165 protein-coding genes, 5 tRNA genes and 6 pseudogenes (1 of these 176 only partly in view) are annotated in these 180,503 nt (G+C 60.9%); 102 read left to right on the top strand and 74 right to left on the bottom strand.

Annotation, left to right across the window (positions count from 1 at the left end):
• Nucleotides 1-181, top strand: partial view of an ABC transporter ATP-binding protein gene (locus tag PHF15_RS01495; RefSeq protein ID WP_300118198.1) — the 3' end only. It extends 536 nt beyond the left edge of the window; the window shows 181 of its 717 coding nt (coding positions 537-717); its start codon lies beyond the left edge, outside the window; it ends in the stop codon at nt 179-181.
• A 129-nt stretch (nt 182-310) separates the two neighbouring features.
• Nucleotides 311-940: a Crp/Fnr family transcriptional regulator gene (locus PHF15_RS01500; RefSeq protein WP_300118200.1), complete on the top strand. Its 630-nt coding sequence runs from the start codon at nt 311-313 to the stop codon at nt 938-940.
• Nucleotides 941-991: 51 nt separating this feature from the next.
• Here PHF15_RS01500 and xdhB read toward each other — a convergent pair whose 3' ends face one another.
• Together xdhB and xdhA are read right to left on the bottom strand one after the other, a co-directional pair.
• A complete protein-coding gene (xdhB, locus tag PHF15_RS01505) occupies nt 992-3,301 on the bottom strand; it encodes a xanthine dehydrogenase molybdopterin binding subunit (protein ID WP_300118202.1) in 2,310 nt (769 codons plus the stop codon).
• On the bottom strand, nt 3,298-4,764 hold the full coding sequence (gene xdhA, locus PHF15_RS01510; RefSeq protein ID WP_300118203.1) for a xanthine dehydrogenase small subunit: 1,467 nt from the start codon (nt 4,762-4,764) through the stop codon (nt 3,298-3,300). The genes xdhB and xdhA overlap by 4 nt, the downstream gene beginning before the upstream one ends.
• Nucleotides 4,765-4,978: 214 nt before the next feature.
• Here xdhA and PHF15_RS01515 point away from each other — a divergent pair, with 214 nt between their 5' ends.
• The 4 genes from PHF15_RS01515 to PHF15_RS01530 all read left to right on the top strand — a co-directional run bounded on the left by PHF15_RS01515 (nt 4,979) and on the right by PHF15_RS01530 (nt 9,753).
• Nucleotides 4,979-6,571 (top strand): ABC transporter ATP-binding protein, encoded by a 1,593-nt coding sequence (locus PHF15_RS01515; RefSeq protein WP_300118205.1) that lies wholly within the window; start codon nt 4,979-4,981, stop codon nt 6,569-6,571.
• A complete protein-coding gene (locus PHF15_RS01520; protein WP_300118207.1) occupies nt 6,558-7,613 on the top strand; it encodes an ABC transporter permease in 1,056 nt (351 codons plus the stop codon). Before PHF15_RS01515 ends, PHF15_RS01520 begins: the two co-directional genes overlap by 14 nt.
• Nucleotides 7,613-8,533 (top strand): ABC transporter permease, encoded by a 921-nt coding sequence (locus PHF15_RS01525; protein ID WP_300118209.1) that lies wholly within the window; start codon nt 7,613-7,615, stop codon nt 8,531-8,533. The genes PHF15_RS01520 and PHF15_RS01525 overlap by 1 nt, the downstream gene beginning before the upstream one ends.
• 62 nt (nt 8,534-8,595) lie before the next feature.
• On the top strand, nt 8,596-9,753 hold the full coding sequence (locus tag PHF15_RS01530) for a BMP family ABC transporter substrate-binding protein (protein ID WP_300118211.1): 1,158 nt from the start codon (nt 8,596-8,598) through the stop codon (nt 9,751-9,753).
• Between the two features lie 324 nt (nt 9,754-10,077).
• Here the strand turns inward: PHF15_RS01530 and PHF15_RS01535 are convergent.
• Nucleotides 10,078-10,521, bottom strand: a pseudogene (locus PHF15_RS01535) (transposase zinc-binding domain-containing protein); the annotation flags it as partial.
• 215 nt (nt 10,522-10,736) lie between these two features.
• Nucleotides 10,737-11,074: pseudogene (locus tag PHF15_RS01540) on the bottom strand (efflux RND transporter permease subunit); the annotation flags it as partial.
• 115 nt (nt 11,075-11,189) lie between these two features.
• On the opposite strand from PHF15_RS01540, the gene PHF15_RS01545 reads away from it, so the two are divergent.
• Together PHF15_RS01545 and PHF15_RS01550 are read left to right on the top strand one after the other, a co-directional pair.
• On the top strand, nt 11,190-12,305 hold the full coding sequence (locus PHF15_RS01545; protein WP_300118213.1) for an IPTL-CTERM sorting domain-containing protein: 1,116 nt from the start codon (nt 11,190-11,192) through the stop codon (nt 12,303-12,305).
• Between the two features lie 449 nt (nt 12,306-12,754).
• A complete protein-coding gene (locus PHF15_RS01550; RefSeq protein WP_300118215.1) occupies nt 12,755-13,795 on the top strand; it encodes an adenosine deaminase in 1,041 nt (346 codons plus the stop codon).
• A gap of 1 nt (nt 13,796) precedes the next feature.
• Here PHF15_RS01550 and PHF15_RS01555 read toward each other — a convergent pair whose 3' ends face one another.
• Nucleotides 13,797-14,345: a VUT family protein gene (locus PHF15_RS01555; RefSeq protein ID WP_300118217.1), complete on the bottom strand. Its 549-nt coding sequence runs from the start codon at nt 14,343-14,345 to the stop codon at nt 13,797-13,799.
• A 163-nt stretch (nt 14,346-14,508) separates the two neighbouring features.
• Between PHF15_RS01555 and guaD the strand changes: the two genes are divergently transcribed.
• Both guaD and PHF15_RS01565 read left to right on the top strand, forming a co-directional pair.
• Nucleotides 14,509-15,843 carry a guanine deaminase gene (guaD, locus tag PHF15_RS01560; protein ID WP_300118219.1) on the top strand — a complete coding sequence of 445 codons (1,335 nt, stop codon included), beginning with the start codon at nt 14,509-14,511 and terminating at the stop codon, nt 15,841-15,843.
• 119 nt (nt 15,844-15,962) lie between these two features.
• Complete coding sequence (locus tag PHF15_RS01565; protein ID WP_300118221.1) at nt 15,963-16,874, top strand: IPTL-CTERM sorting domain-containing protein; 912 nt, start codon at nt 15,963-15,965, stop codon at nt 16,872-16,874.
• 362 nt (nt 16,875-17,236) lie between these two features.
• On the opposite strand, the pseudogene fadH reads toward PHF15_RS01565, so the two are convergent.
• The 3 genes and pseudogenes from fadH to PHF15_RS01580 form a co-directional block, all read right to left on the bottom strand.
• Nucleotides 17,237-17,594: pseudogene (gene fadH / locus PHF15_RS01570) on the bottom strand (NADPH-dependent 2,4-dienoyl-CoA reductase); the annotation flags it as partial.
• A gap of 106 nt (nt 17,595-17,700) precedes the next feature.
• Nucleotides 17,701-18,057, bottom strand: coding sequence for a DUF3820 family protein (locus tag PHF15_RS16950; RefSeq protein WP_366520573.1), 357 nt, complete (start codon nt 18,055-18,057; stop codon nt 17,701-17,703).
• Nucleotides 18,034-18,417: pseudogene (locus PHF15_RS01580) on the bottom strand (tetratricopeptide repeat protein); the annotation flags it as partial. The pseudogene PHF15_RS01580 and the gene PHF15_RS16950, both read right to left, overlap by 24 nt.
• 79 nt (nt 18,418-18,496) lie before the next feature.
• On the opposite strand from PHF15_RS01580, the gene PHF15_RS01585 reads away from it, so the two are divergent.
• From PHF15_RS01585 to PHF15_RS01615, 7 genes are all read left to right on the top strand, one after another.
• Nucleotides 18,497-19,234, top strand: a complete 738-nt coding sequence (locus PHF15_RS01585) for an ABC transporter ATP-binding protein (protein ID WP_300118223.1) — start codon at nt 18,497-18,499, stop codon at nt 19,232-19,234.
• Nucleotides 19,235-19,241: 7 nt separating this feature from the next.
• Complete coding sequence (locus PHF15_RS01590; protein ID WP_300118225.1) at nt 19,242-21,611, top strand: ABC transporter permease; 2,370 nt, start codon at nt 19,242-19,244, stop codon at nt 21,609-21,611.
• Entirely contained in the window at nt 21,608-22,843 is a 1,236-nt protein-coding gene (locus tag PHF15_RS01595; protein ID WP_300118227.1) for an HlyD family efflux transporter periplasmic adaptor subunit, read from the top strand. Before PHF15_RS01590 ends, PHF15_RS01595 begins: the two co-directional genes overlap by 4 nt.
• Nucleotides 22,844-22,960: 117 nt before the next feature.
• Nucleotides 22,961-23,293 carry a PilZ domain-containing protein gene (locus tag PHF15_RS01600; RefSeq protein ID WP_300118230.1) on the top strand — a complete coding sequence of 111 codons (333 nt, stop codon included), beginning with the start codon at nt 22,961-22,963 and terminating at the stop codon, nt 23,291-23,293.
• A gap of 108 nt (nt 23,294-23,401) precedes the next feature.
• Nucleotides 23,402-23,971 (top strand): dCTP deaminase, encoded by a 570-nt coding sequence (gene dcd, locus PHF15_RS01605; protein WP_300118231.1) that lies wholly within the window; start codon nt 23,402-23,404, stop codon nt 23,969-23,971.
• 20 nt (nt 23,972-23,991) lie between these two features.
• Nucleotides 23,992-24,852: a neutral zinc metallopeptidase gene (locus PHF15_RS01610; protein ID WP_300118233.1), complete on the top strand. Its 861-nt coding sequence runs from the start codon at nt 23,992-23,994 to the stop codon at nt 24,850-24,852.
• A 48-nt stretch (nt 24,853-24,900) separates the two neighbouring features.
• Nucleotides 24,901-26,382, top strand: coding sequence for a DEAD/DEAH box helicase (locus tag PHF15_RS01615; protein WP_300118235.1), 1,482 nt, complete (start codon nt 24,901-24,903; stop codon nt 26,380-26,382).
• A 10-nt stretch (nt 26,383-26,392) separates the two neighbouring features.
• Here the strand turns inward: PHF15_RS01615 and PHF15_RS01620 are convergent, their stop codons facing one another.
• Nucleotides 26,393-27,238 (bottom strand): symmetrical bis(5'-nucleosyl)-tetraphosphatase, encoded by an 846-nt coding sequence (locus PHF15_RS01620; protein ID WP_300118237.1) that lies wholly within the window; start codon nt 27,236-27,238, stop codon nt 26,393-26,395.
• 24 nt (nt 27,239-27,262) lie between these two features.
• Between PHF15_RS01620 and PHF15_RS01625 the strand changes: the two genes are divergently transcribed.
• Nucleotides 27,263-28,570 (top strand): hemolysin family protein, encoded by a 1,308-nt coding sequence (locus tag PHF15_RS01625; RefSeq protein WP_300118239.1) that lies wholly within the window; start codon nt 27,263-27,265, stop codon nt 28,568-28,570.
• On the opposite strand, the gene PHF15_RS01630 is transcribed toward PHF15_RS01625, so the two are convergent.
• Entirely contained in the window at nt 28,551-29,003 is a 453-nt protein-coding gene (locus tag PHF15_RS01630) for an isoprenylcysteine carboxylmethyltransferase family protein (RefSeq protein ID WP_300118241.1), read from the bottom strand. The genes PHF15_RS01625 and PHF15_RS01630 overlap by 20 nt on opposite strands.
• A 91-nt stretch (nt 29,004-29,094) precedes the next feature.
• On the opposite strand from PHF15_RS01630, the gene thpR reads away from it, so the two are divergent.
• Nucleotides 29,095-29,625, top strand: a complete 531-nt coding sequence (thpR, locus tag PHF15_RS01635) for an RNA 2',3'-cyclic phosphodiesterase (protein ID WP_300118243.1) — start codon at nt 29,095-29,097, stop codon at nt 29,623-29,625.
• A gap of 16 nt (nt 29,626-29,641) precedes the next feature.
• Here the strand turns inward: thpR and PHF15_RS01640 are convergent, their stop codons facing one another.
• Both PHF15_RS01640 and PHF15_RS01645 read right to left on the bottom strand, forming a co-directional pair.
• Nucleotides 29,642-30,859, bottom strand: coding sequence for a cyclopropane-fatty-acyl-phospholipid synthase family protein (locus PHF15_RS01640; RefSeq protein WP_300118245.1), 1,218 nt, complete (start codon nt 30,857-30,859; stop codon nt 29,642-29,644).
• A complete protein-coding gene (locus PHF15_RS01645; protein WP_300118247.1) occupies nt 30,859-31,017 on the bottom strand; it encodes a hypothetical protein in 159 nt (52 codons plus the stop codon). The genes PHF15_RS01640 and PHF15_RS01645 overlap by 1 nt, the downstream gene beginning before the upstream one ends.
• 152 nt (nt 31,018-31,169) lie before the next feature.
• On the opposite strand from PHF15_RS01645, the gene ftsH reads away from it, so the two are divergent.
• Nucleotides 31,170-32,990 carry an ATP-dependent zinc metalloprotease FtsH gene (gene ftsH / locus PHF15_RS01650; RefSeq protein ID WP_300118249.1) on the top strand — a complete coding sequence of 607 codons (1,821 nt, stop codon included), beginning with the start codon at nt 31,170-31,172 and terminating at the stop codon, nt 32,988-32,990.
• Nucleotides 32,991-33,077: 87 nt separating this feature from the next.
• Nucleotides 33,078-34,856 carry an adenosylcobalamin-dependent ribonucleoside-diphosphate reductase gene (locus PHF15_RS01655; RefSeq protein ID WP_300118251.1) on the top strand — a complete coding sequence of 593 codons (1,779 nt, stop codon included), beginning with the start codon at nt 33,078-33,080 and terminating at the stop codon, nt 34,854-34,856.
• Between the two features lie 65 nt (nt 34,857-34,921).
• Here the strand turns inward: PHF15_RS01655 and PHF15_RS01660 are convergent, their stop codons facing one another.
• Entirely contained in the window at nt 34,922-35,377 is a 456-nt protein-coding gene (locus tag PHF15_RS01660) for a host attachment protein (protein ID WP_300118253.1), read from the bottom strand.
• A gap of 24 nt (nt 35,378-35,401) precedes the next feature.
• On the bottom strand, nt 35,402-37,042 hold the full coding sequence (groL, locus tag PHF15_RS01665; RefSeq protein WP_300118255.1) for a chaperonin GroEL: 1,641 nt from the start codon (nt 37,040-37,042) through the stop codon (nt 35,402-35,404).
• A 139-nt stretch (nt 37,043-37,181) separates the two neighbouring features.
• On the opposite strand from groL, the gene PHF15_RS01670 reads away from it, so the two are divergent.
• From PHF15_RS01670 to PHF15_RS01715, 10 genes are all read left to right on the top strand, one after another.
• Nucleotides 37,182-37,670 (top strand): c-type cytochrome, encoded by a 489-nt coding sequence (locus tag PHF15_RS01670; RefSeq protein ID WP_300118257.1) that lies wholly within the window; start codon nt 37,182-37,184, stop codon nt 37,668-37,670.
• A gap of 73 nt (nt 37,671-37,743) precedes the next feature.
• A complete protein-coding gene (locus PHF15_RS01675) occupies nt 37,744-38,403 on the top strand; it encodes a hypothetical protein (protein WP_300118259.1) in 660 nt (219 codons plus the stop codon).
• 82 nt (nt 38,404-38,485) lie between these two features.
• Nucleotides 38,486-39,379: a pirin family protein gene (locus PHF15_RS01680; RefSeq protein ID WP_300118261.1), complete on the top strand. Its 894-nt coding sequence runs from the start codon at nt 38,486-38,488 to the stop codon at nt 39,377-39,379.
• An 86-nt stretch (nt 39,380-39,465) separates the two neighbouring features.
• On the top strand, nt 39,466-39,750 hold the full coding sequence (locus PHF15_RS01685; protein ID WP_300118263.1) for a BrnT family toxin: 285 nt from the start codon (nt 39,466-39,468) through the stop codon (nt 39,748-39,750).
• The gene (locus tag PHF15_RS01690) at nt 39,734-40,003 is read left to right on the top strand and encodes a BrnA antitoxin family protein (protein ID WP_300118265.1); all 270 of its coding nucleotides are present in this window, start codon (nt 39,734-39,736) and stop codon (nt 40,001-40,003) included. The genes PHF15_RS01685 and PHF15_RS01690 overlap by 17 nt, the downstream gene beginning before the upstream one ends.
• Nucleotides 40,004-40,222: 219 nt before the next feature.
• Nucleotides 40,223-40,549: a hypothetical protein gene (locus PHF15_RS01695; protein WP_300118267.1), complete on the top strand. Its 327-nt coding sequence runs from the start codon at nt 40,223-40,225 to the stop codon at nt 40,547-40,549.
• The gene (locus PHF15_RS01700) at nt 40,546-40,764 is read left to right on the top strand and encodes a hypothetical protein (RefSeq protein WP_300118269.1); all 219 of its coding nucleotides are present in this window, start codon (nt 40,546-40,548) and stop codon (nt 40,762-40,764) included. Before PHF15_RS01695 ends, PHF15_RS01700 begins: the two co-directional genes overlap by 4 nt.
• 216 nt (nt 40,765-40,980) lie before the next feature.
• Complete coding sequence (locus PHF15_RS01705) at nt 40,981-42,141, top strand: replication initiation factor domain-containing protein (protein WP_300118271.1); 1,161 nt, start codon at nt 40,981-40,983, stop codon at nt 42,139-42,141.
• Nucleotides 42,138-43,136: a site-specific integrase gene (locus PHF15_RS01710; RefSeq protein WP_300118272.1), complete on the top strand. Its 999-nt coding sequence runs from the start codon at nt 42,138-42,140 to the stop codon at nt 43,134-43,136. The genes PHF15_RS01705 and PHF15_RS01710 overlap by 4 nt, the downstream gene beginning before the upstream one ends.
• Complete coding sequence (locus tag PHF15_RS01715) at nt 43,133-43,993, top strand: DUF5677 domain-containing protein (RefSeq protein ID WP_300118274.1); 861 nt, start codon at nt 43,133-43,135, stop codon at nt 43,991-43,993. The genes PHF15_RS01710 and PHF15_RS01715 overlap by 4 nt, the downstream gene beginning before the upstream one ends.
• A 65-nt stretch (nt 43,994-44,058) precedes the next feature.
• Here the strand turns inward: PHF15_RS01715 and PHF15_RS01720 are convergent.
• The 6 genes from PHF15_RS01720 to PHF15_RS01745 all read right to left on the bottom strand — a co-directional run bounded on the left by PHF15_RS01720 (nt 44,059) and on the right by PHF15_RS01745 (nt 51,457).
• A tRNA-Thr gene (locus PHF15_RS01720) sits at nt 44,059-44,134 on the bottom strand.
• A 29-nt stretch (nt 44,135-44,163) separates the two neighbouring features.
• Nucleotides 44,164-45,168, bottom strand: coding sequence for a class 1 fructose-bisphosphatase (locus PHF15_RS01725; protein ID WP_300118276.1), 1,005 nt, complete (start codon nt 45,166-45,168; stop codon nt 44,164-44,166).
• Between the two features lie 23 nt (nt 45,169-45,191).
• A complete protein-coding gene (pepN, locus tag PHF15_RS01730) occupies nt 45,192-47,900 on the bottom strand; it encodes an aminopeptidase N (protein WP_300118277.1) in 2,709 nt (902 codons plus the stop codon).
• A 70-nt stretch (nt 47,901-47,970) separates the two neighbouring features.
• Nucleotides 47,971-49,075 (bottom strand): peptide chain release factor 2 gene (gene prfB, locus PHF15_RS01735; protein WP_300118279.1). Its coding sequence is split into 2 segments (ribosomal slippage): nt 47,971-48,993 and nt 48,995-49,075, totalling 1,104 coding nucleotides; the frame shifts between segments, so codons are not numbered across the junction.
• Between the two features lie 81 nt (nt 49,076-49,156).
• A complete protein-coding gene (locus tag PHF15_RS01740; protein ID WP_300118281.1) occupies nt 49,157-50,473 on the bottom strand; it encodes a hypothetical protein in 1,317 nt (438 codons plus the stop codon).
• A gap of 81 nt (nt 50,474-50,554) precedes the next feature.
• Entirely contained in the window at nt 50,555-51,457 is a 903-nt protein-coding gene (locus PHF15_RS01745; protein WP_300118283.1) for an alpha/beta hydrolase, read from the bottom strand.
• A gap of 26 nt (nt 51,458-51,483) precedes the next feature.
• On the opposite strand from PHF15_RS01745, the gene PHF15_RS01750 reads away from it, so the two are divergent.
• Genes PHF15_RS01750 through PHF15_RS01765 form a run of 4 tightly spaced genes read left to right on the top strand, consistent with a single transcriptional unit; the run spans nt 51,484 to nt 55,771 of the window.
• Nucleotides 51,484-53,358, top strand: a complete 1,875-nt coding sequence (locus tag PHF15_RS01750) for an AMP-binding protein (RefSeq protein WP_366520570.1) — start codon at nt 51,484-51,486, stop codon at nt 53,356-53,358.
• A 43-nt stretch (nt 53,359-53,401) separates the two neighbouring features.
• The gene (locus PHF15_RS01755) at nt 53,402-54,466 is read left to right on the top strand and encodes an aldo/keto reductase (protein ID WP_300118285.1); all 1,065 of its coding nucleotides are present in this window, start codon (nt 53,402-53,404) and stop codon (nt 54,464-54,466) included.
• Nucleotides 54,467-54,508: 42 nt separating this feature from the next.
• Entirely contained in the window at nt 54,509-55,240 is a 732-nt protein-coding gene (locus tag PHF15_RS01760) for an SIMPL domain-containing protein (RefSeq protein WP_300118287.1), read from the top strand.
• Nucleotides 55,241-55,270: 30 nt separating this feature from the next.
• Nucleotides 55,271-55,771, top strand: coding sequence for an aminoacyl-tRNA deacylase (locus PHF15_RS01765; protein ID WP_300118289.1), 501 nt, complete (start codon nt 55,271-55,273; stop codon nt 55,769-55,771).
• A gap of 24 nt (nt 55,772-55,795) precedes the next feature.
• Here the strand turns inward: PHF15_RS01765 and PHF15_RS01770 are convergent, their stop codons facing one another.
• Nucleotides 55,796-57,595, bottom strand: a complete 1,800-nt coding sequence (locus tag PHF15_RS01770; RefSeq protein WP_300118291.1) for a hypothetical protein — start codon at nt 57,593-57,595, stop codon at nt 55,796-55,798.
• Nucleotides 57,596-57,911: 316 nt separating this feature from the next.
• Between PHF15_RS01770 and plsY the strand changes: the two genes are divergently transcribed.
• Together plsY and PHF15_RS01780 are read left to right on the top strand one after the other, a co-directional pair.
• Nucleotides 57,912-58,643, top strand: a complete 732-nt coding sequence (plsY, locus tag PHF15_RS01775) for a glycerol-3-phosphate 1-O-acyltransferase PlsY (protein ID WP_300118619.1) — start codon at nt 57,912-57,914, stop codon at nt 58,641-58,643.
• Entirely contained in the window at nt 58,640-59,344 is a 705-nt protein-coding gene (locus PHF15_RS01780) for an amidotransferase (RefSeq protein WP_300118293.1), read from the top strand. Before plsY ends, PHF15_RS01780 begins: the two co-directional genes overlap by 4 nt.
• Here PHF15_RS01780 and PHF15_RS01785 read toward each other — a convergent pair.
• Nucleotides 59,331-60,299 (bottom strand): HD domain-containing phosphohydrolase, encoded by a 969-nt coding sequence (locus PHF15_RS01785; RefSeq protein WP_300118295.1) that lies wholly within the window; start codon nt 60,297-60,299, stop codon nt 59,331-59,333. The genes PHF15_RS01780 and PHF15_RS01785 overlap by 14 nt on opposite strands.
• A gap of 36 nt (nt 60,300-60,335) precedes the next feature.
• Complete coding sequence (locus PHF15_RS01790) at nt 60,336-60,821, bottom strand: YajQ family cyclic di-GMP-binding protein (protein WP_300118297.1); 486 nt, start codon at nt 60,819-60,821, stop codon at nt 60,336-60,338.
• A gap of 33 nt (nt 60,822-60,854) precedes the next feature.
• Here PHF15_RS01790 and murB point away from each other — a divergent pair, with 33 nt between their 5' ends.
• Nucleotides 60,855-61,928, top strand: a complete 1,074-nt coding sequence (gene murB / locus PHF15_RS01795; protein ID WP_300118299.1) for a UDP-N-acetylmuramate dehydrogenase — start codon at nt 60,855-60,857, stop codon at nt 61,926-61,928.
• A 49-nt stretch (nt 61,929-61,977) separates the two neighbouring features.
• Entirely contained in the window at nt 61,978-62,937 is a 960-nt protein-coding gene (locus PHF15_RS01800) for a complex I NDUFA9 subunit family protein (RefSeq protein WP_300118302.1), read from the top strand.
• A gap of 76 nt (nt 62,938-63,013) precedes the next feature.
• Here PHF15_RS01800 and argG read toward each other — a convergent pair whose 3' ends face one another.
• Genes argG through PHF15_RS01815 form a run of 3 tightly spaced genes read right to left on the bottom strand, consistent with a single transcriptional unit; the run spans nt 63,014 to nt 65,079 of the window.
• Nucleotides 63,014-64,357 carry an argininosuccinate synthase gene (argG, locus tag PHF15_RS01805; protein WP_300118305.1) on the bottom strand — a complete coding sequence of 448 codons (1,344 nt, stop codon included), beginning with the start codon at nt 64,355-64,357 and terminating at the stop codon, nt 63,014-63,016.
• 5 nt (nt 64,358-64,362) lie between these two features.
• Entirely contained in the window at nt 64,363-64,680 is a 318-nt protein-coding gene (locus PHF15_RS01810; protein ID WP_300118308.1) for a pyrimidine/purine nucleoside phosphorylase, read from the bottom strand.
• Nucleotides 64,681-64,713: 33 nt separating this feature from the next.
• Entirely contained in the window at nt 64,714-65,079 is a 366-nt protein-coding gene (locus PHF15_RS01815) for an ArsC family reductase (RefSeq protein WP_300118311.1), read from the bottom strand.
• Between the two features lie 78 nt (nt 65,080-65,157).
• Between PHF15_RS01815 and folC the strand changes: the two genes are divergently transcribed.
• The 9 genes from folC (at nt 65,158) to PHF15_RS01860 (ending at nt 72,272) form a co-directional block, all read left to right on the top strand.
• On the top strand, nt 65,158-66,477 hold the full coding sequence (gene folC / locus PHF15_RS01820; RefSeq protein ID WP_300118314.1) for a bifunctional tetrahydrofolate synthase/dihydrofolate synthase: 1,320 nt from the start codon (nt 65,158-65,160) through the stop codon (nt 66,475-66,477).
• A gap of 19 nt (nt 66,478-66,496) precedes the next feature.
• Complete coding sequence (locus PHF15_RS01825; RefSeq protein ID WP_300118316.1) at nt 66,497-67,213, top strand: SPOR domain-containing protein; 717 nt, start codon at nt 66,497-66,499, stop codon at nt 67,211-67,213.
• A 10-nt stretch (nt 67,214-67,223) separates the two neighbouring features.
• On the top strand, nt 67,224-67,718 hold the full coding sequence (locus PHF15_RS01830) for a CvpA family protein (protein ID WP_366520571.1): 495 nt from the start codon (nt 67,224-67,226) through the stop codon (nt 67,716-67,718).
• Nucleotides 67,719-67,745: 27 nt separating this feature from the next.
• Nucleotides 67,746-69,245 carry an amidophosphoribosyltransferase gene (gene purF, locus PHF15_RS01835; RefSeq protein ID WP_300118318.1) on the top strand — a complete coding sequence of 500 codons (1,500 nt, stop codon included), beginning with the start codon at nt 67,746-67,748 and terminating at the stop codon, nt 69,243-69,245.
• Nucleotides 69,246-69,247: 2 nt separating this feature from the next.
• On the top strand, nt 69,248-70,471 hold the full coding sequence (locus PHF15_RS01840) for an O-succinylhomoserine sulfhydrylase (RefSeq protein ID WP_300118321.1): 1,224 nt from the start codon (nt 69,248-69,250) through the stop codon (nt 70,469-70,471).
• A complete protein-coding gene (gene gltX, locus PHF15_RS01845) occupies nt 70,468-71,856 on the top strand; it encodes a glutamate--tRNA ligase (protein ID WP_300118324.1) in 1,389 nt (462 codons plus the stop codon). The genes PHF15_RS01840 and gltX overlap by 4 nt, the downstream gene beginning before the upstream one ends.
• A gap of 64 nt (nt 71,857-71,920) precedes the next feature.
• Nucleotides 71,921-71,996: transfer RNA gene (locus PHF15_RS01850), tRNA-Ala, on the top strand.
• A 34-nt stretch (nt 71,997-72,030) separates the two neighbouring features.
• Nucleotides 72,031-72,106, top strand: a tRNA-Glu gene (locus PHF15_RS01855).
• Nucleotides 72,107-72,195: 89 nt separating this feature from the next.
• Nucleotides 72,196-72,272 (top strand) — tRNA-Asp (locus PHF15_RS01860).
• 60 nt (nt 72,273-72,332) lie between these two features.
• On the opposite strand, the gene PHF15_RS01865 is transcribed toward PHF15_RS01860, so the two are convergent.
• The 3 genes from PHF15_RS01865 to PHF15_RS01875 are packed head-to-tail and all read right to left on the bottom strand — an operon-like array spanning nt 72,333 to nt 75,282.
• The gene (locus PHF15_RS01865) at nt 72,333-73,241 is read right to left on the bottom strand and encodes a DMT family transporter (protein WP_300118327.1); all 909 of its coding nucleotides are present in this window, start codon (nt 73,239-73,241) and stop codon (nt 72,333-72,335) included.
• Complete coding sequence (locus PHF15_RS01870) at nt 73,238-73,732, bottom strand: methylated-DNA--[protein]-cysteine S-methyltransferase (protein ID WP_300118330.1); 495 nt, start codon at nt 73,730-73,732, stop codon at nt 73,238-73,240. The genes PHF15_RS01865 and PHF15_RS01870 overlap by 4 nt, the downstream gene beginning before the upstream one ends.
• The gene (locus tag PHF15_RS01875) at nt 73,729-75,282 is read right to left on the bottom strand and encodes an AlkA N-terminal domain-containing protein (protein ID WP_300118333.1); all 1,554 of its coding nucleotides are present in this window, start codon (nt 75,280-75,282) and stop codon (nt 73,729-73,731) included. Before PHF15_RS01875 ends, PHF15_RS01870 begins: the two co-directional genes overlap by 4 nt.
• Before the next feature lie 142 nt (nt 75,283-75,424).
• On the opposite strand from PHF15_RS01875, the gene PHF15_RS01880 reads away from it, so the two are divergent.
• From PHF15_RS01880 to PHF15_RS01890, 3 genes are read left to right on the top strand one after another with little or no spacing between them, the layout of a single operon-like run.
• On the top strand, nt 75,425-76,822 hold the full coding sequence (locus PHF15_RS01880; protein ID WP_300118335.1) for a phosphomannomutase/phosphoglucomutase: 1,398 nt from the start codon (nt 75,425-75,427) through the stop codon (nt 76,820-76,822).
• Entirely contained in the window at nt 76,819-77,886 is a 1,068-nt protein-coding gene (waaC, locus tag PHF15_RS01885) for a lipopolysaccharide heptosyltransferase I (RefSeq protein WP_300118337.1), read from the top strand. Before PHF15_RS01880 ends, waaC begins: the two co-directional genes overlap by 4 nt.
• A complete protein-coding gene (locus tag PHF15_RS01890; protein WP_300118339.1) occupies nt 77,883-79,274 on the top strand; it encodes a 3-deoxy-D-manno-octulosonic acid transferase in 1,392 nt (463 codons plus the stop codon). The genes waaC and PHF15_RS01890 overlap by 4 nt, the downstream gene beginning before the upstream one ends.
• Here the strand turns inward: PHF15_RS01890 and PHF15_RS01895 are convergent.
• The 6 genes from PHF15_RS01895 to PHF15_RS01920 all read right to left on the bottom strand — a co-directional run bounded on the left by PHF15_RS01895 (nt 79,242) and on the right by PHF15_RS01920 (nt 86,693).
• Complete coding sequence (locus PHF15_RS01895; RefSeq protein ID WP_300118341.1) at nt 79,242-80,558, bottom strand: TolC family outer membrane protein; 1,317 nt, start codon at nt 80,556-80,558, stop codon at nt 79,242-79,244. The genes PHF15_RS01890 and PHF15_RS01895 overlap by 33 nt on opposite strands.
• 63 nt (nt 80,559-80,621) lie before the next feature.
• The gene (locus tag PHF15_RS01900) at nt 80,622-80,963 is read right to left on the bottom strand and encodes a rhodanese-like domain-containing protein (protein ID WP_300118344.1); all 342 of its coding nucleotides are present in this window, start codon (nt 80,961-80,963) and stop codon (nt 80,622-80,624) included.
• A 2-nt stretch (nt 80,964-80,965) separates the two neighbouring features.
• On the bottom strand, nt 80,966-81,628 hold the full coding sequence (locus PHF15_RS01905) for a protein-L-isoaspartate O-methyltransferase (RefSeq protein ID WP_300118348.1): 663 nt from the start codon (nt 81,626-81,628) through the stop codon (nt 80,966-80,968).
• Between the two features lie 40 nt (nt 81,629-81,668).
• Nucleotides 81,669-84,845, bottom strand: coding sequence for an efflux RND transporter permease subunit (locus PHF15_RS01910; protein ID WP_300118351.1), 3,177 nt, complete (start codon nt 84,843-84,845; stop codon nt 81,669-81,671).
• Entirely contained in the window at nt 84,846-85,988 is a 1,143-nt protein-coding gene (locus PHF15_RS01915) for an efflux RND transporter periplasmic adaptor subunit (protein WP_300118354.1), read from the bottom strand.
• 21 nt (nt 85,989-86,009) lie between these two features.
• On the bottom strand, nt 86,010-86,693 hold the full coding sequence (locus PHF15_RS01920) for a TetR/AcrR family transcriptional regulator (RefSeq protein ID WP_300118357.1): 684 nt from the start codon (nt 86,691-86,693) through the stop codon (nt 86,010-86,012).
• A gap of 146 nt (nt 86,694-86,839) precedes the next feature.
• Between PHF15_RS01920 and msrA the strand changes: the two genes are divergently transcribed.
• The 3 genes from msrA (at nt 86,840) to clpA (ending at nt 90,163) form a co-directional block, all read left to right on the top strand.
• Nucleotides 86,840-87,388 carry a peptide-methionine (S)-S-oxide reductase MsrA gene (gene msrA / locus PHF15_RS01925; RefSeq protein ID WP_300118360.1) on the top strand — a complete coding sequence of 183 codons (549 nt, stop codon included), beginning with the start codon at nt 86,840-86,842 and terminating at the stop codon, nt 87,386-87,388.
• A 9-nt stretch (nt 87,389-87,397) separates the two neighbouring features.
• Entirely contained in the window at nt 87,398-87,754 is a 357-nt protein-coding gene (gene clpS / locus PHF15_RS01930; protein ID WP_300118363.1) for an ATP-dependent Clp protease adapter ClpS, read from the top strand.
• Between the two features lie 81 nt (nt 87,755-87,835).
• Nucleotides 87,836-90,163, top strand: a complete 2,328-nt coding sequence (gene clpA / locus PHF15_RS01935) for an ATP-dependent Clp protease ATP-binding subunit ClpA (protein ID WP_300118366.1) — start codon at nt 87,836-87,838, stop codon at nt 90,161-90,163.
• A 105-nt stretch (nt 90,164-90,268) separates the two neighbouring features.
• Here clpA and PHF15_RS01940 read toward each other — a convergent pair whose 3' ends face one another.
• The 4 genes from PHF15_RS01940 to PHF15_RS01955 all read right to left on the bottom strand — a co-directional run bounded on the left by PHF15_RS01940 (nt 90,269) and on the right by PHF15_RS01955 (nt 96,817).
• Complete coding sequence (locus PHF15_RS01940) at nt 90,269-90,880, bottom strand: thioredoxin fold domain-containing protein (protein WP_300118369.1); 612 nt, start codon at nt 90,878-90,880, stop codon at nt 90,269-90,271.
• A 71-nt stretch (nt 90,881-90,951) separates the two neighbouring features.
• Complete coding sequence (locus PHF15_RS01945; RefSeq protein WP_300118372.1) at nt 90,952-92,367, bottom strand: efflux transporter outer membrane subunit; 1,416 nt, start codon at nt 92,365-92,367, stop codon at nt 90,952-90,954.
• Complete coding sequence (locus tag PHF15_RS01950; protein ID WP_300118375.1) at nt 92,360-95,515, bottom strand: efflux RND transporter permease subunit; 3,156 nt, start codon at nt 95,513-95,515, stop codon at nt 92,360-92,362. Before PHF15_RS01950 ends, PHF15_RS01945 begins: the two co-directional genes overlap by 8 nt.
• 12 nt (nt 95,516-95,527) lie before the next feature.
• Nucleotides 95,528-96,817, bottom strand: coding sequence for an efflux RND transporter periplasmic adaptor subunit (locus PHF15_RS01955; protein ID WP_300118378.1), 1,290 nt, complete (start codon nt 96,815-96,817; stop codon nt 95,528-95,530).
• Between the two features lie 112 nt (nt 96,818-96,929).
• Between PHF15_RS01955 and tsaD the strand changes: the two genes are divergently transcribed.
• The 24 genes from tsaD (at nt 96,930) to PHF15_RS02075 (ending at nt 124,505) form a co-directional block, all read left to right on the top strand.
• Complete coding sequence (gene tsaD / locus PHF15_RS01960) at nt 96,930-98,009, top strand: tRNA (adenosine(37)-N6)-threonylcarbamoyltransferase complex transferase subunit TsaD (protein ID WP_300118381.1); 1,080 nt, start codon at nt 96,930-96,932, stop codon at nt 98,007-98,009.
• 217 nt (nt 98,010-98,226) lie between these two features.
• Nucleotides 98,227-99,417 (top strand): branched-chain amino acid ABC transporter substrate-binding protein, encoded by a 1,191-nt coding sequence (locus PHF15_RS01965; RefSeq protein ID WP_300118625.1) that lies wholly within the window; start codon nt 98,227-98,229, stop codon nt 99,415-99,417.
• A gap of 153 nt (nt 99,418-99,570) precedes the next feature.
• Nucleotides 99,571-99,837 (top strand): 30S ribosomal protein S15, encoded by a 267-nt coding sequence (rpsO, locus tag PHF15_RS01970; protein ID WP_300118384.1) that lies wholly within the window; start codon nt 99,571-99,573, stop codon nt 99,835-99,837.
• Nucleotides 99,838-100,050: 213 nt separating this feature from the next.
• Nucleotides 100,051-102,165: a polyribonucleotide nucleotidyltransferase gene (gene pnp, locus PHF15_RS01975; RefSeq protein WP_300118387.1), complete on the top strand. Its 2,115-nt coding sequence runs from the start codon at nt 100,051-100,053 to the stop codon at nt 102,163-102,165.
• Nucleotides 102,166-102,234: 69 nt separating this feature from the next.
• Nucleotides 102,235-103,230, top strand: coding sequence for an NAD(P)H-quinone oxidoreductase (locus PHF15_RS01980; protein ID WP_300118390.1), 996 nt, complete (start codon nt 102,235-102,237; stop codon nt 103,228-103,230).
• Complete coding sequence (gene tpiA, locus PHF15_RS01985; RefSeq protein ID WP_300118392.1) at nt 103,227-103,970, top strand: triose-phosphate isomerase; 744 nt, start codon at nt 103,227-103,229, stop codon at nt 103,968-103,970. Before PHF15_RS01980 ends, tpiA begins: the two co-directional genes overlap by 4 nt.
• A gap of 37 nt (nt 103,971-104,007) precedes the next feature.
• Nucleotides 104,008-104,361, top strand: a complete 354-nt coding sequence (gene secG, locus PHF15_RS01990) for a preprotein translocase subunit SecG (RefSeq protein ID WP_300118395.1) — start codon at nt 104,008-104,010, stop codon at nt 104,359-104,361.
• Nucleotides 104,362-104,480: 119 nt separating this feature from the next.
• Nucleotides 104,481-104,565 (top strand) — tRNA-Leu (locus tag PHF15_RS01995).
• 58 nt (nt 104,566-104,623) lie between these two features.
• Nucleotides 104,624-104,983, top strand: coding sequence for an NADH-quinone oxidoreductase subunit A (locus PHF15_RS02000; RefSeq protein ID WP_300118398.1), 360 nt, complete (start codon nt 104,624-104,626; stop codon nt 104,981-104,983).
• A gap of 4 nt (nt 104,984-104,987) precedes the next feature.
• Nucleotides 104,988-105,467: an NADH-quinone oxidoreductase subunit B gene (locus PHF15_RS02005; protein ID WP_300118401.1), complete on the top strand. Its 480-nt coding sequence runs from the start codon at nt 104,988-104,990 to the stop codon at nt 105,465-105,467.
• 10 nt (nt 105,468-105,477) lie between these two features.
• Complete coding sequence (locus PHF15_RS02010) at nt 105,478-106,095, top strand: NADH-quinone oxidoreductase subunit C (RefSeq protein ID WP_300118404.1); 618 nt, start codon at nt 105,478-105,480, stop codon at nt 106,093-106,095.
• Between the two features lie 5 nt (nt 106,096-106,100).
• Nucleotides 106,101-107,354 (top strand): NADH-quinone oxidoreductase subunit D, encoded by a 1,254-nt coding sequence (locus tag PHF15_RS02015; RefSeq protein WP_300118406.1) that lies wholly within the window; start codon nt 106,101-106,103, stop codon nt 107,352-107,354.
• Nucleotides 107,351-107,842 carry an NADH-quinone oxidoreductase subunit NuoE gene (gene nuoE / locus PHF15_RS02020; protein WP_300118409.1) on the top strand — a complete coding sequence of 164 codons (492 nt, stop codon included), beginning with the start codon at nt 107,351-107,353 and terminating at the stop codon, nt 107,840-107,842. Before PHF15_RS02015 ends, nuoE begins: the two co-directional genes overlap by 4 nt.
• Nucleotides 107,839-109,191 carry an NADH-quinone oxidoreductase subunit NuoF gene (nuoF, locus tag PHF15_RS02025; RefSeq protein WP_300118412.1) on the top strand — a complete coding sequence of 451 codons (1,353 nt, stop codon included), beginning with the start codon at nt 107,839-107,841 and terminating at the stop codon, nt 109,189-109,191. The genes nuoE and nuoF overlap by 4 nt, the downstream gene beginning before the upstream one ends.
• 12 nt (nt 109,192-109,203) lie before the next feature.
• The gene (gene nuoG / locus PHF15_RS02030) at nt 109,204-111,336 is read left to right on the top strand and encodes an NADH-quinone oxidoreductase subunit NuoG (protein WP_300118415.1); all 2,133 of its coding nucleotides are present in this window, start codon (nt 109,204-109,206) and stop codon (nt 111,334-111,336) included.
• On the top strand, nt 111,333-112,415 hold the full coding sequence (gene nuoH / locus PHF15_RS02035; protein WP_300118418.1) for an NADH-quinone oxidoreductase subunit NuoH: 1,083 nt from the start codon (nt 111,333-111,335) through the stop codon (nt 112,413-112,415). The genes nuoG and nuoH overlap by 4 nt, the downstream gene beginning before the upstream one ends.
• A 12-nt stretch (nt 112,416-112,427) precedes the next feature.
• Nucleotides 112,428-112,961, top strand: a complete 534-nt coding sequence (nuoI, locus tag PHF15_RS02040) for an NADH-quinone oxidoreductase subunit NuoI (RefSeq protein WP_300118420.1) — start codon at nt 112,428-112,430, stop codon at nt 112,959-112,961.
• A gap of 23 nt (nt 112,962-112,984) precedes the next feature.
• On the top strand, nt 112,985-113,644 hold the full coding sequence (locus PHF15_RS02045) for an NADH-quinone oxidoreductase subunit J (protein WP_300118423.1): 660 nt from the start codon (nt 112,985-112,987) through the stop codon (nt 113,642-113,644).
• Nucleotides 113,641-113,949, top strand: a complete 309-nt coding sequence (gene nuoK, locus PHF15_RS02050; RefSeq protein ID WP_300118426.1) for an NADH-quinone oxidoreductase subunit NuoK — start codon at nt 113,641-113,643, stop codon at nt 113,947-113,949. The genes PHF15_RS02045 and nuoK overlap by 4 nt, the downstream gene beginning before the upstream one ends.
• A gap of 5 nt (nt 113,950-113,954) precedes the next feature.
• A complete protein-coding gene (nuoL, locus tag PHF15_RS02055) occupies nt 113,955-115,970 on the top strand; it encodes an NADH-quinone oxidoreductase subunit L (RefSeq protein WP_300118429.1) in 2,016 nt (671 codons plus the stop codon).
• Between the two features lie 13 nt (nt 115,971-115,983).
• Nucleotides 115,984-117,459 (top strand): NADH-quinone oxidoreductase subunit M, encoded by a 1,476-nt coding sequence (locus tag PHF15_RS02060; RefSeq protein WP_300118432.1) that lies wholly within the window; start codon nt 115,984-115,986, stop codon nt 117,457-117,459.
• Between the two features lie 37 nt (nt 117,460-117,496).
• Entirely contained in the window at nt 117,497-118,984 is a 1,488-nt protein-coding gene (gene nuoN / locus PHF15_RS02065; protein ID WP_300118435.1) for an NADH-quinone oxidoreductase subunit NuoN, read from the top strand.
• 43 nt (nt 118,985-119,027) lie between these two features.
• Complete coding sequence (locus PHF15_RS02070) at nt 119,028-119,624, top strand: NUDIX hydrolase (RefSeq protein WP_300118437.1); 597 nt, start codon at nt 119,028-119,030, stop codon at nt 119,622-119,624.
• A 111-nt stretch (nt 119,625-119,735) separates the two neighbouring features.
• Nucleotides 119,736-124,505 (top strand): NAD-glutamate dehydrogenase, encoded by a 4,770-nt coding sequence (locus PHF15_RS02075; RefSeq protein ID WP_300118439.1) that lies wholly within the window; start codon nt 119,736-119,738, stop codon nt 124,503-124,505.
• 113 nt (nt 124,506-124,618) lie between these two features.
• Here PHF15_RS02075 and PHF15_RS02080 read toward each other — a convergent pair whose 3' ends face one another.
• The 6 genes from PHF15_RS02080 to PHF15_RS02105 form a co-directional block, all read right to left on the bottom strand.
• Nucleotides 124,619-126,400, bottom strand: a complete 1,782-nt coding sequence (locus PHF15_RS02080) for an ABC transporter transmembrane domain-containing protein (RefSeq protein ID WP_300118441.1) — start codon at nt 126,398-126,400, stop codon at nt 124,619-124,621.
• Nucleotides 126,401-126,403: 3 nt separating this feature from the next.
• Nucleotides 126,404-127,501, bottom strand: a complete 1,098-nt coding sequence (locus PHF15_RS02085) for a carotenoid 1,2-hydratase (RefSeq protein WP_300118443.1) — start codon at nt 127,499-127,501, stop codon at nt 126,404-126,406.
• Nucleotides 127,498-128,553, bottom strand: a complete 1,056-nt coding sequence (locus PHF15_RS02090) for a PLP-dependent cysteine synthase family protein (RefSeq protein WP_300118445.1) — start codon at nt 128,551-128,553, stop codon at nt 127,498-127,500. Before PHF15_RS02090 ends, PHF15_RS02085 begins: the two co-directional genes overlap by 4 nt.
• Nucleotides 128,554-128,572: 19 nt before the next feature.
• The gene (gene rocF / locus PHF15_RS02095; RefSeq protein WP_300118447.1) at nt 128,573-129,508 is read right to left on the bottom strand and encodes an arginase; all 936 of its coding nucleotides are present in this window, start codon (nt 129,506-129,508) and stop codon (nt 128,573-128,575) included.
• On the bottom strand, nt 129,505-130,629 hold the full coding sequence (locus PHF15_RS02100; RefSeq protein ID WP_300118449.1) for an ornithine cyclodeaminase: 1,125 nt from the start codon (nt 130,627-130,629) through the stop codon (nt 129,505-129,507). The genes rocF and PHF15_RS02100 overlap by 4 nt, the downstream gene beginning before the upstream one ends.
• A 154-nt stretch (nt 130,630-130,783) precedes the next feature.
• Complete coding sequence (locus PHF15_RS02105) at nt 130,784-131,242, bottom strand: Lrp/AsnC family transcriptional regulator (protein WP_300118451.1); 459 nt, start codon at nt 131,240-131,242, stop codon at nt 130,784-130,786.
• Between the two features lie 113 nt (nt 131,243-131,355).
• On the opposite strand from PHF15_RS02105, the gene PHF15_RS02110 reads away from it, so the two are divergent.
• From PHF15_RS02110 to PHF15_RS02135, 6 genes are all read left to right on the top strand, one after another.
• On the top strand, nt 131,356-132,537 hold the full coding sequence (locus PHF15_RS02110; RefSeq protein ID WP_300118453.1) for a KamA family radical SAM protein: 1,182 nt from the start codon (nt 131,356-131,358) through the stop codon (nt 132,535-132,537).
• A 68-nt stretch (nt 132,538-132,605) separates the two neighbouring features.
• Nucleotides 132,606-133,643, top strand: coding sequence for an L-erythro-3,5-diaminohexanoate dehydrogenase (locus PHF15_RS02115; protein WP_300118455.1), 1,038 nt, complete (start codon nt 132,606-132,608; stop codon nt 133,641-133,643).
• A 56-nt stretch (nt 133,644-133,699) separates the two neighbouring features.
• Nucleotides 133,700-134,728 (top strand): hypothetical protein, encoded by a 1,029-nt coding sequence (locus tag PHF15_RS02120; protein ID WP_300118457.1) that lies wholly within the window; start codon nt 133,700-133,702, stop codon nt 134,726-134,728.
• Nucleotides 134,729-134,765: 37 nt separating this feature from the next.
• Nucleotides 134,766-137,159, top strand: coding sequence for a lysine 5,6-aminomutase subunit alpha (locus PHF15_RS02125; protein ID WP_300118459.1), 2,394 nt, complete (start codon nt 134,766-134,768; stop codon nt 137,157-137,159).
• Nucleotides 137,160-137,588 (top strand): hotdog domain-containing protein, encoded by a 429-nt coding sequence (locus PHF15_RS02130; RefSeq protein ID WP_300118461.1) that lies wholly within the window; start codon nt 137,160-137,162, stop codon nt 137,586-137,588.
• Between the two features lies 1 nt (nt 137,589).
• A complete protein-coding gene (locus PHF15_RS02135) occupies nt 137,590-138,402 on the top strand; it encodes a 3-keto-5-aminohexanoate cleavage protein (RefSeq protein ID WP_300118464.1) in 813 nt (270 codons plus the stop codon).
• A 3-nt stretch (nt 138,403-138,405) separates the two neighbouring features.
• Here PHF15_RS02135 and PHF15_RS02140 read toward each other — a convergent pair whose 3' ends face one another.
• The 5 genes from PHF15_RS02140 to PHF15_RS02160 form a co-directional block, all read right to left on the bottom strand.
• The gene (locus tag PHF15_RS02140) at nt 138,406-139,179 is read right to left on the bottom strand and encodes an ATP-binding cassette domain-containing protein (protein WP_300118467.1); all 774 of its coding nucleotides are present in this window, start codon (nt 139,177-139,179) and stop codon (nt 138,406-138,408) included.
• Between the two features lie 105 nt (nt 139,180-139,284).
• Nucleotides 139,285-140,415: a succinylglutamate desuccinylase/aspartoacylase family protein gene (locus PHF15_RS02145; protein WP_300118470.1), complete on the bottom strand. Its 1,131-nt coding sequence runs from the start codon at nt 140,413-140,415 to the stop codon at nt 139,285-139,287.
• 18 nt (nt 140,416-140,433) lie between these two features.
• Nucleotides 140,434-141,147 carry an ABC transporter permease subunit gene (locus PHF15_RS02150; protein WP_300118473.1) on the bottom strand — a complete coding sequence of 238 codons (714 nt, stop codon included), beginning with the start codon at nt 141,145-141,147 and terminating at the stop codon, nt 140,434-140,436.
• Nucleotides 141,147-141,845, bottom strand: a complete 699-nt coding sequence (locus PHF15_RS02155; protein WP_300118476.1) for an ABC transporter permease — start codon at nt 141,843-141,845, stop codon at nt 141,147-141,149. Before PHF15_RS02155 ends, PHF15_RS02150 begins: the two co-directional genes overlap by 1 nt.
• A 71-nt stretch (nt 141,846-141,916) precedes the next feature.
• Nucleotides 141,917-142,684: a transporter substrate-binding domain-containing protein gene (locus tag PHF15_RS02160; protein ID WP_300118479.1), complete on the bottom strand. Its 768-nt coding sequence runs from the start codon at nt 142,682-142,684 to the stop codon at nt 141,917-141,919.
• A gap of 158 nt (nt 142,685-142,842) precedes the next feature.
• On the opposite strand from PHF15_RS02160, the gene PHF15_RS02165 reads away from it, so the two are divergent.
• Nucleotides 142,843-144,363, top strand: a complete 1,521-nt coding sequence (locus PHF15_RS02165; protein ID WP_300118482.1) for a bifunctional aminoglycoside phosphotransferase/ATP-binding protein — start codon at nt 142,843-142,845, stop codon at nt 144,361-144,363.
• 89 nt (nt 144,364-144,452) lie between these two features.
• Here the strand turns inward: PHF15_RS02165 and PHF15_RS02170 are convergent, their stop codons facing one another.
• From PHF15_RS02170 to PHF15_RS02205, 8 genes are all read right to left on the bottom strand, one after another.
• Nucleotides 144,453-147,020: an FtsX-like permease family protein gene (locus tag PHF15_RS02170; protein ID WP_300118484.1), complete on the bottom strand. Its 2,568-nt coding sequence runs from the start codon at nt 147,018-147,020 to the stop codon at nt 144,453-144,455.
• A 57-nt stretch (nt 147,021-147,077) separates the two neighbouring features.
• Nucleotides 147,078-147,374: a type II toxin-antitoxin system RelE/ParE family toxin gene (locus PHF15_RS02175; protein ID WP_300118486.1), complete on the bottom strand. Its 297-nt coding sequence runs from the start codon at nt 147,372-147,374 to the stop codon at nt 147,078-147,080.
• A complete protein-coding gene (locus PHF15_RS02180) occupies nt 147,362-147,652 on the bottom strand; it encodes a CopG family ribbon-helix-helix protein (protein ID WP_300118489.1) in 291 nt (96 codons plus the stop codon). The genes PHF15_RS02175 and PHF15_RS02180 overlap by 13 nt, the downstream gene beginning before the upstream one ends.
• Nucleotides 147,653-147,729: 77 nt before the next feature.
• Entirely contained in the window at nt 147,730-148,023 is a 294-nt protein-coding gene (locus PHF15_RS02185; RefSeq protein WP_300118492.1) for an antibiotic biosynthesis monooxygenase, read from the bottom strand.
• 38 nt (nt 148,024-148,061) lie between these two features.
• Nucleotides 148,062-149,849: an aminodeoxychorismate synthase component I gene (gene pabB, locus PHF15_RS02190; RefSeq protein ID WP_300118495.1), complete on the bottom strand. Its 1,788-nt coding sequence runs from the start codon at nt 149,847-149,849 to the stop codon at nt 148,062-148,064.
• An 11-nt stretch (nt 149,850-149,860) separates the two neighbouring features.
• Nucleotides 149,861-150,553, bottom strand: coding sequence for an ABC transporter ATP-binding protein (locus PHF15_RS02195; protein ID WP_300118497.1), 693 nt, complete (start codon nt 150,551-150,553; stop codon nt 149,861-149,863).
• On the bottom strand, nt 150,550-151,551 hold the full coding sequence (gene miaA, locus PHF15_RS02200) for a tRNA (adenosine(37)-N6)-dimethylallyltransferase MiaA (RefSeq protein WP_300118500.1): 1,002 nt from the start codon (nt 151,549-151,551) through the stop codon (nt 150,550-150,552). Before miaA ends, PHF15_RS02195 begins: the two co-directional genes overlap by 4 nt.
• Nucleotides 151,551-152,762 carry a multidrug effflux MFS transporter gene (locus PHF15_RS02205; RefSeq protein ID WP_300118503.1) on the bottom strand — a complete coding sequence of 404 codons (1,212 nt, stop codon included), beginning with the start codon at nt 152,760-152,762 and terminating at the stop codon, nt 151,551-151,553. Before PHF15_RS02205 ends, miaA begins: the two co-directional genes overlap by 1 nt.
• Nucleotides 152,763-152,849: 87 nt before the next feature.
• On the opposite strand from PHF15_RS02205, the gene PHF15_RS02210 reads away from it, so the two are divergent.
• From PHF15_RS02210 to PHF15_RS02220, 3 genes are all read left to right on the top strand, one after another.
• Nucleotides 152,850-154,706 (top strand): diguanylate cyclase, encoded by a 1,857-nt coding sequence (locus PHF15_RS02210; RefSeq protein ID WP_300118507.1) that lies wholly within the window; start codon nt 152,850-152,852, stop codon nt 154,704-154,706.
• Between the two features lie 171 nt (nt 154,707-154,877).
• Entirely contained in the window at nt 154,878-155,954 is a 1,077-nt protein-coding gene (locus PHF15_RS02215; RefSeq protein WP_300118510.1) for a beta/gamma crystallin-related protein, read from the top strand.
• Nucleotides 155,955-156,116: 162 nt separating this feature from the next.
• Nucleotides 156,117-156,716, top strand: a complete 600-nt coding sequence (locus tag PHF15_RS02220) for a hypothetical protein (RefSeq protein ID WP_300118513.1) — start codon at nt 156,117-156,119, stop codon at nt 156,714-156,716.
• Nucleotides 156,717-156,753: 37 nt separating this feature from the next.
• On the opposite strand, the gene PHF15_RS02225 is transcribed toward PHF15_RS02220, so the two are convergent.
• Entirely contained in the window at nt 156,754-157,659 is a 906-nt protein-coding gene (locus PHF15_RS02225; RefSeq protein ID WP_300118516.1) for a patatin-like phospholipase family protein, read from the bottom strand.
• A 149-nt stretch (nt 157,660-157,808) separates the two neighbouring features.
• Between PHF15_RS02225 and PHF15_RS02230 the strand changes: the two genes are divergently transcribed.
• Nucleotides 157,809-159,008 carry an MFS transporter gene (locus PHF15_RS02230; RefSeq protein WP_300118519.1) on the top strand — a complete coding sequence of 400 codons (1,200 nt, stop codon included), beginning with the start codon at nt 157,809-157,811 and terminating at the stop codon, nt 159,006-159,008.
• A 187-nt stretch (nt 159,009-159,195) separates the two neighbouring features.
• Here PHF15_RS02230 and PHF15_RS02235 read toward each other — a convergent pair whose 3' ends face one another.
• The gene (locus tag PHF15_RS02235) at nt 159,196-159,510 is read right to left on the bottom strand and encodes a hypothetical protein (RefSeq protein ID WP_300118522.1); all 315 of its coding nucleotides are present in this window, start codon (nt 159,508-159,510) and stop codon (nt 159,196-159,198) included.
• A gap of 155 nt (nt 159,511-159,665) precedes the next feature.
• Entirely contained in the window at nt 159,666-160,568 is a 903-nt protein-coding gene (locus tag PHF15_RS02240) for a cytochrome c (protein ID WP_300118525.1), read from the bottom strand.
• A gap of 274 nt (nt 160,569-160,842) precedes the next feature.
• Between PHF15_RS02240 and PHF15_RS02245 the strand changes: the two genes are divergently transcribed.
• Nucleotides 160,843-161,295, top strand: coding sequence for a hypothetical protein (locus PHF15_RS02245; RefSeq protein WP_300118527.1), 453 nt, complete (start codon nt 160,843-160,845; stop codon nt 161,293-161,295).
• Here the strand turns inward: PHF15_RS02245 and PHF15_RS02250 are convergent.
• The 3 genes from PHF15_RS02250 to PHF15_RS02260 are packed head-to-tail and all read right to left on the bottom strand — an operon-like array spanning nt 161,210 to nt 162,440.
• On the bottom strand, nt 161,210-161,917 hold the full coding sequence (locus PHF15_RS02250) for a class I SAM-dependent methyltransferase (protein WP_300118530.1): 708 nt from the start codon (nt 161,915-161,917) through the stop codon (nt 161,210-161,212). The genes PHF15_RS02245 and PHF15_RS02250 overlap by 86 nt on opposite strands.
• 6 nt (nt 161,918-161,923) lie before the next feature.
• Entirely contained in the window at nt 161,924-162,268 is a 345-nt protein-coding gene (locus tag PHF15_RS02255) for a VanZ family protein (protein WP_300118533.1), read from the bottom strand.
• Nucleotides 162,261-162,440 carry a hypothetical protein gene (locus PHF15_RS02260; RefSeq protein WP_300118535.1) on the bottom strand — a complete coding sequence of 60 codons (180 nt, stop codon included), beginning with the start codon at nt 162,438-162,440 and terminating at the stop codon, nt 162,261-162,263. Before PHF15_RS02260 ends, PHF15_RS02255 begins: the two co-directional genes overlap by 8 nt.
• A gap of 120 nt (nt 162,441-162,560) precedes the next feature.
• Here PHF15_RS02260 and PHF15_RS02265 point away from each other — a divergent pair, with 120 nt between their 5' ends.
• From PHF15_RS02265 to PHF15_RS02275, 3 genes are all read left to right on the top strand, one after another.
• On the top strand, nt 162,561-162,713 hold the full coding sequence (locus tag PHF15_RS02265) for a DUF3096 domain-containing protein (RefSeq protein WP_300118537.1): 153 nt from the start codon (nt 162,561-162,563) through the stop codon (nt 162,711-162,713).
• 198 nt (nt 162,714-162,911) lie between these two features.
• Nucleotides 162,912-163,730 carry a glycosyltransferase family A protein gene (locus PHF15_RS02270; protein WP_300118539.1) on the top strand — a complete coding sequence of 273 codons (819 nt, stop codon included), beginning with the start codon at nt 162,912-162,914 and terminating at the stop codon, nt 163,728-163,730.
• A gap of 45 nt (nt 163,731-163,775) precedes the next feature.
• The gene (locus PHF15_RS02275; protein ID WP_300118541.1) at nt 163,776-164,339 is read left to right on the top strand and encodes a hypothetical protein; all 564 of its coding nucleotides are present in this window, start codon (nt 163,776-163,778) and stop codon (nt 164,337-164,339) included.
• On the opposite strand, the gene PHF15_RS02280 is transcribed toward PHF15_RS02275, so the two are convergent.
• Nucleotides 164,336-164,980: a hypothetical protein gene (locus tag PHF15_RS02280; RefSeq protein ID WP_300118543.1), complete on the bottom strand. Its 645-nt coding sequence runs from the start codon at nt 164,978-164,980 to the stop codon at nt 164,336-164,338. The genes PHF15_RS02275 and PHF15_RS02280 overlap by 4 nt on opposite strands.
• 63 nt (nt 164,981-165,043) lie before the next feature.
• Nucleotides 165,044-167,467 carry a glycosyltransferase gene (locus PHF15_RS02285; protein ID WP_300118545.1) on the bottom strand — a complete coding sequence of 808 codons (2,424 nt, stop codon included), beginning with the start codon at nt 167,465-167,467 and terminating at the stop codon, nt 165,044-165,046.
• Between the two features lie 159 nt (nt 167,468-167,626).
• Between PHF15_RS02285 and PHF15_RS02290 the strand changes: the two genes are divergently transcribed.
• From PHF15_RS02290 to PHF15_RS02310, 5 genes are all read left to right on the top strand, one after another.
• Nucleotides 167,627-168,775: a nucleotidyltransferase family protein gene (locus PHF15_RS02290; RefSeq protein ID WP_300118547.1), complete on the top strand. Its 1,149-nt coding sequence runs from the start codon at nt 167,627-167,629 to the stop codon at nt 168,773-168,775.
• Between the two features lie 24 nt (nt 168,776-168,799).
• Nucleotides 168,800-169,078, top strand: coding sequence for a PqqD family protein (locus tag PHF15_RS02295; RefSeq protein WP_300118549.1), 279 nt, complete (start codon nt 168,800-168,802; stop codon nt 169,076-169,078).
• Complete coding sequence (locus tag PHF15_RS02300; protein WP_300118551.1) at nt 169,062-169,907, top strand: hypothetical protein; 846 nt, start codon at nt 169,062-169,064, stop codon at nt 169,905-169,907. The genes PHF15_RS02295 and PHF15_RS02300 overlap by 17 nt, the downstream gene beginning before the upstream one ends.
• 39 nt (nt 169,908-169,946) lie before the next feature.
• Nucleotides 169,947-170,693 (top strand): VTT domain-containing protein, encoded by a 747-nt coding sequence (locus PHF15_RS02305; protein ID WP_300118553.1) that lies wholly within the window; start codon nt 169,947-169,949, stop codon nt 170,691-170,693.
• Nucleotides 170,694-170,787: 94 nt separating this feature from the next.
• A complete protein-coding gene (locus PHF15_RS02310) occupies nt 170,788-171,594 on the top strand; it encodes a hypothetical protein (protein ID WP_300118555.1) in 807 nt (268 codons plus the stop codon).
• Between the two features lie 63 nt (nt 171,595-171,657).
• Here the strand turns inward: PHF15_RS02310 and PHF15_RS02315 are convergent, their stop codons facing one another.
• The gene (locus tag PHF15_RS02315) at nt 171,658-172,035 is read right to left on the bottom strand and encodes a DUF805 domain-containing protein (RefSeq protein ID WP_300118557.1); all 378 of its coding nucleotides are present in this window, start codon (nt 172,033-172,035) and stop codon (nt 171,658-171,660) included.
• Between the two features lie 82 nt (nt 172,036-172,117).
• Between PHF15_RS02315 and PHF15_RS16955 the strand changes: the two are divergent.
• Nucleotides 172,118-172,204, top strand: a pseudogene (locus tag PHF15_RS16955) (zf-TFIIB domain-containing protein); the annotation flags it as partial.
• A gap of 101 nt (nt 172,205-172,305) precedes the next feature.
• On the opposite strand, the gene PHF15_RS02320 reads toward PHF15_RS16955, so the two are convergent.
• Together PHF15_RS02320 and PHF15_RS02325 are read right to left on the bottom strand one after the other, a co-directional pair.
• On the bottom strand, nt 172,306-172,719 hold the full coding sequence (locus PHF15_RS02320) for a type II toxin-antitoxin system VapC family toxin (RefSeq protein ID WP_300118559.1): 414 nt from the start codon (nt 172,717-172,719) through the stop codon (nt 172,306-172,308).
• 11 nt (nt 172,720-172,730) lie between these two features.
• Nucleotides 172,731-172,991, bottom strand: a complete 261-nt coding sequence (locus tag PHF15_RS02325) for a prevent-host-death protein (protein WP_300118562.1) — start codon at nt 172,989-172,991, stop codon at nt 172,731-172,733.
• Nucleotides 172,992-173,336: 345 nt separating this feature from the next.
• Between PHF15_RS02325 and PHF15_RS02330 the strand changes: the two genes are divergently transcribed.
• Nucleotides 173,337-173,981: a hemerythrin family protein gene (locus PHF15_RS02330; protein ID WP_300118565.1), complete on the top strand. Its 645-nt coding sequence runs from the start codon at nt 173,337-173,339 to the stop codon at nt 173,979-173,981.
• Nucleotides 173,982-174,412: 431 nt separating this feature from the next.
• Here PHF15_RS02330 and PHF15_RS02335 read toward each other — a convergent pair whose 3' ends face one another.
• The 4 genes and pseudogenes from PHF15_RS02335 to PHF15_RS02350 all read right to left on the bottom strand — a co-directional run bounded on the left by PHF15_RS02335 (nt 174,413) and on the right by PHF15_RS02350 (nt 177,525).
• The gene (locus PHF15_RS02335; protein ID WP_300118628.1) at nt 174,413-174,901 is read right to left on the bottom strand and encodes a chromate resistance protein ChrB domain-containing protein; all 489 of its coding nucleotides are present in this window, start codon (nt 174,899-174,901) and stop codon (nt 174,413-174,415) included.
• A 27-nt stretch (nt 174,902-174,928) separates the two neighbouring features.
• A pseudogene (locus PHF15_RS02340) lies at nt 174,929-175,210 on the bottom strand (rhodanese-like domain-containing protein); the annotation flags it as partial.
• Nucleotides 175,211-175,228: 18 nt separating this feature from the next.
• Nucleotides 175,229-176,593, bottom strand: a complete 1,365-nt coding sequence (gene chrA, locus PHF15_RS02345; RefSeq protein WP_300118568.1) for a chromate efflux transporter — start codon at nt 176,591-176,593, stop codon at nt 175,229-175,231.
• On the bottom strand, nt 176,590-177,525 hold the full coding sequence (locus PHF15_RS02350; protein WP_300118571.1) for a chromate resistance protein ChrB domain-containing protein: 936 nt from the start codon (nt 177,523-177,525) through the stop codon (nt 176,590-176,592). The genes chrA and PHF15_RS02350 overlap by 4 nt, the downstream gene beginning before the upstream one ends.
• A gap of 663 nt (nt 177,526-178,188) precedes the next feature.
• On the opposite strand from PHF15_RS02350, the gene PHF15_RS02355 reads away from it, so the two are divergent.
• Together PHF15_RS02355 and PHF15_RS02360 are read left to right on the top strand one after the other, a co-directional pair.
• Complete coding sequence (locus PHF15_RS02355; RefSeq protein ID WP_300118574.1) at nt 178,189-178,416, top strand: zinc ribbon domain-containing protein; 228 nt, start codon at nt 178,189-178,191, stop codon at nt 178,414-178,416.
• 301 nt (nt 178,417-178,717) lie between these two features.
• A complete protein-coding gene (locus PHF15_RS02360) occupies nt 178,718-179,122 on the top strand; it encodes a hypothetical protein (protein WP_300118577.1) in 405 nt (134 codons plus the stop codon).
• 528 nt (nt 179,123-179,650) lie between these two features.
• On the opposite strand, the gene PHF15_RS02365 is transcribed toward PHF15_RS02360, so the two are convergent.
• Nucleotides 179,651-180,052 (bottom strand): bacteriohemerythrin, encoded by a 402-nt coding sequence (locus tag PHF15_RS02365; protein WP_300118580.1) that lies wholly within the window; start codon nt 180,050-180,052, stop codon nt 179,651-179,653.
• Nucleotides 180,053-180,503: the final 451 nt, after the last annotated feature.

Below are 180,503 nucleotides of genomic sequence, written 5' to 3' on the forward strand. Positions count from 1 at the left end.
AGTGGTGCGCGACGTCTATGCCCAAGGGGTCACCATTTTGCTGGTGGAGCAAAACGCCAGCCGCGCGCTGGCCATTGCCGACCGCGGTTACGTCATGGACTCGGGCCTGATCACCATGACCGGTGACGCCAAAACCATGCTTCATGACCCCAAGGTTCGGGCGGCTTACCTGGGTGAGTGAGTCTGACGATGAGTCATTGAGGTTTTGTTGTGTCATGTCAGGATCACGAAACCGGCTGTCGGCAGGTTTTTTCATATTAGTTGATATTGCTCAAGCTTTGGAGGGGTCAGTCGCTGCAAAGTAGCGGTCATGTTTACCGTCAACACCATTGATCCCAGCGCTCAGCCTCTCAATATTGCGCGCGGGCAGCGCCTGCTGCAGCGTGGTGTCGAACCCGTCCAGGTCAGTTACATTGAAAACGGGCGTGTTGCGCTGGGCGTCCTGGAAAATGGCGTGATGGAACATCAGATAGGCGTGCTTGAAGGTCCCTGCTGGCTCGATACCAGTTCAGCTGTGCTTAACTTGCCCCATTTGGTGGATGCTGTGGCTGATACCCCGGTTGACATGCGCCAGGTCAACATGGCGGCTTTTCGTAAAGCCATTGCCCATTTGTCTGAATCGGCTCAAGCGGTGTTGACCGATGTGGCCATGGCGCACCGCCGCCAAACCGAATTTGCCGTGAGCCGACTGGCCAAGGATGCCGAGGCGCGTTGCGCCGAATGGCTGCTGAGCCACGCCCAGTCCGGCGCCCAAGGCCAGATGGCGGTTGAATTGCACCAGCGCAAGCGCAGCATTGCGGTGCAACTGGGCATCGCCCCCGAGACTTTCTCGCGCGTGCTGCGCCATTTGCGCGAGCAAAGCCTGATCAGCGGCTCGGGTCGGGTGCTCAACCTGGTGAACCCCAACGCACTGCGCTCACTCGCTGGCGTTCAAGTTTGAGACCTTGCGGGTCAGACCACTCGCGCCGCGACGTGCTCTGACCCCAACTGATTAAGCTTGCAGCGCCCACAACACCCGCTCGGCCGTGGCGGGTGCATGCAGTCGAACCGTTTTCCCGTCACCACACCCCTGAGCAACAGCCTCTCGCAGCGCCTCGAACACGCTGATGGCGAGCATGAAAGGCGGTTCGCCCACCGCCTTGGAGCCGAACACGTTGTCCTCGGGGTTGGGCTCGGGCCATAAATCGACCTTGAAATGCGCTGGCACATCGCCGGCCGTGGGTATCTTGTAGGTGCTGGGCGCATGTGTGGTGAGCAAACCCTGGTCGTTCCACACCAGTTCTTCCGACGTGAGCCAGCCCATGCCCTGCACAAAACCGCCTTCGATCTGACCAATGTCGATAGCCGGATTGATGGAGCGGCCGACATCGTGCAGGATGTCCACTTTCAACACACGGCTCTCGCCGGTCAAGGTGTCGATGGCCACCTCTGAACACGCCGCGCCATAGGCAAAGTAATAAAACGGCCTCCCGCTCAGGGTGGTTTTGTCGTAATGGATTTTGGGCGTGCGGTAAAAACCGTCACTCCATAGCTGGATGCGGTTGGCGTAAGCCAATGCCACCACGTCCTTGAAACTGCGCGTGGTTTTGGGCGTAATGACCTGGCTTGCGGCAAATTGCACCGCGCCGGCGCCCACGCCGTCGAGGCCGCTCACAAACGCCGCCAGGTTGTCGCGCACATGGCGCGCGGCAAACTGGGCCGCGCGGCCGTTGAGGTCGGTGCCGGCCGAGGCGGCGGTGGCCGACGCGTTGGGGACCTTGCTGGTGTCGCTGGCGCTGCCCCGCACGCTTGAGAGCAATACGCCCAACTCGTCGGCCACGAGTTGGGCCACTTTGGTGTGCAGACCTTGCCCCATTTCGGTGCCGCCATGGTTGACCAAGACGCTGCCGTCCAGATAGACATGCACCAAAGCCCCGGCCTGGTTGAACAACGTGGCGGTGAAGCTGATGCCAAATTTGACCGGTGTCAGGGCGATGCCGCGCTTGATCACCGCGCTGTTCTGGTTCCAGCTGGCAATGGCTTCGCGGCGCTGCTTGTAGTTAGCGGTCAGCGCGAGTTGTGAGATCAGGGGTTGCAGGATGTTGCCTTCGACCGTCATGCCGTAGTGGGTGGTGTTGCGTTTTGCCTCATCGCTGTACAAGTTGCGTTGCCGCACGGCGAGCGGATCCAACCCCAGATGGCGCGCGATGTCGCCCAAAATAGCCTCGGTCACGATCATGCCCTGCGGTCCGCCAAAGCCGCGGAAGGCTGTGTGGCTCTGGGTGTTGAGCTTGCAGCGGTACGAAGTGATCTCGACGTCCTGCAAAAAGTAGGCGTTGTCGGCATGAAAAATGGCGCGGTCCGCCACCGGCCCCGACAAATCGGCGCTGAAGCCGCAGTGCGCCAGCATCTTCAGTTGCAAGCCGCACAGCCTGCCACTGTCGTCAAACCCCACGCGGTAGTCGTAGCTGAACGGATGGCGCTTGCCGGTGATGAGAAAGTCATCATCGCGGTCGAGCCGCAGCTTCACGGGGCGCTGCAACTTGTGCGCTGCCAGCGCCGCCCACACGGCCAGATGCCCCGCCTGTGTTTCCTTGCCGCCAAAGCCGCCGCCCATGCGCCGGCACTGCACCGTGACCGCGTGGTTGTCGATGCCAAGGGCATGGGCCACCCAGTGCTGCACCTCGCCGGGGTGTTGGGTGCTGCTGTGAATCAGCCACTGGTTTTGTTCCTGCGGCAACGCATAAGCCACCTGGCCTTCCAGGTAAAAGTGCTCCTGGCCGCCAACTTCCAGCGTGCCCTGCAGGGTGTGTGGTGCGCATGCCAGGGCCTTGTCCGCATCGCCCCGGCGCACGGTCACCGGTGGCAGCACAAAACTTTGCGCCTTGAGCGCTGCGCGCACGTCCACGATCGCGGGCAGCGGCTCAATCTGCGGCACCACCAGACGCGCCGCACGGCGTGCCAGCATCACGCTTTCGGCCACCACCAGGCCAATCACCTGGCCGACGTGCTGTACCGTGTCCTGCGCAAACACCGGTTCATCGCCGGCAAGGGCGGCCAGCACCTTGCTGCCCGGCACATCTGCGGCGAGCAGCACGGCGTGCACACCGGTCAGGGTCAGCGCGGCCTGCGTGTTCACACCGAGCAAGTGGCCGTGGGCCACCCTGGACAGCACGGGTGCGGCGTACAGCGTGCCGCGCAGTTCCGGGATGTCGTCGATGTAGGTCGCGGCACCGGCAATTTGTGCCGCTGCGCTCTCGTGCGGATGCGGCTGGCCACTGGCCATAGGCGATTCTGCGTTCTGGGGCAGGGCGGTGTTCATGCATTTTCCCCTGCCAATGTCAGGGCAGCCAGGCTGACCTCTGCCGCCCCCTGGTTCTCCAACCAGAAACGCTGCAGCAGGTTGCCCAGCACTTGCGTGCGGTAGGCGGCGCTGGCGCGCATGTCCGAGATCGGCTGAAACTCGCTGCGCAGACAAGCTTTTGCCTCATTGACGACGTCTTGTGTCCAGGCCTGACCCGTCAGCGCAGCCTCGGTTTGCCGTGCGCGCACCGGGGTGGCCGCCACACCACCGACGCCGATCGAAGCCTGTGTGACGCGGCCGTCATGCACTTGCAGCTTGATCGCCAGACAGACGGCGGAAATGTCGTCTTCGGTGCGTTTGGAAACCTTGTACGCCCCCAGCCATTCATCAGTCTGTGGCAGCGGCACGCGAACAAAGGCCAGCACCTCGTCGGCCGCCATGACGTTTTTGCGGTAACCGGTGTAGAGGGCCTCCAGCGGCAACTCACGCTGGCCGCGCAGACTCATCAGCACCACGCTGGCGCGCAGCGCGATCAGCAGCGGCATGCTGTCGCCAATCGGCGAGCCGTTGGCAATATTGCCGCCCAGGGTGCCGGCGTTGCGCACCGGCAGGCCGGCAAAGCGACTGAAAAAGGCGTGCAGTTGCGGCCGATCCAATTCGAGCGCGGCGAAGGCGTCGTTCAGGCTGACCGCAGTGCCGATAACGGTGTGGCCGTCTTGCACCGTGATGGTCTTGAGTTCCGCCACCCGCGTCAGATCGAGCACCTGCGCAAACTCCATGTGCAGCTTGTTGACCCACAGACCCACATCGGTGCAACCTGCCACCAGTTGTGCCTGCGGCCGGGCGGCCCGGGCAGCCAGCAGCGCATCCAGACGGGTTGGCGCGTCGTAAGAACAGGCGGCTTCCCAACTTCGGTTCGCTGGCGCGATGGACGCCAACTGCCGGCGCAAGCGAGTCTCGTCCAGGTACACGCGGGGCAGGGCGCCCATCTGCTCGGCGGCATCGAGAATGGGCCGGTAACCGGTGCAGCGGCACAGGTTGCCCGACAGCGCCTCCTGCGCCTCGGTGCGGCTCACGGGTTGGTCCTGCAAAACCCGGTTCTGGTACAGGCCAAACAGGCTCATGGCAAAGCCCGGGGTGCAAAAGCCGCATTGGCTGGCGTGGCACTGGTGCAGTGCCTGCTGCACCGGGTGCGCCGTGCCGTCCACGGCGGCCAGTTCGGCAGCGGTCCAGAGTGCCATGCCGTTGATGGCGTGCGCCATTTTGATGCAACTGTTGACAGCGCGGTAGCTGATCTGATCGTCCTGCAAGTCCGCCAGCACCACGGTGCAGGCACCACAGTCGCCTTCGTTGCAGCCTTCCTTGGTGGCGCTGTGCGCCAGGTCTTCGCGCAGTAGTTGCAGCAGCGTGCGGGTGGGCGCGATGTTGTGCATCGTGACGATCTCGCCGCGCCAGACAAATTGCAGGATGGGTGGGTTCATTTAGGCACTCGCAGGCTAGGGTGGATGGTGATCCGTGGCACCACGGTCATAAGCATAGAGCAAATGTCGTACCCGATCACCATGCCGTGGCAGCGATGTGGCATTGATCTTGCGAGTTTTTTCTGACTTCATTGCGACCCGCCAAGACCGAAATCCAGATTCCATTGCATTTTGCTGGTAAAAACAGCACCTGACTCAACTGACCCATTTGTTCATGACCACGCCCCGTCTTCAACTCACCGGCATCACCAAGCGCTACCCAGGCGTGGTGGCCAACAGCGACGTGAGCCTGACGGTGATGCCCGGGGAAACCCATGCGGTGCTGGGTGAAAACGGCGCTGGCAAATCGACCCTGATGAAAATCATCTTCGGCGCGGTCAAGCCCGATGCCGGTGAGGTCAGGATCAACGGCCAGCTCATGCAGATCCGCAACCCCAAGGACGCGCGAGCCAACGGCATCAGCATGGTGTTTCAGCATTTCAATTTGTTCGACACCCTGACCGTGGCCGAAAACGTCTGGCTCGGCCTGGCGCGCAGTTCGCTGGATCAGGTCACCGCCAGCATCGTGGCCAAGGCCACCGAGTACGGCCTCGACATCGACCCGGCGCGCCCGGTGCACACCCTGAGCGTGGGCGAGATGCAGCGCGTTGAAATCATCCGTGCCCTGCTGACGCGCCCGGAGTTGCTCATTCTGGACGAGCCCACGTCGGTGCTGACGCCGCAGGCGGTCGAAAAGCTCTTCGTGGTACTGAAAAAGCTGGCCAGCGAGGGCTGCAGCATTTTGTATATCAGCCACAAACTGCATGAAATCCGCGAGCTGTGTAATGCCTGCACCGTGTTGCGCGCCGGCAAGGTCACCGGTGTCTGCGATCCATCGCAGGAGTCCAATGCGTCCTTGTCACGCATGATGATCGGTGCCGAACCGCCGCAACTGCAGCATCGCCCGCAAAAGGCTGGTACCGTGGTGCTGGACGTGAAAGGACTCAGCCTGTCGCGTGAGGACCAGTTTGGCGTTGAACTCGAGGGTATTGACCTGCAGGTGTGCGCCGGTGAAGTGGTGGGCATTGCCGGTGTCTCCGGCAATGGTCAAAAAGAGTTGATGGTCGCCTTGTCGGGCGAAGACTGCCGCGCCCCCAAGGGCAGCATTCATATGGGCGAGACCGATGTGTCGACCCTGCACCCGGGTGAGCGCCGCAAGCTGGGCCTGCACTTTGTGCCCGAAGAGCGGCTCGGACGCGGTGCCGTGCCTACCCTGAGCCTGGCGCACAACCTGCTGTTGACGCGCACCGAAGCCATCTCCTTGCCAAAATTTGCCGGCGGCTGGATCAAGGTACGCGCGCTGGAGCAACATGCTGCGCAAATCATCAGTGATTTCAACGTCAAGGCCGGTGGCCCGCGCGCGCTGGCACGCTCGCTGTCGGGTGGCAACCTGCAAAAGTTCATTGTCGGCCGGGAGATCGATGCTCAGCCCAAACTGTTCATCGTGTCGCAGCCGACCTGGGGTGTCGATGTGGGGGCGTCAGCGCAAATCCGGGCTGCCATTCTGGCGCTACGCGATGCTGGCTGCGCGGTGCTGGTGGTGAGCGAGGAACTCGACGAGTTGTTCGAGGTGAGCGACCGGCTGCACGTGATTGCCAAGGGCAGCTTGTCGCCATCGGTGCCGGTGGCCGAGGCCACAGTCGAAAAAATAGGCGAATGGATGAGCGGCCTGTGGGACTTTGATGTGCAACAGCATCTGGCCGCGCTCGAAGCGTTTGTCGCCAATGCTGCGGCCAGCCAGCCGGGAGCGATGCATGCTCAAGCTTGAAGCACGCGCCGAACCTTCCAGGGTCTGGACCTATGGCGCGCCACTGCTGGCGCTGCTGATCACGGTGCTGATCGGCGCGCTGATGTTCGCCGCGCTGGGCAAGGACCCGCTCAAGGGCCTGGAGATGTTTTTCTGGCTGCCCATTCACAACGCCTACGCGGTCGGTGAACTGATGGTCAAGGCAACGCCTTTGCTGATCATTGCGCTGGGTCTGGCCGTGTGTTTCAGATCAAATGTGTGGAACATTGGCGCCGAGGGCCAGTACATCATCGGCGCCATCTTTGCCGGCGGCATCGCGCTGCTGGCCAACGCTGACAGCAGCCGCTGGATCGTGCTGCCCATTTTGCTGGCGGGTGTGCTGGGTGGCATGTTGTGGGCCAGCCTCACGGCACTGCTGCGCGACCGCTTTCATGCCAACGAAATTCTGGTGAGCCTGATGCTGGTCTATGTGGCGGTGCAGGTGCTGAGTTATCTGGTGGGTGGTCCCTGGAAAGACCCGATGGGTTTCAACTTTCCGCAAAGCAAGACCTTTGAGGCCGTGACCCGCATTCCGCGCCTGCTCGACGGCTCGCGGGTGAGTATCGGCGCGCTGCTGGCGCTGCTCAGCGTGGCCGGGCTTTGGGTGTTTTTGTTTCGCACGCGCGCCGGTCTGGCCTTGCAGGTGGGCGGGCTGGCACCGGCGGCGGCGCGCTACGCCGGGTTTTCTTCGCGCAAGGCGCTTTGGACGGCATTGCTGATGTCGGGTGGCGCGGCCGGCCTGGCTGGTGCACTGGAGGTGGCCGGTCCCATCGGCCAGCTCACCCCTTATGTGCCGGCGGGCTACGGCTTTGCTGCCATCATCGTGGCTTTTGTGGGTCGTTTGCACCCGGTCGGCATGGTGTTTTCGGCCCTGCTGATGAGCATGTTCTACATCGGCGGCGAACTGGCGCAGTCGCGCCTGGGGCTCACCAAATCGCTCACCGGGGTGTTTCAGGGCTTGCTGCTGTTCAGCCTGCTGGCCTGCGACACGCTGGTCAATTACCGCCTGAAGTGGAGCAAGTGATGGAATCCTACGCCTTGCTGCTGGCCGCCACGCTCAACGCGGGCACGGTGCTGGCGATCGCCTCGCTGGGTCTGCTGATCAATGAAAAAGTGGGCATCGTCAACCTGGGCGCCGAGGGCATGATGCTGTGCGCGGCCATCGCCGGTTTTGCCACCGTGGTCACCACCGGCTCCGACATGATGGGTTTTGCCGCTGGCATGGCCGTGGGCGCGGGTCTTGCTGCCGTGTTTGGCGTGCTGGTGATCTGGCTCAACACCAACCAGTACGCCACCGGGCTGGCGCTCACGCTGTTTGGCACCGGCTTTTCAGCCTTTGTCGGCACGGGCTTTGTGCAGGCCAAAATTCCTGAACGCGCCAGTTTTTCCATCCCTTATCTGTCGGACATCCCCTGGTTTGGACCGGCCCTGTTTCGCCACCATCCGCTGGTGTACCTCACGGTGTTGCTGGCACTGGCGATGATCTGGTTCATGTACCGCACCCGCAGCGGTCTGGTGCTGCGCAGCGTGGGTGAAAGCCCGGAGTCGGCCCATGCGCTGGGTTACCCGGTGCGCCTGATCCGGCTGCTGGCGGTGGTGGCCGGTGGCGCGCTGTGCGGCTTGGCCGGGGCTTACCTGGCCGTTGTTTACACGCCCTTGTGGGTCGAGGGCATGGTCGCCGGCAAGGGCTGGATTGCGCTGGCGCTCACCACCTTTGCCACCTGGCGTCCGGCCCGCGTGCTGCTGGGTGCCTATCTGTTTGGTGGCGTCACCATGCTGCAGTTTCACCTGCAGGGCATCGGCGTCGATGTGCCGCCGCAGTTTTTGAGCATGTTGCCCTATGTGGCCACCATTCTTGTGCTGGCGCTGATCTCGCGCAACCCGCAGTGGATCCGCATCAACATGCCCGCCAGCCTGGGCAGGCCGTTCTACCCTGGCGCATGAGCGTTCCGGTTCATAATTCCATTTTTCTCGCTGTCCAACCCATCCCTTGATAAGGAAAACTCATGACTGATCTGCAAAAACGTTCGCTGCTCAAAGCAGCTGCTCTTACCGCGGTGGCCGCTGCCGCGCTGGTGGGCTGTGGCAAAAAGGAAGAGCCCGCTCCGGCACCCGCGCCGGTGGCCGCCGCGCCAGCGCCCAAGCCTGAGCCCCTCAAGATTGCCTTTGCCTACGTTGGCCCGGTCGGCGACGGTGGCTGGACCTTTGCCCATGACAATGGCCGCAAGGCGTTGGAAAAGGAATTTGGCGACAAGATTGCCACCTCCTTTGTCGAAAACGTGCCCGAATCGGCCGATGCCGAGCGTGTGCTGCGCGACATGGCGGGGCAGGGCAACAAGCTGATTTTCGGCACCACCTTTGGCTACATGGAGCCCATGCTCAAGGTGGCCGCTGACAACACGGGCGTCAAGTTCGAGCACGCCACCGGCTACAAACAAGCGGACAACATGCGCACCTACGACAGCCGCACCTATGAAGGCGCGTACATGGCCGGCGTGATCGCCGGCAAGATGACCAAGACCAACACGCTGGGGGTAGTGGGGTCGATCCCGATCCCTGAAGTGGTTCGCAACATCAACGCCTTCACGCTCGGCGCGCAAAGCAGCAACCCCAAGGTCAAGACCAAGGTGGTGTGGGTGAACGGCTGGTTCGACCCACCCAAAGAAACCGAAGCCGCCACCAGCCTGATCAACGGCGGCGCTGACGTGCTGTTCCAGAACACCGATTCTCCCGCAGTGCTCAAGACCGCTGAAGCCAAGGGCAAGCGCGCCTTCGGCTGGGACTCCGACATGACCTCCTATGGTCCCAAAGCCCATCTGGCATCCGCCGTCATCAACTGGGGTCCGTACTACATCAAGGCCACCAAAGAAGCGCTGGACGGCAGTTGGAAAGCTGGCGCGGGAGCTCACTCCTGGTGGGGCGTGAAAGAGGGCGCCATTGACATCGTGTCGATCGCCGAAGACGTGCCCGCCGAGACCAAGGCCAAAGTGGAAGAGGTCAAAAAAGGCCTGGCAGACGGCAGCTTTGCCATCTGGAAAGGCCCCATTACCGACAACACCGGCAAGGTGCAGGTGGCCAAGGACAGCGTGGCTGACGACAAGTTCCTGGGCGGCCTGAACTTCTTCGTCAAGGGTGTCGAAGGCAAGGTGCCGGGCGCCAAGTAAAGCGGGTTTAAACCCCGAAGCAAGCCGCCTTCGGGCGGCTTTTTTTGCGGACTGCGTACGAGGCGGATCGGCGGGGATGGGGCAGACGCCGGGCGCTCAGCGTCCTTCGGACTTTTTAATGTCGCGCCCAACATCTGCCCCATCCCCGCCAAGCGTTGCTGACTGATCAGGTCTGGGTCATTGGGACAGTGGTGCCAACTACTGTTTCAGAGCCGTTGCTGCCGCTCACGGGGACATCTCGTAAATCAAGTACGCGGTACCTGACACTCAGGAATACCCGCTTTAGGGAAGTCCAGTATTCACGTTCATGTCCCCAAAGAAGTTGCGCAGCCGTTTGGGCACGGACAGCACCCACTGGCGCACCGGCAGCCGGGGGAAGACGTGGTCCGTCAGGTGTGCCGCTGTCTCCACCATGCGCCGTGTGTTGCACGAGGGGCAGACGCCACGGCCCTTACAGGAGAAGGCTACGAAGTAGGCGTGCCCGCAATCACCACAGCGGGCGCGGGCAAAACCGTGGGCAAAGATGCCGCATTCGAGGTATTTACGAAAGGCCTGGCGCACAAAGGGCTATGGCGTGTGGTGGTCGCCCTAGCCGTCGAACTGACCCGCACTGGCCATCGCGTGCCAGGTCTCGAAGTGTTCGGCAATGGTTTGGTAAAGCAGCGTGCGCTCAGGATGGCGCGGGTTGTAGAGTTTGAGTTTGCCTCGCGCTGGCCCACCCGCGTGCGGATGCAAATGCGATTGCGCTGGACGGTCGACGGTGGGCATGGGGCAGTGCCAGCGGGGGCTGGGTGCCTGATGATACTTGGGTTATATCCAGCATTGTGCATTCTCTGCTGTCAGCGGGTGGCTCAATCACTCCTGAATTAATAGCTTCTTGCGAACATTCCACGAGGGCTTGAGGCCAAAAATACAAGAACACCCGCAGTCTGCACACAGCCCGCTTCAGACTGCACCCCAGCACGGCTGCAAGCCACGTCCCCTCACCTCTCCACGCCATGCAGAATCCGCCACTGTTTGACCAGTGCATAGATCGCCGGGATCACCGCTAGCGTCAGCACCGTGCTGGAGATCATGCCACCTACCATCGGTGCGGCGATGCGGCTCATCACTTCAGAACCCGTGCCCGTGCCCACAAAATCGGCAGCAGACCCGCCATGATGGCCACCACCGTCATCATCTTGGGGCGCACGCGTTCCACCGCACCTTCCATCACGGCGGCGTAGAGGTCGGCCACCGTTGGGACACGTTTTTCTTCCTGGCATTTTTCTTTAGCTTCCTTCCACGCATGATCCAGATAAATCGGCATGAACGCAATGACGGCGAGAACTTGTCACGGTCCAGTAAATTAAGCTAACATGACAAATGGGTCAGACACTATATTTTCAAAATTGCACTTCAACCTTGAATCTGCTTGAGTTAAATAGGGGAAATTTATGAAATTAATAAGGTATATCTCCGTAGCGATTGCGGCGCTCGCTTTGATGTTTTCGGGTGCGAGCCAGGCGGCATCGTCCTACAATTTCACCACCTGCGGTGCCACCGGCCCGACCGGGCCCTCGCAGGGTAACTGCGACGCGGCTTACAGCGGCACCACTCTCGCTGGCGCAGTCACGATGAGCGGCGGCATCCAGACCTGGACCGTACCCACCACCGGCACCTACCGCATCGAGGTCTCCGGCGCGAAAGGTGGCGACTCCATCGCCGGCGACAACGGCACCTTCATCGGTGGCAGCGGTGCGACCATCGGGGGCGACTTCCATCTCACCGCAGGTGAACAGATCAACATCCTGATCGGCCAGGAAGCCCCGACGGTGCCGACCGCCCCCAGCGATAGCCCACTCTCGGGCGGCGGTGGCGGCAGCTTCGTCTGGCAGGTGACGGGAAATACGCTGCTGATTGCAGCCGGCGGCGGCGGCGGCGCCGGCGATGGCTACAACAGCATTGGCGGTAACGGAGCGGACGGCGTCGCCACGGGCGCTGGTTCCCTGCCTGCCGGCGTTGATGTCTGCGCTTCGCTTGCCGCGCCTGGTGGGGGATGGACGACTACCTACTACACCTGCGGCGATTTCCACGCTGGCGGGGGCGCCGGCTGGAACTCGAATGGCGTGATCAACGCCGATTCCTGCTCTAACGGCACAGGCACAGACGCTCTCAGTCCGCTGAACGGCGGCACTGGCGGCGAGGGTAACGATGACCTCGAGCCCGAAACCGGGCCCGGTGGCTTCGGCGGCGGCGGCGGCTCCGCGACCCAGTGCGGCTCCACCGGTGGCGGTGGCGGTGGCGGCTACACCGGCGGCGCCGGCCTGGGCTGCTCCGCAACCGACGGATGCGGCCCCGGCGGGGGTGGCGGTGGTTCCTTCAACTCGGGCGCCAACCCGACAGCCCTCAACGGCGCGAATGCCGGCGACGGGGTAGTGACAATTACCGCTGTCAGCGCAGCCCCCGTCGCGGCAATCCCCACCCTTTCCCAATGGGCGCTGCTGATGCTGGCGCTGATGATCGTCGGTGCGGCCGGACTGTACACCAGGGTGTCCAGACCACAGGCCTGACGCTTCAGCGCAGGTTTGGACGGATTTGGAGGTGCCCTCGCTGCGCGTTAAGCCCGCAATTTGCCGCCCGGCGTACCCAATCCGCTACCAGACGTTGTGTGCAAGAGGGTGATGTGCGGTGCGTGGTGTGTATCGGGCGCAGAGTCGTCCCGCAGCGAGTCAGATTCGCCGGTTGTGCCTTTCACCAATTGATGCGCTGATCGACACAGTAGTCCGGTACCGGTTGCTCCGCCAGATCCCAATCGGGCTCGATTTGGGTACTCTCACCTCGCTGCGCACACAGTTATCCCACAGTGGTGGCCCGGGCGCCGGGGCTATGAGAGCGCCAATGGCCGGTTTGGAGGAGGCCAATTGCAAACCGCTGCCATCACGATCGTCACCTTGAAATCGCAGATGAGTAATGCAAGTTCTGCTCCAATAGCGCAGTCAAGCCCAGCAATGAGATCACCATGCGACAAGTCAAACCCGTCCCCTTTGAGCGCCTGCCTGAGCTGCTCCGGCGCATGCCCAAGGCCGAGCTGCACATGCACGTCGAGGGTTCGCTGGAGCCCGAGTTGATGTTTGCCCTGGCCGCACGCAACGGGATGACTGTGCCTTATCCAGATATTGAATCGCTGCGCCGGGCCTATGTGTTCAACAACCTGCAGGAGTTTCTGGATGTGTACCACGCCGGCACGCTGGTATTGCGCACCGAGCAGGACTTTTACGACATGGCCTGGGCCTACCTGCAACGTGCTGCGGCTGACAACGTGTTGCACGCCGAGATTTTTTTCGACACGCAAACGCATACCGGCCACGGTCTGAGCGCCGAGGTGGTGATCAACGGCCTGCACCGGGCCTGCATCGACGCCCAATCAAAACTGGGCATCAGCGCTGCATTGATTCTGTGTTTCCTACGGCATCTGTCTGAGGCAGAGGCCTTCGAGGCGCTGGAGCAGGCACTGCCATTGCGCGACAAACTGGTCGGTGTGGGCCTGGCATCCAGCGAGCAGGGCCATCCGCCGGAAAAATTTGCCCGCGTGTTTGCCAGGGCGCGTGCCCTGGGTTTTCGGCTGGTGGCGCACGCGGGTGAAGAAGGCCCGCCCGCCTATATCTGGAGCGCTTTGGACGTGCTGAAAGTGGAGCGCATCGACCATGGCGTGCAAGCGATGCGTGACCGCAATCTGGTGGAGCGGCTGTTCAAAAGTCGGGTGCCGCTGACGGTGTGCCCGCTGTCCAACCTGAAGCTGCGGGTGTTTCCCACGCTGGCGCAGCACAACCTGGGTGCCATGCTGGATGTGGGCTTGGCGGCCACCGTCAATTCAGACGATCCGGCCTATTTTGGCGGCTACATCAATGAGAATTTCACGCAGACTTTTGCCGCGCTGGGGCTGACGGCTCAACATGCGTACCAGTTGGCGCACAACAGCTTTGCCGCCAGCTTTATCGACGCATCAGCCAAGCGGGCTTTTCAGGACCGCCTGGAAGAGGTGTTCGAGACCTTCGAATGACTCAGGGGCGCACCGGCACCCAGAGTTGAAGGTGCGGCAGCATGACGCGGTAGGGAGCCAGCAGCACGGCGGCCATCAGCCATTTGATGCCCAGGTCGCCAGCGGCCAGCGTCAGCCAGTTCATGTCGGACCCTGCAAACGCCAAGAAGAAAAAGATGCCGGTATCGACCACCGAAGCCACGAGGGACCCGATCAGCGGCGCTTTCCACCACGACATGGCGCGCAGTTTGTTGAACGCCACAATGTCAAGCATCTGGCCGACGATGAATGCCACACCGGAGGCCACGGCGATGCGCCAGGGCGCCAGCGCCAGCGACACCAGCACGGCAATTGCAAAACCGGTCCACGCCACGCGCCGCGCCGCCTGGGCGCCGACCGCGCGGTTGGTCAGGTCGGTCACCAAAAACGCCACCGGGAAGGTAAAGGCACCCCAGGTCAGCCAGTCGTTGATGGGAAACTGCACCAGGTAATTGGACGCAACGATGACGACCAGCATGGCCAGAATGGGTCGCCAGAGCTTCAAAAGAGGGATTTGCGGGGTATTTTTCATGCAGCGATTATCGCAGCAGAGCAGGCAATCCCGGACATCATGGATTGCCACGTCGCTGCGCGCCTCGCAATGACGATTTATAGCTGTCATTGCGAGCGAAGCGCGGCAATCCATGCAGTCCATGCGGATGTGGAATTCGAAAACTAGGTAAGCTCTACAGCCTATGAAAGCCTACCGCGCCGCCGTCCTCCGCTTTGCCACTGATCGCGAACCCCGCCATGCCGCCCTGTATGAGGACGACGGCCTGCTGGTGGTCGGCGCCAACGCGCAGGGCACGCAAGTGGTGCAGGCCGTGGGACCCTACAACGAGGTTCGCCCGCGCTATCCTGATCTGGCTGTGACGCATTGGCCTGACCGCATCATCGCCCCCGGTTTTGTCGATCTGCACAGCCACTACCCGCAAACCAACGTGATCGGCTCGCCGGCCGAGGGCTTGTTGCCCTGGCTGGAAAATTACACCTTTCCGGAAGAAAGGCGCTTTGCTTCACCCGGTTACAGCACCGAAGCCGCGCAATTCTTCATCGCAGAACTGCTGCGCCATGGCGTCACCACCGCGCTCACCTTTGCCACCTCGCACCCGGCATCGGTGCACGCCATTTTTACCGAGGCACAAAGGCAGCGCCTGCGCCTGATCACCGGCCTGTGTTTGATGGACCGCCACGCGCCGGCTGATGTGCTGAACCAGGCATCGGCCGACGGCACGCTTGACGCTACCGAGCAAAGTTTGCTGGACTCCGAGGCGCTGATACAGCAGTGGCATGGCGTCGATCGGCTGGGCTACGCCATCACGCCGCGTTTTGCGCCCGCCAGCACCGAGGCCCAATTGCGCGGCGCGGGCGAGCTGGCGGCCAAATACCCGCAGGTGTGGATTCAGTCGCATGTGGCCGAAAACAAGGCCGAGATTGCCTGGGCGCGAGACCTGTTTCCTGCGTCACGCAGCTACCTGGCCACTTATGCCGACTTCGGCCTGCTGCGCCAGCGCGCCATCTACGCCCACTGCATCCATGTTGATGATCAAGACCGCGCCCTGATGCGCGACACCGGCGCCGCCGCTGCGGTGTGCCCGACCAGCAACCTGTTTCTGGGCAGTGGTTTTTTTGACTACGCCGGGGCTGACCGGGTCGGTTTTCAGTATGGCCTGGCCAGCGACGTCGGCGGCGGCACCAGTTTCAGCCCGTTTCACACCATGCTGGCGGCTTACTACGTGGCGCGCGAGGGTCAGACCAAGACCGGGCTGTCGTTGTCGCCGCAACAACTGTGGTGGCAGCACACCGCAGGCGCCGCGCAGGCGCTCGGCTTGGCAGACGTGGTAGGCAATTTGCAACCGGGCTGCGAGGCCGACTTTGTGGTGCTGGACCCGCAAGCCACGCCACTGCTGGCGCGCAAGACGGCGCTGGCCGGCAGTCTGGACGAACTGCTGTTTTCGATGATCGTGCTGGGCGACGACCGGCTGGTGGCGCAAACGGTGATTTCTCAAGCTATGGAAGCCTTTGGATGAACCCGCGCAAAGGCTGTCACAACACCCGTAGTGCTGAACTTGCCATGCATCTTCTTATAGGAGAGAATGCCCGCCAGATATCGGCATCGGTATCTTCAAGCTTGCACATTGCCATATGAATGCTTGTGCTCATCTTCCATACACAATTAAGGCCGCTTATGAAACACACAAAGATAGCCCTCACAACGGTAATGTTCGCATTCTGCATGGCGGCAGCGAATGCCGCAACTGCGACCTTTAACTTCACTGGCGCGGAACAGCAGTGGGTCGTGCCGACTGGCGTTACCCAAGTGGGCATTGACGCTTCGGGCGCAAGCGGCTGGTCGGGTGAGAATGCTGGCGGACGCGGGGCCAATGCCACCGGCTCGCTGAATGTCACGCCTGGCGAAACGATCTACATCTATGTCGGAGGACAGGGTACTGTGGCGACGGTCCTCAACACCCCGATGGGCGGCGGCTTCAACGGCGGTGGACATGGCCAATCCAACTACACTGACCCCGTCAATTCAGTGGGCGGCGGCGGGGGTGCATCCGATGTGCGCCAGGGCGGCAATGGCCTGGCCAATCGTCGTCTCGTCGCAGCTGGCGGGGGCGGGTCCACTGACAATACCGGGACCTGTGGCGGTGACGGCGGCGGCTTGACCGGTTTGGACGCCTGTGTTCTTGACTCTTACCATAATGGCAAGGGCGCTACCCAGTCAGCTGGGGGAGATGCGGGAGGCGCCCTTGGTCAGGGTGGCAATGCGGATAACACCATGACTCCGTGGAACGGCGGCGGCGGCGGTGGATATTACGGTGGTGGCGTATCCACCGAACATTCCGGCGGCGGCGGCGGCTCTTCGTACATCGGGGGGGTGACTGGTGGTGCGATGCTCGCCGGGCAAGTTACAGGTGATGGACAGATTGTGTTGACCTACTCTATCAACGCAGCAGTTCAGGCGATCCCCACTCTCTCTGAATGGGGCATGATCATCCTGTCTGGATTGATGGTATTGGGTACCTTTTTGGTACTGCGCCGCAGGCAGATGTAATTCAACCCCATCGTAAAAAATGCCCGCTTCGGTGGGCATTTTTGTATTCATGCGCCGCAAAGTTGCCTCGGTATAAAACGAGAGCTCTCGGAGTTTGATGTTTTTTATTTATGCGGGTGTCGTTCAGTGCCATATCTGCCATTTTTAGGTGTTTTGACGTCCGGACTCCAAGCCATTAATTAACTTGAATAAAAACTTTTCTCAAAAAATAAGTACCATCAAAAGTACGTCATTTTTCAATCAAGCTGCGACGCGCTTGCGCGTAGGGTGATTTTGGTTTTGGCATTTTTGACCCTCCCTTTCAGTTGAAAAGTGTCCGTCAAAAGGGGGCACTTCAACTTGTGGTGAAAGGCACAAGGTTAGCCGTAGCGCCCGGTGTGCAGGATCTGCAGCTCGATCTTGCCGTCGGCCTGGTGCACCGCGTCGGTCACCACACGATGGCGCCGCGCCCGAGGTCGTGAGGCGGCCGGCAAAGGGCTTGGCCCAGCCCGCGATATTGGGCGCAAAGCCGTCCGTCACGATCAGGCCCACGTCGCCTTCAGCCCGCTCGCGGAAGTACGCGGCCAGCTTGTTCAGGTCGCGGCCGTCTTCGAGGCCGGTGTGCATCGAGCCCATCAGCACCCGGTTCTTGATCTGCGTGAAGCCCAGATCCAGCGGTTTCAGCAGGTTCGGGTACAGCGCCAGTCCGGGCAGGGCCAGAGTCAGGGAACTGGAAGGCATGACAGGAGTTCGCTTTCGTGGGTGAGCAGGATCAGGCAAGACTGCCATCATAGGCAGCCCAGGCAGCCCAGGCAGCCCAGGCAGCCCCGCCGCCACCCATGCGACATCAAGAGCGTCTGCGCAGCGGCTCCAGGAGCGCCGACAGGCCGTTGTGGTCGATCTCGTGCATCAATGCCAGCAAACGGCCGATCTCGCCGTCCGGGAAGCCTTCGCGGGCGAACCAGTTCAGGTAGTCGCCCGGCAGGTCGGCAATCAGGCGGCCCTTGTACTTGCCATAGGGCATCTCGCGGGTGTCGGACAGTTTCAGAGCTTCCCTGTACAGCTCGCTGGCCTCGTCATCTCGCTTGGCTAGGGCTAGAAGGCGAGCCAAGTTGGCAAGCGGAAAAGGGCTTCGCTTGTCACACGCAATCGCCTTGCGGTAGGATTCCTCAGCCGACTCGTAACGCTTGAATCGATCCTGCAACAGGTTTCCCAAGCAGTACCACGGCGTTGCCCATTTCGGATTGAGCTCGATGGCCTTGCGGTAGGCGGCTTCAGCCTCTTCGTTGCGGTCGAGTTTGGCTAGAAGAATGCCCAAGTGGTTCAGCCTCTTCGTTGCGGTCGAGTTGACGCAGCAGATTGCCCAAGAAGTCCCACGGCAACGCTGATTTTGGATCGAGCTCGATGGCCTTGCGGTAGGCGTCGGTCCATCACCGAACGCACGCGCAATGCAGTTCCCGCATGGATGCCATACTGCCTGGCTTTTGAACCCGTCATACGGCTTTCCCAGCGCCACGCAGCCCGGCGCAGGCAACTGCTTGGTCCCTGCCAACACCTCAGCCATTCGCCAGCAAGCAACGGGTTAAGGCGTTTTTCTGCGCACCTTTTGGCGTATGCTCGTGTTTCACCCCGCGCAAGACGTGATGAACATTCCAACTACTGAACCCCAACTGGTTTTCATGGCCCGTGGTTTGACCAAGGTCTATGGCGCCGGCGACACCGCGGTGCACGCCCTGCGCGGCGTGGACCTGGACATTGCGCGCGGCGAATTTGTGGTGCTGCTCGGTGCGTCGGGCAGCGGCAAATCGACGCTGCTGAACATTCTGGGTGGTCTGGACTCGGCCACCAGCGGCTCGGCGCGCTGGAACTATGCCGGGCACACCCATGAGCTCATTGGCGCCGACGATGCCGAGCTGACGAGTTACCGGCGCGAGCATGTGGGATTTGTGTTCCAGTTCTACAACCTGATCCCGAGCCTGACCGCGCGTGAAAACGTGGCGCTGGTGACCGACCTGGCCCAGGACCCGATGAAACCCGAGGACGCGCTGGCGCTGGTGGGGCTGGGTGAGCGCATGAACCATTTTGTGTCGCAGCTTTCGGGCGGTGAGCAGCAGCGCGTGGCGATTGCGCGGGCCATTTCCAAGCAGCCCGAGGTGCTGCTGTGCGACGAGCCCACCGGTGCGCTCGACTGCGCCACCGGCATCATGGTGTTGCAGGCCATCGAGCATGTCAATCGCACGCTCGGCACCACCACCATCGTCATCACCCATAACGCACCGATTGCCGACATGGCCGACCGCGTGCTGCGCCTGGCTGATGGGCGCATCGTCGAGACCCGCGTCAACACGCACAAGGTGGCGGCGTCCAGCCTGAAGTGGTGAGCGCTCGATGAAAGCCATCCACATCAAGCTCTGGCGCGACCTCACGCGGCTGCGCGCCCAGGTGATCACGATTGCGATGGTGGTGGCGATTGGCGTGGCCGGTTTCGTGGGCATGTTTTCGGTGCACGAATCGCTCAAGGGTTCGCGTGACGCGTTCTACCGCGACAACCGGCTGGCCGACGTGTTTGCCAACGTCAAGCGCGCGCCGGTGCACTTGCGCGAAAGACTGGCCGCGCTCGACGGTGTGGCCGAGGTCAAGCTCGACGTGGTGTTCGATGCGCAGGTGGACCTGCCAGGTGTCGAGCCGCCGGTGACCGGCCGCTTCATCGGTGTGGAGCTGGCGCGCTTGCACTCAGGGACCCAGGGCCTGAACGCGCTCACGCTCAAGCGCGGGCGCTGGCCCGAGCGCAATAATGTGCTGGAGGCGCTGGTCAGCGACCGTTTTGCCGTGGCGTGCAGCCTGAACCCCGGCGACACGGTGCACGCCATCTTCAACGGCAAACGCGAGCGCGTGTTTCTGGTGGGCACAGTGGCCTCGCCCGAGTACGTGTTTGCCTCGCAAGGCGGTGCGCCTGACGACCAGTCGTTTGGCATCTGGTGGATCGACGCTGCCCGCATGACCGATGCCTTTGACATGCAGGGCGCGTTCAACCAGGTGGCGCTGCGGCTTGACGCGGGCAAGCCGGAGGCACCGGTGCTCGAGGGGGTTGACCGCTTGCTGGCGCCCTATGGTGCCATCGGTGCGGTGGGGCGCGACAAACTGCTGTCGGCCAAGATTGTGGCCGACGAGCTGTCGCAACTCAAGGTGATGGGCACCGTGCTGCCTTCGATCTTTCTGGCGGTGGCCATGTTCATCCTCAACGTGGTGCTGAGCCGCCAGGTGGCCACCCAGCGCAGCCAGATCGCCGCGCTCAAGGCGCTGGGCTACAGCGACGGCGCCATTGCCTGGCACTACATCCAGTTGGCGCTGGTCATCGCCGGGTTGGGTGCGCTGGTGGGGATGGGCCTGAGCGTGCTGATCGGGCGCGGCATGCTGGGCTTGTACGACGAGGTGTTTCGTTTCAACACGCTGGCCTACGTGACCGAGCCCTGGCTGATCTTGACTTCCCTGCTGATCGCAGTCACCGCCGCTGCTTTAGGCACCTGGACGGCCATTCAGGCGGTGGTCAGCCTGACCCCGGCGCAAGCCATGCAGCCGCCGACACCGCCCACCTTCAAGCCCACGCTGATCGAGCGTCTGGGCCTGGGCCACTGGGTGAGCACTGGCGTGCTGATGGTGATCCGCAATTTCGAGCGTCGCCCGCTGCGTGCCGCCTTGACCGTGACCGGCATTGCGCTGGCGGTGGCGCTGCAGATTTCGGGCGCGTTCTGGCTCGATGCCATTGCGCACATCGTGGACGTGCAGTTTCGCCAGGTGCAGCAGGGCGATGTGCTGGTCAATTTCCAGCGCCCGGTGCCGCTGGGCGTGGTGCAAGACCTGAATCGCATGCCCGGTGTGATGGCCGCCGAACCCTACCGCAGCGAGCCCGTGCGGCTGCGTTTGCGGGGCCGCAGCGAAGACACCGTGCTTACCGGTTACCGCCCCGATGCCAAGCTGATGCGCGTGGTGGACGAGCAGCGCGGCGCGGTGGCCATGCCGGCGCACGGTGTGGTGCTGTCTGCGCTGCTGGCGAACGCGCTGGACGCGCGGGTGGGTGACCATATTGCGCTGGAGTTCAGGCTATGGAACCAGGTGCACACCGAGGTCGAGGTGGTTGACATTGTGCACACCATGTTTGGCAAACTGCTATACATGAACTTGGACGCGATGAACACATTAGCCCGCGACGGCGAGGGTGTGGCCAATGCCGTGCTGCAGGTGGAGCCGCAGTCCATGGGCGCTTTCTGGGCGGCGGTGAAGGCGGCGCCGGTGATCAACGCGGTGTTTGACAAGGCCGGTTCGATGGCCAACTTCAACAAGACCACCTCGCGCAACATGGGGGTGTTCAGCGGCATCCTCACGCTCTTTGCGGTGGCGATGGCCGTGGGTATCATTTACAACGCCGCGCGCATCTCGCTGTCAGAGCGTGCCTGGGAACTGGCCAGCCTGCGCGTGCTGGGCATGACGCGGGCCGAAGTGTCGGTGCTGTTGCTGGCCGAGCTGGGGGCTGAGTTGCTGCTGGCTTTGCCCATCGGGGCGGCCACGGGCCTGGGCTTGGCCACGTTGATGATGCAGTTGATGTCCTCCGACAGCATCGATTTTGCGGTGGTGATCGAGCCGTCCACCTATGCCTCGGCGGCGCTGATCGTGCTGGCCGCCGGTGTGGCCAGCGCGCTGCTGGTGCGCCGGCAGATCGACCATCTTGACCTGGTTTCTGTATTGAAAGTACGCGAATGAATGACAAGAATAGCTGGAAAAAATACCAACGCTGGCTCATTGGCGCACTGTTGCTGGCCGCTGCGGCCGCGCTGATCTATGCGGTGTACCGGCCGCGCCCGCTCATTGTGGAGGTGGCCACGGTCAGCACCGGCACTTTTGAGCAGACCATCGAGGAAGACGGCCGCTTGCGCCCGAAGAGCCGCTATGTGATCACCGCGCCCACTCAGGCAGCCTTGCTGCGCCCGACGCTCAAGGTGGGTGACACGGTGCGCTCGGGTGACGTGGTGGCCATACTGGAGCCGGTGGCGCCGCAGATGATCGATGCGCGCACCCGCACGGTGCTGCAACAGCGTGTCGGCAGCTTCGAGGCCGCGCGCCGTACCGTCACTGCGCAGGTGCAGCAGGCGCAGACCGCGCTGGCGCAGGCCGCGTTGGAGGCGGAGCGGGCGGGCAAACTCGCGCAGGACAACTTCATCTCGGCGTCGGCGCGCGACCAGGCCGTGCTGACGCGCCAGGCCGCCCAGCAGGCGCTCGAAGCAGCCCGGGCCGAGCAGGGCAGGGCCGATTTTGCGCTGGCCGAAGCCCGCGCCGCGCTGGCGCGCGCCGAACCGGCAGCGACTGGGCAAAACATGGGCCGCTGGGATTTGAAGAGCCCGGTCGATGGCCAGGTGCTCAAGTTGCACCAGGACAGCGCGGTCGCCGTAAGCGCCGGCCAGCCGCTGCTCGACATTGGCGATACGGCGGCAATGGAAGCGGTCATCGACGTGCTGTCGGGCGAGGTGCGGCAGATTCAGCCCGGCGCGCTGGTGCAACTGTCGCTGGGCAGCGGCGCACCAGCGCTCACCGGGCGGGTCACACGCATCGAGCCGGTGGCGTTCACCAAGGTGTCGGCGCTGGGCATTGAGGAGCAGCGCGTGAATGTGATCGTGAGCCTGGAGCCGGTCGCAACTGAGGCACAGCGCCTGGGCGATGGTTTTCGCGTCGATGCGCGCATCACCGTGTTCAAGCAGGCCAGTGCCCTGCTGGTGCCCACCGCCGCGCTGGTGCGCGACGGCGCGCAATGGCGCGTGTTCGTGGTCGAAGCCGGCCGCGCCCGCGCCCGAGCGGTGCAGCTCAATGACCGCAATGCCGACGCGGCCTGGCTTAAAGAGGGTCTGCGCGAGGGCGAAACCGTGCTGCTCTACCCCGGCAGCATGATTGCCGACGGGCAGCCGGTGCGCTTGCGCAACGGGCCGAAAGCACCGGGTTAAACCCAAACATTGACGCAGACGAAGCTGTAAGCTTATTGAGTTACATTCAACAAGAGGGATTTATTGGGGATAAATTCCGGTGTTTAGAAGTCTGCGATAAAAACAAACGACAGAGACATGAAAACCACTCAGCCACAAAATTCGAGCGGCGCTGGCAGATACCAAAGAGCCACTGACCGGTTCATTTCTGAGCTACCGATGGAGATCAACGGATCACCAGGTGTCACCAGAAATATCAGCGCAACGGGCGTCTATTTCGAAACCAGCGAAGAGCCAGCGTCCGGCGCCAAGGTCAGCTTTACGATCGATGTGCTCGTCAACGGTGAATCCTTGAAAATGGTCTGCTCGGGGGAGGTGGTCCGGGTGGATCACAAAGAAGGAGCAGTCGGTATCGCCGTGAAATTAGACAATTCAGTTTTTGCTGGCGCTCGCACTGAAGCGCGTTCATGACCGGTATCAGGTCACAGCCCTGAAAATCCTGCTCGGTGACTTGCCTGGAGTCTCCACTTTCCCTGAACCCGCTGCTTACAATCGCGCCAACCCCAGGAGTTGAACCCGATGACGATCAAAAGCGATAAATGGATCCGCCGCATGGCCGAGCAGCACGGCATGATCGAGCCCTTCGAGCCCGGCCAGATCCGCCAGGATGCAGTTGGCAACAAAATTGTCAGCTATGGCACCAGCAGTTATGGCTACGACATCCGCTGCGCGCCCGAGTTCAAGGTCTTCACCAACATCCACAGCACGGTGGTGGACCCCAAGAATTTCGACGAAAAGAGCTTTGTCGATTTCAACGAGGACGTCTGCATCATCCCGCCCAACAGCTTTGCGCTGGCGCGCACCGTGGAGTACTTTCGCATCCCGCGCAACGTGCTCACCATCTGCCTGGGCAAAAGCACCTACGCGCGCTGCGGCATCATCGTCAACGTGACCCCGTTCGAACCCGAGTGGGAGGGGTATGTGACGCTTGAGTTCAGCAACACGACGCCGCTGCCGGCCAAGATTTACGCGGGCGAGGGCTGCGCCCAAGTGCTGTTTTTCGAGAGCGATGAAGTCTGCGAGACCAGCTACAAGGACCGCGGCGGCAAGTACCAGGGCCAGCGCGGCGTGACACTGCCCAAAGCCTGAGTGTCAACAGGACAAACACCATGAAATGGGAAGGCAACCGTCAGTCCGACAACGTCGAGGATCGCCGCAGCGGCAGTGGCGGACTGGGTGGTCGTGGCATCGGCATCGGCTCGGTGGCCATCGCGCTGGTGGTGTCCTATTTTCTTGGGATCAGCCCGTTGACGGTGCTCAATCTGCTCAGCGGTGGCGGCCTTGACGGACAAACCCAGTCGGCACCAGCCCAGAAACCCCCCGCCGATGACCGCATGGCGGCGTTTGTTTCCACTGTGCTGGCTGACACCGAAGATGTCTGGAAAGAGGTGTTCGTTCAGGGCGGGGCGACTTACCAGGAACCCAAGCTGGTGCTGTTTCGCGGCACGACGTCCACCGCCTGCGGGCAGGGGCAGGCCGCGATGGGGCCGTTTTACTGCCCTTCAGACCAGAATGTTTACATCGACCTGGATTTTTACGAGACCCTGAAGAACCAGCTGGGCGCGCCCGGCGATTTTGCCCAGGCCTACGTGATTGCCCACGAGGTGGGTCACCATGTGCAAAACCTGATGGGTATCACCACCAAAATGGAGCAGATGCGCGGCCGTGTCAACCAGACCGAGTACAACGCCCTGAGCGTGCGTCTGGAGTTACAGGCTGATTGTTTTTCCGGAGTCTGGGCCAACCACGCTCAGGCGGCACGGCAGTTGCTGGAACAGGGCGACGTCGAAGAAGCCATGAACGCCGCCGCGCGGATTGGCGACGACGCCCTGCAGCGCGCCGGTAAGGGCCAGGTGGTGCCCGACAGCTTTACCCACGGCACCAGCGCCCAACGCCAGCGCTGGTTCGAGACGGGCTTGAAAAACGGCAATGTCAAGGGCTGCGACACCTTCTCGACGCGCGCCTTGTGAGCGTTGTAGGATAATGGTGCATTGATAGCATCTGAAACCTGGCATTGAATGACCGATTTGACTTCTGAATTTTCCGCTGAGCTGACCTCCGACACCCCCATCATGGCCTTTGCACAGCTGCAATTGGCCGCACCGCTGGCCCGCGCGGTGGCCGAGATGGGCTACGAGTCCATGACCCCGATCCAGGCCCAGGCCATTCCCGTGGTGCTGCAGGGCCGCGACGTGATGGGCGCCGCCCAGACCGGCACCGGCAAGACAGCCGCCTTTGCACTGCCGCTGATGCAGCGCATGCTCAAGCACGAAAACGCCTCCACTTCGCCCGCGCGCCACCCGGTGCGCGCCCTGGTGCTGTTGCCCACGCGCGAGCTCGCGGTGCAAGTGGCCGAGCAGGTCGAGCTGTACGGCAAGTACACCAATTTGCGCAGCGCGGTGGTGTTCGGCGGCATGGACATGAAGCCGCAGACCCTTGAGTTGAAAAAGGGCGTCGAAGTGCTGGTGGCCACGCCGGGGCGCCTGCTGGACCACATTGAAGCCAAAAACTGCGTGCTCAACCAGGTCGAGTACGTGGTGCTCGACGAGGCCGACCGCATGCTCGACATCGGGTTTCTGCCCGACCTGCAGCGCATTCTGAGCTACCTGCCCAAGCAGCGCATCACGCTGCTGTTCTCGGCCACCTTCTCGCCAGAAATCAAGCGCCTGGCCAACAGCTACCTGCAGGACCCGGTGACGATCGAGGTGGCGCGCTCCAATGCCGCCGCCTCCACCGTGGAGCAGCATTTTTACAGCGTCGAGGGCGACGACAAGCGCCACGCCCTGCACCAGGTGCTGAAAGACCGGGGCCTCAAGCAGGCCTTTGTGTTCGTCAACAGCAAGCTGGGTTGTGCGCGGCTGGCGCGCTCGCTGGAGCACGAAGGCCTCAAAACCACGGCGCTGCACGGCGACAAGAGCCAGGAGGAGCGTTTGAAGGCGCTCGAATCATTCAAGAGTGGCGAAGTTGACTTGCTGGTCTGCACCGATGTGGCCGCGCGCGGCCTCGACATCAAGGACGTGCCCGCCGTATTCAACTTCGACATTCCGTTCCACGCCGAAGACTATGTGCACCGCATTGGCCGCACCGGTCGCGCGGGTGCAACTGGCCTGGCGGTGACCTTTGTTGCCAAGAGCGACCAGCGCCTGGTGACCGACATTGAGAAGCTGCTCAGGACCAAGATCGAACTCGAAGCGCTTGTGTTTGAAGAAAACCTGCCCGACATCCGCAAGCAGGGCCACATCAACGATGGCCGCAGGCTCTACCGCGAGGACGGCAGCGACCAGCGCCGCCCCGAAGATTTTGCGCGCGGTCCGCGTTCCGAGGCCCGGCGCAGCCGCCCGGTGCAGCAAGACCCGTTTTTTGAAAAACCCTACGAACCGTCCCTGCCACCGGAAGCCGCACCCGCCTGGGAAGCCGCTGCCGGGCGCCCGGGCGTGCGCACGGTTTCGAGCAACATCAAGACCAAACGCAAGGTCGCCGCGCTGTTCCAGACGGCTTGATCGCAGGGGCTTATTCGCCCGGCCTTTGCGCCTGCTCGCACTTCACCTGAATCAATTCGTGCTCTTGCGCGCTGCCACCGAGCTTCAGCGCGCTCAAGTGGCCGCCCCAGACACAGCCAGAATCCAGCGCCAGCACATCGTCGCGGCCCAGCCAGCCCAGCGTGGACCAGTGACCAAACGCCACCGTGACATCGACGGTCTTGCGTCCGGGCACCTCAAACCAGGGCAGGTAGCCCGGCGGTGCCGCATGGGCGCCGTCGCTGGTCTGGAACTCCATCACGCCGTCAGATGTGCAAAAGCGCAGCCGCGTCAGGGCGTTCACAATCACTCGCAAGCGCTCCGCTCCAGTCAGGCTGTCGTCCCAGCGGTTGGCCGTATTGCCATACATCTGATGCAAAAAGTCGATCAGGTCGGGGCCGCGCAATACCGTTTCAAATTCTTTTGCCAGCGCCATGGTCTGCGTGGCGCTCCAGCCTGGCAGCACGCCGGCGTGCACCATAAGGTACGCATGTGCCTGGTGTTGCAACAAAAAAGCCATGTGCTGCTGGCGCAGCCAGGCCAGCATCGCCTCGCGGTCGGGTGCTTGCAGCACGTTGTCTAACGTGTCCTTGCGGCTGGGCCGGCGCGCCCCCACGGCTGCCGCCAGCAAATGCAGGTCGTGGTTGCCAAGCAAACATTGCGCGGCATCCCCATAACTCATCAGGCGGCGCAGCACGCCGGCCGAGTCGGGACCGCGGTTGACCAGGTCGCCCAAGAAGTAGAGCGTATCCGTGCTGGGTGAGAAGGAAATGGTGTCCAGCAAATGTTGCAAAGCGCTGTCGCAGCCCTGCACGTCGCCAATCAGGTAAAGTGCCATGGTGTTTATTGTCCTTTGAGATGCATGGAATTTCTGCTGATTGTCTTTTTGACCCTGCTTAATGGTGTTTTTGCCATGTCGGAGCTGGCGCTGGCCGCCAGTCGCAAGTCGCGTCTCAGCGCCATGACCGAAGCGGGCGACAAGGGCGCCCAAGCGGCGCTCACGCTGCTGGAAAACCCCAACCAGTTTTTATCGACGGTGCAGGTCGGTATTACCTCGATCGGCGTGCTCAACGGTATTGTGGGCGAGGCTGCGTTCAGCGCCGGGCTGGCCCACTGGCTGCAGGGTTGGGGCATGGCCGAGAAGGGCGCGGCCCTCGCCGCCACGGCGCTGGTGGTAACCATCATCACCTATACCACCATCATTTTTGGCGAACTGGTGCCCAAGCGAATCGGCCAGTTGTATCCGGAACAGGTGTCGCGCTGGGTGTCGCGCCCCATGCTGTGGATGGCCCGGGCGGCGGGGCCGTTTGTGAAATTGCTGTCGGGCTCCACTGCCGCCATGCTCAGGCTGTTGCGGATCGACACCAGCGCGGTGCGCGCCATGACCGAAGAAGAAATTTCTGCCAGTCTGGTCGAGGGCGTCGATGCCGGTGTGATCGAGGAGCACGAGCACCAGATGGTGCAAAACGTGTTTGGCCTCGATGACCGGCAGCTGACCTCGCTGATGGTGCCGCGCGCCGAGGTCGATTGGCTTGATGCCGACATCAGCGTGGCGCAGGCGCTGCAAAAAGTGGGCACTGATGGCGCCCTGCGCGCGCATTCGTGGTACCCGGTGTGCCGTGGCTCCCTCGACGATGTGGTCGGCAAGATCAGTGTGGCCCACATGCTCGAACTGGGGGCGGGCGCGCCGGGCACGCTGGAAGACTATGCGAGTCCGGCTGTCTTCGTCCCCGAAACCCTCAGCGCCATGACCTTGCTGGAGCAGTTTCGCGCCAAGGTGGGGCGCCTGGTGTTGGTGGTGGACGAATACGGCGTGGTGCAGGGCCTGCTCACGCCGCATGATCTGCTGGAAGCCATCACCGGCGAGCTGCAGCCCAGTGCCAAAACCGAAGCCTGGGCGGTGCAGCGCGACGATGGCAGCTGGCTGCTCGACGGCATGATGCCGGTGAGCGAGCTCAAGGCCCGCCTAGACATGGATGATCTGCCCCTGGAGGAGCGCGGCCGCTATAACACCCTGGCCGGTTTGTTGATGGCGGTGAGCGGCCACATGCCGGTGACCGGCGAGAAAATTGAATGTGAAGGCTGGTTGTTCGAGGTGGTGGACCTCGACGGCAAGCGCGTGGACAAGGTGCTGGCCAGCCTGATGCCTGTCAAAGCAGATACGGAATGAACCAGCGCGTGCGCGACTGGTAGTGCGCATAGGCCGGATGCAGCGCCGCCATCCAGCGTTCTTCAAGCACGGCCTTGGACAGCAGCATCAGGCACAACACACCCCAGAGCAACCAGGCCAGGACATCAGCGCGCGTCAGGACGCAGGCCAGGCCGAACAACATCACCGCGGTGTACATGGGGTGGCGAATCCAGCGGTAGGGGCCGTGCGCCACCAGTTTGCCATCAGCACGCGGGGTGGGATGAATGTTGAAATTGCCGGGCCGGTTGGCCGTCAGTGCCCACAAGCCGACCAGCCCGCTCAAGCCCAGGGCCAGCCAGGCCAGTGCTGGCACGGAGTGCTGCATGAAACGGGGCGCTGCCAGCACGATCAATGCGCCCAGGCTGCCGAACTGGCCAAGCACCAGCAGTTTGCCAAGGGTGTGTGGATTCATGCGCGAGTGCCTGTTCGAGTGGGTGTTGACTGAAGGGTGATTGCTGCTACTGTAATGTCTTTGCATGATCAAATCTCAACGAAACGCAAGCATGGATACTGGTCAACGATACGCACAGTCAAACCAGCGCCTCTTTCTGGCGCTTTGGCCCGACGACCGCGTGCGACGGCAACTGGCCGCCCATGCCGATCAATGGCTGTGGCCAGAGGGCTGTGTGCGCTACGCGCCAGAGGACTGGCATGTCACGCTGCATTTCATGGGTGATGTTGCAAGCGAAAAAGTGCAGGCGATTGCCGCCGCTGCTGCGCTGCCGTTCCAGCCTTTCGATCTGGTATTCGACCAACCCCGGCTCTGGCCCCGCGGCCTGGCCGTGGTGTGTGCCTCGGAACTGTCCGCGGCGCTGAAAAGTCTGCACGAGGCGCTCGGGCAAGCGCTGTGCGCGCTTGATGTTGCGCTGGACAAGCGACCCTACGTGCCCCACGTCACGCTGGCGCGCCATGCCGAGGCTGCAGTTCCACCGGCCGCTTGCGAACCTGTGCGTTGGCCAATGCGGGGTTTTGCGCTCGTGGTTTCCACCGGGCTCAAGGCGCCTCGTTACCGGGTGCTTCGCCAGTACCTTTGACATCGGCGTCGCGCCATCAGTAATACATGTAGGCACGTGACCAGGGTGTCGGGTTCAGGTCTTCGCGGTTGCCGGCCTTGCACGCCAGCACCTGGTACAGCGACACCCAGTTCTGCGCAAACGCATGCGCGCAGCCGGCCAGGTAGATGCGCCATACGCGGTAGGTGGTCTCGCTGACCAGCGCGCGAATGGCCTCGCCGTGCTGCTCGTAGTTTCCCGACCAGCAGGCCAGCGTGCGGGCGTAATGGCGGCGCAGGCATTCCACGTCGAGCGCTTCCAGCCCGGCGCCCTGCATGGCCTTGAGCGCCAGGCTGATGTGCGGCAGCTCGCCATTCGGAAAGACATATTTTTCTATGAAACCCGCCGCCCCCAGGGGCGTCACGCCGCTGCCCGGGTCGGTGGAGGTGATGCCGTGGTTCAGCGCCAGGCCGCCGTCCCTGAGCAGGGCGTTGATCTTGCCGAAATAGGCCTCCAGGTGGTTCAGCCCCACGTGCTCGAACATGCCGATCGAGGTGATCTTGTCAAACTGACCGTCGCGCGCACTCATATCGCGGTAGTCCTGCAGGCGGATCTCGACCTGCTTGCCCAGGCCGGCCTGCGCCACGCGCTCGCACGCCAGCGCATGCTGGTTTTTCGACAGGGTGATGCCGACCACCCGAGCGCCGTATTTTTGCGCCGCGCGAAGCGTCAGCCCGCCCCAGCCGCAGCCGATGTCGAGCAGGCGCTCGCCCGGCTTGAGCATGAGCTTGTTCAGGATGTGATCGTGCTTGGCGATTTGCGCGGCTGCCAGTGACTCGGTTTGGTTGGGAAAGTAGGCGCAGGAATAGACCATGGCGTCATCGAGCCACAGGCGGTAGAAGTCGTTGGAGACATCGTAATGGTGCGCGATGGCGTGCGCGTCCCTGGCCCGGTCATGGCTCAGGGCGCTGAACAGACGGCCGAACCGGCCCCGCATGGGAACGCCCACCTGGGCCAGGCAGGTTGCGGCGGCAACAATGTCGGCCGCCAGCCCATCCACGTCGAAGTGGCCGTTGACGTAACCCTCGGCCAGGTTGTCGAGGCTGGGCGGCACAAAATAGCGCAGCGCAGCCGGGCTCGGGACGTTGACCGTGACTCTGGGTTGCGGCCCCAGATCATGCTGCATGCCGTTCCAGAGCTGAAGGCGCAACGGAATGGCTGTTTCGGGTTGCAAGCCGGTCAGGAAACGGGACACCGGGCTGTGCATGACGTCCATCAACCCGGTTCCACGACTTCAGACTGAAAGCCTTGCAGCACGCCAGAGGGCGAGGCTGGTTCTGGTGCGGGCGTTGAAAAGAGGGTGTAGGCGGCGGTAGAGGCCGCCGCGACCAGGGCCGCCGCGATCAACGCATAAACTAGCTTGTGTCGATTCATGTTTTCTCCTGCGAAAGGGCATGGCGTGTTATTGCTGCCATGGGTCAGGATGCTAGGGCGCCCACTTTCGCACCGATTGCGAATTGTCATTCGGCCCGCAACTGGCGCGTGTAATCTTGCACGCTTGGACGGTGCCGTTTGAAGGGCGCAAATTGAACAAGAAACAAACCTGGAATGTGGGCTACTGGCTGTTGGCAGCCATGCTGTTGTTGTGGCTGCAGGGCATCTGGCAAAACGCCAGCCAGTCCGAGGTGGTGCCCTACAGCGCGTTCGAGCAGGCGCTCAGCGAGGGCCGCATTGTCGATGTCACGGTGACCGACCTCACCATGACCGGCCGCCTGAAAGCCACCGAGGAGCAAAAAAACACTCTGGTGACCGCGCGCATCGAGCCCGACCTGGCGGCGCGCCTGGACAAGTACAACGTGCCCTATACGCGCGTGGTCGAGAGCACCTGGCTGAAAAACCTGGCGTCGTGGATCGTGCCGTCGCTGGTGTTCTTCGGGCTCTGGTTTTTCCTGTTTCGCAGTTTTGCCGACAAGCAGGGCCTGGGCGGTTTCATGTCGGTTGGCAAAAGCCGCGCCAAGATTTATGTCCAGACCAATACCGGCGTCACCTTTTCCGATGTGGCTGGTGTCGATGAGGCCCGCCACGAGCTCGAAGAGGTGGTGGACTTCCTCAAGCATCCGCAAGAGTATGGCCGCCTCGGCGCGCATATTCCCAAAGGCGTGTTGCTGGTGGGACCGCCCGGCACCGGCAAGACGCTGCTGGCCAAGGCCGTGGCAGGTGAAGCCGGCGTGCCGTTCTTTTCGATCTCGGGCAGCGAGTTTGTCGAGATGTTCGTGGGCGTGGGCGCAGCCCGGGTGCGCGACCTGTTCGAGCAGGCGCGAAAAATGGCCCCGGCCATCATCTTCATCGACGAGCTCGACGCGCTGGGCCGCGCCCGTGGCGCTTTTCCGGGTCTGGGCGGGCATGACGAAAAAGAGCAGACGCTGAACCAACTGCTGTCTGAAATGGACGGTTTCGATGCGTCGGTCGGGCTGATCATTTTGTCGGCCACCAACCGTCCCGAAATCCTCGACCCCGCGCTGTTGCGCGCCGGGCGCTTCGACCGCCAGGTGCTGGTGGACCGGCCCGACCGCAAGGGCCGCATCGACATCCTCAGGGTCCATGTGCGCAAGGTCAAGCTCGATACGGCGCTGAAGCTCGAAGACGTCGCTGCGCTCACCCCCGGCTTCAGCGGCGCCGACCTGGCCAATCTGGTCAACGAGGCCACGCTGGTGGCCACCCGGCGCAAGGCCGACCAGGTCACGCTGCCCGACTTCACGGCCGCGGTGGAGCGCATCGTGGCCGGCCTGGAGCGCCGCAACCGGGTGCTCAACCCCAAAGAGCGCGAGGCCGTGGCGTTTCACGAGATGGGTCACGCGCTGGTGGCGCTGGCCCAGCCGGGCACCGACCCGGTGCACAAGGTGTCGATCATTCCGCGCGGCATTGGCGCTTTGGGCTACACCATCCAGCGCCCCACCGAAGACCGCTACCTGATGACACGCCCCGAACTCGAGCAAAAAATTGCCGTGCTGCTGGGCGGGCGCGCCGCCGAAAAGCTGATCTTCGAAGTGCTGTCCACCGGCGCTGCCGACGACCTGGCCAAGGCCACCGACATGGCCCGCGACATGGTGACGCGTTATGGCATGGACGAGGGCCTGGGCTACGTTGCCTACGAGCCCAGGCGCCAGCAGATGCTTGATGTGCCAGCCGGCGTGCTGCCGCAGGCCAGCCCGGTGTCGGAGCACACGCAACAGCGCATCGACGACGCCATCCGCGGCATCGTGATGGACGGCTTCGATCACGCCAATGCCATTTTGCAGACCAACCGGGACGTGCTGGAACGCGGCGCGCATGCGCTGCTGGACAAGGAAACGCTCGACGAGGCCGCCATCCGCGCCCTGGCCACTGAACTCATTCGCGTGCATTGAAACAGCGCGCAGCAAAAGTGCGATTTATCAAAACCTGTCAACGACAAAAAGCTACGCTGAAAGCCATAGAAATCTGGAAGAAAGATCATGCACACCACGCAAACCACCCATTTTCTTGAAGCCATTTCCGACCATGTCTGGCGCACGCGCTATTGCTGGTCGGAGGAGGGCCATGTGCCCGAGCCCTCGATCGACGCCACCTTCGACCGGGTGGCGCTGGCGGTGTCAGCGGCCGAAACGCATCACCGCGATGACTGGTGCGAGCGCTTCCGAGCAATTTTGAGCGACTTCCGTTTTTTGCCGGGCGGGCGCATCCTGGCCGGTGCCGGCACCGTGCGCCAAACGACGCTGTTCAACTGCTTCGTGATGGGGCCGCTGGAGGATTCGATCAATGGCATTTTCAACGCCCTGCGTGAAGCCATGGTGACGCTGCAAGCCGGCGGCGGCGTTGGCGTCGATTTTTCCACCCTGCGGCCGATGGGCTCAGCAGCGCATGCCAGTGCCGGCGTGGCCTCTGGGCCGGTCTCTTTCATGGGCGTCTGGGAGGCAGCCAACGCCGTGCTGGAGTCGAACAATGTGCGCCGCGGCGCCATGATGGCCACGCTGCGCTGCGACCACCCCGACATTGAATCCTTCATCGACGCCAAGCTCGCTGGCGGCGTGCTGCCGCACTTCAACCTGTCGGTGGCGCTGACCGACGACTTCCTGCGCGCCGTGGAGACCGACAGCCCCTGGCCGCTGGTCTTCCCGCTGGGCCAACACCCGGTTCCAGTGGGAGGCGAGGTCTGCGAGCGCGTCTGGTCGGGCGACACCACGCCCCGGCTTTGCCTGGTGCACCGGCGAGTTCCGGCGCGTGTGTTGTGGGACAAGCTGCTGGCGGCGCAGCTGGCCAGCGGCGAGCCCGGCGTGCTGTTCATCGACCGCATCAACCGCGACAACAACCTCTGGTACTGCGAGCGCATTGCCACCACCAACCCCTGCGGCGAAGTGCCGCTGCCCGCTTATGGCGGCTGCAACCTGGGGTCGATCAACCTGACCCGCTTTGTGCAGGAGCCCTTTGGTCGGCAGGCCAAGGTGGATTGGGCTGCCCTGAAGGCGGTGGCCGGTATTGCCACCCGCTTTCTGGACGATGTGCACGACCTGTCCCTGTTTCCGCTCAAGGCGCAGGAAAAAACGGTGCGCGCCAGCCGCCGGATCGGCCTGGGCATCACCGGCCTGGCCGACATGCTGGTGATGCTGGGGCTGCGCTATGGCTCCGAAGCGAGTCTGGACCTGACGCGCGCGATCATGACCACGATCCGCGACACGGCCTACCTCACGTCCATCGAGATCGCCAGGGAGAAGAGCGCCTTCCCCGACTTCGACAAAATCAAATATGGCGCCAGCCCGTTCGTGCTGGGGCTGTCGCACGAGTTGCAGGATGGCATTGCCGAGCATGGCATTCGCAACAGCCACCTGCTGGCGGTGGCGCCTACCGGCACCATGAGCCTGCTGGCCAACAACGTGTCGAGCGGCATCGAGCCCATTTTTGCCGCCGATGCCACGCGCCGCGTGCGCGGTGCCGACGGCCAGCCCGTCAGCTTCGAGGTCGAAGACGCCGCTGTGCGCCAGTACCGGAAATTGCACGGCGCCAGAGCCGTCTTGCCGGCGCATCTGGTCACGGTGGCCGACATCAGCGCCGAAGAACAGTTGCGCATGATGGCGGTGGTGCAGTCCTGCGTGGACAACGCCATCTCCAAAACCGTGCGTCTGCCGTCCGGCGCCGGCCCGCTCGACCTGGAACTGGTCATGCTCCAAGCCTGGGAGCTTGGGCTCAAGGGCTTTGCGGTGTACCGCGAAGGCAGCCGGGACGGCGAGTGCTTGTAGCGCCGACCTCAGTCGGCCATCGCGGGTGCAAGTCCGCCCCGCAAAGGCCGGTCAATGTACAGATATCAATCAGGTAATTCCAACGCCCGATCCACACGCTTCTTCAGTTCGGGTCCGGTGAACTGGGTCAGGTCGCCGGTCACACTGCGTTTGAGGGCTTTTTGGGCTGCCGCGCTCAAGCAGGGCTTGAGCTCGCCCAGCATCTGGCTGCTGGTCATCAGCACCAGCGCGTTGCAGCGATGCGTGGCCACCGAATCGTTGAGGTAATCGGCCAGTTGCCGGGCAAAGCTGGCGCGCGCCTTGTCATCGGTCTGGGTTTTGGGTTCGAACTGGGTGCCGGCATGGCCGGTGCGGCCGTGGCCCTTGCCGGCTGTGCCCGTCAGGGCGCCGCCCTCGGCCTGGCCGGTCAGGCTGGCGCGCGGAAAGACAAAGTCGGTCAGTTCGGTGAGTGCGTGGTCTGGCGCGCGCTCGAAGCAGCGTGCCCGTTCGCCATTGGCGATCAAAATCCAGGTCTTTTCCATGATGGTCCTCTTCCTTTGTGAATGTCAAAACATGGGGCCAACGCCACCTTCGGGCGTCGACGCTCCCAACTCGGACGACGGCTTGGCGGGCGCTGTCGCAATCATGCAATCGGTGGTCAGGATCAAGCTGGCGATGGACGCCGCGTTTTGCAGCGCCAGCCGCGTCACCTTGGCCGGGTCGATCACGCCCATCTGCAGCAGGTCGCCGTAGGTGCGCGTGGCTGCGTTGTAGCCAAAGGCTGGTTCGGTCGATTCGTCCACCCGGTTCAGAATGACCGACGGCTCGTCGCCGCCATTGCTGACAATGCGCCGCAAGGGCTCCTCCAGGGCGCGCGACACCAGCCGGATACCCGAGGTCTCGTCGAGTGAGCTGCCCGTCAAATCCAGCAGCGCCCGACGCGCGCGCAGCAAGGCCACACCGCCGCCCGGCACAATGCCTTCTTCGACCGCCGCGCGGGTGGCATGCAGCGCGTCTTCAACCCGCAGCTTGCGCTCTTTCAGTTCAGTCTCGGTGGCCGCACCGACCTTGATCAGTGCGACACCGCCAGACAGCTTGGCGGCGCGCTCATCGAGCTTTTCGCGGTCATAGTCGCTGGTGGCAAGTTCGCGCTCCTTGCGGATGATGGCAATGCGCTCCTTGATGGCCTGTGGCTTGCCGGCGCCGCCGATCAGCGTGGTGGCCTCCTTGGTGATTTCGGCGCGGGTGGCGCGCCCCAGGTCGCTCATGGTGACCTTGGCCAGCGTCAGGCCCACCTCGTCACTCACCACCGTGCCGCCGGTGAGCACGGCAATGTCCTGCACCATGGCCTTGCGCCGGTCGCCAAAGCCGGGCGCCTTGACGGCACAGGTTTTCAGCGTGCCGCGGATGGTGTTGATGACCAGCGCCGCCAGCGAGTCGTTGTCCATGTCTTCGGCAATCACCAGCAGGGGTTGGCCGGTCTTGACAATTTCTTCGAGCAGCGGCAGCAGATCCTTTAGCGACGACAGCCGGCCTTCGCACAACAAAATCGCCACGTCTTCCAGCACCGCGCTCTGGCGCTCGGCGTTGTTGATGAAGTAGGGCGACAAAAAACCGCGGTCGAACTGCATGCCTTCCACCACCTCCAGCACGCTCTCCAGCCCCGAGCCGTCTTCGATGGAAATGGCACCCTCGCGGCCCACCTTGTCGATGGCGCTGGCGAGCAGGTCGCCAATCGAGCGGTCGTTGTTGGCCGAGATGGCGGCCACGTGGGCAATTTCCTGCGACGTGGCGCAGGGCCGGGACAGGGTCTTGAGCTCGGCCACCACGGTGTTGATGGCCAGCTCGATGCCGCGCTTGAGGTCCATCGGGTTCATGCCGCCGGCCAGGTAGCGCAGGCCCTCCTGGATCATGCCGTGCGCCAGCACCGTGGCGGTGGTGGTGCCGTCGCCCGCCATCTCGCTGGTGCGGGCCGCCACCTCGCGCAGCAGCTGCGCGCCCATGTTCTCAAAGCGGTCTTCGAGCTCGATCGACTTGGCCACGAGCACGCCCGAATTCACGATTTGCGGTGGCCCGAAGTCACGCTCCAGAATGACCGTGCGCCCGCGCGGCCCCAGCGTCACCTTGACCGCCTCGGCCAGCGCATCGACACCGGCGCGGATCTTGGCGCGGGCGTCGTCGTGGAACAGGAGTTGTTTGGGTTTCATGGTGCATGCTTTCATGAATGACTGGTGCACATGCTAGGCCGACCAATTGCGGCATGAATGAGAAATCTCAATGGTGCAGAAGTTAGCCGATTCAAAATGAGCCATTATTTTTTTTGGCAATACTGAAAAGGGGATCGTCATGAAAAGATTTGCATGGCTTCTGTGCGCTGGCGGTGTCATGGCATCGGCAGCGCTGCTGGCCGGCTGCGTGCTGGAACTGCAGAACAGGCAGCCAGCCGAGGAACTTGCGCGGCTGTCGCAGCCGCCCGGTTCGGTCTATACCGGCTGGCGCGTTTTTCAGGACCGCTGCGCCGGCTGCCATGGTCCCGCTGGCAGCGGCACGGCGGCCGCGCCAGACCTGTTGCCAAGGGTGCGTCAAATGAGCTCGCGCCAGTTTGTTGACTTTGTGCTCACACGCTACGACTGGAACCTGCCGGTAGCCCGGGCCGGTGGCGACAGCGCCGCGCGCGCAGAATTGATCGAGCAAATCCTGCAGCGCAAGCAGGGCGCGCTCACCATGCCCGTGTGGCAGGGCGAGCCGCGCGTGAGCGCCCACATTGTTGACCTGTATGCCTACCTGTCGGCGCGCGGCGATGGCACGCAAGGGCCGGAGCGGCCGGCGCGCTAGCGCTGGCTAAAATGAACTTCAATGGCGTTCAGCGCTCAAACGTGGCACGCCATCATCCAACACGAGGATCATCATGAAGAAACTGCTTCTTACGTTTGCTGCACTCATCACCGGCAGCATGAGTCTGGCCCAGGAAGTTGGCCGCGTGATTTCGTCAACCCCCATCATCCAGCAAGTCGGCCAGCCCAGAAACGTGTGCACCACTGAGCAGGTTGCCGTGCAACAGCCCAAGTCGGGTGCTGGCGCCTTGATGGGCGCGATTGCCGGCGGCGCGGTGGGCAATGCCATCGGCGGCGGCTCGGGGCAGGTGGCTGCCACCATGCTGGGCATCTTTGGCGGGGCGATTGTGGGCGACAACATCGAGGGGCAGCCCATGACGCAGGTGCAAAACGTGCAGCGATGCAGCACGCAAACCTTTTATGAAAATCGCACCATGGGCTACAACGTCGTGTATGAATATGCCGGCAAGCAGTATTCCGTGCAGATGCCCAGCGACCCCGGCCCCACGGTCCAATTGCAGATCACCCCGGTCGGCGCCAATTCACAAGGGCTGGCGCCCACTGCCGCAACCACCTACCAGCAGCCGATCTACACGCAGCCGAACACGATCATGCTGGCCCAGCAACCTTACCCGGTGTACGTGCGCCCCAGCTATTACCCACCGATCAGCCTGAATCTGGGTTACGTCTATTGGCGTGGGGCCAACGGTGGCCACTACGGCCACCGGCATTGACCGAGCCCTGAAGTCTTCAGGTCGCGGGCGGACGCCACAAGCATGGTCTTGTCGGTGATTGCTGCCGATGCGCCCTGCCCACATGAAAGACTTGAACGTGAACATCACCACAAACAAACCCCACGTCAAGGTGTCGCGAACGGTTGAGCAACTGATTGCCGGCCAAGCCACCTCCGACGGCGCGGGCGTCAAACTGACCCGTGTGCTGACGCACAACCTGCAGCACCGGCTCGACCCGTTTCTGATGCTCGACGCCTTTGGCAGCGACCAGCCTGACGACTACATTGCCGGCTTTCCCGATCACCCGCACCGCGGTTTCGAGACCATCACCTACATGATCGCCGGGCGCATGTTGCACCGCGACAGTGCCGGCCACGAAGGGTTGCTGGAAAACGGCGGCGTGCAGTGGATGACGGCCGGCAAGGGTGTGATCCACTCCGAAATTCCGCAGCAGGAAGAGGGCGTGATGGAGGGCTTTCAGCTCTGGCTGAACCTGCCCAGGCGGGACAAGATGATCACGCCCTGGTACCGTGACTTCAAAAACGCTGACCTGCCGAAATTTGTGACCGAAGAAGGCGTGGCCGTGACGGTGATTGCCGGAGAAAGCCATGGTGTGAGCGGCGCCGTGACGCGCGACACCACGCAGCCCAACTACCTGGACCTGCACCTGCCCGCTGGCAGCCATTTTGCGCAGCCACTGGCCGCTGGCCACAACGCCTTTGTCTATGTGTACCGCGGCGAGGTCAGCATCGCCGGCAAAGCCGTGCCAGCGCAGCGCATGGCCATTCTGGTCAATGACGCGCAGGCCGATGGCGTGGTGATCGAGGCCAGCGTGGACGCCAAGGTGCTGCTGGTATCGGGCCAGCCTTTGAAAGAGCCCATTGTTCAGTACGGCCCGTTCGTGATGAACTCGCAGGATGAGATTTACCAGGCGCTGAGCGATTTCCGCGATGGCCGGCTGGGGGAGTTTGCCTGAGTTGTTGTGTGCCTGTCGCGGCCATTGTGCTCGGTGGCTGGTAAACCAGTGACTTGCATAAACAATAAACGTAACTACAATAACCCATGACAAGAATCACCTATGACCCGGCAAAGGATGCATCGAATCAGCTGAAACATGAGGTATCTCTGGCGCTGGCAAACGAGCTTGAATGGGACACGCTGCTTTGCAAGCCCGACGCTTGCCGCGAGTACGGCGAACCACGCCGGATTGGTTATGCCATTGCCGGTAACCGCCTTTATTGTGTGGTATTTGTCGACCGCCCTGATGATGCAGCCACAGAGCGCCGCATCATCAGTTTGAGAAAAGCCAACAGCCGAGAGGTAAAACGCTATGAAGCCAACAGTTAGATCACGACGAGTGCTGGAGCACCCCACGCCTGCAGAGGATGCCGCTATTGCCGCTGGCATCGCTCAAGATACTGACACGTATGAACCAAGCGACCGGGAATTTGCCACGATGCGCCGCCCTGGACGACCTATGGGAAGTGGCACCAAAACGCAAATCACACTGCGCCTGGACACTGTCGTTGTGGAGAAATTCAAGGCCACGGGCGAAGGCTGGCAGACGCGAATCAATGAAGTGCTGAGAGCACTCGTATGACCTTCCCATGCTTCTTTTGAAGCTGGTGCTTGCCTGGTGCTAGCCCAAAAAAAATCCGCTACGGTTCAGGTAGCGGATTTCTTTTGACTGTATTGGTGCCGGAGAGATGAATCGAACACCCGACCTTCTCATTACGAACGGCTCTAGACTGTCCTCTGCTCTGAGGTCATAACGCGTAACTCGATTTTTAGCTGTCACTTGGCTACATCGGAGTTACGTATGAAAGATCAAGTTTCTGAAGATTCACTAGACCGCACCATAGCGGCCTGTGCTTGGCTCGTTGACATTGCGCAGCGGTCCGTTGACCGCCACGGCTGGGACCCTGTCATCGTTCGCTATCTGGAGCGTCTTGGGCAGAGCGCCTATGAAGCGCAATTGGAGGTCCAGGGGGGTATGGGGGCTGTGGCCCACATGAAGCGAAGCGTAACGGCTGTTGAGGTGCTCGCACACCTGCCTGCATGTCGCGGGGCGCAGCATTTGAACGATAAGGCGTGCCCTGCGTGCCATGCCAAACAAGTCAGCGTTGGCGGGGAGCTGATGCAATGAAGAAGAAACCGACCATTGATGCTCGGCCAGACCGGGCGCAACCGTACATCATGCGCATTGCTGATCTGCTCTCAGACGACCCAGTCCTTGTGCATGTCATAGGGCCACGTTTCAAAGTTGTGGCCTACGCTGACCACAAAGCCAAGCGCGTGACCTACTCATTTCGTGGCGTGGACGATACAGAACCCGATGAATGGGATTTAAAGCCGGTCTAGTTCTTTACTCGACTTGGACGGTTCGCATAGCATTGGGTTGCAAATAACGGGTATGGTGTCCCGGTCACAAAACACTCGGTCTGACACATACGTATCACCGGGGCGGCGATTGAGCCACAAGCCCTGATACTTGGCCATAAGAACCAATGCGTTTGCGAATCCTTTAACCGGGTTCGCTGCTGCATTCGCATGTGAACCCAAAGATTTGGAGTTCGCATGTTTGATTCAATTTCTCAAGACTCATTTGACGATCAAGGCGGCGCGTCTGCACGCGCGGCGGGGACCCGCATGCGGGGCGGGGCCGCGTGTGACGAAGCGCCGGGTTCGCCCCGTTTAGTAACTACGGGGAGAAAGAACGGTAGAGAAAAACCGTATCCTGTGGATGAAGAAACCGGGGAGCGGGTTCAATTTGTTGCAGATCGTCGGGATGGGATAACTATCCTTCGGCATCTTGTACCGTCAGAAACTGCTTCACCTGGAGTGGCTTTGATCGATGCACTGGCGTTTTCACTGGTGCCGCCTGAAGAAAACTCCTATGTGTGGCTGATCAAGCAGATGGGCCAGTTCCTTGAAATTGGCCCTATCGAGCAGCGTCGTGGGCTGTTTGGCTTTCGCTATTCCGCACGCTTTGGCGATGGTGCCGGCATGATTGCGTGGGGCGGGGACAGTCAGCGGGGCAGGGTGTATTTCAGCCTGATGGGGCAGGGGTGTTCAATGGTCAAGAATTGGTCCGAGCTGGCCAATTGGCTTGAAGCAAACCGGGCCACCATCAAACGCGCTGATGTGGCCTATGACGACTTCGAGGGCAAGCTGGTCAACATCGCATGGGCCGTCGAGCAGTACAAGGGGGATGGTTTCAACGCTGGCGGGAGAAAACCGACCCATTCGGTTTTTGGTGACTGGCTTGAAGGTGATGCATCGACCAAGGGCCGCACCTTGGGCATTGGCAACCGGGCCAGCGGCAAATATGCTCGCATCTATGAAAAGGGCAAGCAGCTCGGGGAGGGTACAAGCCCATGGACGCGCATCGAAGTTGAATGGCGTGCCCAAGATCGCTTTATCCCTTTTGACATCCTCACCCGACCAGGTCATTACCTCGCGGGGGCTTATCCGTGCCTGGAGTTCTTGACCGAAGAGCAGTCCACCATCAAGACCGTTGCCAAGGCCGGGCAGATTGCTTATGACACTGCCGTTGAAAATGCCAAACGTCATTGCGGCAAGACCGTCACATTGATGCTCGATGTGCTTGGCGGTGACTATGGCGAAGTCGTCAATAGCCTGATGCGTCCCGGCTATCCGGCTCGGATCGACCCCTACACATACCATGTCAAGCAAAACCCGGCCATGCTGGATCGTCAACTCGTGGGGGCGTCATGACCCTCTACAAACGTGAGAAATACTGGTGGGTCAAGTTCGCGCCGATCAAGGGCGAATTAAAGCCATTTTTTACAAGCACTGGCACGGCAATAAAACGCGATGCACAAAAGTACCATGACAAGCTACAGGCTGAACGATGGGAGCAAGACAAACTCGGCGTGAAACCTCGTCATACGTGGGATGACGCTGCGGCAAAATTTCTGGAGGAAACCAGTCACAAGCGAACGCATGAATGGGACAAGTCCATGTTGCGATGGTTCCAACCCCATCTAGGGGGGAAAGATTTGATCGACATAAATCGGGCATTGCTTGATCAGGTTAAAGCGGTAAGGGCAAAGGGTTTCAGCACGGCCACCGCGAACCGCTATATGGCATTGGTCAGAACTATCCTGCGCAAAGCCTGCAACGATTGGGAATGGCTGGATCGCGTGCCTAAGGTGGGCATGTTCAAGAATGCAGAGGGGCGTATCCGCTCCCTATCACGCGAAGAGTTTGCGCGGCTCATGGAAGAACTGCCGGAGCATCTGGCAGACATGGCGCGGTTCTCGGTTGCAACGGGTCTGCGACAAGCCAACGTAACCCGCTTGCAATGGAAGCAGGTCAGCTTGGAGCGCCGCCATTTGTGGGTGTCGGGTGCAGAGCAAAAGAATGGTCGGCCTCACTCGGTGCCATTGAATCAAGCTGCCATTGATGTGCTGTTGAAACGCCAGCGGGATCACCCCGTGCACGTTTTCACCTACGATGGAAACCCAATCGTCCAGGTCAACACCAAGGCATGGCGCAATGCGCTTCAGCGTGCCGGGATAATGGATTTTCGGTGGCATGACCTGCGGCACACCTTTGCTACGTGGCATCGGGAGGCTGGAACACCAACGCACGAATTGCAGAGGCTGGGAGGATGGAAAACGCAGTCGATGGTGGAGCGTTATGCTCACGTTGCACCGGAAGGGCTTCAAGCTGCCGCGTCTCGATTGGATCGGATATTACAACTGTGAAAAATCAAAAAATTGAAATTGATGCTCTGCGAGTACTGCTCGAAACACAGTTGCAAGTGTTAGCGCTAACGGTGGTCATCACCCATAAAGGTTCTGCGACGTTCCTGGAGCAGGAGCTTTGCAGTTCGCTTCCTGACGCTGTTCAGGGTGTAGTTACTCCAATGGCAATGGCTGTCGGCGGTTCGGTTCAGTCAATACTCGAGCTGTCTTCTGGGCCTGCAGGCAGCATTCGGGATTGCTACCCGTTAGCGCGGTCAGTAGTGGAAACAATGACTAATGCAAGTTATGTGTTGGCCGGGGGAACTGAAATAGCCGAAAAGGCAATTCGCCATGCAAAGCAAAAGTATCACAGGGATATGGATCGAATTTTTGGAAAAGGCAGCAACACAATGCGCCTCCGCGCTGTGGGTGTGTCTGAGGCCGAATTAAGTTCGGAATTGAAAGACGCCTTGGATGAATTTACTGCAAAAAACGGACGTGAAAAAAGTTGGACAGATGATTCCGTTGCTACCCGTATCTCTGTGATCGGGGAAAAGCTGGGTCCAATGGTAGCGACGAGACTTTTAGGTGCCTATGCCCTGGTCTATCAGGACGCCTCCGAAATCGTGCACGGGAGCTTATATGGAATAAATCTATTCAACATAGGACGCGGAAAGACGCCTACGAATGTTGAAGAATTTGTTGAAGTTGCAAATGGGCACTTGATTGGAATTCTGTATGCGTTATTTTTTGCAATAACAAGCTACGTCCGCTCGAATGCGGAACTGCAAGGGCATCAGGCGCTTGTTGACTTGGATAGCGGCCAATGGGAGCGATTTGAAGGACTTGTTAAAGGCCAGACAACTGGCGATAATTAGCGGAGAGTTACGCGTTAGTTACATGAAAAAGCCCCTAACCATGACAGCTAGGGGCTTTTTGTGAATGGTGCCGGAGAGATGAATCGAACACCCGACCTTCTCATTACGAATGAGCTGCTCTACCGACTGAGCTACACCGGCTTGGAAAGAGCGCAATTATAGCGGTCGGTTTACGGCTCGCTGTGGTAGCGGGTGACGCGTTCGACCTCGTTTTTGGAGCCCATGAAAACGCTCACGCGCTCGTGTAATTTGGTGGGTGTGATGTCCATGATGCGGCGCTTGCCATCGGTGGCCACGCCACCGGCCTGCTCGATCAGCCAGGCCATCGGGTTGGCCTCGTACATCAACCGCAGCTTGCCTGGTTTGTCGGGCTCGCGCTTGTCCCACGGGTACAGGAAAATGCCGCCACGCGTCAGGATGCGGTGCACGTCGGCTACCATGCTGCCGACCCAGCGCATGTTGAAGTCCTTGCCGCGCAGGCCTGCTTTTCCTTGCAGGCATTCGTCGATGTAGCGCGTCACGGGTGCCGCCCAATGGCGCTGGTTGCTCATGTTGATGGCGAATTCCTGGGTGTCTTCGGGCACGCGCAGGTTTTCCTGGGTCAGGATGAATGAGCCCTGCTCACGGTCCAGCGTGAACACCGCCACGCCATCGCCCACAGTGAGCACCAGCGTGGTTTGCGGGCCGAACACACAGTAGCCGGCGGCGACCTGCTGGGTGCCGGGCTGCAAAAAGTCGTGCTCCGACACGCCCGCGCCTTCGGGCTTGACCAGCACGCTGAAGATGGTGCCAATGCTCACATTCACGTCGATGTTGCTGGAGCCGTCCAGCGGGTCGAACATCAGCAGGTATTCGCCCTGCGGGTAGCGGTTGGGCACCACGTAGATGCCTTCCATTTCCTCGCTGGCCATGGCCGCCAGGTGGCCGCCCCATTCGTTGGCCTCGATCAGCACCTCGTTGGCGATGATGTCGAGTTTTTTCTGCATTTCGCCCTGCACGTTCTCACTGCCGGCGCTGCCCATGACGTCGCCCAGGGCGCCTTTGTTGACCGCCTGGCTGATGCGTTTGCAGGCGCGCGCCACCACTTCGAGCAGCAGCCGCAGTTGCGAGGGAATGTGGCCTTCAAGGCGCTGCTGCTCGACCAGGTAGCGCGTCAGGGATATTCTCTTGGGCATGTTTTTCTCCTCGATAGTGTTGTTCAATCAGCCAGGGCGCGGCTGACCACCTCGCGCACGTCGTTGCTCAGGTCGGGTTTGGCTGCGACGCGCTTGAGGGCTTCATAGGCCGCGTTGCGGTAGGGTTCGACCAGTTTTTTCCAGCGGTCCAGCGCGCGCGCCAGACGCGCGGCCACTTGCGGGTTGATGGCATCGAGCGCCAGCACCTGGTCCGCCCAAAACACGTAACCCGCCGCATCGGCGCGGTGGAACGCGCCCGGGTTGGCGCTGCAGTAGCTGAAGATCACGCTGCGGGCGCGATTGGGGTTGCGAATATTGAAGTCCGCGTGCTTGAACAACTGGCGCACCGCCGGCAGCACCTGGCCGCCGCGGTCGGTGCAGCCGGCCTGCAGTGCAAACCATTTGTCCAGCACGAGCTCTTCGGCTTTGAACAGGCTGTGAAAACGCGCCAATGCGGGCGTGGCCAGTGCATGACCGCTGTTCACCAGGGCACTCAGGGCATTGAAGCGGTCGGTCATGTTGTCGGCGTCCTTGAAGCGCTGGTAGGCCTTGCCGGGCCAGACCGTATCACCTGAGCGGCGTGCGGACAGACACAACATCGACAAGGCCAGACCCGCCAGCGCGCGGCGGCCGCTGGACAGGGTGTCGGGGCGGTAGCCGCCGTTTTGACAATGCACCTCGTAAGCCCATTGCCAGTCGGTGGCGAGTTCGCTGGCGAGTTGCTCGCGCATGGCTTCGCGCACGGCGTGGATGCGCTGCGGATCGACCACGTCGAGTTGTTCGGCGATGTAGCTTTCTGATGGCAGCGTGAGCACCAGTTCCTTGAAGGCGGCATCCAGCGTGGGGTGGCGCAGCACCGAGCGCATGGCAGCGATCGTGGCGTCATCCAGGCCTTCAGCGCCCGTTGTGACTCGGTCAGCAGCGATGGAGGCTATCGCGCAGCGCAAGGCCAGGCGTTGGCCGGCTTCCCAGCGGTTGAACGGGTCGGGGTCGTTCGCCAGCAAGGTGAGCAACTGGGCGTCGGTGTAGTCAAAGTCCAGAATCACCGGGGCGCTGAAACCGCGCAGAATCGACGGTACCGGTTCTTCGTGCACGTTTTCGAAGGTAATCGACTTGCTGGCCTGTGTCATGACGAACAGGTGGCTGGCCGCCGCAGTGGCGCCGCCGCCTTGGACCTGCAAGGGCAGGGCGGCACCGCTGCTGGCGCCCACCAGCCCCAGGCTGACCGGAATGACGAACGGCTCCTTGCTGTCCTGGCCAGGTGTGGCCGGGCAGCTCTGCGTGAACGTCAGGGTATAGGTCTGCGTTTGCGCGTCATAGTGCCCGGTGGCCGCCATGCGCGGTGTGCCGGCCTGGCTGTACCAGCGCTTGAACTGCGGCAGCAAGCGGGCCAGCGCTGAATCGGGGTTGGCATCGGCTACGGACTGCGCAAAGTCATCGCAGGTCACGGCCTGCCCATCGTGACGGGCGAAGTACAGCGTCATGCCCTTGGCAAAACCTTCGCGTCCGACCAGTGTCTGCATCATGCGCACCACCTCGGCGCCTTTTTCGTAAATGGTGACGGTGTAAAAGTTGTTGATTTCGAGGTAGCTGTCGGGCCGCACCGGGTGCGCCATGGGGCCGGCGTCTTCGGGGAACTGGGCAGTGCGCAGCACGCGCACGTCTTCAATGCGCTTGACGGCGCGGGCCGATGCGTCGGTGCACAAGTCCATGCTGAATTCCTGGTCGCGGAACACCGTCAGGCCTTCTTTCAGACTGAGCTGGAACCAGTCGCGGCAGGTGATGCGGTTGCCGGTCCAGTTGTGAAAATACTCGTGGCCGACCACGCTCTCGATGTTGGCAAAGTCCACATCGGTGGCGGTGGCCTGGTTGGCCAGCACGTACTTGGTGTTGAAGACGTTCAGGCCTTTGTTTTCCATGGCACCCATGTTGAAATCGCTGGTGGCCACGATCATGAAGCGTTCCAGGTCCAGCGCCAGGCCAAAGCGGGCTTCGTCCCAAATGACGGAATTGATCAGCGAGGCCATGGCGTGCTCGGTCTTGTCCATGTCGCCGGGGCGCACATAGACCTGCAGCAAATGTTCGCGGCCGTTGCGGGCGGTGATGCGCTGCTCGCGCGCCACCAGTTGGCCGGCCACTAGGGCGAACAGATAGCTGGGCTTCCTGTGCGGATCGACCCAGGTGGCATAGTGGCGACCGTCTTCCAGGTCGCCTTGCTCGGTCAGATTGCCGTTGCTGAGCAACACCGGGAATTTCACCTTGTCAGCGCGCAGCGTCACGGTGAAGCTGGCCATCACATCGGGGCGGTCCAGGTAATAGGTAATGCGGCGAAAGCCCTCGGCCTCGCACTGCGTGAAGAACGAGTCGTTGCTGACATAAAGACCCGACAGGGCGGTGTTTTTGACAGGCGCGCAGGTGGTAAAAATCTCCAGCTCGAAAGGTGCGCTGCCCTCGGGCAGGTTTTCCAGCACCAGTTGGCCCGCATCCATCTTGAAGCTGGTGCCGGCGCCGTTGACCAGCACGCGCGCCAGGTCGAGCTCGTCGCCGTCCAGCCGCAGCACTTGCGCGGAAACGTCGGGGTTGCGGCGCAGCGTCATTTTGTTGAGCACGCGGGTCTTGGCCGGGTCGAGGTCGAAGCTCAGGTAAACGGTGTCGATCCAGAACGCCGGGGCGGTGTAGTCGGCGCGGCGAACCACCGTGGCCGGGCCGCTTGAGTCACGAAGTTGCAACATGCAGAGTCTCCAAAAAATTCAATTGAACAAGATCATGGTCAGTCCATGTCGAAGGCCAGCGCCTCGGTCATCAAACGCCCTGCTTCAAAGAGGCTTCGATGAAGGGGTCGAGGTCGCCGTCGAGCACCTTTTGCGTGGCTGAGGTCTCATAGTTGGTGCGCAGGTCCTTGATGCGGCTGTTGTCGAGCACATAAGAGCGGATCTGGTGGCCCCAGCCCACGTCGGTCTTGCCGTCTTCGAGTTTTTGCTGCTCTTCTTGCTGCTTGCGCAGCTCGAAGTCATACAGCTTGGAGCGCAGCCGCTTCCATGCGATGTCGCGGTTGCCGTGCTGGCTGCGGCCGTCCTGGCACTGCACCACGATGCCGGTGGGCAGGTGCGTCAGGCGCACCGCCGAGTCGGTCTTGTTAATGTGCTGGCCGCCCGCACCGCTGGCGCGGTAGGTGTCGGTGCGCACGTCCGATGGGTTGATGTTGATCTCGATCGAGTCATCAATCTCGGGGTAAACAAACACGCTGGCAAAGCTGGTGTGGCGCCCGCCCGACGAGTCAAACGGCGATTTGCGCACCAGCCGGTGCACACCGGTCTCGGTGCGCAGCAGGCCAAAGGCGTATTCACCCTCCACCTTGAACGACGCGCCCTTGATGCCTGCGGTGTCGCCGGGGGTTTCGTCTTCGATTTCGGTCTTGAAGCCCTTGCGCTCGCAGTAGCGCAAGTATTGGCGCAGCAGCATGCTGGCCCAGTCGCAGGCTTCGGTGCCGCCGGCGCCGGCCTGGATATCGACAAAACAGTTCAGCGGGTCGGCCGGGTTGTTGAACATGCGGCGGAACTCCAGTCCCTTGACGATGGCTTCGAGTTTGGCCACCTCGGCTTCGATGGTGATCAGACCGGCTGCGTCATTGTCCGCTTTGCTCATCTCGAACAACTCGGTGTTGTCAGCGAGTTCGCTTTCCAGTTCGCTGATGGTCACAACCACGCCGTCGAGGGCCTTTTTCTCGCGGCCCAGGTCCTGGGCGCGCTTGGGGTCGTTCCAGACAGTGGGGTCTTCGAGCGAGGCGTTGACGGTTCTCAGGCGTTCAAATTTGGCATCGTAGTCAAAGATACCCCCGTAATTCGAGGGTACGGGATGTCAAATTGCTGAGTTGCGTGCCAAGGGCGTTGATGCGTTCTGCTTCCATGATGCGTGTCCTGATCTTTGGGGTGTCAATTAACCCGCTATTTTCTCATGCCAGCAGATGGCATCGCGCCATCAGGTTACTTCATCCCCCAAACAGGCCCTTGAGCGCCTTGCCCACATCAGGCAACCCGGGAATGCCCAAGGGCGGCTTGCTGCCTGCGTCAGCTGGTGCCGGTTCTTCTGTGCTGCTGCGCGGCTGCCGCCTGGAACTCGCCGCGGCACTTTCTTCGCCCAGCGTGACCATGGTCATGGCCTTGACACGGACCTTGGCAGTCCACTCGGGTTCCCAGGCAATGCGCTTGTCGGCCGGGCGGGGCGGATGGGCCAAGTTGAGTTCGTGGCCGTAGGCAATGCCGCGCAGCATGGCGCCTTCTGCCTTGGCAAAAATGCCGGCTGGAATGGCACATTCGGTTTTGTTGGCGGGCAGCAGGACTTTTTCCTTGAGCCACTTGTCCACATTGGCGTTGCTGGCGTAGTCCATCAGGCCCCAGCCGGGCTCCGGCACCTCGGACGAGCTCCAGATCACCATCTCGGTGGTGCCGGCGTTGTCGCTGCCGCTCATGGCGTTCAAAAAGTAGGCTTGTGCGGTGGGCAAACTTTGCCAGCTGATCTGGCTGGCTGCGGCCCCGCCGCCCTGGTTGACCAGCGCCAGTTTGGGCATGAAGTCCTGCTGCTGGCCCAGGGTAAATTGCAAACTGGCGGGCAGCCCGTCGCCGCTCAGCGCATGCGCGCCGGTCAAGGAGGCGCCGGCAGGCACTTTTTGACGGTGCGTCTCGTTGGGCCAGATCGCGTGCCCTGGAATGGCCTTGGCGCCGCTGTCGCGGGTGGCGCGGCCCATCATGAATTTGCCGTAATCTTCCACGCCGGCCTTGGCAAAGTCCAGAATGCGCGGCTGGCCCGGGCGCACGGTTTCGCTGCAGCCCCAGTAAAACAGAATGCGGCCTTTGGGACGCTCAGGAACTTCATCGACGCTGCCGCCCTGGCGACCCGGCCTCTCGGCTTGCGCCTTGACGGGCAATAGCGTCAGGCTGGGGCCCATCGCCTGGCCGGGTGGAATCGTTTGAACAGCCTCGGTACCTGCGGGCTTGCGCTGGGTGCGCACCGCCAGGTCCAGCCAGCGTCCAGGCATCATGCCGCGGGTGGCTCCAAAACTGACACCGCCCATGCCAGGCATGCCGGTCATGCCGCCCATCAAACCGCCCAAGGCGCCCATGTCTGGCATGTCGTCCATACCCGCCATGGAATTGGTCGCCACATCCATCCAGTACTGCGCCACCGGTGGTTTGACCACTTGGGTTTGGGCTGCAGCTGCGCTGCAGGCAAGCATTGCCGCCGACGCTAGCGCGATGACCTTTGGGTTTGGATGGTGGCCAGTGAGTGATACCTGTTGTTTTTTCATGAGCAGCCTCCGCAAATGGTGAATGGAAATTACCTCTCGGTAAATAGCCTACCACTGGCAAAACATTCACGCCACTGATTTTTATGAAATGAAACGCTCGATCAAAGTCGCCACCGCCTGCGGCTGGTCGTGGTGCAGCATGTGACCACATTCGGGCACGGTCACGGTTTCTACCTGCGCCACCGATTCAAGCCGCTCGTGGTGTTGCGCCAGGGTAAATTGACCGCGCCACCAGGCCGTCATGCTGTCGTCTTGCGCCTCCACCATCAGCATTGGCGCGGCAATGTTGCGGAAAAAGGACAGTACTTCATCGACCCGGTAGAGTTGCGCGCTGGTAATTTTGTGCGCTGCCTCGCCCAAAATCGTCCACTGACCCGGCGTGATTTCTGCCGACCAATGGTGAGCGAGCCAGCGTGCCTTGTCCATGCTCAGGTAGCGGTTGTTCTTGGCCAAACGCGAGGCCACGGCGTCAAGCGAGTCGTAGGTTTTGAGGCTCAGGGTGCCAAGGTGGAACTGCTTGACCTCGTTCATCCACTGTGTCAGACGCGCGGGGGCTTGCGTTGGCACGGTGTCGGGCAAGCCAAAGCCTTCCAGGTTGATCAGTCGGCGAATGCGCTCGGGCCGAAGCCCGGCATACAGCATGGCCACATTGCCGCCCATGCTGTGGCCGACCAGGTTGACCGGCGTGTCGGGGGCGTAGTGGTCCAGCAGCGCATCGAGGTCGGCCAGGTAATCGGGAAACCAGAAACTGTCAGCGCCGCCAGAGGCAGTCAGACCAAAGCCGCGCCAGTCGGGCGCGATGATGAAATGCTCGCGGGCTAGCGCATCCACCACGAACTGGAAGCTGGCCGCCACGTCCATCCAGCCGTGCAGCAGCACCAGCGGCGTTTTGCCGGTACCGGGCCGTCCCCAGCAACGAACGTGGTAACTAAGTGTTCGAATAGGGACAAACTCGCTATGGGATGTTCTTTTGATTGGGTACATTTGACAGATCATAAGGAGTCATCGCCATGCCAGTCAGTCAATCCAGCGACATTGTGGCTGGACAGCCGTCCGCCATCGTGGTACGCGCATGGGATTTGCCATCCGGTTACGCCCGGCTGCACAGCGCATTTGCCTGGCAGGTGCCTGCCCAGTTCAACATGGCGCAAGCCTGCTGCGGACGCTGGGCAGCGCTGACAGGCGCTTCAAAGACGATAGCCGTTCAGGACTATCTGAGTGCGACTGAAGGTACCTCTCATAGCTATGCCGAATTGCAGGACCAGGCCAACCGGTTGGCCAATGTGCTGGTCGGCTTGGGCGTGAAGCCTGGCGAGCGGGTGGCCATCGTGATGCCGCAGCGCTTCGAGACCGCCGTGGCCTACATGGCCGTGTTGCAAATGGGTGCGGTTGCCATGCCGCTGTCGCAACTGTTCGGTCCGGAGGCGCTGGCGTTTCGGCTGCAGGACAGCGCAGCGGTGGTGGCCATTGGCGACGCGCAGACGCTGGCCAATGTGCGGGCGGTGCGCGCCCAATGCCCGGGTCTGTGCAAGCTGCTGGGCGTGGGGCTCGACCCCGCAACCCAACAGCTGGCCGACATGGATTACGACGCGGCGCTTGCAGCGGCCAGTAACCGGTTTGTCATGGTGGCCACGCGCGCCGACGCCCCGGCCATCTTGATCTACACCAGTGGCACCACCGGCAACCCCAAAGGCGCGTTGATACCGCACCAGGCGCTGATCGGTAACCTGACCGGATTTCTGTGCAGCCAGAACTGGTTTGGTTTCGACGTGGCAGGGCTGGGCGAGCCGGTCGAGAGCTTGCACCAGCTGACCGATCCGGGGCGCCTGCCCACGGGTTCCAGGGCCATCTTCTGGAGTCCGGCCGACTGGGCCTGGACCGGCGGCCTGATGGACGCGCTGTTGCCCTCGCTTTATTTCGGCCGGCCCATTGTGGCATTCAATGGCCGCTTCAGCCCGCAAGTCGCGCTGGAACTGCTGCGCGACTGCGGCGTGACGCATACCTTCCTGTTCCCGACCGCGCTCAAGGCGATGATGAAGGCTTACCCGGGCAGTGCCGGCCAGACCGTCAACCAGCAGTTTGGTCTGAAGCTGCAGGCCATCATGAGCGCTGGCGAGGCCGTGGGCGATGCGGTGTTTGACTACTGCCAGGCACAATTGGGCGTGACGGTCAACGAAATGTTTGGCCAGACCGAGATCAACTACATCGTGGGCAACTGCGCTGCCCTGTGGCCGCCCAAACCCGGCAGCATGGGCATGGGCTACCCCGGCCACCGGCTGGCGGTGATCGATGACAACGGCCATGAGTGCGCCGCGGGCGTGCCAGGTGATGTGGCCGTCAACCGCCATGACATCCACGGCCAGCCCGACCCCATTTTCTTTTTGGGCTACTGGAAAAACGCAGCCTCCACGCTGGCCAAGTTCACCGCTGATTGGTGCCGCACCGGCGACCTGGCCAGCCGCGATGAGCAAGGCTATCTGTGGTACCAGGGCCGCAGCGACGACGTTTTCAAGGCCGCGGGCTATCGCATCGGCCCGGGCGAGATCGAAAACTGCTTGGTCAAGCACCCGGCCGTGGCCAACGTGGCGGTGGTGCCCAAGCCTGATGCGGCGCGCGGCGCGGTGGTCAAGGCCTTTGTCGTGTTGTCGCCCGATTTTGCAACAGCTCGCGCCGGCTTCGCGGGACTGACGGCGCAGTTCGATGCTGACCTGATCAGGCAACTGCAGGATCATGTCAAGGACAAACTCGCGCCCTACGAATACCCGAAGGAGATCGAGTTTCTGGAAGCCCTGCCCATGACCACCACCGGCAAGGTGCAGCGGCGCGTGCTAAGGCTGCAGGAAGAGGCGCGGGCCGCCGAAGCAAAGTCCAGCGCAAGCCCGTAAACTCCAAAGATCGGCCTTGAGGCCAGTTTTTTTTGGAGCGCACATGAAAACCATTCAACTGGGTCAAAGCGCCCTGCACGTCACGCCCATCTGCCTGGGCACCATGACCTTTGGCGAGCAGGTCGATGAAGCCACTGCTTTTGACATCCTGGACCGGTCGCTGGAGCGCGGCGTCAACTTCATCGACACGGCTGAGATGTATGCCGTGCCGCCCCGCGCGGCAACCTTCAACGCGACCGAGAAAATCATCGGCAATTGGCTCAGCAAACACCCAGGCGCGCGGCAAAAGCTGGTGCTGGCTACCAAAGTGGCCGGGCCGTCGCGCAGCATGCCGTGGATTCGCGGCGGCAGCCCGGACTTGACGGGCGCTGATATTCTGTCGGCGTGCGATGGCAGCTTGCTGCGTCTGCAAACCGACGTCATCGACTTGTATCAAATTCATTGGCCGGTGCGTTCGGTGCCGGCCTTTGGCGGCATTTATTACCAGCCTGACAGCGGCAGTGAGGGCACGTCCATCCATGCCCAACTGGAAGCGCTGCACACCTTGGTGCAAGCGGGCAAGGTGCGGGCGGTGGGCTTGTCCAACGAGACGCCCTACGGCGTGCATGAGTTCGTGCGCCTGGCCGAGCAGTATGGCTTGCCGCGCGTGGCCACGGTGCAAAACCCATACTGCTTGCTCAATCGCACGGTCGAGAACGGCTTGGACGAAACCATGCATCGTCTGGATGTGTCGCTGCTGGCGTATTCGCCGCTGGCGTTCGGCTTGCTCACCGGCAAGTACGACGCGCAGGGGTTAACGGGGGCGGACGTGCCTGACCAGGCACGGCTGAAAAAGTTTGAATCTTCGCGAAAGCAGCGCTGGGGCCGCCCCGAGGCACTGGCAGCGGCGCGGCGCTACAACGCTCTGGCGCGCGAGCATGGTCTGACGCCGGTGCAACTGGCGCTGGCGTTTTGTTACACCAAATGGCAGGTGGCCAGCACCATCATCGGCGTTATCTCGGTCGCGCAACTCGATGATTGCCTGAATGCCTGGGGCACCACGCTGAGCCCGGAATTGCTCCAAGCCATCGACGCGCTGCGCTGGGAAGTGCGCGACCCCGCGCAGTAAGATGGGCCGTCGCCCGTGAACGACCTGGATAGGAAGCTTCTCATGAACCCTCTTTTTCCCCGGCTGATCGCCGCATTTTTGGTGGGCCTGGGCATCGCCCTGGCCGGTTTTGCCGTGAGCCACGGCCTTGAGCGCTTTCGTATGTCGGATCGTTCGGTCACGGTCAAGGGTTTGGCCGAAAAAGAAGTGCAGAGCGACTTTGCGGTCTGGACGCTGTCCTTTCGCCGCGCGGGGAGTGACTTTGGCGGCGTGCAGCAGGCGCTGGCAGCTGACCGCGACAAGGTGACTGCCTTCCTCTTCCTGATAGCGCGTGGTTTCACCGATGCTGAGGTGGAGGCCAGGCCTCTGCAGGTGCAGGACCTCTTTGCGCGCGAGTACGCGCAGGGTAATCAGCCTTTGCGGTTCAACGGTACGGGTCAGGTGCTGGTGAAGTCCGACCGGGTGGCTGAGGTGGAGGCGGCGGCGCGCGCGGTCGACCCCCTGATTCAGGCCGGCGTTCAGTTGGGCGGAGAGGGTGAGGGGCACAGCGGTCCGCGCTTTCAGTTGCGCGGCGTTAACGACGTCAAGGCGCCGTTGCTGGCCGAGGCCACACGCAACGCACGTGAGCAGGCGAATAAATTTGCAGCTGAGGCGGGCGCCCAACTGGGCCCCCTGAAAAATGCCAATCAGGGCGTGATCCGCATCACCGGCGACGATGGCAATGATTTTGACAACGGCAGCTCGCGCCTGAAGCGGCTGCGAGTCGTGAGTACCTTTGAGTACGAGCTGAAGTAAACCCCAGCCACCTTGCTGGACGACAAACTTATGGCGAAAAGAGAGCACATCAGCGAAACGCCGGCAACCCAATTTCTGAAATGCCACGAAGTTGCCTTCAGCGAGCACCCTTACGAGTACCTGGAACACGGCGGCGCGCTGCACAGTGCGACCGAGTTGGGCTGGGACCCGCACTCGGTGGTCAAGACCCTCATCATGCAGGACCAGGACGCCAAGCCGCTGGTGGTGTTGATGCACGGCAACCGCAAGGTCTCCACCAAAAACCTGGCACGCCAGATCGGCGCCAAGTCGGTGCAGTCCTGCGAGCCCGAAGTGGCGAACCGGCACAGCGGCTACCTGGTGGGGGGCACCTCGCCGTTTGGCACCCGCCGCGCCATGCCGGTGTTCATTGAATCGACCATTTTGGAGTTGCCAAAAATCCTGATCAACGGCGGTCGGCGCGGCTATCTGGTGGGCATCGACCCCCAGGTGTGCGTGACCTTGCTGGGGGCCAGGCCAGTCCAGTGCGCGCTGGCAGAGATACTGAGCTGACCGGGCCCTGCTTTCTTATTTCAGTCAATCACCTCTGGGGCCGTTGTGGCAGTCGTAGCAGCCCACCTTTTGTCCGGCCGAGAAGGTCTTGGTGCCATTTTCCACAGCGAACGTCTTGCTCATCTTGACCTCGCTGAGCGCGCTGCCGCGGTAGTCTGCGCCGTGGCAGTAAGCACAGGGGGTTGCTCCGCTGCTGCCCTCTGCGACATCCTTGTGATCGGAGATCCAGCCGTTGCCGGTACTGTGCATGCCGTGAGGTCCGCCGGTGACGGTGCTTGGCATGGTGGCATGGCAAGCGGTGCATTCGTTCACCGTGCCGGCGTGGCCTTGCAGGTCCTGGCTCAACACATTGTCATTGACATGCGAGGACGGGTATTCCGCATGCGTTGCGCCGTGGCAGGATTCACATTGCAGGCCGCCATGGCCGGTGCTGAAGCGGTACAAATTCAGGCCGGCTGCGGGAGCGTTGGCGTTCGAGGCAAAGCGCTGATCTGCCCAGACCTTGGGCGTGCCGACTGCGGTCACACCACTGAGTTCGCGTTTGCCGTCATGATGGCAAGACTGGCAAGTGGGTTGATTCAGCCAGCCGGTGCGGGCGTTGCTACCCACCGCCAGCATACTGCCATGGCAGCTCTGGCAATTCATGGCGGGCTTGCCGCTGGCGTCGAGCGCGTTGCCCATGGGGCCGCGCAGGCACTGCGTCTCAGAACCCGGGTGACACAGGTAGCAGGAGGTGCGGTTGCTGCTGCTGTCGAGTGTGAGCTGGCTGACCGGATCCTTGACGCTGGCATGCTGCGTGTGCAGGGCCTGGGTCAGCGGCGTGATGCCTGCGATGCCGGTGCCGGGCAGCGCATTGGAGCTGTGGCACGAGGCGCACAGAACCGGCTTGCCCGCTTGTGCGGTGGCCGCCAGGCCGCCAGCGCTATAGCCCAACTGGGTGAGTGCCGAAATAAAGGCCGGATAGGCCAACTTTTTCTCATCATGCAGGCGCAGGATGTTCTTCTTCCAGTCCTTTTCCGGATCAGCATCGTTGACCCAGCCGGCTGCGGGCTTGGCATCGGCACTGGGCGTGGATGACGCATGGCACGACTTGCAACTCATTTCGTCGCTGACGGGCAACACGGTGCGCGCCGTCGCCATGACCTTGCCGGCGGCATCCTTGGCCACCACCTTGACCATCGGGTAGAAATTCTTGACGCCGTTGTCGTCGTAGGGCGTGATGGGGATGCCCTCGGCCTCAAACCATTTATTGGTGGCATTGAAGGTCATCGGGCGCGGCGTGATCGAGGTCGTGGCATTGCCCTTGAGCCCCACGTCATTGGCCAGGGCGACACCAAAAAGTGACTTCACCCAACTCCAGAAGTTGGTCTTACCCATGCTGGAGGTGTTGATGGAACCGCTGGCATCGGCCATGGCTTCATAGGTCAGCGTGACGCCGCTGGTCACCAGGCCGCCGCTGGTGCTGACCAGCTGCGCATGCAGGTTGTTATAGGGGGGCAGGATGGAAAATACCGAGTAGTCCTTGCCGTCAACGCAATGCATGCCCAGATCATTCCAGGCCAGCAATTTGTAGCTGCCGCCTGCCGCGGGGGGCGAAGTGGGATCAGTCCCTGTGCCGTCGCCGTCAGAACTGTCATGGTCGTCATGATCTTTTTTCTTTTTCGCGTCCTGGCTCTTTTCCTTGTCGGTTTTCCGGCTCGACGCCAATTGGGAATCAGGGCTGGAAGTTCCTACGTCACTGCCGCCACCACAGGCTGCCAGCAGCGCAGCCGCTGCCGCTGCAATCAGCCCGGTGCACAGGGCAGAACTCATTCGTTGAATCATCACATCTCCTCAAGTTTGATTAAAGTCCCCCTGCTTCATACCACCGCGCGGAGCTGCTTGTTGCAGGGTTTCAAGGCGTGACGAATGGGCGATCCGCCGTACACGGAAGAGACCTTTGTCGCGCTGGCTTCGATACTAAAACCTTACATTCAATAATGCTTATTGAGTAAAGTAACGTTGTGTAACTTCATGCGCAATGATCCATGCGGGGATTTGCCTGGCAAAGCGCGTGATGGTCCAACGCCACGCTTGAGGAACTGGCAGAATCAGCCTTTACGCTCAAGTGCTTGGGCAACCAGGAGTTGATTTGGAATTGGTGCAAAGTTTTTTACTGTTGTTGGCGGTCTTGGCCGGCTACCTGATCGGGTCGCTGTCGTTTGCGGTTATCGTCAGCCGGGTCATGGGTTTGAGCGATCCGCGCACCTTCGGCAGCAAGAACCCGGGGGCCACCAATGTGCTGCGTTCTGGCAGCAAGGCGGCGGCCATCCTCACGCTGCTGCTCGATGCCGCCAAGGGCTGGCTACCGGTGGTGCTGGTCAAGTGGTACGGACAAGCCTACGGGCTGGGCGACGGCACCATGGCGCTGGTGGGGCTGGCAGCTTTTCTGGGCCATGTCTTTCCGGTCTATTTCAAATTTTCCGGCGGCAAGGGCGTGGCCACGGCATTTGGCGTGTTGCTGGGTTTGAGCAGCTGGCTGGGGATGGCCACAGCCTTGCTCTGGCTGCTGATGGCGTTGGTATTTCGCTACTCGTCGCTGGCTTCCATCATCGTCGCTGTGCTGGCCCCTGTGGTGTATGTGCTGGGTGATGGCGGGCTGTGGATCATGAACAAGAGCGTGGCGCTGGGTGTGGCCGTGATGTCCCTGGTTTTGCTTTACCGCCATGCCGAGAACATCAACCGGCTGATCAAGGGGACTGAATCAAAACTGGGCAAAAAAGCAGCGGCCGATTCGGTGGCACACGCGCCAGTGCATGGGCACGCCAAACATGGCCATCGGCATCCGCCCCAGATTGATCAGAAACCCAAAGACCGAAGCAATCGCCCATGAAACTCTGCATTCTCGAAAACGACACCCTGGACCCCGCGGTCGAGGCAACCTACATCGGTTACGGGACCATGTTCGATCGCCTGTTGCGCCAGGCCGGCGCTGCGGGAGAAATTGATATTTTCAACACCGTCAAAGGCGAGTATCCGTCCTCGTTTGAGCCTTATGACGCGGTGCTGCTCACCGGCAGCAAGGCTGATGCGTTCTCGCAAGAACCGTGGGTGCTGGCGCTCAAGGAGAAGGTGCAGGAGCTCCTGAAAACCAAAAAAAAGCTGATCGGCGTCTGTTTCGGTCATCAGTTGATTGCGTTGTGCCTGGGCGCCAAAGTGGGCCGCGCGCCACAGGGTTGGGGCGCCGGGCGCATGCAGTACCAATGGCTGGCGTCCGACTTGCCGCAGGCGCAGGGCCGGGAACAGGTGGCGTTATTGGCCAGTCACCAGGATCAGGTGTTCGACCTGCCCAGCGGCGCCAAACTGCTGGCCACCAGCGACTTTTGTCCGGTGGCGGCGTTTGCGGTCGATGACCACGTGTTTTGCGTGCAGCCGCATCCCGAGTTTGTCGAGGACTACAGCGCTTTTCTGCTCGACAAACGGCGCGCCATGTTTGGTGAGGAAAAGTACCAGACTTACACGCAGAGTCTGGCCAAGGGCCACGACGGCCATGCCCTGGCGCGCATGATGGTGGCGTTCATCAACGGACAATAGCCTGCTGCTGTGTGCCCAGTTGCAGGATCAGATGATGGTTGAGGTGTTCCTGTACCCTTGCCGCAGGCAAGGCGGCGCTGATGGCCGGGCTGCCGTTGGCGCAGACGTTCAGGCTGGGCGGACGCAACAACTGGCCGTTGTCGTTGAGCAGAATCGCCACGTCGGGGCGGTTGTCCTGGCGGCTGCGGCGCAGCACCACGCCCTGGCTGCCATCGTCAAGCTGCACAAACGTGCCGGGCGGGAACAGGCCCACCACGTGCAGCAGCGTCTGACCCACCAGCCGGCTGCGCATGTTGTCGTTATTGAGGATGTCCTGGGCCGACTCGGTTGCGCTACGGCCCGCGCGCGATTGCCGCGGGCTGATCATGGCGGCATAACGGTCAACCACGCCGAGCATTTGCGCCAGGCGCTGGGCCACCGTGAGTGAATACTGAGGCATGTCCGGAGCCTGTTGGTGATGATGCTGTCGCACCGTTTGCAACCAGACCTCATCCTTGATGCCGAGATGGCGCAGCAGGTCGGCACTGCGCGTTTCATGGTCGCGCACCGCGGCTTTTTGATCTGGCGTTGGCTGCTCGCGCTGGTTCGCCAGTTGGTCCTGCAACTCGGTCATGGCGATGTTCATGGTCAGCGCGGCGTGCACCAGGCTGTCGCGCTCGGCCTGCGGCAAATGAAATTCCTCCGCCACCAGATGGCTCAACACGGCGCACACCAGAGCGTGCGAGGCGCTGTAGCCCACCGGTGAGTGGGCGGCCAGCTGGAACAGAAGGTACAGCGCCACGTCGGTGTCGTACTGGATCAGGTTTTGCATCCAGCGGTCATATTGACGGATGCGAGCCTCGAATTCCTGCACTTTGTTCGGGTGGCTCAGGATCATGGCCAGGCCCGCCTCCAGGTCCGACCAAAGACCCAGCAGGTCTTCGTATTCGTCCTCGGATTTCAGGATGAAACTCATGGCGCAGCCCTTGCCCGGAACCGTTGCGGGTGCAGGTTAATCGCGGAAGTTGTCAAAGCTCAGCGGAATGTCGGTGATTTCCTTGCGCATCAGGGCCATCGCGGCCTGCAGGTCGTCGCGCTTGGTGCCGCTCACGCGCAGCTTGCCGTCCTGGATGGCGGCCTGCACCTTGATCTTGCTGTCCTTGATGATGCGCTGGATTTTTTTGCCCAGTTCGGTCTCGATGCCGTCGCGCACCTTGATCACCTGCTTGACCTTGTCGCCGCCCATTTTCTGCACGTCGCCCTTGTCCAGAAAACGCACGTCCACATTGCGCTTGGTGAGCTTGTTGCGCAGGATGTCCTCGATCTGGCTGAGCTGAAAATCAGCGTCGCCGATCAGCGTGATTTCCTTGTCCTTGAGTTCGATGGCAGCCGGCGTGCCCTTGAAGTCAAAGCGGGTGGTGATTTCCTTGCCGGTGTTTTCAATGGCGTGCTTCACATCGACCATGCTGGCTTCGCAAACGGTATCAAAAGAGGGCATGAGGGTTCTCGCTAAATGTTCGACAATCCCGCCATGTTAGTCCAGAAAAACGTTCCGCTGCAGCCTTTTAATACCTTCCACATCGTGGCCAAGGCCCGTGCGCTGGTGCGCATCCGTGGTGAGTCCGACGTCCAGGCGCTGCTGGCCGATCCCGAACTGGCTGCGGCACCGAAGTTTGTGCTCGGTGGTGGCAGCAACATCGTGCTCACCGGCGATGTCAAGGCGCTGGTGCTCAAGGTCGAGGTGATGGGCCGCCGGCTGGTGCGGGAAACTCCCAGGGCCTTCATCGTGGAAGGTGGTGCCGGCGAAAACTGGCACGACTTTGTCACCTGGACGCTTGAAGCAGGCTACCCCGGCCTGGAAAACATGGCGCTGATTCCTGGCACCGTGGGCGCCTCGCCGGTGCAAAACATCGGCGCCTACGGGGTCGAGCTTCAAGACCGCTTCGACTCGCTCGACGCCATCGACCTGCAAACCGGCCAGTTGTTTACCCTGAACGCGGCGCAATGCGCGTTCGGCTACCGCGACTCGGTGTTCAAACATGCCAGCGCCTCGGATGCCAGCGCCGGTCACCAGGCCGTGGGCCTGAAAGACCGGGCGCTGATTCTGCGCGTGCGTTTTGCCCTGCCAAAACCCTGGAAACCGGTGCTGGGTTACGCCGACATCGACAAAAAAATGGCCGAGCAGGATGTCAGCCAGCCGACCGCGCGGCAACTCTACGACTGGGTCTGCGCCATTCGCCGCGCCAAGCTGCCCGACCCCGACGTCATCGGCAATGCAGGCAGCTTCTTCAAGAACCCCACGGTCACGCCCGAGCAATGCGCCGACATCATCGCCCGCGAACCCAAGCTGGTGCATTACGTGCTGGCCGATGGCTCGGTCAAGCTGGCTGCGGGCTGGCTCATCGATGCCTGCGGCTGGCGCGGCAAGTCGGTGGGGCAGGCGGGCGTTTATGAAAAACAGGCGCTGGTACTGGTCAACCGCGGTACCGGGGTCGAGGGTTCGGGCGCCACCGGCGGCGAGGTCATGCTGCTTGCCAAGGCGATCCAGACCAGCGTGTACGAGCGTTTTGGCATCCGGTTGGAGACCGAGCCGGTCATTATTTAATTCACCCCAGGGCAGCGCTTTGCGCATGTTTTAACGCATCATCAACGACATGAAAAAAATTATTGTTTTAGGCGGCACCGGCTTCGTTGGTACCCATGTGTGTGAAAAACTGGTGCGCGAGGGCTGGCAGGTGACGGTGCCCACGCGGCGCGCCGACAACGCCAAAGCCGTCAAACTCTTGCCCGGCCTCACCGTGCTGGAACTCGACGTGCAGGATGAAGCCGCCTTGACGCATGTTGTGGCAGGGCATGGCGCGCTGGTTAATTTGGTGGCGATTCTGCACGGCACGCAGGCAGCGTTCGAGCATGTGCATGTGGCCTTGCCGCAAAAAATTGCCCATGCCTGTTTGGCCAGCGGCGTGGCCCAGGTAGTGCATGTCAGCGCGCTGGGGGCCGATTCGTTGCAACCCACGCTGGCGCCGTCCATGTACCTGCGGTCCAAGGGCGAGGGCGAGGCCGTGCTGGTGCAGGCGGCCATGGGCGGAAGCGCCGGGGACGCGGCGCAGGCCGGGTTCGACCTGAGCATCTTGCGCCCCAGTGTGATCTTTGGCGCCGAAGACAAGTTTTTGAACATGTTCGCCAAGCTGCAAAAGCTGCTGCCGATGGTGCCCTTGGCGGGCGCTGATGCCAAATTTCAGCCGGTCTGGGTGCAGGATGTGGCCACTGCGGTGGTGCGCTGCCTGAGCGGTGCCAGCGCCGCGCCTTCGCCGCGCGTGATCGAGGCCTTTGGCCCGGAGGTTTTGACCCTGAAACAACTGGTGCAAATTGCGGCCCAGCTCAGCGGCTCAGGCGGCGGTATGGGCCGGCCGGTGATCCCGCTGCCGGCATGGGCCGCGCGGCTGCAGGCCACCGTGATGGGCATGGCCCCGGGCGAGCCGATGATGAGCCTGGATAACCTGGACTCGATGAAAGTCGACAACGTCGCCACCGGCAAGCACCCCGGGCTCGATTCGCTCGGCATCAAGGCCGCAGCCGTGCGGCCGATCGCCAAGCAATACCTCGGCCGCTAGACATCCTTCGGCCTGAGGCGGGCCTCCTACAAGATGCCTGACCCCTTGTAGGAGTGGCGCCCTCGCCGCGATGGGCTCAGCGCTTGTTCTCGCCCGTGAGGCTGAGCAGGTCGCCACCTCCACCCAGTGACAGCAGACCCGACTTGGCATAAATGCCCAGCTTGGCTCGGGTGTCGACAATGTCGAGGTTGCGCATGGTGAGCTGGCCAATGCGGTCAGCCGGCGAAAACGGCGCGTCTTCCACCTTTTCCATGCTCAGGCGCTCGGGCGCGTAGGTCAGGTTGGGGGACTCGGTGTTGAGCAGCGAATAGTCATTGCCGCGGCGCAGTTCCAGCGTCACTTCACCGGTCACGGCGCGCGCCACCCAGCGCTGCGCCGTCTCGCGCAGCATGATGGCCTGCGAGTCAAACCAGCGGCCCTGGTACAACAGGCGGCCCAGCTTGCGGCCGTTGTCGCGGTATTGCTCGATGGTGTCTTCGTTGTGGATGCCGGTGACCAGACGCTCGTAGGCGATGAACAGCAGCGCCAGCCCGGGGGCTTCGTAAATGCCGCGGCTCTTGGCCTCGATGATGCGGTTCTCGATCTGGTCGCTCATGCCCAGGCCGTGGCGCCCGCCAATGCGGTTGGCTTCGAGGATAAGGCTCACCAGGTCGGGGTATTCGACGCCATTGAGCGCGACAGGGCGGCCCTCTTCGAAGCGCACCGACACTTCTTCGGCCTTGACGACGCAGTCGTCGCGCCAGAACGGCACGCCCATGATCGGGTTGACGATGCGGATGCCACAGTTGAGGTTTTCCAGGTCCTTGGCCTCGTGCGTGGCGCCGAGCATGTTGGAGTCGGTCGAATACGCCTTTTCGGCGCTCATCTTGTAGCCAAAGCCGTGTGCGGTCATGAACGCCGACATTTCGGCGCGGCCGCCGAGCTCGTCAATGAACGCCTGGTCGAGCCAGGGCTTGTAAATCTTGAGCGACGGGTTGGTTAGCAGGCCGTAGCGGTAAAAACGCTCGATGTCATTGCCCTTGAATGTGCTGCCGTCGCCCCAGATGTTGACATCGTCTTCCTTCATGGCGGCCACCAGCATGGTGCCGGTGACGGCGCGGCCGATGGGCGTGGTGTTGAAGTAGGTCACCCCGGCGGTGGAGATGTGAAAGGCGCCACTTTGCAGCGCGGCCAGGCCCTCGGCCGCTAGCTGGCTGCGGCAGTCGATCAGGCGCGCTTTTTCGGCGCCGTATTCCATCGCCTTGCGCGGAATCTCGTCGTAGTCGGACTCGTCAGGCTGGCCCAGATGGGCGGTGTAGGCGTAGGGCAGGGCGCCCTTGAGCTTCATCCAGTGCAGCGCGGCGCTGGTGTCGAGGCCGCCCGAAAAAGCGATGCCGACCTTTTGGCCGACTGGAATATTTTGAAGGATGGTGGCGCTCATGGGTTTCAACCGAAGTGGCAGATGTAGTGGTAGGGCTCGGTGACACGAATGTCGAATTTGGCGTTGCCGGGGATGCTGAAGCGCTCGCCAGCGCTCGACTTGACCCAGGCCCCGCTGTCGGCCAGCCGGTATTCGCAGCTACCGCCCACGCATTCCATGATTTCTGGCGCGCCGGTGTTGAAGGTCAGGGTGGCGGGCAAAACGACACCCACTGATTTTTTGGTGCCGTCAGCCAGCGTGATGCCATGGCTGATGCACTTGCCGTCGAAGTAGACGCTGGCTGTCGTGGTGACGGAAACACCGTCAATGTGGGTGGTGGTCATGGTGGCTTGCAGCTTGTTTGAAAGACGCTGATTTTAGGGGACCCGATGGGCCGCAAAAGCTGCCGCGTCAAAGCCCACGCTGACCTTGCCGTCGGGCCAGACCACCACCGGGCGCTTGATCACGCTGGGCTGGGCCAGCATCAGCGCCGTGGCCGATGGCGTGTCCACCACGGCCAGGCGCGTGACTTCGTCGAGCTTGCGCCAGGTCGTGCCCTTGCGGTTGAGCAGCAGTTCCCAGCCCATGGCGGCGATCCAACCGGGCAGAAGTTCAGCGGGCACACCCTCTTTTTTGAAATCGTGAAAAACATACGCAACCCTCTGGTCAGCCAGCCAGGCGCGGGCGTTTTTGACGGTGTTGCAGTTGGGAATGCCGTAAAGCGTGATGTGGGAGGTCTTCATGCCCGCCATCATGCCATGGGCAGGATTTAAAACTGCCGTGCTGCCGTCAGCCGGGTCGTCTGGTGGACAATTCGGGCTATGACGACACCCAAGCTTCACACTCTTCAAGACTGGCTCGCCTACTGCGAGCGTTTGCATCCCACAGCGATTGATTTGGGCCTGGACCGTGTGCACACCGTGGCACGGCGCATGGGAATCCGCTTTGATTGCCCCGTGATCACCGTCGCCGGCACCAACGGCAAGGGGTCGACCTGCGTCATGCTGGAATCCATTTTGCTGCAGGCCGGCTACCGCACCGGGGTCTATACCTCGCCGCATCTGGTGCATTTTGAAGAACGCCTGCGCCTCAATGGCGAGGCCGTCAAGGCACACGAACTGGTGGCTGCCTTTGCCCACGTGGAAAGCGCCCGCGTTCAGAACAACGAAGCCATTTCGCTGACCTATTTTGAATTCTCCACGCTGGCCATATTGGATGTGATGCGACGCAGCGCGCTGGAGGTGGTGATTCTTGAAGTCGGCCTGGGTGGGCGCCTGGATGCGGTCAACATCATCGAGCCTGACTGCGCCATCATCACCAGCATCGACCTGGACCACACCGCGCTGCTCGGCGAAACCCGTGAAGCCATCGGTTTCGAGAAAGCCGGCATCATGCGCACCGGCAAACCGGCGGTGGTGAGCGACCCCGTGCCGCCGCAAAGCGTGCTCGACCGGGCGATGGAAGTGGGGGCCGACCTGTGGCGTGTGGGCATCGACTTCAATGTCACTGGCGACAAGCAGCAGTGGGGCTGGGCCGGGCGCGGGCGGCGCTACAGCGGCATGGCCTACCCGGCGCTGCGCGGCGCCAACCAGCTGGTGAATGCAGCTGGCGTGCTGGCCGCGCTGACCGCCTTGCGTGACCGTTTGCCGATCACGGCGCAGGCGGTGCGCAACGGCTTTGCCTTCGTCGATTTGCCGGGGCGATTTCAAATTGTGCCGGGCCAACCCAACCTGGTGCTCGACGTGGCGCACAACCCGCATGCGGCGGCGGCGCTGGCGGCCAACCTCGATGCCATGGGCTTTTTCCCCACCACGCACGGGGTGTTCGGCAGCATGGCCGACAAGGACATTGCCGCCGTTATTGATCGCCTCAACCCACTGGTGGATAAGTGGTATTTCACCAATTTGCCCACCGAACGGGCGGCAAGGGCCACCGATTTGATGGCGCAATGGCAGGCGCTGAACCAGCGCAAGGACTGCACGGCCGAGGTCTGTGCTGACCCTGAGTCGGCCCTCCAGGCGGCCCTGGCCGCGGCAGACCCCGCTGATAGAATCGTCGTTTTCGGATCGTTCCTGACGGTGGGCGGCGTGCTCAAAGACGGCGTGCCCCAATTGCAGGCCAAGCATTTGCCCCATTCCTGATTCACACCAACTTATCTGCATGGACTTTTTCAAGTTTCGCAAAAAAGGCGATCCCGCCCCGAGCACGTCAGTACAGCCAGAGAGTGTGGAGCGCATGCGCCAACGCGCCAAGCATCGCCTGATCGGGGCCGCCGTGCTGGTGCTGATCGGCGTGATTGGTTTTCCGCTGTTGTTCGACAAGCAGCCCCGGCCCATCGCGGTGGACACCCCGATCGACATTCCAGATAAAAACAAAGTGCCGCCCCTGGTGTTGCCAGAGGCGCCCGCGTCCAAGGCCAGTGCTGTTGCGCCCATCACGCCTCCACCTGTCACCCCGGTTCCAGCGGTTGAGCCCAAGCCGGCAACACCGCCGTCCGTGGTGATCACCGAAACGGCGGAGCCGCCCAAGCCAGTCAAGCCTGAAGCCAGCGCAGTGAACCCTCCTGTTGCGGCCAAACCCGCCGAGGTCAACAAGGCTCAGGCGTTGCTCGACGGCAAGGCGGCCGATGCGCAACCTGCCGCGTCGGACGGCCGCTTTGTGGTGCAAGTGGGTGCTTTTGCCGATGCCGCGCGAGCGCGAGAGGTGCGGCTGAAGGTGGAGCGTGCCGGCCTCAAAACCTATACCAACGTGGCCGAAACCAAAGACGGCAAACGCATTCGGGTACGGGTGGGGCCGTTCACGACCAGGGCAGACGCTGAAAAAGCAGCGGAGAAAATCAAAAAGCTGAATTTGCCCGCCGTCTTGCTGACACTGTGAGGCGTGGCTTATGACCCTGGCTGCGCTGGACTGGATATTTGCCACGGTATTGCTGATGTCTGTGCTGCTGGGTGCCTGGCGCGGCCTGGTATTCGAGGTTTTGTCGCTGGCCAGTTGGGTGGCCGCGTTTGTGCTGGCGCAGTGGCTGGCACTGGATGTGGCAGACTTTTTGCCGATGGGCGGCGCCAGCGAGACGATGCGTTACGGCGCAGGTTTTCTGCTGGTGTTCATTGCCACGGTGATGCTGGGCGGCCTGTTCGCCGCGCTGTTGAAAAAGTTGATGGCCACGGTGGGCTTGCGGCCGGTTGACCGGGTGCTGGGGGCGGGTTTTGGCGCACTGCGGGGCGTTTTGCTGCTGCTGCTGGCCACCGTGCTCGCCGCCATGACGCCTTTCAAATCCAGCCCGGCCTGGCAGGAATCGACTGGTGTGGCCATGTCCCTGACTGTCATTCAGGAGCTCAAACCCGTCTTGCCGCATGACATGGTGAAGTATTTGCCCGCTTGAACAAGTCGTTGAAAAGATAGGAAAACTATGTGTGGAATCGTTGGGGTTGTCAGTCATGCGCCGGTCAATCAGCTGATTTACGACGCGTTGCTGTTGTTGCAGCACCGTGGTCAGGATGCAGCGGGCATCGTGACGCAACAGGAGCGCAAGTTTTTCATGCACAAGGCCAAGGGCATGGTGCGCGATGTGTTCCGCACCCGCAACATGCGCTCGCTGCCGGGCAATTGCGGCCTGGGCCAGGTGCGCTACCCGACGGCGGGCAACGCCTTCAGCGAAGAAGAGGCGCAGCCCTTTTATGTCAATGCGCCGTTCGGCATAGTGCTGGTGCACAACGGTAACCTGACCAACGCTCACGCCCTGAAAGCCGAGCTCTTCAGTGCCGACCATCGCCATATCAACACCGACAGCGACTCCGAAGTGCTGCTCAACGTGCTGGCGCACGAAATTGGCGAGACCACGCGCGGCCTGCCTCTGACACCGCACGACGTGTTCGAGGCGGTGCGCAAGGTGCACCGGCGCGTTCGCGGCTCGTATGCCGTGATCGCCATGATCGCCGGCCATGGCGTGCTGGCGTTTCGCGACCCGTTCGGCATTCGGCCGCTTTGCATGGGTGTGACGGACGGCACTGTGATGCTGGCCAGCGAATCGGTGGCCATGGAGGGCACCAACCACAAGTTCGAGCGCAATATCCAGCCCGGCGAAGCGGTGTTCATCGACCTGCAAGGCCAGGTGCATGCGCAGCAGTGCGCCGACCACCCGGTGCTCAACCCCTGTATTTTTGAATTTGTCTATCTGGCCCGGCCCGACTCGGTGATGGACGACATATCGGTGTACCAGGCGCGCCTGAACCTGGGCGAAACCCTGGCCAAGCGGGTGATCTCGACTGTGCCGCCCAACGAGATCGATGTGGTCATTCCGATCCCTGAGTCCAGCCGGCCCAGCGCCGCGCAACTGGCACAACTGCTGGGCTTGCCCTACCGCGAAGGTTTTGTCAAAAACCGCTACGTGGGGCGCACCTTCATCATGCCGGGGCAATCGGTGCGCAAAAAGTCGGTGCGCCAGAAGCTCAACGTGATCGCCAGCGAGTTCAAGGGCCGCAACGTGCTGCTGGTGGACGACTCCATCGTGCGCGGCACCACGTCCAAAGAGATCGTGCAAATGGCGCGTGACGCCGGTGCCAACAAGGTGTACATGGCCAGCGCGGCGCCACCGGTGCGCTATCCCAACGTGTATGGCATCGACATGCCCACCGCGCAGGAACTGGTGGCGCACAACCGCACCGTGGAGGAAATTAGGCAAATCATTGGCTGCGATGCCCTCATCTACCAGGATGTGGACAGCATGAAAAAAGCCATTGGCTCACTCAACCCGGCCATCAAGAACTTTGATGCGTCCTGCTTTGACGGTGTTTATGTCACCGGCGACATCACGCTGGAAGATATCGAGCGACTCAACGCCAACCGCGTCGATGGCGATGAAACGCTGGAGGACAACTCGCGCCTGGCCCTGCCCAACCACGAAGACTGACCATGCCCGCCAAAAAACTCCCCGAGCACCTGCACCGAGACACGCTGGCGGTGCGCGCCGGCATTGCGCCCAGCCAGTACGGTGAGAATTCCGAGGCGTTGTACCTCACCAGCAGCTTCGTGCAGCCTGATGCCGAGACCGCCCGCAAGCGTTTTGCCAACGAGGAAGACGGCTACACCTACACCCGCGTCGGCAACCCGACCGTGACCGGCATGGAGCAGCGCCTGGCGGCGCTCGAAGGCACCGAGGCGGCGATAGCCACATCCAGCGGCATGGCCGCCGTGCTGTTGCTGGGCATGGGACTGCTGCGCGCCGGTGACCACGTGGTGTGTTCGCAGTCGGTTTTTGGCTCCACATTGCGCCTGTTTGCCGGCGAGTTCGCCAAGTTCGGCGTCGAAACCACCTTTGTCTCGCAAACCGATGTGGCGCAATGGCGTGCCGCGCTCAAATCCAACACCAAACTGCTGTTTGCCGAAACCCCCACCAACCCGCTCACTGACATTTGCGACATCGCCGCGCTGGCAGAAGTGGCACACACCGGCGGCGCGTTGCTGGCGGTGGACAACTGCTTTTGCACCCCCACGCTGCAGCGCCCGATCGAGTTCGGCGCCGACTTCGTGATTCACTCCGGCACCAAGTACCTGGACGGCCAAGGCAGGGTGGTGGCGGGGGCCATTTGCTGCTCGCAAAAGTATGTCAACGACGTCTTCTGGCCGATCAACCGCACCGTCGGCATGGTGCTGTCGCCGTTCAATGCGTGGGTCGTCACCAAGGGCATGGAAACGCTGGCGATTCGCATGCGCGCCCAGTGCGACAGTGCGCTGGCGCTGGCCCAATGGCTGCAGCAGCAGCCCAATGTGGCGCATGTCTATTACCCCGGTCTGGATTCGCACCCGCAGCATGCACTGGCCATGCACCAGCAAAGCGGACTTGGTGGCGCCGTGGTGTCGTTTGATGTGCGGGCGTCGGATGCCGACCAGGCCCGCAAGCGCGCGTTTCATGTGATCGACAGCACGCAGGTGTGCTCGGTCACCACTAACCTGGGCGATACCAAGACCACCATCGCCCACCCAGCCACCACCTCGCACGGCCGCCTGACCGAGGTCCAGCGCCGGGCCGCTGGCATTGGCCAGGGCCTGATCCGCATCGCCATGGGACTAGAGCATCTTGGCGATATTCAGGACGACCTGAACCGCGGCCTGCAAAACTTGAATGCCTTGTCATGACCCAAAAAACCCGCACCCGTTTCGCCCCGTCGCCCACCGGCTTCATCCACTTGGGCAACATCCGCTCGGCGCTGTACCCGTGGGCCTTTGCCCGCTCGACCGGTGGCGACTTCATTTTGCGCATCGAAGACACCGACCTGGAGCGCTCCACCCAGGCTGCTGTCGATGTGATCATTGAAAGCATGAGCTGGCTCGGGCTCGATTACGACGAAGGCCCGTTCTATCAAATGCTGCGCATGGACCGCTACAAGGCGGTGCTCGCCGACATGGTGGCCGCAGGCCATGTTTACCCGTGCTACATGAGCATGGCCGAGCTTGATGCCCTGCGTGAGCGTCAGACGGCTGCGAAGGAAAAGCCGCGCTACGACGGCACCTGGCGCCCGGCTCCAGGCAAATCCCTGCCCTCTGTGCCCGAAGGTGTGCAGCCGGTGCTCCGGTTTAAAAACCCGCAAGGCGGCTCGGTGGTGTGGGACGACAAGGTCAAGGGCCGCATCGAAATCAGTAACGACGAGCTCGACGACCTGGTGATTGCGCGCCCGGACGGCACGCCCACCTACAACTTCTGCGTGGTGGTGGACGACCTGGACATGGCCATCACCCATGTGATTCGCGGCGATGACCACGTCAACAACACGCCGCGGCAGATCAACATCTTCAAGGCGCTCGGCAAGGAACCGCCGGTGTACGCCCATTTGCCGACCGTGCTCAACGAGCAGGGCGAAAAAATGAGCAAGCGCAACGGCGCCAAGGCGGTGACCCAGTACCGCGAAGAAGGCTACCTGCCCGATGCCATGGTCAACTATCTGGCGCGCCTGGGCTGGAGCCACGGCGACGACGAAATTTTCAGCAGGGCTCAGTTTCTGGAGTGGTTCAACCTCGATCACCTGGGCAAGAGCGCCGCGCAGTTCGACGAAGCCAAGCTGCGCTGGGTGAATGCCCAGCACATCAAGATCACGGCCGACGAGGTGCTGGCGCCGCTGGTGCAGGTGCAACTGCACAAGCGCGGCATTGCAGCGGATGAGCGCCTGCCGCGCATCTGTGCGCTGTTCAAGGATCGCTGCGACACCACCGTGGCGCTGGCCGACTGGGCGGCTGTGTTTTATGCCGACGTGCAGCCCGCTGCGGCCGATTTGACCCAGCATGTCACCGAAGCGATCAAGCCCGCGCTGGCCCTGCTGGCTGACAAACTGGCTGCCTGCACCTGGGACAAAGCAGTCATTGCCGCCGCCATCAAGGAAGTGCTGACCGCTTGCAGCCTGAAAATGCCTCATCTGGCCATGCCGGTGCGGGTACTGGTGGTGGGCAACGCGCACACGCCATCGCTGGACGCGGTGCTTGAGCTTTTTGATCGTGAAAAAGTCATCAGCCGGCTCAAACAGGCCTGAAAATCACGCTATAATTTGCGGCTTGGGAATTAACGCTGCTTCTAAACAAAGTAGCTGTGGATTCGGGGGTATAGCTCAGCTGGGAGAGCGCTTGCATGGCATGCAAGAGGTCAGCGGTTCGATCCCGCTTACCTCCACCAAAGTTTCCAAGATCGACGGAAGTCTTCAGGTTTTGACCCCATCGTCTAGAGGCCTAGGACACTACCCTTTCACGGTAGGTACCGGGGTTCGAATCCCCGTGGGGTCGCCAACTTACTGAATAGTAAGATGGTGCAAGTCGGTAACGGTTTGTCTGCAAAGACAAATGACTTGGCTCGCAAGAGCAAACGTTAGCTACCAGGAGTGGTAGTTCAGTTGGTTAGAATACCGGCCTGTCACGCCGGGGGTCGCGGGTTCGAGTCCCGTCCGCTCCGCCAGTTCAAAAGCCTTGCAATTCATTGAATTGCAAGGCTTTTTGCTTTCCAGCCGACAAATGATCAACCCGGCTTTGCTCCCTCAACAAATCGTTTCAACAACCCCATCGACAAGGCCGTGCCGCACAATATGACGGCGCCGCAAATCAACATCCAGGCGGTGACGGATTCGCCCAGAAACACCACGCCGTAAAACACGGCGAAGACCGGGATCAAAAAGGTGACGGTCAGCGAGCCGGCGGCACCCACCTTGTCGATCAGACGGAAATACAGCACGTAGGCCACGCCGGTGCACAGCACGCCCACGACCACCAGCGCCAGCCAGGCGGTGGTGCTGGGTGTGTGGCTTGGCCAAAACAAAAATGTGGGCAGCGCCAGCCCCAGGGTGGCACCGATCTGGCTTCCGGTGGCAATCACCAGCGAGGGCTGACCGCTCAGGTAGCGTTTGGTGAAACTGGCAGCCAGGCCGTAGCACAGGCAGGCACCCAGGCAGGCCAACACCGCCCAGCCGGTCACCAGCCCCGACGCATCTGGCTTGAAGCTGGCCTTGCCCGAGGCCAGCATGGCGACGCCGACAAAACCGATCACCAGGCCGATGATCTTCATGCCGTGCGGCCGATCCTTGAGCCACAACCAGGCCACCAGCGCGCCGAACAGCGGCACGGTGGCGTTGATCAGCGAAGACAAGCCGGTGCTGATCGACAGCAGCGCATAGGCGTACAGGGCAAACGGGATGCCCGAGTTCAGCATGCCGAGAAAGAAGATTTTTTTCCAGTGCCTGGCCAGGCTGGGCCATTGCCCGCGCGCCAGCAGCATGGGTAGCAGGAACAGCGCGGCAATGCCGACCCGCACGCCAGCGGTGGGCAGCGCGCCAAATTCAGCGGTGCCCAGGCGGGTGAATAAGAATGAGGCGCCCCAGATGGCGCCCAGCAGTACAAATTCAAAGAGCCAGGTTTTTGGGGATGTTTTCAACGGGAGCCTTCAAGATGCAACAGGTCAGTTTTGCGGTCCAGCCCGCCAGCGTAGCCGGTCAAGGCCCCGTGGCAGCCGACCACGCGGTGACAGGGCACGATGATACTCAGCGGGTTGCGCCCCACCGCACCCCCTACGGCACGCATGGCCGCAGGATGCCCTATGACCATGCTTAACGCTTTGTAGCTGCTGGTCTGCCCAAACGGAATGTTCAGCAGGGCCTGCCAGACCTTTTGTTGAAAGGCCGTGCCGGTGCTCAAGTCCAGCGGCAGCGCAAACTGGCGGCGCTGCCCGGCAAAGTACTCGGCCAACTGCTCTGCGGCTTGTTGCAGCACCGGGTGTCCGGGGGCTTGCGCACAGCCGGACAAATCGGGCGAATGGGCCTGCGCTTCAAACCAGACCCCAACGAGTTTGTCACTGGCTGCGGCCAGGGTGATGGGGCCTAGTGGGCTGGGGCTGAGTGTGCAGACCGTATGCTTGGGAAGTTTCATGGTGTTTTTGCGTGTTGTCCATTGTCGGGTGGTGTCGCCAGGGTGGCCCAGGCGCGGATCACCGCATAACTGCGCCAGGGTTGCCAGGCCTGCGAAGCGGCCAGCGCCGCCTTGGCCGGATGAGCTGCACCCTGCAGACCCAGGGCTTTGTGCAAGGCCACATCCGCAGCGGGAAAAACATCGGGCCAGTGCAGGGCACGCATGGCAATGTAATGTGCCGTCCAGTCACCAATGCCGGGCAGGGCCTGCAATTGGGCCAAGGTGGTTTGGACATCGGCCACCGAGTCAAGACACAGTCGGTCATTGGCCACAGCAGCGGCCAGCGCCTGAATCGCCGCCTGCCTTTGTTTGACGATGCCCAGAGCGCTCAGGGCATCGGCGCTGGCCGCAGCCAGGACCTGGGGAGCGGGAAACAAGCGGTTCAACCCGGCGATGGGTGTGACGATGGGTTCGCCAAACTGTGCCACCAGCCGCCGCGCCAGCGTGCGTGCTGCGGCCACGGTGATTTGTTGCCCCAGCACGGCACGCACCGCCAGCTCAAAACCGTCCAGCGTGCCGGGCAGGCGCAAGCCGTCGCCGTGTGGGAAATCGGGGTGCAGCACTTTGTTGATGGCCAGCGGGTCGGCATCCAGGTCCAGCAGCGAGCGCACGCGGGTGATCACCTGCGGCAACACCTCAGCCAAAGCCTCGCTCACTTGCAGGTTGACGCGGCAGTGGGCGGCATCAAAACGAGCCAGTACCCAGCCGGTGACGCGCTGCTGACCGTGCGCTAGTGCCATGGTTTTGCCCAGGCTGGCGTTCGTCTGATCAAGCAGCTCCAGCCCGGTGATTTGACGCATTGCCAAAAATTGCAGCAGGGCCGCCACATCGTAAGGTGGCCGGTAGCTCAGCCGCACAAAAATGCCCTCTTGGGCAGCGGGTGTGCGCTGCGCCGGGCGGGTGTGGCGCAACTGGGTTGGGTTCAAGCCGTAGTGGCTGACAAAGGCGGCGTTGAAGCGTCGCACGCTGGCAAAACCACTGAGTTCGGCAACACGGGTCACTGCCAGCGTGGTGTCGGTGAGCAGTTGTTTGGCATTCAGCAAGCGGCGCGTTTGCAGGTATTGCAAGGGCGACACGCCCAACTGCGCCTCAAAAATGCGGCGCAAATGGCGGTCACTGATGCCCAGCCGCTGGGCCAAGTTCTGCACCGTCAGTGCCGGGGCATCTGCACGCGCGGGCGCGTCCATGAGGGCTGCCGCCTGGGCCGTCAGAATGGCTGAGGCATCCTGCATCGACCAGGCCTTGTCTTGCGCCATGCCAGGGTTGAGTTGGCGTGGTGCAAGCTCCGGGCGGCAGCGCAGGCAGGGGCGAAAACCGGCACGCTCGGCCTGCGCGGCCAGACTGAAAAAACGGCAGTTTTCCCGTTTGGGTGTGCGCACCCGGCACACCGGCCGGCAGTAGATGCCGGTGGAAGTCACCCCGGTGAAAAAGTGGCCGTCAAACCGCGCATCATGCGCCTTGAGTGCGAGGTAGCAGGCATCCATGTCGGCATGGGTGGCGGAGTGGTTCATGTTGGGAATCATAAGCGGGAAGCACCCTGTCATGCATCTGATTTCAGGCCCATCAGTAGCCGTTTTCGGACATGTCCCTGCCGCCGGTGGCCCCTACAATTCGGGTCTTCGATGATCCATCCAATCGGCCAGGGAATCCAATATGAAGCTTACCTCCAGCATTTTCAAAGCCTATGACATCCGTGGTGTTGTGCCTGACACCATTGATGCCGCCATGGCGCAGGCTTTGGGCCGCGCCTTTGGCACGGTGGCCTTGCGCGAAGGGCAGACGGCGGTGGCGGTGGGGCGCGATGGCCGCCTGAGCGGGCCCGATTTGAGCGCCGCACTGATGTGCGGCCTGGCCGACGTGGGCGTCGAGGTCATCGACATCGGCCTCGCCACCACGCCCATGCTTTACTTTGCCGCCAACACGCTGGCTGCCTCCGGCATCCAGGTCACCGGCAGTCACAACCCTAAAAACTACAACGGCTTCAAGATGGTGCTGGACGGCCGTGCCATTTACGGTGACGAGATTCAGGCCCTGCGCCGCATGATGGAGTCTGAAAGCTGGGAACTGCGCGCCGGCGGCCAGATTCGCAGCGTCGATGTGCTGGCCGCTTACAGCGCGCGCATCGTGGGCGACATCAAACTGGCCCGCCACATGAAGATCGTGGTGGACTGCGGCAACGGCATTGCCGGGGCTTCGGCGCCTGGCATATTGCGTGCCATTGGCTGCGAGGTGACAGAACTGTTCAGCGAGGTGAATGGCAACTTTCCCAATCACCATCCGGACCCGAGCAAGCCCGAAAATCTGCTCGACGTGATGGCCGCACTCAAGGCGGGCGACGCCGAAATTGGCCTGGCCTTTGACGGCGACGGCGACCGCCTGGGCTTGGTGACCAAGGAAGGCAACACCATCTACCCGGACCGCCAGATGATGCTGTTCGCCCGCGATGTGTTGCAGCGCGCTCCCGGTGGCACCATTGTGTTCGACGTGAAATGCTCACAGCGCCTGGCCCCGACCATCGCGGCGGCGGGCGGCGTGCCGATGATGTACAAGACCGGTCATTCGCTGATCAAAGCCAAAATGAAAGAAATCGACTCGCCACTGGGCGGCGAGATGAGCGGCCACATCTTTTTTAAAGAACGCTGGTACGGCTTTGACGACGGCACCCATGCCGGTTGCCGTCTGCTGGAAATTCTGAGCCAGTCACCCGATGGCAATGCAGTGCTCAACGCCTTGCCGAGCAGCTTTTCAACCCCCGAGCTCAACGTGAAATGCGCCGAGGGCCAGCCGCCGCTGCTGGTGGCCCAGTTGGTCAAGTTGGCAAGCGAGACTGCGACGTTTGCGGCATCACCCGCCACCATCAACACCATTGACGGCTTGCGGGTCGATTGGCCCGATGGCTTCGGCCTGATTCGCGCCTCAAACACCACGCCGGTGCTGGTGCTTCGCTTTGAAGGCCACACGCCCGAGGCGCTGGTGCGTATCCAGGGCGACATGATGGCGCTGCTGCACCAGGTGTTGCCCGGCGCGGTCACCGACGAGGCAGCGCATTGAAGATTCTGATCGTCAAGCTGTCATCGCTTGGCGACGTGGTGCACGCCATGCCGGCCGTGCAGGACATCCGGCGCGCCTTGCCCGATGCGCAGATCGACTGGTTGGTGGAACGTGGTTTTGCGCCGCTGGTGCAGCGCTGCCAGGGCGTGCACCGCGTGATTGCCTGCGAATTGCGGCGCTGGCGCAAGTCGCCCTTGAGCCATGAAACACGCCGCGCCTGGGCTGCCTTCAGGGCCGAACTGCAGCAGCAGCAATACGACGCGGTGATCGATTTGCAGGGCCTGACCAAGTCTGCCTTGATGGCCTGGCTGGCGCGCCTGAATGACGGTGGCAAACGTTATGGCCTGGCCAACCAGACCGAAGGCTCCAGCTTCGAGGCACTGGCGCGCTGGGTGGCGCATGAGGCCATCACGCTGCCAGCGCACAGCCACGCCGTGACGCGCTCGCGCGAACTGTGCGCCCAGGCCTTGCACTACCGCCTACCTGATGAAGTGTCTTTTGGGCTGGTGGCGCAGCACGTGCAAGCGGGGTTCCAGGCGTTGACATTTGAACCGGGTCTGCGTGGTGTGGTGGCCTTGGTGCACGGCACCTCGCGCGCCGACAAGCAGTGGCCGCTGGCGCACTGGCGCGCGCTGGCGCAGCGGCTCAATGACGACGGTTTCGGCGTGGTCTTGCCGCATGGCAGCCCGGCCGAGCAGCAAACGGCGCACGACATCGCCCACGGCCTGACGCACGCCCGGGTGTGGCCGCGACTGTCGCTCGACGCGCTGACCGATGCGCTGGCCACGTGCATCGGCGTGATCGGGGTGGACAGCGGCCTGAGCCATATCGCCGTCGCACTGGACTTGCCCCATGTGCAGATATACAACTTCGACACTGCCTGGCGCACTGGCCCACTGGTCGCGCCGAATACCAATGTGCAGGGATCGTCACGCTGCGCTCGCGATGATGCGTCGAATGTCCCCGCGCGGCGCCAGTGCAGCGTGTTCGCCCAGCCCACCCCCTCGGTCGATGCCGTCTGGCAGGCCTGGCGGGTGGTTTTCCCAAACGCGTCCGCCGCATGACACGCTGGCTCTACTCCTGGCTGATGTGGCTGGCGCAGCCGCTGCTCAGGCGCAAACTGGCGCGCCGCAGTGCGCAGGAACCCGGTTACGGTCAATTTGTTGAAGAACGCTTTGGCCGCTACGACCAGGCGTTGCCCGCGCACCATGGCCCCACAATCTGGATTCACGCCGTGTCTTTGGGCGAGACACGGGCAGCCGCCGTGCTGGTGGCGGCGCTGCGCCAGCAATTGCCGCAGATGCGGCTGTTGCTCACCCACGGCACCGCGACCGGCCGCGCTGAAGGCCTGAAACTTCTGGGAAAGGGCGACCTGCAAGCCTGGCAGCCGTGGGACACGCCGGCTGTGGTGAGGCGCTTTCTGGCGCATTTCAAGCCCGATCTGGGCATTCTGATGGAAACCGAGGTTTGGCCCAATCTGGTGGCGGTTTGCGAGTACTTGGGTGTGCCGCTGGTGCTGGTCAATGCGCGGCTCAGCGACAAATCTTTGCGCAAGACGCAGTGCCTGGCCTGGCTGGCGCGCCCGGCGTATGCTGCGCTGGCCGCCGTGTGGGCGCAAACCCCGCAGGATGCGCAGCGGCTGCAGTCTTTGGGCGCCAAAGTGAATGGTGTCTTCGGCAATCTCAAGTTCGACGCCGCGCCCAATGCCGGTCAACTGGCGCAGGGCCGCGCCTGGCGGGCGCAACTGGCCCGGCCGGTGGTGATGTTCGCCAGCTCGCGCGAAGGCGAAGAGCTGGCGCTGCTGGAGATATTGAGCCCTACCAGGCCCAATCGGCCCAAGGGCGGGCCTCCTGCAAAGGCAAGCGACCCTGTCGGAGCGGTGCCATCGCCGCGAGGATTTGATGGTCTCGCGCCGGCAAATCCGGAACCCGTGCAATGGCTGATCGTGCCGCGCCACCCGCAGCGCTTCGATGCGGTGGCCGCGCTCATTGAATCCCATGGTTTTACCGTGCAGCGGCGCAGTGGTTGGGGGCACGGCGGGCCAGTTGCGCTGGGCAGTGCGCCGGACACGATCTGGCTCGGTGATTCGCTGGGAGAAATGGCGTTGTATTACGGCTTGGCGGATGCTGCCCTGCTGGGCGGCAGCTTCGAGCCGCTGGGCGGGCAAAATCTGATCGAGGCCGCCGCCTGCGGTTGCCCGGTGGTGATGGGGCCGCACACCTTCAACTTTGCCGAGGCAGCCGAGCAGTCGCTGGCTGCGGGCGCGGCGCAGCGGGTTCAGGAATTAACGCAGGGCGTTTTTGCGGCGTGTGGCATTGCGCTCAATCAGGCGCTTTACCAGACCATGGTGCAAGCCAGCGCCGACTTTTCGGGGCAAAACCGGGGTGCTGTCGAGCGCACCGTTCAGGCGGTGCTACAACTACTTGACCAGCAAGGCGTTGATAGCGTTTAAGTCGTCAGCCGTGAGCGTGCCGTTGGCCTGGCGCAGCTTGAGGCTGGCCAGCAGCACGTCGTAGCGCGCTTTGGCCAGCTTGGCCTTGGTGTCGAACAGGGAGGTCTGGGCGTTGAGCACATCGATGTTGATGCGCACGCCCACTTGATAACCGAGTTTGGTGGCATCAAGCGCGCTCTGGCTGGAGGCTTCGGCGGCTTCCAGCGCCTTGACCTGGCCCAGGCCGGACTCGACGCCAAAAAACGCGGTGCGCGTGGCTTGCGCCACACTGCGCTTGGCCGCCTCGACGTCGCTGCGCGCCTTGTCTTCCAGGGACAGCGTTTCCTTGATGCGGTTCTGGATGGCAAAGCCGGCAAACAGCGGCAAATTCAAACTCAAACCCACTTGAGCCACGTTGGTGCGGTAGTCCTGTGATGTATTGGAAGCCCCATTGTTCAGCGTCACGTTGTAGCTCCCGGTGAGGTCCAGTGTGGGCTTGTTGCCCGCTTGTGCTTTTTGCGTTTCGAGCTGGGCGACGTCCAGCCCCAATTGGGCCTGGCGCACGATCGGGCTCTGTTGTTCCGACTGCGCCACCCATTGGGTGACATCGTTGGGGGTCACGGGTGGGATCACCACGGGCACCGCCAGTGGCTTGGGTCCAGCCCCGGGTTTGCCGGTGAGTTGATCTAGCGCCACTTTCTTGACACGCAAGTCGTTTTCCGCGGCAATCTCCTGCGCCAGCACAAGGTCGAAACGGGCCTGCGCTTCACGCGTGTCGGTGATGGTGGCGGTGCCGACCTCGAAGTTGCGCTTGGCTGAAGCCAGTTGCTCGGATACCGCCGACTTTTGCGCCTTGACAAAGTCCAGGCTGTCACCAGCGGCGAGCACGTCGAAATAGGCCTGGCTGACGCGCACGATCAGATCCTGGTCTGCCGTCTGCAATTGCGCCCTTGCCACATCGACCGACTTCTTGCCTTGAGCTGCCGTGGCGACATTGGCAGGGCGGTATAGCGGCTGGCTGGCGCTCAGGGTGGCGCTCTGGTTGCCGTAGTCGCGCTCAAAATCCGGAACGTCACTGGTGATATTGGTTCGATTCACACCCAGCCCCAGGTTGGCGATGGGCAGCAGCCCGGCCTTGGCCTGCTCGGCCTTGGACAGGTTGGCCTCGTAGAGCGACCTGGCCGACTGGTAGCCGGCATCGAAGCTGAGCGCGGCGTCGTAGAGTTCCACCAGACTTTGGGCCTGCGCAGGCAGCGCGAAAACGCCAGTCAGGGCCAGGACAAGGGGGAGTTGACGCAAGTTCATGATGATGTGCCTAAGGTAGGGTGCCAATAAAGAGCCGGGCTGGGTAATTTGCGAAGAACCGAATCAGTAGCGCGGCACGCTCGAATCTACTTCGGAAGACCACGCGTTGATGCCGCCCGCCACATTGGCCACGTGCTTGAAACCGCGTGCTTTCAAGAAGGCTGCCACCTGCATGCTGCGCGCGCCGTGATGGCACAGGCAGGCCACGGGCTGGTCGGGATCAAGTTCATTGAGGCGCGGCGGGATCACGCCCATCGGGATGGTGATGAGCTCGAAGCCATCGGCCTTGATGCTGGCCGTGCGCAACTCGTGGGGCTCGCGCACGTCGAGCACCACCGGGTCGCCGTGACCGCGCACGGCCTCGAGCCAGTCTTTGAGTTGAATCGGGCGAACTTGTGTGACCATGTTTAAAACTTGAAAGTGTCCGGGTGCGCGAAGTTCTGCAGGCGCGGCGCGTTGTCGTCCCATTTTTCCACCGAGGTGAAATTGGTTTCGCTGCTGCGGGTGATCACTTGGGCGTGCATGATGGGCTCGTCACCCACGATGGCCACCAGCCGGCCGCCAATTTTGAGTTGCGCCAGCAGCGCCTGCGGCACTTCAGCCACTGATCCACCCAGCACAATGACATCGAACGGTGCATCGGCCGTCGCACCCTGGGCACCGTCAGCCTGGCGGACTTCAACGTTGTGGATGCCCGCGCGTTGCAGGTTGGCACGCGCCATGTCGGCGATTTCGGGGTTGATCTCCAGCGAGATCACGCGTTGGGCCAGACGTGCCAGCAAGGCTGCCATGTAGCCGGAACCAGTGCCGATCTCCAGCACCTTGTCGGTCGGCTGGACCGCAGCATCCTGCAGCAAACGTGCCTGCACGCGGGGTGGCAGCATGCTTTGGCCGGCGGGCAGCGCAATGGCCATGTCAACGAAGGCCAGGGATTTTTGCGCCAGTGGCACGAAGTCTTCGCGCTTCATGCTCGACAACAAATCCAGCACGGCCGGGTCACTGACGTTCCACGGCCGGATTTGTTGCTCGATCATGTTGAAGCGGGCTTGTTCCACGTTTTGCAAATTCATCTGAGTACTCCTGGGGGTATGTTAATGGAATGCGACAATTTTAGCGGCTGGCACGGTCAATATCCCTGACTGGTACTGGAGTTGCGCCGGGTTTGCGCCACAACTTGCGCAACCATTGCGCCAAATCATCCATGTAGCAATAGACCACCGGCACCACCACCAGCGTCAGCAGCGACGAGGTGATGACGCCGCCGATCACCGCCTGACCCATGGGGGCGCGCATCTCGGAGCCTTCGGACAGTGCGAAGGCGAGCGGCAACATGCCGAAAATCATGGCCAGCGTGGTCATCAGGATGGGGCGCAAGCGCACTTTGGCGGCCATCAGCAGGGCGTCGTGCCGATTCAAACCGTCCTCGCGCGCCCGAATGGCAAAGTCCACCAGCAGGATGGCATTTTTGGTGACCAAGCCCATCAGCATCACCACGCCGATTACCGAGAACATCGACAGCGTGGAGTTGAACAACATCAGCGCCAGCACCACGCCGATCAGCGTCAGCGGCAGCGCGGTCATGAGCGCCAGCGGCTGGAAGAAGCTCTTGAACTGGCTCGCCAGAATCATGTAGATGAAGATCACCGCCAGCGCCAGCGCCGACAGCGCATAACCGAAGGCTTCGGCCATGTCCTTGACCGAGCCGCTGAACTTGTAGCTGTAGCCGGGCGGCATGGCAATGCTGTCCATGGCGGTCTTGATGCCGGCAGACACCTCGCCGGCAGAGCGACCCGAGACGTTGCCGGTGATGGCGACCTCGCGCGTCAGGTCGCGTCGATTGATCTGGTTGCTGCCCGTGGCTTCGACCACGCTGGCCACCTGGTCGAGCCGCACCACGCGGGCGCTGCCGTCGGCCTGGGTGCCCACGGTAAAGGGCAGGGCGTTGAGGTCTTGCGGCTGGTTGCGCGATTGGGGCGACAGGCGCACATTGACGTCATAGGTTTGGTCGTCGGGCGCGCGCCAGTTGCCCACCGTCTGGCCGGCCACCAGCGTGCGCAGGGACGAGCCGATTTGCGCCACGCTCAGGCCCAGGTCGGAAGCCACGTCCCGCTTGACCTGCACGTCGAGCGTGGGTTTGTCGGGTTTCAGCGTCGAGTCCACATCGACCAGGCCCGGCACCGTGCGGATTTTTTCCAGCGCCAGCGCATTGAGCCGTGACAGCTCGCCCATGTCGGCGCCCTGGATGGAAAAGGCAATCTGTTTTTGACCGCCCACCGGGTCGAGCAGCCCGACGTGGGTGACGCTGATGCCGGGCACTTCGCGCAGGCGCTGGCGCAGCACGGTGGACATGTCATCGACGCTGCGTGTGCGCTGCTTGCGATCGATCAGCCGGATGTAGATGCTGGCGTACATCTTGCCCTGCGCGTTGCCGGTGTTGATGGTGGTCAGCGTGTAGTTGACCTCGGGGAAGGAGCGGATGATGCCTTCCACCTGGCGCGCCCTGGCTTCAGTGACTTCGAGCGATGAGCCCACCGGTGTGTTGAAGGTGAGGTTGGTCTCGGAAAAGTCAGACTTGGGCACGAACTCGGTGCCCAGCAGCGGCACCATGAACAGACTGCTGATAAAAATCGCAAGCGCCAGCAACACCGTGCTGATCTTGTGGTCCAGCGCCCAGCGCAGGATGCTCTGGTACACATCGACCAGCGCGTCGGTGCCCAGGTCGAACAGCCGGGTGACGCGGCCGATGGACTTGTCGTAGAAATTTTGTGGCGTGTGATGCTTGCCGTGGGGCTCGATGCTGGGGTCTTGCCAGATGGAAGACAGCATGGGGTCGAGCGTGAAGCTGACAAACATCGAGATCAGCACCGCCGCCACAATCGTCAGGCCGAACTCGTGAAAGAACTTGCCGATGATGCCGCCCATGAAACCGATTGGCAAAAACACCGCCACGATCGACAGCGTGGTGGCAAACACCGCCAGGCCGATTTCAGCGGTGCCGTCCATCGACGCCTCGAACGCGCCCTTGCCCATCTGCACATGGCGCACGATGTTTTCGCGTACCACGATGGCGTCGTCGATCAGCAGGCCCACGCACAGACTCAACGCCATCATGGTGATCATGTTGATGGTGAAGCCCAGCAGGTTCATGAAGAAGAAGGTGCCGATCAGGGCGATGGGCAGTGTCAGGCCGGTGATGACCGTGGAACGCCAGGAGTTCAAAAACAAGAACACGATCAGCACGGTGAGCAGCGCGCCCTCGAACAGGGTCTGCCGCACGTTGGACACCGAGACGCGGATTTGCCGCGAGCCGTCGGTGATTTGCGTCAGCCTGATGCCGGGGGGCAATTGCTGCTGCAGCTCCGCCAGGGTTTTGTTCAGGCCATCGACCACGGCAATGGTGTTCTCGTCCTGTGACTTTTGCACGTTCAGCAGCAGCGTGCGCTGGCCGTTGTAGAGCGCCAGGCTCTCGATTTCCTGCGACCCATCCTTCACCTCGGCCACCTGGTCAACCCGCACCGGGGCGCCATTTTTGCGCGTGATGATGATGCGGCCGAAGTCCTCGGGGCGCTGCACGCGCGCGGCGATCTGGATCACGCGGTCCTGCGCGCTGGAGCGGATGCTGCCCACCGGATAGTCCTGGTTCTCATTGCGCACGGCGCTGGCGACCTGCTCGGGCGTGATGCCGAACGAGGCCAGCGCCTGCGGATCGAGGTAAATGTTGATTTCGCGCTGGCTTTCGCCGACCAAAGCGACCGAGCCGACGCCGCGCACGTTTTCCAGCCGCTTTTTCAGCGTCTGCTCGGCCCAACTGGTGAGTTCGACCGCATTGAAGGCGGCGCCCGCGCTGGCATCTGGCAGCACGGCCACCGACCAGATGGCGCGGCTGGCGGGGTCGAAGCGCAGCACGCGCGGCTCCTTGACTTCGTCACGCAGCGTGGGGCGGATGGCCGCCACCTTTTCGCGCACGTCGTCGGCGGCTTTGCGGCCGTCCATGTGCAGGCCGAATTCGATGATGACCACCGACTGGCCTTCGTACGAGCGGGAGGTGAGGGCGTTGATGCCAGCAATCGAGTTGACGCCTTCCTCGATCTTCTTGGTGACTTCGCTCTCGACAATCTCGGGCGAGGCGCCGGGATAGTCGGTGCTGATGACCACCACCGGAAAATCGACGTTGGGGAACTGGTCCACCTGCAGGCGCTGCATGGAAAACAGGCCCAACACCACCAGGGCCAGCATGACCATGGTGGCGAACACCGGGTTGTGAAGGCTGACGCGGGTGAACCACATTTAGGGGCTTCCTGCCGCGGTGGCGGTCGTATTCACCAGCGTGCCGGCGCGCAGGCTGCCGACCGTGCCGTCGATCACCACGCAGTCCTCGGGCAAGCCGGTGATCGCCACCATGGTGATGCCGTCCGCTTCACCGCGCTCACCCAACGTTACGTTCACGTGCTGCACCTGGTTCTGGCTGACCAGTTGCACATAGGGTTGCGGCTTGTCGGTGCGCACGGCGCTCAAGGGAAGGGCCAGGGTTTTCAAGCTGCCCACGGTCAGATGACCCTGGGCAAACAGGCCGTGGCGCAAGTTGGCTTGCGGGGCGACGGCCAGATAAACCAGCACGGCACGGCTGCCCGTGGAGGCGCTGGGGTTGATGCGCACCACCTTCGCGTTGATGGTCTGATCTGTCCCGTCAAGCGTCAGGTGGGCGCTTTGCCCCAATTCGACGTGCAGCGAGTCGGCCGCGTTCAGGCTGGCCTCGAGCTCCAGTTGCCGGTTGTCCACGATCTCGACGATGCGGGTTTCCACCGCCACGCGTTCACCCGGTTGCACCAGGCGCTGCGATATCTGCCCGGCGATGGGTGCGCGCAGTACGGTGTCAGCCAGCGCCTTGGCCGCCACGTCGGCGCCCGATTGGGCGGCGGCGTAATTGGCCTGGGCCGCCGCCAGGCTGGCCTGCGACGATTCAAGCGCCGTGCTGGAGATAAAGCCCTGCGCCACCAGCGCGCGGTTATTGTCGAAACTGCGCTGGGCAATGTCCACCTGCGCTTTGGCCGCTACGGCCAGCTGGCGCGCCTGGCGCACACGGGCATCGGATTCGGTGGGGTCGATCTGGGCCAGCACCTGGCCGGCCCGCACGCTGTCGCCCTCGCGCACGGTCAAGCCGCGCAATTCGCCCGCAACACGCGCTTTCACCATCGCCGTGTTGACGGCCTTGATGGGACCGGAAACCAGCACGCTTTGCGCCAGCTCGAGCGATCTGACCTGCACCAGGTCACTGGCGGCCAGGTTGATGCTGACCTGTGATTTTTGTGCCACCTGTTGTGCTTCCAGTGCGGTCTGGCGGGCTTTGCGTGCGGACAGCGTGCGCAGGGTACCAGCGACCAGCAGGGCCAGAACGAGGCCGGCAAGCGTCCATTTGATCCAGGGTTTCATGTCGGTGTGTGCTCCGGGGGGTCAGTGAGTGGATGGCGTTTGCGCGCAAAAACCGTGCAACAGCATGTCGAGTTGCGCGGCCAGATAGCTTTGCGGGTCGAGCTGCGCTTGGGCGCTGCAACAGGGGCCCAGGGAATGCTTCCACAACGCCAGGAACAGCATGGGCGCCAGCACCAGATAGGCGCCATAAGTCAAGTCCATCGGACGAAACTCGCCACGCGCCACGCCGCGTTGCAGGATGCGCTGGATCAGGGTGTTGGCGGGTTGCATCACTTCATGCTGGTAGAAGCTCGCCAGTTCCGGGAAGTTTTGCGCTTCGCTCATCACCAGTTTGGGGATGCCGCTGGCCTTGGTGGTGCCCAGGCGCTCCCACCAGTTGAACAAACAATAGCGCAGCATCTCCTGGGTGCTGCCGTCGAAGCGGTCGAACTCTTCGTTCCATTCAGCAAACCGGCCGGAAATGTTCTCGCGCACTACGGCCTTGAACAGCTCTTCCTTGCTTGGAAAATACAAAAACAGCGTGCCCTTGGAAACCCCGGCGCGTTCGGCGACTTCCTCGACGCGGGTGGCGGCAAAACCTTTTTCGACGAACAGGTCCAGCGCGGCTGCCAGAAGTTCGCCCGGACGCGCGCCTTTGCGGCGCGAACGGCGTGCCTGACCGTCGGTTGAGGCCTGGGGTTGAGAATGAGTCGTGGCGCTTGGCATGGAGTTAATGACTAATGGGTTATTAGTGTAACTCAAGCCAAATTCTGCTAATTCAAACAAAGACCCGGGCGCATCAGGTTTGTCGGTTTGCGGCTAGCATGAATGATCAAGTCATCTTCTGGTTTGCAATTTCAAGGGGTCGATTCATGCAACAAGCAAGTCCAACCATCGCGCTCGGCGGCGGTTGTTTCTGGTGCACCGAGGCGGTTTTTGTGCAGGTCAGGGGGGTGCTCGACGTGGAGTCGGGTTATTGCAATGGCCAGCGTCCGCAGCCCACCTATGAGCAGGTGTGCAGCGGCAGCACCGGGCATGCCGAGGTGGTCAAGCTGGTCTATGACCCGCAGCAGATCAGCGTGCGTGAGATTCTGGAAATATTCTTTTTGATTCACGACCCCACCTCGCTCAACGCCCAGGGAAATGACCACGGCACGCAGTACCGCAGCGGCATTTACTTTACCTCGCCAGAGCAGCAACAGGAGGCGCTGGCGCTGATTGACGAGCTATCGCAATGCGGGGCGTATGCGCGTGCCATCCTGACGGAAGTGCTGCCACTGGCGAATTACTGGCCAGCCGAAGACTACCACCAGGACTTTTTTGAAAAAAACCCCTACCAGGGCTATTGCATGGCGGTGGCCGCTCCCAAAGTGGCCAAGTTTCGCAAGACCTTTGCGCGTTTGCAGAAGTCAGACCGATAAAATCCACTCATGGCCACCAAACTTCCCAAGTCCCTCCCCTTCCAACCCATCGAGCCTGTTGAAAGCGACGGTACCGTGGTGCTGGAGCGCCGCACGCAGCGCACCAAACCGCCGCAGATGTACCAAGTGGTGATGCTCAACGACGACTACACGCCGATGGAATTCGTGGTGATGGTGTTGCAGGAGTTTTTCAGCAAGGACCTCGAAACCTCGACCCGAATCATGCTCAAGATTCATCTGGAAGGCAAGGCGGTGTGCGGCGTGTATTCCCGCGATGTGGCCGCCACCAAGGTCGATCGGGTGCTCGACGCGGCCAACAAGGCCGGTCATCCGCTCAAGTGCTTTTGTGAACCTGCGGCTTCGTAAGCGTTTGAATCCCGACACCGCCAAATGAATTAAAAATCAGATTACAGTTAACGCCTGAAACAAAAGCCTTAAAGGAACCTCATGATTGCCCAAGAACTGGAAGTCAGCCTCCACATGGCGTTTGTCGAGGCGCGTCAACAGCGCCATGAATTCATCACAGTGGAACATTTGCTATTGGCCTTGCTGGACAACCCCAGCGCGGCCGAAGTGCTACGCGCCTGCTCGGCCAATATCGATGACCTGCGCAAGTCGCTGGTGACCTTCATCAAGGACAACACGCCGCAGGTTGCAGGTACCGAAGATGTCGATACCCAGCCCACGCTGGGTTTCCAGCGCGTCATCCAGCGCGCCATCATGCATGTGCAGTCCACCGGCAGCGGCAAAAAAGAAGTGACCGGCGCCAATGTGCTGGTGGCCATTTTTGGTGAAAAAGACTCGCATGCCGTGTATTACCTGCACCAGCAGGGCGTGACGCGCCTCGATGTGGTCAATTTCATCGCCCACGGCATCAAGAAGAGCGACCCGCCTGAGCCCGTCCGATCCGCTGATAATGCCGCCGAAGCTGAGGAGGGCGCGACCGAGAAAAACGAAAAAGCATCACCGCTGGAGCAATTCACGCAAAACCTCAACCAGCTTGCCAAGGACGGCAAGATCGACCCGCTGATCGGGCGCGAGTACGAGGTCGAGCGCGTCATCCAGATCCTGTGCCGCCGTCGCAAAAACAACCCGTTGCTGGTGGGCGAGGCCGGTGTCGGCAAGACCGCCATCGCCGAGGGCCTGGCCTGGCGCATCACGCAAAAGGACGTGCCCGAGATTCTGGCCGACTCGATCGTCTATTCGCTGGACATGGGCGCGCTGCTGGCAGGGACCAAGTACCGGGGTGATTTTGAGCAGCGCCTCAAAGGCGTGCTGAAGTCGCTCAAGGACAAGCCCAACACCATTTTGTTCATCGACGAAATCCACACCCTGATCGGTGCTGGTGCGGCCTCGGGTGGCACGCTGGATGCCTCCAACCTGCTCAAACCGGCTCTGAGTTCTGGTGCGCTCAAGTGTATTGGCGCCACCACCTTTACCGAATACCGGGGTATCTTCGAGAAGGACGCGGCCCTGTCGCGCCGCTTCCAGAAAATCGATGTGGTGGAACCCACGGTGGAACAGACGGTGGAGATTCTCAAGGGGCTCAAGTCGCGCTTCGAAGAGCACCATAACGTCAAATATGCTTTGGCTGCCCTGCAGGCGGCCGCCGAATTGAGCGCCAAGTACATCAACGACCGCCATCTGCCCGACAAGGCCATCGATGTGATTGACGAGGCCGGTGCCGCCCAGCGCATCCTGCCGCCGTCCAAGCGCAAGAAAATCATCACCAAGGCCGAGGTCGAAGACATCGTGGCCAAGATCGCCCGCATTCCGCCAGCTAACGTGTCCAATGACGACCGGGGCAAGCTCAAGACGCTGGAGCGCGACTTGCGCAATGTGGTGTTCGGCCAGGACAAGGCGCTCGACATGCTGGCTTCCGCCGTGAAGATGTCGCGCTCTGGCCTGGGCAAGGGCGACAAGCCGATCGGCACCTTTTTGTTCAGCGGCCCCACCGGCGTTGGCAAGACCGAGTCGGCCAAGCAGTTGGCCTACATCATGGGCATCGAGCTGATCCGCTTCGACATGAGCGAGTACATGGAACAGCACGCCGTGAGCCGCCTGATCGGCGCGCCGCCCGGCTATGTCGGCTTTGACCAGGGCGGTTTGCTGACCGAGGCCATCACCAAGAAACCGCATTGCGTGCTGCTGCTCGACGAAATCGAGAAGGCGCACCCGGCCATTTTCAATGTGCTGCTGCAAGTGATGGACCATGGCACCCTGACCGACAACAACGGGCGCAAAGCCGATTTCCGCAACGTCATCATCATCATGACGACCAATGCGGGCGCCGAGACCATGGCCAAATCCACCATCGGCTTTACCAACCCGCGCGAGGCCGGCGACGAGATGGCCGACATCAAGCGCATGTTCACCCCCGAGTTCCGTAACCGGCTCGATGCCATCGTCAGCTTCAAGGCGCTCGACGAGAATGTCATTTTGCGGGTGGTGGACAAGTTTCTGTTGCAGCTCGAAGCCCAGTTGGCCGAGAAAAAGGTCGAGGTCACCTTCACCGACAAGTTGCGCAAGCACCTGGCCAAAAAAGGCTTTGACCCCTTGATGGGCGCCCGGCCGATGCAGCGCCTGATTCAGGACACCATTCGCCGTGCCCTGGCCGACGAATTGCTGTTTGGCCGCCTGGTCGATGGCGGCCGCTTGACGGTGGAACTCGACGACACGGACGAGAGCAAAACCGAGGTGTTGCTCGACATCCAGCCCCTGCCCAAGAAAGAGGGCCGGTCCAAGCCCGAGGTTCAGGAAGCCACAACGACCTGATCTTGATCAAGCACAGACAAAAAAAACAGGATGCAAGGCATCCTGTTTTAATTTGCGGGGCAGGCTTAAACTGTGCTCAAGCAGTGCCTGACCAAGTCTTAAGGTTTATTCAACGCCCAGAAAATTGGCTAAAGCCGCTGTTTCCATGGCGCCGTTGAAAGTCACAATCTCACTGGTCTTGCGATGCTTGCCAATCATGAACGGCACCGAATCCGCACCCAGACGATTCAACAACTGGGTGTTGGTGGTGATGGCCTGCTTGATCTCGTCTGGCACGTCGGCACTGGCGGCCATGCCGCCCGTGCCGGCCAGCAAGGACTGTTCATGCGCCGTCATGGCTTCAACCGGGTTGGCGGCAGCCAGCAGGGCCGCACCCTGGGGCACGCTTTTGGTCGGGTTGAACGAGATCGGAATCCAGACGAACTTCACCTTGTCGTGCAGTGGCAGGGACGCCTGCCACAGGCGACCGCAGTGTGGGCACTGCGGGTCGAACAACACATAGACGGCTTGCGCACTCATCAGTGCGCCCACGGTGAAGCCCTTGCTGTTGGCGGCCACCATGTCATAGGAAGTCCCGGTGTTGGCGGCAGGCACCGCTGCCGTGGCTGGCGCCGTGCTGGCATTTGGCGACGCGACAGGGGCGGGCGTTTCTGTTTTGGAACAGGCGGTGGCCGCCAAGACGAGGGCTGTCAGTACCACAAGAGATGCGTTTTTCATAAAAGTTTTGTGAGATGCTTAGGGTTGAAAAAACAAACGGCAAGCCGAAAAAATCATTTTAGCGAGCCGGTTCAGGGTTGCCGCGCGACGGCGCCCCCGCCCAGTGCCTTGAACAGCGCAATCTGGTTTTGCTGATAGGCCAGACGGATTTGCACGAGTGCCAGTTGTGCCGCAAACAGCGAGCGCTCGGCATCCAGCCATTCCAGCTGGTTCGCCACGCCGTGGTTCAGCCGCAGTTGCGTCAGATGGTTGCGCGCTGTTTCGACTTCCAGCAGCGCTTGACTGGCCTGCAATTGCTGCGCCAGTGTGGCGCGGCTGGCCAGGGCATCGGCGATCTCGCGAAAGGCGCTCTGGATTGACTTTTCATACTGTGCAACGGCCATCTCGTGGACGGACCTGGCAGCGTCCAGATTGGCCTGGTTGCGCCCGCCATCAAAAATCGGCAGCACCAGTTGCGGCGCCAGCGTCCAGCCCCAGGAACCGTCCTTGAACAGGCCAGAGAGCGCGCCGCTGGCCGACCCGGCGCCCGCCGTGAGACTGATGCGCGGGAAAAAGGCGGCCCGGGCAGCACCGATATTGGCGTTGCTGGCGATCAGGCTTTGTTCTGCCTGGCGAACGTCGGGGCGCCGCAAGAGCAGATCTGACGGCAGCCCGGCGGAGAGTTCGACAAACATCAATTGATTCAAGCCATGCGGCTTCAATTGCGCCCGGCTGGCCTCGTCGAGCGGCTTGCCGAGCAGCAACACCAGGGCGTTTTCGTCCAGGGCGCGCTGACGCAACTGCTGGGCCAAAGTGACGCGGGTTCTTTCCGTCAGGGTTTGCTCGCCGCGCAACTCAAAATCAGAGGCAGCTCCGTGCTTGACCTTGAGCTCCACCAATTTGAGGGATTCAGCGCGTGAGTCCAAGGTCTGGCGTGACACGGCCAGCAACGCTTCGTCGGCCAGCAAGCTCACCCAGCCCTGCGCCACGGTGGCGATCAGGCTGATTTGTGCGCTGTGACTGGCCTCGGTGGTGGCCAGATATTGGGCCAGCGCCTGCTCCTTGAGACTGGCGACGCGGCCAAAGAAGTCCAGTTCGTAAGCCGTGACCGTCAATCCTGCGCTGTAGGCGCTTTTGATGGCGCCGCCGCTGTCAGGCGAACGCGCGCCCGCGGCGGCGGCGTTGAGGGTGGGGACCTGGTCGGCCTGGCGAATGCCGAGCTGGGCGCGCGCCTGCGCGACGTTGAGCATCGCGACGCGCAGGTCGCGGTTGTTGGCCAATGCCGTGTCGATGAGCTGGCGCAGTGTGGGGTCGTTGAAATAATCCTGCCAGGTCAGCGCCGGAACGCCCTGCGCGCCTGCCGTGTCGCCGGTCGCACTGACCGCGGCGGACGCGGGCCATTGCGACGCCACGGGCGCGCTGGGGCGCTCGTAGGCGGGCATGAGCGAGCAGCCGGCCAGTAACGCGCTGGCGGTCAGGGTGGTGGCTTTTGAAACAAAATTATTCATGTGTATGCACTCCCATGTGCGCGGCCTGCTCGGCATGAACCTGCTGCTGGCGCGCGCTGTCCTTGAACAGGCTGCGCACCACCACAAAAAAGATCGGCACAAAGATCACCGCAAGACTGGTGCCCGTCAAAATGCCGCCAATCACCCCGGTGCCAATGGCGCGTTGGCTGGCCGAACCGGCACCACTGGCCAGGGCCAGCGGCAGCACGCCCAGCGTAAACGCCATCGAGGTCATCAGGATCGGCCGAAATCGCAGGTGGGCGGCGGCCAGCGCCGACTCGATCACGCTCTTGCCCTGCGCCTGCAGGTCTTTGGCGAATTCGATGATCAAAATGGCGTTCTTTGCCGACAGCCCGATGATGGTGATCAACCCAACCTGGAAGTAAACGTCGTTTGAATAGGCGCGCAACAGCGTGGCCACAATCACGCCGAGCACACCGAGCGGCACCACCAGAATGACGGCCAGCGGAATCGTCCAGCTTTCGTACAGCGCGGCCAGGCACAGGAATACCGACAAAATGGCAAAGCCGTAGAGGATCATGGCTTGCGAGCCGGCCAGCTTTTCTTCGCGCGAGGTCCCAGTCCACTCAAAGCCGAGGCCGGCTGGCAGCTGGCGGGCCAGGCTTTCCATTTCGACCAGTGCATCGCCCGTGCTGTAGCCGGGCGCTGCGCTGCCGCCGATGCGCATGGACGGATAGCCGTTGTAGCGCACGGTCTGCATGGCGCCGGTGATCCAGCGCGTGCTGGCAAAGCTTGAGAGCGGCACCATTTGTCCCTTGTTGTTGGGCACAAAGAGCTTGAGCAAATCGTCGGGCTGCATGCGCGCGGGCGCATCGGCTTGCACCATGACGCGCTGCAGCCGGCCGGCGTTGGGGAAGTCGTTGGCATAACTGGAGCCCAGCGCGGTGGCGATGGTGGCGTTGATGGCGTCAAAGCCCACACCCAGAGCGCTGGCCTGGTCGCGGTCGATGTCGAGTTGCAACTGCGGCGCGTCTTCCAGGCCATCGGGGCGCACCTGCGTCAGCAATTTGCTCTGGGTGGCCATGCCAAGCAACTGGTTGCGCGCTCCCAGCAAGGCATCATGGCCCAGACCGGCGCGGTCCTGCAGCCGGAAGCTGAAGCCCGAGGAGGCGCCCAGTTCAGGAATCGGCGGCGGACTGAGGGGAAAGATGAACGCATCGCGGATGCCGCTCAAAGCGCCAAACGCGCGCCCGGCCAGCGCCTGCGCTGAACTGCCCGGCCCCTTGCGCTCGGACCAATCCTTGAGCGTGATAAAAGCCAGCGCGGCGTTTTGTCCCTGGCCCGAAAAACTGAATCCCAGCACGCTGACCATGCCCTGCACCTCGGGCTGCGTGAGCATGAAGCCCTCGACCTGCTGCATCACGGCCAGGGTGCGCTCGCGCGTGGCGCCGGGCGGCAGTTGCACGTTGACCAGCATCGTGCCCTGGTCTTCGTTGGGCAGGAACGAGGTTGGCAGGCTTTTGTACATCCAGGCTGCAGCGGCAAGAATGGCCAGGTAAATCACCAGGTAGCGCGCGGCATGCGGCAGCAGTTTGGCCACGCCACCTTCGTAGGTTTTGGCGGTCCTGGCAAAGCCGCGGTTGAACCAGCCAAAAAAGCCGCTCTTGGCATGATGATGGCCGGCTTCCACAGGCTTGAGCAGTGTGGCGCACAAAGCCGGCGTGAGCGACAGCGCCAAAAACGCCGAGAACGCAATCGACACGCCCATCACGGCGGCAAACTGGCGGTAGATGTTGCCAATGGAGCCGCTGAAGAATGCCAGCGGCACAAACACCGAGATCAGCACCACCGTGACGCCGATGATGGCGCCGGAGATCTGGCCCATGGCCTTGCGCGTGGCCAGCAGCGGCGACAGGCCTTCCTCGCTCATGATGCGCTCGACGTTTTCCACCACCACAATGGCATCGTCCACCACAATGCCGATCACCAGCACCATGGCAAACATGGTCAGCACGTTGATCGAAAAGCCCATGGCCAACAGCGTGGCGAAAGTGCCCAGCAGCGCCACCGGCACCACCAGCGTCGGGATCAGGGTGTAGCGCCAGTCCTGCAAAAACAAAAACATCACCAGGAAGACCAGCGCGATGGCTTCGAGCAGGGTTTCTGCCACCTGGCGCAGCGAGGTCTCGATGAAGCGCGAGCTGTCGTAGGGAATTGCCCAGGTCATGCCCTGGGGAAAGAATTTTTCCAGCTCGGTCATGCGCGCGCGCACCGCCTTGGCCGTGGCCAGCGCATTGCCGCTGGGGGAAAGCTGCACGCCGATGCCGGTGGAGGGTTTGCCGTTGAGACGCGCCTGCGTGGCATAAGCCTGCGCTCCCAGCTCGATGCGCGCCACGTCCTTCAGGCGCACGCTGGAGCCGTCGGTGTTGGCGCGCAGCACCACCTTGCCAAACTCGGCCACGCTGCTGAGCTGGCCTCGCACCACCACGGTGGCGGCAATGCCCTGGCCGGCGAGGTTGGGAAGGCTGCCGATTTCACCGGCTGAGACCTGGGCGTTTTGCGCCCGGATGGCGGCAGTGACATCGCTGGCCGACAGGTTGTAGCCCTGCAGTTTGGCCGGGTCGATCCAGATGCGCATGGCGCGCTCGGTGCCAAACAGTTGCGCCTGACCCACGCCATTGATACGTTGTATTTCGGGCAGGATGCTGCGCGAGGCGTAATCACCCAAGGCCACCGGGTCCAGCTTGGGATCATCGGACGAGAGGATGGTAAACAGCAAAAAATTGCTGCGCGCCTTGTCCACCCGCACGCCTTGCTGCGTCACGGCAGAGGGCAGGCGCGGGCTGGCACGGCTCAGGCGATTTTGTACATCCACCTGCGCCAGGTCAGGGTTGGTGCCGGGCTGAAAGCTCAGGGTGATGTTGCCGGTGCCGTTGGCTTGCGCCACCGATTCCATGTAGAGCAGGCCGGGCGAGCCGTTCATTTCCTGCTCGACGATCGACAGCACGCTGTCTTCCAACGTTTGCGCCGAGGCGCCCGGGTAGCTGGCCGAGATCACGATCGACGGCGGCGCCACCGGCGGGTACTGGGCAATTGGCAGCTGGGTGATGGCCACCGAGCCCATCACGATGATGAACAGCGCGATGACCCACGCAAAGATGGGCCGGTCAATGAAAAATTTCGCCATGGATGAGGCTCCTTAGCGCGCGGCGCTGGACGAAGCGCTGGCCGGGGCCTGGGCTGCTGGCGTGGCGGCTGCGCTGACTGATTTGACCGGCGCACTGCCGGGCGCCTGCCACGGCACGGGTTTCACGGGGGCGCCACCGCGCAGCTTTTGGAAGCCGTCCACCATGACTTGATCACCGTTTTGAAGACCGTCCAGAATGACCCACTGGCCGCCTTGCTGGGCACCCACCTTGACCGGTCGCGGCGCCACTTTGCCGTCGGCCGCCACCACCATCACCGAGTCACCTTGCGGCGAGCGCGTCACCGCCTGCTGTGGCAAGGTGATGGCGTTGCTGACTTGTGTCTGTTCCAGCCGTACGCGCACAAACAGGCCCGGCAGCAACGTGCCCGCGGGGTTGGGCACTTCAGCGCGCAGCATGATCTGGCCGCTGGTGGTGTCCACCGTCAGGTCGGAAAACAGCAACTTGCCGGGCTTGGCGTATTCGCTGCCGTCATCGAGCACAACGCGCACGCTGGCCGCCTGGCTGCCGGCGCGCTGGAGCTGACCGGTCTCCATGGCCTTGCGCAGTCGCATGACTTCGGAGGCCGGCTGGGTGAAATTGACATACATGGGATCGGTTTGCTGGATCACGGCCATTGGCGTGGCTTCGCCCTGGCCCACGAGGGCGCCCTCGGTCACCAGAGCCCGGCCAATACGGCCGCTGATGGGGGCAGTGATGGCGGCGTAGCCCAGGTTGATGCGCGCGGTTCGCACCGCGGCACGGGCCACGGCGACGTCCGCCTCAGCCAGCTTTTGCGAAGCCTGCGCGTTGACGAATTCCTGCTGGCTGATGGCCTTGGCCTCGATCAGCGGCTTGAAGCGCTCGGCCTGGGCTGATGCCTGCATCAGGTTGGCTTCGGCTTTGGTCTGACTCGCCTGGGCGCTGGCCAGCGTCGCCTGGTAGGGACTGGCGTCAATTTGAAACAGCGCCTGGCCCGCGCGCACGCTGCTGCCCTCCACAAACAGTCTCTTTTGCACGATGCCCGCAGCACGGGCGCGTACCTGTGCCACGCGCGAGGCTTCCAGCCGTCCCGGCAGTTCGGTCAACAGGCCCACATCACCTGTTTTGACGGTGACCACGCCCACTTCTGCAGGTGGCGGCGCTCCGCCCGGACCGCCGGGGCCTGTGGTTGGGGCGCTGCCCTGGCCACAAGCGGCCAGCAGCAGGGTCAGGCCAAGCGTCGAAGCAGTGCGCGACGGGCGTAAAGCGTGGCAGTTGAAAAAATTGGGAACTGAAAGGGGGACGGTGGGCAAATGAAGCATGGCAATGGGTGGTAATAACCGCAGGGCTGGTGTAAATGTTGGCTGATTGTCGATCAAAGAGTGCAGGGCGCGCTGGCGCGGGGCCAGTGGCCATCCCCTAAACTTGGCCGCTATGGCAAAAGACTACTGTGTTCTAGGAATCGAATCCTCGTGTGACGAAACCGGGGTGGCATTGGTGCGCGTGAGCGGCGCGGGTCTGCCGGTGCTGCTGGCCCACGCGCTGTACAGCCAGATCGAAATGCACCAGGCCTATGGCGGCGTGGTGCCGGAACTCGCCAGCCGTGACCATATTCGCCGCGTGCTGCCGCTCACCCAAGAGGTGCTGCGTGAGGCCGGTCAAACCTTGCAGGATGTGGATGTGGTCGCCTTTACCCGCGGGCCGGGCCTGGCCGGCGCCTTGCTGGTGGGCGCCGGCGTGGCTTGCGCCCTAGGCGCTTCATTGGGCAAGCCGGTGCTGGGCGTGCACCACCTGGAGGGACATTTGCTGTCGCCGTTTCTAAGCGCCGATCCGCCCGAGTTTCCGTTTGTGGCCTTGCTGGTGTCTGGCGGGCACACCCAGTTGATGCGGGTCGATGGCGTGGGGTGCTACCAGATTCTGGGCGAAACCATCGATGACGCGGCCGGAGAGGCGTTCGACAAGTCGGCCAAGCTGCTGGGCTTGGGTTATCCGGGAGGTCCGGCGCTGTCCAAGCTGGCAGAAATTGGCAACCCGGCGGCGTTCAAGTTGCCGCGCCCTTTGCTGCACAGCGACAACCTGGATTTCTCCTTTGCCGGGCTGAAAACCGCCGTGATGGTGCAGGCTAAAAAACTCGCTGCTGCGCAGAACTGCACGGCAGAAGCGCTGACCCATGTGGTGCTGGCCGATCTGGCCGCTTCCACTCAGGCTGCGATTGTCGAGGTGCTGGTGAAGAAGTCGCTGGCCGCGTTGTTGGCAACCGGTTTGCAGCGGCTGGTGGTGGCCGGCGGCGTGGGCGCCAATCGCAGCTTGCGCGCGCAACTCAGCCGGGTTTGCACCCAGCGCGGCGTGCGCGTGCACTACCCCGAACTGCATTTGTGCACCGACAACGGCGCCATGATCGCCATGGCCGCTGCCATGCGCTTGCAGTCGGGCATCCAGGTGGCCGATGAGGTCTATGCCTTCGATGTCAAGCCGCGTTGGCCGCTCGATGCCATCCAGGCCCCTGGCGCCTGAGCAGGCAAAGCCTGTGACTCTTTTTGAATCACTCGTAATAAATAATTACAAATTCAAGAAGAAACTTATCTGCCTGTACACTGCGCACCGTTCGAATTGAACCAGCTGCCTGCCTCCGGTTTGGCGAGTGACAGGGCTGCGGTAAAGGAAATTGTCGATGTTGAAAAAAATGATGGTTCGAGCCGCGCTGGGGTTCGCAGTTTTGACTGCTTTGCCGATGGCTGCGCTGGCTCAAATTGCGGGTGCGCCGGTGAAAATTGCCATGATCGAGGGCTTGAGCGGCCCGTTCGGCAACACCGGCGAGGCGGTTTTTCGCAACCTGATCTGGGCCGTGGAGAGGGTCAACGCGCGCGGCGGTGTGACGCTGGCGCTGGCGCGCTACGACAGCAAGGGCCAGGCCGAAGAGGCGCTGTCGGCACTGAAGTCGGCCATCGACGATGGCGCCAGGGTCATCATGCAGGGCAATTCATCGGCCACGGCGGCGGCGTTGATCGACGCCATCAACAAGCACAACCAGCGTGAACCCGCCAAGCGCGTGTTGTTCTTGAATTATTCGGCGGTCGATCCGATCCTGACCAACGAAAAGTGCAGTTTCTGGCACTTCAGGTTCGATGCCCACGCCGACATGCGCATGTCCGCGCTGATGGAAGTCCTGAAAGCCGATCAGGCGCTCAAGAGCGTTTACATCATCGGGCAGGACTACAGCTTCGGCCACGCCGTGGCGCGCGAGGCCAAGCGCCAGTTGGCGGTGCTGCGCCCCGATGTGCAGGTGGTCGGCGAAGAATTGCACCCGATGGGACGCGTCAAGGATTTCATCCCCTATGCGGCCAAAATCAAAGCCAGCGGAGCGCAAGCGGTTATCACCGGAAATTTTGGCAACGACCTGACGCTGCTGGTCAAGGCTGCCAAAGACGTGGGTTTCGACGGCAAGTTCTACACCTTTTACGGCAACGCGCTGGGCGCGCCGGCTGCGATTGGCGACGCCGGCGTGGGCAAGGTGGTGGCGGTGGCCGACTGGTTGCCCAACGTGCAAAATCCGCAAAGTGAGGCCTTTTACCAGTCCTTCCGCGCCCGTTTCCCCCAACCGGCGGACGACTATGTGCACATGCGCATGCAGTTGATGGTGGAGGCGTTGGCGCAAGCCATCGAAAAAGCTGGCACGACCGACGCCATCGCCGTCGCGCAACAACTGGAAAAGGTCAATATCACCTTTGGCGCGCAAACCGGGACCATGCGCGCCACTGACCACCAGTTTCAGCAGCCGCTGGTGGTGGGGGTGATGGACAAGCTCGGCACGCCCGGCGTCAAGTTCGATGTGGAAGGCTCGGGTTACGGCTTTCGGGTGGTTAAAACCATTGCCGCCGAGCGGGCCGAGCAATCCACGAGCTGTCATATGCAACGTCCCTGAGGCTCGCCCAGATCACTGGCCGGCCCCTGCCGATCTGGTCCATCAGGCGGGCTTCGGCGCTCTGGCTATAATCCAAGGCTCTGCAAATTGCAGACAAGCACGTCAGGGGCAGTTCCAGCGCCTGACGCAAGTTCTTACATCACAGGAAAAAACATGATTGCATCCAGTATCAAAGCCGCCGTTGTCAAAGACAACGCGCGCCAAGCCGGTGACACCGGTAGTCCCGAAGTTCAAGTGGCGTTGTTGACCGCCCGCATCAACGAGCTCATGCCCCACTTCAAAACCCACGCCAAAGACCACCATGGTCGTCGTGGCCTGCTGCGCATGGTGAGCCGCCGCCGCAAGCTGCTGGACTACCTCAAGTCCAAGGATGCTGACCGTTATGTGGCGCTGATCGCCAAATTGGGTCTGCGCAAGTAATTGGCTCAAAGAGAATATGGAGCGCCTGAGTTAGGTCACTAGCTCAGGCGTTTTTTACTTCGGAGACGGCAAAAACGGAGCGAAGCTGTGTCATTCCAAAACCCTTTGACCCCAAACCGGGGTGTGGCTCTGGAATGGCATCGTGTTCTGTGTTGCAGCTTCCGGGCTTAGGTGGGATGGCCTGCATCCCCCAAACTCACAGGAGATTAAAAAATGACGATGTTCAACAAAGTTAGCAAAACGTTTCAATGGGGCCAAAACACGGTCACCATGGAAACCGGTGAAATCGCCCGCCAGGCCACTGGCGCCGTGCTGCTCGACATGGACGGCACTGTGGTGCTGGCCACAGTGGTTGCCAAAACCGACTCCAAACCAGGCCAGGACTTTTTCCCATTAACGGTGGATTACGCTGAAAAATCGTACGCTGCCGGCAGGATTCCGGGCAGCTTTTTCAAGCGCGAAGGCCGCCCCAGCGAACTTGAAACGCTCACCTGCCGCCTGATCGACCGCCCGATCCGTCCGCTGTTCCCCGAAGGCTTCTACAACGAAGTGCAGGTCATCATCCACGTGGTGAGCCTGAACCCCGAAGTGCAGGCCGACATTGCGGCCATGATCGCCACCAGCGCTGCGCTGTCGATCAGCGGTATCCCGTTCAACGGCCCGATCGGCGCCGCCCGCGTGGGTTACATCAACGGTGAATATGTGCTCAATCCGGGTCAAACCCAATTGAAAACCAGCCAGTTGGAGCTGGTGGTTGCTGGCACCGAGTCCGCCGTCTTGATGGTGGAGTCCGAAGCCGACCAGTTGCCCGAAGATGTGATGCTGGGCGCCGTGATGTTCGGTCACGCCCAAGGCGTGACCGCCATCAACGCCATCCATGAGCTGGTGCGCGATGCCGGCAAGCCGGTCTGGGACTGGCAGGCGCCAGCCAAGGACGAGGTGCTGATCGCCAAGGTGGGCGCCCTGGCCAGCGACAAGCTGACCGCCGCCTACCAAATTCGCAACAAGCAGGCGCGCACGCAGGCTTGCCGCTCGGCCTACGCCGATGTCATGGCCGGTCTGAAGGCCGATGGCGTCGAGTTTGACGGCGTCAAGGTTGAAAGCATGTTGTTCGACATCGAAGCGCGTCTGGTGCGCGGCCAGATTCTGGCCGGTGAACCCCGCATTGACGGTCGCGACACCCGCACCGTGCGCCCGATCGAGATCCGCAACAGCGTGTTGCCGCGCACCCATGGTTCCGCCCTGTTCACCCGTGGCGAAACCCAGGCGCTGGTGGTGACCACGCTCGGCACCGAGCGTGATGCCCAACGCATCGACGCGTTGGCCGGCGATTTTGAAGACCGCTTCATGCTGCACTACAACATGCCTCCTTTTGCCACTGGCGAAGCCGGTCGTTTTGGTACTCCGAAGCGTCGTGAAATCGGCCACGGCCGTCTGGCCAAGCGTGCCCTGGTGGCGGTTCTGCCAAGCAAGGAAGACTTCCCCTACACCATGCGTGTGGTCTCTGAAGTCACCGAATCCAACGGTTCGTCCTCGATGGCCTCGGTGTGCGGTGGCTGCCTGAGCCTGATGGACGCCGGCGTGCCCCTGAAAGCGCATGTGGCAGGTATTGCCATGGGCTTGATCAAGGAAGAAAACCGCTTTGCCGTGCTGACCGACATTTTGGGTGATGAAGATCACCTCGGCGACATGGACTTCAAGGTGGCCGGCACCACCAGCGGCATCACTGCGCTGCAAATGGACATCAAGATTCAGGGCATCACCAAGGAAATCATGCAGGTCGCGCTGGCTCAGGCCAAGGAAGCCCGCATGCACATTTTGGGCAAGATGACCGAAGCCATGGCTGTGGCCAAGACTGAAGTGTCCACTTTTGCACCGCGCCTGTTCACCATGAAGATCAACCCCGAGAAAATTCGTGATGTGATCGGTAAGGGCGGTTCGGTGATTCGTGCGCTGACCGAAGAAACCGGCACACAAATCAACATCGACGAAGACGGCACCATCACTATTGCATCAAGCGACCCAGCCAAGGCCGAAGAAGCCAAGCGCCGCATCGAGCAGATCACTGCCGAAGTGGAAATCGGCAAGGTGTACGAAGGCCCGGTCGTCAAGATTCTTGACTTCGGCGCGCTGATCAATCTGCTGCCCGGCAAGGATGGCTTGCTGCACATTAGCCAGATTGCCCATGAGCGCGTCGAAAAGGTCACCGACTATTTGTCGGAAGGCCAGATTGTCAAGGTCAAGGTTTTGGAAACCGATGAAAAAGGACGTGTCAAGCTTTCCATGAAGGCGCTGCTGGAACGCCCGGCACAGGAAAATCGTTCTTGATCATCCATCATTTGAAGTTAAATTGATGGCCGACGGCTCGATTCAAAAGGGCCTGAGGCTTTAACAACAATGCAAGCGATTGAAATCACAAGTTATGGAGCGCCGGACGTTTTGCGTCTGGCTGAACGACCAGCGCCAGTGGCTGGCGCCGGGGAATTGCTCATTCGCGTGACGGCCAGTGGTGTCAACCGGCCCGATGTGTTGCAGCGCTTGGGCTTGTACCCGGTGCCGCCGGGTGCATCGGACATTCCCGGTCTCGAAGTGGCAGGTGTGATTGAGCAGGGCGATGCGGCTGAGTTGTCAATGGCTGGCTTCAAGCTGGGGGACCGGGTCTGCGCTTTGGTGGCGGGGGGCGGTTACGCCCAGTGGTGCGTGGCGCCCATCGGCCAATGTCTGCCGGTGCCGAACGGCTTGAATGATATACAGGCGGCCAGTCTGCCCGAGACCTTTTTCACGGTCTGGAGCAACCTGATGGACCGCGGCCGCCTGGCAGCGGGTGAGACGGTGTTGATCCAGGGCGGCACCAGCGGCATCGGTGTCACGGCGATCCAATTGGCGAAAGCCATGGGGGCACGCGTGCTTGCGACCGCTGGCAGTGACGAAAAGTGCGCCGCCTGTCTGGCCCTGGGTGCTGATGCGGCGATCAATTACAAGACCCTGGATTTTCAGACCGAGATTGACCGTCTCACGCAGGGGCAGGGTGTCGATGTGATTCTGGATATCGTGGCGGGTAGTTATGTGGCCAGGGAAGTGCAGAGTTTGCGCGAGGATGGCCGCCTGGTCATCATTGCCCTGCAGGGTGGCGTGAAATGTGAATTCAATGCCGGGTTGGTGCTGCGTCGCCGCCTGACGCTGACTGGTTCCACGCTGCGGCCCCGGCCGGTGGCGTTCAAGGCGGAGATTGCGCAGGCGTGTCTGAAGACGGTTTGGCCCTTGCTGGCAAGCGGCAAGATCAAGCCGGTGATTCACAGCGTGTTTGCAGCTGCCGATGCGGCGAGGGCACATGCCTTGATGGAGTCCAACCAGCATATCGGAAAAATTGTTTTGACTTGGGAAAAAGCATGAAGAAAAAGCTGATCGCAGGTAACTGGAAAATGAATGGCAGCCTGGTTGCCAATGAAGCCTTGCTCAAAGGTTTGCTGGCCGGTGTGGGGCAGCCCGCCTGTCAGGTGGCCGTGTGTGTGCCTTCGGTTTATCTGGCGCAATGCCAGGCTTTGCTTGCCGGCAGCGTCATCGAACTGGGTGCGCAGGATGTTTCCAGCCATGAGGGCGGTGCCTACACCGGTGAAATTGCACCTGCCATGCTCAAGGAGTTTGCGGTGCACTACGTCATCGTCGGGCATTCGGAGCGGCGCCAGTATCACGGCGAAACCGATGAACTTGTGGCGCTCAAGGCGCAGCGCACCCTGAGCAGCGGTATCACGCCGATTGTCTGTGTGGGTGAAACGCTGGCAGAACGCGAGGCGGGCAAGACCGAGGAGGTGGTCAAGCGCCAATTGGCTGCGGTGATTCACACCAACGGCCATTGCATCAGCGAGGTGGTGGTCGCCTACGAGCCGGTCTGGGCCATTGGCACCGGACTCTCCGCGACAGCAGAACAGGCGCAACAGGTCCACGCGGTGCTGCGTGCGCAATTGAAGGCGGCAACGCCCAACGCGGAGCGCATCAAGTTGCTTTATGGCGGCAGCATGAATGCGGCCAATGCCGGCAGCCTGCTGGCCCAAGCCGATATTGATGGCGGCTTGATTGGTGGCGCCGCACTCAAGATTCAGGATTTTTTAACCATTATTGCGGCAGCTTCCTGATACAGGGCGTTGCTGGCTATTTATTCAGGAGTGAATTATGAATGTTTTATTGACGGTGATGCTGGCGGTGCAGATGATTTCAGCCGTGACCATGGTTGGCCTCATCCTGGTCCAGCATGGCAAGGGCGCCGACATGGGTGCCGCTTTTGGCAGTGGCGGTTCAGGCAGTTTGTTCGGTGCCAGCGGTAGCGCCAATTTCTTGTCGCGCACTACCGCCGTGCTGGCGACCCTGTTTTTTGTCAGCACCTTGATGCTGGCCTATTTGGGGTCGGTGCGTCCTGCCGCGAGTTCGGGCAGTGTGCTTGAAAATGCCGCATTGACAGCCCCCGTGCCAACGGCTGTTCCGGCGCTTCAGGCCGCTTCAGGCGCAGCACAAATCCCAGCTAAATAATTGCGCATGAAAATGCCTTCTCCTCAAGGAATGTGAGGGGATTTCAGGGTAAACTCAAGGCTCTCCGGCTAGGCCAGCAAGTGTTCAAACACCAGCGCGATGGCCGGTTGAAATGAACGGCCGTCGTGGTGAAATTGGTAGACACGCTATCTTGAGGTGGTAGTGGCGAAAGCTGTGCGAGTTCGAGTCTCGCCGACGGCACCAAGCTAAATCGTTTGATGTAGATCAATATGTCAAACGGTCAATTGAATACACTGAAAATATGAACCTAGAACAATATTTGCCAGTCATTCTTTTTCTTTTGGTTGGTATTTCGGTAGGTGTCATGCCTCAGGTCATTGGTTATATTCTTGGACCCAACCGACCGGACTCGGCAAAAAACTCCCCTTACGAATGTGGCTTTGAAGCCTTCGGCGATGCCCGGATGAAGTTTGACGTCCGCTATTACCTCATCGCCATTCTCTTCATCCTGTTCGATCTCGAAACCGCCCTCTTGTTTCCGTGGGCGGTGACGCTCAAGGAACTGGGTCTTTTCGGCTTTTTGGTGGGTCTGGAAATTGTGACCATTCTGACCATCGGCTTTGTTTACATGTGGATCAAAGGCGCCCTCGATTGGGAGTAACACAATGATTGAAGGTATTCTCAAAGAGGGCTTTATCACCACGAGCTATGACTCCGTGGTGAACTGGGCCAAGACCGGTTCAGTTTGGCCCATGACGTTCGGCCTGGCTTGTTGTGCGGTCGAAATGATGCATGCCGCTGCCGCCCGCTACGACATCAGCCGCTTTGGCGCCGAAGTGTTTCGCCCGAGTCCGCGTCAATCCGACCTGATTATTGTGGCCGGTACGTTGACCAACAAAATGGCTCCCGCCTTTCGCAAGGTGTATGACCAGATGGCAGAGCCGCGCTGGGTGATCAGCATGGGCTCATGCGCCAATGGTGGCGGCTATTACCACTACAGTTATTCGGTGGTGCGGGGCTGTGATCGCATTGTGCCGGTCGATGTCTATGTGCCGGGCTGTCCGCCCACCGCCGAAGCGCTGATTTACGGGATCATCCAGTTGCAACGCAAGATCCGTCGCACGCAAACGATTGCTCGCACTTAAAGGGTTGACGATGACTGTGTATGCTGTAAATCCACACACGCTCAAGACGCAGGTCGATGCGGCTTTGGGTGACCTGATCAAAAGCAGCGTGGTGGCGCTGGACGAACTGACGGTGGTGGTGGATGCCGCCAACTATTTTCAGGCTGCCAAAGTGCTTCGTGATGACACTGCTTGCGCTTTCGAGCAAATGGTGGACTTGTGCGGCGTGGACTATTCCACCTACAAAAACCAGGCCTGGACAGGCCCCAGATTCTGCGTGGTGCTGCATCTGCTGTCGGTGAGCCTGAACCAGCGCGTGCGGCTGAAGGCTTTTGTGCCTGATGATCTGGCACCCGTCATGCCTTCGATTTGCGAGCTCTGGAGCAGCGCCAACTGGTTCGAGCGTGAAGCTTTTGACTTGTACGGTATTGTGTTCGAGGGTCATGACGACTTGCGCCGCATCCTGACCGACTACGGATTCATCGGCCACCCCTTCCGCAAGGATTTTCCGATGCTCGGTCATGTGGAAATGCGCTACGACGCAGAACAAAAGCGCGTGGTCTATCAACCGGTCACGATCGAGCCGCGTGAAATCACACCGCGCATCATCCGTGAAGAAAACTACGGAGGCCCTGCTACCCAGCAGTAGGAGACATGGCTGATATCAAGAACTACACCCTGAATTTTGGTCCGCAGCATCCGGCGGCGCACGGCGTCTTGCGCCTGGTGCTCGAGCTCGATGGCGAAGTCATCCAGCGCGCCGACCCGCACATTGGTCTGCTGCACCGTGCCACCGAGAAGCTGGCCGAGAGCAAGACCTACATCCAGGCCCTGCCGTACATGGACCGTCTTGACTACATGTCCATGATGTGCAACGAGCAGGCCTATTGCCTGGCCGTCGAGAAAATGCTCGCTCTCGAAGTGCCCTTGCGTGCCCAGTACATCCGGGTCATGTTTGCCGAGATCACGCGCATGCTGAACCACCTGCTGTGGGTGGGTGCGCACGCCATTGACTGCGGCGCCATGACCGTCATGCTGTTTGCATTTCGTGAACGCGAGGATCTGCTCGATATTTATGAAGCGGTCAGCGGTGCGCGCCTGCATGCGGCGTATTTCCGGCCGGGCGGTGTTTACCGTGATTTGCCCGACACCATGCCACGCCATGAGTCGAACAAGATTCGCAGCGCCAAGTCCACCGAAGCCCTCAATCGCGCCCGCAACGGCAGCCTGCTCGATTTCATCGATGACTTCACCCAGCGCTTTCCCACCTATCTGGCCGAATACCACACGCTGCTGACCGACAACCGCATCTGGAAACAGCGCACCGTTGGTATTGGCGTGGTCACCCCGGAGCGCGCCCTTAACCTCGGTTTTACCGGCCCCATGTTGCGCGGTTCGGGCATTGCCTGGGACCTGCGCAAAAAGCAGCCCTACGAGGTCTATGACCGGCTCGACTTTGACATTCCGGTGGGCAAGACCGGCGACACCTACGACCGTTATCTGGTTCGCATGGAAGAAATGAAGCAGTCCAACCGCATCATCAAGCAGTGCGTGGACTGGCTGCGTGTCAACCCGGGTCCGGTCATCACCGACAACCACAAAATTGCGCCGCCGGATCGTGAATCCATGAAGTCCAACATGGAAGAACTGATTCACCACTTCAAGCTGTTTACCGAAGGCTTTGCCGTACCCGAGGGCGAGGCCTACGCGGCCATCGAGCATCCCAAGGGCGAGTTTGGCATTTACCTGATCAGTGATGGTGCCAATAAACCTTACCGCCTCAAGATCCGTCCACCCGCTTTTGTGCATCTCTCGGCCCTTAATGAGATGGGCAAGGGCCACATGATTGCCGATGCGGTGGCGATCATTGGAACGATGGACATTGTGTTTGGGGAAGTTGATCGATGATTTCTGAAGAATCCAAAGCGCGCTTCGCCAAAGAAGTTGCCAAATACCCGGCCGACCAAAAACAATCTGCGGTGATGGCCTGCCTGGCCATCGTTCAGCAGGAGTTGGGTTATGTCAGCGCCGAAAGCGAGCAGATGGTGGCAGACTACCTTGGCATGCCAGCCATTGCCGTGCACGAGGTCACCACCTTCTACAACATGTACAACCAGAAACCGGTTGGCAAGTACAAACTCAATGTCTGCACTAATCTGCCCTGCCAGTTACGCGATGGCGGCAAGGCCATGGCGCACTTGAAAGAAAAACTGGGCATCGACAATGACCAGACCACGCCCGATGGTCTCTTCACCTTGCAGCAATGCGAGTGTCTTGGCGCCTGCGCCGACTCCCCCGTGATGCTGGTGAACGACACCACCATGTGCAGTTTCATGACCAACGACAAGCTCGACCAACTCATTGACGGTTTGCGTGCGGCCGAGGTGAAGTCATGAACGCCCAACAAATTCTGGCCCAGTTCCAGGCCACCGGAAGAGAGACCGCTTTTCACAACAGGCACATCGAGCCGCAGATTTATGCCGGGTTGAATGGCAGCAACTGGCGTCTGAAAGACTATGAAGCCCGCGGCGGCTACCAGGCCTTGCGCACGGTGTTTGGTCTGGATGGTGGTGCCGGCATGACGCAGGACCAGGTGATCGCCACCGTCAAGGAGTCTTCACTGCGCGGTCGCGGCGGCGCCGGTTTCCCGACCGGGCTCAAGTGGAGTTTCATGCCGCGCCAGTTCCCGGGTCAGAAGTACCTGGTGTGCAATTCTGACGAAGGCGAGCCCGGCACCTGCAAAGACCGCGAGATCATGGAGTTCAATCCGCATATCGTGATCGAAGGCATGATCATTGCCGCCTACGCCATGGGTATTTCGGTCGGCTACAACTATATTCACGGCGAAATTTTCCACACCTACCAGCGTTTCGAGGAAGCCTTGGAAGAGGCGCGTGCCGCCGGCCTGCTCGGTGACAACATTCTGGGCAGCAGCTTCAGTTTTCAACTCCACGCCGCGCATGGTTTTGGCGCCTATATCTGTGGCGAAGAAACCGGCTTGCTGGAGTCACTCGAAGGCAAAAAAGGCCAGCCCCGCTTCAAGCCGCCGTTCCCGGCCAGTTTCGGTCTCTATGGCAAACCCACCACCATCAACAACACCGAAACCTTTGCTGCTGTGCCTTGGATCATTCGCAACGGCGGTCCGGCCTATGTGGCTTGTGGCAAACCCAACAATGGTGGCACCAAGATTTACTCGGTCAGCGGCGACGTCGAATTGCCTGGCAATTTTGAGGTGCCGATGGGTACGCCCTTCGCCAAACTCCTGGAGTTGGCGGGTGGCGTGCGCAAGGGCCGTCAGCTCAAGGCCGTGATCCCCGGGGGGTCATCGTCTCCGGTGCTCCCAGCTGACATCATGATGGCATGCACCATGGACTATGACTCCATCGCCAAGGCCGGCTCCATGCTGGGCTCGGGTGCGGTAATTGTGCTGGACGATTCGCGTTGCATGGTCAAGAGCCTGCAGCGCCTAAGTTACTTTTACATGCACGAATCCTGCGGCCAGTGCACGCCTTGCCGTGAAGGCACGGGCTGGCTGTCGCGTGTGGTGGACCGCATCGAGACCGGTCATGGTCGCGAGTCTGACCTCGAGTTGCTGAACTCGGTGGCGGAAAACATCCAGGGTCGCACCATTTGCGCGTTGGGTGATGCCGCCGCCATGCCGGTGCGCGCGATGCTCAAGCATTTCATGCCTGAATTTGAATACCATGTGGCCCACAAGACCTGCATGGTTCCTGCTTACGTTTGAGCGAGTGCCAAGATGATTGAAATTGAACTCGACGGTCACAAGGTCGATATTGCAGAAGGCAGCACGGTCATGCATGCGGCCGAAAAAGCGGGCACCTTTGTTCCCCATTTCTGCTACCACAAGAAACTGAGCATTGCCGCCAATTGCCGCATGTGCCTGGTGGACATCGAAAAGATGCCCAAACCCATGCCGGCTTGCGCCACCACCGTGACGCAGGGCATGATCGTGCACACCAAGACCGAAAAAGCCATCAAGGCCCAGCAGTCGGTGATGGAGTTTTTGCTGATCAACCACCCGCTCGATTGCCCCATTTGCGATCAGGGAGGTGAATGCCAGTTGCAGGATATCGCGGTCGGTTACGGCGCCTCGGCCTCTCGCTATGAGGAAGAAAAGCGCGTCGTTCCGGTCAAGGATGTCGGCCCCTTGATCTCCATGCAGGAGATGACGCGCTGCATCCATTGCACGCGTTGTGTGCGCTTTGGCCAGGAAATTGCCGGCATCATGGAACTCGGCATGTCGCAACGTGGCGAGCACTCGCAGATCGAGACCTTTTTGGGTCACACCATCGACTCCGAACTGTCGGGCAACATGATCGACATCTGCCCGGTGGGCGCCCTGACCAGCAAGCCGTTCCGCTACAGCGCCCGCACCTGGGAGCTGTCGCGTCGCAAGTCGGTCAGTCCGCATGACTCGACCGGCGCCAACCTGATCGTGCAGGTCAAGAACAACCGCGTCATGCGAGTCGTTCCTTTTGAGAACGAAGCCGTTAACGAATGCTGGATTGCCGACCGTGACCGCTTCTCCTACGAAGCGCTCAATGGCGACGATCGCCTGACCACGCCGATGATCAAGCAGGGCGGTCAATGGAAGACCGTGGATTGGCAAACGGCGCTCGAATATGTCGCCAATGGCCTGAAGCAGATCGGTGCCGAATTCGGTGCCGCCAGTCTGGGCGCTTTGGTGAGTCCGCATGCCACGCTCGAAGAATTGCATCTGTCGGTCAAGCTCATGCAGGGGCTGGGGTCCGGCAACATCGACCATCGGTTGCGCCATGCCGAGTTTCCCGCGCTTGAGGGCGTGCGTTATCTGGGAACGTCCATTGCGTCCTTGTCGGAACTGCAAAGCGTGCTGGTCATCGGCTCCAACCTGCGCAAGGACCATCCCCTGTTTGCGCAACGCATTCGGCAGTCGGCCCGCAAGGGTTGCCAGGTGAGTTCGATCAATGCGCGCAACGACGACTGGGCGATGCCGGTCGCGCACCGCGTCCAGGTTCACGCAGCACAATGGGTGCAGGCCTTGGCCGCTGTGGCCGCTGCCGTCGCCCTTGAAAAAGGGACGACAGCGCCGGTCGCCGTCGCAGCTGATGACGCATCCGTGGCGATTGCACGCAGCTTGCTGGCTGGCGAGCGCAAAGCGATTTTGCTGGGCAACGGTGCGGCGCATCATGCCCAGGCGTCCAGTTTATTGGCGCTGGCGCAGTGGCTTGCGGACCAGGCGGGTGCCAGCTTTGGCTACCTGACTGAGGCTGCCAACACCGTGGGTGCGCAACTGGTCGGCGCTGAACCGGCGGCCGGCGGCTTGCATGCCGGTCAGATGCTGGGTGGCGCACTCAAAGCTGTGCTGTTGCTCAACACCGAACCCGGGTTCGACTCCGCGGCGGGGGCACAGGCCACCGATGTGCTGGGCAAGGCGCAGATGGTGGTCTCCCTGAATCCGTTCAAGGCCAACATGGCGTTCTGTGATGTGATGCTGCCCGTGTCGCCTTTCACGGAAACTTCCGGTACCTTTGTCAATGCAGAAGGACGCGTGCAAAGCTTCCACGCGGTGGTGCAACCGCTGGGTGAAACACGCCCGGCCTGGAAAGTGCTGCGCGTGTTGGCCAACATGCTCAATGTGCCCGGCTTTGATTTCGACTCGTCAGAACAGGTTCTGCAAGGTATTCCCGGTTTGACGGTGGGCGAGACGGCGCAAGTTTCGCCAGACCGGCTGAGCAATCGCACCACGGCAGCTATCAATCTGGCAAGTCATGCTGGCGCGCCGGTGGTGGCCGGCATTTATCAACTGGATGGCATCGTGCGCCGCGCTCCTGCGCTGCAACAAACAGCTGATGCCCGGGCCGCTGAAACCCAGGAGGTGGCAGCATGAGCGACTTCGTATTCAATTTCGGCCAGGGGCTGCTGGCTGCGCCTTGGTGGGCCGCCATCGCCTGGCCAACCATCTGGGCACTGATCAAGGTCACCGTGGTGCTGATGATCGTGCTGGGGGCCGTGACCTACGCCACGCTTTGGGAGCGCAAGCTGCTCGGTTGGGTGCAGATTCGGCTCGGCCCTAACCGTGTCGGACCCTGGGGCCTGTTGCAGCCGATTGCCGATGCCTTGAAGCTCATGACCAAGGAGATCGTCCGGCCTGCCGCCTCTGACAAGGTCCTTTTCTATCTTGGTCCGGTCCTGACGGTGGCCCCTGCACTGACGGCATGGGCGGTCATTCCGTTCGGGCCCGAAATTGCGGTGGCTAACCTGAACGCGGGCCTGTTGTTTTTGATGGCCATTTCCTCGATGGAGGTTTATGGCGTGATCATCTCGGGCTGGTCGTCCAATTCCAAGTACGCGTTTCTCGGTGCCTTGCGTGCTTCGGCGCAAATGGTGAGCTATGAAATTGCCATGGGTTTCTGCCTTTTGATCGTGCTGATGGTGTCGGCGAGCATGAACCTGTCGGACATTGTGGCCGGGCAGGGACGGGGTCATTTTGCGGACATGGGTCTGACGTTCTTGTCCTGGAACTGGTTGCCGCTGTTGCCGATTGTGGTGGTTTTCTTTGTCTCGGGTCTGGCTGAGACCAACCGAACGCCTTTCGACGTGATCGAAGGCGAGTCCGAAATTGTGGCAGGCCACATGGTCGAATATTCCGGCATGTCCTGGGCCATGTTCCAGATGGCTGAATACGCCAGTATCTGGATGCTCTCGATTTTGTCAGTCACCATGTTCTTTGGTGGCTGGATGTCGCCGATCGACAGTGCTCTCTTCAACTGGATTCCGGGCTGGATCTGGCTGGCGATCAAGACATTCTGCATGATGACCATGTTTATTTGGGTGCGGGTGACTTTTCCCCGGTTCCGTTATGACCAGATCATGCGTCTGGGGTGGAAAGTCTTCATTCCAGTGACTTTGGTGTGGCTGGTGGTGGTCGGGGTGTGGATGCAAACCCCGTGGAACATTTGGAAGTAATTCGAGCTGTTTATGACTACCCCAACTTTAAATACGGTTAAAAATCCTGCTGGGCGGGCCTTCTCCTTGAAGGATTTCCTGTCGAGTTTCATGCTGGTGGAACTCCTGAAAGGCATGAAACTGACCGGTAAATATGCGTTTCGCAGCAAGATCACGCTGGAGTACCCGGAAGAAAAAACGCCTATGTCGCCGCGCTTCCGTGGCCTGCATGCACTGCGCCGCTACGAAAACGGTGAAGAACGCTGCATTGCCTGCAAGTTGTGTGAAGCGGTTTGCCCGGCGATGGCCATCACCATCGAGTCTGAAGTGCGCGCCGACGGCTCGCGCCGCACCAATCGCTACGACATCGACCTGACCAAGTGCATTTTTTGCGGTTTCTGCGAAGAGAGCTGCCCGGTCGATTCCATTGTTGAAACGCACATCCTCGAATACCACGGTGAAAACCGGGGCGACTTGTATTTCACCAAAGAAATGCTGCTGGCTGTCGGTGATCGCTATGAGCGTGAAATCGCCGCCAACAAGGCTGCCGATGCCAAGTACCGCTGACCAATCAGAAAGATAAGTTAACCATGGATGTCAAGACGGGTTTGTTTTATATTTTTTCGACAGTGCTGCTGCTGGCGGCGTTCCGTGTCATCACGGCGCGCAATCCGGTGCATGCCGTGCTGTTCCTGGTGCTGTCATTTTTTCAGGCGTCCATGATCTGGATGCTGCTCAAGGCGGAGTTCCTGGCCATTACCCTGGTGCTGGTGTATGTCGGTGCCGTGATGGTGCTTTTCCTGTTCGTGGTGATGATGCTCGACATCAATGTGGACGGCATCCGAAAAGGCTTCTGGAAGCATTTCCCGCTGGCGGCAGTGGTTGCAGTTGTCATCATCCTTGAAATGTCTGCGGTCCTGATGGCTGGCTTCCAGGTCAGTGAGGCGCCTGTTGCCGCAGCGACACTCGGGCAGGCGACGGTGCAGGTATCCAACACCAAGGAACTTGGGATTCTGCTTTACACGCGCTATTTGTACCCGCTCGAAATTGCAGCTGCGATTTTGCTGGTGGGCATGATTGCCGCCATTGCCCTTACGCTGCGCCATCGCAAGGACATCAAGGCCATCAACCCGGAAGAGCAGGTGCGCGTGAAGTGGGTGGACCGGTTGACGGTTGTCAAAATGGACGCCACCCAACCCACATTGCCGACGCAGCCCGCTGAAACACCGTTCGTGGAGAACAAAGCATGACGCTTACATTGGGTCACTATCTTTCTCTGGGTGCCATGCTGTTTGCGCTCTCGGTAATCGGGATTTTTCTGAATCGCAAAAACCTGATCGTGCTGCTGATGGCCATCGAATTGATGCTGCTGGCAGTCAACACCAATTTTGTCGCGTTCTCGCACTATCTGGGTGATTTGAACGGTCAGATATTTGTCTTCTTTATCCTGACCGTTGCAGCAGCCGAGTCGGCCATCGGTCTGGCCATCCTGGTGCTATTGTTCCGCCTTAAATCGAATATCAATGTGGACGAACTCGATTCGTTGAAGGGTTAACAAAAATGAGTCAAACCCTTTCTACCACAACGCTGCTGGTCATTGCCTTAGGCCCGCTGGTTGGCTCCATTGCCGCTGGTGTGCTGGGGACCCGGTTTGGCGGCAACGTCATCGGCCGGCGCATGTCGCATTCGCTCACCATTGTGAGCGTGTTGCTGTCCTTTGTTTTGTCGGCCATGACGCTTCAAAGTGTGGTGGTGGATGGCGCCCGCTTCAATGAGACCATCTACACCTGGATGGTGGTGGGCGGCCTCAAGATGGAGATCGGCTTCCTGGTGGATGGCCTGACCGCCATGATGATGTGCGTGGTGACCTTCGTGTCGCTGATGGTGCACGTTTACACCATTGGCTACATGGAAGAGGACGAAGGTTACAACCGCTTCTTTGCCTACATTTCCCTGTTTACTTTTTCGATGCTGATGCTGGTCATGAGCAACAACATGCTGCAGTTGTTCTTTGGCTGGGAAGCGGTGGGCCTGGTGTCTTACCTGCTGATTGGTTTCTGGTTCAACAAACCCAGCGCGATTTTTGCCAACATGAAGGCCTTCCTGGTGAACCGGGTCGGAGACTTTGGATTTATCCTGGGCATCGGTTTGCTGGCCGCCTACACGGGCACGCTCAACTACGGCGAAGCCTTTGCCAAGTCGGCTGAACTGGCCAGGCTGACCCTGCCGGGCACTGACTGGATGCTGGTCACAGTGATTTGTATCTGTCTGTTCATTGGTGCCATGGGCAAGTCGGCACAGTTCCCACTGCATGTGTGGTTGCCCGATTCAATGGAAGGCCCGACCCCCATTTCTGCCCTGATTCACGCCGCCACCATGGTGACTGCCGGCATCTTCATGGTGGCCCGCATGTCACCGCTGTTCGAGCTCAGCGACACCGCGCTCAACTTTGTCCTGGTCATTGGCGGCATCACCGCCTTGTTCATGGGCTTTCTGGGCATCATCCAGAATGACATCAAGCGCATTGTGGCCTACTCCACCCTGTCGCAACTCGGCTACATGACGGTCGCCCTGGGTGCCTCGGCTTATTCGGTGGCCGTGTTCCATCTGATGACGCATGCCTTCTTCAAGGCGCTGCTGTTCCTGGCTGCGGGTTCGGTCATCATGGGCGTGCATCACAACCAGGACATCCGCTGGATGGGCGGTTTGCGCAAATACATGCCCATCACCTGGCTCACCTGTCTGGTGGGATCGCTGGCCCTGATTGGCACCCCCTTGTTTTCGGGCTTCTACTCCAAAGACGAAATCATCATGGCCGTCCATGCCAGCCAGTTGCCAGCCGCCGGTTTTGCCTATTTTGCTGTCCTGGCGGGTGTCTTCATCACCGCCTTCTATTCGTTCCGTCTCTACTTCCTGGTGTTCCATGGCAACGAGCGTTTTGACCAGAATCCCGATGCGCATCACGGCCATGATGACCATGGGCATGGGCATGACAGCAAGCCGCATGAATCCCCCTGGGTCGTCACCTTGCCTTTAGTCATGCTGGCCATCCCGTCGCTGCTGATCGGCTTCATCACCATCGGCCCGATGCTGTTTGGCGACTTTTTCAAGGACGCGATTTTTGTCAATCTGGAAATTCACAAAGCCATGGAACTGTTGGCTGAAGAGTTTCATGGCCCGGTGCAAATGGCCTTGCATGGCCTCACCAGTGCGCCATTCTGGCTGGCTCTGGCAGGTGTGGTGAGCGCCTATTACATGTATATGGTCAACCCGGCCTTGCCAGCGGCGATCAAGCGCAGTGTCATGCCGATCTACACCTTGCTTGAAAACAAATATTACATGGACTGGTTCAACGAAAACGTGCTGGCCCCTGCCGCTCGCGGCCTGGGGGTGGCGCTTTGGAAAGTGGGCGACGAGGGTGTGATCGACGGAGCCGTCGTGAATGGTTCCTGGCGTATCGTGGGCTGGGTTTCTGGCGTGGTTAGAAAAGTCCAGACCGGCTATTTGTACGACTATGCGCTGACCATGGTGTTGGGTATCTTTGTTCTCATGACGTATTTCGTCTGGCTCAAATAGGAGAAATATAAAAATGGGTTTGCTGAGCCTGGCTATTTGGACACCGATTGCCTTCGGTGTGGTGTTGCTGGCACTTGGTCGTGATGACCAGGCGCAGGCTGTTCGCTGGATCGCGCTGGTGGGAGCGGTGGTGAGTCTGTTGGTGACTTTGCCGCTTTACACGCAGTTCGATGTGGCCACTGCCGCCATGCAGTTTGTCGAAACAACGCCGTGGATCGAGCGTTTCAACATCAACTACCACCTCGGTATTGATGGCATCTCGGTGTGGTTCATCCTGCTGACGGCATTTATCAACGTCATCGTGGTGATCGCTGGCTGGGAGGTCATTACCAGTCGGGTCAACCAGTACATGGGTGCTTTCCTGATTTTGAGCGGTCTCATGATCGGTGTCTTTTGTGCGCTCGATGGCATGCTGTTCTATGTCTTTTTCGAGGCCACGCTGATCCCGATGTACCTCATCATCGGTGTCTGGGGTGGCCCCAACAAGATCTATGCGGCGTTCAAATTCTTCCTGTACACGCTGATGGGTTCCCTGCTGATGCTGATCGCCCTGATCTACCTCTACATCACATCGGGTGGCAGCTTCGATTTGCTGACGTGGCACAAGCTTCCGCTGGGCCAGACGGCGCAAACGCTGCTGTTCTTCGCCTTCCTGGCTGCTTTTGCGGTCAAGGTGCCGATGTGGCCGGTGCACACCTGGTTGCCCGATGTGCACGTTGAGGCCCCCACGGGTGGCTCAGCCGTGCTGGCGGCCATCATGCTGAAACTCGGCGCCTACGGTTTCCTGCGTTTCTCGCTGCCGATCACGCCAGACGCTGCCCATGAGTGGGCCGGTTTGATGATCGGTTTGTCGCTGGCGGCGGTGATTTACGTGGGCTTCGTCACCATGGTGCAGAAAGACATGAAAAAGCTGGTGGCTTATTCGTCTGTGGCGCATATGGGTTTTGTCACTTTGGGATTTTTTCTGTTCAACGACCTGAGCGTTGCCGGTGGCATCGTCCAGATGATTTCCCATGGCTTTGTCTCGGCGGCCATGTTCCTCGGCATTGGTGTGCTCTATGACCGCGTCCATTCGCGCGAGATCGCGGCCTATGGCGGGGTGGTCAACACCATGCCCAAATTCACGGCCTTTGCCATGTTGTTTGCCATGGCCAATTGCGGTCTGCCGGGCACGGCTGGCTTCGTCGGCGAGTGGATGGTGATTCTGGGCGCCTTGAGAGTCAATTTCTGGGTCGGCATGGCGGCCGCCAGTGCCCTGATTTTTGGTGCAGCCTATACCCTCTGGATGGTCAAGCGTGTCTATCTGGGGCCGGTGACCAACGACCACGTCAAACATTTGAAAGACATCAATGGCCGGGAATTTTTCTACCTGTCTTTGCTGGGTATTGCGATTCTCTACATGGGCCTGTACCCCAAGCCGTTTACCGATGTAATGGATGTCTCAGTGGCGGGGCTGCTGAAACATGTGGCCATGACAAAACTGAACTGATCTGTCTGTACTGACAACTTTGAGATAAGAGATACCTATGATTGACAAATTCAGTTTGATCGCGGTCTATCCGGAAATAGTTTTGCTGGTCATGGCCTGTGTGATTGCCCTGTTTGACTTGAGCGTCAAAAGCCGCACCCGCACCGCCACCTACGTGGTCACGATGCTGACACTGGCCATCGTGGCCGCCCTGCAGGCCAGCTACGCATCTTCGGGCCAGACCATTTATGCCTTCGGCAACATGGTGGTCAGCGACGTCATGGGCAACTGGCTCAAGTGTTTTGCCACGCTTGCTGTCATGGTGTCTTTGGTCTATGGTCGTCAGTATGCGGCTGACCGTGACATGCTGCGCGGTGGTGAACTTTTTGTCTTGAGCCTGTTTTCGCTGCTCGGCATGTTTGCCATGATTTCCGGCAACAACTTCCTGGTGATCTACATGGGGGTTGAGTTGTTGACGCTGTCGAGCTACGCGCTGGTGGCCTTGCGTCGCGACTACGTCCTGTCGGTCGAGGCTGCCATGAAGTACTTCGTGCTCGGCGCACTGGCTTCTGGGTTCCTCCTTTACGGCATGTCGATGCTTTATGGTGCCACTGGCTCGCTCGATCTGCAGGAGGCGTTCAAAGCCATTCATTCGGGTCAGATCAAGCACCAGGTGCTGGTGTTCGGCTTGGTCTTTATTGTGGCGGGCCTGGCCTTCAAGCTTGGCGTGGTGCCTTTCCACATGTGGATCCCAGATGTGTACCAGGGCGCGCCCACGGCCGTCACGCTCATGATCGGCGGCGCTCCCAAGCTGGCGGCTTTTGCCGTGACGATTCGCCTGCTGGTGGAAGGCATGATGCCGCTGGCGATTGACTGGCAACCGATGCTGATGTTGTTGGCCATTGGATCACTGGCCATTGGCAACCTGGCGGCCATCGCACAGACCAACCTCAAGCGCATGCTGGCTTTTTCAACCATATCCCACATGGGTTTTGTGCTGATCGGCATGATCTCCGGGGCCGTGGTTGGCCACCCGGAAGCCGCAGCCAATGCCTACAGTTCCTCCATGTTCTATGTGATCTCCTATGTGCTGACCACACTGGCCAGTTTCGGCGTGATCCTGTTATTGTCGCGCAGTGGATTCGAAAGCGAAGAGATTGCCGACATGGCCGGCTTGAACCAGCGTAATCCGCTGTATGCCGGCATCATGGCCGTTTGCCTCTTCTCGCTGGCTGGCATCCCGCCCATGATCGGCTTCTATGCCAAATTGGCGGTGCTGCAGGCCCTGGTGGCTTCGGGTGGCACCCTGCAACTCGTGCTCGCCGTGTTTGCCGTCATGATGTCGCTGATCGGCGCTTTTTACTACCTGCGGGTGGTCAAGGTTATGTATTTTGATGCGCCAGCGGGTTCTTCCGTGCTCGCTGCCCCGTTCGAGGTGCGTGCCGTGCTGTCGCTCAATGGCGCTCTGCTGCTGATTCTGGGTTTGGTGCCCGGCGGTCTGATGGCGCTCTGCGCCAACGCTGTGGTCCAGATGCTGGCCACGTGATGGTGCGGTTGCTCAGTTCAATTTGACTGGTCATTGAAAGGTCATGGGCAAGCCGCAGTTTGACCATTTGATCGAGAAAAAGATAAGCAGCACCGAACTTTTCAAGGGCCGACTGCTGCACGCTTTCCGCGATCAGGTCAGTCTGTCCAATGGCCTTGAGGCCACTCGCGAGTATGTGGTGCACCCGGGTGCCGTCATGATCATCCCCCTGCTCGAAGATGCAACAGGCGCCATGCAGGTGGTGCTGGAGCGCCAGTTTCGCTATCCGGTGGGCCGGGTCATGATTGAGTTCCCCGCTGGCAAGCTCGATGCCGGTGAAGACTGCTTTCACTGTGCGCAGCGCGAGTTGCTCGAAGAAACAGGCTACAGCGCCAACCATTGGGCGCATGCGGGTGTGCTGCACCCGGTTATTGCCTATTCGACGGAGTTCATCGACATCTGGTTTGCGCGTGGCTTGCGGGCGGGGCAACGGCAACTCGATGAAGGCGAGTTTCTGGATGTGTTTACGGCCACGCCCGCGCACTTGCTCGACTGGTGCCGCCAGGGATTGGTCACCGATGGCAAGACGCTCACCGCCGCTTTGTGGCTGCAAAACGTGATCTCTGGCGCCTGGTCGCTCGATTGGCAAAATGCCCCATGATTTCCTTATGTGTTTTTTGCATACCTGGATGATTTGACAGGCTGCTTGGCGCTTCAAGTTGGCTGCGGTTCCTAAAATCCTTGGTGTTCAAAGCATTATTTGGAGAACTGCATGACCCATGCGAACCTTGCTGACCTGCGCGCCTATACCCTGGAAAATGCTGGTGCAGCCGCCCCCCTGCTGGCAGACTTTGTCCCAGCCTATTTTGACAACACCGACCCCGACGAACTGCGGCAACGCGGCTCAGCCACGCTGCTGGCACTGGCCAGCGCCCACTGGCGTTTGCTGAACGCCACCCCTGACACCGCAGGCCAGCGCATTCGCGTCTTCAACCCCACGCTGGCTGAAGACGGTTTCGACAGCGAACACACCGTCATTCAACTGGTGCACGAAGACATGCCGTTCCTGGTGGACTCGGTCACCATGGCCATCAACCGCAGCGGCCGCATGGTGCACTGGATCGTGCACCCGCTGCTGGCGGTCGAGCGCGATGCCGGTGGCAAGGTCAAAAGCGCCAGCCTGGCGCGCCAGGATGCGGACCACAAACGTCAGATTTCTTCGCTGATTCTGCTCGAATGCGACCGGATCGTGATCGAGTCCGACCGCGGGCAACTCGCCGCCGAACTGGCGCAGGTGTTGCATGACGTGCGTGCCGCTGTGAGCGACTGGCAGCCCATGCTCAAGCACCTGCAAGCTGTCAGGGAGGAATCTGCGCGCTCACCGCTGTCGGCAAAGGGACAGCAGGAAGGTGTTGAGTTCCTGCACTGGCTGGAAGCGCAGCATTTCACCTTCTTGGGCGCGCGCGACTACCGCTTGGTGCGTGACGAGGAGGGCGTCAAGCTGGTGGCCGTGGCTGAATCGGGGCTGGGCATTCTGCGCGGTGAGCCCAAAACGCCGGTGAGCCGCTTGCCTGCTGATGCCCTTGAGTTTCTGGATTCAGACCAACTGGTGCTGGTCACCAAAGCCATGACGCGGGCCACCGTGCATCGCCCGGCCTGGCTCGATTGCCTGACCGTCAAGCGCTTTGATGCCGCTGGCAAGGTCATTGGAGAAGCCCGCTTTTTGGGGCTTTACACCTCCAAGGCCTACGCTGCCGCGGTTTCGGAAATTCCACAAATCCGGCGCCGCGCCGCCGATGTCATGGCGGCTGCGGGCGTGCTGCCCGAGAGCCATGCCGCCAAGTCCTTGCAGACGATTCTGGATGATTACCCGCGCGACGAGCTGTTCCAGGTCGATACCGCCACACTGACCGAGCATGCCGTGGGTATTTTGCGACTGCAGGAGCGCCAGCGCGTGCGCGTGTTCCTGCGCCGCGACCCGTTTGGCCGCTTCACCTCGGCCCAGGTGTTCGTGCAGCGTGACCGTTACAACACCGAACTGCGCTCCAGAATTGGTGAGGAACTCTGCCGCTCGCTGAACGGCCAGTCCATCGAGTACACCCCGACGCTGACCAACAATCCGCTGGCACGCATCCACTACTTCATTCGTGCGGACCAGCAGGTGCCCGAGGCTGTCGATGTGTCGGCGCTCGAGGCACGCATTACCCGGCTTTGCCAGCGCTGGGAAGACGATTGCAGGCAGGCCTTGCTGAACATTCATGGTGAAAGCCACGGCCTGGCTTTGGCCGCTCGTTTTGCCGACAGCTTTCCCACCGCTTACCAGGAGGATTTTTCTGGCCGCAGGGCCGCCGATGATGTGCAGGTGCTCGCCGGCCTGTCGCCTCTGCAGTCGATGGCAGTGCGCCTGTACCGGCCGCTCGACAGCGCTCCCGGCATGGTGCGCTTCAAGATTTTCAGCCTGAGCAAGGTGGCGCTGTCGGATTCTCTGCCGGTGCTCGAGCGCATGGGCGCGCGCGTGCTCGACGAGCACCCCTACCGGTTGGACGGCGCGAAGCCCCACGCCGACGGCGCCCAATACTGGATTCACGACCTCGGTTTGCAACTGCCGCCAGAGGCAGAGTTTGCAGTGATACGGGAGCGGTTCGAAGCCCTGTTTGTGCGGGTCTGGTGCAAGGTGCTCGACAGCGATGACCTTAACAAGCTGGTGCTGGCCACCACGCTCGATGCGCGTGCCATTGCGGTGTTGCGCGCTTACACCCGCTACTTCAAGCAGCTGGATTTTCCGTACAGCCAGAGTTACCTGGAGGCCACGCTGTACAAAAACGCCGCCCTGGCGCAAACCCTGTACCAGCTTTTCGACGCGCGCTTCGACCCCGCTCAAGAGTCGGACCGGGCCACGCTGCAAACCAGTATCAACGAGGACATCGAAGCGCAACTCAGCGCGGTGGCCAGCCTGGACGAAGACCGCATCCTGCGCCAGTACCACCGGACCATCCTGGCCACCCTGCGCACCAACGTGTGGCAGACGACTGCCACGCGGGCTCACAAGCCCTACATGAGCTTCAAGCTCCAGTCGCATGAAGTGCCGGGCATGCCCGAACCCAAGCCGATGTTCGAGATCTGGGTCTATTCGCCGCGTGTCGAAGCCATCCATCTGCGCATGAACAAGGTGGCGCGCGGCGGTCTGCGCTGGTCGGACCGGCCCGAAGATTTCCGCACCGAGATTCTGGGGCTGGTGAAGGCCCAGCAGGTCAAAAACACGGTGATCGTGCCGGTCGGCTCCAAAGGCGGCTTTGTCCTGAAAAACCCGCCGCCTGCAAGTGAGCGCGAGGCGTTCCGGGCCGAAGGCATTGCCTGCTACAAGCTGTTGCTCGCGGGCATGCTCGACGTCACCGACAACCTGGTCAAGGGCCGGGTCGTGGCGCCCGTGAACGTGGTGCGCCACGACGCGGATGACCCCTACCTGGTGGTGGCAGCTGACAAGGGCACGGCCAGCTTTTCCGACATCGCCAACAGCGTCTCGGCAGACTATGGCTTCTGGCTCGGCGATGCGTTTGCCTCTGGCGGCTCGGTGGGCTACGACCATAAAGAGATGGGCATCACCGCGCGCGGCGCCTGGGAGTCGGCCAAGCGTCATTTCAGGGCCTTGTCGCACGACATCCAGACGACGCCATTCACCGTGGTCGGCATTGGCGACATGTCGGGCGACGTGTTCGGCAACGGCATGCTGCTGTCCACCCAAATCAAATTGGTGGCGGCGTTTGATCATCGGCACATCTTCATCGACCCCGCACCGGACGTGGCGCGCAGTTTTGCCGAGCGCCAGCGCCTGTTCAACTTGCCCCGCTCCAGTTGGGATGACTTTGAGCGCAGTGTGCTCTCAGAAGGCGGTGGCATTTACCCGCGCTCCGCCAAGTCGATCCATTTGTCGGCCTTGGCGCAAGAGGCACTGGGTATCGAGAACGCAGACCTGGCGCCCAACGAGCTGATCCATGCGCTGTTGCAGGCCCCGGTGGACATGCTCTACAACGGCGGCATCGGCACCTACGTCAAGTCGTCGCAAGAAAGCCATGCGCAGGTCGGCGACAAGTCCAGCGACGCGTTCCGGGTCAACGGCCGGCAACTGCGCAGCAAGGTGCTGGTGGAAGGCGGCAATCTCGGTTGCACCCAGCTTGGGCGCATCGAGTTTGCCCAGGCTGGCGGCCTGATCTACACCGACGCCATTGACAATTCGGCCGGTGTCGATTGCTCCGACCACGAGGTCAACATCAAGATTCTGTTGGACCGCGTGGTGGAGGCGGGCGACCTCACGCTCAAGCAACGTAACGACCTGCTGGCGTCCATGACCGACGAAGTCGCCCGCCTGGTGCTCGCCGACAACTATTACCAGACCCAGGCGCTCGACGTGGCCTGCCACCGGCCCCTGTATGTGCTGGGCGGCCAGCAGCGCTTGATCCAGTGGCTGGAAGGGGCAGGGCGGCTGAACCGGGCCATCGAGTTTTTGCCCACCGACGAAGAGTTTGTGCGTCGGCGTTCGCTCAAGCAGGGACTGACGGCGCCTGAGGGCGCGGTGCTGCTGGCCTACGCCAAGATGTCGGTGTTTGACGACCTGCTGGCCAGCAATTTGCCTGACGACCCGTATTTCAGCCGGGTCCTGAAGGCTTATTTCCCCAAGGCACTGAGCGAGAAGTTTTCTGCCGCCATCGACTTGCATCCGCTCAAGCGTGAAATCGTCGCCACCTATGTGGCCAACACCGTGGTCAACCGCAGCGGCGCCACCTTTGTCAACTTTTTGGCGGCTGAAGCCGCGGCCAGCACCGCCGATGTGGTGCGGGCCTACACGCTGGCGCGCGAAATCTTTGAGCTGGAGCCGCTGTGGGATCAGATCGACGCGCTCGACGGCGTGGTGGCCAGCAGCCTGCAGCTTGATCTGCTGAGCAAACTCATCGCCATCACGCAGCGCGCGTCGCGCTGGATGCTGCGCGCGCGCTCCAAATCCTCTGATTTGCCCACGTTGATCGCGCGTTATCAGCCCGGCGCGCGTGAACTGCATGCCAATCTGGAAAACTGGTTGCCCGCCAGCGCCTTGGCCAGTTGGGAGCAGGCCACGCAAAAGTTGGCACAGGCGGGGGTGGCCGCAGAGTTGGCGCGCAAGCTCAGCGCACTGGAATTCATTTTCCCGGCGCTCGATCTGGTGGATCTGACCGAGCAGGCCAAGACCACGCTGGCGCAGGCGGCGCAAACCTACTTTGGTGTCGATAGCGTGCTGGGCCTGAGCGCCTGGCGTGCCCAGATCAACCGCCTGCCCACCGACAGCCTGTGGCAAACCCAGGCCCGGGGCAGCGCGCGCGAAGACGTGTATGCCATTGCCAACCAGATCAGCCTGAGCGTGCAGTTGCACTTTGACAGCGTCCAGAGCTGGGCGGACGCCAACGCTGCCAGCATCGAGCGCCTGTGCAAGCTGCTGCAAACCATCAGCACCCAGGGCGCTGATCTGGCGCCGGTGTCAGTGGCATTGCGTGAGTTGCGTCACCTGGCTTGACCCCCAATCAGTTGGGGTCAGAGCACGTCGCTTCGCGAGTGGTCTGACCCGCAAGGGTTCAAGTTAGTTGGGGTCAGAGCACGTCGCTTCGCGAGTGGTCTGACCCGCAAGGTTTAGTTATTGCTGTTGAACTGCAGCGCCGCCAGCCCGGCATAAAGTCCGCCGGCGGCCAGCAGCTCGGCATGGGTGCCCTGTTCGACCACCCGGCCCTGGTCCAGCACCACAATGCGGTCGGCCTTGATGACGGTGGCCAGCCGGTGTGCAATCACCAACGTGGTGCGCCCGCGCATGGCGGATTCGAGGGCGGCTTGCACCATGCGTTCACTCTCGGCGTCGAGCGCGCTGGTGGCCTCATCCAGCAGCAACAGCGGCGGGTTTTTCAGCATGGCGCGGGCAATGGCAATGCGCTGGCGCTGGCCACCACTCAGGCGCACACCACGCTCGCCCAAAAAAGTGTCATAGCCTTGGGGCAGGGCGCTGATGAACTCGTCGGCAAAAGCCGCTTGTGCCGCGGCCTTCACCTCGGCGTCGCTGGCCCCGGGTTTGCCGTAGCGAATGTTCTCCAGCGCGCTGCTGGAGAAAATCACCGCATCCTGCGGCACGATGCCAATGCCATGACGCAGGTCGGCCAGGGCCAGGTCACGCGTCGGCACGCCATCCTTGAGGATGCGCCCGGTGGCGGGGTCATAAAAGCGCAGCAGCAGTTGAAACACCGTGCTTTTGCCAGCCCCGCTGGGCCCGACCAGCGCCACCGTCTGGCCGGGGGCGATGTCCAGCGAGAAGTCAGTCAGCGCCGCCTGGCCGGGTCGCGACGGGTAGTGAAACGTGACGTGCTCGAACATCACTTCGCTACCGGCTACAGGTACCGGTGCCGCAGTTGGATGCGGCGGCGAAGCAATCGACGACCGGCTGGCCAGCAATTCCATCAGCCGCTCGGTGGCACCGGCAGCGCGTAACAGGTCGCCATAGACCTCGCCCAAAATGGCAAAGGCGCTGGCCAGAATGATCACATACAACACGGTTTGCCCCAAATGCCCGGCGCTGATGCGCCCGGCCATCACGGCCTGCGTGCCCTGGTACAGGCCCCATAGCAGCGCGGCTGATGTGGCAATGATGATGAAAGCCACCAACATTGAGCGCGCCCGCGAGCGGCGCACCGCCACCACGAACGCGCTGTCTGTTGCCAGGTTAAAGCGTGCCGCCTCGCGCTCCTCGGCGGTGTAGCTTTGCACCACGGGAATGGCGTTGAGCACCTCGGCGGCAATGGCACTGGCGTCGGCCGCGCGGTCCTGGCTGGCGCGCGACAGCTTGCGCACCCGCCGGCCAAACCAGGCAGCGGGTAGCACAATCAGCACCAGCACACCGAGCACCTGCACCATCACCATCGGGTTGGTCCAGACCAGCACGGCCAGGGCGCCGATACCCATCACCAGATTGCGAAGCCCCATGCTCAGCGACGAGCCCACCACGGTCTGCACCAGCGTTGTGTCGGCAGACAGCCGCGACAGCACCTCGCCGGTCTGCGTGGTCTCGAAAAACGCCGGGCTCTGTTGCAGCACATGGCCATAAACGGCATTGCGCACATCGGCGGTGATGCGCTCGCCAAGCCAGCTCACCATGTAAAAGCGCGCCGCCGAAAACAGCCCGAGCGCCACCGCCACCCCAAACAGCGCCACAAAATGCTCGCGCAAGGCCATCACCTGCGCACCCCGGTCGGTTTGCACCAGACCGCCGTCGATCAGGCTGCGCAAGGCCAGGGGAAAAACCAGCGTGGCCATGGCGGCCAGCACCAAAAACAGCAGCGCCAGGCCGATGCGGCCGCGGTAGGGTTTCAGGAAAGGCAACAGCCCGGAGAGCGATTTGGGGTTGCCGGGTTTTGGCGTTGGGGTAGTCATGATTTACAGCGCCAACGGACTCGCGTATCCCGTCATCTCCAGATAGCCCCGGCCGACCACTGCGCCGCGGCTGTCCAGCAGTTCGCTCAAACCTTCCCAATAGATGGCACCGGTGGACTGGCGGCTGTCAAGCTCCTGGTTGTCGATGACGGCGTTGACGGTGTAGCGCGCAAGCACGGGAGCCGACTGGCTTGTACCGGCGCGTCTGATCTGCACCGACCACTGGACCGGGTAGCTGGCGCCGCTGGCCGGGCTTTTCCAGCTGCGCTGCGGCGTGAAGATGACATCTTCAGGACCAAAAATCACGGCTTGTGCGGAGCCTGGGGCGCGCAGCGAGCCGCCCGCCCAATGCGCGGCGCCGTCTTTGGTGCGCAGCCTGAAGGCCGTCAGCGCGCTGCCATCGAGCAGATTCATGCCAATCCAGTCCCATCCCACGGCATCCGGGTGCATCAGCGTCTGGCTCCATTCGTGGTCGAGCCATGCCTGTCCCTGCACCGGCAGGGTTTCTTCGCCCAGGCTGAGTTGGCCGCTCACCTGCATTTGCGGCAGGCTGTAGTAATAGCTGGCTTGCTTGGCCTCGGGTCCCTTGCGCGACCAGCCCTGGTCGCCTTGCAGCAACAGGGGTTGGTTTTCAGTCAAGCTCAGTTGAAAAGAGAAGTCGGCCGCATTGGCTTGTGCTTGGTAGCGTTTGCCATCGCGCTTGAGCGACCAGTTGCCCAGGCTGAGGTCGGTATCTGACTCGCTGGCCTGGGCCAGATCGATCAGCGTGTTGCCCGACGCGCGGGCGATGCGCTGGTCGTGCAGCAGGCGCTTCGCTGCAACGTCGGTCACGGCGGCGTGGGCAAAGATCAGTTGTTTGGCCGCAAAGGTCGAGCGCATGCCTTGCGTGACCGGCACGCGCGACCTGAAAAAGGTGATCTGGAAACCAAACTCGCGCTGCGCCGCCAGCAGCCGCCCGGTGATGTACCACCACTCGATGGCAAAGTCGGGGTGGCTGCCGAGGTCGCGCGGAAATTGCAGGGCTTGCCTGGCCTGAGCGTGCGCCGCCCAAGGCCACAGCAGCAGGCTTGAGGCCGCGGTCAGGCACTGCCGTCGGTTCATGCCGTGCAGTTGATGTGCGCCTGAAGCCTGGCCCGCGCCGGGGCGCAGTCGCCGAAGCGCTGCGCCGCCCAGGCGTCATCAAAATAAGTGCCCAGGTAACGTTCACCGGCGTCGCACAGCAGCGACAAGATCGATCCCTGCTCGCCGCGCTGATGCATCTCGCAGGCCAGTGCCAGCATGCCGACAAAATTGGTGCCGGTCGAGGGCCCCACCTTGCGGCCCAGAATGTCGGACAACACCTGCATCGCGGCCAACGAATCCGCATTGCGCACCGTGATCATGCGGTCCACCAGCGTGCGGATAAAGCTGGCCTCCACGCGCGGACGGCCGATGCCTTCGATTTGCGAGCCGGGCCCGGTCAGGCTGGCGTCACCGCTGCGGTGGTAGTCGCCAAAAACCGAGCCTTCTGGGTCGGCCACGCAGACCTGGGTGTCGTGGCGCTGGTAGCGCACAAAGCGGCCAATGGTGGCACTGGTGCCACCGGTGCCGGCGCCCACCACGACCCAGCGCGGCACCGGAAAACGTTCGCGCGCCATCTGCTGGAACATGCTTTGGGCAATGTTGTTGTTGCCGCGCCAGTCGGTGGCGCGCTCGGCATAGGTGAACTGGTCCATGTAGTGGCCACCGGTTTGTGCTGCCAACGCACGCGCCTCGTCATAGACCGCATTGGCGCTGTCCACCAGATGACATTGGCCACCGTAAAACTCAATCTGGGCAATTTTTTCAGGCGAGGTATTGCGCGGCATGACGGCAATGAACGGCAGGCCCAGCAGCCGGGCAAAGTAGGCCTCGCTCACCGCCGTGGAACCGCTGCTGGATTCGACCACGGTCGAGCCTTCATGCAGCCAGCCGTTGCACAGGCCGTAGAGAAACAGCGAGCGCGCCAGCCGGTGCTTGAGGCTGCCGGTGGGGTGGGTGGACTCGTCTTTCAGGTACAGGTCGACGCCGTGGCTGGCAAAGGCGGGCAGCGGCAGGGCGATCAGATGCGTGTCGGCGCTGCGCTGGTAATCGGCCTCGATGCGGGCGATGGCAGTGTGTAGCCAGTTCTTCAAAATGGATTGGTTTTCGGGTTTAAGTACGCATGAGTGTACTTTTACCGAACAGGCTTTCAATCAGGTCAACGGCCAGTTCGGCCGTCTGGTTGCACTGGTCCAGGGCCGGGTTGAGCTCCACCACATCGAGCGAGGCGAGCCGCCCGGTGTCGGCAATCATTTCCATGCACAGTTGCGCCTCGCGGTAGGTCGGGCCGCCACGCACGGTGGTGCCCACGCCCGGGGCGATGCCGGGGTCCAGAAAGTCCACATCCAGACTCACATGCAAATGGGTGTTGGCATCGACCAGCGCCAGCGCCAGTTCCATGGTGTGGCGCATGCCCATCTCGTCGATGTAGCGCATGTCGAACACCTCGATCCCCATGTCGTGCACCAGGCGCTTTTCGCCGGCGTCAACGCTGCGGATGCCAATCTGGCGAATCTCCTTGGCGTGCAGCGCGGGCACATGACCGCCAATCCGGATCAGTTCCTGCGGCCCCTGACCACACAGGCAAGCCACCGGCATGCCGTGGATGTTGCCGCTGGGGGTCATGGTGGCGGTGTTGAAGTCGGCGTGGGCATCAAACCACAGCACGCGCAGTTTCTTGCTCTGAGCGCGGCAGTGGCGCGCCACCGCGCTGATAGAGCCAATCGCCAGGGAATGGTCGCCGCCCAGCATGATGGGCAGACGGTTGGCAGTCAGTTCGGCATAGGTGGCGTCATGCAGCTGTTGGTTCCACTGCACCACCTCGGGCAAGTGCCGAAAACCGTTCACGGCCGCCAGCCATGGGTTGGCGGGGCCGCTGAGGTTGCCGCAGTCCTTCACATCCAGGCCGAATTGCGCGATGGCCTGCCCAATGCCGGCAACACGCAGCGCTTCCGGCCCCATGCGCGAGCCCAGCGTGCCGGCGCCGATGTCGGTGGGGACGCCGATCAGGCTGACACCCTTGACACCCGTCGCAGGCAGGCTGCTCACGCCGGGACGCTCAAGGCGTTGGCTAGCGCTGACGCGACGGCGTGTTGGCCCGCTTTATCCCATTGAGGTTCCTGGGTGGCATGCGTGTCCGGATGAATCAGCACGAACAGGTCTTTCGGGTTGACCAGTTCGGGTATCAGCGACACCGGTTGGCCCATGCCGAGCTCCCGAGCGGCATCACGCATGAAGCGCAGCGCCGAGTAATCCTGCAGCGCAAAACCGACCGAATCAAACAGCGTGATCTGGTCAGCCGCGCGGCGGCCGGGCGCCTGGCGTGCCAGCACTTGCCAAAGCTCGGTCACGGCAAAATCAGCGGGCAGGTGCTGCAGGTCGCCCTCGATGCGGGTTTGCGGTTCGTACTCGACAAACACTGCGCTGCGCCGCAACACGTCGGGGTGCAGCTCGGTCTTGCCCGGGCAGTCGCCACCCACGCCGTTGATGTGCATGCCGGGTTCGATCAAATCGGCGGTCAGGATGGCGGCATTGGTCTTGTCTGCGGTCACGGTGGTCACGATGTCGGCGCCGCGCACGGCTTGCGCAATGCTGCTGCAAACCGTCAGGCGCAGATTGGTCGAGCGCAGGTTGGCGATCAGCTTTTCAGTGGCCTTGGGGTCGGTGTCGAACAGGCGGATTTCCTCGATGCCGAGCAGGTAGTGGAACGCCAGCGCCTGGAATTCGCTTTGGGCGCCATTTCCGATCAGGGCCATCGACTTGCTGTCGGGGCGCGCCAGTTCCTGTGCTGCCACCGCCGACATGGCGGCCGTGCGCAAGGCGGTGCTGAGGGTCAGTTCACTGAGGAACTCCGGAATGCCGGTAGCGACATCGGCCAGAACGCCAAATGCCATCACACAGGGCAGGCCGCTGAGGGTGTTTTTGGGGTGGCCGTTGACGTACTTGAAGGCGTAACTTTTGGCATCGGAGATCGGCATCAACTCGATCACGCCATCTTCGGAGTGGTTGGCCACGCGGGCGCATTTTTCAAAATCGTGCCAGCGCAGATAGTCGGCGCGAATGTACTCGGCCATACGCTTGAAGACGGTTTCGAGGCCGATTTTGTGAATCACGGTGGCCGCGTCGTGGACGCTGAGAAATTGGGTTTGGACGAGTTGAGGCAGTTTCATGATGGCTTGTTTCCTGATGTGAAAGAAGTATCTCAAGTCGTCATGCCAATGTAAATCGGCAGTTTCAATTAACAATAGTCAAAAAGTTGGCAAATAGGTAGTTCTTGATGTCACTTTGACAGAATCCATCTTGATGCTGAAGAGGCTTGCTTGGTTACTCGGGCCGATCGAGCTTGGTGGACAGCATGATGGTCGAAAACGTGTCCACCACGCCCTTGATCACGCGGATCTTGTCCAGTACGGCATCGAGCTCCTGCGTGGATTCAGTGATCAGCATGGCGCACAAGTCGTAGCGACCACTGACCGAATACAACTTGGTGATCTCATGGCGCCGGGACAGGGCACGCACCACGTCAGGCTCGTTTTGGGATTCCATCGAAATCAGCACCATGGCCCGAATGCCTTGGGACGCGCGCGGGCTGCTCACGCCCACGGTGTAGCCGGTGATGACGCCGGCATCCTCCAGCGCCTTGAGCCGCATTTGGGCGGTGCTGCGCGCGCAGCCCAGCGCTTTGGCGAGATTGACCATGGGCAGCCGGGCATTGACCTTGAGCAGCTCGATCAGTTGGTAGTCCAGCGCGTCAAGATTGGGTTTTTGAGGTGAATTCGCCATAGTGTTTAAAAAGCAATCAATTTGACTGAATTTTGACATTAATTTCAGGCAACTTGCTTGTTTTCAGCGGCGGCGTCAGTCCATAAACTTGAAGAACCACTCAGGAGACCCTCATGCTGCAAGCCGTCGAATTCGCCACCCCCAAAGTTTTCATGACCTATGAAGAGTTGCAGGCCTACGACCCGGAATCCGAATCCTGGCAAAAGCAGTTTGCCCGGCGTTACACCCACCACGCGCAGCTGCAAGGCGTTTTGAACCATGTGGAAGATGTCAACGACACTGTTTACAACAAGTTCGCCATTGCCGTCACACCTTACATGGCCAGGCTGATGGACCGCAACGACCCCAATTGCCCGATTCGTATGCAGTACCTGCCGTCGTTTCACGAAGAAACCAAGCCCGGTTTTGCCACCATGCTCGACCAGTTGGGTGAAGAAGGTGACACCGTTCCCGGCACCAGCATCGTGCACCGCTACCCGCGCCGCGTGCTGTTTCTGGTGAGCAACACCTGCGCCACGCTGTGCCGTTTTTGCACTCGCAAGCGCATGGTCAGCCAGCCCAACGGCTCGGTGCACAAGGACGAGATCGAGGCGTCGATCGACTACATTGCCAATAACAAGAACATCGAAGACGTGTTGCTCTCCGGCGGCGACCCGCTGACCTTTACCGACGAACGCCTTGATGAAATTCTGGGCATGATCCGCACCCGAGCGCCGCATGTGCGCTTCTTGCGCATCGGCTCGCGCATGGTGGTGCAAATGCCCACCCGCGTCACGCCCGAACTGTGCTCAGTGCTCGAAAAACACCGCGTGCAGATGATCAACATTCACATCAACCACCCCAAGGAAATTACACCGCTGCTGCGCAAGCGCGTCAAGATGCTGCAAAAGTCCGGCATCATGATGGGCTTGCAAACCGTGTGCCTCAGGGGGGTGAACGACAGCGTCGAAGTGATGCGCGAACTGTTCATGCAATCGGTCGAGATGGGGGTGCGTCCGTACTACGTGTACTCGACCGACATGGTCGAGGGTGCGCACCATTTCATCGTACCGCACCGTCGCATGCTCGAACTCTATGAAGGCCTGCGCGGCTGGATCAGCGGCCCAGCCGTGCCCACCTTCATTGTGGACGGCCTGGGTGGCCTGGGCAAGTTGCCCATCATCCCGAGTTATGTGCGCGAAGAGGCTTTGCCCGACGGCAGTGGCACCACCGTCAAGTGCAGAAACTACGCCGGCAAAACGGTCGAAATGCCCGGTCTGGGGCAAGACTTCAGCCTGCCCACCGCCAGCAATTAAAAACTAAGAACCTTGTGGGTCAGACCACTTCGCGAAGCGAACGTGCTCTGACCCCAACTGGAATGAATATGAAACACGGCTCCCCCTACGGCACACACCGTGTGCTTGAACCTCTTGGCGTGTTGCCCCAGCCCGCCTGGAAGCTCGACAACACGATGGAAATTTATGACAACGAAATCCTGATCGACGTGTCGGCGCTCAACATCGACTCGGCCAGTTTTACCCAGATCAAAAGCGCCACCGGTGGCGATGAAGCCAAGGTTGCCGAGAGGGTGATGGACATCGTGGCCCGGCGCGGCAAACACCACAACCCGGTGACCGGGTCGGGCGGCATGCTGATTGGCACGGTGGCCGAGATCGGCCCGGCGTTGCTCGGCAAGATCGACCTCAAGGTGGGTGACAAGATCGCCACGCTGGTGTCGCTGTCGCTGACGCCCTTGCGCATTGACGAGATCATAAAAATCCACATGAGCAAGGACCAGATCGAAATCAGGGGCCGCGCCATTTTGTTCGAAACCGGCCTGTATGCCAGATTGCCCGCTGACATTGACGAAAAGCTGGCGCTGGCCATTCTCGACGTGGCCGGGGCCCCGGCCCAGACGGCCCGCCTGGTCAAGGAGGGCGACACCGTGGTGGTGATTGGCGGCGGTGGCAAGTCGGGCACGCTGTGTGTCTATGAAGCCAAAAAGCGCGCCGGTTTGAGCGGTTGCGTCATTGGTGTGTCGCCGTTTGCCAATGACTGCCAGCGCATGCTTGATCTGGGTTGGGCAGACCACGCGCTGCAGGTGGATGCCACCGACGCGCTGGCCTTGATGGACGCTGTGGCTGGAGTGACCAACGGCAAGATGGCCGACGTGGTGATCAACTGCGTCAACATTCAGAACACCGAGATGGGCAGCATTCTGGCCACCAAACAGCACGGCAAGATTTACTTCTTTTCCATGGCCACCAGCTTCACCGCGGCCGCGCTGGGGGCCGAGGGTGTGGGCAAGGATGTGGAAATGATCGTCGGCAACGGTTATGCCACCGGGCACGCCGAGTTTGCGCTGTCGCTGCTGCGCGAGAGCGCCAAGCTGCGTGCCTTGTTTGAAAAGCTCTACGTTTAGGCAAAACAGTGACGACTTCATCCAGCCCACTTTGGGAACGCATCCAGGCCAGGGGCATGACCACTCTCGCCGTGATGGGCATGACCAAAAACACCGGGAAAACCGTGGCGCTGAACCATTTGCTGGCGCAGGCGGCGGCGTCCGGCGTGGCGCTGGGGGTCACGTCGATCGGGCGTGACGGGGAAGACCGCGACGCGGTGTTTTTTGTGCCCAAGCCGGCCATTGTGGTCTGGCCCGGCAACCTGGTGGCCACCGCACGTTTCACCCTGGAGCGTGCCAAGGTGCGCTACAAGCCCATTGACGCCACCGGCATTGACAGTCCGATGGGCGAAATTCTGGTGGTCAAGGTTCTGGAGCACGGCGAGATGGAAATTGCCGGGGCCTCGCGCAGTTCGGACCAGCTCACCGTGATTGCCCGGCTCAAGCAGTGTGGCGCCGCACTGGTGATTCTCGATGGCGCCCTGGGGCGCAGCCACCATGCCTCGCCGGCCATTGCCAACGGCGTGATTCTGGCGACCGGCGCCGCCATCGGCGGGGGCATCGGCGACGTGATCCGCAAGACGCGCGACCGGCTGGCCATTCTGGGCATTGCGCAGGTTGACGCGGCGACCCGCCGGCGGTGCGAGCCGGTATTTGCCCAAGGTGGTGTCGGTCTGTGGAACAGCCAGGACGAGACCGTGTTTCAGGCCGACATTGCCACGCTGAACGCCGCCGAAACCCTGCTGCAGTACGCCGAGTCGGATGTGGCCACGGTGGCACTCAGTGGCGCCGTGGGGCGCGCGCTGTGGCGGACGTTAAGCACATTGGCCACGCGCCGCCCTGGCCTGACCGTGGTGGTGAACGACGGCACCAAGCTGTTTGTCGAGGCCACCGATCTGGCGCTGTTGCAGAAGCTGGGCGCGCAAGTGGTGGCCTACCGCGGCATTCACCTGATCGGCATCACGCTCAACCCCTTCTCGCCGCTGGGCGGCAGTTTTGACGCACAAGCGTTCCTGGCCGCCGCCCGCGAAGCCTTTCCCGGCTATGGCGTCAGCGACGTGATGCTGGAAGAAGAGGGGAATTTGTCGTTGCGCTCCTCGCCATGACGGTAACCCGAACAACAGATTGAACAGAGAGAAAAACATGTCCCATTTACAACTCGACCAGGCGCAAATCGACCGCGCCCGCGACTCGGCGCGGCGCATTGCGCGGCAGGTCTTCGACGACATGTCGGGCTTCACCACCACCACCGTGGAGCGCGCCACGCTGCGCCTCATGGGGGTCGATGGGGTCGATGAGGTGGGTGTCCCGCTGCCAAACCGGGTGGTGAGCCATTTGCAGGCGCAAAACCTGCTACAACACGGTGCCGCCACGGTGCTGGCCGGGGCAATGGAAAAGCTTGGTCTGACGGCGCAGCAGGTTGCCGAGGCCGTGGCAAGCGGCAGCCTGACGCTGACGCGCCCGGCAGATGAAGCGGCCGCACGCGTTTGCGCGCAGGCGCAGGCCCGCACCATGTGCGACCACATTGCTGCGCAGCGCACCCAACGGACCGAGAAAATCGCCGCCAGCGGCGAAAACCCAACCCCCTGGCTCTACCTGATCGTGGCCACCGGTAACATCCACGAGGACGTGGTGCAGGCCCGTGCCGCCGCCGAGCAGGGGGCAGACATCATCGCGGTGATCCGGTCCACCGGCCAGAGCCTGCTGGACTATGTGCCTTATGGCGCCACCACCGAGGGCTTTGGCGGCACCTACGCCACGCAGGAAAACTTCAAGCTGATGCGCGCCGCGCTCGATGAAGTGGGGCAAAAAGTGGGGCGCTACATTCGCCTCACCAACTACTGCTCGGGCCTGTGCATGCCCGAGATTGCCGCCATGGGGGCCATTGAGCGTCTCGACATGATGCTCAACGACTCGATGTACGGCATCATCTTTCGCGACATCAACATGAAGCGCACCTTTATCGACCAGTTTTTCTCGCGCATGGTCAATGCCTATGCCGGCATCATCATCAACACCGGCGAAGACAATTACCTCACCACGGCCGACGCGTTTGATGCGGCGCACACCGTGCTGGCGTCCCAGCTCATCAACGAACAGTTTGCCGAGTTGTCGGGTTTGAAGCCCGAGCAGATGGGCCTGGGCCACGCCTTCGAGATTCATCCCGAGCTGGAAAATGGCTTCCTGTGGGAACTGGCCCACGCGCAGCTGGTGCGCCAGGTTTTTCCTGATGCCTGCCTGAAATACATGCCGCCCACCAAACACATGACTGGCAATATTTTCAAGGGCCATGTGCAGGACGCGCTGTTCAACATCGTGAGCACCGTCACCCAGCAAAATATCCACCTGCTGGGCATGATGACCGAGGCCATTCACACGCCATTCATCCAGGACCGCTTTCTGGCCATTCAAAACGCCAGGTACGTGTTTGGCACCATGAAGGATCTGCACTCGGAGATGGAATTCAAGCGTGGTGGCAAGATCGAGCAACGTGCCCAGGAGGTGCTGGCGCAGACCGAAGCCATGCTGGCCGAAATTGAGGCCATCAGCCTGCCAGGCGCCATTGGCAAGGGCATGTTTGCCGAAATTTCGCGCACACCGACCGGGGGCAAGGGGCTGGATGGTGTGATCGCGAAGGCACCTGACTACTACAACCCGTTCCCTGATCTCATGCTGCCAGCCACCCAAGGAGCCGACCATGTTTGTGGGTTTTTGGGGTCAGAGCCCAAATTCGCGCTGCCTCCGGCAGCCCCTTCGGGTGCGGTGCAAAGCCCCGCAGCGAAATTGGTGTCTGACCCCAATAACCCAGTCAAGCCCTACGGCGACACGCTCGGAGACGGGCGCGTGCAGCTCTCGTTTACCCTGCCGGTCGCGCTGGATGAGCGCGCCAAGGAAGGCGCCAAGCGCCTGGCGGCCCAGATGGGTCTGGATGAACCTGCTGTGGTGCACTGCGAAGATATGGGCCAGGGCTTCAGCTTTTACGTGGTCTATGGCCAGTGCAAACACCAGGTGGACCTGAGCAGTTTTTCAGTGGTCAAGCCCGAGTACGAGGTGCTGGACAAGGAAGGCATCAACGCGCTCATCGCCGCAAAAATGGGGCGCCGCATGGTGGTGGTGGGGGCCTGCATCGAGACCGACGCCCACACTGTCGGCATTGACGCCATCATGAACATGAAGGGCTACAACGGCCACAAGGGGCTGGAGAGTTATCACGAAATCCGCGCCATCAACCTGGGCGCCCAGGTGGACTCCGAGGACCTGGTGACCCGGGCGATTGAAGAGCAGGCCGATGTGATTCTCGTGTCACAGGTGGTGACACAAAAGAACATCCACCTCGACAACCTGACCAAGCTGTCGGACCTGCTGGAAGCCGAAGGGCTGCGCGACAAGGTGATCCTGGTGGTGGGCGGCCCGCGCATCAGCCATGAGCTGGCCAAGGAGCTCGGCTACGATGCCGGCTTCGGTGTCAAGAGTTATGCCGAGGATGTGGCATCCTTTGCCATCCACGAGTGGATCAACAGAAGAAAGGCGGCTTGAATGAGCGCTAACCCGATGGAAAATTTCACCAGCCTGATCCGCCTGCGCATGGGTGCCCACGATGCCCATTACGCGGGCGACCTGGTCGATGGCGCCAAGATGCTGCATTTGTTTGGCGACGTGGCGACCGAGTTGCTGATTCGCAGCGACGGTGACGAAGGCCTGTTCGTGGCCTATGACAACGTGCAGTTTCTGGCGCCGGTTCATGCAGGCGACTACATCGAGGCCACGGGTCGCATCGTGGCCATGGGCAAGACCTCGCGCACGATGGTGTTCGAGGCGCGCAAAGTCATCGCCCCGGCCGGTGTGGCCGGCCAGGCTTCCGCGGCCGATGTGCTGGCCGAGCCGGTTGTGGTGTGCAAGGCCTCCGGCACCTGCGTGGTGCCCGTAGCGTGTCAGCGCATCACCCACGCCACTGTGACCTGCTGACATGGACAAACTCATCATCACCGCCGCGCTGACCGGTGCCGAGGTGACCCGCGCACAGCAGCCGGCATTGCCCATCACGCCAGAAGAAATTGCAGACGCGGCCTATGAATGCGCCCGGGCCGGTGCGTCCATCGTGCATGTGCATGCCCGTTGGCCCGACGGCACACCGACGCAGGACAAGGAAACTTATGGCCAGATCATTGCGGCGGTGCGCGCACGCTGCGATGTGATCGTGCAGGTATCCACCGGCGGTGCAGTCGGCATGACACCGCAGGAGCGCCTGGCCCCGGTCACACTCAAACCCGAGATGGCGACGCTGTCCATGGGCACGGTGAATTTTGGCGGCGATGTGTTCATGAACCACCCCGCCGAGATGGAGATTTTTGCCGCTGCCATGCGTGACCACGGCGTGAAACCCGAGCTTGAAATTTTTGACAGCGGCATGCTGACCACAGCGCAACGCTGGCTCAAAAAGGGCCTGATCCAGGGTCCGCAGCACTTCGACTTTGTGCTGGGCATTCCCGGTGGCATGGCCGGCACCCCCGAGGCGCTGATGTACCTGCGATCTCAATTGCCAGCGCAGTCCACCTGGACCGTCGCGGGAATCGGTCCGGCACAGCTGCCGCTGGGCACGTTGGCCATCGTGCTGGGTGGCCATGTACGCGTGGGCTTTGAGGACAACGTGTACTACCGCAAGGGTGAACTGGCCACCAGCAACGCGCAATTGGTGGCGCGTATCGCCCGCATCAGCCGGGAGCTCGACCGGCCGGTCGCCACGCCCGACGAAGCACGCGCGATGCTCGGCCTGATCTGAGCCTTATTTCAAACTGCCCGATAAAAACTGCGCCAGCCGCACGCTCTTGGGGCTGGCCAGCACCTGGGCCGGCACACCTTCTTCCTCGATCTGGCCCTTGTGCAAAAAGATCAGGTGGTTGGCCACTTCGCGGGCAAAGCCCATCTCGTGAGTGACGACCACCATGGTGCGGCCCTCGTGCGCCAGGTCTTTCATGACCTTGAGCACCTCGGACACCAGTTCGGGGTCGAGCGCGCTGGTGGGCTCGTCGAACAGCATCACCTCGGGCTCCATGGCCAGCGCGCGGGCAATTGCCACGCGCTGCTGCTGGCCGCCGCTCAGGTGCGCCGGATAGGCGTCTTCCTTGCCGTCGAGCCCCACTTTGGCCAGGTACTTGCGGGCAATGTCAATGGCCTGGTCGCGCGGCACCTTCATCACATGCACTGGCGCTTCGATGATGTTTTGCAGCACCGTCATGTGCGCCCACAGGTTGAAATGCTGGAACACCATGGCCAGCCGGGTGCGCATCATGGCCAGCTGTTTGGGATTGGCAGCGTGCAGCTCGCCATGCTTGTCGGGGTTCAGGTGCAGCTCTTCGCCGGCCACGATGATGCGACCCTGGTTCGGTTTTTCCAGCAGGTTGATGCAGCGCAGGAAAGTGCTTTTGCCAGAGCCAGAGCTGCCAATGATGCTGATCACGTCGCCCGCGTGAGCGGTCAGCGACACGCCCTTGAGCACCTCGTTGGCACCAAAGCGCTTGTGGATGTTTTCTACCTGGAGTTTGATCGTGGTGGTCATGGCAATATTTCCCGATTGTCATCGCGAGCGTAGCGTGGCGATCCATGGATTGCTTCACTTCGTTCGCAATGACGGCATTGATTCATGGGTGGTCCAGTGTGCCAGTCATGCGCCCAGCAGATCGCCGCTACGAAACGCCAGGGTGCCGGCAATCTTGCCGACCTCGCCACCGGCGGTGATGTAGCGGTCGCGGATGCGGGCATAAAACACACCGGCAACGCCCGCCGCGATGCGCTGGCGGGTGTTGGCAATCGGGTCGATGATTTCGGCCACCAGATCGCCGATGGCCAGCATTTGCCCCACTTCTGCCGCAAACACCACAACGCCCGGGCTGGTCGCGCAAAGGGTTTCGGAGCCCGCCAGCGGTGTCGCCGGGCACAGGGCTGCGGGCACTTGGGGTGGCTGCTGGCAGGCCAAAACTCCGATGAACTGTAGCCAGCCCACAATGGCCTGCGCATCCGCTGCAGCCCAGGCGTGACTCACGTCGAGCTCGCCGCGCAGCTCGATGGTGGTGCTGCAGCAGCCTTGCGTCAGCGGCGCGCTGCAGCCCTTGGCTTGGAGGCGCTCGGCCAGTTGCCACCAGGCGCCCGACAGGCATTCGTCGATGGGCCGGTTGCCCGAGCTTTTGGCCAGCAAAATCGCCCGGGCGCCCAAAAAGTGCGCCAGTTCCTGCATCTGCGGCCAGCAGGCTTCTTCGGTGTAAAAGTGCAGCACGCCTTCGCAGTCGCAATGTAGGTCGAGCATGAAATCGGCATCATGCGCCAGCAGCAGCAGTGTGCGGCGCATGCTTTGCAGCTCGGTTGCAGGGGTCCAGCGCCTGATGTAGTCGCCCATGGCACGGCGCACCAGGCCCACATTGGCCAACGCGTCATCGCCCAGCTGCTTGATCACAACAGACTCAACCGCCGCCGCCAAATCGGGGTAATGCCGGTTGAAGTTTTCCGAGGTGTCCAGCTCAAAGCGACCCATGGGCTTGTGGTCCAACCGCTGCGCCAGGCCAATCGGGTTGGCCACTGGCACCAGCACCACCTCACCCAGGATTTGCCCGGTTGCCTCAGATGCTTCGAACAGCGCGCGCAAATGGTGCGCCACCAGCATGCCGGGCAGTTCCTCGGCGTGCAGGCTGGCCTGGATGTAAATTTTGCGGCCGCTGCCGGGCTTGCCAAAATGAAAGCTGGTGAGCGTCTTGTGGCTGCCAAGGCTGGGCGAGAGCAGCGGGTGGTCAATGCGTTGCATGGGTCGGTTTCAAAGGTATCAGCCCCTGCGCGTTGACAGGTAGGCCAGCAAGCGGCCTTCCGAGAAACGGAAGAAGCCGATCAGGCAAAACGAGGCGGCGAGGTAAATGGCCGCAGCCGCCAGATAGGCTTCGAACGGCAGGTAGTAGGTGGCGTAAATGCGGCTCGCCGCCGAGGTGATGTCGAGCATGTTGGGCACCGCGCTGGCCAGACTGGTGGCGTGCAGCATCATCACCACCTCGTTGCTGTAGGCGGGCAGGGTGCGGCGCATGGCGCTGGGCAGCACCACCCGGAGCATGGTCTGAAAGCGGCTCATGCCGTAGGCGTGGGCGGCCTCGATCTCGCCGGCGCTGGTCTCGCGAATGGCCCCGGCCAGCATCTCGGCGGTGTAGCCGGCGGTGTTCAGGCTGAAGGCCAGCAGGGCACAAAAGAAGGGTTCCTTGAAGTAAGTCCAGGGCCAGACGGCGTCCCAGCGCTCCTGGATCCACTCCAACTGGCCCAGACCGTAATAGATCAGATAGACCTGGATCAGCAGCGGCGTGCCGCGAATCACAAAGGTGTAGGCACTGACCAGCCAGCGCAGCGGCGCCCAGGGGCCGGTCAGGATCAGCGCAAAAATGAGCGCCAGCACAGCCCCCACGGCCAGCGACGAAAACAGCAGCCACAGCGTGATGACGATCCCGTTGCCAAACAGCGCCAGGTTCTCGGGCTCGAAAATGACAGCCCATTCCATTAAAGTTGCACCCTTTTTGTGCCCAGGCTGTAGCGGGCATTGAGCTTTTTCAGGGCCATCAGGCTGATCGAGGTGTAAACCAGAAACAAGGCGCCGGTGAACAAAAAGAAGACAAAGGGCGAGCGCGTGGCGGCGCTGGCCTGCTTGGCCAGATAGGTCATTTCCTGCAAACCAATCAGGCTCACCAGCGCAGTGGCCTTGATCAGCACCAGCCAGTTGTTGGTGAAGCCGGGCAACGCGTAGCGCACCATTTGCGGCAGCGTGATGCGCAGGAAGGTTTGCGAGCGGCTCATGCCAAACGCCCAGGCGGCTTCCATCTGTCCCTTGGGAATGCTCAGAATGGCGCCGCGAAAGGTTTCGGTCATGTAGGCGCCGTAAATGAAACCGATGGTGATGACACCGGCGGCAAAAGGCTCGATGTCGATGGTGGCCTCGCTGCCCATCTTTTCAAGCAGGGTGTTGATGCCAATCGTGCCGCCGTAAAACACCAGCAGCATCAGCACCAGGTCAGGGATGCCACGGATGATGGTGGTGTAAAAAGTGCCCAGCGCCACCAGCACCGGGCGACCCGAGAGCTTGGCTGCGGCACCTGCCAGGCCCAGGATGACAGCCACCAGCAGCGCGCCCAAAGACACCCCCGCCGTGAGCAGGGAGCCCTGCAAAATAACCAGAAGGTAAGACTGCGTGGTGGAAGTCATGGGCAAATGGTCAGGAAACCAGAGGGGCGGCCCTTGCAACAGCGCATCGAGCCGACCTTTCAAACGGGCAATTACTTGCCGTAAACGTCAAACTTGAAGTACTTGTCGTTGATGGCCTTGTACTTGCCGTTGCCGCGGATCGCCTTGATGCCAGCGTTGAGTTCTTTCTTCAGGTCGGCCTGGCCCTTGCGCAAGGCAATGCCGGCGCCAGTGCCAAAGTACTTGGGGATGTAGAGTTCGGGGCCGACAAACTGGTAGTTTTCACCGCCCGGCTTGCTCAGGAAGCCGCCGCCCACTTCGAGCGTGTCAGCCACCGTGCCGTCCAGACGGCCTGCCTTGATGTCCAGATAGACCTGGTCCTGGGCGTCGTAAGAAACGATTTCGACGCCCTTGGTCTTGAGTTCGCCCTGAGCGTATTTTTCTTGCGTTGATGCCTTCAACACGCCAATTTTCTTGCCCTTGATGGAGGCCGGGCCGTCAAACTTGATGTCTTTCTTCAGCACGATCTTGCTGGGGGTGTTGTAGTACTTGTCGGTGAAGTCCACCTGTTTCAGGCGCTCTTCGGTGATCGACATCGAGCTGATGATCACGTCGTATTTTTTGGCCAACAGGCCGGGGATCATGCCGTCCCAGGCTTGCTCGACAAACACGCATTTGCGCTTGATCTGCTCGCACAGGGCGCTGGCAATGTCCACGTCAAAACCGGTGGGCTTGCCGTCAGCGGTCTTGAAGGTAAAGGGTTCGTAGGTGGGATCGATGGCAACCTTGAGGTCTTTGCCCTGGGCAAAAGCCGAAGCGCACAGGGCGCTGATGGCAGCAGCTAGCAAGAGTTTTTTCATACAGCAACTTTCTCAGTGAATGCCAGAGTCTCCCCCGGCGGGTTAATAAAAAATTAAAAACTGATTCTACGGTCTGGCCAAAGCCGGGCAGGGGTTGGTTTCTACTAGGTCATGCAAACATCGTGCCCAAAGTGCAAGCTTATGACACCAAATCTGGCATGATGACAACCATGGATGCCGATTTGCCACGTGTAATTGACGCTTTGCTCGATCCCGCGCGTTATCCAGGCGATGTCCGGCGCGTTGAATTGGTGCAAACCCACATCTCGTGGGTGCTGCTGGCGGGCGATTTTGCCTACAAGATCAAAAAACCGGTCAAGCTGTCGTTTCTGGATTTCAGCACGCTGGCGCTGCGCCACCGCTACTGCCTGGACGAACTGCGCCTGAACCGCCGTTTTGCGCCTGATCTGTACCTGGACGTGGTCGGCATTTTCAATACACCGCAAGACCCGCAGTGGCAAGGTTCTGGTGCGCCGATCGAATACGCCGTGAAGATGCACCGTTTTGAGGAGTCAAGCAGGTTGGACCATGTGTGCGCGCGTGGTGAGCTGCAGGCCGCACACCTGTCGGCGCTGGCAGATGCCGTGGTGGCTTTTCATCAAGCGGCAGCGGTGGCACCAAACGGTTCGTACTTTGGCTCTGGCCAGCACATCCTGCAGCCTGCCCTGGACAACTTCACCGATCTGCTGCGCTTTTTGCCTGAAGCTGGGTTGCAAAACCGGCTGGTCGCCCTGCGCCACTGGACGCAAGCGCAATTTGATCAATTGGCGCCCCTGATGCAGGCGCGCCAGCAAGCGGGTCGGGTGCGCGAGTGCCATGGCGACCTGCACTTGGCCAACATGGTGCTGATCGACGGTCGAGTGCAGTTGTTCGACTGCATCGAGTTCAACGAAGACCTGCGCTGGATCGATGTGGCCAGCGAAATTGCCTTTGTCTATATCGACCTGCTTGAACATCAGCAACCGGGGCTGGCCGACTGGCTGCTCGACGAGGTCTTGAGCCGTAGCGGCGACTACGAGGCGGCGCGCGTGTTGCGTTTTTACGCGGTCTATCGCGCCATGGTGCGGGCCAAGGTGGCGGCGCTGCGCCGGGTGCAAATCCAGGGTGATACTGATGAGGTCGAGGCCTATGTGGCGCTGGCCGAGCGCCTGCTGGCACCCCCGCCTGCCCGCTTGGTGATCACCCACGGCTTGTCGGGGTGCGGCAAAACGGTGGCCTCTGATGCGCTTTTGCAGACCGACCCGCATGCGTCAACGCTGCGCCTGCGCTCGGACGTGCAGCGCAAGCGCCTGTTCGGGCTGGCGCCCGGCGCCGCCAGTGGCTCCGGGGTGGGCGCTGGCATTTATGCGTTTGAGGCGCACGAGCGCACCTACGCGCACCTGCGCGAGCAGGCCGCCCTGCTGCTGCAAGCCGGCTGGTCGGTGGTGGTGGATGCGGCTTTTTTGAAGCGTGCCGACCGCGATGCTTTTCGTTTGCTGGCCCAGCAAATGGGTGCAGATTTCAGCATCCTGGCACCGCAGGCCAGCCCTGAGCAGTTGCGCCAGCGCATCTTGGCGCGCAGTGCCGCCGGGCACGACGCCTCAGAGGCCACGATGGCCGTGCTGGCGCAGCAAATGCAGGTCATCGAGCCTTTGGGGCCGGATGAAATTGGTTCTACCAGTGACTCCGACGCGTTGTAGGAGCGGCGCCCTCGCCGCGAAGGCTGTTTGAATTCATTCGCGGCGAGGGCGCCGCTCACACAAATACCTTCCCTCTGGCATGGTTGTGGCTACCAATCTTCCTTGACCGCCAGCACCGCATCCTGTCCCGCCGCCGCCTGCGCTGCCAGCCAGGCGGTCAGCGTGCCGGCGGCCACCACCGCCAGGCACAGGCCCAGCAGCTTGAGCCAGGGAAGCATCAAGTCCATGGTCCAGTGAAAGCTTTGGGGGTTCACCACATGCACCAGCACGCTGGAGACCACCAGTCCCAGGACCAGTCCCGCCAGCGCACCCAGCAGCGTCCAGGCGGCGCCCTCGAAAGCGACCACGGTCAGGATTTGCCGCCGTGTCAGCCCCAGGTGCGCCAGCAGGCCAAACTCCTTGCGCCGGGCCAGCACCTGGGCGCTGAAACTGGCGGCCACGCCAAACAGGCCAATCGCAATCGCCACCGCCTGCAGCCAGTAAGTCACGGCAAAACTGCGGTCGAAAATGCGCAGCGAGGTGGACCGGATCTGGCTCGGTGTGCCGAATTCCATCAGATCGCCAGCGCCAGAGCCCAACTGTTCCGCAAGTGCACGCAGCGCCTGCTGAAGCTGGGGTGCATCGTCAGGGTTGCTCAACCACAGTGCCAGGTCGTTGGCGCGTTGGTCGCCCGTGAGGCGCTCAAAGATGGAGCGGTCAATGGCAATGGCGCCGCTCTGACGCGCATAGTCGCGCCAGACACCCGCCACAAAATAGCTTGCCTTTGCTGCCTCTCCCGCTTGTGCCAGCGCATTGAAGGTTCTTCCCAGCAAGGCAAAGGGCTGGCCCGGCACGGCGCCATGCAGGTCCACCACCGCTTCGCTCACGTAAATGCCGATCTGCCCGGCGGGCACTGGCAGCGGCTCACCCACCAATGGCAGGTTTTTCGCAGGGTCCGACAACTCGCGGGCGATCAGCGCCACCGGAGGCAGACTCGGCTTGAGCAGCAGCGACACCACGCGCTGCGCCTGCAACTGCTTGACGCCGTTCAGGGCCGCAGCCGCTTGCACATATTCCGGGCTGAAATACACCGTGTCGCTGGAACCCAGGTTGGGGCTGCTGCGCACATACAAATCGGCGGGCAGCACCTGGTCCAGCCATTGCGTCACTGATTCCCGAAAGCTTGCCACCATTACCGTCAGCGCCACCGCCAGACTCAGCGATGCCACCACGCCGCTGACCGCCACCGCAGCCGTTTCGCGCTGGTGCCGGGCGCGCGCTACCGCCAGCAGTGGCAGGGTCTGGCGTGCCACCAGCGGCGCGATGCGATCCAGCAGCAGGCCAATCAGCCAGGGCAGGGCAGTGATGCCGCCCACCAGCAGCAGGGCCACCGATAAATAGGCAGCCACCGGAATGCCCCAAACGGCCGGGGCCTGGCTGAGCGCGGCACCGAGCAGGATCAACATCAGGCTGAGCCAGTGGTTGTGCGGGTTGACCGGCGCGCCGCCCAGCCCTTTGAGGGTTTGTGCCGGTGGCAGAGCTTGCGCCGCGCGGGCCGGCCACCAGCCGCCCGCCAGCGCGGCCGCCACGCCCATGGCGCCGTAGAGCAGCGCGGCCCAACCACTGAACTGCAGCTTGGGCGCGCTGCCGGCAAAAAAGCCGCCACCCAGGTCACCGCCGAGCACGTTCAGCGCCAGCGCCGCCAGCGCCGTGCCCAGGGCAATGCCGGCGGCGCTGCCCAGCAGGCCCAGGAAAAGCGATTCCCACAACACCAGGCTCAGCCGCTTGCGGCCACTCAGGCCCAGCACCCCCAGCAGGGCAAATTGCTGTGCCCGTTTGGCCACGCTCAAAGACAACACCGAGAACACCAGAAACGCCCCGGTGAACAGGGCAATAAAAGCCAGCACGGTCAGGTTCACGCGGTAGGCGCGCGACAGGTTGTTGATCTGCGACTGCGCATCACCGGGCACCGTCAGGGTGAGGTTGGCGGGCCAGTCGGGCGCGTCTTGCAGGCTGCGGACAAAGTCGTCGCGATTCACCCCCGTTTTTAGCGCCAGGTCGATGCGGCTGAGCTGGCCCTGCTTGCCAAACAACTCCTGCGCTGCGCCGATGTCCATCACCGCCAGCGCCCGGCCGCTGGCGCGCACGGTGCCGGCGACGGTGACCGGCAGCAGTTCGAGACCGCTTTGCAGTTGCAGTCCCGACCCTGCCAACGCTTGCGCGGCAGGGTTCAAAAAAACCTGTCCCGGTGCAAACAACACGAAGCGGTCGTTTGCGCCCTGGGCGCTGCGGCGGGTGGGCAGCGGCATCAGATCGGGCGCCACAAAGGCCACCACCAGCGCATCGACACCGACCACTTTCAGGCTGCGCTTGCCCTCGGGCGTGACGGCGTAAGTGCCCACTTCGAGCACGGGTGACGCCCGCGCCACCTGCGGCAATTTGGCCACGCGCGCAAACAGCGCCTCGTCGAACTGGCCCTGCACGCCGCGCAATTCCAGGTCGGGCTGGCCGCCCACCGAGCGTGCCGCTTGCGAGAACTCGTCGAGCGCGCTGGCGTTGATCAAATGTACCGAGAACGCCAGCGCCACACCCAGCATTACCGCCACCACCGCGGCCGCGTTGCGCCACGGGTGGTGTTTGAGCTCTTGCCAGGAGAAGGTTTTGAGCAGGTCAAGCATGGGGTGGGGCGTCAGTCACAAAAGCAGCAGGGTTGACAGCTGACCAGAATGCCATGTTCAGTCCTTGTAACCCACTTCTCTTTGGTGTCGAACCGCCAGAATGGTGACAACATCGCCGTCATGGTGGTACATGGCGACATAACCACTGTGGCCAAAGTCAATCATCCATTCCCGGAATTCGGGTGGCATTTCGTCGATGGGACGTCCAATGCCGGGTTGCAGTGCAAGCACCTTGACCTCTTGCCGGATGGCCTTGACCGCACTTTTGGCGGCGTCGCCATTTTTGCTTGCCAAAAACCGATAAAGGCGCTGAACGTCAAGCAGGGCCGGCGGTGACCAGATCAAACGTGGCATGCGGGCGGCACTTCATCTTGTCCGTCTTCCAGCTTGCCCAGCCAGAGATCAGCCTCTGTGGCTGTGACGTGCAGGCCGTTGGCCTGGTAGTCGTGCCATGCTCGCAGGCCGTCTTGTCGGAAAATTTCGCGCTTTTCTTCGCGTTCAACATACTGGCTGATCGCCTCGCGCATCAACCAGTGCGATGTCCTTTGGCGCGCTTCTGCCAGGCGTTGCACACGCGCTTTGGTTTCCATGTCAATTTTGATGGTCATGGGGTGGGTGGCGGTTGCTGTCATGGTGACTTCCAGTCTGGAATGATGAAGTAATACCTTATCACAACTTGGGGAGAATGCGTGCTTATTCGGGATTCAAATCAAAGCATCACCCGGTATTCGCGCGAAATCTCGGCCACTTGCACCACGTAGGATTCATACCAGCGTTCTCGGCCAAGCTGCTGGGCCAGTACATGCTCTGAATGCGACTTCCAGGCCCGGATGTGTTCCTCGGAAGGCCAATAAGACAGGGCAATTTCGTCTTGGCCTTCGGTCACTGCGGTGAACTCAAGGCAGCCGAACTGACCCAGTGCCAACTCGCGCATGCGCGCCGCGACCTGGGTGTATTCGCTGTCAGCGTTGCGAACCTTGGCGCGAAATATGACGACGAACATGTGTGTTTCCTTTGGTTTTTCAGGGGACGGCGCTGAAATTATCCGAGCAGTTGGGCAACCAGCCAGCCGCGCAGGCTGTTCACGAAAGCCAGCGCCTGCACCCGCGGCAGGTCGTCAAGCCGCACCACGGCTTCAAGCAGACGGCCTTCCTTTAAATACTGATCCCGCCCGATGCCGTCGAGCAAGCCGCAGCGCAGCGGCGGTGTCACCCAGCGGCCATCGAGCAGCAGGGCGATGTTGCCGCGCGTGCATTCGGTCAGCTCGCGGGCGTCGTTGTAGAGCAGCGTGTCGAACACGGCAGGGTCGGTGGGGGCAAAGGCCTCGTAATGGGCGCGATGCGTGGTTTTGAAGCGGGTGAACTCGCTGTGCGCTTCACCGAACGGCCGACTTGCCAGCTGCAGCGTCACCAGCGATGGTGAAGGCGGCAGTGCAAAGGCCTGCGCCTGTGGGTGGCCCTTGTCATCCAGCAGCAGGCGCACGCGCCATGCATAGTCGTCATTGCGAGTCGCGTCAGCGACGTGGCAATCCATGAATTCAGGGGCCATGGATTGCTTCACTGCATTCGCAATGACAGCCTCATCAAATGGAAACCCGAAATGTGCTGCCGCCCGCTTCAACCGGGCCAGGTGGGCATCCAGATGATGAAAAACGCCGCCTTCCAGGCGCAGTGTTTCCAGCAGCTTGAACGACTCGCTGGCGCGCTCCAGAAAGCCGCGCTTGATGCGCCATTCCTGCCATTCGGCCTCTGCCGTGGCGTCCGCAGTGATGCCGCTGCCGATGCCGCAGGTGGCTTGTTTGCCGCGCAATGTGACGGTGCGAATCGCCACGTTGAAGGTGGCGTGGCCGCCGGGGCGCACCACGCCGATGGCACCGCAGTAGATGCCGCGCGGTTCCGGCTCCAGCGCCCCGATCATGCGCATTGCCTGAACCTTGGGCGCGCCGGTGACCGAGCCGCACGGAAACAGCGCGCTGAAGACCGCGCACAGGCTGGTGCCGGGCCGGGTGGTGGCGGTCACGTCGGACACCATTTGCAGCACCGTGGGCAGCGTTTGCACGGTAAAAAGATGCGGTACCTTGACCGTATGCGGCTGCGCGATGCGCGACACGTCGTTGCGCAGCAAATCGACAATCATCACGTTCTCGGCGCGCTCCTTGGGCGAGGCCACCAGCGCGGCGGCCAGCGTGGCGTCTTCCCCGGCGCTGCTGCCACGCGGCGCGGTGCCTTTCATGGGGCGCGTCAGCAACTGCCCGCCTTGCAGGCCTTGCCCGTTTTTCCAGTCAAAAAACAGCTCGGGCGAAACCGACAGCACCTGCTCGAAGCCGCTGTCGATGAAGGCCGCGTAGCCCTGGGGCTGGGCGCGGTGCAGGCGCCTGAAGAGCGTTTGCGGGTCGCCTGAAAAAGCGCCATGCAGCGGCGCGGTGTAGTTGACCTGGTACAAATCACCCGCCGCAATGGCCTGGTGCATGCGGTCCATGGCCACGTCGAAGTCCGCCCGGCTCAATCCGCTTTGCCACTGCACGCGGGTGGCGTCATCTTCATCCGATGTTTCGGCGGGCCACGGCAGAGCCTGGGCATAGACGCCGAACCAGGCGAGCGGGCCGTCGGCTTCATGCACTTTGAGCGCGGCATCAAACGCGGGCGCGGCTTCGTAACGCAGATAACCCACGCACCAGAAGCCTTGTTTTGCCAAGGCATCGACGGCTTCCAGCAGCGGCTTGACCTGCTCGGGCGTGTGCGCCACCAGCGATTGCTCCGGCTGGTCAAAAGCGCAGCGCAAGGCAGCCTGCTGGCCATGCGGATCACAAAAATCAAGCAGCACCTGCATACGGCCCGGTTTCAGGCGTTGGTGTTTGTGGCCACGGGCGCGTCGGTGCTGCTGGCGTAGCTGACCAGCCCGGTGGCGGTCAGCGTCAACACCCGGTCGGCGCGTTTGGCCGCGGCCACCGAATGCGTCACCAGCACCATGGCGGCGCCGTGCTGGCGGGTTTGCTCGACCAGCGCGTCCATCACGCGCGCGGCCGTGCTTGGGTCGAGGTTGCCGGTGGGCTCGTCGGCCAGCAGCACCATCGGCCGGTGCACCAGGGCGCGGGCAATGGCCACGCGCTGCAACTGGCCGCCGCTGAGCTGCTGCGGCAGGCGAGAGCCCAAACCGGTCAACCCTACGGCATCGAGCATGGCCTGGACACGTGCGTCGTCATGCTGGCCCAGCAACATCAGCGGCAAGGCCACGTTTTGCGCCACGCTCAGATGCGGCAGCACGTGAAAGGCCTGAAACACAAAACCGGTTTTCTCCCGGCGCAGCCGTGCCAGTTGCTCGTCGCTGAGCGTGCCCAGATCCTGCCCATCGAGCAGCACCGTCCCGCTGTCCCAGCTGTCCAGGCCCGCCATGCAGTTGAGCAGGGTGGATTTGCCCACGCCCGACTCGCCCACGATGGCGACAAATTCGCCCGGCGCCACGCGCAGCGACACCTGGCTGAAGACTGGCGTCTGGCCATAGCTTTTGCTTAAGTTGTTGATGATCAGGGTCATGGCGGGCCTTCAACAAAACGCCGTACTAGCGCCAGCACCTGCTCCAGCGCATTCGGCGCATCACAGGCCACCACTTGGCGTTCGGGCATGGAGCGCAGCCAAGTGATCTGGCGCTTGGCGAGCTGGCGCGTGGCGGCAATGCCCTTGTCGCGCAGCTCGGTCAGGAGCGGCAGGCCAGCCAGACCGCGCATTTCATGCGCGTCCAAATACTCCCAGGCCTGGCGGTAGCCGACGCAGCGCATGGAAGGCAAATCAGGGTGCAGGTCGCCGCGCACCCGTAACGCCCGCACCTCGTCCAGAAAACCAGCCGCCAGCATGGCATCGAAGCGCTGGGCGATGCGCTGGTGCAGCCAGGCGCGGTCGTTCGGTTCCATTGAAATCAGCAGGCAGTCCGGGTCATGAAGGGGTGCCTCTGGTGCGTCAGAATTTCTGGTCTGAAACGACGACAGCGGGCGCCCGCTGATGCGAAACACCTCCAACGCCCGTGAGATGCGTTGCGAGTCGGCCGGGGCCAGCCGTGCGGCGGTGTCCGGGTCCAGTTGCGCCAGCTTGGCGTGTAACGCGGGCCAGCCTTTTTGCGCCGCTTCCAGCGCAATCGCTTCCCGAATGGCCGGGTCGGCGCGCGGCATGTCGTCGAGCCCGTCGCGCAGCGCCTTGAAATACAGCATGGTGCCACCCACCAGCAGCGGCAGCTTGCCGCGCGCCGTGATGTCTGTCATCAACTGCCTGGCGTCGGCCACGAACTCGGCGGCGCTGTAGGCCTGCAGCGGGTCGCGGATGTCGATCAGGTGGTGCGGCACCGCGGCCAGTTCGGCGGCGCTGGGTTTGGCCGTGCCGATGTCCATGCCGCGGTACACCAGCGCCGAATCGACACTGATGATCTCCACCGGCCAAGCCTGTGCAATCGCCAGCGCCGCCACCGTTTTGCCCGACGCGGTGGGGCCGGCCAATGCCAGATAGCGAGGCAGTGCAGCATTTAATTGGAATCTGACCCCCATTATTTTGGCTCCCCGTACTTTTGCACCAGCGTCCAGGCCGTCAGCGCAATCAGCGCGCTCCAGAACCACATGCCCAGCGTGAGCGGCAGCACGGTGCCGTCCATGTGGCCACCGAGCCAACTGCCCATGGCAAACGCGGCCAGCATCATTAAAAAGCCGTTCAAGGCCGAGGCCGCGCCGGCAGCGTGCGGGAACGGCCCCACCGCGCCACTTTGACCGCAGGGCTGGTGGATGCCGTGGCCGATGACAAACAGCAACTGCGGCAGCATGATGGCCCACACGTTTTGTACGCCAGCCAGGCTGAGCCCGGCCATCAGCGTGCCGCCAGCAAGGGACAGCACGCCGGCCCATTTGAGGGTGCGGCGCACGCCAAGGCGCGCCAACCAGAAACGGCACAAAAAGGTACCGCCGATGTAGCCCAGCGAGTTCAGTGCCATCAATGCGCCGTACTGTGTTTTGCTCAGACCCAGCACATTCATGAAGACAAATGACGATGCTGCCAAAAAGGTGAACAGGCCACCGTAGGAAGCCGCTGACAGCGCTGAAAAAGCCATGAAAGTGGGGTGACGAAAAATGCTTTGCCAGGTTTTGAACAGTGTGGCGGCTTGCAGGGCTCGGGGGTTTTTGCGTTGCAGGGTTTCTTCAAAACGCCAGGCGATCATGCCCAGACTGGCAGCGCCGAAGATAGCCAGCGCCAACAGGGCAAAACGCCAGTTGAACGCCTCTGTCAGCAGCCCGCCGACAGGAGCACTTAAGAAGGCAATCACGCCCAGACCGCTCAAGCCCTTGCTCATGACCCTCGCGCCTTGCACTGGTGCATACAAGTCGCGCACGATGGCGCGTGCGCACATCACCGCCGCGCCCATGGCGGCACCTTGCACCGTGCGCCACACAATCAGGGCGGTCATGCCGGGAGCCAGCGTGCTGCCAATGGCCGCAAGCACGTAAGCACTCAGGCCGATCAGCAAGACGGGTCGTCGGCCAAAGCGGTCGGACAGCGGCCCCCACACCAGTTGAGACACCCCAAACGCCAGCAGCAGCGCCGTCAGCGTCAACTGCGCCTGGTGCATGGGCGCGCCAAAACCGGTGGTGAGCACCGGCAACGCGGGCAAATACAGGTCGGTGGTGACGGGCTGCAGGCCAAGCAAAAGCGACAGCAGCAGCACGATCACGGCAGGCGGCATGGCTGTGGCAGTGGCTTGATTTGGCATGGCGGGGAGCGTAGCAGATGCGCCAGGCGGGGTGGGCGTAAACTCAACATAAAAAATAAGGTGATGCTTGATAAAAAGGAGACGCTGTTGAGTCAACGCTGGCGAAATCGGTTACCCCACTTGGTCGCCTGGGGCCTGGCACTGGCTGCCGTTTTGGCATTGCTGTTGCTCACGCGTCAGGTGACCCAGTCCGAGTTGCACGAGAACGAGCGCAGCGCCCGGCGTGAGCTCTCCAATCTGTCACGTCTGAGCCAGGAGCACGTCACCCGCACCTTGCACGCCGCAGACCAGACGTTGCAATATATTCGCACGCTCTACCAGCGCGATGGCATGGCGCTTGATTTGGCTGCGCTGGTGCGTCAGGATGTGCTGGACATCGACCTGTTTCACCAAGTGGGCATCATTGACGCGCACGGCATTTACCGCATGAGCAACTTGCCCGATACGCCGCCTGTCAACCTGGCCGACCGGGAACACTTCAAGGTGCATGTGGCGCGCCAAACCGACGAGTTGTTTGTTTCGCAGCCGGTGTTGGGGCGGGTCTCCAACAAATGGACGATTCAGCTCACACGGCGTCTCAGCCTGCCTGACGGCAGCTTTGCCGGCGTGGCGGTGGCGTCGCTGGATGCGGATTACTTTGCCAGGTTTTACGCCAGTCTCGACTTGGGGCGCCAGGGCAATGCGATGTTGCTCGCGCGTGACGGTAGGGTGTTGGCACAGCGTGACAAGATGCCAACGGATGCGGGACTGGTTTTGCGACAAGCCCAGACCGAAGGTTTTTTTGATCTGGATGCACCCCTTGACAACACGCCGCGCTTGTACCACTTCAGGCCGGTGCCGGATTTTCCGCTGTCTGTGGCAGTGGCTTTCGGCAAGCCGGAGTACCGTGAGTTTGTTCGGCAGAGAACTCAACGGAATTGGCTGCTGGCGACCCTTGGCAGCCTGTTGCTGCTGGGTTTTGCCGCCCTTTTTTCGTGGAATCAGCACCGTGCCCAGCGGCAACACCAACAATTGGCGCTCAGCCATGAGCACATGAAACTGGCGCTGGACAGTGGTGGCTTGGGCTTGTGGTCCTGGAATCTGGTCACCGGCGATTTTGAGGTGGATCAGCGTTTGCTGGAGATGCTGGGTTTTGCACCAGGTGAAGTGCAGCCAGACAACCATCTTTTTGCCAAGCTGCTGCACCCTGACGACAGGGAAAACCTGCGCGAGTTGTTGCCGCCGGTGCTGACAGGCGAGGTGCCACGCTTGCTTCTGGACCATCGCCTGCGGCACAAGGAGGGACATTGGGTTTATTTGATGGCCCGTGGCCAGGTGGTCGAGCGCGACACGGCGGGCCGGGCACTGCGCATGGCGGGCACCGATGTGGATCGCAGCGAACAAAAGCGGTTGGAGGAAGAGATTCGTCGAATGGCGTTTTTCGACCCGCTGACGCAGTTGCCCAATCGACGCTTGTTGATGGACCGTTTGCAACAAATGAGTGCAGCGCAGGTGCGTACCAGCCAGATGGCGGCGGTGCTTTTTATGGATCTGGACCGGTTCAAGCTGCTCAACGACAGCCATGGCCATGACCAGGGTGATGAGCTGTTGATTCAGGTGGCGCAGCGCCTGCGGGCCTGTGTGCGCCAGGCTGATACCGTGGCGCGTCTGGGTGGCGATGAGTTTGTGGTGGCCCTGGCACAGTTGGGTAATGATGCAGATATGGCGCATGCAGGTGCCCGAGCCGTGGCTGACAAGATTTTGCGAGCCATGGCTCAGCCGTTTGTCTTGACCGAAGTCACCTGGAGCTTGTCGGCCAGCATTGGTGTGGCGCTGTTGCTTGATGCCAGGGCTTTGCCTGAAGATATTTTGAAACAAGCCGATGTTGCCATGTACCAGGCAAAGGCTGCAGGCCGCAATGGAGTGCAGTTTTTTAATGACCGATCAGGCCCGGCCGCTGGCTAGCGCTGTCCGGAAAGTGGCGCAGTTCTGCGCAAGGCGCTCTTCGTATGCTGGCGCACAGACGCCCGTCCAATGCCCCGGCATAGTCGGGTTGGTGTCGATTGGATCCCGATGGGACCAGGACACGCAAGGTGCGCATTGGCACCTGGTTACAACTATCTGGAGAAACCATCGATGAAAACCTACTTGAAAAATGCATTGGCGCTCGCGGCGATCGCGGCTGCCACCCAGGCCATGGCACAGGTCACCTTTTTTGAACAGAACGGTTTTCGGGGCCGCTCCTTCACCACCGAGAGCCAGGTCAACAACTTCGAGCGCTACGGGTTCAATGACCGCGCCTCGTCGGTCGTGGTGGCGCGTGAGAGCTGGGAGGTTTGCGAAAACGTCCAGTTCGGCGGTCGTTGTGTCGTGTTGCAGCCCGGCCAGTATCCTTCGCTGGCCGCGATGGGCCTGAACGACCGCGTTTCGTCGGTGCGGGCGGCGCGCAACATGGCACCTGCTCCGGCAGCGCCGCAGGTCACCTTTTACGAGAACGAAGGGTTTACCGGCCGTTCTTTCACCACCGACAGACAGGTCAACAACTTCGCCCGCAACCAGTTCAACGACCGCGCCTCTTCGGTGGTGGTGGCTGGCGGCCCTTGGGAGCTTTGCGAAAACAATCGGTTCAGGGGGCGCTGTGTCGTCCTGCGACCGGGCCAGTACCCTTCGATGAAGGCGATGGGCCTGAACGACCGTGTGTCGTCGGTGCGCGCCGTGAGCCGGGACGCGCGCAATGACAGTGATCGTTATGACCCCCAGCCGATTGCGTCGCCTGACTACCGTCGGCGCAGCAACGAGCGCCTCTACGAGGCCAACGTCACCTCGGTACGTGCCGTGGTTGGAACGCCTGAGCAACGCTGCTGGGTCGAGCCCGGGCAGGTCGCCCAGACGCGAGGCAGCGCCAACATTCCCGGCGCGATTGCAGGCGCGCTGCTTGGCGGCATTCTCGGTCACCAGGTCGGTGGCGGAACCGGCAAGGACCTGGCCACCGCTGGCGGCGCGATTGCCGGGGCCGCGCTGGGCGCCAACGTTGGCCGGAACGGGCAAGCGGCTACGCAGGATGTGCAACGTTGCGAAAACGTTGTCAACCAGCCGCGAGCCCAGTATTGGGATGTCAGCTACAACTTTCGGGGCCAGGAACATCGCACGCAGATGACCACGCCGCCCGGACCCACCGTGACCGTCAACGAGCAGGGCGAGCCCCGCAATTAGCACCTGCTCTACATTCGATCAAGTAAAACGGCCCTTCGGGGCCGTTTTTTTGTGCCGCAGCGCTGCGATTGATCTGGGCGGTGATGGCCAACCTTCGCCGCGCAAACCTCGGCTAAACTGTTCACGCTGATTCATGCCACTTTCCTATAGGGGTACTTTCGTATGTTTGAATTTCTTTTTGGCAGATCCAGGAAAAATCTCAATGCAACGGTTGTTGTTGAACCCGTTGGCGTTCAGCCGAAGAAAAACGACATTCGACTTGAAATGATCCGGCTGGCCCTGAAAAGCGTGCTGCGTCGCTATGGCATTCCCATCCACTGGATCGGCTGCGAGATCGAGCCGATGGCCCCGTCGGGTGATTCGGAGGTGTTGTTGATTCAGTTGGTGCTCCTCAAATGGCACGATGCCTTGATGCGCTACGCACCCGAGCTGCAAAAGCAGTTCCTGACGGAAATTCAATTTTTTGACAACAGTGAACAAGCCGCCACGTTCCTCATTGTCTGGAAATTTGCCCCCGATTGCGGCTGTCCTCATGACAAGCTGCCCGAGGCTGGCTTCTGGGCTGCATCGGCAGAAGAGCCAATGACGCTGGCGCAGCCCGTGCCTGTCACGCCGCTTGTCACTGCAGCAGCACCTGCAGTCACGCTGGTTGCCCCGGCAGCGGTTTTACCCGCCGCAAAATTCGATTTGCCCAAGTCAAAACTCGACGAAGACGAGGGTGATGACGGCTTCCCCGCGACGCAAATTTTCGAGCAAAAGTGAGCTGGCCAGCGCCGCGTGGCGCGCGGGCCTGGCAAGGCTAATTGCGCTCGCCAAACTTTGCCAGCTTGTCCTTGAGCCGCTGCATTTCAAGGCCGGCAGCCTTTTCCCCTTGCATGATGGCCAAGTGGCGGTTTTCAAAATCGACCGAGCCGAGCTTTGAAATATCCGGTCGGATCAGGATGTCGGCAACCGGCTTTTCGTAACGGCGAATCATCTCGCCCATGATGGCCAGGGTTTGCAGCGCCACGTCCATCGTGGTGTCGATGCTGCCATTTGCCGGTTTGTCGGAAATATCAACCGCGATCACAAAGGTGGCACCCATCTCGAAGGCCAGCCTGACCGGCACAGGGCTGACCAGGCCACCATCGACGTACTGGCGCCCGCGGATGCTGATGGGCTGAAACGCCAGCGGAATACTGCTTGAGGCCAGCACCGCGGTGCCGGCATCGCCCGAGCGAAACACGATCGGCTCGCCCGACTGGAGATCGGTGGCAACGGCGCCAAATTTTTTCGGAAATTTTTCGATGGTTTGTCCAGCCACTGTCGTGTTGATGAACTTGGCCAGCGCATCGCCTTTCATGAGCCCGCGATTGGGCATGCCCCAATCGACGAACTGCCACTTGTCGAACGGAATCGCCAACTCCTGCAATTCGAATCCGCTTTTGCCCGACGCATACAGCGCGCCAACCACCGAGCCCGCGCTGGTGCCGATCACGATGTCCGGCACAATGCCCTGTGCTTCCAGCGCCTTGATGACGCCGATATGCGCAAATCCCTTGGCCGAGCCACCGCCCAGCGCCAGGCCGATGACCGGCTTTGCCTTGGGTGCCGTCACGACCGGGGCAGCGGGCGGGGCAGGCGGCGTGCTGCTGCAACCAGTCAAGGTAAAAACTGTGGCAAACAATGCCCCAAGTGCGGCCCAACGGGTCTTTGTAAAGTTCATCTGGAATTGATTCATGGCTGAGTCTTCATCCCCAGGCGGGATGAAGTGAAGTGTGCGTGCCTGCGGCGCTCATTTTAAGGTTGAAGGGCGTCAAAACAATCCGTGAACCCGGCGCACGGCCAGAGCACCGCACGCCATAGAATTCCGCCATGTCCGCCACCAACCTGCGTCTTTTTTTCTTGGGCGACGGCGTGCGGGCCTCCCAACCCATTGTTTGGGTCATTGGATTTTTTGCTTTTCTGAACGTCTATTCCATCCAGGCCGTGTTGCCCATGGTGATGGCGGACTTTCATGCCTCCGCGCTGCAAGCCGGCATGACGGTCGGTGCCACGGTGCTGGCCGTGGGGCTGGTCTCGCCCGTCATGGGCATGCTGTCCGACGCGCTCGGGCGCAGGGGCATCCTGTGCCTGTCCATGTTTACCATGACGGTGCCCACGGCCCTGATACCGATTGCGAACAACCTTGACACCTTGATTGCCCTGCGTTTCTTGCAGGGCCTGGCCGTGCCCGGCATCGTGGTGGTGCTGATCGCCTACATCGCCGAGGAGTTCCGCGATGGCGGCGGGGTGGCCCGCATGACCGCCACCTACGTGGGTGGCACGGTCATGGGCGGCTTTAGCGGCCGCTTCATCACCGGGCATTTGGGCGACCTGTTTGGCTGGCGCGGCGCCTTTGTGACCCTGGCCATCATGAATTTTCTGGGCGCCCTGCTGGTGTTGTGGCTGCTGCCGGCTTCGCGTCACTTCGTTCCCAACCGAAACGTCAGCGGGGCACTCTCCACCTTGTGGCGTCATTTGCATCACAAGCGGCTGATGGCATCCTGCGCCGTGGGTTTTTGCGTGCTGTTTTCCCTGGTGGGCACCTTCACCTACGTCAACCTGTACCTGGCGGCTTCGCCTTTCAATCTTTCAGCCGCCGGTTTGGCCAATGTGTTTGCCGTTTACCTGGTGGGTGCGCTGGTGACTCCGCTGGCCGGGCGCCATATCGACCGCCTGGGTTACATGCGGTCGCTGCTTTGGGGATTGGCCATTTCGGCCGCGGGTTTGCTGTTGACCCTGGTGGCCTCTTTGCCCGTGGTGGTGGTCGGTCTGACCGTGTGCTCGAGCGGCGTCTTTCTGTGCCAGTCCGCCACCATCAGCGCCATTTCAAAAAATGTCAGCGAGGGCCGTTCGTTGGCCACCGGGCTTTACTACATGAGTTATTACGCGGGTGGCGCAGCAGGCTCCTGGGGCGCGGGCTTGGCGTTTGAAGGCTCGGGCTGGATTGGTTCGGTGATGACGATCGCTCTGGTGCAGGCACTGGCAGCGGCCATTGTCATGGCTGTTTGGCGCCAGAAGCAGCCGAACTGAAGTTGACGGCCAAGAATCGGCGACGGCTATGTCAGTGAAACCCACCATAGTCGCAGTGTTATGCCGATCGCATCGCCACGGTCAGCGCGGGCCAGTCTGGCTTCAGGCGTGTGATGCGGTTTTATTCGGTGCGGCAAGCGCCACCGTGACCAGGTGGCTTTTCCAGTCTGCAAAAAAGCCTGGAGCTTCACGCCTTCTTCTTGGCCTTGGCAGGCGCAACGGCTGCGACTTCTTTCAGTGCTTCTTCAAACTCAGCCAACTCATCCGCAATGGAAGCGTATTTTTTGGACTTGGCTCTGTTGTCGATCCAGTTGAGCACGGCCGCGTCCAGGTCTTCCTTGAAATGAGCGAGGGCTGCTGCCTTGACGGTTTTGGTCGCCGTCTTCGAGGTGCTGGACCAAAGGTCAATCAGCTCTGACAGGCCGTTGTCAAAATCGTCAAACGTTTCAAGGTGTTTCCATTGGCCGCTTTGGGCGAACATTTTCTCTTTCGTAAATTGCATGTGTTTAGTTTAAGGGGCGATTCACCGAGGCGCATCTGCGCCGTGTTGGCGCCTTGTCTTTGAGTTCCAGCCGGACACCGGCAAGGTGATCTACGCGACCAGGATTTCACAAGCCCGGATCAATAGGCGGCACCTCGCCCAACCTCCGGCCGCGCTCACTCTGCCGGTGGCACGGTGCGCAGCCAGGCAACAATCGCGTCCAGGTCAGCCTCTTTCAGCCCGCTGTACCAGTAAAAGCCCATGGGTGGCTGCAGTTGTTGGCCATCGCGTGCGACACCCTGCGTGATGGCGCGCTTGATCTCCGCGTCAGTCCAGCGGCCAATACCGGCCTCGGGGTGCGAGGTGATGTTGCGTGAGATGCTGCCGGGCCAGTCGGCCGGGTAGCCCTTGACCAGGTCCGGGCCATAGGGCTTGCCGCCCTTGCCAAGCGCCTGTTCATACAGGGTCTTGCCGTCCTTGAACGGCGTGTGACATTCCATGCAATGACCAATCGTCGCCAGGTAAGCGCCACGCCGCACCGGATTCAGCATGTCGGCCTCGGTGAAGCCTTTTTCAGCATCGGGATACGGCTGGCGCGGGATCTGGCGTTTGTACTCCGGCAGCGGCACCACGTTGCGAACCGGCTGAACAGCTCGCAAGTAAGCAACCACCGCATCCAGATCGCCAGGCGTCATCGCCTTGTAAAAGGCAACCCACATCACGGGTGCCAGCGGCATGTTGGCGAGCCGACCGTGGTCAGGGCGCGCGCCTTGCGTGATCGCGCGCTTGATCTCGTCGTTGCTCCAGTTGCCGATGCCGGTTTCCTTGTCAGGTGTGATGTTGGAAGCCGTGCCTGCAAAAAATGGCGCGTTGAACGACAGTCCGCCTCCGGATAATTCCTTGCCTGCGATCGGACGTCCGTCAGCCGCTTTGGGCGTGTGACAGTTGCCGCAGGCGAGAATGGTGTTGACCAAATAGCTGCCGTGCTCGACGGCACCCGGGCTGGCGGCGCTGGCTGAGCTGGCATGCAATAACGTGCCGACCACCAGTGCGCTACTCAGTTTTAAAAAGACGTTCACAACAACTCCTTCATGTGACTGGGGTCACCGTCTCAGCCACGGGATGTGACATTTTCATTGTGCGCCTCGATAAAGCCCCTCCCCGCGACATGGACACTTTCAGCGCCGCATGGTGTTTGGTCAGAAGCTCTGCAGTGATGTCCTTGGAACTCGCGCGAAAGCCATCCTGGCATTCTCTACCGCTGAGCCCGACCGCGATATTTCTTGAAACGGTTCAGCTTGCGTTCAGGCACCGACGCGCAAGATGTGATCCACACCAACCAAAGGAGTTTTCATGAAACATCTTATTTCCACCAAATCGCTCGCAGCCGTTGCTGTCGCAGTGGGGGCTTTTGCGGCGGCTTCGTCGGCGCACGCCGGCAGCGATGTGTTCTTCTCCATCGGTGTGCAGGTACCAGGCTTCTACGTTCAGCCGGCGCCTGTGTACGTGCAACCCCGGCAGTTCTACACGCCCGCACCCGGCTACTACCAGCGCCATGACAATGGTCGTCGCTATGAAGGGCAGCAATGGCAACGCCGCGGCCCTTACGGCGACCGCGATCGCGATGGCATCGCCAACATCCACGATTCCGACAACCAGCGCAATCAGTGGCGCCAGGCACGCCTTCAAGGGCCTTACGGTGATCTCGACCGCGACGGCATCAGGAACCAGCGCGACATTGATCGTGATGGAGATGGTGTACGCAACCGCTACGACCGCCTTCCGGACAATCCGTACCGCAGGTAACTTTGCGCCACACACTTGCCAGCCACGGCTGCTGCTCGCGCGGCAGGCCCGGCGGCCGATAGTAGTGTTCGAGCTCCACGAACCCGGCCGATGTGACGTAATTGCGCCAGGACGGCCAATCGTGAAAGGCGCCATAGCGGTCACCGTTCCAGCCTTCATGCCCGTCGCCGTGCGGGTTTGAACAAAACAACACGCCGCCGGGCTTTAAGGACAAATGTAGCTCGCTGAGAACGCGCGGGAGCGCCTGACTGGGGATGTGGAACAGCACTGCGTTGGCGAACACACCATCAAAACGGGCGCTCGGCAGGTCCAGTTCGAGGAAGTTCTGCTCCAGCACCTGGCACCCGCTGTGAGCTCGTGCCAATGCGGCCAATGGCGCCGAGCCTTCAAGGCCCGTCACGCGGTGACCAAGCGCGGTCAAGCACATGAGGTCTCGCCCCGGGCCACATCCGAAATCGAGCAGGTCAAGCGGGCAAGGTGCCTCAATGTACTTCAGCATCGCATTGATGTTCTGGCTTACGTCGTGATTGCGGGTGCTCTCCCAGAACCCCTGGGCATTCTGGTTGTAGTACGCCAACGTTTGCGCGGCGAGGCGTTTCAGGTCTTCTGGTGTCGGTTGCATGACAGGTTATCTCATGTGATTTGCAGTGACAGCGCGCAATGCCGCGTACCCAATCAACAAACCTGCGCAATCTGCCACCCAGTCCAGCCAGTCGCCATGCCGCCAGCCGCTGAGGTGTTGCATCACTTCGATGGCGATGCCGAACATCACCAGACCCAGCACCACCCGGCGCGTCTGTCGCGCATAGCCAGCCAGCCCGAACCAGGCCAACGCTGCAAACCCCAGTGCGTGCTGGGCCTTGTCCCAAAAGTGGAACGCCGGTGGAAGACGCTCGGCAGGCATGAGCGAAAGCCACAGTGTGGCCAACACCAGCGCCCAGAACGCCGCTCGCCAGGGCCTGTTGTCAGTCATCGTTACCATCGGGCAACACCACATCGGCCACAGCGCCAACGGTCTTTGCGGCAACTGTGACACCCGTGGCAACCACCGTGACAGCGGCATCGGCCACAGCCACCACGGCGCAGGCCTGAAGGGAAATAACGATGCAGGCCGTGGTGACCCATTTGAAACTGAGGCTGAACATGGGTAGTCGGGTTGGTTTCTAAAAAGCTGTGTTTACAGTACGGTGGCGCACAGACCTGACCTGGGATCTGCTCACATCATGCACACTCACGTACCTATTGATTGACTGGATTGGAATTTTATGAACTTACACCTTGGTCTGACACCTTTGATCTCGCTCGTCGCCGGGATTCTCATTTTGGTCATGCCGAAACTCTTGAACTATATCGTGGCGATCTACCTGATCGCGATCGGTCTGATCGGTCTGTTTGGTACTGGATCGATGCGAATTTAACGAGAGGCGCCGACGCGCCGATTTTGAACGATTTCAGGCTGCTCCCGGTAGCAGCTGTTTTTGATATGCCCTCCATTAACCCGAAGTTCGGTTGAGGGTTACGGTTTATTTCTTGATACTGAAGTTGCGCCTAAACTGTCAAGCCGTGCAGACCCCACTGGATTGCCCCGCATCAGCCCAACTCAACTCAATGAAATCATGACAGCAGTTCCCAGCGTTTCCATGATCGTCCCGATCCGCGCGCCCAGTGAGGCCAGACTTCGCAATCTGGCCTATGTTCTGGACTGGTACCAGCAGATGTCCGACTGGGAACTGCTGGTGGTAGAGCAGGACAGCACCCCCAGACTTGACAGCACCGACTGGCCGTACACCTGCAAAAGAATCTATGTTGTGAACGATGGCCCGTTCAACAAGGGTTGGGGTTTGAACGTCGGGGCCAGGGCTGCGGGCAGCGATGTTCTTTTCTTCTGCGATGCAGATGTGTTGCTGGAACACAGCGCGTTGAAGACGGCAGCCAGCCTGTGCAGTCGCCGCGCCTTGGCCGTCAAGCCTTTTGACAGTTTGATTGACCTGAATTTGGCAGATACCCAGGTGATTTTGTCGCATGAAAAGAGCCCGGATTTTGGACGCACTGATGCGAGCCCCATGCGGGGCAACCGTGAAAAATTGTGTTTCTGTGGCGGCGCTTTCTTTATGCGCCGAAATTTGTACCGCGCGTTGGGCGGTTTTGATGAACGTTTTGTGGGCTGGGGCGCCGAAGACGATGCCATGACACTCAAGATGCAACGCATGACGACCGAGTTGGCAGTGCTCGAAGGCCGTGCGGCCATTCACCTCTGGCATGAGCGTAGCGATGCCAGCACGTTTGCCAGTCCGAATTACCCCAACAATCTGCGCATGCTCAAGGATTTGGCGGTTGCACCGGATGAATCCCTGCGTTTTCAATGCGATTTACAGCGCCAGATGATGGGTAGCCCGGGAAAATACGAGGTCGGAATGGGGCTAAACCCGTTATGATATTCATGCGAACTCGCCAAAACCCCTTATGCAAAGGAACCCACCATGAATACCCAGGATTCTGAAAAGTCGCAAAAAACAGTGTCTGCCCGTCGGCGCTTGTTTCAGATTTTGGCCGTTGGGGGTACTGCTGCGGTTGTTCTGCCCGAAAAATGGGTCAAGCCGGTGGTCGATGCCGTGATTGTGCCGGCGCATGCTGCAGGCAGCGTGGTGCGTGTGCAAGGTATCTTTGGCAATCAAAGCGTGCAGCGTGTAGGTGCCCTTCATCTGTCCAGTCCGTTGGAACGGTTTGCGGGCATGCTGATAGGTTCAGCGCACGCGATCACTCTTCCGACTTGTGGATTAGCCAGCCCCAACAACACTTGCATTTCATTTGTTATCCCGGCACCAGCGGATTCAACGGTTCAGGTGTTCGCCGATGGGACTCAAAATTCCACCGTTATTTATCCTAACAATGTGATCAGTGACGTGACGGTTGGTAGCCTGAGTTTTTCCAGTCTGACCGCCAACTCGACGTATGTCAGCGGACTGATCGGCTCTCCCAACTGCGTCAGCGAAGCATTTTCCTTTCCACGGCAGGCGAATAATGCCTGTATCGTGCCGTTCTAAAACTGGGAAACACCTTGGTGCCTTGTCGGAATTGCCGGATCCACAAAGATTCGGTAACCCATATGACGCAGACGGTGGCAGACCCAGAAGTCCTCTGATAAATAGTCGCCATTCACCACGCCTACCTTGAAAACGTCGTAGTGCACCCGTGCCAAGGGGGTGCCTCTTGACAGCAGGCGCTGGTAGGTGTCGCCGGCCTGCCTGGCCTCTTCCACCAAATCATTGACAGCTTTTCTCGACAGCATAAGGGCAGCTGTGCCGATGCGATCCACCTCATGCAGAGCCCCGTGCTCACCCAAACACAAACCGACATTGAAGATACGTTCACCTCGCTCGTTAAACCCTTTTAGCGGCACTGCGGCACCAATAACATCCACGTCATGTGCCAGCAAACGCTGCACGCCAGTGGCGGGCAGGTAAACATCACCATCAAGAAAAAGCAGGTGCGTGAACTCGGGTTCTTCATGGAACTTGGACAAGATGGCGTTTCGGGCGCGTGTGATCAGGCTCTCGTTGCCAATGGCCGAGATCGTGAAATTGAGTTGCGAGCGGTAATACTCGGAAATCGAATTGAGGTAGTCCAGGTGCACCATGCCGGCATAGGCTGGTGTGCCGATAAGAAGGTTGTACTTGGAGGACATGGTTACTTTTTCACTCGGGTTGATTCAGCGGATTTTCCCATCGACAGGAAACCTGGCATTTTTCTATTGCGATGCATGGATGATTTCCAGGTTCGGCAGCCCCCATGATGCAATGCCCCGGTCTCTCGCGTGCATGGCGAAGCCCTCGGTGTCCAGATAGCCGCGGTAGCTGTAGTCCGGAAACAAAATGCTTTGGCGGTGCAAGCCTGCATCGACCAGCAACATGGTGCCCCCGACACTATCCAGCTCAACACAGTTCTGGCCCCGAAGCTCATCCAGGTACAACCTGCCAGTGCCGCGCGGCGGTTGAATGATGCCATCCAGCAGGTAACGCCATCCCATACCCCTGGCGCCGGGCTTGAACTTGAAGGTGTTGAGATCAAAGGTTTGACCGCCAGGCGTTTGCACGCAGTTGGGTACGACGATGGGTTTTTGCGCCTCAAGTAATTGCGACAGACTGTCCGCGGGATAGTCAATGACATCCGCATCGATCCATAGAACCCATTCCTGCCCGCGGTCTGCCAGCTTGAACAGCCTGTTGCGGCACTTGGAGATCACGCTTCGGCGCGCAAACTGCTTCTCCGCTGCCCAGCGCTCACCCTCTATCCGCAAATTGAAGTGATGACGATACAGGTCAAGGTTTGCAAAATCGCCGCGATGCCGGTGGGCGAGTTCCTGCAAGTGCTCATAAGTACCATCGTCGCTGTCACCTTCCAGGAAGGCCAGGCTCAGCTTGTCACGTGGGTAGTCAAGTCGGGTGGCCAAGTCAAAATAGCCAGGCAAAAAACGGGCGGCATTTTTGATCGGGGTCAGGATCAAAACATGCGGTGTTGGCGCCAATTGGGCGGGTGCCCGCACCGCAGGAGCTGTCTTTTGTGTTGCCAGGCCTGGTTCTGCAGGGCTGCTCTCCCGGCTATCTGGGGGCGCTGCATGCCTCCGGGCTTCGGGAGGCTGCCTTGACTCGCTGTCTGCGGCTGGTTTGGCCGCATGCGCGTCAAGCGCCAACAGGTAACCGTTCAGGTCCAGTCCCTTGCCAAGTTCCTGCATCAGGCGCATGTATTCAAGGCCCGCAAACTGGCGGCTGGCAGATTGCCAGTGAGATTCGAAATGCTCCGACTCGAAGGTGTTGCCTTCATGCACCACATACACATAAAGACGGGACTGATCCAGCAGAACGACTCGCCCGGACTGCACGATTGCTTCGACTACGGGAGTATCTTCACCACGGCGAAGCGCTGGATACAGCCCCATTTTGGATTTAAGGCACAGCATGGAGCCCTCCCACACCCGTTGGTTGGACTCTGCCAGGCGTTGTTGTTTGGGCCACCAGATCACCCAGCGGTTCAAAAAGCAGGCATCGGCCCGCGTGGCCAGCAGGGCGGTCATTTGCATGGCCAGACGTGCGGGGTCATACAGATCATCATCGTCCCATTGGCAAACGTAGCTGCCACGCGACATCGCCACGGCCTGGTTGCGCAAGGCCCCCAGTGAGGAATCCCCATCGGGCAAATGCAGGTAACGGATTCGCGGGTCAGCCAGGGCCTGGAGAAATAGCTCAAGCTCCCGATCACTGCCGTCATCAAGGATCACCAACTCGCACACTGGATAGCTTTGCGCCAGAAAGCCCTTGACGGCGCATACAGCCAGGGCAGACCGGTTGCGGGTGACCATCAGGCACGATACCAGGGGCGATGATTTGCTCAGGGGCGGGCAGTGCCGCGCATGCAGCGTTGACTCCGCAATAACTCTGCCGCCTTCAACAACCGCCATGCCGGCCACGGCGCTGGGAAGCGGTGGCACCTCGAGCGAATCCCGCCACCAAGTGCCAGCCCAGTGGTGCATGGCAAGCGCACCATGGGTCACCTGGCGCCAGTTCTCCAGAGGAAACAACCGCCCCTCGGAGCAATCGTGCACATCGGCCGGATAAAACATCTCGGGTGCTGTCACTTCTACCCGGGCTGCTCCCTGGTAGCTGTCCACCGCCCGGGTCAGCATAAAAGGCCCGGTGGCATCCAGTGGGCCGGACTGGTCGCGCGCCTCCACCATGCACTCGATCACATGATCCCAAAACGGGTGCTGGGGCGGTGAGGCCATCAACGCATTGCAGACCACTCTTTGCATGCCCTTGTGCAACACCTGATGCTCGCGAACATGCGATGCCGGCTCGAGACCTAATACAACGCTCTGCGTCTTCAGGATATCGTCAAAGGGTGCAAAGCACTCAAAGTCCAGATCGACATACAGCCCGCCAAAGTGCTTCAGCAAAAAATAACGTATCGCGTCGGCGCGGCAGATGGGGTTACGGTAAGCATCGAAGACGGACAGAAACGCCGGGTAATGTTCTGCCAGGAAAGTACGGTTATCGGCATCGCTCCAGAGCCGATATTCCCAGCCGGGATGGTGCTTTAACCAGGTGTCGCGCAGATACACAAAGCGTCGCGGGATTTCTTTGGTTTTCCAGGTCTGGTGAATAATGTGGGGGATCATGGTGCAGGTTCCAGAGCGTGGGTGTCGAGCAGGATTTTGACACGCCCACACTCTGGGCTGTGCAACGGTGCAAGCCATGCCAATCATCATGTATTCCTGAAGAGGCCAGCGGTTTTCGACTATTCTTCCCGCATCAAGACTACACCACTGAACGCCAGCATGTCCGCCCATCACTACAGCCTGTTCGGCCTGATTTGTTCCCCCCAACTCAGCGAGCAACGGGCCCATCTTTTGTCCGACAAGATGGCGCAAGTGAGCGAATGGGCCATGGTGCCCAGGATGGCCGCCAGGCAACAGGTGGGCCCGCTGTTTTACTGGCATCTGAAGGCGTACGGCCTTGCCTACCCGCAACCGATTCGCCGGGCCATGGCCGCCATGTATGCGCGTCAAAAATCTGTCGCTGCCGTGCAGGCCGAGACCTTGGCTGAAATCATCAAAACCTTCGCGGATGCCGGTGTGGAGGCCGTGGTGATCAAGGGTGGCGCGGTGGCGCACATCGTCTATGCCGAGCCTGGGCTCAGACCCATGGAAGACCTCGATATTCTGGTCAACCCGCTGCAGGCAAACATCGCGCACGCCCTGTTGCTGGAACTGGGTTTTCATGCCCCGCTGCCGACCAGCCGCTACGACTTGCTGCAACATCACTTGCCGCTGGCCCAGCGCACCCGGGAGGACATCACTGTCAATGTTGAATTGCACACGACGGCTTTCAACTTGCTGATGCAAGACAAGCTGGCAATGGCCAATCTGCTGCGCCCGTTGCACGCCTATACCGTGTTGGGGCAAACCGTGCAGTCCCTCAATCCGGTGCAAATGCTGTGGATGCAGTATCTTGGCCTGCGCAAGCTGGCCGAGCCATTGCGATATATCCACCTGGCGGATCTGGTTGGCATGGCCGAGCGTCTGGTGAACGACATCGATTGGCCGCGTTTGCATCACGACTACCCTGATATTTGGAATGCCTATGAGGCAATCCATGCGTTCTCACCCCTGAACAGCACCGTGTGTGAACGGCTTGGCCTGCAGCCTGATGCCCCGTCCAAACTTGCCTGCATCGGGGACGACTACCAGGGCTGGCCCCGGCAGGGGTTCAGTCACCTGCAAAGTGGCCGCGACAAGCGCCGCCTGATGCGCCAGTCCTTGTGTCCGCCGGAGTGGTGGGCCAGGCTGGTGTACGGGGTGCGCACACCCCGCAGCATGATGCGTATTTTGTTTTACCATCACCCGGCCAACTTCTTTCAGCAAGGGGTGCGCCGCCTGTACCTCGGCCCCGTAAATTCGCTGGGCTTTTTCAAAGGCCCGACTTGACCAACTCAACCGCAGGAACGCACGATGAACCTACTCGATAACAGCTGGCGCCCCAAAGATGGACTGGAGGTAGAAGATATCGGCGACGAAGTTCTCATCTATCTCACGGGTGACGACAAAACTCTTTATTTGAACGACACCGCGGCCCTCGTCTGGCGGCTATGTGACGGTACGCGAACCGGCACCGAGATTGTCAAACTGCTGATCGAAGCCTACCCGGACGCTGAGCCAGAGATTCAATCTCAAGTTCTGGAGGCGCTCTCGGATTTCATGACGCGGGGCATTGTTGAAAGTGGCCCTTGATTTGAAGTACCGCGTGGGGGTCGCGTTCGCTGGCAATGAACTTCTGATTCGTACTGACAGCCATTTGGTTGAAAAAATGGCAGCATCTGTGTTCCAACATCATGTGTCCCCTTCAGTCGATCAAAACTGCGCAGCGATCGATGTTGTGCAGCAAGAAGGTGCCGGCGACTTTCTTCTGATGGTCGAAGGGCAACTTGCCGGGATTGCCAGTAGTGTTGCCGAGTTGCCGGTCATGCTGATGCAACTTGGACAACGCCTGCTTGTATTCAAGGAAGCCCGTCAAGCCATGTTGCATGCAGCCGTGCTGGCCAAAAATGGGCGCGGTTTCTTGTTTCCGGCTGTCGCCGGTTCGGGCAAAACCACCTTGACAGCCTGGCTGCTAGGCCAAGGCTACGGTCTTTTGTCTGATGAATTGACATCGATTGGAGAGGGCGATGACCTGGATGGCTTTACCCGTCCGCTCAACATAAAACCAGGCAGTCGGGCGCTGGTGGCTGGCTTTGACTGGATGGGTGCGGCACTGGCGCGGTCCGTCCTTTCGAGTGACGTCACGCTTGTTTCATGGGATCGGTCCCCGGTGAAAAACCTGTCCGCCTCCATCATCGTTTTCCCCTCCTATGCGGCTGGGAGCCCTTGCGAAGTTGAAAGCTTGAGCCAAGGGCCTTGCGCCAGAAATCTGATGGGTAGTTTGTTGAACGCCCGCAACCTGCCCAAGCATGGCCTTTCTTTTGCCATGCATCTTGCCGGCACATGCCCCAGCTACCGGGTAAGGTATTCCCGTCTTCAGGATGTCTCCACTTGGTTGGATCAAATTTTGGCCGACACCTGAAAGGATAAACTCAAGCCGGAATCACAACCCGAACGCTTGATGCCCACGCCGCCCGCTCCCCCTACGCCGCAGCCTCAGGGCCTGACCAAAGACGCCGCTGTGGCAAAGGCCGGGCGCTGGGGCTCGGCAACCGAGATTTCGCGGCGCGTTGGAATCTTGATCGCCGTCCTGCTCCTCACCGGGCTGCTGGCCTTGTCCGACACCGTTCACCGCCAGATCGTCGCCGGCCTTGCGCTGGCCGAACCGGTCATCGCCCAGCACCCTGTTCTGGGCGCCCTGATTTTCATGGGGCTGGCCGCTCTCTCGGCCATGCTGGTGTTCTTCTCCGGCGTGCTGCTCGTCCCCATTGGCGTGCAAGCCTGGGGCGAGACGGGTTGTTTCCTCATGTTATGGAGCGGCTGGTGTCTGGGTGGACTCGTCACCTACGCCATTGGTCGCCGCCTGAAACGCCCCGCCGTGCAGCGCATGTTGTCCGGTGGAATGATCGACCGCTACGAAAACCGAATTCCCGAAGGAGGCTCCTTCGTCACCGCCGTGCTGGTGCAACTGGCGGTTCCGTCAGACGTTTCGGGCTACTTCTTCGGGCTTCTCGGCTACCCGTTTCGCGTCTATTTGGGGGCGCTGATGCTCACTGAAATTCCGTACGCGCTGGGTACGGTTTTTCTCGGTAGCGCCTTTATCCAAAAACAATATGTGCTGCTGCTCACGGCTTCCGGTGTGGCGCTTGTCGCACTGGGCCTGGCCTGGCTGCATCGATGGCGGCACAAGCGGGCATCCTCCTCATAACCGACCGCCGCCACGGACTGTTATGGCCTATGGCAAATCAGTGGCAAGGTGATGATTCGGTTGCCGCTTTTTTATTTCAGAAAGGAACTGGGCAATGAAATACTTCCGAACGATGCTGCGCTTCATCATGGCAGTCTTGATGACGTGCGCAGTTCCTGCTTGTGCAGCAGTCTGGGAGGATGCGACCGGACCTTATGCAACAATAGTTATCGGTGATACGGGACCCGAAAACACGTACTACATCTATCGTCCCCAGACGCTGAGATCTAACGCGCATCCCGTCGCTGTATTTTGTGTTGGGTCAGGCTCACATCCCAGGAATTACGAAGCCTTGCTCACGTCCCTGGCGTCACATGGAGTCATAGTAATTGCCAGCACAGATCCGTATCAGTGGGATGGCGTCAAAGCCAGTGCTGGTGTCAATTGGCTTATGGCGCAAAACCAGACAGGTAAAAGTGACTACTATCAAAAACTCATTCCATCCAAGGTGCTTGCCATCGGGCATTCTGTGGGTGGAAATGGAGCCGTGTTGGCCTCCATCAAGAATTCAAAAATAACGAGCCTTCTTCTCTACGCACCTTCCTTGGAACTTGCAAATTCACCTGACCTATTGGTGCCCACTTTCTACATCGCAGGTTCTCTCGACACCACGATACCGCCTCATCTTGTAAAGGCCAGATATCAGGACGAAAAAAAAGCGCCTGGTTGGTATGGAGAAAATACCAATCAAGGTCACATCGGATTCGCAAGAAACCCATCGGTTCAATACTACACGAGGGCATGGGTATACACCCAGCTCTTTGGCGATTCGGGGACCGCAAGAGGATCCTTCTACGGACCCGATTGGACGTTCAAGAACGCAGCAACTTGGCGCGACCAGTTGAAGAACAACAGTGAATAGTGATTTTTGCAGTCGAATGGCTGTCACTCTTACGGCAACTCAAGCCGAGGTTTGAGTTACCGGCTATGCAAAACGATTTGGACTTTTGCTTTCCTGCACGCACCAATAAATGAGCAGTATCCAGCCAATAACGGGAATGATGGCCCAAAGTTGAAACCAACCGCTTCTATCTGTGTCGTGGAGCCGTCTTGTGACGACTGCGAAGTAGGGTAAGAGCGTGGCTACTGAAAAGACCGCTGACAGCTTGTCACTGATGATGCCTAGCGCGATTGTCGTAATGAAAACAAATAACACCCACCACCATAGTTCGGACTTTGTCGCGCAGCCCTTGAAGTCAGCATATTTTGAGAAGCATGTGCGAATTGATTCGGTAAAGGTCATAGCACCCTCGATATTTGAGATGGTGCCCGATGTTAGCGCGTAAGGTTTGACTTTGCTCACGCACGCAATGGTGGACCCGTTGGTTGGGCCACTGCTGGGGCATGCCAGCTGGCAGGCTTACAGAAGCTCGGTGCGCTAGCCGTTAATTGACTACTGTCCGCAATGCCCAGGTGCTTGGCTTGACCGGGGGGGAACTCGACAAGCTGATCTAAGTGAAATGTTTGACTGATCGAGTTGGGTTCGCTCGTCGCCGGTTGTAGTGAACAGCTCGCCGGTGAGGCACAAAAGGCCATCGACCATCTGCAGTGAATCGTTGTTGTGTCAAATTGGCTAAGCCAAGAACGGATCGATCAGCTTCGTGCCCGTACCTGCAAAGTCCGCTACGTTGCGTGTTACCACCGTCATACCATGCTCCAAAGCCGTGGCAGCAATCATGGCATCACGTTTAGACTTCGGATCTGGCACATGCATCGCCGCGCATAACGTGGCTGTGGCTCCTGAGAATGGCAATATACGATCTGCAAAGTTTGCCTTTACCCCATTCAGCCAGACGCGCAATGCACTGCCTTGTGGTGGTATGCGGCGCTCCAGCGCCAAAACCCCCTTTTCCAGTTCCAGTATGCTGATGGCGGAAATAAACAAATGGCTGACCGGCTTGTCCGAAGCCCATGCACGCACTTCCAGAGACTGATTCGGTTTTCCGTGACGCAACTCCGAGATGACGTTCGTATCCAAAACATACATATATTCTGGCCTCAAAGCAGATCAGCGACACTTATTTCTACCCGTACTTTCTTTGGTTCGAACTCTATGCCTTCGCCACCCGGAATCGAATCCATCAAGTCCAAAAGTGATACGTCCTGCTTTCCCGTGAGCTCGTAATAGTCTTGAATTTTGAGCAAAGCAAACGCCGGTCGCCCCCTGTCGGTGATGAACACAGGACCTTGCGCTGCTGCCCGTTTGGCTGCGCCAACATCTCGGGTGAACTCACGACTTGAACAGGTGTGCACGCTCATCTTAATTCTCCTGATCGGTTAATGTTTGTATGTTATGACATTCTCAGAAAAAATCAAGGAAAAGCCCTACAGTCATCCAATTGTCGGCTGCTTTCCTGCCCGGAGTTGCACCGGGCATCCGGAAAGCTGGCTGTACTGAACGGCTCTCATTGAAACCCAAAGGGCGAAGACTGAGGCTGAGCTATTCAGGCGGTAAAAAGCTGATGTAGCGTGAGCGGCACCCAATCTTAAGGTTTGCTTCAGTCAAACCCTTGACTTTGCAGTTTCGTCGCCACAAACGGTTGCTTTTTTTTGCGCTTTCTGGACAATGCTCCAAGCGCTCCACCTGCAACGGATGACACTCAGATGATGAACACGCACCGGGTTTATCCCGCTTGGCTCTACAACTCCTTGGCTTATGTTTACTGCTTTGCCGGGATACTTACTTTTGTTATGCTTCCGGGCGCCATGGGGGCCGTCAGCGGTGGCATGCTGATACTGGCCGGTGCGGCGGTATGGGTACTTCGCTACAAGTACCGCAAAGAGTTCACTCAATACGAGAAACACCTTGCCAATGAATCTGTACTGCATTCACAAAACCTACCACCAGGAGGTCTGATCCAGATGTCCTGGAGCAAAAGGTACGAATGCGGTCACGATTTGATTGATGGGCAACACCGCCGCTTGTTTGGCCTTGCCAATGAGACCATAGAGGCCATTCTTGAAAACCAACCCAATCCATCTGCTGGCACCCTTCTAAGGAAAACGATTGAGCACATGAGCCAACATTTTTCCACCGAGGAGTTCATTCTGGCAGAGGTGAAAGACCCCCACCTGGTTGAGCATCAAGCGCAACATCAAACGCTCATGGACAAGGCAACGACACTCTTTCAGCAACACCAAAGGGGCGAACTGGACCATCGCACACTCGTGTCATTCCTGGCAGTCGACGTCATCGCCGGGCATATTTTGAAGGAAGAATTTCCATGGCCTCGGGTTCAACCAAGCTGACCTGAAGCGTCCCGGTCAAGCGAAATTTCCTCGCTTTAATTCGCGGCTTCGATCAGTGGCCCAAAGCCACCCACCAATGCCAGCTTCCGGGAAGTTCAATGGTCACCTCCACTTTCTCAAAGACCCGATCAACCCTGAACGTGTGGAAGCGGCTATGCGGGTTCAGGCTGGGCTTGGCGGCGACTGGCCGTCTGAGCCCGCCTGTTGGTACCGACCTCGGATTGAGCCAGTTTCACTTGGTATGCCGACGCGGCGGTGAGCCAAGACTTTCCGACGGGAGACAGCGCCAGCGTTGAGGACTTGGGCTCGACGCGCGGCTCAACGAAATGTCGGCGCGGTGGCTCAGTCGGCGATCGGCACTAACACGGGGGCTTAGAAAGTTCGACCACTCGCTCCAACGCAACGGATTCAGCAGTTAAAACTGATTTCTTCTAGGCCGCTACATCTTTGGGGGGCCATTTGTGGGTTTCGCTTTGACAGTCCCGGCACCATGCATAGAGAGCGTCATACATGACCTTGCCATGTCGAAGCATTTCATGATCATTGGCAAAGATTTGTGACAGGCCGAGTGACAGCGCATACAGCCCCGCTGACTGTGGGGTGAGGTCGAGTCGGGAGGTGTCTGCGCCGCGCACGATCAAAGCAAGCTGTTGGAGTGCTGGATCATGCAGACCATACTTGTCCAGGAACGCATCGAAACTGCACAGCTCGCCAATGTGGGAGAGTTCAACATCGGGAATGTCATAGGGAATTGCGCCGGTTTCGTGCGCCACTCGGGGTACATCGATGGCCGGCACATAGAGGAATTCGGCCTGTGGGTCGATGAACCGGGCCACCAGCCACGGGCATGCAATGCGATCAATTTTTGGGCGCTCGCGTGTGACCCATTTTGTGCTGCTGACGCTTGCGATTTCTACCATAGGCAGGCCGACCGTTTGCCATTCAGAAAAACCACCTTCCAAATACCTTGCATCCTTGCCCATGGCACGCAAAGCAGCGGTGAGGCCTTGGCTGATTTCGTGTCCGTGAACACAAAAAAACACCACCGGCTCTGACAAGGCGGCCACTTCGTCTTTCCAGTTCAGCCATTGTGCGGGGTCGCGCCAAATTGATTTGGCGATGGTCATGCCAGAGGCTTGGCGTGCACTTTCTCTGCGGACATCGATGAGAACTGGCTGCTTGGGCTCCATCAGGCAGCCGGACAAGGTGGCAACTGAAATAGCCTTCATGGTGTTCTCCAGCACAGGTTAAAAAAGTCGTGTGAGCAAGCCCGCCACCGCACTGGCGGCGATGACATGGATCACATTGCGCTTGAAGCGAAACAAGGCGACGCCGGCACCCAGTGCGATCAGTGCGGAGACCCAATCAAAACTCCCGCCAAACCCCTTGGGCCATAAGACGTGGTAGGCAAAGAAAAGGGCCAGATTCAGAATCACGCCCCCCACGGCCGCGGTGATGGCTGTCAACGGTGCGGTGAACTTGAGGTCACCGTGGGTGCTTTCCACCAAAGGGCCGCCCGCCAGGATGAACAAAAACGAGGGTAAAAAGGTGAACCACGTCACCAAACTGGCCGCCACGGCCCCCGCCAGAAACAGGGCATCCGGGCCGAACAAGGCCTTGACATAACCACCCACGAAGCCGACAAAAGCCACCACCATGATGAGTGGCCCCGGTGTTGTTTCCCCCAGGGCAAGGCCATCAATCATTTGTGTCGCTGTGAGCCATCCATAATGACTCACCGCTCCCTGGTACACATAGGGCAGCACAGCATATGCACCGCCAAACGTCAGCAACGCGGCTTTGGTGAAGAACCAACCCATCTGTGTCAGCGGGTGGCCCCAGCCGTAGCTTGTGGTCAGCAATCCCATTGGCACGAGCCAAAGCAAGGCACCCATCCCGATCACTTGTGATAGTCGAAGCCAATGAAATTTGGCATGTTCCGGCGTGGGTGTGTGATCGTCGATGAGCGCTGGGCCAAAGGACTTGTCGGCCTTGCCATGTCCGCCCCCGGACTTGAACTTGTCGGGTGCGATCCGACCGCCGACATAACCTACCAAGGCAGCCGCCGCAACGATGGCTGGAAATGGGATGTTGGCGACAAAAATGGCGACGAAAGAGGCCGCTGCAATTCCCCACAACCAGTTGTTCCTGAGCGCGCGGGAGCCAATGCGGTGTGCCGCCTGAATCACGATGGCCGTCACAGCCGGCTTGATGCCATAGAACAAGCCCGCAACCAGCGGCATTTCACCGAAGGCGATGTACACCCACGACAGCACGATCAGTATCAAGAGTGAAGGAAGAACAAACAATGCGCCGGCCACGATGCCACCCCAGGTCCGGTGCATCAGCCAGCCGATATAGGTGGCCAACTGCTGTGCTTCCGGGCCGGGGAGCATCATGCAATAGTTCAGTGCATGAAGGAAACGCTGTTCAGAAATCCAACGCCGGTTTTCCACCAGTTCCTGGTGCATGATCGAAATTTGCCCGGCTGGCCCACCGAAACTGATGAAACCCAGCTTGAGCCAGAACGCAAATGCCTGCCAGAAGCTCACCGGCTGGGGTGGGGACGCCGATGGCACGGCCTCATGCGTCACGGGTTGGTTCGTCTTCATTGACTTGCCTGCCCCAAGCTGATCAACAGTCCGTCGAACACAACTGAGGCGGCCATCAACAGTTGGTCATCGTTCGAGATGCTTTCGCGCATGCCATTCAATACGCTCTCAATGCCTGCTGCTTCCGGGGGCTGCACGCCACCCACATCGAGGTAGTGCACCAGCAGGCCAAGGCGAGCGATTGCGGGTTGATCAAGTCCGAAGCTCGCCGCCAGCACTTCAAAGGTGACCCGGCTACCCATGTGGCTGAATGTTGCACCGTCAAAGTCGAATCCGATGGCGTCTGGCGGGCAGTCTGCGGGGCTGGCCAGCCACAGCAGGCGCGCTTGCGGGTCAATAAACTGCCGAATCAACCACGCACTGGCCAATCGATCAACCCATGGGCGTTGCCGCGTGGCCCAGAGACGGCATTGATAGTCTGTCATGTGAAGACGCGCAATGCGCCCGTCCTGGGCATGGGGTTCATCTGGCGACAGGGCGCACGCACAGGTCAACTCCAGTTCACGCAAGGCGTTATCGACTTGTCGCTGGGCCTCTGCGGGAAAGAAGTCCGTTGGGACAAGATTGGCAAAGGATTTGCGCAGCTTGCGTGTCTTTCGCAATACGTCTTGCACGGTATCTGTTGTCAGCTGCTGTTTGACCTGATCGACCTCGGACAACAATGCGGCGAAGTCACTGCTGCGATCAAACAGCGCTGCGAAGTTGGCTCCTTCGGGTTCCTCCACACGCAATACATGAGCGCTGCCGCCGCCATCGCGTACTTCAAAGGCTAGGCCCTCCAGGGTGACACGGCAGCTTTCGCGCTCTGGCATTAGGTAAACCCCGTCCCTCAGCACGGCGGCACCGGATGCTTTGAGGGCGCGCCAAGTGCGTTGGCGCAAGGTGGCGTTCTCGGTGGGCAGAGTTGTGATGAGCGACAGCCATTTAGTCATGAACTGAAGTCTACATTATTGTAGAATTCATGTCAATATATTTTGAATGTCTATGTGCGAATCAAAAAACCGTTTTGTTGGCACCCTGTTGGTACCGACCTCGGATTGAGCCAGTTTCACTTGGTATGCCGACGCGGCGGTGAGCCAAGACTTTCCGACGGGAGACAGCGCCAGCGTTGAGGACTTGGGCTCGACGCGCGGCTCAACGAAATGTCGGCGCGGTGGCTCAGTCGGCGATCGGCACTAACAAACGGGCTCAATTTCAGCACTCGCTGGCCTTGCCAATGATCCTAGTAAATATCAGGTCTCAGCCCCGGTGCAACCAGGTAATAGTGGAGGCGCTGTCCTTGACGAATCGGGTCTAGTCGTAGGGGTTGTTCAAAGCAAACTTGACGCTATGCGATCACTGAAGATAACTGGGGACATTCCTCAGAACATCAATTTCGCGATCAAATCCTCTGTCGCACAGAACTTCTTGGAAGCACAGGGCGTTAAATACAGTGAAAGGCCTCAGACTGCTGCACGGAAAGCCAGTTCAATTGCAGACGATGCCATGCAGTTCACGGTTCTGATTGCCTGTTTTGAATGAGCTGAGAAGAGCTTTCCATGGTCTGCTGACGCTGTGGTGGGAGATCGATAATTCGGCAACGACTTGGAGTAAAGATGCCAATCTACGAATATGTCTGTGGTGACTGTGGAACCGAATTCGAAGCACTGGTGCGTTCCGACACGACCCCGGAATGCCCAAGCTGCCACTCAAATAAGCTGGAAAAATTGTTATCGGTGTTCGCCACTACCAACTCATCAGAGCGTGCTGCACCGCCTATGCCAAGCCCATGTGGAGGATGTCCAAATGCTGGCGGACCAGGATCCTGTGCCTTTAACCACTAGATTTGACAAAGCGCACTGATCAAGTTGAAAGTCTGCAATGGATCGCTGCGTAATTCGGCAGTGCAGCGTGACCTGTCGGTCACCAGTGCCCGCTGCTGGGCAAACCAATTCCTTGGGTTGGGCTGCAAATCAGCACCCGCTCGTCATGGCCCAGCGACCACCGCGATTGGCGGGGTCGTCCATTGTTCTCATATTTATGCCTTCACTTGCGCTTTATCAATCAGGGGTATCTGCGAGTCACCTATGCTGATACCGCACCCTGCACAGGGCTGGTCAACCAAATGCCACGAGGAAAACTGCTATGAACAAGAAACTCGCATTAGCCATTGCCGGAATAGTTCTCACGGCCACGTGTTCTCTATCAGCGAATGCTCAAGACCTGAAGGCTTTATTGCTTAAGCCTGCCAATGGGTGGGTTATTGAATGGAGCAATCCCGATACACGCAACAGCGGGGCAACCGAAGCCATATTTGTGGATAGCGGGAAAGACATCGTAGCGAAGCTCAATGTCATCGCGACGGGTATAAACACCAGCGGTCTTATGCGTTGTGAGCGCAACGTAACGATTGCTGCGGACACCGTCAGATTCTCCGGTTGTAGAGAGCGCAATATCGTCCTTTCGTTTGATCCTGATGATGCGACCTACCCACTTAAGTCAAAAGATAGATCGGAGACTGGCTATATGTATAAGGCCAAGGTCAAGTAGTCGGTGACGATAGCGGAGCGCATCCCACTACGCCCCGGTTGGTCAACGGCGAGCGCGCCCTCGCACGAAATCATCGCCAGATTGCCGATTGAAGAGTTGCCAACTGGTGTCAATGTCCGATTCGCAGGAGACACTTTCGGAGGTTGACTGACTCGTGTGGGTCTGAAGTTGCCTCACAAAATTCAGCCAGATTTGCCCACCTTGTCGTCATTCACCCCATCTCAATGACCCTAGCCACATCACTACGGCAGTCAGAGCACAACCCCTGCAGCGCCAAGTCCCCTCCCATGACTGTCCCGGTAAAGTCAGTAATGGTCACCTCATGGCTGCAGTGGACGCACCAGACGTTGGACAGCAGTAGCTTCTTGGCGTCGACTGGCACTTTGGCCCATAGTTTGGCAGCAGGGCGGGTGAACTTGGGGATTGATTCGACGTTCATGGTTTAGCTGTGTGGACGCAATCTTCCCAAAGCAGTACATCGCAGCGGCTACTAAATCGCCGGTACCCCGAGTACGTCCAAGAAAACGCCTACATCACATGAGAAAGATAAGAGCCCAATCGCCCATCTGCGGTGAGGATATGCACGGTTAACCAACGCTCCAGAAATTGGATATGTTCATCCGCGAAGGGCTTGCCCGACCCAACTATCTCCTGCTGCAGTTCCCTGGTGCTTTGAATCAATTCCTGGTGCTCGGCTTTGTGCTCTTCATATTCCTGATAACGATACTTCAGCATCAACCGCTCCTCGTGACTGAAATGCCAGACCGTACAGTTGATCAACTCTTCCAATGTCGCCGCAAGATATTCTTTGGATTCCCCATCCGTGAGGGCATGGTTGAGAATGTTGAAGATATGGATCAGCTTGCGATGATCTTCATCGATCTCATCGACGCCGACACTCAGTACGTTGTCCCAAACCAGATCTTTCACAATCATTCTCCTGCGTCAATTACCAAGGCCCGACATGGGGACTGGTTCACATAAATCCGCCCCGCTTCGGAAGACACTGCCGGGTCGAGGGCGATGGTCGCCTTGATCGAACCAGGCCGCGACCGTAACTAGCCCGACCTGCCGTTGCGCGGCCCAAGTAAATACCACATAGGTGAACTTGGATGAAGGCATGGGTTGGCATTGTGACGAATGCAGGAATTATGCAGGCAACGAAACAGTTGGTGACCAAAGTGCCTCCCGCCATACCCCCCGATGCCCACCAACCGAACCAATGCAGAACCCAAACGGCACGCAATGACCAGACCTGGACGTAAAAAAGCCCCAACGATTTCTCGTAAGGGCTTCATTCACTAGCGTATATTGGCTCCTCGACCTGGGCTCGAACCAGGGACCTACGGATTAACAGTCCGGCGCTCTACCAACTGAGCTA

The organism is Rhodoferax sp., assembly GCF_028689295.1.
Lineage (GTDB): Bacteria > Pseudomonadota > Gammaproteobacteria > Burkholderiales > Burkholderiaceae_C > Rhodoferax.

Bases quoted from the DNA above. Each gene is read 5' to 3' on its own strand.
- PHF15_RS02155 (WP_300118476.1), bottom strand. From the start codon at position 141,845: ATGACTTCCACCACGCAGTCTTACCTTCTGGTTATTTTGCAGGGCTCC.
- PHF15_RS01980 (WP_300118390.1), top strand. From the start codon at position 102,235: ATGCAAGCGATTGAAATCACAAGTTATGGAGCGCCGGACGTTTTGCGT.
- PHF15_RS01870 (WP_300118330.1), bottom strand. From the start codon at position 73,732: ATGAAACTTCCCAAGCATACGGTCTGCACACTCAGCCCCAGCCCACTA.
- PHF15_RS02150 (WP_300118473.1), bottom strand. From the start codon at position 141,147: ATGGAATGGGCTGTCATTTTCGAGCCCGAGAACCTGGCGCTGTTTGGC.
- PHF15_RS01685 (WP_300118263.1), top strand. From the start codon at position 39,466: ATGACAAGAATCACCTATGACCCGGCAAAGGATGCATCGAATCAGCTG.
- dcd (WP_300118231.1), top strand. From the start codon at position 23,402: ATGACGATCAAAAGCGATAAATGGATCCGCCGCATGGCCGAGCAGCAC.
- PHF15_RS01800 (WP_300118302.1), top strand. From the start codon at position 61,978: ATGAAAAAAATTATTGTTTTAGGCGGCACCGGCTTCGTTGGTACCCAT.
- nuoN (WP_300118435.1), top strand. From the start codon at position 117,497: ATGATTGACAAATTCAGTTTGATCGCGGTCTATCCGGAAATAGTTTTG.
- PHF15_RS01695 (WP_300118267.1), top strand. From the start codon at position 40,223: ATGAAAGATCAAGTTTCTGAAGATTCACTAGACCGCACCATAGCGGCC.
- chrA (WP_300118568.1), bottom strand. From the start codon at position 176,593: ATGAAGACGAACCAACCCGTGACGCATGAGGCCGTGCCATCGGCGTCC.
- PHF15_RS01555 (WP_300118217.1), bottom strand. From the start codon at position 14,345: ATGAAAAATACCCCGCAAATCCCTCTTTTGAAGCTCTGGCGACCCATT.
- PHF15_RS01520 (WP_300118207.1), top strand. From the start codon at position 6,558: ATGCTCAAGCTTGAAGCACGCGCCGAACCTTCCAGGGTCTGGACCTAT.
- tpiA (WP_300118392.1), top strand. From the start codon at position 103,227: ATGAAGAAAAAGCTGATCGCAGGTAACTGGAAAATGAATGGCAGCCTG.
- PHF15_RS01670 (WP_300118257.1), top strand. From the start codon at position 37,182: ATGAAAAGATTTGCATGGCTTCTGTGCGCTGGCGGTGTCATGGCATCG.
- PHF15_RS02135 (WP_300118464.1), top strand. From the start codon at position 137,590: ATGGACAAACTCATCATCACCGCCGCGCTGACCGGTGCCGAGGTGACC.
- PHF15_RS02295 (WP_300118549.1), top strand. From the start codon at position 168,800: ATGAACCTACTCGATAACAGCTGGCGCCCCAAAGATGGACTGGAGGTA.
- PHF15_RS01895 (WP_300118341.1), bottom strand. From the start codon at position 80,558: ATGAACTTGCGTCAACTCCCCCTTGTCCTGGCCCTGACTGGCGTTTTC.
- PHF15_RS01920 (WP_300118357.1), bottom strand. From the start codon at position 86,693: ATGCCAAGCGCCACGACTCATTCTCAACCCCAGGCCTCAACCGACGGT.
- PHF15_RS02165 (WP_300118482.1), top strand. From the start codon at position 142,843: ATGATGACAACCATGGATGCCGATTTGCCACGTGTAATTGACGCTTTG.
- PHF15_RS01705 (WP_300118271.1), top strand. From the start codon at position 40,981: ATGTTTGATTCAATTTCTCAAGACTCATTTGACGATCAAGGCGGCGCG.
- PHF15_RS01640 (WP_300118245.1), bottom strand. From the start codon at position 30,859: ATGGACGTCATGCACAGCCCGGTGTCCCGTTTCCTGACCGGCTTGCAA.
- PHF15_RS02335 (WP_300118628.1), bottom strand. From the start codon at position 174,901: ATGGTAGAAATCGCAAGCGTCAGCAGCACAAAATGGGTCACACGCGAG.
- tsaD (WP_300118381.1), top strand. From the start codon at position 96,930: ATGGCAAAAGACTACTGTGTTCTAGGAATCGAATCCTCGTGTGACGAA.
- purF (WP_300118318.1), top strand. From the start codon at position 67,746: ATGTGTGGAATCGTTGGGGTTGTCAGTCATGCGCCGGTCAATCAGCTG.
- nuoI (WP_300118420.1), top strand. From the start codon at position 112,428: ATGACTACCCCAACTTTAAATACGGTTAAAAATCCTGCTGGGCGGGCC.
- PHF15_RS02280 (WP_300118543.1), bottom strand. From the start codon at position 164,980: ATGTCCTCCAAGTACAACCTTCTTATCGGCACACCAGCCTATGCCGGC.
- PHF15_RS01610 (WP_300118233.1), top strand. From the start codon at position 23,992: ATGAAATGGGAAGGCAACCGTCAGTCCGACAACGTCGAGGATCGCCGC.
- PHF15_RS02250 (WP_300118530.1), bottom strand. From the start codon at position 161,917: ATGCAACCGACACCAGAAGACCTGAAACGCCTCGCCGCGCAAACGTTG.
- PHF15_RS01905 (WP_300118348.1), bottom strand. From the start codon at position 81,628: ATGAATTTGCAAAACGTGGAACAAGCCCGCTTCAACATGATCGAGCAA.
- PHF15_RS01770 (WP_300118291.1), bottom strand. From the start codon at position 57,595: ATGATTCAACGAATGAGTTCTGCCCTGTGCACCGGGCTGATTGCAGCG.
- PHF15_RS02225 (WP_300118516.1), bottom strand. From the start codon at position 157,659: ATGAACTTTACAAAGACCCGTTGGGCCGCACTTGGGGCATTGTTTGCC.
- PHF15_RS02350 (WP_300118571.1), bottom strand. From the start codon at position 177,525: ATGACTAAATGGCTGTCGCTCATCACAACTCTGCCCACCGAGAACGCC.
- PHF15_RS01600 (WP_300118230.1), top strand. From the start codon at position 22,961: ATGAAAACCACTCAGCCACAAAATTCGAGCGGCGCTGGCAGATACCAA.
- PHF15_RS02145 (WP_300118470.1), bottom strand. From the start codon at position 140,415: ATGCAACGCATTGACCACCCGCTGCTCTCGCCCAGCCTTGGCAGCCAC.
- PHF15_RS01740 (WP_300118281.1), bottom strand. From the start codon at position 50,473: ATGAAAAAACAACAGGTATCACTCACTGGCCACCATCCAAACCCAAAG.
- PHF15_RS02080 (WP_300118441.1), bottom strand. From the start codon at position 126,400: ATGACTACCCCAACGCCAAAACCCGGCAACCCCAAATCGCTCTCCGGG.
- PHF15_RS01955 (WP_300118378.1), bottom strand. From the start codon at position 96,817: ATGCTTCATTTGCCCACCGTCCCCCTTTCAGTTCCCAATTTTTTCAAC.
- PHF15_RS01875 (WP_300118333.1), bottom strand. From the start codon at position 75,282: ATGAACCACTCCGCCACCCATGCCGACATGGATGCCTGCTACCTCGCA.
- PHF15_RS01780 (WP_300118293.1), top strand. From the start codon at position 58,640: ATGAAACTCTGCATTCTCGAAAACGACACCCTGGACCCCGCGGTCGAG.
- thpR (WP_300118243.1), top strand. From the start codon at position 29,095: ATGGATACTGGTCAACGATACGCACAGTCAAACCAGCGCCTCTTTCTG.
- PHF15_RS01880 (WP_300118335.1), top strand. From the start codon at position 75,425: ATGAAGCTTACCTCCAGCATTTTCAAAGCCTATGACATCCGTGGTGTT.
- PHF15_RS02355 (WP_300118574.1), top strand. From the start codon at position 178,189: ATGCCAATCTACGAATATGTCTGTGGTGACTGTGGAACCGAATTCGAA.
- PHF15_RS01690 (WP_300118265.1), top strand. From the start codon at position 39,734: ATGAAGCCAACAGTTAGATCACGACGAGTGCTGGAGCACCCCACGCCT.
- PHF15_RS02060 (WP_300118432.1), top strand. From the start codon at position 115,984: ATGGGTTTGCTGAGCCTGGCTATTTGGACACCGATTGCCTTCGGTGTG.
- guaD (WP_300118219.1), top strand. From the start codon at position 14,509: ATGAAAGCCTACCGCGCCGCCGTCCTCCGCTTTGCCACTGATCGCGAA.
- PHF15_RS01590 (WP_300118225.1), top strand. From the start codon at position 19,242: ATGAAAGCCATCCACATCAAGCTCTGGCGCGACCTCACGCGGCTGCGC.
- PHF15_RS02195 (WP_300118497.1), bottom strand. From the start codon at position 150,553: ATGACCCTGATCATCAACAACTTAAGCAAAAGCTATGGCCAGACGCCA.
- PHF15_RS02235 (WP_300118522.1), bottom strand. From the start codon at position 159,510: ATGCAATTTACGAAAGAGAAAATGTTCGCCCAAAGCGGCCAATGGAAA.
- PHF15_RS02070 (WP_300118437.1), top strand. From the start codon at position 119,028: ATGGGCAAGCCGCAGTTTGACCATTTGATCGAGAAAAAGATAAGCAGC.
- PHF15_RS01915 (WP_300118354.1), bottom strand. From the start codon at position 85,988: ATGAAACCCTGGATCAAATGGACGCTTGCCGGCCTCGTTCTGGCCCTG.
- PHF15_RS02205 (WP_300118503.1), bottom strand. From the start codon at position 152,762: ATGCCAAATCAAGCCACTGCCACAGCCATGCCGCCTGCCGTGATCGTG.
- PHF15_RS01825 (WP_300118316.1), top strand. From the start codon at position 66,497: ATGGACTTTTTCAAGTTTCGCAAAAAAGGCGATCCCGCCCCGAGCACG.
- PHF15_RS02255 (WP_300118533.1), bottom strand. From the start codon at position 162,268: ATGACTGACAACAGGCCCTGGCGAGCGGCGTTCTGGGCGCTGGTGTTG.
- PHF15_RS02115 (WP_300118455.1), top strand. From the start codon at position 132,606: ATGAAACACGGCTCCCCCTACGGCACACACCGTGTGCTTGAACCTCTT.
- PHF15_RS02110 (WP_300118453.1), top strand. From the start codon at position 131,356: ATGCTGCAAGCCGTCGAATTCGCCACCCCCAAAGTTTTCATGACCTAT.
- PHF15_RS02075 (WP_300118439.1), top strand. From the start codon at position 119,736: ATGACCCATGCGAACCTTGCTGACCTGCGCGCCTATACCCTGGAAAAT.
- PHF15_RS01585 (WP_300118223.1), top strand. From the start codon at position 18,497: ATGAACATTCCAACTACTGAACCCCAACTGGTTTTCATGGCCCGTGGT.
- PHF15_RS02360 (WP_300118577.1), top strand. From the start codon at position 178,718: ATGAACAAGAAACTCGCATTAGCCATTGCCGGAATAGTTCTCACGGCC.
- PHF15_RS02000 (WP_300118398.1), top strand. From the start codon at position 104,624: ATGAACCTAGAACAATATTTGCCAGTCATTCTTTTTCTTTTGGTTGGT.
- PHF15_RS02285 (WP_300118545.1), bottom strand. From the start codon at position 167,467: ATGATCCCCCACATTATTCACCAGACCTGGAAAACCAAAGAAATCCCG.
- PHF15_RS02290 (WP_300118547.1), top strand. From the start codon at position 167,627: ATGTCCGCCCATCACTACAGCCTGTTCGGCCTGATTTGTTCCCCCCAA.
- PHF15_RS02325 (WP_300118562.1), bottom strand. From the start codon at position 172,991: ATGAGCGTGCACACCTGTTCAAGTCGTGAGTTCACCCGAGATGTTGGC.
- folC (WP_300118314.1), top strand. From the start codon at position 65,158: ATGACGACACCCAAGCTTCACACTCTTCAAGACTGGCTCGCCTACTGC.
- PHF15_RS01945 (WP_300118372.1), bottom strand. From the start codon at position 92,367: ATGAATAATTTTGTTTCAAAAGCCACCACCCTGACCGCCAGCGCGTTA.
- PHF15_RS02015 (WP_300118406.1), top strand. From the start codon at position 106,101: ATGGCTGATATCAAGAACTACACCCTGAATTTTGGTCCGCAGCATCCG.
- PHF15_RS01890 (WP_300118339.1), top strand. From the start codon at position 77,883: ATGACACGCTGGCTCTACTCCTGGCTGATGTGGCTGGCGCAGCCGCTG.
- PHF15_RS01710 (WP_300118272.1), top strand. From the start codon at position 42,138: ATGACCCTCTACAAACGTGAGAAATACTGGTGGGTCAAGTTCGCGCCG.
- PHF15_RS01950 (WP_300118375.1), bottom strand. From the start codon at position 95,515: ATGGCGAAATTTTTCATTGACCGGCCCATCTTTGCGTGGGTCATCGCG.
- PHF15_RS01750 (WP_366520570.1), top strand. From the start codon at position 51,484: ATGCCAGTCAGTCAATCCAGCGACATTGTGGCTGGACAGCCGTCCGCC.
- PHF15_RS02160 (WP_300118479.1), bottom strand. From the start codon at position 142,684: ATGAAAAAACTCTTGCTAGCTGCTGCCATCAGCGCCCTGTGCGCTTCG.
- PHF15_RS01745 (WP_300118283.1), bottom strand. From the start codon at position 51,457: ATGTACCCAATCAAAAGAACATCCCATAGCGAGTTTGTCCCTATTCGA.
- PHF15_RS01645 (WP_300118247.1), bottom strand. From the start codon at position 31,017: ATGAATCGACACAAGCTAGTTTATGCGTTGATCGCGGCGGCCCTGGTC.
- PHF15_RS02045 (WP_300118423.1), top strand. From the start codon at position 112,985: ATGGATGTCAAGACGGGTTTGTTTTATATTTTTTCGACAGTGCTGCTG.
- PHF15_RS01700 (WP_300118269.1), top strand. From the start codon at position 40,546: ATGAAGAAGAAACCGACCATTGATGCTCGGCCAGACCGGGCGCAACCG.
- PHF15_RS02330 (WP_300118565.1), top strand. From the start codon at position 173,337: ATGATGAACACGCACCGGGTTTATCCCGCTTGGCTCTACAACTCCTTG.
- nuoK (WP_300118426.1), top strand. From the start codon at position 113,641: ATGACGCTTACATTGGGTCACTATCTTTCTCTGGGTGCCATGCTGTTT.
- pepN (WP_300118277.1), bottom strand. From the start codon at position 47,900: ATGTTGCAACTTCGTGACTCAAGCGGCCCGGCCACGGTGGTTCGCCGC.
- PHF15_RS01530 (WP_300118211.1), top strand. From the start codon at position 8,596: ATGACTGATCTGCAAAAACGTTCGCTGCTCAAAGCAGCTGCTCTTACC.
- PHF15_RS02230 (WP_300118519.1), top strand. From the start codon at position 157,809: ATGTCCGCCACCAACCTGCGTCTTTTTTTCTTGGGCGACGGCGTGCGG.
- PHF15_RS01910 (WP_300118351.1), bottom strand. From the start codon at position 84,845: ATGTGGTTCACCCGCGTCAGCCTTCACAACCCGGTGTTCGCCACCATG.
- PHF15_RS01630 (WP_300118241.1), bottom strand. From the start codon at position 29,003: ATGAATCCACACACCCTTGGCAAACTGCTGGTGCTTGGCCAGTTCGGC.
- argG (WP_300118305.1), bottom strand. From the start codon at position 64,357: ATGAGCGCCACCATCCTTCAAAATATTCCAGTCGGCCAAAAGGTCGGC.
- secG (WP_300118395.1), top strand. From the start codon at position 104,008: ATGAATGTTTTATTGACGGTGATGCTGGCGGTGCAGATGATTTCAGCC.
- PHF15_RS01660 (WP_300118253.1), bottom strand. From the start codon at position 35,377: ATGGAAAAGACCTGGATTTTGATCGCCAATGGCGAACGGGCACGCTGC.
- PHF15_RS02275 (WP_300118541.1), top strand. From the start codon at position 163,776: ATGAATACCCAGGATTCTGAAAAGTCGCAAAAAACAGTGTCTGCCCGT.
- PHF15_RS01940 (WP_300118369.1), bottom strand. From the start codon at position 90,880: ATGAAAAACGCATCTCTTGTGGTACTGACAGCCCTCGTCTTGGCGGCC.
- PHF15_RS01785 (WP_300118295.1), bottom strand. From the start codon at position 60,299: ATGAGTTTCATCCTGAAATCCGAGGACGAATACGAAGACCTGCTGGGT.
- xdhB (WP_300118202.1), bottom strand. From the start codon at position 3,301: ATGAACACCGCCCTGCCCCAGAACGCAGAATCGCCTATGGCCAGTGGC.
- PHF15_RS01655 (WP_300118251.1), top strand. From the start codon at position 33,078: ATGCACACCACGCAAACCACCCATTTTCTTGAAGCCATTTCCGACCAT.
- pabB (WP_300118495.1), bottom strand. From the start codon at position 149,849: ATGCAGGTGCTGCTTGATTTTTGTGATCCGCATGGCCAGCAGGCTGCC.
- PHF15_RS01625 (WP_300118239.1), top strand. From the start codon at position 27,263: ATGGAATTTCTGCTGATTGTCTTTTTGACCCTGCTTAATGGTGTTTTT.
- PHF15_RS01550 (WP_300118215.1), top strand. From the start codon at position 12,755: ATGCGACAAGTCAAACCCGTCCCCTTTGAGCGCCTGCCTGAGCTGCTC.
- PHF15_RS02215 (WP_300118510.1), top strand. From the start codon at position 154,878: ATGAAAACCTACTTGAAAAATGCATTGGCGCTCGCGGCGATCGCGGCT.
- PHF15_RS02010 (WP_300118404.1), top strand. From the start codon at position 105,478: ATGACTGTGTATGCTGTAAATCCACACACGCTCAAGACGCAGGTCGAT.
- PHF15_RS02105 (WP_300118451.1), bottom strand. From the start codon at position 131,242: ATGGCGAATTCACCTCAAAAACCCAATCTTGACGCGCTGGACTACCAA.
- PHF15_RS01725 (WP_300118276.1), bottom strand. From the start codon at position 45,168: ATGCCCAAGAGAATATCCCTGACGCGCTACCTGGTCGAGCAGCAGCGC.
- PHF15_RS01815 (WP_300118311.1), bottom strand. From the start codon at position 65,079: ATGAAGACCTCCCACATCACGCTTTACGGCATTCCCAACTGCAACACC.
- PHF15_RS01900 (WP_300118344.1), bottom strand. From the start codon at position 80,963: ATGGTCACACAAGTTCGCCCGATTCAACTCAAAGACTGGCTCGAGGCC.
- PHF15_RS02170 (WP_300118484.1), bottom strand. From the start codon at position 147,020: ATGCTTGACCTGCTCAAAACCTTCTCCTGGCAAGAGCTCAAACACCAC.
- PHF15_RS02130 (WP_300118461.1), top strand. From the start codon at position 137,160: ATGAGCGCTAACCCGATGGAAAATTTCACCAGCCTGATCCGCCTGCGC.
- PHF15_RS01755 (WP_300118285.1), top strand. From the start codon at position 53,402: ATGAAAACCATTCAACTGGGTCAAAGCGCCCTGCACGTCACGCCCATC.
- PHF15_RS02245 (WP_300118527.1), top strand. From the start codon at position 160,843: ATGAAACATCTTATTTCCACCAAATCGCTCGCAGCCGTTGCTGTCGCA.
- PHF15_RS01840 (WP_300118321.1), top strand. From the start codon at position 69,248: ATGCCCGCCAAAAAACTCCCCGAGCACCTGCACCGAGACACGCTGGCG.
- PHF15_RS01810 (WP_300118308.1), bottom strand. From the start codon at position 64,680: ATGACCACCACCCACATTGACGGTGTTTCCGTCACCACGACAGCCAGC.
- PHF15_RS02120 (WP_300118457.1), top strand. From the start codon at position 133,700: ATGACCACTCTCGCCGTGATGGGCATGACCAAAAACACCGGGAAAACC.
- PHF15_RS01965 (WP_300118625.1), top strand. From the start codon at position 98,227: ATGGCTGCGCTGGCTCAAATTGCGGGTGCGCCGGTGAAAATTGCCATG.
- PHF15_RS01680 (WP_300118261.1), top strand. From the start codon at position 38,486: ATGAAAGACTTGAACGTGAACATCACCACAAACAAACCCCACGTCAAG.
- clpA (WP_300118366.1), top strand. From the start codon at position 87,836: ATGATTGCCCAAGAACTGGAAGTCAGCCTCCACATGGCGTTTGTCGAG.
- pnp (WP_300118387.1), top strand. From the start codon at position 100,051: ATGACGATGTTCAACAAAGTTAGCAAAACGTTTCAATGGGGCCAAAAC.
- PHF15_RS02270 (WP_300118539.1), top strand. From the start codon at position 162,912: ATGACAGCAGTTCCCAGCGTTTCCATGATCGTCCCGATCCGCGCGCCC.
- PHF15_RS02310 (WP_300118555.1), top strand. From the start codon at position 170,788: ATGAAATACTTCCGAACGATGCTGCGCTTCATCATGGCAGTCTTGATG.
- PHF15_RS01615 (WP_300118235.1), top strand. From the start codon at position 24,901: ATGACCGATTTGACTTCTGAATTTTCCGCTGAGCTGACCTCCGACACC.
- PHF15_RS01525 (WP_300118209.1), top strand. From the start codon at position 7,613: ATGGAATCCTACGCCTTGCTGCTGGCCGCCACGCTCAACGCGGGCACG.
- PHF15_RS01830 (WP_366520571.1), top strand. From the start codon at position 67,224: ATGACCCTGGCTGCGCTGGACTGGATATTTGCCACGGTATTGCTGATG.
- nuoE (WP_300118409.1), top strand. From the start codon at position 107,351: ATGATTTCTGAAGAATCCAAAGCGCGCTTCGCCAAAGAAGTTGCCAAA.
- PHF15_RS01675 (WP_300118259.1), top strand. From the start codon at position 37,744: ATGAAGAAACTGCTTCTTACGTTTGCTGCACTCATCACCGGCAGCATG.
- PHF15_RS02175 (WP_300118486.1), bottom strand. From the start codon at position 147,374: ATGCCACGTTTGATCTGGTCACCGCCGGCCCTGCTTGACGTTCAGCGC.
- PHF15_RS01760 (WP_300118287.1), top strand. From the start codon at position 54,509: ATGAACCCTCTTTTTCCCCGGCTGATCGCCGCATTTTTGGTGGGCCTG.
- nuoG (WP_300118415.1), top strand. From the start codon at position 109,204: ATGATTGAAATTGAACTCGACGGTCACAAGGTCGATATTGCAGAAGGC.
- PHF15_RS01545 (WP_300118213.1), top strand. From the start codon at position 11,190: ATGAAATTAATAAGGTATATCTCCGTAGCGATTGCGGCGCTCGCTTTG.
- PHF15_RS01790 (WP_300118297.1), bottom strand. From the start codon at position 60,821: ATGCCCTCTTTTGATACCGTTTGCGAAGCCAGCATGGTCGATGTGAAG.
- nuoF (WP_300118412.1), top strand. From the start codon at position 107,839: ATGAACGCCCAACAAATTCTGGCCCAGTTCCAGGCCACCGGAAGAGAG.
- PHF15_RS02125 (WP_300118459.1), top strand. From the start codon at position 134,766: ATGTCCCATTTACAACTCGACCAGGCGCAAATCGACCGCGCCCGCGAC.
- PHF15_RS02265 (WP_300118537.1), top strand. From the start codon at position 162,561: ATGAACTTACACCTTGGTCTGACACCTTTGATCTCGCTCGTCGCCGGG.
- PHF15_RS01620 (WP_300118237.1), bottom strand. From the start codon at position 27,238: ATGGCACTTTACCTGATTGGCGACGTGCAGGGCTGCGACAGCGCTTTG.
- nuoH (WP_300118418.1), top strand. From the start codon at position 111,333: ATGAGCGACTTCGTATTCAATTTCGGCCAGGGGCTGCTGGCTGCGCCT.
- PHF15_RS02185 (WP_300118492.1), bottom strand. From the start codon at position 148,023: ATGTTCGTCGTCATATTTCGCGCCAAGGTTCGCAACGCTGACAGCGAA.
- PHF15_RS02180 (WP_300118489.1), bottom strand. From the start codon at position 147,652: ATGACAGCAACCGCCACCCACCCCATGACCATCAAAATTGACATGGAA.
- PHF15_RS02305 (WP_300118553.1), top strand. From the start codon at position 169,947: ATGCCCACGCCGCCCGCTCCCCCTACGCCGCAGCCTCAGGGCCTGACC.
- PHF15_RS02320 (WP_300118559.1), bottom strand. From the start codon at position 172,719: ATGTATGTTTTGGATACGAACGTCATCTCGGAGTTGCGTCACGGAAAA.
- xdhA (WP_300118203.1), bottom strand. From the start codon at position 4,764: ATGAACCCACCCATCCTGCAATTTGTCTGGCGCGGCGAGATCGTCACG.
- PHF15_RS01500 (WP_300118200.1), top strand. From the start codon at position 311: ATGTTTACCGTCAACACCATTGATCCCAGCGCTCAGCCTCTCAATATT.
- PHF15_RS02100 (WP_300118449.1), bottom strand. From the start codon at position 130,629: ATGAAACTGCCTCAACTCGTCCAAACCCAATTTCTCAGCGTCCACGAC.
- PHF15_RS02005 (WP_300118401.1), top strand. From the start codon at position 104,988: ATGATTGAAGGTATTCTCAAAGAGGGCTTTATCACCACGAGCTATGAC.
- PHF15_RS02085 (WP_300118443.1), bottom strand. From the start codon at position 127,501: ATGAACCGACGGCAGTGCCTGACCGCGGCCTCAAGCCTGCTGCTGTGG.
- murB (WP_300118299.1), top strand. From the start codon at position 60,855: ATGTTAGTCCAGAAAAACGTTCCGCTGCAGCCTTTTAATACCTTCCAC.
- gltX (WP_300118324.1), top strand. From the start codon at position 70,468: ATGACCCAAAAAACCCGCACCCGTTTCGCCCCGTCGCCCACCGGCTTC.
- miaA (WP_300118500.1), bottom strand. From the start codon at position 151,551: ATGGGGGTCAGATTCCAATTAAATGCTGCACTGCCTCGCTATCTGGCA.
- nuoL (WP_300118429.1), top strand. From the start codon at position 113,955: ATGAGTCAAACCCTTTCTACCACAACGCTGCTGGTCATTGCCTTAGGC.
- PHF15_RS02140 (WP_300118467.1), bottom strand. From the start codon at position 139,179: ATGACCACCACGATCAAACTCCAGGTAGAAAACATCCACAAGCGCTTT.
- PHF15_RS02220 (WP_300118513.1), top strand. From the start codon at position 156,117: ATGTTTGAATTTCTTTTTGGCAGATCCAGGAAAAATCTCAATGCAACG.
- PHF15_RS01565 (WP_300118221.1), top strand. From the start codon at position 15,963: ATGCTTGTGCTCATCTTCCATACACAATTAAGGCCGCTTATGAAACAC.
- msrA (WP_300118360.1), top strand. From the start codon at position 86,840: ATGCAACAAGCAAGTCCAACCATCGCGCTCGGCGGCGGTTGTTTCTGG.
- groL (WP_300118255.1), bottom strand. From the start codon at position 37,042: ATGAAACCCAAACAACTCCTGTTCCACGACGACGCCCGCGCCAAGATC.
- PHF15_RS01595 (WP_300118227.1), top strand. From the start codon at position 21,608: ATGAATGACAAGAATAGCTGGAAAAAATACCAACGCTGGCTCATTGGC.
- PHF15_RS02260 (WP_300118535.1), bottom strand. From the start codon at position 162,440: ATGTTCAGCCTCAGTTTCAAATGGGTCACCACGGCCTGCATCGTTATT.
- rpsO (WP_300118384.1), top strand. From the start codon at position 99,571: ATGATTGCATCCAGTATCAAAGCCGCCGTTGTCAAAGACAACGCGCGC.
- clpS (WP_300118363.1), top strand. From the start codon at position 87,398: ATGGCCACCAAACTTCCCAAGTCCCTCCCCTTCCAACCCATCGAGCCT.
- PHF15_RS01515 (WP_300118205.1), top strand. From the start codon at position 4,979: ATGACCACGCCCCGTCTTCAACTCACCGGCATCACCAAGCGCTACCCA.
- PHF15_RS01765 (WP_300118289.1), top strand. From the start codon at position 55,271: ATGGCGAAAAGAGAGCACATCAGCGAAACGCCGGCAACCCAATTTCTG.